The sequence below is a fragment of the Burkholderia sp. Bp9012 genome (genome assembly GCF_003853825.1).
In the GTDB taxonomy this organism is placed as follows: domain Bacteria; phylum Pseudomonadota; class Gammaproteobacteria; order Burkholderiales; family Burkholderiaceae; genus Burkholderia; species Burkholderia diffusa.
The window spans coordinates 56,247-282,771 of the sequence record NZ_QTQA01000001.1; the positions used below are offsets into that span (position 1 = coordinate 56,247).

Annotated in this window: 204 protein-coding genes and 4 pseudogenes (2 of these 208 only partly in view); 123 read left to right on the forward strand and 85 right to left on the reverse strand. The window is 68.1% G+C overall.

Annotated features, from left to right (window positions below; all coding sequences use genetic code 11):
- The 18 genes from DIE11_RS00260 to DIE11_RS00345 form a co-directional block, all read left to right on the forward strand.
- Positions 1-330 carry the 3' portion of an NAD(P)/FAD-dependent oxidoreductase gene (locus DIE11_RS00260; protein ID WP_124620685.1) on the forward strand. The gene continues 1,056 nt to the left of window position 1, outside the view, so 330 of the gene's 1,386 nt are visible here — the last part of the coding sequence; the start codon falls outside the window, past its left edge; its stop codon occupies positions 328-330.
- 108 nt (positions 331-438) lie between these two features.
- Positions 439-1,521 carry a fatty acid desaturase gene (locus tag DIE11_RS00265; protein WP_124620687.1) on the forward strand — a complete coding sequence of 361 codons (1,083 nt, stop codon included), beginning with the start codon at positions 439-441 and terminating at the stop codon, positions 1,519-1,521.
- A 78-nt stretch (positions 1,522-1,599) separates the two neighbouring features.
- Positions 1,600-2,604 carry an aromatic ring-hydroxylating dioxygenase subunit alpha gene (locus DIE11_RS00270; protein WP_124620689.1) on the forward strand — a complete coding sequence of 335 codons (1,005 nt, stop codon included), beginning with the start codon at positions 1,600-1,602 and terminating at the stop codon, positions 2,602-2,604.
- 47 nt (positions 2,605-2,651) lie between these two features.
- Entirely contained in the window at positions 2,652-3,500 is an 849-nt protein-coding gene (locus tag DIE11_RS00275) for a hypothetical protein (RefSeq protein WP_260437054.1), read from the forward strand.
- Positions 3,501-3,504: 4 nt separating this feature from the next.
- Positions 3,505-4,923, forward strand: a complete 1,419-nt coding sequence (locus tag DIE11_RS00280; protein WP_124620693.1) for an MFS transporter — start codon at positions 3,505-3,507, stop codon at positions 4,921-4,923.
- A 73-nt stretch (positions 4,924-4,996) separates the two neighbouring features.
- Positions 4,997-6,787, forward strand: coding sequence for a fatty acyl-AMP ligase (locus tag DIE11_RS00285; RefSeq protein WP_260437055.1), 1,791 nt, complete (start codon positions 4,997-4,999; stop codon positions 6,785-6,787).
- A 60-nt stretch (positions 6,788-6,847) separates the two neighbouring features.
- Positions 6,848-7,807 carry an acyl-CoA desaturase gene (locus tag DIE11_RS00290; protein ID WP_124620695.1) on the forward strand — a complete coding sequence of 320 codons (960 nt, stop codon included), beginning with the start codon at positions 6,848-6,850 and terminating at the stop codon, positions 7,805-7,807.
- Between the two features lie 24 nt (positions 7,808-7,831).
- A complete protein-coding gene (locus DIE11_RS00295) occupies positions 7,832-8,815 on the forward strand; it encodes an acyl-CoA desaturase (RefSeq protein ID WP_124620697.1) in 984 nt (327 codons plus the stop codon).
- A gap of 55 nt (positions 8,816-8,870) precedes the next feature.
- Complete coding sequence (locus tag DIE11_RS00300; protein ID WP_059601105.1) at positions 8,871-9,191, forward strand: acyl carrier protein; 321 nt, start codon at positions 8,871-8,873, stop codon at positions 9,189-9,191.
- A 13-nt stretch (positions 9,192-9,204) separates the two neighbouring features.
- On the forward strand, positions 9,205-10,302 hold the full coding sequence (locus tag DIE11_RS00305) for a fatty acid desaturase (protein ID WP_124620698.1): 1,098 nt from the start codon (positions 9,205-9,207) through the stop codon (positions 10,300-10,302).
- Entirely contained in the window at positions 10,302-11,225 is a 924-nt protein-coding gene (locus DIE11_RS00310; RefSeq protein WP_124620700.1) for an alpha/beta hydrolase, read from the forward strand. The genes DIE11_RS00305 and DIE11_RS00310 overlap by 1 nt, the downstream gene beginning before the upstream one ends.
- Positions 11,222-11,407 carry a rubredoxin gene (locus DIE11_RS00315; RefSeq protein WP_059532220.1) on the forward strand — a complete coding sequence of 62 codons (186 nt, stop codon included), beginning with the start codon at positions 11,222-11,224 and terminating at the stop codon, positions 11,405-11,407. The genes DIE11_RS00310 and DIE11_RS00315 overlap by 4 nt, the downstream gene beginning before the upstream one ends.
- Before the next feature lie 163 nt (positions 11,408-11,570).
- A complete protein-coding gene (locus DIE11_RS00320) occupies positions 11,571-12,755 on the forward strand; it encodes a thiolase family protein (protein ID WP_124620702.1) in 1,185 nt (394 codons plus the stop codon).
- Between the two features lie 60 nt (positions 12,756-12,815).
- On the forward strand, positions 12,816-13,004 hold the full coding sequence (locus tag DIE11_RS00325; protein ID WP_124620704.1) for a hypothetical protein: 189 nt from the start codon (positions 12,816-12,818) through the stop codon (positions 13,002-13,004).
- A gap of 389 nt (positions 13,005-13,393) precedes the next feature.
- Positions 13,394-14,593, forward strand: coding sequence for a PLP-dependent aminotransferase family protein (locus DIE11_RS00330; RefSeq protein ID WP_124620706.1), 1,200 nt, complete (start codon positions 13,394-13,396; stop codon positions 14,591-14,593).
- Between the two features lie 13 nt (positions 14,594-14,606).
- Positions 14,607-14,795 carry a hypothetical protein gene (locus DIE11_RS00335; protein WP_124620708.1) on the forward strand — a complete coding sequence of 63 codons (189 nt, stop codon included), beginning with the start codon at positions 14,607-14,609 and terminating at the stop codon, positions 14,793-14,795.
- 87 nt (positions 14,796-14,882) lie between these two features.
- The gene (locus DIE11_RS00340) at positions 14,883-15,485 is read left to right on the forward strand and encodes a pyridoxamine 5'-phosphate oxidase family protein (protein WP_124620710.1); all 603 of its coding nucleotides are present in this window, start codon (positions 14,883-14,885) and stop codon (positions 15,483-15,485) included.
- A 171-nt stretch (positions 15,486-15,656) separates the two neighbouring features.
- Positions 15,657-16,934, forward strand: a complete 1,278-nt coding sequence (locus DIE11_RS00345) for an epoxide hydrolase family protein (RefSeq protein ID WP_124620712.1) — start codon at positions 15,657-15,659, stop codon at positions 16,932-16,934.
- Between the two features lie 48 nt (positions 16,935-16,982).
- Here the strand turns inward: DIE11_RS00345 and DIE11_RS00350 are convergent, their stop codons facing one another.
- Positions 16,983-18,374, reverse strand: coding sequence for a PLP-dependent aminotransferase family protein (locus DIE11_RS00350; RefSeq protein ID WP_124620714.1), 1,392 nt, complete (start codon positions 18,372-18,374; stop codon positions 16,983-16,985).
- A gap of 161 nt (positions 18,375-18,535) precedes the next feature.
- Here DIE11_RS00350 and DIE11_RS00355 point away from each other — a divergent pair, with 161 nt between their 5' ends.
- From DIE11_RS00355 to DIE11_RS00395, 8 genes are all read left to right on the forward strand, one after another.
- Complete coding sequence (locus DIE11_RS00355) at positions 18,536-19,822, forward strand: hydroxymethylglutaryl-CoA reductase, degradative (RefSeq protein WP_124620716.1); 1,287 nt, start codon at positions 18,536-18,538, stop codon at positions 19,820-19,822.
- Between the two features lie 73 nt (positions 19,823-19,895).
- A complete protein-coding gene (locus DIE11_RS00360; RefSeq protein WP_124620718.1) occupies positions 19,896-20,393 on the forward strand; it encodes a hypothetical protein in 498 nt (165 codons plus the stop codon).
- Positions 20,393-21,772, forward strand: a complete 1,380-nt coding sequence (locus DIE11_RS00365) for a tripartite tricarboxylate transporter permease (protein WP_124620720.1) — start codon at positions 20,393-20,395, stop codon at positions 21,770-21,772. The genes DIE11_RS00360 and DIE11_RS00365 overlap by 1 nt, the downstream gene beginning before the upstream one ends.
- A gap of 257 nt (positions 21,773-22,029) precedes the next feature.
- A complete protein-coding gene (locus DIE11_RS00375) occupies positions 22,030-23,073 on the forward strand; it encodes an alpha/beta fold hydrolase (RefSeq protein WP_124620722.1) in 1,044 nt (347 codons plus the stop codon).
- Complete coding sequence (locus DIE11_RS00380) at positions 23,073-23,609, forward strand: cytochrome P460 family protein (RefSeq protein ID WP_124620724.1); 537 nt, start codon at positions 23,073-23,075, stop codon at positions 23,607-23,609. The genes DIE11_RS00375 and DIE11_RS00380 overlap by 1 nt, the downstream gene beginning before the upstream one ends.
- 277 nt (positions 23,610-23,886) lie before the next feature.
- Positions 23,887-24,243: a DUF4148 domain-containing protein gene (locus tag DIE11_RS00385; protein ID WP_124620726.1), complete on the forward strand. Its 357-nt coding sequence runs from the start codon at positions 23,887-23,889 to the stop codon at positions 24,241-24,243.
- Positions 24,244-24,325: 82 nt separating this feature from the next.
- On the forward strand, positions 24,326-25,117 hold the full coding sequence (locus tag DIE11_RS00390) for an alpha/beta fold hydrolase (protein WP_124621224.1): 792 nt from the start codon (positions 24,326-24,328) through the stop codon (positions 25,115-25,117).
- 72 nt (positions 25,118-25,189) lie between these two features.
- On the forward strand, positions 25,190-26,593 hold the full coding sequence (locus DIE11_RS00395; RefSeq protein WP_124620728.1) for an amidase family protein: 1,404 nt from the start codon (positions 25,190-25,192) through the stop codon (positions 26,591-26,593).
- A gap of 187 nt (positions 26,594-26,780) precedes the next feature.
- On the opposite strand, the gene DIE11_RS00400 is transcribed toward DIE11_RS00395, so the two are convergent.
- Positions 26,781-27,395 carry a LysE family translocator gene (locus tag DIE11_RS00400; protein ID WP_124620730.1) on the reverse strand — a complete coding sequence of 205 codons (615 nt, stop codon included), beginning with the start codon at positions 27,393-27,395 and terminating at the stop codon, positions 26,781-26,783.
- A gap of 226 nt (positions 27,396-27,621) precedes the next feature.
- On the opposite strand from DIE11_RS00400, the gene DIE11_RS00405 reads away from it, so the two are divergent.
- Positions 27,622-28,773 (forward strand): porin, encoded by a 1,152-nt coding sequence (locus tag DIE11_RS00405; RefSeq protein WP_124620732.1) that lies wholly within the window; start codon positions 27,622-27,624, stop codon positions 28,771-28,773.
- A 66-nt stretch (positions 28,774-28,839) separates the two neighbouring features.
- Here DIE11_RS00405 and DIE11_RS00410 read toward each other — a convergent pair whose 3' ends face one another.
- Positions 28,840-29,859 (reverse strand): NAD(P)-dependent alcohol dehydrogenase, encoded by a 1,020-nt coding sequence (locus tag DIE11_RS00410; RefSeq protein WP_059601157.1) that lies wholly within the window; start codon positions 29,857-29,859, stop codon positions 28,840-28,842.
- 127 nt (positions 29,860-29,986) lie between these two features.
- On the opposite strand from DIE11_RS00410, the gene DIE11_RS00415 reads away from it, so the two are divergent.
- From DIE11_RS00415 to DIE11_RS36765, 3 genes and pseudogenes are all read left to right on the forward strand, one after another.
- Positions 29,987-30,940 (forward strand): LysR family transcriptional regulator, encoded by a 954-nt coding sequence (locus DIE11_RS00415; RefSeq protein ID WP_124620734.1) that lies wholly within the window; start codon positions 29,987-29,989, stop codon positions 30,938-30,940.
- Positions 30,937-31,047: pseudogene (locus DIE11_RS37480) on the forward strand (SUMF1/EgtB/PvdO family nonheme iron enzyme); the annotation flags it as partial. The gene DIE11_RS00415 and the pseudogene DIE11_RS37480, both read left to right, overlap by 4 nt.
- Positions 31,037-31,198, forward strand: a pseudogene (locus tag DIE11_RS36765) (antibiotic biosynthesis monooxygenase); the annotation flags it as partial. The pseudogenes DIE11_RS37480 and DIE11_RS36765, both read left to right, overlap by 11 nt.
- A 22-nt stretch (positions 31,199-31,220) precedes the next feature.
- Here DIE11_RS36765 and DIE11_RS00425 read toward each other — a convergent pair.
- The gene (locus DIE11_RS00425) at positions 31,221-32,087 is read right to left on the reverse strand and encodes a hypothetical protein (protein ID WP_124620736.1); all 867 of its coding nucleotides are present in this window, start codon (positions 32,085-32,087) and stop codon (positions 31,221-31,223) included.
- A gap of 141 nt (positions 32,088-32,228) precedes the next feature.
- Entirely contained in the window at positions 32,229-33,161 is a 933-nt protein-coding gene (locus tag DIE11_RS00430; protein WP_124620738.1) for a LysR family transcriptional regulator, read from the reverse strand.
- 203 nt (positions 33,162-33,364) lie between these two features.
- Here DIE11_RS00430 and DIE11_RS00435 point away from each other — a divergent pair, with 203 nt between their 5' ends.
- The 4 genes from DIE11_RS00435 to pdeR all read left to right on the forward strand — a co-directional run bounded on the left by DIE11_RS00435 (position 33,365) and on the right by pdeR (position 42,148).
- Positions 33,365-34,138 (forward strand): putative hydro-lyase, encoded by a 774-nt coding sequence (locus DIE11_RS00435; protein WP_124620740.1) that lies wholly within the window; start codon positions 33,365-33,367, stop codon positions 34,136-34,138.
- Positions 34,139-34,406: 268 nt separating this feature from the next.
- The gene (locus DIE11_RS00440; protein WP_124620742.1) at positions 34,407-35,705 is read left to right on the forward strand and encodes an MFS transporter; all 1,299 of its coding nucleotides are present in this window, start codon (positions 34,407-34,409) and stop codon (positions 35,703-35,705) included.
- A gap of 121 nt (positions 35,706-35,826) precedes the next feature.
- Positions 35,827-39,465: a hydantoinase B/oxoprolinase family protein gene (locus tag DIE11_RS00445; RefSeq protein ID WP_124620744.1), complete on the forward strand. Its 3,639-nt coding sequence runs from the start codon at positions 35,827-35,829 to the stop codon at positions 39,463-39,465.
- Between the two features lie 679 nt (positions 39,466-40,144).
- Positions 40,145-42,148, forward strand: a complete 2,004-nt coding sequence (gene pdeR, locus DIE11_RS00450; RefSeq protein ID WP_124620746.1) for a cyclic di-GMP phosphodiesterase — start codon at positions 40,145-40,147, stop codon at positions 42,146-42,148.
- 51 nt (positions 42,149-42,199) lie between these two features.
- On the opposite strand, the gene DIE11_RS00455 is transcribed toward pdeR, so the two are convergent.
- On the reverse strand, positions 42,200-43,063 hold the full coding sequence (locus DIE11_RS00455) for a crotonase/enoyl-CoA hydratase family protein (RefSeq protein ID WP_124620748.1): 864 nt from the start codon (positions 43,061-43,063) through the stop codon (positions 42,200-42,202).
- Positions 43,064-43,776: 713 nt separating this feature from the next.
- On the opposite strand from DIE11_RS00455, the pseudogene DIE11_RS00460 reads away from it, so the two are divergent.
- A pseudogene (locus tag DIE11_RS00460) lies at positions 43,777-44,442 on the forward strand (amino acid transporter); the annotation flags it as partial.
- Between the two features lie 42 nt (positions 44,443-44,484).
- Here the strand turns inward: DIE11_RS00460 and DIE11_RS36120 are convergent.
- A complete protein-coding gene (locus DIE11_RS36120; protein ID WP_059601183.1) occupies positions 44,485-44,730 on the reverse strand; it encodes a hypothetical protein in 246 nt (81 codons plus the stop codon).
- Between the two features lie 166 nt (positions 44,731-44,896).
- On the opposite strand from DIE11_RS36120, the gene DIE11_RS00465 reads away from it, so the two are divergent.
- Both DIE11_RS00465 and DIE11_RS36125 read left to right on the forward strand, forming a co-directional pair.
- Positions 44,897-46,783, forward strand: a complete 1,887-nt coding sequence (locus tag DIE11_RS00465) for a DUF3857 and transglutaminase domain-containing protein (RefSeq protein ID WP_124621225.1) — start codon at positions 44,897-44,899, stop codon at positions 46,781-46,783.
- A 56-nt stretch (positions 46,784-46,839) separates the two neighbouring features.
- A complete protein-coding gene (locus DIE11_RS36125; RefSeq protein WP_185633696.1) occupies positions 46,840-47,007 on the forward strand; it encodes a hypothetical protein in 168 nt (55 codons plus the stop codon).
- 93 nt (positions 47,008-47,100) lie between these two features.
- On the opposite strand, the gene DIE11_RS00470 is transcribed toward DIE11_RS36125, so the two are convergent.
- A complete protein-coding gene (locus DIE11_RS00470) occupies positions 47,101-48,150 on the reverse strand; it encodes an AraC family transcriptional regulator (protein WP_124620752.1) in 1,050 nt (349 codons plus the stop codon).
- A 70-nt stretch (positions 48,151-48,220) separates the two neighbouring features.
- Here DIE11_RS00470 and DIE11_RS00475 point away from each other — a divergent pair, with 70 nt between their 5' ends.
- Positions 48,221-49,432, forward strand: a complete 1,212-nt coding sequence (locus DIE11_RS00475) for an MFS transporter (RefSeq protein ID WP_059601189.1) — start codon at positions 48,221-48,223, stop codon at positions 49,430-49,432.
- A 138-nt stretch (positions 49,433-49,570) separates the two neighbouring features.
- Here DIE11_RS00475 and DIE11_RS00480 read toward each other — a convergent pair whose 3' ends face one another.
- Positions 49,571-50,038 carry a MarR family winged helix-turn-helix transcriptional regulator gene (locus tag DIE11_RS00480; protein ID WP_124620754.1) on the reverse strand — a complete coding sequence of 156 codons (468 nt, stop codon included), beginning with the start codon at positions 50,036-50,038 and terminating at the stop codon, positions 49,571-49,573.
- A gap of 82 nt (positions 50,039-50,120) precedes the next feature.
- Between DIE11_RS00480 and DIE11_RS00485 the strand changes: the two genes are divergently transcribed.
- Together DIE11_RS00485 and DIE11_RS00490 are read left to right on the forward strand one after the other, a co-directional pair.
- The gene (locus DIE11_RS00485; RefSeq protein WP_124620756.1) at positions 50,121-50,489 is read left to right on the forward strand and encodes a hypothetical protein; all 369 of its coding nucleotides are present in this window, start codon (positions 50,121-50,123) and stop codon (positions 50,487-50,489) included.
- 94 nt (positions 50,490-50,583) lie between these two features.
- On the forward strand, positions 50,584-51,201 hold the full coding sequence (locus DIE11_RS00490; RefSeq protein ID WP_124620758.1) for a glutathione S-transferase family protein: 618 nt from the start codon (positions 50,584-50,586) through the stop codon (positions 51,199-51,201).
- Between the two features lie 72 nt (positions 51,202-51,273).
- Here DIE11_RS00490 and DIE11_RS00495 read toward each other — a convergent pair whose 3' ends face one another.
- From DIE11_RS00495 to DIE11_RS00515, 5 genes are all read right to left on the reverse strand, one after another.
- Positions 51,274-51,996, reverse strand: coding sequence for an HAD family hydrolase (locus tag DIE11_RS00495; protein ID WP_124621227.1), 723 nt, complete (start codon positions 51,994-51,996; stop codon positions 51,274-51,276).
- A gap of 28 nt (positions 51,997-52,024) precedes the next feature.
- A complete protein-coding gene (locus DIE11_RS00500; RefSeq protein ID WP_124620759.1) occupies positions 52,025-52,996 on the reverse strand; it encodes an ornithine cyclodeaminase family protein in 972 nt (323 codons plus the stop codon).
- 150 nt (positions 52,997-53,146) lie between these two features.
- Positions 53,147-54,277 carry a DSD1 family PLP-dependent enzyme gene (locus tag DIE11_RS00505; RefSeq protein WP_124620760.1) on the reverse strand — a complete coding sequence of 377 codons (1,131 nt, stop codon included), beginning with the start codon at positions 54,275-54,277 and terminating at the stop codon, positions 53,147-53,149.
- Positions 54,278-54,390: 113 nt separating this feature from the next.
- Positions 54,391-55,317, reverse strand: a complete 927-nt coding sequence (locus tag DIE11_RS00510; protein ID WP_124620762.1) for a LysR family transcriptional regulator — start codon at positions 55,315-55,317, stop codon at positions 54,391-54,393.
- 205 nt (positions 55,318-55,522) lie between these two features.
- Positions 55,523-56,437, reverse strand: coding sequence for an NAD(P)/FAD-dependent oxidoreductase (locus DIE11_RS00515; protein WP_124620764.1), 915 nt, complete (start codon positions 56,435-56,437; stop codon positions 55,523-55,525).
- Positions 56,438-56,580: 143 nt separating this feature from the next.
- Here DIE11_RS00515 and DIE11_RS00520 point away from each other — a divergent pair, with 143 nt between their 5' ends.
- From DIE11_RS00520 to DIE11_RS00535, 4 genes are all read left to right on the forward strand, one after another.
- Entirely contained in the window at positions 56,581-57,021 is a 441-nt protein-coding gene (locus DIE11_RS00520) for an Rrf2 family transcriptional regulator (protein ID WP_124620766.1), read from the forward strand.
- Between the two features lie 269 nt (positions 57,022-57,290).
- The gene (locus DIE11_RS00525) at positions 57,291-57,881 is read left to right on the forward strand and encodes a DUF2760 domain-containing protein (protein WP_124620768.1); all 591 of its coding nucleotides are present in this window, start codon (positions 57,291-57,293) and stop codon (positions 57,879-57,881) included.
- On the forward strand, positions 57,878-59,719 hold the full coding sequence (locus tag DIE11_RS00530; protein ID WP_124620770.1) for an Hsp70 family protein: 1,842 nt from the start codon (positions 57,878-57,880) through the stop codon (positions 59,717-59,719). Before DIE11_RS00525 ends, DIE11_RS00530 begins: the two co-directional genes overlap by 4 nt.
- Before the next feature lie 5 nt (positions 59,720-59,724).
- Positions 59,725-62,505 (forward strand): Hsp70 family protein, encoded by a 2,781-nt coding sequence (locus tag DIE11_RS00535; RefSeq protein WP_124620772.1) that lies wholly within the window; start codon positions 59,725-59,727, stop codon positions 62,503-62,505.
- A 153-nt stretch (positions 62,506-62,658) separates the two neighbouring features.
- Here the strand turns inward: DIE11_RS00535 and ctlX are convergent, their stop codons facing one another.
- Both ctlX and DIE11_RS00545 read right to left on the reverse strand, forming a co-directional pair.
- Positions 62,659-63,660 carry a citrulline utilization hydrolase CtlX gene (gene ctlX, locus DIE11_RS00540; protein ID WP_124620774.1) on the reverse strand — a complete coding sequence of 334 codons (1,002 nt, stop codon included), beginning with the start codon at positions 63,658-63,660 and terminating at the stop codon, positions 62,659-62,661.
- Between the two features lie 59 nt (positions 63,661-63,719).
- Positions 63,720-64,799, reverse strand: coding sequence for an ornithine cyclodeaminase (locus tag DIE11_RS00545; protein WP_124620776.1), 1,080 nt, complete (start codon positions 64,797-64,799; stop codon positions 63,720-63,722).
- Positions 64,800-65,094: 295 nt separating this feature from the next.
- Between DIE11_RS00545 and DIE11_RS00550 the strand changes: the two genes are divergently transcribed.
- Entirely contained in the window at positions 65,095-65,526 is a 432-nt protein-coding gene (locus DIE11_RS00550; RefSeq protein ID WP_006753967.1) for an Lrp/AsnC family transcriptional regulator, read from the forward strand.
- Positions 65,527-65,588: 62 nt separating this feature from the next.
- On the opposite strand, the gene DIE11_RS00555 is transcribed toward DIE11_RS00550, so the two are convergent.
- Positions 65,589-66,512 carry a LysR family transcriptional regulator gene (locus DIE11_RS00555; RefSeq protein ID WP_124620778.1) on the reverse strand — a complete coding sequence of 308 codons (924 nt, stop codon included), beginning with the start codon at positions 66,510-66,512 and terminating at the stop codon, positions 65,589-65,591.
- 255 nt (positions 66,513-66,767) lie between these two features.
- On the opposite strand from DIE11_RS00555, the gene DIE11_RS00560 reads away from it, so the two are divergent.
- Complete coding sequence (locus DIE11_RS00560; RefSeq protein WP_124620780.1) at positions 66,768-67,619, forward strand: SDR family oxidoreductase; 852 nt, start codon at positions 66,768-66,770, stop codon at positions 67,617-67,619.
- A 150-nt stretch (positions 67,620-67,769) separates the two neighbouring features.
- Here DIE11_RS00560 and DIE11_RS00565 read toward each other — a convergent pair whose 3' ends face one another.
- Genes DIE11_RS00565 through DIE11_RS00580 form a run of 4 tightly spaced genes read right to left on the reverse strand, consistent with a single transcriptional unit; the run spans position 67,770 to position 71,389 of the window.
- Positions 67,770-68,363 carry a peroxidase-related enzyme gene (locus DIE11_RS00565; protein ID WP_124620782.1) on the reverse strand — a complete coding sequence of 198 codons (594 nt, stop codon included), beginning with the start codon at positions 68,361-68,363 and terminating at the stop codon, positions 67,770-67,772.
- Positions 68,360-68,890: a CMD domain-containing protein gene (locus DIE11_RS00570; RefSeq protein WP_124620784.1), complete on the reverse strand. Its 531-nt coding sequence runs from the start codon at positions 68,888-68,890 to the stop codon at positions 68,360-68,362. The genes DIE11_RS00565 and DIE11_RS00570 overlap by 4 nt, the downstream gene beginning before the upstream one ends.
- A 46-nt stretch (positions 68,891-68,936) precedes the next feature.
- The gene (locus DIE11_RS00575) at positions 68,937-70,379 is read right to left on the reverse strand and encodes an NAD(P)-binding domain-containing protein (RefSeq protein WP_124620787.1); all 1,443 of its coding nucleotides are present in this window, start codon (positions 70,377-70,379) and stop codon (positions 68,937-68,939) included.
- Positions 70,376-71,389: a LysR family transcriptional regulator gene (locus DIE11_RS00580; RefSeq protein WP_124620788.1), complete on the reverse strand. Its 1,014-nt coding sequence runs from the start codon at positions 71,387-71,389 to the stop codon at positions 70,376-70,378. Before DIE11_RS00580 ends, DIE11_RS00575 begins: the two co-directional genes overlap by 4 nt.
- A gap of 60 nt (positions 71,390-71,449) precedes the next feature.
- Between DIE11_RS00580 and DIE11_RS36130 the strand changes: the two genes are divergently transcribed.
- The 5 genes from DIE11_RS36130 to DIE11_RS00600 are packed head-to-tail and all read left to right on the forward strand — an operon-like array spanning position 71,450 to position 76,418.
- The gene (locus DIE11_RS36130) at positions 71,450-71,731 is read left to right on the forward strand and encodes a hypothetical protein (protein WP_185633697.1); all 282 of its coding nucleotides are present in this window, start codon (positions 71,450-71,452) and stop codon (positions 71,729-71,731) included.
- A 13-nt stretch (positions 71,732-71,744) separates the two neighbouring features.
- Positions 71,745-72,938: an ABC transporter substrate-binding protein gene (locus tag DIE11_RS00585; RefSeq protein WP_124620790.1), complete on the forward strand. Its 1,194-nt coding sequence runs from the start codon at positions 71,745-71,747 to the stop codon at positions 72,936-72,938.
- Positions 72,939-72,976: 38 nt separating this feature from the next.
- A complete protein-coding gene (locus DIE11_RS00590) occupies positions 72,977-74,788 on the forward strand; it encodes an ABC transporter permease (RefSeq protein WP_124620792.1) in 1,812 nt (603 codons plus the stop codon).
- 11 nt (positions 74,789-74,799) lie between these two features.
- Positions 74,800-75,657 (forward strand): ABC transporter ATP-binding protein, encoded by an 858-nt coding sequence (locus DIE11_RS00595; RefSeq protein WP_124620794.1) that lies wholly within the window; start codon positions 74,800-74,802, stop codon positions 75,655-75,657.
- Positions 75,654-76,418, forward strand: coding sequence for an ABC transporter ATP-binding protein (locus DIE11_RS00600; protein ID WP_124620797.1), 765 nt, complete (start codon positions 75,654-75,656; stop codon positions 76,416-76,418). The genes DIE11_RS00595 and DIE11_RS00600 overlap by 4 nt, the downstream gene beginning before the upstream one ends.
- Positions 76,419-76,510: 92 nt before the next feature.
- Here DIE11_RS00600 and DIE11_RS00605 read toward each other — a convergent pair whose 3' ends face one another.
- Positions 76,511-77,932 carry a sensor histidine kinase gene (locus DIE11_RS00605; RefSeq protein WP_124620799.1) on the reverse strand — a complete coding sequence of 474 codons (1,422 nt, stop codon included), beginning with the start codon at positions 77,930-77,932 and terminating at the stop codon, positions 76,511-76,513.
- Complete coding sequence (locus tag DIE11_RS00610) at positions 77,919-78,584, reverse strand: response regulator transcription factor (protein ID WP_124620801.1); 666 nt, start codon at positions 78,582-78,584, stop codon at positions 77,919-77,921. The genes DIE11_RS00605 and DIE11_RS00610 overlap by 14 nt, the downstream gene beginning before the upstream one ends.
- Before the next feature lie 236 nt (positions 78,585-78,820).
- Between DIE11_RS00610 and DIE11_RS00615 the strand changes: the two genes are divergently transcribed.
- Together DIE11_RS00615 and DIE11_RS00620 are read left to right on the forward strand one after the other, a co-directional pair.
- Entirely contained in the window at positions 78,821-79,837 is a 1,017-nt protein-coding gene (locus tag DIE11_RS00615; protein WP_059601225.1) for an ABC transporter substrate-binding protein, read from the forward strand.
- A 113-nt stretch (positions 79,838-79,950) separates the two neighbouring features.
- Positions 79,951-81,270, forward strand: a complete 1,320-nt coding sequence (locus DIE11_RS00620; RefSeq protein WP_124620803.1) for an MFS transporter — start codon at positions 79,951-79,953, stop codon at positions 81,268-81,270.
- 150 nt (positions 81,271-81,420) lie between these two features.
- On the opposite strand, the gene DIE11_RS00625 is transcribed toward DIE11_RS00620, so the two are convergent.
- Complete coding sequence (locus DIE11_RS00625; RefSeq protein ID WP_124620805.1) at positions 81,421-83,217, reverse strand: sensor histidine kinase; 1,797 nt, start codon at positions 83,215-83,217, stop codon at positions 81,421-81,423.
- Positions 83,214-83,861, reverse strand: a complete 648-nt coding sequence (locus DIE11_RS00630) for a response regulator transcription factor (protein WP_124620807.1) — start codon at positions 83,859-83,861, stop codon at positions 83,214-83,216. Before DIE11_RS00630 ends, DIE11_RS00625 begins: the two co-directional genes overlap by 4 nt.
- A 282-nt stretch (positions 83,862-84,143) precedes the next feature.
- Here DIE11_RS00630 and DIE11_RS00635 point away from each other — a divergent pair, with 282 nt between their 5' ends.
- Both DIE11_RS00635 and DIE11_RS00640 read left to right on the forward strand, forming a co-directional pair.
- Positions 84,144-84,596: a hypothetical protein gene (locus tag DIE11_RS00635; RefSeq protein ID WP_124620809.1), complete on the forward strand. Its 453-nt coding sequence runs from the start codon at positions 84,144-84,146 to the stop codon at positions 84,594-84,596.
- A gap of 102 nt (positions 84,597-84,698) precedes the next feature.
- Positions 84,699-86,717: an LssY C-terminal domain-containing protein gene (locus tag DIE11_RS00640; RefSeq protein ID WP_124620811.1), complete on the forward strand. Its 2,019-nt coding sequence runs from the start codon at positions 84,699-84,701 to the stop codon at positions 86,715-86,717.
- A gap of 179 nt (positions 86,718-86,896) precedes the next feature.
- Here the strand turns inward: DIE11_RS00640 and DIE11_RS00650 are convergent, their stop codons facing one another.
- Genes DIE11_RS00650 through DIE11_RS00660 form a run of 3 tightly spaced genes read right to left on the reverse strand, consistent with a single transcriptional unit; the run spans position 86,897 to position 91,309 of the window.
- Positions 86,897-89,377, reverse strand: a complete 2,481-nt coding sequence (locus DIE11_RS00650; RefSeq protein WP_124620813.1) for an alpha/beta hydrolase fold domain-containing protein — start codon at positions 89,375-89,377, stop codon at positions 86,897-86,899.
- Positions 89,364-91,091, reverse strand: a complete 1,728-nt coding sequence (locus DIE11_RS00655; protein ID WP_124620815.1) for a GMC family oxidoreductase — start codon at positions 91,089-91,091, stop codon at positions 89,364-89,366. Before DIE11_RS00655 ends, DIE11_RS00650 begins: the two co-directional genes overlap by 14 nt.
- Before the next feature lie 26 nt (positions 91,092-91,117).
- Positions 91,118-91,309: a hypothetical protein gene (locus DIE11_RS00660; protein WP_124620817.1), complete on the reverse strand. Its 192-nt coding sequence runs from the start codon at positions 91,307-91,309 to the stop codon at positions 91,118-91,120.
- A 144-nt stretch (positions 91,310-91,453) separates the two neighbouring features.
- Here DIE11_RS00660 and DIE11_RS00665 point away from each other — a divergent pair, with 144 nt between their 5' ends.
- Positions 91,454-92,497 (forward strand): AraC family transcriptional regulator, encoded by a 1,044-nt coding sequence (locus tag DIE11_RS00665; protein WP_124620819.1) that lies wholly within the window; start codon positions 91,454-91,456, stop codon positions 92,495-92,497.
- A 74-nt stretch (positions 92,498-92,571) separates the two neighbouring features.
- Entirely contained in the window at positions 92,572-93,081 is a 510-nt protein-coding gene (locus DIE11_RS00670) for a GNAT family N-acetyltransferase (protein WP_124620821.1), read from the forward strand.
- An 8-nt stretch (positions 93,082-93,089) separates the two neighbouring features.
- Here the strand turns inward: DIE11_RS00670 and DIE11_RS00675 are convergent, their stop codons facing one another.
- Together DIE11_RS00675 and DIE11_RS36770 are read right to left on the reverse strand one after the other, a co-directional pair.
- Positions 93,090-94,043: a leucyl aminopeptidase gene (locus DIE11_RS00675; RefSeq protein ID WP_124620823.1), complete on the reverse strand. Its 954-nt coding sequence runs from the start codon at positions 94,041-94,043 to the stop codon at positions 93,090-93,092.
- 58 nt (positions 94,044-94,101) lie between these two features.
- Positions 94,102-94,224 carry a hypothetical protein gene (locus DIE11_RS36770; RefSeq protein ID WP_006752127.1) on the reverse strand — a complete coding sequence of 41 codons (123 nt, stop codon included), beginning with the start codon at positions 94,222-94,224 and terminating at the stop codon, positions 94,102-94,104.
- 192 nt (positions 94,225-94,416) lie between these two features.
- Here DIE11_RS36770 and DIE11_RS00680 point away from each other — a divergent pair, with 192 nt between their 5' ends.
- Both DIE11_RS00680 and DIE11_RS00685 read left to right on the forward strand, forming a co-directional pair.
- A complete protein-coding gene (locus tag DIE11_RS00680; protein WP_124620825.1) occupies positions 94,417-94,650 on the forward strand; it encodes a hypothetical protein in 234 nt (77 codons plus the stop codon).
- Between the two features lie 77 nt (positions 94,651-94,727).
- Positions 94,728-95,975 carry a YbfB/YjiJ family MFS transporter gene (locus DIE11_RS00685; protein ID WP_124620827.1) on the forward strand — a complete coding sequence of 416 codons (1,248 nt, stop codon included), beginning with the start codon at positions 94,728-94,730 and terminating at the stop codon, positions 95,973-95,975.
- A 45-nt stretch (positions 95,976-96,020) separates the two neighbouring features.
- Here the strand turns inward: DIE11_RS00685 and hpaC are convergent, their stop codons facing one another.
- Entirely contained in the window at positions 96,021-96,566 is a 546-nt protein-coding gene (gene hpaC, locus DIE11_RS00690; RefSeq protein WP_059601253.1) for a 4-hydroxyphenylacetate 3-monooxygenase, reductase component, read from the reverse strand.
- Positions 96,567-96,897: 331 nt separating this feature from the next.
- Between hpaC and DIE11_RS00695 the strand changes: the two genes are divergently transcribed.
- The gene (locus DIE11_RS00695) at positions 96,898-97,530 is read left to right on the forward strand and encodes a response regulator transcription factor (RefSeq protein WP_124620829.1); all 633 of its coding nucleotides are present in this window, start codon (positions 96,898-96,900) and stop codon (positions 97,528-97,530) included.
- A gap of 33 nt (positions 97,531-97,563) precedes the next feature.
- Here DIE11_RS00695 and DIE11_RS00700 read toward each other — a convergent pair whose 3' ends face one another.
- The 5 genes from DIE11_RS00700 to DIE11_RS00720 all read right to left on the reverse strand — a co-directional run bounded on the left by DIE11_RS00700 (position 97,564) and on the right by DIE11_RS00720 (position 101,697).
- Positions 97,564-98,307, reverse strand: coding sequence for an SDR family NAD(P)-dependent oxidoreductase (locus tag DIE11_RS00700; protein ID WP_124620831.1), 744 nt, complete (start codon positions 98,305-98,307; stop codon positions 97,564-97,566).
- Between the two features lie 56 nt (positions 98,308-98,363).
- Entirely contained in the window at positions 98,364-99,488 is a 1,125-nt protein-coding gene (locus DIE11_RS00705) for an amidase (RefSeq protein WP_124620833.1), read from the reverse strand.
- Between the two features lie 32 nt (positions 99,489-99,520).
- Positions 99,521-100,054 (reverse strand): nuclear transport factor 2 family protein, encoded by a 534-nt coding sequence (locus DIE11_RS00710; RefSeq protein WP_124620835.1) that lies wholly within the window; start codon positions 100,052-100,054, stop codon positions 99,521-99,523.
- Positions 100,055-100,062: 8 nt separating this feature from the next.
- The gene (locus tag DIE11_RS00715) at positions 100,063-100,440 is read right to left on the reverse strand and encodes a hypothetical protein (protein WP_011356094.1); all 378 of its coding nucleotides are present in this window, start codon (positions 100,438-100,440) and stop codon (positions 100,063-100,065) included.
- Positions 100,441-100,503: 63 nt separating this feature from the next.
- On the reverse strand, positions 100,504-101,697 hold the full coding sequence (locus DIE11_RS00720) for an acyl-CoA dehydrogenase family protein (RefSeq protein WP_124620837.1): 1,194 nt from the start codon (positions 101,695-101,697) through the stop codon (positions 100,504-100,506).
- A 140-nt stretch (positions 101,698-101,837) separates the two neighbouring features.
- On the opposite strand from DIE11_RS00720, the gene DIE11_RS00725 reads away from it, so the two are divergent.
- A complete protein-coding gene (locus DIE11_RS00725; RefSeq protein WP_124620839.1) occupies positions 101,838-103,391 on the forward strand; it encodes an ATP-binding protein in 1,554 nt (517 codons plus the stop codon).
- Between the two features lie 62 nt (positions 103,392-103,453).
- Here DIE11_RS00725 and DIE11_RS00730 read toward each other — a convergent pair whose 3' ends face one another.
- The 3 genes from DIE11_RS00730 to DIE11_RS00740 all read right to left on the reverse strand — a co-directional run bounded on the left by DIE11_RS00730 (position 103,454) and on the right by DIE11_RS00740 (position 105,689).
- A complete protein-coding gene (locus tag DIE11_RS00730) occupies positions 103,454-103,840 on the reverse strand; it encodes a tautomerase family protein (RefSeq protein ID WP_059601269.1) in 387 nt (128 codons plus the stop codon).
- A gap of 65 nt (positions 103,841-103,905) precedes the next feature.
- Positions 103,906-104,409, reverse strand: a complete 504-nt coding sequence (locus DIE11_RS00735; RefSeq protein ID WP_059601272.1) for an aromatic-ring-hydroxylating dioxygenase subunit beta — start codon at positions 104,407-104,409, stop codon at positions 103,906-103,908.
- A complete protein-coding gene (locus DIE11_RS00740; RefSeq protein WP_124620841.1) occupies positions 104,406-105,689 on the reverse strand; it encodes a Rieske 2Fe-2S domain-containing protein in 1,284 nt (427 codons plus the stop codon). The genes DIE11_RS00735 and DIE11_RS00740 overlap by 4 nt, the downstream gene beginning before the upstream one ends.
- 324 nt (positions 105,690-106,013) lie before the next feature.
- Here DIE11_RS00740 and DIE11_RS00745 point away from each other — a divergent pair, with 324 nt between their 5' ends.
- The 6 genes from DIE11_RS00745 to DIE11_RS00770 all read left to right on the forward strand — a co-directional run bounded on the left by DIE11_RS00745 (position 106,014) and on the right by DIE11_RS00770 (position 111,863).
- Positions 106,014-107,348 carry an MFS transporter gene (locus DIE11_RS00745; protein WP_124620843.1) on the forward strand — a complete coding sequence of 445 codons (1,335 nt, stop codon included), beginning with the start codon at positions 106,014-106,016 and terminating at the stop codon, positions 107,346-107,348.
- Positions 107,349-107,397: 49 nt separating this feature from the next.
- A complete protein-coding gene (locus DIE11_RS00750) occupies positions 107,398-108,591 on the forward strand; it encodes an acyl-CoA dehydrogenase family protein (RefSeq protein WP_239007127.1) in 1,194 nt (397 codons plus the stop codon).
- 37 nt (positions 108,592-108,628) lie between these two features.
- Entirely contained in the window at positions 108,629-109,156 is a 528-nt protein-coding gene (locus DIE11_RS00755; protein ID WP_124620845.1) for a flavin reductase, read from the forward strand.
- Between the two features lie 3 nt (positions 109,157-109,159).
- Positions 109,160-109,870 (forward strand): hypothetical protein, encoded by a 711-nt coding sequence (locus DIE11_RS00760; RefSeq protein WP_059601281.1) that lies wholly within the window; start codon positions 109,160-109,162, stop codon positions 109,868-109,870.
- Positions 109,871-109,937: 67 nt separating this feature from the next.
- Positions 109,938-110,858 (forward strand): LysR family transcriptional regulator, encoded by a 921-nt coding sequence (locus DIE11_RS00765; RefSeq protein WP_124620847.1) that lies wholly within the window; start codon positions 109,938-109,940, stop codon positions 110,856-110,858.
- Positions 110,859-110,945: 87 nt separating this feature from the next.
- On the forward strand, positions 110,946-111,863 hold the full coding sequence (locus DIE11_RS00770; RefSeq protein WP_059601285.1) for a LysR family transcriptional regulator: 918 nt from the start codon (positions 110,946-110,948) through the stop codon (positions 111,861-111,863).
- 53 nt (positions 111,864-111,916) lie between these two features.
- Here DIE11_RS00770 and DIE11_RS00775 read toward each other — a convergent pair whose 3' ends face one another.
- Together DIE11_RS00775 and DIE11_RS00780 are read right to left on the reverse strand one after the other, a co-directional pair.
- Positions 111,917-112,900, reverse strand: a complete 984-nt coding sequence (locus DIE11_RS00775; protein WP_124620849.1) for a PDR/VanB family oxidoreductase — start codon at positions 112,898-112,900, stop codon at positions 111,917-111,919.
- 157 nt (positions 112,901-113,057) lie between these two features.
- Positions 113,058-114,455, reverse strand: a complete 1,398-nt coding sequence (locus DIE11_RS00780) for an MFS transporter (protein WP_124620851.1) — start codon at positions 114,453-114,455, stop codon at positions 113,058-113,060.
- A gap of 410 nt (positions 114,456-114,865) precedes the next feature.
- On the opposite strand from DIE11_RS00780, the gene DIE11_RS00785 reads away from it, so the two are divergent.
- Positions 114,866-115,984: a porin gene (locus DIE11_RS00785; RefSeq protein ID WP_124620853.1), complete on the forward strand. Its 1,119-nt coding sequence runs from the start codon at positions 114,866-114,868 to the stop codon at positions 115,982-115,984.
- A 32-nt stretch (positions 115,985-116,016) separates the two neighbouring features.
- Here DIE11_RS00785 and DIE11_RS00790 read toward each other — a convergent pair whose 3' ends face one another.
- On the reverse strand, positions 116,017-117,048 hold the full coding sequence (locus tag DIE11_RS00790) for a LysR family transcriptional regulator (protein WP_124620856.1): 1,032 nt from the start codon (positions 117,046-117,048) through the stop codon (positions 116,017-116,019).
- Positions 117,045-118,019, reverse strand: a complete 975-nt coding sequence (locus DIE11_RS00795) for an AraC family transcriptional regulator (protein WP_124620858.1) — start codon at positions 118,017-118,019, stop codon at positions 117,045-117,047. Before DIE11_RS00795 ends, DIE11_RS00790 begins: the two co-directional genes overlap by 4 nt.
- Before the next feature lie 149 nt (positions 118,020-118,168).
- Here DIE11_RS00795 and DIE11_RS00800 point away from each other — a divergent pair, with 149 nt between their 5' ends.
- Positions 118,169-119,275: an NAD/NADP-dependent octopine/nopaline dehydrogenase family protein gene (locus DIE11_RS00800; protein WP_124620860.1), complete on the forward strand. Its 1,107-nt coding sequence runs from the start codon at positions 118,169-118,171 to the stop codon at positions 119,273-119,275.
- Positions 119,272-120,282: a 3-hydroxybutyryl-CoA dehydrogenase gene (locus tag DIE11_RS00805; RefSeq protein WP_124620862.1), complete on the forward strand. Its 1,011-nt coding sequence runs from the start codon at positions 119,272-119,274 to the stop codon at positions 120,280-120,282. Before DIE11_RS00800 ends, DIE11_RS00805 begins: the two co-directional genes overlap by 4 nt.
- Before the next feature lie 133 nt (positions 120,283-120,415).
- Here DIE11_RS00805 and DIE11_RS00810 read toward each other — a convergent pair whose 3' ends face one another.
- The 8 genes from DIE11_RS00810 to DIE11_RS00845 form a co-directional block, all read right to left on the reverse strand.
- Positions 120,416-121,753, reverse strand: coding sequence for an MFS transporter (locus DIE11_RS00810; protein ID WP_124620864.1), 1,338 nt, complete (start codon positions 121,751-121,753; stop codon positions 120,416-120,418).
- A 172-nt stretch (positions 121,754-121,925) separates the two neighbouring features.
- The gene (locus DIE11_RS00815) at positions 121,926-122,972 is read right to left on the reverse strand and encodes an ABC transporter substrate-binding protein (RefSeq protein WP_124620866.1); all 1,047 of its coding nucleotides are present in this window, start codon (positions 122,970-122,972) and stop codon (positions 121,926-121,928) included.
- Positions 122,969-124,120 (reverse strand): FAD-binding oxidoreductase, encoded by a 1,152-nt coding sequence (locus DIE11_RS00820; protein ID WP_124620869.1) that lies wholly within the window; start codon positions 124,118-124,120, stop codon positions 122,969-122,971. The genes DIE11_RS00815 and DIE11_RS00820 overlap by 4 nt, the downstream gene beginning before the upstream one ends.
- Complete coding sequence (locus DIE11_RS00825) at positions 124,113-125,552, reverse strand: NAD(P)/FAD-dependent oxidoreductase (protein WP_124620871.1); 1,440 nt, start codon at positions 125,550-125,552, stop codon at positions 124,113-124,115. The genes DIE11_RS00820 and DIE11_RS00825 overlap by 8 nt, the downstream gene beginning before the upstream one ends.
- Complete coding sequence (locus DIE11_RS00830) at positions 125,549-125,896, reverse strand: (2Fe-2S)-binding protein (RefSeq protein WP_124620873.1); 348 nt, start codon at positions 125,894-125,896, stop codon at positions 125,549-125,551. The genes DIE11_RS00825 and DIE11_RS00830 overlap by 4 nt, the downstream gene beginning before the upstream one ends.
- The gene (locus DIE11_RS00835; RefSeq protein ID WP_124620874.1) at positions 125,896-126,690 is read right to left on the reverse strand and encodes an ABC transporter permease; all 795 of its coding nucleotides are present in this window, start codon (positions 126,688-126,690) and stop codon (positions 125,896-125,898) included. Before DIE11_RS00835 ends, DIE11_RS00830 begins: the two co-directional genes overlap by 1 nt.
- Positions 126,687-127,676, reverse strand: a complete 990-nt coding sequence (locus DIE11_RS00840; protein ID WP_124620876.1) for an ABC transporter permease — start codon at positions 127,674-127,676, stop codon at positions 126,687-126,689. Before DIE11_RS00840 ends, DIE11_RS00835 begins: the two co-directional genes overlap by 4 nt.
- On the reverse strand, positions 127,677-128,759 hold the full coding sequence (locus DIE11_RS00845; RefSeq protein WP_124620878.1) for an ABC transporter ATP-binding protein: 1,083 nt from the start codon (positions 128,757-128,759) through the stop codon (positions 127,677-127,679).
- 294 nt (positions 128,760-129,053) lie between these two features.
- Here DIE11_RS00845 and DIE11_RS00855 point away from each other — a divergent pair, with 294 nt between their 5' ends.
- From DIE11_RS00855 to DIE11_RS00880, 6 genes are all read left to right on the forward strand, one after another.
- Positions 129,054-129,944, forward strand: coding sequence for an IclR family transcriptional regulator (locus DIE11_RS00855; RefSeq protein ID WP_124620880.1), 891 nt, complete (start codon positions 129,054-129,056; stop codon positions 129,942-129,944).
- Positions 129,945-130,275: 331 nt separating this feature from the next.
- Entirely contained in the window at positions 130,276-131,391 is a 1,116-nt protein-coding gene (locus DIE11_RS00860; protein ID WP_185633700.1) for a porin, read from the forward strand.
- Between the two features lie 39 nt (positions 131,392-131,430).
- On the forward strand, positions 131,431-131,652 hold the full coding sequence (locus tag DIE11_RS00865; RefSeq protein WP_124620884.1) for a DUF3311 domain-containing protein: 222 nt from the start codon (positions 131,431-131,433) through the stop codon (positions 131,650-131,652).
- Positions 131,649-133,127: a sodium:solute symporter gene (locus DIE11_RS00870; RefSeq protein ID WP_059601323.1), complete on the forward strand. Its 1,479-nt coding sequence runs from the start codon at positions 131,649-131,651 to the stop codon at positions 133,125-133,127. Before DIE11_RS00865 ends, DIE11_RS00870 begins: the two co-directional genes overlap by 4 nt.
- A 103-nt stretch (positions 133,128-133,230) precedes the next feature.
- Positions 133,231-134,703, forward strand: coding sequence for an amidohydrolase family protein (locus tag DIE11_RS00875; protein WP_124620886.1), 1,473 nt, complete (start codon positions 133,231-133,233; stop codon positions 134,701-134,703).
- 131 nt (positions 134,704-134,834) lie between these two features.
- Positions 134,835-135,218 (forward strand): hypothetical protein, encoded by a 384-nt coding sequence (locus tag DIE11_RS00880; RefSeq protein WP_124620888.1) that lies wholly within the window; start codon positions 134,835-134,837, stop codon positions 135,216-135,218.
- A gap of 106 nt (positions 135,219-135,324) precedes the next feature.
- Here DIE11_RS00880 and DIE11_RS00885 read toward each other — a convergent pair whose 3' ends face one another.
- The 4 genes from DIE11_RS00885 to DIE11_RS00900 form a co-directional block, all read right to left on the reverse strand.
- Positions 135,325-136,890, reverse strand: coding sequence for a methyl-accepting chemotaxis protein (locus DIE11_RS00885; RefSeq protein ID WP_124620890.1), 1,566 nt, complete (start codon positions 136,888-136,890; stop codon positions 135,325-135,327).
- A 525-nt stretch (positions 136,891-137,415) separates the two neighbouring features.
- A complete protein-coding gene (locus DIE11_RS00890; protein WP_124620892.1) occupies positions 137,416-138,186 on the reverse strand; it encodes an ABC transporter substrate-binding protein in 771 nt (256 codons plus the stop codon).
- Positions 138,187-138,337: 151 nt separating this feature from the next.
- Positions 138,338-139,567, reverse strand: coding sequence for a cyanate transporter (locus DIE11_RS00895; RefSeq protein ID WP_124620895.1), 1,230 nt, complete (start codon positions 139,565-139,567; stop codon positions 138,338-138,340).
- 249 nt (positions 139,568-139,816) lie between these two features.
- A complete protein-coding gene (locus DIE11_RS00900) occupies positions 139,817-140,686 on the reverse strand; it encodes a helix-turn-helix transcriptional regulator (RefSeq protein WP_124620897.1) in 870 nt (289 codons plus the stop codon).
- Between the two features lie 94 nt (positions 140,687-140,780).
- Here DIE11_RS00900 and DIE11_RS00905 point away from each other — a divergent pair, with 94 nt between their 5' ends.
- Entirely contained in the window at positions 140,781-141,674 is an 894-nt protein-coding gene (locus DIE11_RS00905; RefSeq protein WP_124620899.1) for an SDR family oxidoreductase, read from the forward strand.
- Between the two features lie 247 nt (positions 141,675-141,921).
- Here DIE11_RS00905 and DIE11_RS00910 read toward each other — a convergent pair whose 3' ends face one another.
- The 3 genes from DIE11_RS00910 to DIE11_RS00920 all read right to left on the reverse strand — a co-directional run bounded on the left by DIE11_RS00910 (position 141,922) and on the right by DIE11_RS00920 (position 144,499).
- On the reverse strand, positions 141,922-143,298 hold the full coding sequence (locus DIE11_RS00910) for an FAD-containing oxidoreductase (RefSeq protein WP_124620902.1): 1,377 nt from the start codon (positions 143,296-143,298) through the stop codon (positions 141,922-141,924).
- Positions 143,299-143,459: 161 nt separating this feature from the next.
- A complete protein-coding gene (locus DIE11_RS00915) occupies positions 143,460-144,035 on the reverse strand; it encodes a hypothetical protein (RefSeq protein WP_124620903.1) in 576 nt (191 codons plus the stop codon).
- Entirely contained in the window at positions 144,035-144,499 is a 465-nt protein-coding gene (locus DIE11_RS00920) for a GNAT family N-acetyltransferase (RefSeq protein ID WP_124620905.1), read from the reverse strand. The genes DIE11_RS00915 and DIE11_RS00920 overlap by 1 nt, the downstream gene beginning before the upstream one ends.
- A gap of 152 nt (positions 144,500-144,651) precedes the next feature.
- Here DIE11_RS00920 and DIE11_RS00925 point away from each other — a divergent pair, with 152 nt between their 5' ends.
- Positions 144,652-145,290 (forward strand): LysE family translocator, encoded by a 639-nt coding sequence (locus DIE11_RS00925; RefSeq protein ID WP_059601350.1) that lies wholly within the window; start codon positions 144,652-144,654, stop codon positions 145,288-145,290.
- A 138-nt stretch (positions 145,291-145,428) separates the two neighbouring features.
- Here the strand turns inward: DIE11_RS00925 and DIE11_RS00930 are convergent, their stop codons facing one another.
- On the reverse strand, positions 145,429-146,640 hold the full coding sequence (locus DIE11_RS00930) for a hypothetical protein (RefSeq protein WP_124620907.1): 1,212 nt from the start codon (positions 146,638-146,640) through the stop codon (positions 145,429-145,431).
- Positions 146,641-147,100: 460 nt separating this feature from the next.
- Here DIE11_RS00930 and DIE11_RS00935 point away from each other — a divergent pair, with 460 nt between their 5' ends.
- The 4 genes from DIE11_RS00935 to DIE11_RS00950 are packed head-to-tail and all read left to right on the forward strand — an operon-like array spanning position 147,101 to position 152,422.
- Positions 147,101-147,844 (forward strand): DUF3348 domain-containing protein, encoded by a 744-nt coding sequence (locus DIE11_RS00935; protein ID WP_124620909.1) that lies wholly within the window; start codon positions 147,101-147,103, stop codon positions 147,842-147,844.
- Between the two features lie 10 nt (positions 147,845-147,854).
- On the forward strand, positions 147,855-151,142 hold the full coding sequence (locus DIE11_RS00940) for a DUF802 domain-containing protein (RefSeq protein WP_124620911.1): 3,288 nt from the start codon (positions 147,855-147,857) through the stop codon (positions 151,140-151,142).
- 3 nt (positions 151,143-151,145) lie between these two features.
- Positions 151,146-151,790: an OmpA family protein gene (locus DIE11_RS00945; RefSeq protein ID WP_059601358.1), complete on the forward strand. Its 645-nt coding sequence runs from the start codon at positions 151,146-151,148 to the stop codon at positions 151,788-151,790.
- Entirely contained in the window at positions 151,787-152,422 is a 636-nt protein-coding gene (locus tag DIE11_RS00950; protein WP_124620913.1) for a DUF2894 domain-containing protein, read from the forward strand. Before DIE11_RS00945 ends, DIE11_RS00950 begins: the two co-directional genes overlap by 4 nt.
- 29 nt (positions 152,423-152,451) lie before the next feature.
- Here DIE11_RS00950 and DIE11_RS00955 read toward each other — a convergent pair whose 3' ends face one another.
- The 4 genes from DIE11_RS00955 to DIE11_RS00970 all read right to left on the reverse strand — a co-directional run bounded on the left by DIE11_RS00955 (position 152,452) and on the right by DIE11_RS00970 (position 157,412).
- Positions 152,452-153,024, reverse strand: coding sequence for an NADPH-dependent FMN reductase (locus DIE11_RS00955; protein ID WP_124620915.1), 573 nt, complete (start codon positions 153,022-153,024; stop codon positions 152,452-152,454).
- Positions 153,025-153,078: 54 nt separating this feature from the next.
- Positions 153,079-153,756, reverse strand: coding sequence for a histone acetyltransferase (locus DIE11_RS00960; protein WP_185633698.1), 678 nt, complete (start codon positions 153,754-153,756; stop codon positions 153,079-153,081).
- A 548-nt stretch (positions 153,757-154,304) separates the two neighbouring features.
- Complete coding sequence (locus DIE11_RS00965) at positions 154,305-155,588, reverse strand: isoprenylcysteine carboxylmethyltransferase family protein (protein WP_124620919.1); 1,284 nt, start codon at positions 155,586-155,588, stop codon at positions 154,305-154,307.
- A gap of 120 nt (positions 155,589-155,708) precedes the next feature.
- Positions 155,709-157,412: a collagen-like triple helix repeat-containing protein gene (locus DIE11_RS00970; RefSeq protein WP_124620921.1), complete on the reverse strand. Its 1,704-nt coding sequence runs from the start codon at positions 157,410-157,412 to the stop codon at positions 155,709-155,711.
- Positions 157,413-157,782: 370 nt separating this feature from the next.
- On the opposite strand from DIE11_RS00970, the gene DIE11_RS00975 reads away from it, so the two are divergent.
- Positions 157,783-158,181 carry a carboxymuconolactone decarboxylase family protein gene (locus tag DIE11_RS00975; RefSeq protein ID WP_124620923.1) on the forward strand — a complete coding sequence of 133 codons (399 nt, stop codon included), beginning with the start codon at positions 157,783-157,785 and terminating at the stop codon, positions 158,179-158,181.
- A 40-nt stretch (positions 158,182-158,221) separates the two neighbouring features.
- On the opposite strand, the gene DIE11_RS00980 is transcribed toward DIE11_RS00975, so the two are convergent.
- The 3 genes from DIE11_RS00980 to DIE11_RS00990 are packed head-to-tail and all read right to left on the reverse strand — an operon-like array spanning position 158,222 to position 161,677.
- Complete coding sequence (locus tag DIE11_RS00980; protein WP_124620925.1) at positions 158,222-159,208, reverse strand: alpha/beta fold hydrolase; 987 nt, start codon at positions 159,206-159,208, stop codon at positions 158,222-158,224.
- Between the two features lie 7 nt (positions 159,209-159,215).
- Positions 159,216-160,778, reverse strand: a complete 1,563-nt coding sequence (locus DIE11_RS00985; protein ID WP_124620927.1) for an NAD(P)/FAD-dependent oxidoreductase — start codon at positions 160,776-160,778, stop codon at positions 159,216-159,218.
- A complete protein-coding gene (locus DIE11_RS00990; RefSeq protein WP_124620929.1) occupies positions 160,775-161,677 on the reverse strand; it encodes an SDR family oxidoreductase in 903 nt (300 codons plus the stop codon). Before DIE11_RS00990 ends, DIE11_RS00985 begins: the two co-directional genes overlap by 4 nt.
- Before the next feature lie 88 nt (positions 161,678-161,765).
- Here DIE11_RS00990 and DIE11_RS00995 point away from each other — a divergent pair, with 88 nt between their 5' ends.
- Positions 161,766-162,422 (forward strand): TetR/AcrR family transcriptional regulator, encoded by a 657-nt coding sequence (locus DIE11_RS00995; RefSeq protein WP_124620931.1) that lies wholly within the window; start codon positions 161,766-161,768, stop codon positions 162,420-162,422.
- A gap of 63 nt (positions 162,423-162,485) precedes the next feature.
- Here the strand turns inward: DIE11_RS00995 and DIE11_RS01000 are convergent, their stop codons facing one another.
- Positions 162,486-163,430, reverse strand: a complete 945-nt coding sequence (locus DIE11_RS01000) for a LysR family transcriptional regulator (RefSeq protein WP_124620933.1) — start codon at positions 163,428-163,430, stop codon at positions 162,486-162,488.
- A gap of 126 nt (positions 163,431-163,556) precedes the next feature.
- Between DIE11_RS01000 and DIE11_RS01005 the strand changes: the two genes are divergently transcribed.
- The 11 genes from DIE11_RS01005 (at position 163,557) to DIE11_RS01055 (ending at position 179,834) form a co-directional block, all read left to right on the forward strand.
- Positions 163,557-164,201, forward strand: a complete 645-nt coding sequence (locus tag DIE11_RS01005; RefSeq protein ID WP_124620934.1) for a glutathione S-transferase family protein — start codon at positions 163,557-163,559, stop codon at positions 164,199-164,201.
- Positions 164,202-164,232: 31 nt separating this feature from the next.
- Entirely contained in the window at positions 164,233-166,314 is a 2,082-nt protein-coding gene (locus DIE11_RS01010) for a pyridoxamine 5'-phosphate oxidase family protein (RefSeq protein WP_124620936.1), read from the forward strand.
- 124 nt (positions 166,315-166,438) lie between these two features.
- Positions 166,439-166,642, forward strand: coding sequence for a DUF2970 domain-containing protein (locus tag DIE11_RS01015; protein ID WP_021164122.1), 204 nt, complete (start codon positions 166,439-166,441; stop codon positions 166,640-166,642).
- Positions 166,643-167,260: 618 nt separating this feature from the next.
- Positions 167,261-169,492, forward strand: a complete 2,232-nt coding sequence (locus DIE11_RS01020) for a TonB-dependent siderophore receptor (protein ID WP_124620938.1) — start codon at positions 167,261-167,263, stop codon at positions 169,490-169,492.
- Between the two features lie 59 nt (positions 169,493-169,551).
- A complete protein-coding gene (pnuC, locus tag DIE11_RS01025; protein ID WP_059531890.1) occupies positions 169,552-170,163 on the forward strand; it encodes a nicotinamide riboside transporter PnuC in 612 nt (203 codons plus the stop codon).
- A 36-nt stretch (positions 170,164-170,199) separates the two neighbouring features.
- Complete coding sequence (locus tag DIE11_RS01030; RefSeq protein ID WP_124620940.1) at positions 170,200-171,408, forward strand: phosphotransferase enzyme family protein; 1,209 nt, start codon at positions 170,200-170,202, stop codon at positions 171,406-171,408.
- Between the two features lie 243 nt (positions 171,409-171,651).
- Complete coding sequence (locus DIE11_RS01035) at positions 171,652-172,962, forward strand: TolC family protein (protein WP_124620942.1); 1,311 nt, start codon at positions 171,652-171,654, stop codon at positions 172,960-172,962.
- Positions 172,963-172,988: 26 nt separating this feature from the next.
- A complete protein-coding gene (locus DIE11_RS01040) occupies positions 172,989-174,458 on the forward strand; it encodes an efflux RND transporter periplasmic adaptor subunit (protein ID WP_124620944.1) in 1,470 nt (489 codons plus the stop codon).
- A 56-nt stretch (positions 174,459-174,514) separates the two neighbouring features.
- On the forward strand, positions 174,515-177,727 hold the full coding sequence (locus tag DIE11_RS01045; protein ID WP_124620946.1) for an efflux RND transporter permease subunit: 3,213 nt from the start codon (positions 174,515-174,517) through the stop codon (positions 177,725-177,727).
- On the forward strand, positions 177,727-178,410 hold the full coding sequence (gene irlR / locus DIE11_RS01050; RefSeq protein WP_124620948.1) for a heavy metal response regulator transcription factor IrlR: 684 nt from the start codon (positions 177,727-177,729) through the stop codon (positions 178,408-178,410). The genes DIE11_RS01045 and irlR overlap by 1 nt, the downstream gene beginning before the upstream one ends.
- Positions 178,407-179,834, forward strand: coding sequence for a heavy metal sensor histidine kinase (locus DIE11_RS01055; RefSeq protein WP_124620950.1), 1,428 nt, complete (start codon positions 178,407-178,409; stop codon positions 179,832-179,834). Before irlR ends, DIE11_RS01055 begins: the two co-directional genes overlap by 4 nt.
- Positions 179,835-179,928: 94 nt before the next feature.
- On the opposite strand, the gene DIE11_RS01060 is transcribed toward DIE11_RS01055, so the two are convergent.
- Positions 179,929-180,213 (reverse strand): DUF4148 domain-containing protein, encoded by a 285-nt coding sequence (locus DIE11_RS01060; protein WP_124620952.1) that lies wholly within the window; start codon positions 180,211-180,213, stop codon positions 179,929-179,931.
- Between the two features lie 293 nt (positions 180,214-180,506).
- Between DIE11_RS01060 and DIE11_RS01065 the strand changes: the two genes are divergently transcribed.
- Positions 180,507-180,755 carry a hypothetical protein gene (locus DIE11_RS01065; RefSeq protein ID WP_260437056.1) on the forward strand — a complete coding sequence of 83 codons (249 nt, stop codon included), beginning with the start codon at positions 180,507-180,509 and terminating at the stop codon, positions 180,753-180,755.
- 204 nt (positions 180,756-180,959) lie between these two features.
- Here DIE11_RS01065 and DIE11_RS01070 read toward each other — a convergent pair.
- Positions 180,960-181,250 (reverse strand): annotated as a pseudogene (locus DIE11_RS01070) (porin); the annotation flags it as partial.
- 101 nt (positions 181,251-181,351) lie between these two features.
- On the opposite strand from DIE11_RS01070, the gene DIE11_RS01075 reads away from it, so the two are divergent.
- Together DIE11_RS01075 and DIE11_RS01080 are read left to right on the forward strand one after the other, a co-directional pair.
- Positions 181,352-181,696, forward strand: coding sequence for a DUF4148 domain-containing protein (locus tag DIE11_RS01075; RefSeq protein WP_260437060.1), 345 nt, complete (start codon positions 181,352-181,354; stop codon positions 181,694-181,696).
- A 33-nt stretch (positions 181,697-181,729) separates the two neighbouring features.
- On the forward strand, positions 181,730-182,227 hold the full coding sequence (locus DIE11_RS01080; RefSeq protein ID WP_260437057.1) for a hypothetical protein: 498 nt from the start codon (positions 181,730-181,732) through the stop codon (positions 182,225-182,227).
- A gap of 10 nt (positions 182,228-182,237) precedes the next feature.
- On the opposite strand, the gene DIE11_RS01085 is transcribed toward DIE11_RS01080, so the two are convergent.
- Complete coding sequence (locus DIE11_RS01085) at positions 182,238-182,963, reverse strand: ZIP family metal transporter (protein ID WP_124620956.1); 726 nt, start codon at positions 182,961-182,963, stop codon at positions 182,238-182,240.
- Between the two features lie 154 nt (positions 182,964-183,117).
- The gene (locus DIE11_RS01090; RefSeq protein ID WP_059450495.1) at positions 183,118-184,413 is read right to left on the reverse strand and encodes an O-acetylhomoserine aminocarboxypropyltransferase/cysteine synthase family protein; all 1,296 of its coding nucleotides are present in this window, start codon (positions 184,411-184,413) and stop codon (positions 183,118-183,120) included.
- A 133-nt stretch (positions 184,414-184,546) separates the two neighbouring features.
- Here DIE11_RS01090 and DIE11_RS01095 point away from each other — a divergent pair, with 133 nt between their 5' ends.
- Positions 184,547-185,215, forward strand: a complete 669-nt coding sequence (locus DIE11_RS01095; RefSeq protein WP_124620958.1) for an O-methyltransferase — start codon at positions 184,547-184,549, stop codon at positions 185,213-185,215.
- A gap of 108 nt (positions 185,216-185,323) precedes the next feature.
- On the opposite strand, the gene DIE11_RS01100 is transcribed toward DIE11_RS01095, so the two are convergent.
- The 3 genes from DIE11_RS01100 to DIE11_RS01110 form a co-directional block, all read right to left on the reverse strand.
- Positions 185,324-186,139 (reverse strand): nucleotidyltransferase domain-containing protein, encoded by an 816-nt coding sequence (locus tag DIE11_RS01100; RefSeq protein ID WP_124620959.1) that lies wholly within the window; start codon positions 186,137-186,139, stop codon positions 185,324-185,326.
- Between the two features lie 56 nt (positions 186,140-186,195).
- Complete coding sequence (locus DIE11_RS01105) at positions 186,196-187,419, reverse strand: RtcB family protein (RefSeq protein WP_124620961.1); 1,224 nt, start codon at positions 187,417-187,419, stop codon at positions 186,196-186,198.
- Positions 187,420-187,481: 62 nt separating this feature from the next.
- Complete coding sequence (locus tag DIE11_RS01110; RefSeq protein WP_124620963.1) at positions 187,482-188,621, reverse strand: slipin family protein; 1,140 nt, start codon at positions 188,619-188,621, stop codon at positions 187,482-187,484.
- 668 nt (positions 188,622-189,289) lie between these two features.
- Between DIE11_RS01110 and rtcR the strand changes: the two genes are divergently transcribed.
- A complete protein-coding gene (gene rtcR / locus DIE11_RS01115) occupies positions 189,290-190,906 on the forward strand; it encodes an RNA repair transcriptional activator RtcR (protein ID WP_124620965.1) in 1,617 nt (538 codons plus the stop codon).
- An 84-nt stretch (positions 190,907-190,990) separates the two neighbouring features.
- On the opposite strand, the gene DIE11_RS01120 is transcribed toward rtcR, so the two are convergent.
- Both DIE11_RS01120 and DIE11_RS01125 read right to left on the reverse strand, forming a co-directional pair.
- The gene (locus DIE11_RS01120; RefSeq protein WP_059531846.1) at positions 190,991-191,617 is read right to left on the reverse strand and encodes a LysE family translocator; all 627 of its coding nucleotides are present in this window, start codon (positions 191,615-191,617) and stop codon (positions 190,991-190,993) included.
- 135 nt (positions 191,618-191,752) lie between these two features.
- Entirely contained in the window at positions 191,753-192,661 is a 909-nt protein-coding gene (locus DIE11_RS01125; RefSeq protein WP_124620967.1) for a LysR substrate-binding domain-containing protein, read from the reverse strand.
- 108 nt (positions 192,662-192,769) lie between these two features.
- On the opposite strand from DIE11_RS01125, the gene DIE11_RS01130 reads away from it, so the two are divergent.
- From DIE11_RS01130 to DIE11_RS01140, 3 genes are all read left to right on the forward strand, one after another.
- The gene (locus DIE11_RS01130) at positions 192,770-193,852 is read left to right on the forward strand and encodes a tartrate dehydrogenase (protein WP_124620969.1); all 1,083 of its coding nucleotides are present in this window, start codon (positions 192,770-192,772) and stop codon (positions 193,850-193,852) included.
- Positions 193,853-194,047: 195 nt separating this feature from the next.
- Positions 194,048-195,358, forward strand: coding sequence for an MFS transporter (locus tag DIE11_RS01135; RefSeq protein ID WP_124620971.1), 1,311 nt, complete (start codon positions 194,048-194,050; stop codon positions 195,356-195,358).
- A gap of 109 nt (positions 195,359-195,467) precedes the next feature.
- On the forward strand, positions 195,468-195,833 hold the full coding sequence (locus tag DIE11_RS01140; RefSeq protein ID WP_124620973.1) for a nuclear transport factor 2 family protein: 366 nt from the start codon (positions 195,468-195,470) through the stop codon (positions 195,831-195,833).
- Positions 195,834-195,869: 36 nt separating this feature from the next.
- On the opposite strand, the gene DIE11_RS01145 is transcribed toward DIE11_RS01140, so the two are convergent.
- On the reverse strand, positions 195,870-196,382 hold the full coding sequence (locus DIE11_RS01145) for a shikimate kinase (protein ID WP_124620975.1): 513 nt from the start codon (positions 196,380-196,382) through the stop codon (positions 195,870-195,872).
- A 325-nt stretch (positions 196,383-196,707) separates the two neighbouring features.
- Here DIE11_RS01145 and DIE11_RS01150 point away from each other — a divergent pair, with 325 nt between their 5' ends.
- Positions 196,708-197,508 (forward strand): hypothetical protein, encoded by an 801-nt coding sequence (locus tag DIE11_RS01150; RefSeq protein ID WP_124620977.1) that lies wholly within the window; start codon positions 196,708-196,710, stop codon positions 197,506-197,508.
- A 131-nt stretch (positions 197,509-197,639) separates the two neighbouring features.
- On the opposite strand, the gene argG is transcribed toward DIE11_RS01150, so the two are convergent.
- The 3 genes from argG to DIE11_RS01165 all read right to left on the reverse strand — a co-directional run bounded on the left by argG (position 197,640) and on the right by DIE11_RS01165 (position 202,061).
- Positions 197,640-198,977: an argininosuccinate synthase gene (argG, locus tag DIE11_RS01155; protein WP_059601426.1), complete on the reverse strand. Its 1,338-nt coding sequence runs from the start codon at positions 198,975-198,977 to the stop codon at positions 197,640-197,642.
- Between the two features lie 329 nt (positions 198,978-199,306).
- Complete coding sequence (locus DIE11_RS01160) at positions 199,307-200,377, reverse strand: FUSC family protein (protein ID WP_124620979.1); 1,071 nt, start codon at positions 200,375-200,377, stop codon at positions 199,307-199,309.
- Positions 200,378-200,528: 151 nt separating this feature from the next.
- A complete protein-coding gene (locus DIE11_RS01165; protein WP_124620981.1) occupies positions 200,529-202,061 on the reverse strand; it encodes a diguanylate cyclase in 1,533 nt (510 codons plus the stop codon).
- Positions 202,062-202,658: 597 nt separating this feature from the next.
- Here DIE11_RS01165 and DIE11_RS01170 point away from each other — a divergent pair.
- The 4 genes from DIE11_RS01170 (at position 202,659) to DIE11_RS01185 (ending at position 206,817) form a co-directional block, all read left to right on the forward strand.
- Positions 202,659-204,194 carry an amino acid permease gene (locus tag DIE11_RS01170; RefSeq protein ID WP_059601434.1) on the forward strand — a complete coding sequence of 512 codons (1,536 nt, stop codon included), beginning with the start codon at positions 202,659-202,661 and terminating at the stop codon, positions 204,192-204,194.
- Positions 204,195-204,458: 264 nt separating this feature from the next.
- Positions 204,459-204,704, forward strand: a complete 246-nt coding sequence (locus DIE11_RS01175) for a DUF3717 domain-containing protein (protein WP_006761486.1) — start codon at positions 204,459-204,461, stop codon at positions 204,702-204,704.
- A 240-nt stretch (positions 204,705-204,944) separates the two neighbouring features.
- A complete protein-coding gene (locus tag DIE11_RS01180) occupies positions 204,945-205,862 on the forward strand; it encodes a LysR family transcriptional regulator (RefSeq protein WP_059601436.1) in 918 nt (305 codons plus the stop codon).
- A 112-nt stretch (positions 205,863-205,974) separates the two neighbouring features.
- The gene (locus DIE11_RS01185) at positions 205,975-206,817 is read left to right on the forward strand and encodes an alpha/beta fold hydrolase (RefSeq protein WP_124620982.1); all 843 of its coding nucleotides are present in this window, start codon (positions 205,975-205,977) and stop codon (positions 206,815-206,817) included.
- A gap of 51 nt (positions 206,818-206,868) precedes the next feature.
- On the opposite strand, the gene DIE11_RS01190 is transcribed toward DIE11_RS01185, so the two are convergent.
- The gene (locus DIE11_RS01190; protein WP_059601439.1) at positions 206,869-207,222 is read right to left on the reverse strand and encodes a hypothetical protein; all 354 of its coding nucleotides are present in this window, start codon (positions 207,220-207,222) and stop codon (positions 206,869-206,871) included.
- 376 nt (positions 207,223-207,598) lie between these two features.
- Positions 207,599-208,219 (reverse strand): TetR/AcrR family transcriptional regulator, encoded by a 621-nt coding sequence (locus DIE11_RS01195; protein WP_124620984.1) that lies wholly within the window; start codon positions 208,217-208,219, stop codon positions 207,599-207,601.
- 94 nt (positions 208,220-208,313) lie between these two features.
- Here DIE11_RS01195 and DIE11_RS01200 point away from each other — a divergent pair, with 94 nt between their 5' ends.
- Positions 208,314-209,555 carry a glycosyltransferase gene (locus tag DIE11_RS01200; protein WP_124620986.1) on the forward strand — a complete coding sequence of 414 codons (1,242 nt, stop codon included), beginning with the start codon at positions 208,314-208,316 and terminating at the stop codon, positions 209,553-209,555.
- Positions 209,556-209,571: 16 nt separating this feature from the next.
- Here DIE11_RS01200 and hutC read toward each other — a convergent pair whose 3' ends face one another.
- Complete coding sequence (hutC, locus tag DIE11_RS01205; RefSeq protein WP_059466626.1) at positions 209,572-210,267, reverse strand: histidine utilization repressor; 696 nt, start codon at positions 210,265-210,267, stop codon at positions 209,572-209,574.
- 495 nt (positions 210,268-210,762) lie between these two features.
- Between hutC and DIE11_RS01210 the strand changes: the two genes are divergently transcribed.
- The 7 genes from DIE11_RS01210 (at position 210,763) to DIE11_RS01235 (ending at position 215,385) form a co-directional block, all read left to right on the forward strand.
- Positions 210,763-211,536 carry an ABC transporter substrate-binding protein gene (locus DIE11_RS01210; RefSeq protein ID WP_124620989.1) on the forward strand — a complete coding sequence of 258 codons (774 nt, stop codon included), beginning with the start codon at positions 210,763-210,765 and terminating at the stop codon, positions 211,534-211,536.
- A 178-nt stretch (positions 211,537-211,714) separates the two neighbouring features.
- Positions 211,715-212,404 carry an ABC transporter permease gene (locus tag DIE11_RS01215; protein ID WP_059601448.1) on the forward strand — a complete coding sequence of 230 codons (690 nt, stop codon included), beginning with the start codon at positions 211,715-211,717 and terminating at the stop codon, positions 212,402-212,404.
- On the forward strand, positions 212,401-213,114 hold the full coding sequence (locus DIE11_RS01220) for an ABC transporter permease (protein WP_124620991.1): 714 nt from the start codon (positions 212,401-212,403) through the stop codon (positions 213,112-213,114). Before DIE11_RS01215 ends, DIE11_RS01220 begins: the two co-directional genes overlap by 4 nt.
- A gap of 33 nt (positions 213,115-213,147) precedes the next feature.
- Positions 213,148-213,915: an ABC transporter ATP-binding protein gene (locus DIE11_RS01225; RefSeq protein WP_059511632.1), complete on the forward strand. Its 768-nt coding sequence runs from the start codon at positions 213,148-213,150 to the stop codon at positions 213,913-213,915.
- A gap of 70 nt (positions 213,916-213,985) precedes the next feature.
- Positions 213,986-214,420 (forward strand): cupin domain-containing protein, encoded by a 435-nt coding sequence (locus DIE11_RS01230; protein WP_059601454.1) that lies wholly within the window; start codon positions 213,986-213,988, stop codon positions 214,418-214,420.
- Positions 214,421-214,711: 291 nt separating this feature from the next.
- Complete coding sequence (locus tag DIE11_RS36135; RefSeq protein WP_174908495.1) at positions 214,712-214,849, forward strand: HHHH-motif protein; 138 nt, start codon at positions 214,712-214,714, stop codon at positions 214,847-214,849.
- A 68-nt stretch (positions 214,850-214,917) separates the two neighbouring features.
- Entirely contained in the window at positions 214,918-215,385 is a 468-nt protein-coding gene (locus DIE11_RS01235) for a DUF3761 domain-containing protein (protein ID WP_059503738.1), read from the forward strand.
- 123 nt (positions 215,386-215,508) lie between these two features.
- On the opposite strand, the gene DIE11_RS01240 is transcribed toward DIE11_RS01235, so the two are convergent.
- Positions 215,509-216,867: a polyhydroxyalkanoate depolymerase gene (locus DIE11_RS01240; RefSeq protein WP_059601456.1), complete on the reverse strand. Its 1,359-nt coding sequence runs from the start codon at positions 216,865-216,867 to the stop codon at positions 215,509-215,511.
- A 300-nt stretch (positions 216,868-217,167) separates the two neighbouring features.
- On the opposite strand from DIE11_RS01240, the gene DIE11_RS01245 reads away from it, so the two are divergent.
- The 6 genes from DIE11_RS01245 to DIE11_RS01270 all read left to right on the forward strand — a co-directional run bounded on the left by DIE11_RS01245 (position 217,168) and on the right by DIE11_RS01270 (position 223,697).
- Positions 217,168-217,830 (forward strand): glutathione S-transferase family protein, encoded by a 663-nt coding sequence (locus DIE11_RS01245; protein ID WP_124620993.1) that lies wholly within the window; start codon positions 217,168-217,170, stop codon positions 217,828-217,830.
- 235 nt (positions 217,831-218,065) lie between these two features.
- Positions 218,066-219,313: a Crp/Fnr family transcriptional regulator gene (locus tag DIE11_RS01250; RefSeq protein WP_124620995.1), complete on the forward strand. Its 1,248-nt coding sequence runs from the start codon at positions 218,066-218,068 to the stop codon at positions 219,311-219,313.
- A gap of 22 nt (positions 219,314-219,335) precedes the next feature.
- Complete coding sequence (locus DIE11_RS01255) at positions 219,336-220,100, forward strand: flagellar motor protein (protein ID WP_124620997.1); 765 nt, start codon at positions 219,336-219,338, stop codon at positions 220,098-220,100.
- Positions 220,101-220,118: 18 nt separating this feature from the next.
- Positions 220,119-220,796, forward strand: coding sequence for an OmpA family protein (locus DIE11_RS01260; RefSeq protein ID WP_124620998.1), 678 nt, complete (start codon positions 220,119-220,121; stop codon positions 220,794-220,796).
- Positions 220,797-220,945: 149 nt separating this feature from the next.
- The gene (locus DIE11_RS01265) at positions 220,946-222,808 is read left to right on the forward strand and encodes a methyl-accepting chemotaxis protein (protein WP_124621000.1); all 1,863 of its coding nucleotides are present in this window, start codon (positions 220,946-220,948) and stop codon (positions 222,806-222,808) included.
- Positions 222,801-223,697, forward strand: coding sequence for a hypothetical protein (locus DIE11_RS01270; protein ID WP_260437058.1), 897 nt, complete (start codon positions 222,801-222,803; stop codon positions 223,695-223,697). Before DIE11_RS01265 ends, DIE11_RS01270 begins: the two co-directional genes overlap by 8 nt.
- 126 nt (positions 223,698-223,823) lie before the next feature.
- Here the strand turns inward: DIE11_RS01270 and wecB are convergent, their stop codons facing one another.
- Positions 223,824-225,041 carry a non-hydrolyzing UDP-N-acetylglucosamine 2-epimerase gene (gene wecB, locus DIE11_RS01275; RefSeq protein ID WP_124621002.1) on the reverse strand — a complete coding sequence of 406 codons (1,218 nt, stop codon included), beginning with the start codon at positions 225,039-225,041 and terminating at the stop codon, positions 223,824-223,826.
- A 1,244-nt stretch (positions 225,042-226,285) separates the two neighbouring features.
- Between wecB and DIE11_RS01280 the strand changes: the two genes are divergently transcribed.
- Positions 226,286-226,525, forward strand: the 5' portion of a protein-coding gene (locus DIE11_RS01280; protein ID WP_124621004.1) for a glycosyltransferase family 2 protein. The gene runs 1,296 nt beyond the window's last position; the window shows 240 of its 1,536 coding nt (coding positions 1-240); it begins with the start codon at positions 226,286-226,288; the stop codon falls past the right edge of the window.

The window sequence follows — 226,525 nt, forward strand, 5'->3', positions numbered from 1 at the left end:
CGGATCCTTTACCGCAAGCTTGCGAGCGACCCGGTGCTGCAGGCGCGCTTGCTCGCTTCGCAGAGTCGCCAGTGCTCGCCGTTTGCCGTATTCGATCCGAGCGATATCAAGCAGTGGGCGGACGAGGCAATTGCCGGCGGCGAAACCGGCGTGATCCAGCCGTTGATCGACATGTCCCGGCGAGGCGAGGCGATTCGCGCCGAGATGGCGCGGCGCGTGCGTCTTGAAGAAGAGGCGCGTGCCCGGCGGTCGCGTGCGCCCGGGTCGGACGAACTTGAATCGTCTGTGGCCGGCGTCGAGCGCGACGCGTCAGTCGGGGAATCCATGTGAGCGCGCGGAACATCGGTGCGTGGTCGTTGCGGCCACGTGATTTCAAGCCAGGGCGCGGCCCGTTCGCCAATCGTCAGTACTGCGTCACATCAATCGAGGAGAGAGGCCATGACCATCGCAGCCGCGTTGGACAGTGACGTCACATTGTCGCGGCTCAAGCTGCCGCGGAACTTCCATCGGATCAGCTCGGTCGCCACGATTCTCTATCTGGCACACGCGCTCGCGTTCTTCCTGATTCCGGCCGCGGTGGCGTTCGCCATCGTCGATATTCCGGCGTCGGCGCCGGTCCGTATTGCGATGGCCATCGTCCTGGGTGTGATCGGCGGACATGGCATGCATTTGCTGACCTTCGTCGGGCACGAGGGGATGCATACGAACCTGCATCGCAACAAGTACGTGAGCGCCGCGCTGGCGCTGATCTGCTCGTCATTGGTGCCGGGTTTCCTGATCGTGGGCTTCAGCATGACTCACTGGAAGCACCATCGCTTCACCGGCCAGGACATCGATCCGGATGTCCAGATCTATTCGCAGTACAGAACCTTCTGGTCACGCTTCTTTCTCGCGCGTTCCAAGGGCGTGAGGATTTACACCAGGAACGCCATGCGCATGGCGGCAGGCTTGCCGTGGCCGGAGAACACGCGGCTGCCGTTCAGCCAGCGCGAAATGCGCTGGATTTCGCGGATCAACATCGCGCTGAGCCTGTGCGCGATAACCGCCTACGGATTCATCTGGCATCGCTCGCTGTGGCTCGGTTTCACGGTCATGCTGATTCCGTATATCGGGGTGTACGTATTCAGCACCATCCGCGCGTACATCGAACACACGGATACCGTGCCGGGGCGATATCGCGACAGTCGCAGCTACACGTCGCCGATCTATACCGCGCTGTTCTTCGGCAGCAACTTCCACCTTGAACACCACCAGTATCCGGCCGTCCCGTGCTACCGGTTGCCCGCGCTTCACACGTATCTGTCGTCGCATGGGCTGTTCGAGGCGGCAGGTGCGCCGGTCGAGCCGTCCTTCCTTGGCGCGCTTCGTTACACGACCGGCCGCTTCCAGTATCCCTGTGTCAGTTTGCAGTCGGCGTCGGACGAATTTCTCGAGCGGATGGCGGACGGCCGTCTTGATCGCGAGGCGGCCGGAGCAGAGGCTCGGGACGACGACCAGCTGGTCGCGGTCGCGCGCAGGTAGGACAGATCGAACGCACACGGCGACTCGAGTTCGCGTCGGGTGTGCCATATCGCCGCCCAAGTAGCAAAGTGAGGAATTATGTTTATCCAGAATGCGTGGTACGCAGCAGCACTTTCAGCGGAAGTCCAGCGGGAGCCCTTTGGTCGGACGATTCTGAACCAGAAGATCGTCATGTACCGCACGCAGGCGAATCAGATCGTCGCGCTTGAAGATCGGTGCCCGCACCGGCAGGTTCCGTTGTCGCGGGGGCGGGTGGTCGGCGACGAAATCCAGTGCTGGTATCACGGGCTCAGGTACGACTGCTCCGGCGCGTGCGTCGGCATTCCGAGCCAGAGCGTGATCCCGAAGGGCGCACGCGTGCGGTCGTTCCCCGCCGTCGAGAAATACGGCTTCATCTGGCTGTGGACCGGCGAGCCCGACAAGGCCGACGAGGCGGCAATCCCCGACCACTGGGTGTGTTCGGCGCCCGAGCTTGCCGGGACGATGAGTTATTGCACGATCGCGTGCAGCTACCTGTTCGGCATCGACAACATCCTCGACATCTCGCACGCCGCCTTCGTGCATGCGAAGACGCTCGGCTCGCTCGACATCGTCGAGACGCCGCCCGAAATCGTGATCAACGACGGCGAAGTCCGCGTGCGCCGCTATTTGCGCCGCGAGAAGACGCCGCCGCTCTACACCCATATCCTGAAGCTCGACTACATCGACCGCTTCCAGGAGGTGCTCTACTGGCCCATCGGCAACACACGGGTCGAAACGAGGGCACATGCCTGCGACGATGCGAGCGGCCAGGTCTTCCATGTCTATACGACGACGATCTTCACGCCCGCCACGGATACAACGACGCATGTCTTCGTGGGCATGCATCGCGATTTCGACGTCGACAACGAACGGTTTACCGAGTTCACCGCGAAGGAAGTGTTCGCCACCGTGATGGAGGACAAGGATGTTGCGGAGAGCCTGCAGGCGAACTGGAGCCCCACGGCACCGATGATCGACATCCAGCTCGATCGGCCGGCGTTCGCCGCGCGACGGATATTGGAGCGAATGGGTGCGAACGCATCCATTCGGGCGTCCGTATGACGCCCGTCGGGACGGAGCGCGTGCCGCACGCGCAGGAAGAAACGACGATGATCGAGAAGGAAGCGACGATGCATCACCAGGGACAGTCCAGCCTCTATGTCGGCGAGTTGCTGCGCGAACTCGGATCGTCGGCGCAGGACGAGGTCAGCTTGCTACATCCCATGACCTTCGGAGCGATCGTCGGTCGCGCCCGCGTCGAGCGTCTTGCGACTGCCGCCGCCGGCATCTTTTCCGAAGTCGAGTCGAAACACGCATGGAGCGGTGCGGACATCGGCGGGCGCGAATGGCTCGGCTACTTCCAGGGCCGTCAAATTCGCGGCGTGACGGTGGCACGCCGGTCCGGCACGCGCATCCAGGTCGACATCTTCCTTGGCTCGTTTCCCGCGCCGGTGCGGCGGGCGCTGTATGACGCGAGCCGGGATCTCGTCGACGCGGACGCGTGGGTGCTGCCCCCGGGAATCGATACCGCGTTGCCGCCGATACCTGCTGACGAAGTGCTGGACGCCAAGTTGCCGTTCCCCATCATCGACGAGATGTTTCTGACCAGCCCGGTTGCCTGCAAACCGATTCGCGGCCGTGATGACGTCGAGCGCGTTTGCGGCCATTCGATGGCGGTCTACGGTGGCCGAGCGAGCGGGCCGCGTCTGTCGGAAAACGCGACGACGCTGAGCCTCTGGACAGGCGAGGTTGGCGGGTTGCCGCTGGAAGTGGCGAACGTCATCTACTGGGAAGATGCCCGGACGGTCAAGGGCATGGCAATGGCGATGCGCCCCTGGCCGGTCGTTGCGCTGTTTCAGGCGCGGATGCAGGCGCGAACGCTCCCGTTTCTCGATCCGTCGTATTTCGAATCCGAATCGCGTGACGGTGTGACGCCCGTTCAGCTTGGCGAGGTGTAAGTCCATGAACGGACCCAGCGTGTCCGCCGCGCAGGCGCAGCCGAGCTCGATTTCGCCGTGGCCGGTATTCTGGATCGCCAGCGTGGCGGTGTTTCTCGTCTCGATCGACGTGACCGTGCTCTATGCGGCATTTCCCGCTTTGCGACGGGCGTTTCCCGATGCCGACTCCGCCGGCCTGTCGTGGGTTCTGAACGCGTACACGCTCGTCTTCGCCGCGTTGCTCGTGCCGGCGGGCCGCCTTGCCGACTTGCGCGGCCGCAAGCGCACGTTCCTGTTCGGACTCGCCATGTTCCTGGGAGGATCTTTCGGCTGTGGCGTTGCCACCCATGTCGAGATGCTCTGGGCAATGCGCGCGGTGCAAGGAGCGGGGGCGGCGCTGTTGTTGCCTGCATCGCTGTCGATCCTGCTGGCGGCGTTCCCGGTCGGCAAACGGTCAGTGGCCGTGAGCTTGTGGGGCGCAGTCAGCGGCGTAGCCGGGGCATTGGGGCCGAGCCTCGGATCGTTCTTGGTGGATCGCTTCGGCTGGCCCTGGGCCTTCTTTCTCAACCTGCCGCTCGGCGCAATCGCGCTATGGCGGGGATGGCGCATTCTCGACGAGTCGCGTGATCCCGAGCGCGGTGCACCGCTCGATCTGGTGGGGGTGGTCCTGCTGATTCTTGGCGTCGGCGCCATCGCGGTCGGTCTGGTGCGGTCCGAGGCGGTCGGCTGGACTTCGCCGGAAGTGGCATTTGCAATCGCAGGCGGGATGGGCATGCTGGCGGCATTCGTTGCATGGGCTCGCCGGGTACGTACGCCGGCAATCGATCTCTCGCTGTTTCGGGATCGGACTTACTGCTTCATCAATCTTGCTTCGCTGTGCTTCGCGATCGGCTTTGCGATGATGTTTTTTCAGACGTTCCTGTTCACCACGGGTGTCTGGTCGTATTCGCTGACGCGTGCGGGACTGGCCGGCAGCCCCGGGCCGCTGCTGGTTGTTCCCACGGCGATCGTGTGCGGACGATTCGCGGCGCGCGCGGGGCACCGGATTCTGCTGGTGACGGGCAGCCTGATCTCCACGGCGGCGAGCATCTGGTTCGCGCTGGTGCCCGGCGTCAATCCGGATTATGTGCATGCGTGGCTGCCGGGTGCGCTCCTCACTGGGCTGGGGGTCGGCATGGTCATGCCTTCGCTGTCAGCGGCGGCTGTCGCGCATCTGCCGCCGGCGCGATTTGGCGTGGGCTCGGCGGTCAACCAGGCGATACGCCAGGTGGGATCCGTTTTCGGCGTCGCGCTGACGGTTGCCATCACTGGCAATGCGATAGCGCGCCTCGCCGAATTCCGCACCCTCTGTTATCTGCAGATCGCGCTTGGCCTGGCTACCGCGATCCTGTGCGCGCCGGTCGATACCCGACCTCGAGCGCTTGCATCCGCGGCCGCGCGCTGATGCAAGCGTGTCGTCCGGCACGGGTTCGCGCACGAAGCTTTTACAACAACAACATCGATTATCCGAGGGCCTCATGATGACCGGTAGTATTCCCCCCTCCGCTGAGACGGCGGAGCGCTCGTCCCTGCTCGACATTCTTCGAGCGCGCGCCGAGCAAACGCCGGAGCGGATCGCATTTCATTTTCTTCGCGACGGCGAGGACGATGTCGTGAACTGGTCGTACGGGCAGTTCGCCGCCGCTGCCGTCCATGTGCGGGACATGGTTCTGCAGCACCCGCTGCACGAGCGGCGCGTATTGCTGCTGCTCGAACCCGGTCTGGGTTACGTCGCGGCGCTGTTCGGCATCCTGCTGGCGGGTGCCACCGCGGTACCCTCGTTTCCGCCGGCCGGTGCGCGCGCGGTGGCCCGCTTCGCATCGATTTGTCGCGATGCTCGCCCGGACGTGGTCATAGCCGGCAAGCATCATCGCTCACTGCAGCCACAGCTCGACGCGCTCTACGGTGGTCAGCGTGACGCGCCTGCATTGCTGACGCTCGACGAAAGTGCCTTCCACGAAATCGAAGCGTCGGCATATGGCATGCGGGACGCGGTGCGGGGTGTCGACCTGGACCGGCCGGCGCTGCTTCAGTACACGTCCGGATCGACGGGCGAGCCCAAGGGCGTAGTCGTCACGCACGAGAACCTCGTCAGCAACTGCGCGGTGATCGCCGAACGGATCGGCCCGGATCGCGATCGTGTCGGGTGCACGTGGCTGCCGCCGTATCACGACATGGGACTGATGGGCGCGCTGCTGCTCGCGGTGTTCAGCGGCTTTCCGCTCGTGATCCTGTCGCCGCAGCATTTCGTACAGCGGCCGTATCGCTGGCTCAAGGCAATCAGCGATTACCGCGTGACCACCAGCGTCGCGCCGAATTTCGCGTTCGATCTGTGCGTCGACAACATCAGCGACGAAGAGGCGGACACGCTCGATCTCGGCTCGCTGCAGCACGTATTTTGCGGCGCGGAGCCGGTGAGCCACGCGACGCTCGAACGTTTCTTCGCGCGCTTCGGCCGGTATGGCTTCGAGCGTCGCGCCGTGGTGCCCTGCTACGGGATGGCCGAGGCGACGCTCTATGTATCCGGCAAGGTGGGGCGTTCGCCGATCACCCTGATCGATGTCGACAAGGATGCACTTGCTCATGGCCGGTGCGAGCTACACGCGTCGGAATCCGATGTGCGCGGGCGTACCACGCTGGTCGGGTGCGGACCCGTGGCAGCCGGGCATCGGCTGCTGATCGTCGATCCTGAGACGAAGCGCGTACTGCCGGACCGGGCCATCGGTGAAATCTGGTTCAGTGGCCCGAACGTCGCCGCGGGCTATCTGAATCGCGACGACAGCGCCGAAGTTTTCGCGGCCTCGCTCAGTGACGGAGACGGCGAGGGCGAATCCGTGCGCTACCTCCGCACGGGCGACCTCGGCTTTCTGAACGACGGCGAGCTGTTCGTGACCGGGCGGATCAAGGACATCGTGATCGTCGCCGGGCGCAATCTCTATCCGAACGACATCGAGGGATCGGTGCAATCGGCGCACGACGCGATTCGCACGAACGGCGTGGTGGCGTTTTCGATCGACGGCGGTCCAGCGGAGTCGCTCGTCATCGTCGCGGAACTCAAGCGCTCGCGCCGGCTGAATCCCGAGCAAATGCGCGAGGTGCGCGCGGCGATCACGTTGGCGGTCACGCGAGACCACGGGGTGTCGCCGGCGGTGGTGCACCTGGGGCCGACCGGCTCGATTCCGCTTACGACCAGCGGCAAGGTGCGCCGGCAAGCGTGCAAGCAGGCGTTCCAGCAAGGTCGCCTGAGCGCGCTCGAGGCACGCACGTGAGCCGCCCGCCAGCACTTCATTTCCAAATTCCATCGTCGCTTTCTTTCTTCGGAGCCAGTCATGGCTGAAGCGGATTCCTTGGCTTCGCGTACGCCGGCAGCCACCCCTGTCGCGGAAGCCGATACCGACGTGCGCGCACGCAGGCTTGCTTATCTGACCGTGGGCATTCCCGCGCTCGGTTTCGCGCTGGCGATCGCCTACACGTGGATATTCGGCGTTCGCACAACAGACTTCGTGCTGCTGGCGGTGATGTATTTCTCGACCGCGATCGGCGTCGAAACCGGCATGCACCGATATTTTTCGCACCGCTCGTTCAAGGGGCGGCCGATCGTCACCGTGATGCTTGGCGTACTCGGCAGCATGGCTGCCCAGGGGCCGATCCTGTTCTGGGCCGCCACGCACCGCATGCATCACGCGTTCACCGATCAGGACGGCGATCCGCATTCGCCGCGCCCGCGCGCGAACCGGCACGGCAAGCCGAGCCGGCTCGCGGGCCTTTGGCACGGTCACGTGGGCTGGCTGTTCACCGTGCGGCGCGAGAACTGGAGCGCGTATGCCGCGGACCTGCTGCGCGACCGCCTGATCGTCAATCTCAATCTTCGATACGCGTGGTGGGTGGTGCTCGGCCTCGCAATACCCGCGCTCGCGGGTGCGCTGCTCGCGCCCGCGGGGCAGGCCTTGTTCGGGGCCGTCGGTGGCTTCCTGTGGGGCGGCCTCGCGCGGATCTTCCTGCTCGATCAGTCGACATGGGCCGTCAACTCTCTGTGCCACACCATCGGCACCCGCCCGCACGCGACGCGCGACCACAGTCGCAATCTGGGCCTGCTCGCGATCGTTTCGGTGGGCGGCGCGTGGCACAACAACCATCACGCACAGCCGGCCTTCGCCAACAACGATCACACGTTCTGGCAACTCGATCCCTCCGCCTGGATCATCCGCCTGCTCGACGCGCTGGGGCTCGTCACGGAGGTGCGCTACGCCCCGAAGCGCCGCTCGGCGGCCCCCTCAACTTCGCCGTAATCCTGTTAGCGTTTGGAGAATCCTATGAATTCGTCGATTCAGGTTGCACCCGGCGTGACTGCCGCCGGCGGGCTGTCGGCCGCCGACGGTGAGATCCCCGGTGTTTCGCCGCTAAAGGGCAGTGGTGCGCGCGTCAAGCGCTATACCGCCCTGGCCGTGATGCTGGTGCCGCTCGCCGGCTTTGCGCTGGCGGCACGCCAACTCGTGCTGGGAGACTTCACCGTCACCGATCTGGTGCTGTTCGGGGCGTTCTATTTTCTGCACATGGGCGGGATCACGATGGGCTTCCATCGGTATCTCGCGCACAAGACGTTCCGGACCTCGAAATGGTTCGAGGGACTGCTGCTGATCTGCGGGTCGATGGCCGCCCAAGGACCGATCATGTTCTGGGTGACGACGCATCGCCGTCATCATCTGTACAGCGACCAGCAAGGCGATCCGCATTCACCGAACCTGGTCGGAGAGGGCCTGTTCGCCAAGCTGCGCGGCCTCTGGTATGCGCACATGCCGTGGATGCTGGCCGCGGACGTATCGGGCTGGACGTTCTTCGCCCCCGACGTGTTGCGCGATCGCCGTCTGTTTTTCTATCACCGTACCTATGTCTGGTGGATCGTGCTCGGTCTCGTGCTGCCAGCCGGGATCGGTGGCGCCATTGCCGGCTCCTGGCACGGCGCGTGGAACGGTCTGTTGTTCGGCGGTTTCGCGCGGATTTTCCTGGCCAACCAGGCCGCCTGGTGCGTGGGTTCGGTGTGCCACATGTTCGGTGGACGGCCGTTCAGGACAGACGACAACAGCGCAAACAACTGGACGGTCGCCGTGCTCACGTTCGGCGAAGGCCTGCAGAACAACCACCACGCGTTCCCGGCTTCATATCGCCACTCGGTGAAGTGGTACGAGCCGGATCTCAGCGCGTGGGTGCTGTGGACACTCGGCAAGCTGGGCGTCGTGTGGGACCTGCGCCAACCCGGGCCGGCCGCAATCCGGAAGCTCGCCAAGCAGCCGTATTGAAGAAAGTTGCCGTCGTGATTTCGTTCATTTCCCTCGTATAGAAGGATTATTCATCATGTCTCAAGCTGGAATTCTGGGTGGTCTGTTCGGCCGCAAGAAGGCGATGGCCGCCGATATCGGCCCCCTCACCGAAGCGTCGATCCGTAGCTGGCTGATCGACCGGCTCGCCAGGCAGTTGAAGGTGGACCGGGCTGCCATCGACCCCGCGAAGCGCTTCGACGAATATGGCCTCGATTCGATCGTCGCGGTGCAGGTGTCGGGCGATCTGGAGAAGGTCGTCGAGCAGCGGCTGTCTCCGGCGCTGCTGTTCGAACACAACAGCATCGACGAACTGGCGCGCCACCTGTCGACCGAGCTCGGCTTGCAGGCTGCGTAAGCGGGAGATCGACATGACGAAAAAATACACCGTCCCGAGCGCGCCGCCCGCGCGTTTCGACGAATTCCTGCAGAAATCGAAGGCGCTCGAGGGCGTGCGGCTGACCGACGCGATTCCAAAGTCGTTGTACGAACCGCGTGCGTGGCGCGGCGTTCTCGGTTTCGTGGTGAGCTATGCCGCGTACATCGGCGCGATAGTCGGCATCGCGTACGCACCGCACTGGCTGTTCTATGTTCCGCTGTGGCTGCTCGCGGGGCTGGGCGGCTGGGGGTTGCACTGCATCGCGCACGATTGCGGGCACAACTCGTTCTCCCGCTCTCGATGGTTCAACCTGGCGATCGGTCATTTGTCGCTTCTGCCGCTGTTGTATCCGTTCCACGCGTGGCGCCATACGCACAACCTGCATCACGCGAACACCAACAACCTCGAACTCGACACGGACTGGCGGCCCATTCCCGCGCCGCTTTACGATCGCATGTCGTTCCTGAAGCGTCTCGAGTACGCCGGTACCCGCAAGTGGCTGTTCTGGGCAGGTACGGTCAGCTACTGGAGGGAATCGGGATTCCGTCCGGGCTTCTATCCGAAGCGCGAGATGCGGCGCGACGTGAAACGCTCGATTGCGTTCGTGCTGATCGCGTCGGCGCTCTACTTCCCGGCGCTGATCTACTTCACGGGCATCACGGGCCTGTTCCTGTACTTCGTCGTGCCGTGGCTCATGATTCACGCCTGGTTCAGCGCCACGACGCTGATGCACCACACGTCGGACGACATCCCGTTCCTGCCGTCGCAGCACTGGACGCCGAACGCCAGTCGCCTGCTCGTGACGACCGACTACCGGTATCCGAAGTGGCTGCATTTCATGACTCACAACATTTCGGTGCATACGGCGCACCACGTCGCGCCGATCGTGCCGTTCTACAACTTGCCGAAGGCCCAGGCGGCGCTCAAGGAGGCGTTCCCGGGAATGATCCGCGAAAAGGATTTCACGTTCGGCGATCTTTGGCACGTGATTCGTCATTGCCATTTCTACGACACCGAGTCGGGCTACTACCGGAGCCTGTCCCGGGAAGCCGTGCCCGTCGGCGCGCGTACGGCGGCGGAGGGCCGGTGATGGTGTCCGCGAACCATACGGAAGCCTCGCCGATCGCACGGCGCAAGGCGAATGCGCCATCGTTGCGCGTGCAACTGAGCCGCCGTGCGTTCCGGATGCTGAATGCCCTCGCGCCGCGCATTGCCGGGAGGCGGGCGGCCGACGCGTTCGGCTTCACGCGCGGCTACGGGCTGCCTGTCAGCGATCGGGTGCCGCTCGGCGCCACGGAGACGCCGATCGAGGGCAATGCGGATATCGACCGGGCTTATTGCTGGGAGGGTGGGGCGTCGCGCGTGCTGCTCGTGCACGGCTGGGGCACCGACAGTAGCAGCATGCTGAGCTTCGTGAAGCCGATGCAGAACCTGGGCTTCTCGGTGGCGTCATTCGACGCGCCTGCTCACGGTCGTTCGCCGGGCAAGCATACGACGATGACGCAGTTCACCCGCGCGACGGGCGCGGTGCTCGACGCGATCGAAGGCGCGCACGTGGTGATCGCGCATTCGCTCGGGTCGATCGCGGCGGTTTCCGCACTGGCGGAACGCTCGCGCCGCGCATCGTTGCGCTGCATCGTGCTGATTGCTCCGACGAGCGGGCTGACCGAGGTGCTGGAGCGCTGGGCGAGCCGCGACATGGCGCTCCCGCGCCCGGTGGTCGAGCGCATTTTTGCGGAGCTGCATCGCCGCAACGGCGTACCGGTCAGCCATTGGGACATTCTCGCGCGCGGCACGTCGCTCGATGTTCCGGTGCTGGTCGTGCACGATCCGGCCGATTCGGTGGTGCCGTACTGCGAGGCGCAGCGGGTCGTGGCCGGTCTTCAGGAGGCGACGCTGTGGCCGGCCCCGGGCGCGGGGCATGGGCGAATCCTCTCCGACGCGAGGGTGCGCGAGCAGGTGCGCGAATTTGTGACGCGACAGATGTCGAATTTTGGAGAGTTGGCGAGATGAGCACGACAGCGGTGGAGATGCGGACGTTGATGTGTCTGGTGTGCGGCTGGATTTATTCGGAAGAACGGGGGGCGCCGGACGACGGCATCGCGCCGGGAACGCGCTGGGAAGACATTCCAGCCAAGTGGAAATGTCCGGAGTGCGGTGTCGGCAAGGAAGATTTCGAAATGGTATCGATCTGACGTGATGGAGGGGCGCGCGTCGCCTTTCCTCGCGCCCGGCAGCGCAACAGCAGGTTTTACGCGTGTGCCGGGCAGGCGCTGCGCTACCCCTTCCCGGCAGGCGACTCGTGCGGCGGCGGTGCTATCCGTTCAGCCGGAACCGACCTTTGAATGGAGTGTGGAAATGGTTGCACGACAGGTAGTGATCTGCAGTCCCGTCAGAACGCCCATCGGCGCGTTCGGCGGCGCGTTGAAGGACGTTGCCGCGACCGCGCTCGGCGCAGTCGTGGTCCGCGAAGCGGTACGTCGCAGCAACGTCGATCCGGCGGAATTGGCCGCGGTCGTGATGGGCAACGTCGTCCAGGCAGGAAACAAGATGAATCCCGCGCGTCAGGCAGCCATCGGGGGTGGCGTTCCGGTGGCCGTGCCTGCGCTTACTGTGAACCGCGTGTGTGGCTCGGGTGCCCAGGCCATCGTGAATGCAGCCCAGGAAATCTGGCTTGGATTCGGCCCGGTCGCGGTAGCGGGCGGAATGGAAAACATGGACCGCGCCCCGTATCTGCTGGAAAGCGGGCGATGGGGCCATCGCATGGGAAATGCAGGGATCGTCGACAGCATGCTCGGGGACGGCCTCGTCGACGCGTTTTCCAACCGGCATTCCGGATGGCACACGGAGGATCTCGTTGCAGCAATGGGGATCACGCGCGCGCAGCAGGACCGGTGGGCGGCGCGTTCGCAGCAGCGCTTCGCGCAGGCTCAAGGACGCGGGGCGTTCGACCCGGAGCTTGTCGCGGTCGAAATCGAGGGGCGGAAACAGACCGTCAAATTCGCGCGCGACGAGCAGGCGCGGCCGGACACGACGGTCGAGTCGCTCGCCGGATTGAAGCCCGCGTTTCGCTCCGACGGCACCATCACCGCGGGCAACGCACCCGGATTGAACAGCGGTGCGGCGGCGATGATCGTGGCGGAGCGGGAGTATGCCGAGGCGCGCGGTATCGAGCCGATCGCGACGCTCGTGTCGTATGGCGTGGGTGCGGTCGAGCCAGGCATGTTCGGACTGGGGCCCGTGCCGGCAGTCAGGATGGCGCTCGCGCGTGCCGGATGGTCGTTGAACGACGTGGAGCGTTTCGAGATCAATGAGGCGTTTGCCGCCGTGCCGATCGCGGTCGTCCGGGAGCTCGGCATCGACGAGGAACGGGTGAATGTCGAAGGCGGGGCGATTGCGCACGGTCACGCCATCGGCGCAACCGGTGCCGTCTTGACGACCCGCCTTGCGCATTCGATGCGCCGCGATGGTGTGAAACGCGGCATGGTGACGTTGTGCATCGGCGGCGGCCAAGGCATCGCCCTCGCCCTGGAATCCGTCTAACGGCGTCCTGATGCCGGGGCGCAGGCAACCGCCCCGGCTCGCGCCCATCAAGGAGAAGATATGGACCAGCGTTCAGCCCTGGAAGGCATGAATCCCCTTGCCGCGACCGCGTATACGGCAACCGAGACGGCACTTTGGCGCAAGTGGCTGTCCCATTTCGGCGCCGAGCGCGTGCAAGACCTGGACCTCGGCGTGCTGGAGGCGATTGCGTGTTATGTCCGCAAGGGCGTATCGCCTCCGAATGAATAGTGCGCGATTCCAGGCCGCCGAGGCAGCGGCTCACCTTTCCGGAAACACGTCGATGCTCGGGCAAGCGGTGACGCCGTCGTTCGGGCATACGGGCGCGATCGACCTGACGCCAGCGGGGCGATCAGTGCCGCGCAAGGAGATCCATCGGCGGCTGGACACACGCGTGCGATAAAGCGCTTGTGTCCCGGTTACCGGCGCGCTAACGCCCGCTGCCATCCCCGCCAATTGATGACCAAACCGCAAGACCTAGTGCATAGATATCGTTTGCCGCGGCGTTAATGACTATCGACAATCGTGGCTCGAATTCCCGCCGTTGCGCCAGAAGCGCGCCTTGGCGGGCGGCCCCTGTCGGCTATCCCGGCCGTCGCCGCCACCCAGATTACGACGACATGTACGCGTTCACGCCCTCATTCCAGAATCCCGCCGGTTCGCCGATCCGCGAGCTGTTCAAGTACCTCTCCGAGCCGGGGATGATTTCGTTCGCCGGCGGCTACCCGGCCAGCGACCTGTTCGACGTCGACGGCCTGAACACGGCTGCCGAACGCGCGTACGCGCAGCCGGTCCGCTGCCTGCAATACGGCCCGACCGACGGCCTTGCCGAACTGAAGCAGCAACTGATCGCGTTGATGGCGCGCCGCAACGTGACGTGCACGCCGGCCGAACTGCTCGTCACGACCGGCTCGCAACAGGGCCTCGATCTGCTGCTGCGCGTGATGGTCGCCCCGTGCGACGTCGTGTTGACCGAACAACCGGCGTATCCGGCGACGCTGTCGGCGATGCGCCTGCAGCAGGCGCGCATCGTGACGATCCCCGTCGACGGCGATGGCCTCGACGTCGACCGCCTCGCGTCGCAACTCGCATCCGGCGCGATCGTGCAGCCGAAACTGCTCTACACGGTGCCGACCTTCGCGAATCCGACCGGCGCGACGCTTGCGCGCGAACGCCGCCTGAAGCTGCTGCGTCTCGCGGTGCAATACCGTTTCCTGATCGTCGAGGACGATCCCTACGGCGACCTGCGTTTCGCGGGAGAACCGGTGCCGTCGATGCTCGCGCTCGCGAACGAAGTCGAAGGCGCACGCGACTGGATCGTGCACTTCGCAAGCCTGTCGAAAATCGTCGCGCCGGGGCTGCGCGTGGGCTGGACGATCGCGCCGGCCGAGATCGCACGGCGCTGCGTGATCGCGAAGCAGACGGTCGACCTGTGCAGCGCGCCGTGGACCCAAGCCACCGCCGCCGAGTATCTCGCCGCCGGCGCGCTCGAGCGTCATCTGCCGCGCATCACGGCGGCCTACAAGCGCAAGTGCGATGCGATGTGCGACGCGCTGCGCGACGGCTTCGGCGATGCGATCACGTTCCATCGTCCCGAAGGCGGGATGTTCGTGTGGGCGCGGATCGGCGCGGTGTCGTCGGACGTGCTGCTGCAACAGGCGATCGCGAACAAGGTCGTGTTCGTGCCGGGCAAGGCGTTCTTCGCTGACAACGTCGACGCCGCTTCGCTGCGGCTGTCGTTCGCCGCGCCCGACGTCGACGCGATCCGGGAAGGCGTGGCGCGCCTCGTGCGCGCGTATGGTGCGGCGCTGGCCGCGTGAGGAGGAGAGACACATGAGCATCGTCGTCAACGACACCGCACGGATGGACGAAGCGCCGCGCATGGCCGGTATCCGTCCCGTCGAACACAAGTCGTCGCAGATCGGCGCGGGTCCGCAGTACGTCGCCGACGTGCTCGGCCGCTTCGGCGCGGATTCGACCGACACGCGCGACGCCGCACCGGTCGTCCTCGGCTACAACTGAACCGCATGGCGGGGGGCCTGCAACGCAATCCCGCCGCCGAAACGATTAAGCTGGCGTGATCGAACCACGCAGGATCGCCAGATCATCATGTCCGACATCGATATCGAATCGCTCACGGAAACGTACGACCGCCTCTGGTCGTGCCTCGAGTCCGGCGTCGGCGCACAGCGCTCGCCTTTCACCATGGTGCAGGCCGCGACGCTCGGCCTCGACGGCGCGCCGAAGGTGCGCACGATCGTGCTGCGGCAGGTGAGCCGCGCCGATCATCGGCTGTCGTTCCATACCGATGCGCGCTCGGAGAAGGTCGTGGAGCTGCGCCGCGATCCGCGTATCGCGATCGTCGCGTACGATCTCGATTCACTCGTGCAGATTCGCGCGGAAGGCGTTGCGACGATTTGCGACGACGAAGCACAACGTCGCGCGGTCTGGCAATCGAGCCGTCCGCATACGCTGCTGCTGTATCGTGCACCGCTGCGCCCGGGCACGCCGATCGAGTCGCCGGAAGAAGCGCACGTCACCGCAAACCCGGGCACGGGCACGGCGACCACCGACGACGGCTACCGGAACTTCTGCCTGCTCCACGTCACGGTGACGCGCATCGACTGGCTCGACCTCGCCCGCGACGGCCATCGTCGCGCGGTGTTCGACGTGAGCGGCGACGGCTACGAAGGCCGCTGGATCGCGCCCTGACTGCGCGGTCGCGTCCCGGCTACAAACGCGTACAAACCAGACACATCCCCGATACGTCAGACCTTTCAAATGGGCAACGCCGCGCAACCGGCGCCCGCCCGAATGAAAGCGAAGGCGCGCCCCGCCGCGCGGCATGTTCACTTTCCACTTCACGAAAGGAGATGCCGAACGATGTCTTCCACACAGTTTTCCCCGATGCGTCGCCACCTGCTGGCCACTTCCGTGGCCGCCGGCGTATCCGCGATGCTGCCCACCGCGCTGCAGGCGGCAACCGGCGGCGACGGCATACGTCCGTTTACCGCCCATATCCCCGATGAAGCGCTGGCCGACCTGCGCCGCCGCATTGCAGCGACGCGCTGGCCGGGCCGCGAGACCGTCGCCGACGAATCGCAGGGCGTGCGGCTCGCGCGCATGCAGGCGCTGCTCCGTTACTGGGGCACCGACTACGACTGGCGCAAGGGCGAGGCGCGCCTGAACGGTTTCCCGATGTTCATCACCGAAATCGACGGGCTCGACATTCACTTCATCCACGTGCGTTCGCGGCACGCGAACGCGATGCCGATGATCATGACGCACGGCTGGCCGGGTTCGATCTTCGAGCTGCTGAAGGCGATCGGCCCGCTGACGGATCCGACCGCACACGGCGCGAGTGCCGACGATGCGTTCCACGTCGTCGTGCCGTCGCTGCCGGGTTTCGGTTTTTCGGGCCGTCCGACGAAGACGGGCTGGGGCTCCGATCACATCGCGCGTGCATGGGGCGAGCTGATGGCGCGCCTCGGCTATACGCGCTTCGTGTCGCAGGGCGGCGACTGCGGCTCGGTGATCTCGCACCGGATGGCGATGCAGCGCGTGCAGGGTCTGGCCGGGATTCACGTGAACATGCCGGCGACGGTGCCGCCGGATATCGCGACGCTGCTCCAGACCGACGCGCCGGCACCGGCATCGCTGTCGCCGAAGGAGAAGGCCGCGTACGAGAAGCTCGCGACGTTCTACCGCGACAACTGCGGCTACTCGGCGATGATGGTCACGCGCCCGCAGACGGTCGGCTATGCGCTCGCCGATTCGCCGTCGGGTCAGGCCGCGTGGATGTACGACAAGATCTCGCAGTGGACCTACAGCGGCGGCGTGCCCGAACGCTCGATCCCGCGCGACGAGATTCTCGACGACATTTCGTTGTACTGGCTGACTGACACGGCGACGTCCGCCGCGCAGATCTACTGGGAGGATCACTCGAACAACTTCAACGCGGTGGACATCTCGCTGCCGGCGGCGATCACGGTGTTCCCCGGCGAGATCTACCAGGCGCCGCGCAGCTGGGCCGAGCGCAGCTATCGCAACCTGATCTACTTCAACGAAGTCGACAAGGGCGGGCATTTCGCGGCATGGGAGGAGCCGGAATTGTTTGCCCGAGAAGTGCGTGCCGGGTTCCGGCCGTTGCGTCGCGCGTAAGCGGGGTTTGACGGGAAAACGCGGGCCGGTTGCGATGCCGGCCCGCGTTCATTGCGACGTGAGCGTCTTCAACGCGTGCGCAAACCGCTTGTCCGCCAGATACGCGACGTTGAACCGGCAATACGCGGACGGCTGATCGGCCTGCGGCGAGAACACCGCGCCCGGCGCGAGGATCACGCCGCGCTCCAGCATCGCCTGCGCCAGTGCCATCGAATCCGGCCAGCCGGGCATCGCGGCCCACAGATACAGGTTCTGCTCGCTCGGCCGATAGACCTGTGCGCCGAGCCGGTCGAGCGCGTCGAGGGCGGTGCCGGTCGCACGTCGCAGCTTCTCCTGAAGATGATTCGTATGCCGGAGAAAATGCCCGTCGCTGACGATTGCGTCGAGCGTGCGCTCGCAATACTCGGAGCTGCTCACATGGGTCAGCATCTTCACGTCGGCGAGGTCGCTCGCGAGTGCCGCATTGCACGCGAGGAAACCCACGCGCAGCGCTGCCGACACCGATTTCGAGAAACTGCCGATATAGATCGTGCGGCGCAACTGATCGAGTGTCGAGATGCGCGTGAGCGAGCGTGGCCGAAGGTCGGCCAGCGCGTCGTCCTCGACGATGATCAGGTCGTGCGCCTCAGCGAGCTGCAGGATGCGGTGCGCCTTGGCCGCACTGGTATCGGTCGCGGTCGGGTTGTGCCCGACCGATTGCGTGAAGAACAGCTTCGGCCGGTAGGCGGCGATATGCTCGGCCAGCTTCGCGACATCGGGGCCGTCGATCTCGCGCGGCACGCCCACGACGTTCGCGCCGCTCAGCTTGAGCTTGCCGAACAGCGGGTAGTAGCCCGGGTCGTCGACGAGCACGGTGTCGCCGGGGCGCACGAAGTAGCGCAGCACGAGATCCATCGCCTGGTTCGCGCCGTGCGTGAGTACGATCTGCGCGGGCGGTGCCTCGATTTCGTAGCCGGCGAGCTTCTGCTGCAGCGACTGGCGCAGCGGCAGATACCCGAAGCGGCTGCCGTAGCGGAACAGCGACGCGGAGCCGGTACGCATGATGCGCTGCTGGTACTGGTTCAGCCGCGTCTCCTCGAGCCATTCGATCGGCGGGAAGCCTTCGCCCAGATTGAGCACGTCGGGCTTCTCGTGAAGCTGCTCGCGCATCAGCCACACGATGTCCATCGCGCGGTCGAGCGAGTTCGGCTCGTCGATGGTGGGCGCGGCCGTCGCACGCCGCGTGACGAAGAAGCCGGAGCCGCGGCGCGGCTCGATCAGGCCATCGGCGGCGAGCAGCTCGAACGCGCTGATCACGGTGTTCTTCGAACACCCGGACGCCTCGGCGTATTCCCTGATGGAAGGCAGTTTCGCGCCGGCCGGCAACACGCCTTCCTCGATCTGTCTGGCGAGATTGTCCGCCATGGCGCCAGACAGGCTGGCTCTTGCACGCTGTTTCATCGCGATGTTCCGTCGGGCGGATTCACTGTCATGGGTACGGATGTCCGGCTGTCTGGTCGGTCTGTACCTTTTCAATGGGTACAGCGTGACTATTATTCGGCTATCCGCTGCCCGCCGCAACCGTGGCAGGCCACACCGCCACCCCGAGACAGAACGACATCATGTCCATCGATTCCGCGTTGCCGAATTTCCGTGCGCTGACGCCCGCACAACGTTTGTCCCACCTCGCCCGCGTCGTCGGGCTCGGCGATGCCGAGCACGCGCTGTTCGCTTCGCCGGGCGCGCTGCCGCTCGATACCGCGAACGGGATGATCGAGAACGTGATCGGCACGTTCGAGCTGCCGATGGCCGTGGCCGGGTACTTCCGGATCAACGATCGCGACGTGATCGTGCCGATGGCCGTCGAGGAGCCGTCGATCGTGGCGGCCGCATCGTATATGGCGAAGCTGTCCCGCGCGGCCGGCGGCTTTCGCACGTCGAGCAGCGGCCCGCTGATGCGCGCGCAGGTGCAGGTGATCGGCGTCGGCGACCCGTACGGCGCGCGGCTCGCGATCCTGCGGCACGCGGCCGAACTGATCGAACTGGCGAACAGTCGCGACAAGGTGCTCGTCGGCCTCGGCGGCGGTTGTCGCGACATCGAGGTACACGTGTTTCCCGACACGCCGCGCGGTGCGATGGTGGTCGCGCACCTGATCGTCGACGTGCGCGACGCGATGGGCGCGAATACGGTCAACACGATGGCCGAAGCCGTCGCGACCCGCATCGAAGCGATCACCGGCGGGCAGGTACGGTTGCGGATACTGTCCAACCTCGCCGATCTGCGCCTGGCGCGCGCAGAGGTACGGTACTCGGCGCAGACGCTCGCGACCGACGACTATTCGGGCGAAGCGGTGATCGATCGGGTGATCGATGCATACGTATTCGCGGCGACCGACCCGTACCGCGCCGCGACACACAACAAGGGGATCATGAACGGCATCGATCCGGTGGTGGTCGCGACCGGCAACGACTGGCGCGCGGTGGAAGCCGGCGCGCACGCGTATGCGAGCCGCAACGGCCGCTACACGTCGCTGACGACGTGGGAGAAGGCCGACAACGGCGACCTCGTGGGCACGATCGAGATGCCGATGCCGGTCGGGCTCGTCGGCGGCGCGACGAAGACGCACCCGCTCGCGCGTCTCGCGCTGAAGATCATGAACGTGACGTCGGCGCAGGAACTCGGCGAGATTGCGGTCGCGGTCGGGCTTGCGCAGAATCTCGGGGCGCTGCGCGCGCTCGCGACCGAAGGGATCCAGCGCGGCCACATGGCGCTGCATGCGCGCAACATCGCGGTGGCGGCCGGCGCAACCGGCGCGGACATCGACCGGATCGCGCAACGGATGGTCGCGTCGAACGACGTGCGCACGGATTTCGCGGTCGCGTTGCTGGCAGGGCGCAGCGACGGCTGATCCGCGGCCCTCGTGCGGCATGCCGCATGACGCGCCGGTACGGCCGGCGACATATCAATCAAGGAGGAGACACATGGAACAGACCGGTTCAAGCGCCGTATCGGCGGTGCCGCCTCGCGGACGGCCGTCCGCGCATGTCGATGCGTCGGCCGACACGCTCGTCGAGGTGTGGGGCGACACGGTCGCCACGAAACACCTGGCATGGTCGGTCCTGCTCGGCGTCGCGATCAGCCTCGGCGCCTTCGAGGCCGGCCGGTTCGCACTCGCGTCGTTCGTGCGGGATGCGGCCATCGCGCGGGCTTATGCAATGCTGATCGGCCTCGGCGGCTGCCTGCTGGGCGGCGTGCTGTGCGCGTTGCTGTTCAAGCCGAAGCGCACGGTGATCGAGCACGCGGCCGGCGGCCCCGAGCGCGACGAAGCGCTCCGGCAACTTGCCGAAGCATCGGGCGGCCTCGGCGCGGCAAGCGACCTGTCACCGAGTGCGCGTGCCGAAATGGAAGAACTCGGGCTGCTCGACCTGTTCGCTTCCTACGAAGCGTCGTCCGCGCGGGCGCGCACGGGAGGCCGCTGATGGACGCATTCGTGCATGCGTTGCCGTCCGCGCTGGCGATGGGGCTGCTCGGCGCGATCGTGTTCTCGGGCATCGGCCTGATCTCCGGCACGGACGAAACGACGACGATCGCGCCGCTTACGCTGCTCGTCGCGCTGCTCGGCGTGCCGCCCGCCGGCGTGTTCACGTTCTTTCTCGCGGGCGCGGTGGCCAAGCACATCACGCATTCGATCCCGACGGCGCTGCTCGGCATTCCCGGCGACACGATGGCCGCGCCGCTGTTGCAGCAGGCGACGCTGCTGCGCGCGCTCGGCGTACCGCACATCGCGCTGCGCAAGATGATTTCCGGCGCGATCGTCGCCGCGTTCGTCGCGCTGCCGCTCGCGGTGCTGTTCGCGTCGCTGCTCGCACCGTTCGGCACGGCGATCGCGAAGGCCGCACCGTGGGTGTTCCTCGCGGCAGCGGTCGGGATCGCATATTTTTCGGCGGGGCGCTGGGCGTCGGTGCTGCTGCTCGTGCCGTTCGTGATGCTGGTGGTCGGGCTGCAGGCGCTGACCGGTCGTTACGGCGTGAAGCTGAGCGTCAGCTACTTCCTCGGGATCGCGATCGGTCCATTGGTCGCCGACCTGTTCTCGATCCTGTCCCCGGCCGAGCGGCGGCGCATGCGCCGCGACGGGCCGTCGACGTTCGTGCTCGCACCGGACGTGAAGGGCTGGCGCGGTTACTTCCCGAATCCGCTGAAGGTGCTCGACCGCGAACAGGTCGGATGGACGGTCGGGACGGCCGTCGTCTCGAGCGCGACCTTCGTGTTCAGCCCGGTCGCGATGACGGTGCTGATGGGCGAGATCGTCGGCGCGCGCGTGCGCCATGCGTATCAGCGCCTGACGACCGTGATCGCCGCGCGCAACGGCGTGACCGAGGCGACCTACATCGCGGAGGCGCTGATTCCGCTGATCGCGTTCGGGTTGCCGCTGAGCCCGGTGGCGGCAGGCCCGGCCGCGCCGCTGTTCAATGCGCCGCCGCGCTTCACGGTCGACGCGGCGAGCGGGCAAATTCACAACCTGCATACGCTGATGAGCTGGCCGGAGTTCCTCGGCTACGGCCTGCTGTCGATCCTGCTGGCCGCGCTGATCGCGTATCCGCTCGCGATGCATCACGCGCACCGCGCGGCGGCGTTCGTCGCGCGCAAGCTGAGCCACGAGGCGATCATCGCGACATTCGCGGGGCTAATCGTCGTGATCGGCGTATGGGAAGGGCAGTTGCCGGGGCTCGCGGTGATCGTCACGGTCGGCCTGTTCGGCGGGATGCTGTCGCGCCTGTTCGCATTCAACACGGGCGTGCAGTTCATGGGGTATTACGTCGCGGTGCTCAGCGTGCCGGCGATCGTCAAGCTGTTCTGAAGCGCCGGCGCACGGGGTCGCGTGTGCCGCGCGGCCCCGGGACGCGCCGTTTCGCATGCGATTTTTGAATCGCTGTATGTCGTACCGGAACACAGATACGTTGGGATACAAAGCCTCCGGATGGTTCGGCTATAAAGCCGGTGAAGCGATTCACAAGGGCGGCGCGGTGCCACGTGCCGCCGCCGTGAACGGCGATACCTGAACGCCCGCACGCGCCACGGGCCACTTCCTTAGCGATCGACAATGGAGAACGCGTCATGCCTGATACCGTGAATACCCGCCGCCGCCTGATTCTGGGCACGACACTCGCCAGCCTGAGCCTCGCCGACCTCGGGTTCGGCTCGCTCGCACGCGCGCAGTCGGCGCCCGATGCGTCTGCGCCGAAGCGCGCGGCCGGCGCGGCCTCGCTCGGCAAGATCCACCAGATCGACGCGGGCGTGCTGAACGTCGGGTATGCGGATCTCGGACCGAAGAACGGCCCCGTCGTGTTCCTGCTGCACGGCTGGCCGTACGACATCTACAGCTACGCGGAAGTCGCGCCGCTGCTCACGGCGGCCGGCTATCGCGTGATCGTGCCGTACCTGCGCGGCTACGGGTCGACGACGTTCCGCTCGGCCGACACCGTGCGCAACGGCCAGCAGGCGGTGACGGCCGTCGACATCGTCGCGCTGATGGATGCGTTGAAGATCGATCGCGCGGTGTTCGGCGGCTACGACTGGGGTGCGCGCACGGCCGACATCATCGCGGCACTCTGGCCGCAGCGCGTGAAGGCGCTGGTGTCGGTGAGCGGCTACCTGATCGGCAGCCAGGAGGCGAACCGCAAGCCGCTGCCGCCGCAGGCGGAATTCCAGTGGTGGTATCAGTTCTACTTCACGACCGAGCGCGGTGCGCTCGGCTACGCGGCGAACCGCGACGCGTTCAACAAGCTGATCTGGCAACTCGCGTCGCCGAAGTGGCAGTTCTCCGACGAAACCTACGCGCGCAGCGCCGCATCGTTCCAGAACCCCGACCACGTGGCCGTCGTGATCCACAACTATCGCTGGCGCCTCGGGCTTGCGAAGGGCGAAGCCCAATACGACGACATCGAGCGGCGGCTCGCCACCGGCCAGGCCATCACCGTGCCGACGATCACGATGGAGGGCGACGCGAACGGCGCGCCGCATCCGGAGCCTGCCGCTTATGCGAAGAAGTTCACGGGCAAGTATCAGCACCGGACCATCACCGGCGGCATCGGCCATAACCTGCCGCAGGAAGCGCCGCAGGCATTCGCGGATGCGATCCTGCAAGTGGAACACCTGTGATGCGGGCAGACACGGGTGCGTTGCGCCGCGGCGCGCGCCGTGCGCTCGTCGCGGGCGCGCTGCTGGCGGGCGCGTGGTCGGCGAGCGGTCCGGCCGCGTTCGCGGAGCAGCCGAAGCCGGCGGCGTCGCCGATCTACGGCGTGACGATCCCGCCCGGCTACCGCAAGTGGGAAATGGTCGCGCCGGCCGAGGAAGCGGCGCCGCTCGACGAGTTGCGCGTGGTCCTCGGCAATCCCGTCGCGATCCGCGCGCTCGAGCGGTCGACGCTACCGTTTCCGGACGGCACGATCCTCGTGAAGCTCGCGTACAAGCGCAAGCAGTCCGAAGAGTTCGCGCCGGCGACGGTGCCCGGCCAGGCGACGACCGTGCAGGTGATGGTGAAGGATTCGCGCCGTTACGCGTCGACGGGCGGCTGGGGCTTCGGGCGCTTCATCAACGGCGTGCCGGCTGATATCGGTCAGCACCAGACCTGCTTCGCGTGTCATCAGGCGCGCGTGAAGAATCACGATTTTGTGTTCACGCGGCTTGCGCCATGATGTGACCTGACCGGATCGGTCTGACGGAAAGGCGTGCCCCGCGTGGCACGCCTTTTTTCATGGTGGGGGCGGGCGAGCGGTGTGTTGGTTACCGGGTTTGTATCGCACTGTATCGGGAACCGCTGCGGAAACATCGGATTGCACAACGCCCCTGTTTCGGAAACATGCCGGATACGTGAGCGGGTTCTACTGTCGACATGCAGCAAACGTTCGGTGCGAGACGTTCGCACCGGATGCCGAGTGATCGATACCCCAACTTCCTCCAAGGAGAAATCTCATGAAAGCCGCTCGAATCCTCGCAGTTGCCGTGCTCGCTTCGATCCCCGCATTGTCGTTCGCCGATACCGGCCACGGCCTCACGCGTGCCGACGTGCGCGCCGACCTCATCCGGCTCGAGAAGGCCGGCTACAACCCCGCCGGCAGTGAAGCGCATTACCCGGACGATATCGCCGCCGCAGAGAGCGCCGCCGCCGCGGCGCAGCAGGTTGCACGCTCGGACCAGAACGGCCCGTCGAAGTCGCAGGACGACAACGTGGCTGCCGTGTCGGTGCCTGCCACCCGCTACACCGCGGCCGACAAGCGCGCCGCACGGAACGCGCGGACGGACACCGACGATCTGTACGCGCATTCGTGATGCATTGCCGCGCCTGCCGCGCGCGGGCGCGACCGCATCGGAAACACTTCAGATGAACGACACGACGGAAAGGAGCATGAAGATGATCGGTTTGACGAAACGGGTTCTGGTGTCCGCGGCGGTGCTCGGCGGGCTGTTCGGTGCGGTCGCGGCGCAGGCCGCGCCGAAGGAAGACCTGAAGGGCACGAACGTCGTGCTCGTGCACGGCGCATTCGCCGACGGGTCGAGCTGGAACCGCGTGATTCCGCTGCTCGAAGCGCGCGGCCTGCACGTCGTGTCGGTGCAGAACCCGCTGAGCTCGCTGGCCGACGACGCAGCCGCGACGAAGCGCGCGATCGACGAACAGAAGGGCCCTGTCGTGCTGGTCGGCCATTCGTGGGCCGGCGTCGTGATCAGCGACGCCGGCAATGACGACAAGGTGAAGTCGCTCGTCTACGTCGCGGCATTCGCGCCGGACAACGGCCAGTCGATCGCCGATGTCACGCAGGGGTTGCCGGCGCCGTCGTGGGCCGGCGAGCTGCGCAAGGACGGAGGCGGTTTCGCGACGCTGTCGGGCAAGGCGATCGCGCAGGATTTCGCACCGGACCTTCCGCCCGCGCAGCAACGCGTCGTCGCGGCGACGCAAGGGCCGTGGTACGGTGGCTGCATCTCGGAGAAGGTCGCGCAGGCCGCGTGGCATGCAAAGCCGTCGTCGTTCGTTGTCGCGACGCAGGACCGGATGATCGATCCGAAGCTGCAAGAGGCGATGGCGAAGCGGATCGGCGCGACGGTCACGCGCGTGAACGGCAGCCACGTCGCGATGCTGAGCCAGCCCAAGGCCGTGGCCGACGCGATCATCGCGGCCGCGGAACGTGCGAAGCAGGATGCGCAGTGAGTGAATGCGGCGCCGCGTGGCGGATGACGTGGCGCCGTCGGTGATTGTGATGTCCTTTCACGAGGAGAAGTCATGACGCAGCAACTCTGGCAACTGTCGGCGACTGAAATTGCGAAACGCGTGCGGCAACGTGAAGTGTCCGCGCGGGAAGTGGCGGATGCCGCACTGGCCCGCCTCGACGCGGTGAACCCGGCGATCAATGCGGTGGTCGAGCATCGCCCCGACGACGTGCGGCGGCAGGCCGACGACGTCGATCGCGCGATCGCCCGCGGCGACGATCCGGGCCCGCTTGCCGGGGTGCCCGTGACCGTGAAGATCAACGTCGACGTCGCGGCGTTCGCGACGACCAACGGCACGCGGTTGCAGAAAAACCTGATCGCGAGCGCCGACAGCCCGTCGGTGTCGAACCTGAGAAAGGCCGGCGCCGTGCTGCTCGGCCGCACCAATTCGCCGACGTTCGCGCTGCGCTGGTTCACGTCGAACCTCGTGCACGGCCATACGTACAATCCACGCAACCGTTCGCTGACGCCGGGTGGTTCGAGCGGCGGCGCGGCGGCTGCCGTGGCCGCCGGGATCGGCCCGATCGCGCTCGGCACCGACATCGGCGGCTCGGTGCGTTATCCGGCCTATGCGTGTGGCGTGCATGGCATCCGGCCGTCGCTCGGGCGTGTGCCGGCATTCAATGCGTCATCGCCGGAGCGTGCGATCGGCGCGCAACTGATGTCGACGACGGGGCCGATCGCACGCACGATCGACGATCTCGCGCTGGCGCTGCGTGCGCTCGCCGCACCGGACCCGCGCGACCCGTGGCACGTGCCGGTGCCGATCGACGGTCGCCCGGTGCCGAAGCGCGCGGCGCTGTGCGTGCGTCCGCGCGGTCTGGAAGTCGTGCCCGAGGTCGAGGCCGCGTTGCGCGATGCCGCGCGACGGCTCGTCGACGCGGGATGGGCGGTCGAAGAAATCGACGATACGCCGCCGATGCGCGAGGCCGCGCTGTTGCAGGAGCAACTCTGGCTCGGCGACGGATTCGATGCGCTGGCAAACGCGGTGGCGAGCGACGGCGATCCGGGCGCGGCTGCGGTGATCGCCGCCGTGCGCGGCAAGGTGCGCGATCTGCCGGCCGACGTGATCAGCCGTGCGCTCGTGCGGCGTACGACGCTGACGCGGCAATGGCGCCTGTTTCTCGACGAATATGCGGTGTTGTTGTTGCCGGTGTCGTCTGAGCTTCCGTTTCCCGACGATCTCGATCGGCAAGGGCCGGAAGCGTTCGAGCGCGTATGGGAAGCGCAGCTCACGCTGCGGGCGCTGCCGGCGATGGGGCTGCCGGGGCTCGCGGTGACGACCGGGATCGTGAACGACGTGCCGGTGGGTGTGCAGGTGGTTGCCGCGCATCATCGCGAGGATCTGTGCTTGCTCGCGGGGCGTGACATCGAGGGGCGCGGCGCGCCGATCGTGGCAGTCGATCCGGTACGCTGATGCGGTGACGGGCGTGATGCGTCGACGATGCGCCACGCCCGTCGGCCATCGATCCATCGTTCCATCGAAGCGCGCCGTTCGACCCGGCGCGCGATTTCATTTCGGATTCCGTTTCAACGTGTGGCGCATCGCGCGCAGGGTGTCGCAAGTGGCCCTTTTCCGTGGCGATGCGGGGCCGTAATGGCGCTCAGCGCCCTGCCAGCATCCGCCCGCCAAGCCCCATCAGCAGCAGCCCGGCCGTCGTATCGAGCACGGCCTTGCGCCGGATCAGCAGCCGCCGCACCGACGGGTGCGACGCGAGCAGCGCCATCGTGCAGTACCACGCGCCCGAAATGCCAATCGACAGCGCGACGACCGCGAGATCGAACCACGCCGGCGCATGGGCCGGCACCATCAACGCGAAGATACTGCCGTAGAACGCGACGGATTTCGAGTTCGTCATGCTGACCACGTAACCCTTCTTCGCGGCATGCCAACCGGAGGACGCGGCCGGCGCGGAAACGGCGAGCGGCTGGCGCGCGGTCAGCACCATTTTCAGGCCGAGCCAGATCAGGTACGTGGCACCCGCCAGCCGCAGCGCGCTGTGCACCCAGGCGACGTGGGTCACGAGCAGGCCGAGGCCGGCAACCGCGATCGCGGCCCAGGTGCCCGATGCGGCCGCGAGGCCGAGCCCGGTCATCACGCCGGCGCGGCGCTGCGCGACCGCGGTCGACGTGACGATCACGAAGTTCGGGCCGGGGCTGGCCACGCTCAGGAGCAGGACGCCGGCGAGCGGCAGCAGGGGGGCGATGGTGGTCGACATGGCTTGGGCGGCGAAGCGACGGAAGGAGCGTTCATCTTACCCGAGCGCGACGCACCGGCCGTCGCACGGCTGCGACCGCGATTGTTGACGGCGTTGGAAAGGTCCAATCCAGAAAGAGCAATAGGTGCCGCGAATATGACCGATTATTCTCCCGAGCGCTATACCGGCAGGCGGACACGAATGCTGTCGGACTGCTTACAAAATCAATCGCTCAGGGAGGCATTTCATGAAACGCATCGTCGTATCCGGTGGTGTCGGCGCAGTATTCGTCTTGACCGCGGCATCGTCCGCATTTGCGCAGAGTTCCGTCACGTTGTATGGCCTCGTCGATACGGCGATCCGTTATCAGACGAATGCCGGCCCCGACGGGAAGGACCTGATCGGAATGACGGTCGGCCCCGAAACGCACAGCCGCTGGGGCTTGCGCGGCAGCGAGGATCTCGGCGGCGGCCTGTCGGCGATCTTTCGTCTGGAGAACGGTTTCGAGCTCGGCGACGGCAAGCTGCACGTCGCGAACACGCTGTTCAGCCGGCAGGCATACGTCGGCCTGTCGAGCGACCGGTACGGCTCGCTGACCTTCGGCAACCAGTACGCTCCGCTGTACGACACGATGGGCGACGTGTTCGATCCGATGACCGTCGGCGACTACTGGCAGGACAGTTGGGCGTACAACGGCATCGGCAATTACCTGACGGTGCCGAACTCGGTGAAGTACAAGTTCTCGTACAGCGGCTTCAGCGTCGATGCGATCTACGGGTTCGGCAATCATGCCGGCGCGATGGGCCTCGACAGCACGTACGGTGTCGAGCTGACCTACGCGCAAGGACCCGCGTCGATCAACGCCGGCTACCAGCAGACCTCGGTGTCGTCGGTGAACGGCAGTTCGGTCAACGGCGCGAAGGTGAGCTTCGTGCACGTGAGCGGCGCGTATCAGGTCACGCCGTCCGTGCGCCTGCTGGCCGGCTGGCTGCACGGTCAGGACAAGACGGGCACGACGGACTTCAACATGCAGCAGGCCGGGGCGCCCACGCTCGGCGGCGGCAGCCCGAATCGCATCGACGATACGTTCTACGTCGGCGCGAACTGGCAGGCCACCGCACCGCTGCTGATCACGGTGGCCGGCTATTACGGCCATGCGCGCAATGCGGAGCGGCTCGACGGCACGCTCGGCTCCGGGATCAACTACTCGGCGACCGTGCTGGCCGAATATGCGCTGTCGAAGCACACCGAGGTGTACGGCACGGTCGATTTCGCACGCGGCAACGGCGCGTTCGCGGCCGACTATCCGGGTGCCACCAACCGGCTCACCGGCAAGGTCGACCAGATCGGCAGAACCAACAACGTCGGGGCCGCGATCGGCCTGCGCCAGATGTTCTGACGACGGCGCGCGCGGCTGGCGCGAAGCGTGCGGCGAGGAGAAGGCGGCGTGCGCCGCCTTCATCCGTCACGACGCGACGCGAATCACGACCTTGCCGAAATGCTGTCCCGACTGCAGGCAGGCATAGGCCTGCGGCGCTTCGTCGAAACCGAACACGCGATCGACCACCGGCTTGATCCGTTTCGCGTCGACGAGCCGCACGACGTCGTCGAGCATCGCGCGGCTGCCGACCATGAAGCCGTGCAGCTTCCGGAAGCCGCCGATCAGCGAAAGCAGCCCGAGTTCCGGGCCGCCGAAGCTGCTGAGGCCGCCGATGACCGATACGATGCCGCCCATTTTCGTCGCGGCGACCGAGCGCGCGAGCGTATCGCGTCCGCCGACTTCGATGACGAGATCCGCGCCCGCACCGTCGGTGAGCCGCAGCACTTCATGCTGCCATTCGGGTGTCGTGCGGTAGTTGATCGTTGCGTCCGCACCGAGTGCGCGGGCGCGTTCGAGCTTTGCATCGCTCGACGAGGTCACGATCGTGCGCAGTCCGGCCGCATGCGCAAGCTGCAGCGCGATGATCGATACACCGCCCGTGCCGAGCAGCACGACCGTCGCGCCCGGTCCCAGCCCGCCGTCGACGAACAGCGCATTCCACGCGGTGATGCCCGCGCACGACAGCGTTGCCGCCTCGTCGTAGTCGAGATGCGCGGGAATCGCGACGAGCGCGGTTTCGTCGGAGACGAAGCGTTCCGCGAGCACGCCGTCGAAATGCGAGCCGGGTGACCCCGAGACCTTCCGCGGCGTGGGCGGCCCGTCGATCCAGCGCGGGAAATACGTGTTGATCACGCGATCGCCCGGCTTGAACCGCGTGACGTCGCGACCGGTTTCGACGACTTCGCCCGCGCCGTCGGCGACGGGTATCAGCGCTTCGGTGCCGATGCCGAGATAGTCGCCGCGCGCGAACATCAGGTCGCGATAGTTCAGTGCGGCCGAGTGGATCTTCACGACGACGTCGGTCGGCCCGACCGGGCGAAGCGTCGCGTCGACGCGACGGAGCCCGGCAATGCCGTCCCCCGGTTTGATTTGCCATGCATGCATGTCGACTCCTTTTTCGAGATGGACCGGACTATCATAGTGTTGCGCAGCGGGACGCATTGGCGAGAATTCGGCCAACGATTGTCGCCGTGGCGGACACAAACCTGTCATCCCACCGGAGCGGAATTGCATGGACGAGCGGCTGAGAGGCATCGCCGAATTTGTCGACGTCGTGGAGTCGGGCAGCTTCGCGGCGGCGGCGCTGCGCCTCGGCATGACGCGCTCGGCTGTTGCGAAGATCGTCGCGCGGCTCGAACAGCGGCTCGGCGCGCGGCTCTTGCAGCGCACGACGCGCCAGATCGGCTTGACCGACGAAGGGCTCGTCTATTACGAGCAGTGTCGGCGGTTGCTGGCCGAACTCGGCGAGACGGAAGCCGCGCTCGACGCGGGCCGGCGCGAGCCGACCGGGCGCGTGCGGGTCAGCGTGCCCGTGCTGTTCGGCCGGCAATGCGTGGCGCCCGTCGTGCGGCGCCTCGTCGAGCGCCATCCGCGGCTTGAAATCGACGTGTCGTTCAGTGATCGCGTCGCCGATCTCGTCAACGACGGCTTCGACATCGCGGTGCGTATCGGCCCGCTGGCCGACACGAGCGCGCTGGTCGGCCGCAAGCTTGGGGTGCAGCGCATGGGCATCTGCGCGTCGCCGACCTATCTCGATCGTCATGGCCGGCCGTCGGGGCTCGACGAACTCGCGCTGCACGACGGCATCGCCTATTCGCGCGGCGGGCAGCCGACGCCGTGGCGCATCATCGGCGCCGACGGCGCGGTGCACGACCATCGCCCGGCAGGCCGCCTGCGATTCGACGACCTGCAGGCGATCGCAGACGCGGCGGCATCCGGCGCGGGCCTCGCGTGGCTGCCGTGCTGGCTGATGGCGCCGTACGTGCGCGACGGCCGTCTCGCGCTCGTGATGGACAGCGACAGCGTGTCGGGCGCCGAAGTGTTCGCGGTGCGGCCGGCGTCGCGCAACGTGCCGATGAAGGTGCGCGTCGTCATCGATGCGCTCGTTGACGAGATTCCGCGCATGCTGGCGTCGGACGACGCGGACGGCGAGCACGTGCCGCAGCGCATCGTCCACGCTTCGTAGCCACGACGCACGCGCTCGCGTTTGCGCACAGGTTCGGCCGCGACCTGCCGACCGAAGCCGAATGGGCATGCGCGGGCAAGGCCGGTCGCGACGACGCATCGCTCGACACCCGGCTACCTCGGCGAGGAGGCATGGGAGAACACCGAGGCGGGGCCGATCCAGAACGTTTGCTACCGGGAATCGGAAGCCGCGCTGCAACAGTTGATTCGGCATCCCGCGCATCTGGAAGCGAAGGCGAAGCAGGCACACTTCCCGGACGTTCGCGTGAACGACGCACCGTTCAGTTTTCGCGTTGCTGGGCGACGTCGCGCGGCGCGTCCGTCTGCGTCGCGCGCTCCCAGATCGGGAACATCGTGTTCTGTACCGACGTCTGCGCGTCGATCACCTTGCGATGATCGATGCCGGGCAGGTCGAGCAGCCGGTCGACCGCCGCCTTCGCGCCTTCCGCGTCCTGCGGGAACGCGCAGGCAAGCTGCTTGCGCGTGTCGAACAGCATCCACCACACGTCCGACACGAACGGCCCCTGGTCGTTGGTCTCGATCGCCACCGCGCCGAGTGCGGACAGCGCGATTCCGCGTATCGCGCCTTGCGGGTCGATTGCGCTGATCTGCGTGTCGGTCGCGGTGACGGTCCATCCGCCCGGCTTGCCGATCGAGCGGATCGGCACCGTGCCGGCATTCGACGCATCGGCGGCGCCGTTTTCTGCCGCGGCGGAAACCTCGCCCGTCGCGACAGCGCCTCTCATCTTGCGCTCACCGACCCACGGCAATGCCGCCGCGCCGACCATCGCCGCGATCCACAGGTAGTACCCGAATCCGAAATCGCTGATCGTTTCGACCCGTGCGTCGGTCGGCAGCGTGTGCCACGCGAGCGCGAGCACCACGACGACGCCGAGCAGCCCCGACACCGTCCGGTTCGGCTTGACCAGCGCGGCGACCAGCAGCGGATTGCCGAGCCAGGCGAACTGCAGGTCGAGCATCCCGAGCCAGCCGAGCGCGAGCACCGTGTAGCCGTGCCACCAGCTCACCGCACCGGCCCCATTGGGCGGCTCGGCGAACGCGGGCAGCAGCAGCGACGCGACATACACGGCGATGACGACGATGCGCGCGCGTTTCAGGGAAGGAGGGAAAGCCGTGCGAGTCTGCATGTCTGCCTTCTTGTTTCTTGTCGTGCAGGGGCGTGCGAAACGATGAATGCCTGACGGCCATGCCGGCATTCACAACGCGAAGCGGGTGTCACAAGTGTCGAGTGCGATTGTGTGCGATTCGCGCGGCGATGTCGAACCACCTCAAAGCGCCTCGACCAGCATCCGGTTGCTCTTCTCGCAATACTCGTGACATGCGGCCCGCGCCGCGATCGACGCCCCGTGCACGAACTTCGGCGCGTCCGCCCGCCGCGACATCGACACGACGATCGACGGCGGCGACGGCTGCAGCGGTAGCTCGACGACCTCGCCGCTGGCGATCAACGCATCGACGAACAGCACCGGAATTGCCGCCACGCCGTAGCCGTCGCGCACGAGCTGCACGATCACCGAGATCGACGGCGAGCCGGTGATGCGCGTCTCCGACAGCGGCACGCCATGCGCGTGCGCCAGCGTGCGCACGATGTCCTCGAGCGCGCGGTGGGGCGCGGTGCCGCGACCGTAGGTCAGGATCGGCTGGCGCAGCACCTGCCGTGCGAGGCCCGTGCGCGTGGTGGGCAGCAGCCCCGCGCGCGCGATCCAGCGCACCGGATAGTTCGCGAGCGCGTCGCAGACGACCGATGCCTCGTCGCTGCCCTCCACACGAATGATCAGGTCGAGTTCGCCGGCCATCAGCCGGCGCTGCAGCACGACGCTGACGTCGACGGTCAGGTCGATCTCCAGCTGCGGATAGTCGGCGGCGAGGCGGCGCAGGTAATGCGGCAGCCAGCTGTGCACGACCGTCTCGATCACGCCGAGCCGCAGCTTGCCGCGCAGCGCGCTTTCGCCGGCAGCGGCGGCCTGCAGCTCGTGCGTGGCTTCGACGACGGCCTTCGCATAGCCGAGCAGATATTCGCCGTTCGGCGTGAGCCGGAACTCGCGGCTGTCGCGATCGACGAGCACGGTCTGCAATTCGTCCTCGAGCGCCTTCAGGCGCTGCGAGATCGCGGCCGGTGTCGCGTGCAGCGCGGCGGCCGTCGTGCGGAAGTTGCGCAGCTTCGCGAGCGTGACGAAGGTTTCGAGGAAACGCGTATTCATGGCGATCGGGCGGACGGTGGATGCGCAGCTTGCCGGTGAAGAAAAGTGAACGGGACCGGGGAAAACCCCGAGATCCGTTAAGAAATTCTATACACGCGGTGCAAAAAAACTCGTTGGCGACGAAATTTTTTCTTTTCTATTCTTCGCCGTATCCGCTGACGCAACCGTCATCCCGACGACATATCGATCTGCCAACGACCATCATGACGCCTACCGAATTCCGCCAGTCCGTACGCAGCGGTGCATTCCGCAGCCCGACGGCCGGCCAGTGCGGCCCGTTCGCGCAAGCGAACCTCGCGATCCTGCCGGACGTGTACGCGCACGATTTCCTGCGCTTCTGCCAGGCGAACCCGAAGGCGTGCCCGCTGCTGGGCGTGGGCGAACCGGGTGCGTTCCGGCTCGACGTGCTCGGCGAGGATCTCGACATCCGCACCGACGTGCCGAGCTACAACGTATACCGCGACGGCCGCCTGACCGAGCGGGTCGAATCGATCGAAGCGCTGTGGCGCGACGATTTCGTCGTGTTCGCGATCGGTTGCTCGTTCTCGTTCGAGGACATGCTGGCGCGCGAAGGGATCGGGTTGCGCCACATCGAGGAGGGGCGCAACGTGCCGATGTACCGCACGTCGATTCCGAATCGCCGCGCGGGGATCTTCGGCGGCCAGCTGGTCGTGTCGATGCGCCCGCTGCGCGGCGCCGACGCGATCCGCGCGGTGCAGATCACGAGCCGGTTCCCGGGCGTGCACGGCGCGCCGGTCCATATCGGCCATCCGCGTGAACTCGGCATCGCCGATCTCGGCGCCCCCGATTTCGGCGACGCGGTGACGGTGCGCGACGACGAACTGCCGGTGTTCTGGGCGTGCGGCGTGACGCCGCAAACCGCGCTGATGGAGGCGAAGCTGCCGCTCGCGATCGCGCATACGCCCGGCTACATGCTGATGACGGACATCACGAACGCGTCGCTGGCCGTGTTCTGATCCGGCTGGCGCCGGCGGCCCGCACGGTTGCTGGTCTGGCCCCGACGCGGCGGCGCGTCGCGACCGCAGACGATCCGCCCGACCAGAGGGCGGCGCGCAGCCGCGGCCCGGCGATCGCTAGCACGACGTACGACACACCACGCACCACGCACCACGCACCACGCACCACGCACCACGCACGACACGCACGACACGCACGACACGCACGACACGCACGACACGCACGACACGCACGGTTTCGACCGCACATTTCGACAGGAGCTTCACCATGGAAAGCAAGACCCTCGCGGCGCCCGCCGCCGACCCCTCGGGCCCCGCGCGCAACGGCCTGTTCGGATGGTATGCGGACGCGCAGCCGCGCGAGCGACGCGCGTTCTGGAGCTGCAAGGTTGGCTACATGCTCGACGGGATGGACACGCAGATGCTGTCGTTCGTGATCCCGACGCTCGTCGCGACCTGGGGCATCTCGCTCGCGGACGCCGGCTTCATCGGCACGATGACGCTGCTCGCGTCGGCGGCGGGCGGCTGGATGGCGGGCATCCTGTCCGACCGGATCGGCCGCGTGCGCACGCTGCAGCTGACGGTGCTGTGGTTCGCGGTGTTCACCGCGCTGTGCGGGCTCGCGCAGAACTACCACCAGCTGCTCGCGGCGCGCGCGCTGATGGGCTTCGGCTTCGGCGGCGAATGGACGGCCGGCGCGGTGCTGATCGGCGAAGTGATCCGCGCGCGCGATCGCGGCAAGGCGGTCGGCCTCGTGCAGTCGGGCTGGGCGATCGGCTGGGGGCTGTCCGCGCTGCTGTATGCGCTGCTGTTCTCGGTGCTGCCGGCCGAGCAGGCATGGCGCACGCTATTCCTCGTCGGCCTCGCGCCTGCGCTGCTGGTGGTCGTGATCCGCCGCTACGTGAAGGAGCCCGACGTCTACGAGAAGGAGAAAGCCACGCAGGCGAAGGTGGCAGACGCGCCGCGCCTCACCGAGATCTTCGCGCCGAAGCTGCTGTCGACGACGCTGCGCGCGGCGCTGCTGACGACCGGCGCGCAAGGCGGCTACTACGCGATCACGACCTGGCTGCCGACGTTCCTCAAGACCGAGCGGCACCTGACCGTGATGGGCACCGGCGGCTATCTCGCGATGATCATCCTCGGCTCGTGGGTCGGCTACCTGACGAGCGCATACCTGACCGACCGCCTCGGCCGCAAGCCGAACTTCATCCTGTTCGCGGTCGGCTCGATGGTGATCGCGTTCTCGTACACGTCGCTGAACCTGACCAACGCGTCAATGCTGTGGCTCGGCTTCCCGCTCGGTTTCTTCGCATCGGGCATCTTCTCCGGGATGGGGGCGTTCCTCACCGAACTGTTCCCGACTCGCGTGCGCGGCTCCGGGCAAGGCTTCTGCTACAACGTCGGCCGCGCGATCGGCGCACTGTTCCCGTTCCTGATCGGCGCGCTGTCCAAACAGTACGGGCTCGGCATGAGCATCGGCATCTTCGCGGTCGCCGCGTACGGCGTGGTGATCGTCGCGGCGCTGACGCTGCCTGAGACGCGCGGCCGCGAACTCGACGCTGCCTGAACGCGCACCCGCCCGCCACCGTTTTACCGCTCCCTGTTCATCGAAGCCCTCACGCGGCGCGCGACGCGCGCCGTGCGGCGGCGCTCGTCTTTCGAATCAACGACGCATCGAGTTCATCGCCATGACTGATCGACACATCTTCCCCGTTTCCTCCGACGCCGCGCGCTGGCAATTCTGGATCGACCGCGGCGGCACCTTCACCGACATCGTCGCGCGCCGGCCCGACGGTTCGCTCGTCACGCACAAGCTGCTGTCGGAGAACCCCGAGCAGTATCGCGATGCGGCCGTGGCCGGCATCCGCCACCTGCTCGGCCTCGCCGACGGCGAGCCGATTACGCCCGAACGCGTCGACATGGTGAAGATGGGCACGACGGTCGCGACCAATGCGCTGCTCGAGCGCAAGGGCGAACGCATTGCGCTCGCGACGACGCGCGGCTTTCGCGACGTGCTGCGCATCGCGTACCAGAACCGCCCGCGCCTGTTCGACCTCGACATCGTGCTGCCGGATGCGCTGTACGAGACCGTCGTCGAAATCGACGAGCGGATCGGCGCGCACGGCGACGTCGTCGTGCCGCTCGACGTGCAAGGTGCGCAAGCAGCGTTGCGCCGCGTGTTCGACTCGGGCGTGCAGGCACTGGCCATCGTGCTCATCCATGGCTATCGCTACACGGCGCACGAACGCGCGCTGGCCGACCTCGCGCGCCGGATCGGCTTCACGCAGGTGTCGGTGTCGCACGAGGTGTCGCCGCTGATGAAGATGGTGTCGCGCGGCGACACGACCGTGGTCGACGCGTACCTGTCGCCCATCCTGCGCCGCTACGTCGAGCAGGTCGCGCACGAGATGCCCGGCGTGAACCTGCAGTTCATGCAGAGCAGCGGCGGCCTGACGCGCGCCGATGCGTTCCAGGGCAAGGACGCGATCCTGTCCGGCCCGGCCGGCGGCATCGTCGGAATGGTGCGCGCCGCGCGCGCGGCCGGCTTCGACCGCGTGATCGGCTTCGACATGGGCGGCACGTCGACCGACGTGTCGCACTACAACGGCGAATTCGAGCGCGTGTTCGAGACGCAGGTGGCCGGCGTGCGGATGCGCGCGCCGATGATGAGCATCCATACGGTCGCGGCCGGCGGCGGCTCGGTGCTCGGTTTCGACGGCGCGCGCCTGCGAGTCGGGCCCGAATCGGCCGGCGCGAACCCGGGGCCGGCCGCGTACCGGCGCGGCGGCCCGCTGACGGTGACCGACTGTAACGTGATGCTCGGCAAGATCCAGCCCGATCACTTCCCGCGCGTGTTCGGCCCGCATGCGGATGAGCCGCTCGACCGCGACGCCGTGGTCGCGAAATTCGCCGCGCTCGCCGACGAGATCCACGCGGCGACCGGGCGGCGCGACACGCCCGAGGCGCTGGCCGAAGGGTTCCTGGAAATCGCGATCGGCAGCATGGCGAACGCGATCAAGAAGATCTCGGTGCAGCGCGGCCATGACGTGTCGCGCTACGTGTTGACGACGTTCGGCGGCGCGGGCGGCCAGCACGCGTGCGGCGTGGCCGACGCGCTCGGGATGACGCAGGTGTTCGCACATCCGCTCGCGGGCGTGCTGTCCGCCTACGGGATGGGGCTTGCCGACCAGACCGCGATGCGCGAGCGCGCGGTGGAGGCCGTGCTGTCCGATGAATCGTTGTCGGCGCTGAATGCCGCGCTCGACCGGCTGACCGACGAAGCCGTCGGCGCGCTGCTCGAACAGGGCGTGCCGCCGGAGCGCATCGCGACCGAGCGTCGCGTGCACCTGCGCTATCAGGGCACCGATTCCGCGCTCGACGTGCCGGCCGGCAGCGTCGCGGCGATGCAGCAGGCGTTCGAAGCCGCATACCGGCAGCGTTACGCGTTCCTGATGCCCGGCACGCCGCTGGTCGCCGAACTGGCATCGGTCGAGGCGATCGGCCGCTCCGATGCGCCGGTCGAGATCGCACCGCTCGTGCCGCGCGACGAGGGCGCGGCGCCGCACGCGCACGGCGCCGTGCGTTTCTATTCCGGCGGCCAATGGCATGACGCGGCGCTGTACGTGCGCGCCACGCTGCTCGCCGGCGACGCGATCGATGGCCCCGCGATCGTCGCGGAGAAGAACGGCACGACCGTCGTCGAACCCGGCTGGCGCGCGCGGATGACCGCGCAGGGCAACCTCGTGCTGACGCGCACGACGCCGCTGCCGACGCGCCGCTCGCTCGGCACCGACGCCGACCCGGTGCGGCTCGAGATCTTCAACAACCTGTTCATGTCGATCGCCGAGCAGATGGGGCTGCGGCTGCAGAACACCGCGTATTCGGTGAACATCAAGGAGCGGCTCGACTTCTCGTGCGCGATCTTCGACGGCGACGGCAACCTGATCGCGAACGCGCCGCACATGCCCGTGCACCTGGGCTCGATGGGCGAGAGCATCCGCACGGTGATCGAGCGTAACCGCGGCCGCATGCGCGACGGCGACGTGTTCATGCTGAACGACCCGTATCACGGCGGCACGCATCTGCCGGACGTGACCGTCATCACGCCGGTGTTCGCGGACGGCTCGGACACACCGTTGTTCTACGTCGGCTCGCGCGGCCACCACGCGGACATCGGCGGCACCACGCCGGGCTCGATGCCGCCCGATTCGACGCACATCGACGAAGAGGGCGTGCTGATCGACAACTGGCAGCTCGTGTCGGCGGGCGCGCTGCGCGATGCCGACACACGCGCGCTGCTCGCGTCGGGCCGCTATCCGGCGCGCAACGTCGAGCAGAACATGGCCGATCTGCGCGCGCAGATCGCGGCGAACCAGAAGGGCGTCGACGAACTGCGGCGGATGGTCGAGCAGTTCGGCCGCGACGTCGTGCTCGCGTTCATGCGACACGTGCAGGACAACGCGGAGGAGGCGGTGCGGCGCGTGATCGGTGCGCTGCAGGACGGCGCGTACCGCTATCCGCTCGATAACGGCGCGGAAATTCATGTCGCGATCCGCGTCGATCGCACGGCGCGCCGTGCGGAGATCGACTTCACCGGCACGTCGGCGCAGCTCGACAACAACTTCAACGCGCCGAAGGCCGTCTGCATGGCCGCGGTGCTGTACGTGTTCCGTACGCTGGTCGGCGACGACATCCCGCTGAACGCCGGCTGCCTGAAGCCGCTGACGGTGATCGTGCCGGCGCGCTCGATGCTGAACCCCGAGTATCCGGCGGCGGTCGTGTCGGGCAACGTCGAGACGTCGTCGGCGATCACCAATGCGCTGTACGGCGCGCTCGGCTGCGTCGCATCGAGCCAGGGAACGATGAACAACTTCACGTTCGGCAACGATCGCTACCAGTACTACGAGACCATCGCCGGCGGCAGCGGCGCGGGCGACGGTTTCGCGGGCGTCGGCGCGGTGCAGACGCACATGACGAACTCGCGGCTGACCGACCCGGAGGTGCTCGAGTGGCGCTTCCCGGTGCGGCTCGACTCGCATCGGCTGCGCGCGGGCTCCGGCGGCGGCGGGCGCTGGCGCGGCGGCGACGGCGCGGTGCGGCGGATCCGCTTCCTCGAGCCGATGACTGCGTCGATCCTGTCGAACAACCGGATCCACGCACCGTTCGGCGCGGCGGGCGGCGAGGCCGGCGCGCTCGGCCGCAACACGATCGAGCGGGCGGACGGCACGGTCGAGACGCTCGAGCACGTCGGCCGCGCGCAGATGGCAGCGGGTGACGTGTTCGTCGTCGAAACGCCGGGCGGCGGCGGTTACGGCGCGGCGGGCTGAGCGGCGCGGCGAGGCAATGCAACGCGCGGAAGCGGTGCGGCGGCGTGCCCGCCGGACGGTTTTTGCGCGTGGCGGCCGGGTAATCGCACCGGTTCCATCGCATGCCGCCGCCGTGCCTGCGCGAGGCGGCGATATGGTCGCTCGCACTAATCGGCCCGCTATTGCACGACTCATGGGAATAATGACGCGCATTCCCGCATGAACGGAAATGGAAATTCCCCATTCCGCGTGCCGCCCAATGCGATCCGACCCCGCCAGAGCGCAATTGGGGGTGGATCATGTCTGGGCGATGGCAATTCCCCGCAAACGCCCGCCTGGCAAGGCGCGCCGAGGGATCCGCCGGCCCCGCTCAGGGCCGCTGCGAGCACCCGCGCGCCGGTCGCCGATCACGAAAAATCCCGCGTGCCAATCGAGTGCCGATTCCTTGACACCCCGTGTCAAATGTGAGTGCCAATCCTTGTCGTCATTTGATAAGATGGCTTCCATCATTCGCTTGGAAACCTGCGCGCGACATGCGCGAACGCCGGTTCGCATTGGTTGGAAACAAGTACGGAACGAGGGCCGCTGGCACAGTCATCACGACTGCCCCGCCGGGTACGCATGGAGCGCGCCCGGGGAACGGTGGCGGCCGGCTCGCCTCCGTCTACACTGTGCGTTTTTTCTGGATCGGGGCGTGTCCATGGATGACGAAAACGATAGCGCCGTGCTCGAAGCGCATCTCGGTACGCGTAGCCCATGCTGGCGTCTCGGCAGCGACAGCAATGCGCTCGAACTGGCCGCCGTTCGCGGCATGACCAATGTCGCGGTGGCACTGACCGGCGAGCAGGCTGCGCGGATCCGCGTGCTGACCGGCGTCACGTCGCACCTCGTGCTCGAACTCGCGCTGTTCGGCGATCCGGTCAGCCTCCATCTGGTCGGCCGGAAGGTCGATACCGCCAATTGGGCCGGCACGGCCTCCGCCTATTCCGATACCGCGTCCGTCGCGAGCGACCTCGCGCACGGGCTCGCGTTCGCCGAGCAGGTCGTGTCCGAAGTGAATTCGCTCGTCGTGATCCTCGACCGCAACGGCATGGTGCAGCGCTTCAACCGTCTGTGCGAGGAAGTGACGGGCAAGCGCGAGGTCGACGTGATCGGCCGCAGCGCGTTCGAGCTGTTCATGAGTCCCGAGCAGGGGGCGCAGTCACGCAGCAACATCACCGGCTTTTTCGAGAGCAACCGCTCGTTCGCGGTCGAGCGCTACATCAACACGGTCAACGGCCCGCGCCTGTTCCAGTTCCGCAACAAGTTCGTGCAGAGCGGCAGCGGTGTCGACGAGCAATATCTGATCTGCTCGGGCATCGATGTCACCGAGGAGCGCAAAGCGCAGCAGCGGCTCACCGAACTCGCGAATACCGACGTGCTGACCGGCTTGCCGAACCGTCATGCAATCAGCGAGCGCATTCGTGTCGCGCTGGCCGCGGACCGCACCGACGTGCGCGGCCAGGTCGGCATCCTGTTCCTCGATCTCGACAACTTCAAGCGCGTCAACGACCACTACGGGCACATCACCGGCGACCGCCTGCTGCAGGACGTGTCCGCGGTCATCGGCGGCTGCCTGCCGTCCGGCGCGACGCTCGCGCGGCTCGGCGGCGACGAATTCCTGGTGCTGTTCGAGCACGGCACGCGGCCGCTGCTCGAGGCGACCGCGCAGATCATCCTCGAGCGGCTGCGTACGCCGATCCACCTCGGGCTGGTGGAGGTCTACACGAGCTGCTCGATCGGCATCGCGATGTATCCGCAGCATGGCGATTCGCTCGAAACGCTGATCCGCAGCGCCGACACCGCGATGTACGTCGCGAAGGAAGAGGGCAAGCATACGTACCGCGTGTTCTCGCTGGAGATGAACCAGAAGGTCGCGAAGTACATGTGGCTCGACACGAACCTGCGCAAGGCGCTCGAGGAAGAGCAGTTCGTGCTGCACTACCAGCCGGTCGTCGACATCGCGACCGGCGACGTGCACAGCGTCGAGGCGCTGATCCGCTGGCAGTCGCCGGATCGCGGGCTCGTCGCGCCGATCGAGTTCATCCGTTTCGCGGAGGAGTCGGGGCTGATCGGGCCGCTCGGCCGCTGGGTGATGCGCACCGCGGCCGCGCAGGCCGCCGCGTGGAAGGCGAAGGGGCTCGGCGTGCGGATCGCGGTGAACGTGTCGGCGCGGCAGTTGCAGGACATGAACATCGTTGACCAGTTCGCGTCGATCCTCGACGGCGCGGGGCTGAAGCCGAGCCTCGTCGACATCGAGCTCACCGAAAGCAGCTTCATCGAGGACGAGGAGTCGGCGCACGAGCTGATGAAGCAGTTCCGCCAGCTCGGCGCGGAGATTCACCTCGACGATTTCGGCACCGGCTATTCGTCGCTGTCGCAGTTGTCGCGGCTGCCGCTCGATTCGATCAAGCTCGATCGCACCTTCATCACGGGCATCGACCGCAACCCGCGCTCGCAGGCGCTGGTGCGCTCGGTCGTGTCGCTCGCGAAGGCGCTCAGTTTCTCGGTGGTCGCCGAAGGTGTCGAGACGCACGCGGAAGCCGAATTCCTGAAACAGATCAACGTCGATCACGCGCAGGGGTTCTACTTCGCGCGGCCGATGCCGGCCCAGGCGTTCGAGGCCTGGCTCGCGGAAACGAGAAAGCTCAGGCTGATCGCCTGAGCTCCACCGCATGACGGGTGCCGCCGCTTTCGCGGCGGCGCTTCGCTCACATCACACCGTGCGCAGCTTCGACACGCGCCGGTTCTGCAGCATCACCAGACGTTCCATGTACGCGAGATCCTTCGGCTCGATCGTGAACGCCGCGTGAACCCATTGCTCGGTGATGTCCATCAGCTCTGAACGCGTGAGATTGAACACGCGCTCGCGCGCGCGCAGCATCGCGCGGATGCCGTTCAGCTTCGGCTTCATCACGTCGATGAAGGTGCGCGTAGCGAGATACGCGTCGCCCGCGTCGAACGTCTGGTCGATCAGCCCGCGATCCTCGTACCACTCGGCCGCATGCGCCTCGCCGGACGAGATCAGCGATTCCGCGACCCCTCGGTCCGCCTTCCGTGCGACCAGCGAATAACCGCCCATGCCCGGGAACAGGTTGAACGCGATCTCGGGAAAGCCGAGTTTCACGCCCTTCTGCGCGAGCATGTAGTGGTGCGCGAGGGCGGCCTCGAAGCCGCCGCCCAGCGCGCTGCCCTCGACCATCGCGATCGAGATCGCACCGGTGCCGAAGCCCGTGTAGATCTCGTACACGCCGTCGATGCACGAGCGCGCGTAGGCCATCAGCTGGTCGCGGCGGCCGCTGCGGATCGCGTCGACGAAGAAGCTCAGGTCGCCGCCCACGTTGAACAGCTCGGGGACGAGCGAGCCCGTCACCCAGAAGTCGAACGGCAGGCCCGAGTCGCGTGCGACGCGCGCGAGATGGATGATGTCGGTGACGAGTTGCTGGTTGAAACACGGCCGCGGCTCCGATCGCAGCATCATCCACATGACGTTGCGGCCTTCTTCGTAGAACGCGGTCAGTTGCGTGAGTTCGCCGGCTTCGTAAAACGGACGGCACGCCGGATGGGATTGGAGTTGCATGGTATGTCCTCGTGAGATGTGGTTTTCAGGAACCGCCGCGGCCGGCGTCGTGGAAACATGCCCCCGGGCGGCGCCGGCCGCGAGGCACCGCCATTGTTGCGCGCGCACAAATGTCGAATTGCGCGGAGCAACGCATGAACGGGACGCGAGTGGGCAGCGCGTTCGGCGCGAACCGTGCGAGCCATGCGAATGACGCAATCGATGTGATCGTTCGGCGGGAAAACGACGACGAGGAAGGCCGGGATTGGGCGCGGCGTCCGGGGCGCGCGGCGGTGAGGGTGGTCGGTGTGACGATGCGGTGAGCGTTCGCGCGACCGGGCCGTCGGCCGGTGCGGTTACGCGGCCGAGGGGCGGCGCGACAGGCCGGTCGCTTACGTGTTGAAAGCGGCGCCGCGCCGTCGGTCGCGTCTCATGGAATGTGCGGACTGGTGCGGCGGCCGGGCGTCGGCTAGCGTTAGAGGATGACGCCGCCGCGCCCGGCGTTCCGGGAGGGGACCATGACCGCATTCCAGAAGATGTGGCAGCTGCTCGTCGGAAAGCCGCTGGACCCGCTCGATCCGCGCACGCGCCACGCGATCGCCGTGACGCCGTTGCTGGCCTGGGTCGGGCTCGGCGCCGACGGGTTGTCGTCGTCGTGCTACGGCCCGGAGGAGGCGTTCCTCGCGCTCGCGCACCACACGCCGCTCGCGCTGTTTCTCGCGTGTGCCACCGCGGCGACCGTGCTCGTCATCACCTTGGTCGAGAAATTCACGGCCGGCGGCTGGCTCACGGTGCTCGTGACGAGCGCGGTGATCGCGCTGTGCTTCATGATCAACCGCCACTACGCGTACACGCGCGCGCAGCTCGCGAAGGAGGACGCGCTGTTCTCGGGGGCGCCGCCGGAAGTCGACGAAGCGACCGCGCCCGGCAAGCCCGATCCATCGCAACCGACGGCCGTGCTGCTGGTCGGCAAGCATCGCGGCGCGAGCATGCATGCGCTGCTGTGGGTCAACCGGCTGTTTCCCGGGCACTTCCGCAACGTGATCTTCCTCGCGGTCGGCGAGGTCGATGCGAAGGCGTACGACGGGCACGAACATCTCGAACGGCTGCGTCACTCGATCACCGAAGCGCTCGAATACTACGTCGCGCACTGTCGCCGCCACGGCATCGCCGCCGACTACCGGATCGCGTTCGGTACGAATCCCGTCGTGGAATTCATGAACCTCGCATCGTCGACGCTCGACGACTATCCGAACGCCGTGTGCTTCGCGAGCAAGCTGATCTTCAGGCGCGTGAATTTCCTGACCGCGTGGTTGCACAACCAGACACCGGTCGAGTTGCAGGCGCGCCTGCATGTCGAGGGCAAGCAGATGGTGCTGCTGCAGATGAACGTCGGGTAGCGATGGCGCGGCAAGCGCGTGAGCGACTGCCGGTGGCAGCCGTCAGGGTTGATGATGCCGATGCGGGCGGTTGGGCCGCCGCAGCGGCGGATGACGGAATTTGGCTCTCAGCCGGTCGCGCCCCGGACGCTTGACGAAGAACAGCACGGCGAGCGCGACGAACGCCAGCAGCACGACGATTTCCACGATCCCGTTTTCCATGGTGCCTCCTCGTCGCGCGCGGACGATCCATCGCCGTCGTTCGGCGATCGAGCCGATGCCGGCGGCCGCACGCGATGACGCTTCCATGTCTCATTGTAGGTCGGCGCGCAACGGCTTGACGCGTGCGGATGCGGCGCCCACACTGGCCGACACGAGGGGTGCGCGGTCAGCCCTGTCCGCTGCGTGACCGCGCTTTCCTTGAACCGCGACGAGGTGCGATGTGGTGCGCTTTTCTGTCGGCCTGGCCGGCTGGATGCTGGCATGCGCCGCCGCGTTCGGCGCATCGAATGCCGTCGGTGCGACGCCGGGCGCGGGCCCAACCGTGGACGCAGCGAACGACGTGGCCGACGAAGCGCCCGTCACGCTCGTCAGCGATGTCCACGAATTCGTGATCCAGCACGACGGTTCGCTCGACGAGCACGACGATTCGACCTGGCGCGCGAACAACGCGAACGGCATCGATGCGGTTGCGCAGCGCTACGTGTGGTTCGACAAGAACCTGGAGAAGGTCGACCTGCTCGCGGCCGAGACGATCGATCGCGACGGCGTCGCGCATCCGGTCGGCCCCGACGGCATCCGCGACGTCCAGGAGCCGCGCTCGGCCGGCGCGCCGACGTTCCAGGACGGGTTGCTGCGCACGGTCGTGTTTCCGGGTGTCGAGGCCGGGTCGAGTACGCGCGTCGCGTTCCGCAAGTCGCGCACGAGGCCGGTCAACGCGGGTTATTTCGGCTACTACGTCGAGCCGTCGCGCGAGCCGGTGGAGAACCAGCGGCTGATCTTCGACGTGCCGGCCGACATGACGCTGCACGCGGACGCGCGCGGCTACGTCGCGCTACCGCCGGTGACCGCGAACGGCCGCACGCGCTACGAATTCGACTACCGGCACGGCCCTTACGAGCGCATCGAGAGCGGCGCGGTCGGCTACCCGACCTACGGCGACCGGCTCATGGTGTCGACGCTGCCCGACCATGCGGCGTTCGCCGCGCGCTACCGCAACGCGGCCGTCGACCCGAGCGCGAACGATCCGGCCGTCGTGCAACTCGCACGCGCGCTCACCGCCGCCGCCGCCGATCCGCACGACAAGGCGCGCATCCTGTACGACTGGGTGCAGGCGAACGTGCGCTACGTCGCGCTCTTTCTCGGCGAGACGGCCGCCGCGCCGCATCGCGTGACCGACATCCTGCGCAACCGCTACGGCGACTGCAAGGACCATGTCGCGCTGTTCGGCGCGTTGCTCGCGGCGGTCGGCATCCGCAGCGAACCGGTGCTGATCAATCTCGGCTCCGTGTACACGCTGCCGTCGGTGCCCGGTTACGGCGGCGGCGCGATCAATCACGCGATCACGTGGCTGCCCGATCTCGGCCTCTACGCCGACACGACGACGGCCGGCATCGCGTTCGGCTACCTGCCGCCGATCGTGATGGATCGGCCGGCGCTGCTCGTCGACACCGGCGTGCTGTCGCGCACGCCCGCCATGCAGCCGAAGCGCCGCACCGCGCGCGTGGCGATCGATGCCGCGCAACCGGGCGCCGCGCGGTTTCACGCGCTCGTCGAGGACGACGGCTGGACCGCCGAGCTCGAACGCAGGCTGTTTCGCCGCGCAGCGCCCGACCGCATCCGGCAGCTCGCGAACGAACGCCTGCGGCAAAGCGGGCTGCGCGGTAGCGCGCGGATCACGACGAGCGATCGCCGTGCGACGGGCGGCCCGTTCGATGTGACGTATGACGGCACGCTCGATCACTTCGTGTGGCCGGACGGCACGACCGCCGTGCCCGTGCTGTCGAGCCTCACGGGCGGCATCGCGACGCAGGTCGAGGGCTGGCTGGCCGAACCCGTGCGCACGCAGCCGTGGACGTGCATCGGCGGCAGTTTCGAGGAGACCGGCCAGATCGCGCTGCCGGCCGACGTCGCGGTGAGCGACCTGCCGACCGATGCGGCCGTGCACGACCGCTTCGTCGACTTCGCGTCGCATTACGTATTCGATGCGGCCACGCGCATCGTGCAGGTCACGCGGCGGATGACGGCCGAATTCGGCCGCCAGGTTTGCACGTCCGACGAATTCACGGCGCTGCGCGCGTCGCTCGAACGCATCGAACGCGACACGCAGGCGCAGATCGTCGTGCGGGCGAAAGGGCATTGAGCGGGCAGCGGCAACGAGCGCGTCGCCGTCATCGGCCGGCGCGCAGGAGCGACATCATGACGGAACGGGAACACGAGATCGCCGACCTGGCGAAGGAATTGCTGGGCCGGATCGTGCAGGGCGCGATGACGAACGGCGAGCCGGTCGATGCGCAACAGTGCGCGGCATTGGCCGTGGAGTGCGCGACGGCGCTGGTGGACAAGCTCGACGCGCACAGCGGTTGAACGCAATCGTCGCGTGCGACGGCGCATCGAGCGATGCCGGCGTGACTCGGCAGGCGTTCGCTTGGCCCCGCGCTGCACGCGAAGCGTTACACGTCACACGTCGGCGTGCGTGTCGCCTTCGGCACGCACGGCGCCCGGCGGCCTGCCGACCACGCGCTTGAACGCGCGGCTGAACGCGGCCAGCGAACCGTAGCCGAGCCGGTACGCGACGGCTTCGATCGTCTCGCCCTCGCGCGCGATCCACTGCGCGGCGAGCCGCATCCGCAGCTCGGTCAGGTAGCGCACGGGCGTCATCCCGGTCGCCGCGAGAAAGCGCTCGGCGAACACCGAGCGCGACACGCCCGCTTCGGCGGCCAGCTCCGCGACGCTCCAGTTGCGGCCCGGGTCGCGATGCAGCGCGACGATCGCGCGGCCCAGCTTCGGCTCGCGCAGCGCCTGCACCCAGCCCGCCGCGTCGCCGCATCCGCACTCGACCCAGCCGCGCACGATGAATGCCGCGACCACGTCCGCGAGCCGCGCGAGGATGCCCGCGAAGCCCGCGCGCTCGGAGCACGATTCACGTTCCATCGCGTCGAGCATCGGGCGGATTTCCGGGTAGCGCGCGAGCAGCGTGCCGACGTGCATGAACTCGGGCATCGCGCCGACCAGCGGCTGCATGCCGCCGAGGTCGAGCTCCATGCATGCGCTGAAGATCAGTGCGTCGCCGGCGCCCGGCTCCGTCGTTGCGCAGGCCGCGGGCGACGTGCCGGCCGATGCCACCGATGCGACCGTATCGCAGATCTTCGCGGCTTCGAAGCCGTGGATCTCGAGGCACGGCGCATCCGGATCGGACACCAGCGCATGCATGCGCCCGTGCGGCAGCAGGATTGCATCGCCGGCCTCGAGCCGCATCGTTGCGCCGGCTTCGTCGCGCAGCAGCACGGGCCCGCGCCCGACGAAATGGAACTGCGCGCGGCCCGGCGCCTGGCCGAAGCTCAGCCCGAACGGCCGTGCGACCTGGATGCGGCGGTACTGGACGCCGCTCAGGCGCATCCCCAGCAGCAGCTCGCTGACGAGGTCGTGCACGTCGGGGACGGGAGGAAGCAGGGGCTCGGACATCGCGAAATTCGGACGATCGATCAATAAGAACGGATTGTATGTCATAGACCGTCCTGTCGTCGTTCCTTACGATACGCCGTCATCAGTATTTTCCCTACACGACTCGGAACGACGCATGAATCCCGGAATCTCCTCTGCCGCCAGCACGGCGGCCCCCCGCGAGCCGGCCTGGGGCGCTGTCTTCGCGATGACGCTTGGCGTGTTCGGTCTCGTCACCGCCGAATTCCTGCCCGCGAGCCTGCTCACGCCGATGGCCGACAGCCTCGGCGTGACCGAAGGCGTGGCCGGCCAGGCCGTCACGGCCACCGCGACGGTCGCGCTCGTCACGAGCCTGCTGATCTCGGCGCTGACGCGCACGATCGACCGCCGACGCGTGCTGCTCGCATTCTCGCTGCTGCTCGTCGCGTCCAATCTCGCGGTCGCGTTCGCGCCCAACCTGACGACGCTGCTGATCGGCCGCGTCGTGCTCGGCGTCGCGCTCGGCGGCTTCTGGACGATGGCGACCGCCACCGCGATGCGGCTCGTGCCGACGGCGATGGTGCCGCGCGCGCTGTCGATCATCTTCAGCGGCGTGGCGGTCGCGACGATCGCCTCCGCGCCGATGGGCAGTTATTTCGGGCACCTGATCGGCTGGCGCAATGTGTTCCTGATCGCGGCCGGGCTCGGCGGTCTCGCGTTCGCGTCGCAGGTGATGACGCTGCCGTCCATGCCGCCGAGCGGCACGACGCGGCTGCGCACGCTCGTCGACGTGCTGCGCCGGCCGACCGTCGGCCTCGGGATGTTCGCGACGATCCTCGTGTTCACCGGTCATTTCGCGTTCTTCACGTATCTGCGGCCGTTCCTCGAACAGGTCGCCGGCGTTGGCGTGAACGGGCTGTCGGCGATCCTGCTCGGCTACGGCATTGCCAATTTCGTCGGCACGTCGCTCGCGGGCCGCGTGCTCGAACACCGGCTGCGGCCGATGCTGATCGGGATGCCCGCGCTGATGGTCGTGCTCGGCGTCGCGCTCGTTGCGCTCGGCCGCGCACCGATGATCGACGCGGTGCTCGTGGCGTTGTGGGGGATGGCGTTCGGCGGCGTGCCGGTCGCATGGTCGACGTGGGTCACGCGCACCGTGCCCGATGAGGCCGAAAGTGCGGGCGGGCTGATCGTCGCGGCGATCCAGCTCGCGATCGCGACGGGCGCGGCGGCGGGTGGCGTCGTGTTCGACGCGAACGGCGCGGGCGGCGTGTTCCTGGGCGCGGCCGCGGTGCTGGCCGTGGCGGTCGCGACGATCGTGACCGGCGTGCCGAAGCGGGTGGGCGTGGCGCCGGCGCTCGCCGAGTGAGATGCATGCGGGCGATCGACGAGAGCGTGGATCGGCCTGCTGTTCGGACCGGGGAGAAACCGGCGTATCTGTTGAAGTGACGCGCGCGGGCACGCTGCACGTTGCGGCGCGCCCGCTGTCACCGCATGGCGCGCCGCGTCAGCCGCGCGTAGCCGGATCCTCCGACAGCGCGCGCAACTGCCCGCGCAACACATCGACTTCGCCCGCTGCGAACGGCCGTTCGATCTCGGCGTGCGTTTGCTGCCATAGCGGGAATGCTTCGGCCAGCAACTGATGGCCGGCCGGCGTGAGTTCGAGCAGGCGGCTGCGCTTATCGTCCGGATCCTGCGTGATCGTGAGCAGCCCGCGCCGCTCGAGCGGCTTGAGCGCGGCGGTTAGCGTGGTTCGGTCCATCGCGAGCAATGACGCGACCGATTTCATCGCGGCCGGCTGCGGCCGGTTCAGCGACATCAACAGCGAAAACTGGCCGTTGGTGAGATCCAGCGGACGCAGCACATCGTCGAAGATGCGCGCGAGATTACGCGCCGCGCGCTGCATGTGCAGGCACAGGCAGCAATCGCGCACCATCAGCGTCGTTTCGAAAGGGAGCTGTTCTTTGCGTGCCATGTTGCAATTGTGTTGATATCAACCTATTGTGTCAAGGGCGGGGAGCGGCAGCCCGTCGTTCCCGCCATCGGACGGAGGAAGCATGAGTGCGCAACAGCAGTTGTATCTCGCGGTATTCCTCGGCAGCAAGGATAGCCCGGGCATGAAGGCGTGGATGGCGCTGCCCGAGGACGAGCGGCGTGCGCGGGAGCGCGAGGGGATCGCCGCGTGGCACGCGTGGGTCGACCGGCATCGCGATGCGATCGTCGAGCTCGGCGGGCCGCTCGGCAAGACCAAGACCATCGGCGCGGGCGGCGTGACGGACACCACCAATGCGATGAGCGGCTTCACCGTCGTGCGCGCCGCATCGCACGACGCGGCCGCCGCGCTGTTCGAAGGCCATCCGCATTTCACGCTGTTCCCTGGCGACGCGATCGACGTGATGCCGGTGCTCGCGGTGCCGGGCATGTGAGCGGCGACAGGCGCTGCGTGCGCGGTCGTCGCGGCCGATGGGCCGTCGCCTGCGCGCGGCGATTTTCCCCGACATTATCGATGGAGACATTGCGATGAAGCTTTACGGATTCGCCGGCACGCGCTCGCAACGCGCGCTCTGGGGGCTCAAGGAACTGGATGCGGATTTCGAGTTCGTGTCGGTCAACCTGCTCGAGGGCGAGCACAAGCGGCCCGAATTCCTGCGCCTCAATCCCGCCGGCAAGGTGCCCGTGCTCGTGGACGGCGACCTGGTGATTCCCGAGTCGGCCGCGATCGTGCTGTATCTCGCGGACAAGTACCCGGAGAAGGCGCTGTTGCCCGTCGATCTGGCGCTGCGCGCGCAGGCCTATCGGTGGGTGATGTTCGCGGTGACGGAGCTTGAACAGCCGCTGTGGCGGATTACGCGCCATTCGTTCCTCTACCCGCCCGAAAAGCGCTCGCCGGCCGATATCGAGCTGGCGCGTGAGGACTTCGCGACGATGGCCGCGATCCTCGACAAGCATCTCGAAGGACGCGAATTCATCGTCGGCGACGCGTTGACGGTGGCCGATTGCGTGACGGTCTACCTGATCGACTGGGCGAGTGAATGCCACCTGATCGAACCGTTCCCGCAATTGCGCGCGTATCTCGAGCGGCTTTATGCGCGACCGAAGGCGCCGAAACGGATCGCGGACGCGCGCAAGGCGGCGTGAAACGGTGGTCGGTCGTGCCGATGTGGGTGATCGACCTCGACCGCGCGAACTCGCAGCCTTGCGGGCTCGCGGTTACGACGCGTCGACGGGGCCGCCGAGCGCACGGCACAGCGCCGACAAGTCGTGAACGGTCAGATGTGGGGACGGGGCACGCCGCGCGGCGTGCTCCGCTTCCGTCCCCGGGTGGCGCACGACCCATGCTGCCTGCAGCCCCGCATTCAACGCGCCGACGATATCGAGGTGAAAGTCGTCGCCGACGTGGAGCAGTTCCGCCGCAGGCACGCCGAGTTTCGCGGCGGCCGCATGGAAGATTTCCGGCTCGGGTTTCGCGAACCCGCACGCACGCGCGCTGAGCGTTTCGCGGAAGAACTCGCCGCCGCCGGTCAGCCGAAGATCCGCATTGCCGTTCGTCACCGCGATCAGCGGAAATCGCGCGCTCAACCACTCGAGCGCCGGCAATGCATCGTCGAAGAACTCGACCTGGTTTCGCATGGAATAGAACACGTCGTACGCGCGATCGGTCAGCGTGAGGTCTTCGTTCGCGCGTTCGAGCGCAAGCCGGATCGATCCGATGCGCAACGCACGAAAGTCGCTGACGAGGTCCGGCCGCGAGCGTTCGTATTCGACGCGCAGCTGGCCCAGTGCCTGCGACGTGGGCACGACGCTCGCGGTAGCGGGCGCGTGCGCGATCAGCCACGCATGCAGCGACGCCTCGGCCCGTTCGACGGACGGTCCGAACGGCCAAAGCGTGTCGTCGAGATCGAACGAGAGGGCGGAAACTCTGGATAGGCGCATCACGATGGAAGATAGCACGCAGTGCCGTTCACCACGGCCACGGGATCGAACGTCCCGCGTCGTTTTCGAGGGCCTGCCGGTACAGGAAACGCGCAACGGTCAGGTCCTGCAGCGCGAGTCCCGTCATGTCGAACACGGTGATCTCGTCCGGCGATCGATCAACGGGCACGGTGCCGGCAAGCACGTCGCCGATTTCAGCACGCGGCAGATCGGGCGCCCATTGGCATTCGCCGATGCTGCGCGCCTGCTCGTGATCGTCCACGAAAATGCGCGCGCGCGCCAATACGCCTTCGGGAAGCTCGCGCTTGCCCGCGGTGTCCGCGCCGACGCAGGTCAGGTGGGTGCCGGGCTGAACCGCGTCCGCGTCGAACAGCGGGCCGCCGCCCGGCGTTGCCGTGATGACCACATCGCTGTCGGCCACGGCATCGTTCCGGTCCCGTGCGACACGGATGTCGCAGCGTTCGCGGAATGCCGATTCGAACACCGCGTCCGGTTCGCCGCTGACGTTCACATACTGCACCGAGCACCGTTGCGGCAGCAGACTGAGCGCGTAGTCGAGCTGGACGCGCGCCTGCACGCCGGTGCCGAACACGCAGATGCGCGTACTGTCGCGGCGTGCCAGCGCCCGCAGGCCGAGGCCGCCGGCCGCACCGGTCCGGGCGGTGGTGATCGCATTGCCGTCCATGATGCAGAGCGGACGGCCGGTGGCCGGATCGAACAGCGCGATCGTCGCCTGATGCGGCTCGCCGCCCCGGCTTCGATTACCGGGCCAGAAACCGGCTGCCTTGAAGCCGAGCAGATCCTGGCCCGCGACGTCGCCGGACTTGATGCCGAACACGCCGCCGGTGTGCAATCTTTCGCGCACGACCGGGAACACGCGCCCCGCACGTCGACTGTGCAGCACGAAGGCTTCGCGCACCGCCGCCATCACCGGTTCGGCTTGAAGGGCCGGTTCGACGACATCCCGGTCGAGAAGAAGGAGGTGGGCGTCAGTCGGCATGGTGGGAGAGCCTGTCGGATGCGATGCGAATCGCGATCTTTAAAGTTTGTATAGTTTTGGAAAAATAGTCAATTCCGATCGGGCGAGGGTGCGGTGGCCGGTTTCGTCGTTCGACATGCGCCGCTGCACCGGTCGTCGCCTTCAGGTGTCCTACCATCCGTAGAAGCGCGGCCAGGTCTGCACGGTGCCGTCGCTGCCCAGCGCGTGGTATTCCGGGTGCTGCGCACCGGTCGCGCATGCATGGTTCGGGAGGATCCGCAAACGGGTGCCGATCGGAAACCGCTTTGCGATCGCGGTGTCGGCCATTCCCGCGCGAGACACGATGCCGTGCTCCTGGTTGGCCGCGCTCATCACGTACTCGCCGAGCACTTCACCGTCTTCGGTACACACCTGCCCGTAGCCGAAATCCCGCGCCTGCCGCTGCGTGCCGCGATCGCGACTCATCGCCATCCAGCCCGCGTCGACGATGGCCCAGCCTTTTTCTTCCTGGTGTCCGATGACGGTGGTCAGCACCGACAGCGCGATGTCGGACAGCGCGCACACACCGACGTTGTGCATCACGAGGTCGAACAGCACGTACACGCCCGCGCGGACTTCCGTCACGCCGTCGAGGTGCTCCGCGGACAACGCGGTCGGCGTCGAACCGATGCTCACGATCGGGCAGGGCAACCCCGCGGCCCTGAGGCGTTCCGCGGCGCGCACGGTCCGGCTGCGCTCCTGTTCGGCGATCGCGACCAGCGCGTCGCGGGTGTCGTAGTCGTAGCTGGAGCCCGCATGCGCGAGCACGCCGCCGAGCGTCATCCCGCCGTCGACCAGCGCGCGGCCGACGTCGATCAGCAGGTCGTCGTCGGGCACGATCCCCGAGCGGTGACCGTCGACGTCGACTTCGATCCAGACTTCGAAACGCTCGCCGTGCTCGCGCCCGAATTCGGCGATGGCGTGCGCGGTCTGCAGGCTGTCGGCGACGATCTTCAGGTCGCAGCCCTGCCGGCGCAGCGCGAGCGCCTGGCCGAGCCTGGCGGGAATCATCCCGACCGCATAGACGATGTCGCGTACGCCGCCCGCGAAGAATTGTTCGGCCTCCTTAAGCGTCGACACCGTGATGCCCTGCGCACCGGCCGCGATCTGCGCGTCGACGACATGCTGGCATTTGGTGGTCTTCACGTGCGGCCGGAACCTGACGCCGAGCGCGTCCAGATGCGCCTGCATGCGCGCGATGTTATGACGCATGCGACCGACGTCGATCAATGCGGCGGGGGTATTCGGAAGCGGGATGCCCATGGTGCGTTGCCTCGGTGGTTTGCCGACAGCGAACACTGTAGGGTGTTTGGCCAGCAGCGTGTTTAACGCGTGCCAAATCGATCATTAAGCGCGATTTAATCGCGGGAAGCCGCTCATGCCTTGCCGCGCCACGGCGGCGGATCGAAAAATCGCGTCGCGGCTTCGAGGAAGACCCGTTGTCGCGCGGAGCGGCCGGTGCGCGACGGCAGCAGCGCGGTCACTGGCGCGGGCGGCAGATGCCAGTCGGGCAGCAGCCTGACCAGCTTGCCGCTGGCCAGCAGCGGCGCGACGTCCCACTCGGAGCGTTCGACGATGCCGAGCCCGGCCAGTGCCCAGTCGGTGATGACGGTGCCGTCGTTCGACGAAAGCGCGCCCGTGACGCGAATCACCGCCGATCGCCTGGATTCGCCCTTGCCATCGCCGGCTTGCGAGAAGCGCCAGCGCGGAACGTCCTCGTCGTTTTCGCGCAGGCACAGGCAGTCGTAGCGGGCGAGATCGGACGGATGCTCCAGTTCGTTGATGCGCCGCGCGTAACCGGGGCTCGCGCACAGGAAGCGCTCGTTGGGCGCGAGCGGATAGCCGATCCACGACGACGACTTCAGGCTGCCGACATGGACGACCACGTCGGCCCCCGACGCGCTGGTCAGCGGACTCTCCGACAGGTGCAGCGAGATTTCGAGCTTCGGATGCGCGCGTTGCACGTCACGCACGATCCGCGCGACGTACTTGCGCCCGAAGCCGAACGACGCGACGACGCGCAGCGTGCCCTGCACGTCGCCGTGATCGCCGGAGATGTTGGCCGGCAGTGCCTCGACGCGCTCGAGAATCCCGACGGCTTCCTGGTACAGCCGCTGACCCTCGTCGGTCAATGCGATCCCTTTCGGCCGCCGCACGGCGAGCCGGACATTGAGTCGCGCCTCCATCCGCTGCAGGCGGATCGTGACCGCGGGCGGGGTGAGGTCGAGCAGGCGCGCGGCGGATGCCAACGAGTGCGACGCGCCGATCGCGCGCACGAGTCGAAGATCGTCGAGGTCGAGCATTTCGTATCTTTTAATGCTGATGTTGCTGAGCATTAAACACCACATCGCATGATGAATCCATCGACGCATGTTCGGATATCGACAAGCGTTTGTGAGGATCGACGTGCGGGAATGCCTGCCCGGCGAACGGGGTTGGCGTTGACCGGGCCATCGCGCAGGGAAAGCGGGATGACGCTGCGTCACCCCGCACGCCGCTTCGTTCACTTCACGCGTCGAGCCCGAAAATCAACGACCGATGCGCGCCCACGCCGGCCGCGACGCCGGATGCCGACGCGAACGTCGCATTCGTCATCAGGCTCGACGCATCGCCGGCCGCGAACACACCGGGAACGCTCGTCTGCTTCCACGTATCGACGCGAATCGCCGTGCCCAGCGGCCCGTCGTCGAACGCACAGCCGAGCTGTCGGGCGAGATCGCTCGCCATCTCCGTGCGCGCGCCGATGAACAACGCATCGATCGGCACGACTTTCCCGTCGGCGAGCCGCAGCGCGTCGATCCGCGGCGCTTCGCCGAGGATCTCGACGACCGGCGACCGTTCGATACGCACGCCTCGCGCGGCGAGCAATGCGGCTTCCTCCTCGTTCGCTTCGACTACGCGTTGCGTGAACCACGTCGTCGGTCCCCAGTCCGGAATCAGGGTCGCCTGATGCACGGAAAGCGGATGCGTTGCCAGCACGCCGAGTTGCCGGCCCGACACCTCGTAGCCATGGCAATACGGACAATGCAGCACGCTGACGCCCCAGCGTTCCGCGAGCCCCGGCAGCGCGGGCAGTTCGTCGCGGATGCCGGTCGCGAGGATCAGCCGCTCGGCGCTTGTACGGCTGCCGTCCGCCAGTGTCACGTGAAAGCGGCCGTTCGCATCGCGCTCGGCGGTGCGCGCCTCGCCGGCGATCCGCTGCACGGTCGGATAGGTCGCGAGTTGCGCGGCGGCTTCCGCGACGATCTGCGCAGGCGGCTTGCCGTCCTGCCCGAAAAATCCGTGCGCATGTTCGGCAAAACGATTACGCGGCCGCCCGGCATCGATCACGAGCACGCGGCGCCGCGCGCGTGCGAGCTGCATCGCGGCCGACAGCCCGGCAAAGCTGCCGCCGATCACGATCACTTCATGATGGCTCTGCATGTGTTCACTCCTTTCCTGAATCCGTATCAAGCGATGAACGTGCTCCGATGGCGGCCAACTCATGAAACACGAGAAGTTGCATGATAGGCCGATGGTATCATTCATGCAACTTCATAAGTTTCGAGAGTGGGAGCCAACCGTCCGTGAGAACCGATAGCCGTTTGTCGCGCATGCTGCATGCGCTGATCCACATGGACCAGGCCGACGGCCCGCTGACGTCGGAGGCGATCGCGGCGATGCTGTGCACGAATCCGGTCGTCGTGCGGCGATTGCTCGGCGGGCTGCGCGACTGCGGCTACGTGCAGTCGGAGAAAGGGCACGGCGGCGGGTGGGTGCTCAGCGTCGCGCTCGACGACATCACGCTGCTCGACGTCTATCGCGCGGTGGGCGAGCCGCCGGTATTTTCCGATCTGGTGGCCGAGGATGCACCCGAATGCCTGGTCGAACAGGCGGTCAACGCGCATCTGTCGGCCACGCTGAAGGAGGCCGAAGCGGTGCTGCTTGCGCGCTTCGGGGAGGTCACGCTCGGCATGCTGTCGCGCGATTTCGAGGCGAAGGCGGCGCGCCGCCGCAAGCCGCGCTGACGCGCCGCAACATCGCGACCGTCACCCGACCGTCACCCTATAGCCGGCAGTCCGACGCATCCGGCGCGGCGCGAAACCCGCGCGCCGCCATGTTCTGTCCCCCAACTTCTGCCCGGTTTGCCCGCCACAGGGCAAAATACGGGTTTTCCGCACCCGAGAGGGCGCGCCCGAATCATGCGCCGGGCGGCGGCAGTGCGCAATCGCACGCCGCCACCGGGCGCCCAGGCAAGATGCTCGCCGTGTCGCGAGCCCACAGGAGTCCAGACCCCATGCCCGAATCCAACCTGTCCTTCTTCGGCCGGCTGTCGCTGGCCGTCGGCACGTTCTTCTCCGTGCTCGGCAACCGCGAGTTCGCGGCCGGCGTGCTGCGCGTGCGCGACGGCGCCCCGGCACCGGTCGCCCCGGCGCCGGTTGCGCCGGCCCCCGCCGCGGCTCCGGCGCCCGCGCCCGCGAAGGCCCCGGCCCCCGAGCTGCGCGAAGCGAGCCCGCAAGCCGCGCTGCAACTGCTCGGCCTGTTGCAGCGCGATGCGCGCTTCATCGACTTCGTCGAGGAAGACATCGCCGGCTATGCGGACGCCGACATCGGCGCTGCCGCACGCCTCGTGCACGACGGCTGCCGCGCTGCGCTGCGCGAGCACTTCACGATCGTGCCGGTGCGCGATGAAGCCGAAGGCAGCCGCGTGACGCTGCCGGCCGGCTTCGACGCGACGGCTGTGCGCGTGACGGGCAACGTGGTCGGTTCCGCGCCGTTCACGGGTACGGTCAGCCATCGCGGCTGGCGCGTGGCCGACGTGCGCCTGCCGAAGCTGACGGGCAGTCACGACGCATCGGTGGTTGCACCGGCGGAGGTGGAACTGTGAGCGATCCGCGCTATTCGATCGGTATCGACCTCGGTACGACCCATTGCGCGCTGTCGTACGTCGACAGCGCCGCGAGCGACGGCGAAAAGATCACGCAGCAGGTGCTGCCGATCGTGCAGCTGACCGCGCCCGGCGCGCTGGAGTCGCGCGACCTGCTGCCGTCGTTCCTCTATCTTCCGCATGAAAGCGAGCTGACGCAGGGCGACCTGACGCTGCCGTGGACGGCCTCGCGCGGCTTCGCGGTCGGCGAAATGGCGCGCACTCGCGGCGCGGGCACGCCAATCCGCCTCGTCTCGAGCGCGAAGAGCTGGCTGTGCCACCCGGGCGTCGACCGCCGCGCGGCGATTCTGCCGAGCGATGCGCCGCCCGAGGTGTCGCGCGTGTCGCCGCTGGAAAGCTCGATCCGTTATCTGACGCACCTGCGCGAAGCGTGGGATCACACGCATCCCGACGCGCCGTTCGCCGACCAGGACGTGACGGTGACGATCCCGGCATCGTTCGACCCGGCCGCGCGCGAACTGACGGCGGAAGCCGCGCGTGCCGCCGGCTATTCGCGGATGACGCTGCTCGAGGAGCCGCAGGCGGCGCTCTACAGCTGGATCCAGAAGAGCGAAGGCGGCTGGCGCAAGCAGGTGCAGGTCGGCGACCTGATCCTGTGCGTGGACGTTGGCGGCGGCACGACCGACCTGTCGCTGATCGCGGTGGTCGAGCGCGAAGGCAACCTGGAACTGCATCGCGTGGCGGTCGGCGAGCACATCCTGCTCGGCGGCGACAACATGGACCTCGCGCTCGCGCACGTGGTCGCGCGCAAGCTCGCGCAGCAGGGCACGCAGGCCGATCCGTGGCAACTGCGTGCGCTGACCTACGCATGCCGCTCCGCGAAGGAAACGCTGCTGTCCGACCCGACGGCCGATGCGGTGCCGCTCGTCGTGCCGAGTCGCGGCTCGAAGCTGATCGGCGGCTCGATCCGCACGGAACTGACGCGCGCCGAACTCACGCAGACGATCCTCGAAGGCTTCTTCCCGCAGGTCGATGCGGCCGCGCGCCCGGTGAGCCGCGCGCGCGTCGGCCTGACGCAACTCGGCCTGCCGTATGCGCAGGACGCGGGCATCACGCGCCATCTCGCGGCGTTCCTCGGCCGCCAGGTCGCGGCGCTCGACACGCTCGAAGGCGTGCAGCGCACGCTGCCGCAAGGCGCGACGTTCCTGCATCCGACGGCCGTGCTGTTCAACGGCGGCGTGTTCAAGTCGACGCTGCTCACGCAGCGCGTGCTCGATACGCTCAACAGCTGGCTCGCCGCCGAAGGCGCGCCGCCCGCACGCCTGCTCGAAGGCGCCGATCTCGACCTCGCGGTCGCGCGCGGCGCGGCTTACTACGGTTACGTGAAGCGTGGCCGTGGCGTGCGTATTCGCGGCGGCACGGCGCGTGCGTACTACGTCGCGATCGAGTCGGCGATGCCCGCGGTGCCGGGGCTGGAGCCGCCGGTGCAGGCGCTGTGCGTCGCGCCGTTCGGGATGGAGGAAGGCTCCGACGCGGCGCTGCCGCCGCAGGAGTTCGGCCTCGTCGTCGGCGAGCCGGTGCAGTTCCGCTTCTTCGGATCGTCGGTGCGCCGCCAGGACCAGGTCGGCACGCTGCTCGATTACTGGTCGCCGGAAGAACTTCAGGAACTCGAGGAAATCCAGGCGACGCTGCCCGCCGAAGGGCGCACGGTCGGCGAGATCGTGCCCGTGAAGCTGCATGCGCGCGTGACCGAAGCCGGCACGCTCGAACTCGAGGCGATCCCGAGCGGCACGGACGAGCGCTGGAAGGTCGAGTTCGACGTGCGCGGCGCCGCCTGAGCACGATGAAGCGCTATACGGTCGGCATCGACCTCGGCACGAGCAACACGGTCGTCGCATACGTCGAGGCCGGCTCCGACGCGATCCGCGTGTTCGACGTCGAGCAACTGGTCGGCCCCGGCGCGGTGGCCGCGCAGCCGCTGCTGCCGTCGGTGCGCTATCACCCGGCGGCCGGTGAGCTCGCGGCGGACGCGTTGAGGTTGCCGTGGCAGGCGGCCGGCGCGCGCGACGCGGCCGCCCGTTCGGGTGGCGGCCGTGACGGCGCCGCTGGTGACGCGCTGCCGCCCGTGATCGGCCGCTATGCGCGCACGCTCGGCGCGCAGGTGCCGGGCCGGCTCGTGACGAGCGCGAAGAGCTGGCTGTCGCACGCATCGGTCGACCGGCTCGCCGCGATCCTGCCGTGGGGCGCGGCCGACGGCGTCGACAAGGTGTCGCCGGTCGACGCGAGCGCGAGCTATCTCGCGCATGTGCGCGACGCGTGGGATGCCCGTTTTCCCGATGCGCCGCTCGCGAAGCAGGACGTGATCCTGACGGTGCCCGCGTCGTTCGACGACGGCGCGCGCGCGTTGACGGTCGAGGCCGCGCGGCGCGCGAAGCTGCCCGCGCTGCGGCTGCTGGAAGAGCCGCAGGCCGCGTTCTACGACTGGCTGTACGGCCAGCGCGAAACGTTGCGCGACACGTTCGCCGACGCGCGGCGCGTGCTGATCTGCGACGTCGGCGGCGGCACGACCGATCTCACGCTAGTCGATGTCGCACCGGGCGACGGCGGTGAGCCGACCTTTACGCGCGTCGGCGTCGGCAATCACCTGATGCTCGGCGGCGACAACATGGACCTCGCGCTTGCGCGCCTGGTCGAAACGCGGCTGACCGAGCCCGGCACGCGGCTGTCGGCCGCGAGCCTGTCGCAGCTCGTCGAGCGCTGCCGTGCCGCGAAGGAGCGGCTGCTCGGCGACGACGCACCGGCGTCCGTCACCGTCACGCTGCTCGGCGCGGGCAGCAAGCTCGTCGGCGGCGCGCGTTCGGCCGAACTGACACGGCAGGAAGTCGAACAGATCGTCGTCGACGGTTTCTTTCCGCAGGTCGCGGCCGGCGAACTGCCGCGCCGCGCGCGGGCGGCGATCGTCGAATTCGGGTTGCCGTATGCGAGCGACCCTGCCGTCACGCGGCACGTCGCCGCGTTCCTGAACCGTCACGCGGAAGGCCCGCTGCCCGACACGCTGCTGCTCAACGGCGGCGTGTTCCGTGCGGGCGCGCTCGCCGGCCGTCTCGCGCAGACGCTCGGCGCGTGGCGCGGCGCGCCGCTCGACGTGCTGCACAACGCGCATCCGGACGTAGCCGTCGCGCGCGGCGCGGTGGCGTATGGCCTCGCGCGCGCCGGGCATGCGCCGCGCATCGGCGGCGGTTCCGCGCGCAGCTATTTCCTCGTGCTGGACGACGGTGCCGGCGACGCAGCCGCGCGCGGCGTCTGCCTGCTGCCGCGCGGAGCGGAAGAGGGCCGCGAGATCCGGCTGGAGGATCGTACCTTCGCGCTGCAGCTCGGGCAGCCGGTGCGTTTCCACCTCGTGTCGACGGTGGCCGACACCGCGTACCGTCCCGGCGATCTCGTCGCACTCGACGGCGGCGATTTCGTGCGGCTGCCGCCGATCGCGACGGTCGTCGAGCGGCAGTCGGGCAGCGATGCGCGCGAAACGCCAGTGAAGCTCACCGCGTCGCTGACCGAGGTCGGCACGCTCGAAATGCATTGCATCGCGACCGACGACGCGGCACGCCGCTGGCGGCTCGAATTCCAGTTGCGCGGCGACGCGCCGGCGCACGGCGGCGATGATGCATCCGCGCGGCATCCGCGTCTCGACCACGCGATCGAACTGATCGAGCGCTCGTTCGGCAGCAAGGCCGCGGACGTCACGCCGAAGGACACGCGCCGGTTGCGCGCGCAATTGGAACAGGTGCTCGGCCCGCGCGAAGAGTGGGACGTCGCGCTCGCGCGCGAACTGTTCGACGCGCTGCTTGCGCGGGCGCGGCGGCGCCGTCGCTCGGCCGATCACGAACGCGCGTGGCTGAACCTCGCCGGTTATTGCCTGCGCCCGGGCTTCGGCCATCCGCTCGACGCATGGCGCATCGAGCAGCTGTGGCCGCTGTTCGACGACGGCATTCAATACGTGAACGACGGGCAGGTGTGGTCCGAGTGGTGGACGCTGTGGCGGCGCGTGGCCGGCGGCCTTGACGACGATGCGCAGACGCAGGTGCGCGACGCGATCGCGTTCCTCGAACCGTCCGACGACAAGCGGCGCAAGCTGCCGTTCGATCCGGGCAAGGTCGGTCCGGCCGACATGACGCGGCTGTCCGCGTCGCTCGAACGATTGCCCGTCGAGCGGAAGGTCGAGCTGGCCGAGCGCCTGATCGCGCAATTGCAGAAGCCGGCCGAGCGTGCGCTGTGTGCGTGGGCGCTTGGGCGCATCGGCGCGCGCCGGCCGTTCTACGGTAGCGCGCACAGCGTCGTGCCTGCGGAAGTCGCCAGGGGCTGGCTCGACGCGCTGTTCGCGCTCGACTGGAAGCAGGTCGAGCCGGCCGCGTTCGCGGCCGCGCAGATTGCCCGGATGACGGGCGACCGTTCACGCGACCTGCCGGACGATACGCGCGACGCGGTGATCAAGCGTCTGTCGGCCGCGAATGCGTCGACGGCATGGATCGACATGGTGCGCGAAGCGATCGCGTTCGACGAAGCCGACACGGCGCGCGTGTTCGGCGAAACGCTGCCGGCCGGGTTGAAGCTGCTGGCCGGGTGAGTGGCGCGATGTGCTCCGGTATCGTTCGGATACCGGAGCATTTCGCGGCGTTGCCGATGCGGGCTGACGCGCGCCGATTCAATGCCATTCGAACAAAAAAACGGCTGCCGTTGCATCGCATCGGCAGCCGTTTGCGCTTTGTGAGCCTGTCGGTCAGATAGGCGGCGTCGTCTCGCGTGGCAATGCGGCCGACTCCGCGGCGATCGCATCCGGCGCCGCCGCCCGCCGCGCGAGATGAATCCCCGCGAGCATGCAGCGCACCGATCCGCCGGCCAGTTCGATCGTCGGCACGTCGAGCGGCAGCAGCCGCGCGGAGCGCTCGATCACCGCACGCTGGTCAGGTGTGAGGCAATCGAACGCGCGCCGCGACAGCGCAAGCACGCGCCCGTTGCTTCCCGACAATTCCAGCGTATTGCCCGCGAAATTCGCGATCTGCGACTGATCGAGTGCGATCACCGCACGTCCCGTTTCGGTCAGGCGTTGCGCGATCTCGACGCGGCGCCGGCCGTCGGCGATCAGGTCGAGGCCGACCATCGCGAACTCCGTCGCGACGCTCATCATCACGTTCGTGTGATAGATCGGGCGCCCGTCGGCGTCGGCCGTATCGAAGCAGATCGGCTCGAAATTGAAATGCGTGCAGAAGCGTTCGAGCGCGACCGGATCGGCACGGCGCGACCGCGCGGTATAGGCGATCCGCGCGACGTGGTCGAGCACCATCGCGCCGGTGCCTTCCAGGAACACGTCGTCGTATTCGAGACCCGAATAGTCGATCACGTCCTGCACGCGATACTCGGCCTTCAGCATCTCGACGATGTCCGCACGCCGCTCGCGGCGGCGGTTCGGGCTGTGCATCGGATACAGCGCGACGTGGCCGCCCGGATGCGTCGAGAACCAGTTGTTCGGGAACACGGAATCGGGCGTGTCGCGCTCGCCGTGGTCGTCGAACACGTGCACGCGCACGCCCGCATCGGCGAGTGTCTGCGCGGCGGCCGTGACTTCGTCGCGTGCGGCGGCGTACACCGACGACGTGTCGGTCGAGCCGCCCCCGGCCGTGCGCTGGAACGCGTTGTCGGCCGCGGTCTGCGGGTTCGGCAGGAAACGGTGCGGCCGGATCATCACGACGGCGGCCGGCGCCTGGATCGATACGAGATTCATGGAAGGCAGGAGCGAAAGGCAGGGAACCGGGCAGCGCACGGGCCGCCCGGCGTTGACGGTCAGCGCGCGAATGCGGCGACGGCTTCGGTGACGAACGCCGCGTGACCCTGCGCGATCGCGGCCGGGTCGTCGATCAGCGCGAACAGGTTCTTCGGGTCGACGGCCGGCGGAATCAGCGCGATCTCGACACCGGCGTTGTGCTGCTGCGCGAGCGCGTACAGGTAGCGCAGCGCCGAGTAGTCCTCGAGCGCGAAGCCGACCGAGTCGAACACGGTGACTTCGTCCGCGCGTTCGCGGCCGGTCGTTTCGCGTTGCAGCACGCGCCACAGTTCGGTGACGGGGAAGTCGGCCGGCATCTGCTGGATCTCGCCTTCGATGCGCGACTGCGGCTCGAATTCGACGAACACGCGGCCCGCCTGCAGCACGCCCGCTTCAAGCTCGGTCTTGCCGGGGCAATCGCCGCCGACCGCGTTCAGGTGCATGCCGGGCTCGATCATGTCGGCCGTGACGATCGTCGCGTACGCCTTGTCGGCGGTGACGGTCGTCACGATGTCGGCGCCGCGCACGGCGTCGGCGGTCGATGCGGCGCGCACGACGCGCAATTCAGGGTATGTGGCGAGGTTCTGCACGAGCTTGTCGGTCGCGAGCGGATCGACGTCGAACACGCGGATTTCTTCGATGCCGAGCAGCGTGTGGAACGCGATCGCCTGGAATTCGCTCTGCGCGCCGTTGCCGATCAGTGCCATCGTGCGCGAGTCGGGCCGTGCGAGTACCTGCGCGGCGAGCACCGACGTGGCGGCCGTGCGCAGCGCGGTCGTCAGCGTGAGTTCGGCGAGCAGCAGCGGGTAGCCGGTATCGACTTCGGCGAGCGCGCCGAATGCCATCACCGTGTGCATCCCGCGCGTCGCGTTGACGGGGTGGCCGTTCACATATTTGAACGCGAATAGCGACGCGTTCGCGACGGGCATCAGTTCGATCACGCCGTCGCGCGAGTGGCATGCGACGCGCGGCGATTTGTCGAAATCGGCCCACTGCAGGTAATCGGCGCGCAGCGTGTCGACGAGTTCGCGCAGGAACGTCGTGACGCCGGTTTTGGCGATCAGGCGGGCGGTGGCGGGAACGTCGAGGAAGCGAGTCATCGGTCTGTCTCCATTGTCTTTGCCGGTACGGGTGTCCTGGCATTCCGGTCGACCGGGCGATGCTTCGGTGCGGGCGCGGGCTTGCTGAAAAGCGGCGGCACGGCGTATTCGGCCGGTCGATGGAGTCATTATTTCCGGGAGTCGAGCCAACAAAAAGACGGCAAAAGTGGCAGATTTATCGATAGACTTGTCAAAATGCCAGCCATATCCGGCAGTTTGCCCGGTTCGCGCTGGTCGGAATGCGCAGCCTCCGGCACGCTGGCGGCCGGTTCACGCTCAACAGGAAGCCCCCTTCATGATCACGCTCGACGACGTCGACCGGCAGCTGATCGCGCTGCTGCGCGACAACGCGCGACTGCCCGTCGTCGCCCTGGCGAAGGAATTGCGCGTCGCGCGCGCGACCGTGCAGAACCGGCTGACGCGGCTGGAGAAAAACGGCGTGATCGTCGGTTATACGGTACGGCTCAAGCCGGCGGCCGAACGGCACCGGATCCGCGCGCTGATGTCGATCGCGGTGCAGGGCAATCGCGGCGCCGAGGTGGTGAAGGTGCTGCGCGGGCATCCGAATGTCGCGTCGATCCACAGCACCAACGGCCGCTGGGATCTCGTCGCCGAGCTGCATGCCGATTCGCTCGAGCATTTCGATCGCGTGCTCGGCGCGATCCGGCTGATCGACGGCATCGCGAGCACCGAGACGAGCATTCTGCTGTCGACGCACAAGGCATGACGCGGGCCGTGCGGTCGGCATGAATCGACCGCGCGTGACAGGCCGGCGCCCGTCGATTCCCGTCAGCCGAACGTGTCGACGCGCGCCCGCCAGTCGCTTCGCGAAAACGACTCCGTCAGAAACTCGACGAACGCGCGCACCTTCGGTGGCGTGAGGCGCGCGTGCGCGTAGTACACGCAGATCGTGCCGGCCGTCGCCGGATAGCGCGTGAGCACGCGCACGAGCCGGCCGTCGTCGAGATACGGCAGCACATGATGCGCGCCGAGCCGCGCGAGCCCCATGCCTGCCACGGCCGCATCGCAGATGGCATCCAGATCGGTCAGCACGACGCGTCCGTCGATCGGGACCGTCACCGTTTCGCCATTCAACGTGAACGCCCAGTCGCGCACGCGGCCCGTCGTCGCGGAGCGCAACCGGATGCAGTCGTGGCGCGACAGCTCGGCGAGCGTCGCCGGTTCTCCGTGCGTCGCCAGATACGAGGGGGATGCGACCGTCAGCAACCGGATCGGCACCAGTTCGCGTGCGACGACGTTTGCGTCGTCCTCGACGCCCGAGCCGATCGCGGCGTCGAAGCCTTCCTTCACCAGATCGACGTGGCGGTTCTCGAGGCTCCAGTCGAGCCGGAGGTCCGGAAAGCGTTCGAGAAACGCCGGCATCAGCGGCAACACGTACTGGCGCCCGAACCCCGGCGCGATGCTGATGCGCAGCGTGCCGGCGGGGCGCGCGTCGCGCTCGGTCAGGGTGGCCATCGCCTGGCTCAGCGCGTTGGCCGCCGCCGACGTTTCGGCGTACAGCCGTTCGCCGGCCTCCGTCAGCGTGAGGCTGCGCGTCGTGCGGCGGAACAGCCGCGTGCCGAGGCTGCGCTCCAGTTTCGCGACATGCTTGCTGACGGCGGCAGGCGTGACGCCCAGCCGGCTGGCCGCCGCGGAGAAACTGCCGGCTTCCACGGTCCGGAGAAAGCTTTCCAGCACACGCAGATCGTTCATGACGATTCGATCGAAATCGTTGAAATTAATTCGACACATTATGGACTATTCGGCATGAATGAGCGCGACTAGGATGAGGTCCGTCGTGTCGTGTTCCGCGGACAGCCGGCGCATCATCAGCTATCCGTGACGAACGCGAACGGGCGCGGAGCTGCTTGCGCGCCGTCACGGCGGCGATGGCGGCTTCGTATGTCGAAGCGGTCGTCGCGGCCCGGCAATGCGGCGCGAATTCCATTTGCGATCAGGAGGCACATCATGTCCCACACCATTCTCGTGACCGGCGCGACCGGGAACATCGGGCGCGAACTCGTCGCGCAACTGAAGGCGGCCGGCGCGCATGTGATCGCCAGCTCGAACAGCGGCAGGGCGGTCGAAGGCGTCGAAACGCGTCGCGCGAATCTTGCCGACGCCGCGAGCCTCGCGCATGCGTTCCAGGGCATCGACACGCTGTTCCTGCTGCTGCCGCTGCAGGCCGACATGGTGACGCTGGCCGGCAATGCGGTTGCGGCGGCCCGGGCAGCCGGCGTCACGCATATCGTCCGCTCGTCGGGCGCGGGTGCCGACGCCGCGTCGCCGGTCGCGATCGGGCGCGTGCAAGGCGAAATCGACCGGCTCGTGATGGAGTCGGGCATCTCATACACGATCACGCGGCCCAACTGCTTCATGCAGAACTTCGTGACGTACTACGCGGGCATGATTCGCGCCGGCGCACTGTATCTGCCGCAGGGCGACGGGAAGGTGTCGTTCGTCGACGTGCGCGACATCGCCGCCGTCAATGCGACGATCCTGCGGCACCCGGCCGCTCATGCCGGCCGGATCTACGAGCTGACGGGCGGCGAAGCATTGTCGAACGCCGACGTGGTCGCACGGATCGGCACGGCGCTCGGTCGCAAGGTCGAGTACGTGCCGGTGACGGACGAGGCGGCGATCGAATCCATGCGCGCCGCGGGTGCCGACGCGTGGTCGATCGATGTGCTGATGAGCCTGAACCGGATGATCGCGGCCGGCCACGCGGCGGCCGTCAGCGCCGACGTGCAGGCGCTGCTCGGGCGCGCGCCGATCGCGTTCGAGCGGTTCGTTGCGGATCACGTCGATAGCTGGCGCTGAGCGTAGGCGACGCCGCGCAGGTGCGGCGGCCTTCGCGGCGTCACGCGCGATGCACGTCGGATTCGCGCATTCGGTGTCCGCGACGCATCGCATGATCGATGCGTCGGGCGACACTCAGGCAGCGTATGCCGTCGGGGGCGCGTCGCCGAATCAGGCGTCGATTGCCGGCTCCGGAAACACCGGCTCGCCCAGCGTCAGCATCAACCGGTTCGCCCACGCGAAGATTGCGACCGCATGCGACAGGTCGAGAATGTCCTCGTGCGTCAGCCCTTCTGCTTCAAGCGCGGCGATGTCGTCTGCATCGACCGTATCGGGCCGTTCGGTCAGCGCGATCGCATAACGCACGATCGCGCGTTCGCGTGCCGTCGTGCCGGCTGTCGCCGGATCGTCGAACACCTGCTCGATCGCATCGGTGCGTTTCGCGAGCTGTGCGAAGCGCTGCGCATGCACCGACGCGCAATACACGCAGCCATTCACGCGCGACACGGCCGTGCTGGCGAGTTCGCGCTCCGCACGCGACAGCCCGCCGGGGCCGTACATGATCGCGTTGAACACGCCCGAGCGTTGCCGCAGGATGTCGGGCAGGTGGACGAGCAGCAGGTAGTAGTCGGATGTCTTCGCGTGCGGGTGGCTCGCTTCGAGCACCGCCAGCTGATCGGGTGTCGCGGCATCGAGCGATACCGTGTCGAGCCACGCGCGCCAGCCGAGCGTGGCGGACGTGAAGCCGCGGGCGGGCGTCGTCATGCGGCCTCCTTGGCGGCACGCGCCTGAAGCGCTTGCGCGGCAATCGCGACGCGCAATTGATACGCGACGAACGCAACGAGCTGCGACAGCGCGACGATCGCGGGCGTCGTGAGTCCGGCCGACTTCAGCGCGTCGAGATCGGACGGGCGCGCATCGACGGGCGCGTATGTCAAAAGCCGCGCATGAACGAGGATCGCGCGAAGGCGCGGGGCAAGCGCGTCCAACGCATCGGTGTCGGCGCGCGCGATGTCCTCGACGGTGCCGCCCGCATCGAGCAGCCGCGTGCGATACGCCGAGGCCAGTGCGTGCGCGTTCGATCGCTGCGCGACATACCGCGCCGCATGCAGTCTTTCGACCAGCGAAAGATCGGGCAACGCGGGATCGAACAGCGCGGCTTCGCTCAGCCGCGTATGGCGCAGCACCTTGTCGCGTGCGCGGCGCAGCGCGGTGACGGCATCGCCGTCGCGCAGGCCGGCCACCGCGTCGATCGTATCCGGCGCGGCGGCCGGCGTGATGGATTCAGTCATCGTTTCGGGTTTCCCTTCGTCGTGTGTGTCATCGATGAACGCGCGCTCACGCATCGGCATCGCGCCATTCGTCGCCTTGCAGCTCCGCATTCGCGTACGCGACCAGCGCGTCGAAATGCCGGTCGCGGTCGGCGTCGAACAGCCGGCTCGCAATGCCGCGCGCCAGCCGTTCGGCGCCCGCGCTGATGGCGGGGATATCGCCGGACAGCTTGCCGTGGCTCAGGCTCGCCGCATGGTTGAAGCAATGGATCTGCGTGACGGCCGGGCACGCACCGGGCTCGCGTTCCTGGAACGCGAACGCGGGGCCGAGATCGGGCGATTCGGCGAGTTCGTCGAGCTGCGTGCCCGGTTGCGGTCGATAGCGATCCTTCCAGCGCCGCACGTGCGAGCCGAACGACGCGAATTCCGCGCGCGTCGTCCAGTCCGAATGAAAGCCCGTCGCGAAGATCAGGAAGTCGACGGTGTAGCGCCCGCGCGGCGTCGTCACGACGAGGCCATCCGCCTGTTCGGCGAGCGTCTCGATCGGGCTGCCCGCATGAAAATGCGCGTGCTCGTGGCGCGACACGCGCAGCACGCTGTCGCGCGGCGGTGGCGTTTGCGACGTCAACGCGTAGTGCATGAAGCGCCACTTCGTCGCATCGTCGAGATCGGCGTAGCCGTGCACGAGGCCCGGGCTGCCGATGCCGGTCAGCTTGTTGATGCGCGGAATGTCCGCGCGGCGGAAGAACAGGTCGACGCGCGCGGCGCCGGCTTCGAGCGCGGTGCCCGCGTTGTCGAATGCCGATGCGCCCGCGCCGACCACGCCGACACGCTTGCCCGCAAGTGCCGCGAAATCGATCGGCTCGGACGAGTGGGCCCAGCGCGTACGCGGTGCGCGTTGCGCGACGGGCGGCACGTAAGGGCCGCCGAGGCCGTCGCGGCCGGTCGCGAGCACGACGTGCCGCGCGAGCAGCGTCTGCGCCTCGCCGTTGCCGTGCACGTCGAGCGCGAGCAGCTCGTCGTCGCGCGGGCGCAGCGCGACGAGCGTCGTATCGTTGCGCACCTGCAGGTCGAGCACGCGCCGATACCAGCGCAGGTAGTCCATCCACTGCGTGCGCGGAATCTTGTAGAGCGCGTCCCACGCGTCGCGGCCGTGTTGCGCTTCGAACCATGCGCGGAACGTCAGCGCGGGCAGGCCGAGCGCCGGGCCCGCGAGCTGCTTCGGCGAGCGCAGCGTGTCCATCCGCGCGAACGTGACCCACGGCCCTTCGTAGCCGGCCGGCGCGCGGTCGATCACGCACTGGTTGTCGATGCCGAGCAGACGCAGTTCGGCGGATGCCGCGAGCCCCGCCATGCCGCCGCCGACGATCGCGACGTCGAGCACGCGCGTGCCGTCGGACTCGCGCGGCGGCACCCACGACGGTGCGGGCAGGTCGAGCCAGCGCAGGTCCTGCGCGAGCCGTGCTTCGAGTGCGTCAAGTGCTTCAAGTGCGTCGGGCGGCGTCGTCATGCGGCCTCCGGGCGGGTGCGGCGTGTACGTGTCGTGTGGGGCGGGCGCGGTGCGCGCTCGTTGCGCAGCCGGTCGCCGCGCAGCAGCGCGTCGTGCGCGGCGGCGTCGTGAAAGATCACGTCGTCGAGCAGCGCGCGCGTCGTGCGGTGCAACGCGTCGAGCAGCGCATCGACGGCGGCGGTGCGCGCCTTGCCGGCCGGCGTCGCGACGCCGAACGCGAACGGGATGTCGACGTCGAGCGCTCGCGCGACGACGCCGTCCACTGGCAGCGCGACGCCCGTCGCCGGGTCGACGATGCCGATCCCGATGCCCGCGCGCGCGGCCATCACCGCATTCAGCGACGCATTGGTTTCGATGAACACGCGCGCATCGACGCGCGCGGCTGCGAATGCCGCATCGATCCGCTGGCGCAGGCGGTGCCGGTTCGCGACCGTCACGATGCGGCGGCCCGCGAGATCGCGCAGCGCGATGCGCGGTTTCGCCGCGAGCGGGTCGCCGGCGGGCAGCACGGCGACGCATGGTGTCTGCGCGATCCAGTGCACGTCGAGCCCTGCGTGCGCCATCGGCAGCGTGACGACACCGATGTCGGCCGTGCCGCCCAGCACTTCGTGCACGACGTGCTCGGCCGATTCGCTGCGCAACTGGTAGTGCGGCGCGTGCGCGCCGTCGGGCAGCGCGGCGAGCGCGGCCGGCACGAGCGTGGCCGCGAGCGACGGCGTAGCCGCGATGCGCACGGGTTCGGTCGTTTCGTCGCCGAGCGCGCGCGCCCGCGCCTCGATCGCGCGCAGGCCGACCAGCGAGCGCTCGACTTCCTCGTACAGCAGGAATGCGCGTCGCGTCGGCGTGACGCGCGGGCCGTGCCGGTCGAACAGCGCGTAGCCGAGATCGGCTTCGAGCTCCTGGATCTGCCGCGTGACGGCCGGTTGCGAGCGGCCGAGCAGTTCGCCCGCGCCGGTCACGCTGCCGGCCGACATGACCGCGGAAAAGGCTTCGAGTTGATGCAGCTCCATGACGCGTTCCGATGATGCGATTTGCGCATTGTAGGAGTGTGAGCATGCGCAATTCATATAATGATTTTTGCTATCGACAGCGCGGAAACTGCGAAGCGCGCGATCGTCACGATGGTCGATGCTGCGTGCCGGCACCTCGGCTGCGAGCGGCGCCGCGCGGGAAACGTCAATCGAATCAACGCGATGCGATGCCTGCTCACGCACCGCGCGATACGCGCCACGCGGATGGCCGTTCGCGAACGTCATCCGCTTCGCGCCGTACGCGATATCGATATGCGCAAAACTTCGTTGGAACGCCCTGAACCGGATGGTTACATGCCCTCACTCTTTTCGACTGACTGAAGGTGGGGGCGGCATGAACGTTTCGGGGAACGACGCACGCGGCGTATGGCGGCGCGTGCTGGGCACGGTGGCGGCGCTCGCTGCCGCATGGGGCTTGTCGACGGGCGGCGCGCTCGCGGCGGGCGTCTCGGGCGAGCCGGTGGTAATCGGCGTGAGCGGGCCGCTCACGGGCCAGGACGCGCAATACGGCGAGCAATGGAAGCGCGGCTTCGATCTCGCGCTCGACGAGATCAACGGCAGCGGCGGCATTCACGGCCGGCCGCTCGCGGTCGACTTCCAGGACAGCCGCAGCGATCCGCGTCAGGCCGTGGCGATCGCGCAGAAGTTCGTCGCCGATCCGCGCATCGCGATCGAGCTGGGCGATTTCTCGAGCGCGACGTCGATGGCCGCGTCGCCGATCTACCAGCGCGGGCAACTGATCCAGTTCGGCTTCACGAACTCGCATCCTGATTTCACGAAGGGCGGCGATTACCTGTGGAGCACCGCGCTGAGCCAGGCCGAGGAGCAGCCGCTGCTCGCGCGCTACGCGGTGAAGGAGCTCGGCTTCAAGCGGATCGCGGTGCTGTACCTGAACACCGACTGGGGCCGCACCAGCAAGGACATCTTCGCGAAGGCGGCGGCCGGGCTCGGTGCGCAGGTCGTCGCGGCCGAGGGCTACCAGCCGGCGGAGAAGGATTTCCGCTCGACGCTCGTGCGGATCGGCGCATCGAAGCCCGATTCGATCGTGCTGATCTCGTACTACGCGGACGGCGCGCAGATCGTGCGGCAGGCACGCACGTCGGGCGTCACGCTGCCGATCGCGGCGGTCGGCTCCGTGTATTCGCCGAAGTTTCTCGAACTGGGTGGCGCGGCTGTCGACGGCGTCTATACGGAATCGAACTTCTTCCCGGCCGAGCCGCGCCCCGAGGTGCAGGCGTTCGTGCAGCGCTATCGCGCGAAATTCCATGCCGATCCCGATTCGTTCGTTGCGCGCGCATACGATGCGCTGATCCTGTCGGCCGAGGTGCTGCGCCGCTACGGCACGACACGCCAGGCCGCGCACGACGGTTTCGCGAAAGTGAGCGACGTGCCGAGCGTGATCTTCGGCAAGGTGCGCTTCGATCCGCAGACGCGCCGCGTCGCCGGCGCGCGCACCGTGTATCTGGTCGTGAAGCAGGGGCAGTGGGCGCTGTGGGACGGCGCGAAGCCGCAACTCGCCGCGCGCTGATTCCGATTCAACTGCATGCAAGTGACGGACGCATCGTGATGGCATCCTGGCTCGACTACACGCTCAACGGCCTCATCGTCGGCAACATCTACGCGCTGCTCGCGGTCGGGCTTGCGCTGATCTTCGGCGTGTCGCACCTGATCAACTTCGCGCACGGCTCGGTCTACATGGTCGGCGCGTTCATCGGCTGGCTGTGCCTGACGCGCTTCGGGCTGCCGCTGCCGGTCGCGCTTGCGGCGGTCGTCGTCGGCTGCGGCGCGCTCGGCATCGCGATCGAGCGGATCGGGCTGCGGCCGCTGCGCCACGCGGCGCGGATCGCGCCGCTGCTCGCGACGATCGGCATCAGCTTCATCCTCGACCAGTTCGCGCAGCTCGCGTTCGGCGCGGACCCGCGCGCGGTGCCGACGCCGCTGCCCGACTGGCACCTGCGGATCGCCGGCGCGACGCTCGGCTCGCTCGACCTGCTGATCGCGGGCATCGGCATCGCCGCGGCCGCGCTGCTGTACGGCTTCCTGCGCTTTACGCGCCTCGGCTGGGCCGTGCGCGCAACCGCGCAGGATCGCGACGCGGCGCTGCAGATGGGCGTCGACGTCGACCGCGTGAACCAGACCGTGTTCGCGATCGCGTGCGCGCTCGGCGGCGTGAGCGGGCTGCTGGTCGGCATGTACTACAACAGCATCGATCCGGCGATGGGCTTCCAGGCGACGCTGAAGGGCGTCGTCGCACTGCTGATCGGCGGGCTCGGCAACGTACCGGGCGCGATCGCGGGCAGCCTGCTGCTCGGTCTCGTCGAAAGCTACGGCGTCGCGTTGTTCGGCACGAGCTATCGCGATCTGTTCGCGTTCGGACTGCTGATCGTATTCCTCGTATGGCGCCCGAACGGATTGTTCAGCGCGAACCGCGCGTTGCCGCCGGAACCGATGACGGGCACGTTCCTCGCGGCCGCGAAGGCCGTTCGTGTGCCGCGCCCGGTGATCGTCGTGCTGATCGCCGCGGCGGCAGTGCTGCCGTGGCTCGGTGCATCGCCGTACGTGCTGCAGACGCTGACCAACGCGTGGCTGTACGGGCTCCTCGCGCTGAGCCTCACGCTCGTCGCGGGCACGGTCGGGCAGATCTCGCTCGGTCACGCCGCGCTGCTCGTGATCGGTGCGTATGCGTCGACGCTGCTGTCGTCGGATCTCGGCTGGTCGCCGGCCGTGACGATCCCGTGCGCGGGCGCGATCACGGCCGTGCTCGGCACGCTGCTCGTCTATCCGGCGTTCCGGCTGCGCGGGCACTACGTGTCGATCGCGACGCTCGGCATCGGCGAAGTGGTAAGCCTCGTGATCCTGAACTGGGACGGCCTCACGCGCGGCCCGCTCGGCATTACCGGCATCGCGCCGCTGCCGTGGGCGACGACCGCGCGCGCCGCGTACTGGTTCACGTTCGCGGTGCTCGTCGTCTTCGCGCTCGTGCAGGTGCGGCTGCTGCGCTCGCATCTCGGCCGCACGCTGCGCGCGGTGCGCGAGGACGACGTTGCCGCACGCGCGCACGGCATCGCGCCGAACCGCTACAAGGCGATCGCGTTCGCGGTCGGCGGCGTCGCGGCCGGCGTGAGCGGTGGGATCGCCGCGCACCTGTACAGCTACATCAATCACCAGACCTTCGATTCGCAGGTGTCGATCCTCGCGCTGACGATGGTGATCCTCGGCGGGCTCGGCAACGTGCTCGGCGGCATCGCCGGCGCGATCGCACTGATCGGGCTGCCGGAGCTGTTCCGCTGGGCGGCCGACTACCGGATGCTGATCTACGGCGTCGTGCTGCTGCTGCTCGTCCGGTTCCGGCCGCAAGGCCTGCTCGGCGCGGTGTGAGGAGGAATGCGATGACGACCACCCGACCCTTGCTCGACGTGCAGGGTTTGACGCGCCGCTTCGACGGCGTGACCGCGCTCGACGGCGCGAGCCTGACGCTTGCCGACGGCGAACTGCTGAGCGTGATCGGGCCGAACGGCGCCGGCAAGTCGACGCTGTTCAACCTGATCGCGGGTGCCGACCGGCCCGATGCCGGCCGCGTGACGTTCGACGGCCGCGACATCACGGGCACGGCGCCCGAACGGCTCGCGGCGCTCGGCATCGCGCGCACGTTCCAGCACGGCCGCGTGTTCGGCAACCTGAACGTGCTCGACAACGTGCTTATCGGCGCACATGCGCGTCTGCGCGCGGCCCGGCCCGGCTGGCCCGCGCTCGGCGCGGCGGCCGAGGTGCTGCGCGCGCTCGTGCGGCCCGCGTCGGTGCGACGCGAGGAGACGGCGCTGCGTGAAGAAGCGCGCGCGATCGTCGCCGGGTTCGGCGAACGGCTCACGCCGCGCATCGATCATCCGGCGCACAGCCTGTCGTATGCGAACCGGCGACGCGTGGAGATCGGCCGCGCGCTCGCGCTGCATCCGCGCCTGCTGCTGCTCGACGAACCGACGGCCGGGATGAACGAGACGGAGACGGCCGAGATGCTGCAGCTGATCCAGTCGCTGAAGGCGCGCGGCCTGACGATCCTGCTGATCGAGCACAAGCTCGAACTCGTGATGCGCGTGTCCGACCGCGTGATGGTGCTCGACAACGGCGTGAAGATCGCTGAAGGCGTGCCGAGCGACGTGCGTCACGATCCGCGCGTGATCGAGGCCTACCTCGGCCGGCGTCATGCGGGCGGCGCACCGGCCGACCGCGCGGCACAGGCGGCAGCATGACCGCACTTTCTTCAGGGCCCCACACGACCATGACCGACGCGCTGCTGAAACTCGAACACCTCGATACGTTCTACGGGCCGGTGCAAGTGCATTTCGACGTGAACTTCGAAGTGGGCCGCGGGCAGATCGTCAGCCTGCTCGGCGGCAATGCGAGCGGCAAGTCGACGACGATGAAGCTGATCCTCGGGCTGATGCGACCGCGTCGCGGTGTCGTGCGCTTCGACGGCGACGACGTGACGGCGCTCGCGACGCCGCAGCGCGTGCGACGCGGGATCGCGGCCGTGCCCGAGGCGCGGCGGCTGTTCGGCGACATGAGCGTGCGCGAGAACCTGCTGATGGGCGCGTATACGCGCGGCGACCGCACGGCGGTGGCGGAAGACTACGAACGCGTGCTCGACCTGTTTCCGCGTGTGAGGGAGCGGCTCGCGCAGCGCGCGGGCACGCTGTCGGGCGGCGAGCAGCAGATGCTCGCGATGGCGCGCGCGCTGATGGCGCGGCCGAAGCTGATCTGCATGGACGAGCCGACGATGGGGCTGTCGCCGCTCTATGTCGACAAGGTGCTCGAACTGATCGACGCGATCAACAGGCAGGGCGTGACGGTGTTCATGGTCGAGCAGAACGCGAGCCTCGCACTGGAGATCGCGCATTACGGATACGTGCTGCAGACCGGGCGCGTCGTGCTCGAAGGGCCCGCGAAGGCGCTGCTCGACGACGAGCGCGTGCGCGATGCGTATCTGGGCGGGGAGGTGGTGGCGCTGTAGTTGGCGTGGCTCATCGGCAACCGAACCATGATGACCTGTGGCTCACGAGTTGAAGCAAGTGCCGGTTCGACCGTGAGCCGGGTTTCACCGGCCTATGCCCGCCTCGCGCCCATCCCCGCCGCCCTCGGAAACGTCATCACCACCGCGAACCCGCCGGCATCCGGAAACGCGAACCCGATGCGCCCGCCGTGCGCCTTCATCACTTCCTGCACGATCGCGAGCCCGAGCCCCGACCCGGTTCGACGCTCGCTGCCGTCCGGCGCGATCCGCACGAACGGCTGCAATGCCGCCACCCATTGCTCGCGCGGAATCCCCCGCCCGTTGTCGGTGACGGTCAGCGTCACCGCTTGATCCGCGTTGCCCGCGCTGGCGACCGACACGACGATATCGTCTGCATGTCCATGCAGCAGCGCGTTGTGCAGCACGTTCGACAACGCCTCTTGCAGACTGATCGCATCGCCGTCGATCCACGCATGCGGGGCGTCGCTCGCGAACGCGACGGCCACATCGCGCGTGTCCGCGAGCGGAATCGTGCGGCCGAGCACGTCCTTCGCAAGCGCGACGAGTTCGACGGGTTGCAGCGGCACGACCTCGGTGCGATGAATCACCATCGCATGATTGAGCAACTGCCCCGTGAGGCGGCCGACGTCCGCGCTGGTCGCGCGCAGCGCGTCGAGCCGTGCCGCATGGCGCGCGGGATCGGATTCCCCGTCGAGCAATTCGATCTGCGCGTCGAGCCGCGCGAGCGGTGTGCGCATCTGGTGCGCGGCGTCGGCGATGAAGCGCTGCATTGCGTTGATGCGCTCGGCCAGGCGGTGTATCAAGCCGTTGATCGAGCCGATGATCGCGTCGATCTCGCTCGGTGTGTCGACGGCCACGGGCCGCAGGTCGGCCGGGTCGCGCGCGGCGATGAGCGTGCCGATCTGCGCGAGCGGGCGCAGGCCGCGCCGGATCGCGAGGCCGCTCGCGCCGATCGCGAGCACGCTCATCAGCAGGATCAGCGTCCACACCTTGATGCTCATGTCGTTCGTGAGCTGCTGGCGCGCGTTGGTGGTTTGCGCAACGGTCACGAGCGCCCAGCCGGGCGTGCTTTCCTCGGGCATGTAGCGCGCGATGGTCGCCGTGCGGATCCGGTGCCCCTGGTAGACGGCGTTCGCGAACGCGGGGCCCTGTTTCGCGGCGGCGAGCGTCGCGGGGCTCGCGAGATCGTTGTAGCCGGCCACGACGACACCGCGCGAATCGACGACCTTGTAGTAGACGAGGTCGTAGCGCGACAGCGTCGACAGCGCGGCGACGGGCGGGTTCAGCGCGAGCACGCCGCCTTGCACGTAGAGGTTCTCCGCGACCTGGATCGACGCGCCGGCGAGCAACTGGTCGTACGCGCGTTCGGCCGCGACGCCCGCGTAGTAGCGCGCGATCGCCGCGAGCGCGAGCGCGCCGGTAGCGACGACGAGCGCGATGAACAGCAGCGTGCGCCCGAACAGGGTCTTCGGGAACCAGTCAATGCGCGGCAATCTGATACCCCATCCCGCGCGCGGTGCGGATCTCGACCGAGCTGCCCTGCAGCTTCCTGCGCACGCGTGTCACGTACTGCTCGACCGCGTTCGCGGTCGGCTCGTTGCCGAAGCTGAACAGCTGGTTCAGCAGTTCGTCCTTGGAGAAGATCCGCTGCGGGCGGCTTGCGAGAATCTCGAGCAGCGCGAATTCCTGGCGCGAAAGCGACAGCGGCTGGCCGTCGAGTTCGGCCAGCCGGCTGCTGCGGTCGATCACGAGGCCGCCGAGCGTCAGCACGTCATTCGCATGGCCGCTGTTGCGGCGCAGCAGCGCCTGCACGCGCGCATCGAGCTCGCGGTAGTCGAACGGCTTCACCAGATAGTCGTCGGCGCCGAGGCCCAGGCCGCTCACCCGGTCGTCGATCGCGGAACGCGCGGTAACGAGCAGCACCGGCGTCGTGCTGCCCGACGCGCGCAGGTTGCGCAGCACCGAGAAGCCGTCGAGGCCGGGCAGGTTCGCATCGAGCACGACGAGGTCGAAGCGCTCGACGCGCAGCAATCCGTTCGCGGTCGAGCCGTCGGTTTCGAGATCGACGGCATGGCCGAGCCGCACGAGGCGGCTGTGGATCGCCGCGCCGATTTCGGCATCGTCCTCCACGACGAGAATGCGCATGGTGCCGTTTGCAGGTAGATGAGTTAGGGGTTTTCCCGAGGCCGGGATGTCAGCATTTTCTCAGACTCGCTCGATAACCTGTGTTCAGCCGGAACGAGCGATGACGGCATTAATACCAGAGGAGACGGCAACATGCAGCATGTCACGGGCACGACGAAGGCGCGGCCGAATGCACGGCGAAGCCTGACGCGGGCTGCCGCGTCGTCGCTTGCCGCCCGCGGTACGCAGGCGTGCGCATGACGACGTCGCCCCGCCGCCGCGCGTTGCTCGCCGCCGGCCTCGGCATGCTTGCCGCACCGTCGCTGGTGCGCGCGAAGCCGCGCACGGTGCGGATCTCGAAAGGCTACGGCGTGCTGTACCTGCCGCTGCTCGTGATGGAGAAGCAGCGGTTGTTCGAGCAGCACGCGGCGCGGCACGGCGTGCGCGAGGTCGCGGTCGACTGGGTGCTGCTCGACGGCGGCAATTCCGTCAACGACGCGATGATGGCCGGCACGCTCGATTTCGCGGGCGCCGGCGCGCCGGGCTTCATCGAGCTGTGGGCGCGGGCACGGGGGATTCCGAACGTCGAGGTGATCGGCATCAGCGGATTGTCCACGACGTCGCTGTCGCTCAATGCGAATCGGCCGGGTCTTGCGTCGCTGCGCGACTTCACGCCGTCCGACCGGATCGCCGTACCGGGCATCCGCACGTCGCTGTCGGCGGTCGTGCTGCAGATGGTCGCGAGCCGCCAGCTCGGTGCGAAGCATTTCGCGCAACTCGATTCGATCACCGTGAACCTGCCGCATCCGCAAGCGATGCAGGCGCTGATCCGCCGCGAGAACGGCGTCACGGCGCACTTCACGTCACCGCCATTCTCGACCCTCGAGTTGCGGCAGCCGGGCATTCATCGCGTCGTGAATTCGGTCGACGTGCTCGGCCCGCTGACGCTCGACGTCGTGTTCGCGCCGAAGCGGCTCGTCGATACGGAGCCCGCGCTGGCCTCGGCATTTCTCGGCGCGCTCGACGAAGCGAACCGCCTGATCGCGCAGGACCCGCGCGCGGCGGCCGCGCTGTATGCGGCCTCGTCGGGTGTCGGCGTGTCGCACGACGACGTGATGCAGATGCTCGCCGCGCCGGACACGCGTTTCTCGGTGCGGCCGAACCAGCTGATGGACTACGTCGAATTCCTGTATCTCGCGGGCACGATCAAGGCGAAGCCGCGCGCGTGGCACGAGATGTTCGCGCCGATGCTCGACGACTACCGGACCGGCTGATCGCCGCCGTCCGTCGCTGGACCCCGATTTCATCGAACACCCCCGCGCCCGCGCGTGCATCGCGCGCGGCGCCGATTCAACCGACAAGCAACCGATTCACGGAGGAGCCCGCAGTGAATACCACCGAAACCCTGGACCCCGCGTCCGCCGAAGAGCAGCGCATCATGTCGAAGATGGCGCGGCGCCTGCTGCCCATCCTCGTCGTGATGTTCCTGATCGCGTTCATCGACCGGCAGAACGTCGGCTTCGCGAAATTGCAGATGGTGCACAGCCTCGGGATGACCGAGGCCGCGTTCGGTCTCGCGTCGTCGCTGTTCTTCATCGGCTACCTGCTGTTCGAGGTGCCGAGCACGCTCGCGCTGCATCGCTATGGCGCACGCGTGTGGCTTGCGCGGATCATGCTGACGTGGGGCCTCATCACCGTGCTGATGGGCTTCACGACGTCGATGCCCGCGTTCTGTTCGCTGCGCTTCCTGCTCGGGATCGCGGAGGCCGGCTTCTATCCGGGCGTGATCTATTACCTGACGCTGTGGTTTCCGCAGAGCTACCGCGCGAAGGTGCTCGGCATCTTCACGCTGGGCAGCGCGCTCGCGAACATGCTCGGCTCGCTGGTCGGCGGCGTGCTGTTGGGCCTGAACGGCGTGTGGGGGCTCGCGGGCTGGCAGTGGGTGTTCGTGGCGACGGGCATCCCGGCGGTGATCGTCGCGATCGTCGTGTTTCGCGTGCTGCCGGCGTCGTTCCGCGATGCGCAGTTCCTCGACGAACGCGAGAAGCAGATCGTCGCAGCCGCGCTCGAACGCGAGAAGCCGGTGCAGGCCGAGCATGCCCAGCCGTGGAAGGCGCTACTCGATCCGCGCGTGATGCTGTTCGCGGCGACCTACATGCTGATGTCGACGTCGTTGTACGGCGTCACGTACTGGCTGCCGACGATCGTCAAGTCGTTCGGCGTGTCGAGCAGCACGAACGGCTTGTTGAGCATGCTGCCTTGGGCGCTCGCGGTATTGCTGCTGCTGTGGCTGCCGTCGAAGCTGCGCCGCGCGAAGAGCATCCTGCGCACGATCGCGATCGTCGCGGCGCTCGGTGCGCTCGGCTTCCTGCTGAGCCTCGTGCTGCCGTCGACGCCGCTGCGCTTCATCGCGCTCGTGCTCGGCGGTGCGTGCATCCCGCTGCTGTATCCCTGCTTCTGGTCGATGCCGCCGCGCTACTTCACCGGCGCGCGTGCGGCGGCGAGCGTCGCGGCGATCAACTCGATCGGCAACCTCGGCGGCTTCTTCAGCCAGAACCTGATGCCGTTCGCGGGCAAGGTGACGGGCACCGCGTTCGGCCCGATGATCGTGCCGATCGTGTGCCTCGCACTGCTCGGGTTCGGCGCGCTGGTCGCGTGGTCGCGCTCGGAGCGGGCGATGTCCAGATCCAACCTGGGACGATGCTGAAAGCCGCTCGCGCGGCGATGGAAATTGATTGGGCGAGTGGCGACGATCGACGAAAACGTTCGAACAACTCACCATCCTGACCGTTCGTCGCCAGCGGGAAAGGACGACGACTGACCCCCGCAGCGGCATTCCGCCGCTGCATCCTCACCCTTACCCGTGCGTCCGCGACGCCCCCGGTGTTTCATGCGCGATCGCCACATGCGCCGACGCCACTGGAATGTCCACCTCCACCGTCGTTCCCTCGCCGAGCGTCGTATCGATCCGCAGCGTCCCGCCGACGAGATACGCGCGCTCGCGCAAACCGACCAGCCCGAACGATCCCGACTTGCGCGGCGCACCGGGATCGAATCCCGCACCGTCGTCGCGAATCGTCAGCGTGATCGTCTCGTCACGATAAACGAGCGCCACGGTCGCGCTCGACGCAGCCGCGTGCCGCGCGACGTTCGCGAGCGCTTCCTGCGCGATGCGGAACACGGCCGTCGCATACGGTTCGTCGAGGTGCAATTCGCCCGGCTCGACGTGCAGCGCGCACGCCATGCCGTGTCGGTGCCGGAAATCCTCCACGAGCCATTGCATCGCGGCCGCAAACCCGAGGTCGTCGAGCATCAGCGGGCGCAGGTCCGACGCGATGCGCCGCGTGGCCGTTACCGCGCCGCGGGCGAGCGCATGCATCGCCGCGATCTTGCGCGCCAGCGTCGCATCGTCCTGCGGCACGTGGTCGAGCAGCCATTCGAGATCGTTCTTCAGCGTCGCGAGGGTCTGCGCGAGTTCGTCGTGCAGTTCGCGTGCGATGCGGCGCTGTTCGGCCTCGCGTGCGCTCGCGCTGATCGCCGCGATCTCGCGCAGCTCCTCGCGCGACGCCTGCAGCGCCCGCTCCGCGCGCACGCGCTCCTCGACTTCGCGCCGCAGGTCACGGTTCGACGCGCTCAACTGCGCGGTGCGGGCTGCGACACGCTGCTCGAGCCGTTCGTTCGCCTCGTTGAGCTGCGCGCTCTTCTGCACGACGAGCAGGTGCTGATAGCGCGCGCCGGCCAGCGCGCGCACCGTCTGCGCATGCAGCCGGCCGTTCTCGAACAGCAGCGCGAACAGCACGACACCGGACGCGACGAGCCCATAGGTCCGCCCGGCGTAGAAGCCGAGGTCGAAGCGTCCGTGGTTCAGCATCGACGACAGCGCGATGTCGAACAGCCATGCGACGAGCACGATCATCACCCACAGGTCGAGCACGGAATGATGGCGCCGCTGCCGCCACATCAGCACGAGCGCGGCAAGATTCAGCGCCCAGACGACCGCGATCGCGTTCGTCATCGTCGAGGCCATCCGGTTGCCCTGCATGATGCGGGGCAGCAGGTCGTGGCCGGCGGTCGCGAGCAGTGCGAGCGCGCCGGTCGCGCCGGCCGTCAGGGCGATGCAAAGCAGCAGCGGAATCGCCGCGCGGCGCTGCTCGAGCGACGGCGGATGCGCGCGCGGGGCCGCGCGCAGCAGCGCGTATGCGGCGACTGCCAGCGGAAAGCCACCGTGCCAGAACAGATAAAGCCACGCGGTGGTCTGTTCACCCGCGCCGAGCAGGCCCGTCGGCGCGAACAGCCCCGGAAAGGTCAGCATGTGCGTGCCGGCCATGAAGCCCGTGAACAGGTAGCCGCCGGCGAGCGCGAGCAGCGATTTCTCGCGCAGGATCGCGTACTGGCCGAGCAGCAGGCCGGCCGTCACCATGTCGTTGACGACGATCGCCGACTGGTACACGGGGATGAAGCCCGACACGTGGGCAAGCGGCATGCCGGCGAACGGCGCGAGGGCGATGAAGATCATGGCCGACACGACGACTGTCGCAATCGCGAGCCGCCGCTCCCGCCGGTCGGGCGGCAGCGACGACATGAACAGGCGCGACGGCTCCGACGCGTCGTCGTCATCGGCCGCGGCCGGGCGGAAGCGCAATGCGGGCATCATGCGTCGTCGATGCCGAGATCGAGATCGTGGCGCATCGCGTAGCGCACCAGCGCGGCTTCGTGCGGCAGCTCCATCTTCTCGAGGATGCGCGTCTTGTAGGTGCTGACCGTCTTCGCGCTCAGCGTGAGGTCCGCCGCGATCCGCGTGACCGTCTGGCCCGCGACGATGCGGCGCATCACGTCGAGTTCGCGATCGGACAACCGCTCGTGCGGCAGGATTTCGGACGGCGCGCGCATCGTGCGCGCGAGGCTCTCGGCCGCCGACGCGCTCACGTACACGCTTCCGGCCGCGACCTTGGTGACGGCCTGGACGAGTTCGGCGGTCGCGCTGTCCTTCGTCAGGTAGCCGGTCGCGCCGGCCTTGAACGTGCGCGCCGCGTACTGCGTTTCCGCATGCATCGTCAGCACCAGCATGCGCAGCGATGGCACCTGCGTCTTGACCAGCCGGATCAGCTCGATACCGGTCGGCGCGGGCATCGACAGGTCGAGCAGCAGCACGTCGGCGGCGCAACGCTCGGCCAGCGCGAGCGTGGCCGCGCCGTCGCTCGCCTCGCCGACGATCTCGAAACCGCCGGCCGTTTCCAGGATGTGACGCAGTCCGTCTCGCATGACTGCGTGATCGTCAGCCAGAATTACCCTGATCATCTAGCGGCCCTCTTTTGGATGACGCGGCTGCGGTTCTTCTGATCAATATATGCCGCCGAATCGGGAAGTGGTGCTCCCGCGGGACATTTTTGAGACATCTGGGGGGCGAATGTGTCTTGAAGCGAAATAATCGTCGTGAAATGGCTCGGGCGGTAGGGGCAGACGGGGAGGGTATTCCCGAGGAACCGTCACGGCCGGGCAGGCGGCGTGCCTCGCGGCCCAACCTGATTCAGGGATAAACTGGTGCCCGATTGCATCGTCCAGACCCGAGGAGCCGCCACGATGATCGATCTTGCCGACATCCTGCCGTCCGCGTTGCCCGCCGCCGTCGCGTGGGCCGACGCGCAGGCGGCTCACGGGCTCGCACGGGGCGTGCCGCTGACGCCCGCGCAGGCCGACGACGCGCGTACCGTGGGCGTCGCGCAACCGGAGCGAATCCGCGTCGTGGTCGCCGACCGGCTGCCGTTCCCCGACACGCCGGCACTGGGCGCGATCGCGCGCGACACCGGTCTGCTGTCGCCGGGGACGATCGGCCTCACGCTCGGCCATGCGGTGTTCGTGCTGCGCGGCCACGACACGCGACGCCTGCTCACGCACGAATTCCGCCATGTGCATCAGTACGAGGAAGCCGGGTCGATCGGCGCGTTTCTCGCGCGCTATCTGCACGAGATCGCGACCGTCGGCTACCACGACGCGCCGCTCGAGGCCGACGCGCGACAGCACGAGTTCGACTGACGCCACCGGCCGGCGCGAACGCGCACACACGCCCATGAACCTTCCTCACGCCATCGCCGGCCCGATGCGGAACCGTCGCGCCGCCACGCCGCGCGGCCCGCGATGAGCGCCACGATCCACGCGTGGCTCAGTGCGATTGGCGCGCACCCGGCGCTGGTGCTGGCGATCGTGTTCGCCACGGCCTGTGCCGAGGCGATCGCGTTGATCGGCACGGTCGTGCCGGCCGGTGCCGTGATGTTCGCGGCCGGCACGCTGATTGGCGCGGGCGCGCTCGACGGCTGGACGGTCGTCGGCGTCGCGGCCGCCGGCGCGATCGTCGGCGACGGGATCAGCTACGAGCTCGGACGCCACTACGGCGGTGCGATCCGGAATGGATGGGTCCGGCTGGGCTACGCGGATGCGTATGCGCGCGGCGAGCAGTTCGTGCTGCGCCACGGCACGAAGAGCATCGTGCTCGCGCGCTTCCTGGCGCCGGTGCGCGCGGTCGTGCCGGTGGTCGTGGGGTGCGCGACGCTGCCGCGCCGGTCGTTCTATCCGGTCAACGTCGTGTCGGCGCTGATCTGGGCGCCGGTGCACATCGCGCCGGGCATCCTGTTCGGCGCGTCGGCGCTGCTGGCCGCGGCGATCAGCGTGCGGGTCGCCGCGATTCTGCTGGTGGTTGCCGCGCTGGTCGCGCTCGTGTGGATCGGCGTGCGTGTCGCGCTGCGGCGCGGCTGGCCGCTGCTGCACCACGCGCTCGTCGCGGCCATGTACGCGTGCATACGCCGCTGGCCGCGGTTCGGCGCGCGGGTGCACGACATGTTCGTGCGCGTGCGCCGCCTGCCGGGCGCGGTGCCTGTGTTCGCGCTGCTGTTCGTCGGCTGCGTGTGGCTGTTTGCCGGCATCGTTCAGGACGTCGTCGCGAACGATCCGCTGATGCACGCCGACATCGCGCTGTATGCGTTCCTGCAGAACCTGCGCACGCCGCCAGTGGATGCCGCGATGCGCGCGCTCGCGGTGCTGCACGGGCACGATACCGGGCTGATCGTCGCGGCCGCATTTCTCGTCTGGCTGATGATCCATCGCTGCTGGGTGACGTCCGCATCGTGGCTCGCGACGGTCGGCATCGCGGTCGTGCTCGTGCCGGCGTTCGGCGCCGGCTTGCCCGGCACGATGCCCGCGAACCTGCCGCCCGGCGCGCTGCACATGCCGCTGCCCGACGCCGATGCGGCGTTCGCGATGCTCGCGAGCAGCGGCATCGGCTGGGTGCTCACGCGCGACCGGCCGGCGCTGTGGCGCATCCCGGTCGTGACGGCGGTCGTGCTGTGGATCGTGCTCGGTGGTTTCGCGCGGCTGTACGTCGGCGATACGTGGTTGTCGGGCTTGCTCGGCGGCTGGAGCCTCGGGCTCGCGTGGTTCGCGATGCTGGCGGGCGCCTATTCGTACTGGCGCGTGCGCGAGCACGTGCAGCCGCGGGGCGCACTCGTCGCGGTGCTCGTCGTGCTCGCGACGACCGGCGTCTGGACCGTGCCCGCGCAATGGCAGCTCGATCGGGCGGCGCGTCCGCACGTGGGCGACGTCGTCGCGATGACCGTCGATCAGTGGCTGCGGGGCGGGTGGCAGCGCGTGCCGACGCGGCGCTCCGAGATCGGCGGCGATCGCGAGGAATATCTGCCGCTGCAATGGTGCGCGACGTCGGACACGCTCGATCGCCATCTGTCGCTGGCCGGCTGGCAGCGCGCGACGCCGTGGTCGCCCGCCACGACACTGCGCTGGCTGCTGCCGCAGGCGCCGGCCGATGCGCTGCCCGTGCTGCCGCGCTACACGCATGGCCAAAGCACGCGCCGGGTGTTCGTGCGTGTCGATCCGGCCCGTCCGGACAGCCGCCTCGTACTGCGGCTGTGGCGTTATCCGTATGTGCTGCAGGACGCGCTCGGCACGCGGCCGCTGTGGTACGGCGCGCTGTATCGCGAGACGCTGCATCGGCCCGCGCGACTGATGACGATCGTGCGCACGACGACCGTCGACGATGCGGCGACGATCGCGCAGGCGCTGAAGATCGAGCCGACGATCGAGCAGCCGCCTGCGGGGATGAGCGCGGCGCCGGCCGCGATGCTGCTCGTGTGGATGGTGCAGCCTTGAAGTGCGTGCGGCGCATCGGGCGTGCGCCGGTTGCGCGGGGACGACGGACAGGCGCAGGCCGACCGTCTCGAGTGCCGCGAGCAGAAGTCGATCGGCTTGCCCCACGCAACGGGCATGTCCATGTGCACGCCGGTCGTGTATTCGCCAAGCGTGAAGCACTTGCCGGCAACGCCGGAACTTCACGGCGTCGTCGCCGTCGCCGCTACCCGCTGCGCAGCAAACCCTGCCAGCGTGCGCAACGCGTCCCGAGCCGAGCGCAGGTAAAACGCCTGCAGATGAAATACGTGCCAGCGCGCGGTATGAATCTCGAGCCGGCACGGCACGCCGCAGGCGAGCGCATGCGTCGCGAGTCGCTGCGCATCCGACAGCAGCACTTCCTGATCGCCGGCCTGCACCAGCATCGGCGGCAAGCCGCGCAGATCGGTGTCGAGCGGGCCGCGCGCCGCAGCCGAGCCTGCGCCGTGATACCAGCGCAACCCCTGCTCGAGCCAGCCGCGCCGGATCATCGGATCGTCGTGGCGGCGCGATGCGAGCGTTTCGCCACCCAGCGTCGGGTCGGTCACGGGCGAGATCAGCAGCAGCGCGGCCGCGGCCGGCTCGCCGCGCTCGCGCAGCGCGATGGCCAGTGCCAGCGCGAGCGCGCCGCCGGCCGAATCGCCCGCAATCACGATCCGGTGCGGCGCGTAGCCCTGCACCCGCAACGCGTCGTATGCGGCCAGCGCGTCGTTCAACGCCGCCGGGCTCGGATGCTCGGGCGCGAGCCGATAGTCGGGTACCCACACCGGCAGGCCGGCTTCGGCCGCGAGCCGGGTCGTCACGCCGCGATGGGTATGGGGGCCGCCGAGACAGAACGCGCCGCCGTGCAGGTAGAGGATCGCGCCGCCCGCGTCGCCGTGCTTCGGCGCGATCACTTCGACCGGCACGCCGGCGGCGGACGTCCGGTAGCGCAGCGTGCCGCTCGCACCCGGCATCAGCGGCGACAGCAACGCGACGACGCGGCGCTGCATGCGCGCGCCGAACGGCGGCCCGATCAGCGGCCGGAACGCGACGCGCAGGAAACCGCGCAACGACGCGGCGGCAAGCGCTTCCACGCGGCCGGCGGGCGGCGCGATAACGGTGCCGTGCGTCGGCGTGACGGCGCCGAGTACCGGCGTGGCGGTGTCGGGTAGCGGCTGCGTGAAGCGGTACGCGGACAGTCCCGTGAAGCGCGTGATCCATCGATAGGTCAGCGTGAAGCCGGGCCAGTTCGTGCTGTTGTGGCCGGACGCATCGACGTACCAGCTCTTGCAGCCGCTCCACACCGAGCCGTCGAGCCGCTGCTGCACGTGCGTGTTGTAGCGCCGGTAGCGGCGCGGATCGACGTCGATCGCGCGTGCGCCGTCGCGCCGCAGCGCGCGCACGCAGCGCATCACGTGCGCGATCTGGCTTTCGAGCATGTAGACGATCGAGTTGTGGCCGAGGTTGGTGTTGGGGCCGTACAGCATGAAGAAGTTCGGGAAGCCCGGCACCGTGAGCCCGAGATACGCCTGCGCGCCGCGTCGCCAGGCGTCGTTCAGGTCGAGGCCGTCGCGGCCGGTGATGCGCATCGGCGACAGGAACGCGGTCGCCGCGAAACCGGTGCCGTAGACGATCGCGTCGACCGGATGATGCACGCCGTCGTCGGTCTCGATGCCGGTCTCGGTCACGCGCCGGATGCGCTGCGTGACGAGCTCGACATTGTCGCGGTCGATCGCGGCGAGGTAGTCGCTCGACAGCAGGATCCGCTTGCAGCCGATCGGATAGTCGGGCGTCAGCCGTTCGCGCAGCGCAGGGTCGCGCACGTCGCGCGCGAGCAGCTTGAGAAACGGCCGGCCGACCGCGACATCCATCAGCCCGTGCAGCCGCGTGAACGCGATCGCACGCGATTCGTAGCGCACGTAGATCGACGCGCGATGCAGCTTCATTGCCCACGGCAGCCGGCGGAACAGCGCCCGCTCCCACGGACGATACGCGCGGTCCGGACGCGGCATCACGTAGGCCGGCGAACGCTGGAACACGACGAGGCGCTCGACGTCGCCGGCGATCGCGGGCACGAACTGGATCGCCGATGCGCCGGTGCCGACCACGGCGACGCGCTTGCCCGCGAGCGGATAGTCGTGATCCCAGTGCGCGGAGTGGAAAGCGCGGCCGCGAAACGTGTCGATGCCGGGCAGGTCGGGCATCGCCGGGCGGCTCAATTGTCCCGTGCCGCTGACGAGCATGGCGGTGCTGAGCGTCGTGCCGTCGGCGAGCGTGACGTGCCACAACGCACGGGCCTCGTCATACTGCGCGCGCTGGACGTCGGCGCCGAAACGCAGATGGCGTGCGAGGCCGTACTTGCGCGCGCAATGCTGCAAGTACGCATGGATTTCGGGCTGCGGCGCGAATACGCGCGACCAGTCCGGGTTGGGCTCGAACGAGAACGAGTACAGATGCGAGGGCACGTCGCACGCGGCGCCCGGGTAGCGGTTGTCGCGCCACACGCCGCCGACGTCGTGCGAGCGTTCGACGATCACGAAGTCGCGAATGCCGGCGCGTTGCAGTGCGATTGCCATGCCGATGCCGGCGAAGCCGGCGCCGATGATGATTGCCGACAGCGGCGCGGCCGGTTCGGCGGAACGGGAGGCTTCAGGCGACGACATGGCGGGTCTCCTCGGTATGAATCGCATCGTGCGAATCACACGATGCAGGAACGGCGTCGCGATGCGCTGGCGCAAGCGCCGCTTCGCATTCCGCGTTGGCGGATGATCGTGCCGGCACGCGTCGCACGTCTCGAATCAGGTCGACGGCCTTCTCGGCGATCATGATCGTCGGCGCATTGGTATTGCCGCCGATCAGCGTCGGCATGACGGACGCATCGACGATGCGCAGCCCCGTGACGCCATGCACGCGCAATTGCGGATCGACGACCGCGAGCGCGTCGTGTCCCATCCGGCACGTGCCGACCGGGTGATACACGGTGTCGGTACGCCGGCGCAGCACGTCGCGGATCTCGTCGTCGGTCGTCACGTTCGCGGTGAACATGTCGCGCGTGATCCATTCGGCGAGCGCCGGTGCTTCCATCAGCGTGCGCGTGAGCCGGAAGCCGGCGACCATGTCGTCGAGGTCGAGCGGATCGTCGAAGAACGCGGGGTCGATGCGCGGCGCGGCGAGCGGATCGGCGCTGTGCAGCGTGACCGAGCCGCGGCTGCGCGGCCGCAGCAGGCACACGTGGCACGACAGCCCGTGACCGGCATGCAGCCGGCGCGCATGATCATCGACGAGCGCGACGACGAAGTGCAACTGGATGTCGGGCGCATCGAGGCCGGGCCGCGTCTTGAGGAAGCCGCCGCCTTCCGCGAAATTCGACGTCAGCATCCCGCGCCGTTCGCGGCGAAAACGCGCGAACTCGCGCAGCATGCGCAGGCCGCCGCGCGCGGACACGCCCATCGTGTCGACGCCGCGCACGCGGTAGCCGAGGATGAAGTCCGGATGATCCTGCAGGTTGCGGCCGACGCCGGGCAGGTCGGTGCGCACCGGAATGCCGAGCCGCTGCAGTTCGCGGGCCGGACCGACGCCCGACAGCATCATCAGCTGCGGCGTCTGCAGCGCGCCCGCCGCAAGCACGATTTCGCGCCGCGCGCGCAGCGTGCGAACCTCGCCGCGCTGCCGCACCTCGACACCCGTCGCGCGCGTGCCGTCGAACAGGATGCGCTGCACCTGCGCGTGCGTTTCGACCGTCAGGTTGTCGCGGCGGCCGATGTGCGGCAGCAGGTATGCGCGCGCTGCGCTCCATCGCTCGCCGTGCTTCTGCGTGACCTGGTACAGGCCGACGCCTTCCTGCTGCGCACCGTTGAAGTCGTCGGTGAGCGGCAGGCCGGCCTGTCGCGCCGCTTCCAGGTAGCGCGCATGGAACGGGTTGCCGGTGCGCAGGTCGCTGACCCACAACGGGCCGTCGCGGCCGTGAAAGGCGTCGTCGAAGCGCTCGTTGTGCTCGCTCAGGCGGAAGTACGGCAGCACGTCGTCGTAGGACCAGCCTTCGTTGCCGAGCGCGGCCCAGCCGTCGTAATCGACGCGATGGCCGCGAATGTAGACCATCGCGTTGATCGCGGACGAACCGCCGAGCGCCTTGCCGCGCGGCTGATAGCCGATGCGCCCGCCGAGCCCCGGCTGCGGCACCGTGTCAAAGGCCCAGTTGTTCACGCGGGTCGGCAGCATCACGACCGCGCCGGTCGGCGCGTTGACGATCGCGTTGTCGCCGCGGCCGCCGGCCTCGAGCATGCAGACGGTGACGGCCGGGTCCTCGGTGAGGCGCCCCGCGACGACGCAGCCGCCCGAACCGCCGCCGACGACGATGTAATCGAACGTTGTGCTCATGAAATCGTCTCCCGATGGTCGATGGTTCACGCGCTGCACGCCTGCGCGTGCAGCGGCGGGTCGAAGCGCCTGTCGGACGGCGCGCTGCGGCTGCGGCGCCCGGTGTCGTTGCGGGACTCGTGCCGCGCGCGCGAGCGTGGCCCGCGATGCCAGCGGTCGAATGCGTTGCGCGGGGGTTCGAGGCGGGCGGCGAGGTCGGATGGGCGACTCGGTCGCATGGTGTCTCCTCCGGGGGGCGTTGGCGTCGTTCACGCGACGACTGATGACGCCGATGGTGCGGGCCGCATGGGAAAACACCAATGCTGCTTGGGGACAATTGTTTTAGTATTTGGGCCAAATCGGCGCTTCGAGGGTTTCTCCGCATGAGCTTCTGGGACTTCACCCGGAGTCCGGCCAGCGCGCGGCTGCTGGTCGATTTCGGCGACGAACGCGGCGTGCCGCGCACGAAGTTGCTGGCCGGCACGGGCCTCGTGGACGCGCAGCTCGACGATCCGAAGGTCGAGGTGACGGCCGCGCAGGAACTGCGGTTGACCGGCAACCTGCTGCGCGCGCTCGGGCGCGCGCCGGGCCTCGGGTTCGAGGTCGGACGGCGCTATCACTTCTCCGCGTACGGCGTGTGGGGCTACGGGCTGATCGCGAGCGCGACCGCGCGCGACGCGCTGGCGCTCGCGATGCGCTTCCTGCCCCTCACGTATGCGTTCACGGTGATCACGTACCGCGAGGAGCCGGAGACGGGCGTGCTGAATTTCGGCGCGCCTGAGCTCGATGCCAGCCTGAGCCGGTTCCTCGTCGAGCGCGACATGGCGGCCGCGGCCGTGCTGCTGCAGGAGATCGGCGGGGGCGATTTCGCGTTGTCGCGCTTCACCATGCAGGCTGCTCGTGCGACGAGCGCGTCCGCTTCCACGCCCGTGCTGCGCATCGCCGGCGTCGAGCCTGCGTTCGGCGCGCGCGCGAACAGCCTTGCATTCGATCGCGCGTTTCTCGATCGGCCGCTGCCGCATGCGAACCCGCTGACGGTTTCGATGTGCGAGCAGATGTGCAGCCAGTTGGTCGACGCGCGGCGCGCGCGGGTCGGCACGTCGGAGATGGTGCGGCAATATTTGACGGCGGCGCCCGGTAACGTGCCGTTCTCGCTCGAGGACATGGCGCGGCTGATGAGCACGAGCCCGCGCACGCTGAAGCGCCGTCTGCAGGAAGAAGGCACGACGTTCCGGGTGCTGCTCGCGCAGGCGCGCGGCATGATGGCCGAGACGCTGCTCGGCGATGCGCACTTGTCGCTGACGGAGGTGGCCGAGCGGCTCGGCTTCAGCGACCTGTCGAGTTTCTCGCAGGCGTTCAAGCGCTGGTATGGCGTGCCGCCGGGCGCTTATCGCAGCGGCCTGTTGCGCGACGGCGGCCCGCAATGACGCTCCGACGCCGTGTCGCGCCACGCGCGTCGACTCGCACGCACATTTCCCGATCCCTTCACGAGAGAACCCGCATGATCACGCTTCGCCCGATGACCGAAGACGATTTCCTCCGCTTCTGGCCCACGTACCACGCGATCGTCACCGCGCAGGAGACCTATGCATTCGATCCGGCGGCGACGCGGGAGGCCGCTCGCGCGCAGTGGCTCGACGCGCCGCTCTGCACGTGGGTCGCCGAGGAGGATGGCGTGCTGCTCGGCTCGTACTACCTGAAGGCGAACGCGGCCGGGCCCGGCAATCACGTGTGCAACTGCGGGTATATGGTTGGCGAGGCCGCGCGCGGCAAGGGCGTCGCCCGCCTGATGTGCGAGCACTCGCAGCAGGTGGCGCGCGAACGCGGCTTTCTTGCAATGCAGTTCAATTCGGTGGTCGCGACCAACGAGGTGGCGGTGGCGCTGTGGCAGAAGCTCGGCTTCGAGATCGTCGGCCGCTTGCCGCGCGCGTATCGCCACGCGCGGCTCGGCTTCGTCGATTGCCTGGTGATGTACAAGTGGCTCGGCGACACGGCGGCCGCCCAAGCCTGATTCGACAGTCAGACGGCGAACGCGCCGTCGAACACGATCCGCTCGTCGAACGCGAGCGTGCCGCGCGCGAAGATCAGGTCGAGGTGATGGCTGCCGTTCGCGCCGCCGCCGAGGCCGAGATGCAGCCCCGGATGGCGTTCCTCGAACCCGGCGTTGCGGCCGTACAGCGCGCGGATGCCCAGGTTTGTGCCGATACCGAATTCTTCGATGCGCCGGTGATTGTCATGCCGGTCGAGGTACGACGCGAAGTCGCGCCGGAAGCCCGCGTCGTCGCTGTCGAAATCGACGATCAGGCTGTCTTCGACGTGCAGCGTCGCGAGCCGCTCCGTCACGCGGTACTTGATCGCGAACGGCACGGTGCCGAGGAACGTGCCGCTGAATACGATCGAGCCGCGCAGGTCGGTGACGTGCGTCGCGATCTCGCCGGGCACGACGTCGAGATTGCCCATCCCGTCCACGCTCGTCCATTTCTGGTCCGGTGAAAGCGAGCCGGTCAGCGTGTTGCCGGCTTCGTCGATGAAGCGGATCTGCGATGCGCGCGCGGCCGCCTCGATCAGCCGGCCGTTGCGCGCGGCGATGTCGTCGAGCGATTCCGCGAACGCTTCGTCGAGATGTGGGCCGTAATCCTTGAACAGTACCGACTTGCTCCAGTGCTCGACGATCGCGGGACGGATCGCGGCCAGAAACGGCGGGCCGCTCGGCGACGGTGTCGGCAGGCACGACGAGTCGTACAGCAGCACGAACAGATCCGCGCGCGCGAGCGCGGCGGCGATGTCGGCGGGCGGGGTGGTTTCGAGGCAGAGGGTCGTCGCGTCGAACGAGTCGGGCAGGGCGGAAAACGCGCGCAACGCGACGTCGCGGTTGCGGGTGTCGTAACCGACCAGGAGTTTGCCCGTTTCGCCGCGTGCGAGCTTGTCGCGCAGCGCCGGGTGGCAGCCGAGCGCGCGGTGCAGGTTCAGCATGCGTGTCTCCGGAAGCGGCGGAAGGGCCGCGGCCCTTCCGCGAGAACGGGCTGGCCGCTCAGACAGGCCAGAGCGCGGTGCCGAAAGGCACCACGGCATCCTCGACCATCATGTCGACGGCCTCGGGGTGCGTGTCTTCCTGCATCCAGTCAAGCAATTCGATCTGCCGGGTTTCCTGCATGTCAATTCTCCTGTGGTGAACATGAGCGATTCAACATGAAAGCGCGGTAAAGGGATTACCGCCGCTCGTCCGGAATTTTTTGAATACCGGGCGAGTGGCGTCGATATTAGTCTGATGATTTACCGAATGCAACGCGTTGCATCGTTTTTAGCTGTGGTGTGCTAAACAAGCGGGTTAGCTGCATATCGTGCAATGAAGGCGAATGAATCGGATCGTGAAGGCCGTGGATTATTTGTTTTGAATATCGAGGCCGCTAATGATGAATTCATTCATGTGATTCATTTAAATTGCGAGTGCAATCGCGTCGATCGTTTCGGTTTTCATCATTCGCGAACGATGCGCACGCGGCTGGTGTCCATGCGAACTGTCCGCCAGCAGTCGACGAGCCGGCTCCGGCGGCTGCCACGATTTTCTGGCACCATCTGACGACTTCGCGTGCGGGCCGCAGCCGCGCGCGCACCGCCGTCGCGGCGGCACGATTCGAACCACGATGGAGACATGCGATGCGCACAGCGCCGCAACCGGAGCACGCCGGCCGAGCAGGGCTGCATGCCGGCGCCACCGAATCCGACCGGATGGCAGCATGGCGGCTCGCGATCTGCCTGTCGCTCGGCAGCGCGATCGCGCTCGGCCTCGCGCGCTTTTCGTATGCGTTGCTGCTTCCGCCGATGAAGGTCGATCTCGGCTGGAGCTTCGCGCAGGCCGGCGCATTGAACACCGCGAACGCGGCCGGCTACCTGATCGGCGCGCTCGTCTTCCCGTTCCTGTCTCGGCGCTGGCGCACCGGCACGCTGCTGGCGGCAGGCTGCGCGCTGACCGCGGTGCTGATGGCCGCATGCGGGTTCTCGTCCGGCATGAACGCGCTGCTCGTCGAGCGGCTCGCGACAGGCGTCGGCAGCGCGCTGATCTTCATCAGCGGCGGCGTGCTGGCGGCGCGGCTCGCGTCCGCGTCGCCGCGCGATGCGGGGCTGCTGCTCGGGCTCTATTACGGCGGCACGGGGTGGGGCATCGTCGCGTCGTCGCTGCTCGTGCCCGCGACGCTCGTACATCGCACGCACGGATGGCAACCCGCATGGTTCGCGCTCGCGGTCGCGTGCGTGCTGTTCTCGGCGATCGCCGTGGCGGCGGCGCGTCGCATCGAGCATGCGCACGCGGCACCGGCCGTGCGGCGCGACGGCGCCGCGCCGGCGGCGAGCGAGAGCCCCGCGCGCTTCGCGCTCGCGCTCGCGGGCTACGGACTGTTCGGCGTCGGCTATATCGGCTACATGACGTTCATCGTCGCGCTGCTGCGCGGCACGGGGATGAGCGGCACGGTCGTGTCCGCGTTCTACGTGATGCTCGGCGTTGCGACCATCGTGTCGGCGCGGCTGTGGTCGGGGTTGCTCGACCGGATGCGCGGCGGCCAGGCGCTGGCGGTGCTCAATGCGTTGCTCGGCGTGGCGACGCTGATGCCGGCGCTGTTCGCGCATCCGGCGGCCGCGTTCGCGTCGGGCGTGCTGTTCGGCGCGACGTTCCTGTCGGCGGTCGCGTCGACGACCGCGTTCGTGCGCCACAATCTGTCGCCGGAAGGCTGGGCGAAGGGCATCAGCGCGTTCACGACGATCTTCGCGTTCGGGCAGATCGCCGGGCCCGTCGCGATCGGCTGGGTATCCGACAGCGCGGGGCTCGCGCGCGGGCTCGTGTATTCGGCGCTGACGCTGTTCGCGGGCGCGGCGCTCGCGGCGGGACAGCGCGCGTTGCGGGCGGCGTAGCCCTGCGCGATCGGCGAGCGCGGCACCGTTTCGTTACCCCGACCGTTACCGCACGCAGGCGGTACGCGATACGCGATGGAACGCGCGGCTGAAGTAGATGAGGCTGTCGCCGTCGTTGCGCACGCGAATCGACGTCGCCTCGATGAACATCACCGAATGCGAGCCGACTTCCTTCATGTCGGCGATCGTGCCTTGCAGGCTCGCGAGCGCATCGCGCAGCACGGGCACATCCTGCTCGCCGCGATCCCACACCGGCAGCTCGAAGCGGCGCTCCATCGGCAACTCGGTGAGTCCTGCGAAATGCCGCGCGAGCAGTTCGTGCTCGGCCGGCAGCACGTTGATGCACACATGACGATTGCGCTCGAAGGTCGCATGCATCGCGCTCGACCGGTTCAGGCACACGAGCAGCGTCGGCGGCGCGTCGGTGACGGAACAGACGGCGCTCGCCGTGATCCCGCAGCGGCCGTGCGGCCCCGCGGTCGTGATCACGTTGACGGCCGCGCCGAGGTGGGCCATCGCTTGCCGGAAGGCCTGTTGCGCGGCGGTGGGTTCGGCGCGCGCCGGTTGCGGGGTATCGGTCGGTGCTGACATGGGCGCTCCTGGGTGAATGAGGTGGCGATCGTGCGAGCCGTCGATGCGGCAACGAATCGTCGACGATGCAGCAAGCGTACGCCGCGAAAAAGCCGGCGAACATTCGCACGAGTGACGATGAAGATGGCGTTCCCGCCAACGCATCTAAAGGTTCTACCTAGATGCGCGGCACGGCGCGCGGAAAAAAGTGCGATGGAGCATCGATGCGGCACGTGAAGGGGTATTCAGCGCATTTTCTGCTCGTTATGATGTGCCGCACACCCCGACGAACGACGCCTGCCTCACCCGCGGCGCGTGCGATGCCGATACCGATATCTTGCGAGACACCCCGATGACGTCACCCGCTCCGATCGTATACATCGTCGACGACGACAGCGGCATGCGGACGTCGCTCGCCTGGCTGCTCGAGTCGGTCGGCATCGCGTCCGAAGGCTTCGCGAATGCCGCCGATTTTCTCGCGCGCTTCGACGTGAACCTGGTCGCGTGCCTGGTGCTAGACGTGCGGATGCCGGAGAAAAGCGGTTTCGACGTCCAGGCGGAACTGAACGCGCGCGGCGCGACGCTGCCGGTGATCTTCGTGAGCGGACACGGCGATATCCCGATGTCCGTGCGCGCGCTGCAGAACGGCGCGATCGATTTCGTCGAGAAGCCGTACAACTCGCAGCAGATGCTCGAGCGCGTGCAGCGCGCGTTGCGGCTCGCGCAGCAGCGGCACGCGGTCGGCCAGCGGCACCGCGAGCTGCGCCAGCGGCTCGACGCGCTGACCGCACGCGAGAAGGAGGTGCTGCGCGGCGTCGTCGACGGCAAGGGCAGCAAGCAGATCGCGTCGGATCTGTCGATCAGCGTGAAGACCGTCGACGTGCATCGCGCGAGCATCAAGGAGAAGCTCGGTGCGACGTCGATCGCCGCGCTGGTGCGCGACGTGATGGTCGTGTGGGGGGACGACGGCGACACGCCGCGCTAGATGCACGAATGCGCGCCGTCGCGCGCGCCGCGTTCAACGCATGTATAACCCGCCGTTGATGTCCCAGCACGCGCCGTTCGCGAAATGCGCGTCGCCCGACGCGAGCAGCACCGCCGCATCCGCGACGAAACCGGCCGATCCGAGCTTGCCGCCCGGCAGGCTCGCGAGCACCTGCCGCAGCTTTTCCGGTGCGACGCTTTCGTAGACGATCGGCAGGTCGAGCGGGCCCGGCGAGATCGCGTTGACGGTCACGCCCTGCGCGGCGAGGTCGCGCGCGAACACCTTGGTCAGCGTCAGCGTGCCGCCTTTCGCGGCCGCATAGTGCGCCCCCGTCGCCGAGCCGCCGTTCTGCCCGGCGAGCGACGCGATGTTGACGATGCGGCCCGCGCCGCGTGTCGCGAAGTAGTGGCCGAACACCTGGCAGCCGAACAGCACGCTGCGCAGGTTCACGTCGATCACCTGGTCGAACTGCTCGGCCGTGATCTCCATCGCGGGCACGACCTTCGATGCGCCGGCATTGTTGACGAGCACGTCGATTGCGCCCCAGCGCGCGACGAGCGCATCGCGCGCGGCTTCGAAATCGCGTTTCGACGTGACGTCGAGCGGCAGCGCGATCACGCGTTCGCCGCTCGGGTCGATTTCGCGCGCGTGCGCATGAATGGCGTCGGCGGCGATGTCGGCCAGCGCGACGCGATAGCCGGCCGCGAGGAAGCGTTCGGCGATGACGGCGCCGAGCCCGCGCGCGGCGCCGGTGACGAGGACGACTCGGTCTGACATGGTGCGTGATTCCCTGGTTCGCGGGCGCGTGGCCGAAGCGGCACCCGCATCGTGGTTCATGCGGCAAGCGCCGTTTCGAAGTGTGCCGCAATCGCGCACACCTGTTCGTCCGCGCCCTTGCGGCCGACGATCTGCAACCCGGCCTTCAGCGGTGTTCCGGCGAGCGGCAGCGGCAGGCTGAGCGCCGGATGGCCGCTCAGGTTGAACGGCCGGATCAGCGACGACATCGCGATGACCGATACGCCCTCGCGCGCCTGTTGAAGCGTGATCGGCAACGCGGGCAGCGTCGGCAGCACCAGCACGTCCGCGCGTTCGAGCGCGGCATCGACCTGAGCGGTGAAGCGCGCGCGTACGGCTTCGGCTTGCACGAGCGCGGCCGGTGTCGTCTGCGCGGCCATGCGCAGCCGCGCATCGAGATCCGCGCCGAGCTTGCCGGTGTCGACGAGATGCCCGAATGCGCGCGACGTTTCCGCGTTGATGACGGCGAGCCCCGCGGCGAACGCGGCAGGCAGTTCGTCGAGCGCGACATCGTGCGTGCGCAGGCCCGATGCGCGCACCGCCGCATCGAGCGCGGCGGCGATGGCCGGATCGGCATCGGCGATCACGTGCGCGATCGTGCAGCCGGCAACGGGCGCTGTCGCGCGCGTCGGATCGAAGTCCGGTGCAATGGCGGCCATCACGGCTGCGAGCGTGCGGACGTCGCGCGCGAACGGTCCGACGCAATCGAGCGTGGTGTCGGTGGGTGCGACGCCGCGCCGCGACACGCGGCCGAACGTCGGCTTCAACCCGACCACGCCGCAGCAGGCGGCCGGCCCGCGAATCGAGCCGCCGGTGTCGGTGCCGAGCGCGGCGTCGACGACACCGAGCCCGACGAGCGACGCCGATCCGCTCGACGAGCCGCCGGGAATGCGCGTCGGGTCCTGCGGATTGACCGGCGTGCCGGTGGTGTCGTTGATGCCGGTCATGCCGAACGCGAGCTCGTGCATGTTCGCCTTGCCGGCGATCTGCCAGCCGGCGTCGAGCAGCAGGCGGACCACGTCCGCGTGCTGCGCGGCGGGCGGCGCGTCGGCGAGTGCGCGGCTGGCCGCGCGGGTCGGATGGCCTGCGATGTCGATCGTGTCCTTGATCGCGATCGTCGGACCCGGGCCGCCCAGCGTGAAGGTATCGATGAAGCCTGTCATGGTGCGATGGCGTGGGAGCGGAGTGAAAGGGTTCAGGATTGCGGCGCGGCGGCGAGTGGCCACGGGCCGTCGAGCACGCGCTCGGTGCGGAAATGGCGGATCAGCCAGGTCGCGCCGCCTCCGGCCGGCGCGAAGTCGACGCTCAGCCGCGCGGCGATCAGCTCCGCCGTGCCGTCCGCGTAGCGCGACGCCTGCAGCATGATCCAGCGGCCCCGTGCGCTCGCATGGTCGGCGCCGACGTCGATCGACTCCGACGTCAGGAAATGCAGGTTCGCCGCGAAATGCGGATCGGGCGGCAGATAGCGACGCAGCATCGCGACGATCGCATCCGTGCCTTCGAGGCGGCCGAACTTGCGCGCGTACTGCGGGCCGATGCCTTCCCACACCGCGTCGGACGTGAACAGCGCAGCGAGCGCCGGGCCGTCGCCGGCGTCCTCGGGCACGTCGCACAGCGCCATGTAGCGCGTGATCGTCGCGCGCACCGCGCGTTCGGCGTCGAGCGCCGCCACGCGCCGTTCAAGCGCTTCGAGCGCCGCGATCGAGCGCGAAGAATCGGGGCCGGTCATCGCGCGCCTCACGCTGCGGGTTTCGCGGCCGGCGGCACGGTCAGCGCGCGGCCGACCCGCGCCTCGATCTTGCCATAGCGCCACAGGTTGTATTCGCCGACCGGCGTCGTGCGGTACAGGTTGCAGACCGCGACCGTCGTGTCGAAGTCGGCGACGTCGGCCATGATGTAGAACGTCCACGGCGCGCCGTCGGCCTGGCCGACCACGAGGCGGTCGTCATCCATCACGCCGAGCACGCGCACGCCGGGCATCGCCTCGACGGCGGCGAGCATCGCGCCATACGCTTGCCACACTTCGCCGATCTTCTCGCGCGGCAGGTCAAAGAAGTTTTGCGACACGCCGCAGCAGAACAGCACGCGCAGCGGCAGCGGATTCGAATCGGACATGACAGGTTCTCCTGAAGAATGCGTTGAGCGGCGTTGAAGCGAATCGATGCGAATCGACGCGGATTACAGATAGCCGGGAAACGGCGTGACGCCGGTGAACACCGCGCCCGCGCCGTCGAAGTTGCCTTCGCCGAGAAACGCGTGCTGCGTGACGACCATCGCGTCGCGCAAGAGGCGCTGCAGTGGATGCGTGCGATAGATCGCGGCCGTGCCGCCGAGGCGGTACGCGCGCTCGACGACGCTCGCGCCTTCGCGTGCGATATGCGTGGCGGCGAGTCTCAGCAGGCTGACCTGCTCGGGCGTGACCGGGTTGCCGGCCAGAATCGATTGCCAGACCGAGTCGGTCGCGTCGTAGAAGAACGCGCGCGCCGAGCGCAGCTGTGCCTCGGCCTTCGCGAGTTCGATGCGGAAATACGCGCGATCGGCGAGGCGCGGCGCGCCGGTGGTCGTCTGGCGGCCGCCCGACATGCGGTTCGCGACGTCGAGCGCCGCGCGGGCCAGCCCGAGGTTGACCACGGCGAGCACCTGCGCCGCATACGCGACGGTCGGATAGCGGTACAGCGGCTCGTCGACGGTCGCTTCGCCGCCGCGCACGAAAGTCCACGCTTCGGGCACGAAGCGGTCGTCGACGCGCAGGTCGTGGCTGCCCGTGCCCTGCATGCCGACCACGCTCCAGTTCTCGACGATCTCGACTTCGGTGGCACGGAACACGGCCGTGCGGGGCTTGTTCGGCGCGGCATCCTGCGCGCCGGGCACCGCGATGCCGACGCCGAGCCAGTCGGCGCCCTTGCAGCCGCTCGCGAACTTCCACGTGCCCGTTACGCGCCAGCCGCCGGGTGCCGCCTGCGCCGGCTGCACGGGGAACAGCCCGCCCGCGAACACCTGGTCGGGGCCGCTCGCGTACAGCTCGGCCTGCGTGGCGAGCGGCAGCGCGGCGAGATAGGCGTTGGCCGAGCCGAAGCTCGCGACCCACGCGGCCGACCCGTCGGCGGTCGCGATCCGCTCGATCATGCCGAGGAACGCGGTGGGCGCGAGCGCATCGCCGCCGAAGCGGCGCGGCGTGCCCGCGCGATAGATGCCGGCCTCCTTGAACAGCGCGATCACGTCGCGCGGCACATGCGACAGGCGGTCGAACTCGTCGCGGCGCGCGGCGACGGTCTCGATCACCGCGTCGAGCGGCGACATACGTGCGGCCGCTTCGCGGACCGCATGCGGCGAGGGGGGCGCGGCGTCGATGGCGAGGGCGGCGTTGGGCATGGCTGTCTCCTGGGGATGGGGTTCGATTGCGGGGATGGACACGGCATGGACCTAGTCTAGAAACGCCGAAAACACGCAGCAATTGGTGCGTAGGGCTGCGTGACTGGTGTCGCTCCGTGCCGGGCTAAAGAAATCTTCAGATGCGTGCCGCGCACGCCGGTGCTATGTTGGACATCCGGCCGCGCGACGCCGCGTGCCTTCATCCGGATCCGATCATGAGTTTTCCCGACGAAGACGATTTCCACCGGCTGCTCGACGCATTGACCACCTGCGTGCTGCTGCACGACGCGCATACCAAGGCGATCGTGTGGGCGAATCGCGCCGCGTGCATCGCGCTCGGCTTTTCCGTCGAGGAACTGCTGCCGCTGAAGGCGCCGGACATGACGCGTCCCGAACCGAAATACCAGCGCGAGATCGCCGTAAGTGCGTGGGATCGCGCGCTCGTCGACGGGCCGCAGGTGTACGAGTGGTGTTACCGCTCGCGCACGGGCGTCGACATGCTGTCGGAGGCGACCGCCACTTACGTGCCGCTGCGCGGTCGCGACGTCGTGATGGTGCAGTTCCGCGACATCAGCGCGGAAGAAGCGGTGCGCCAGCAACTGCGCCGCTACGAAGCACGGCTGCGCGAGTTCATGCAGGACCTCGATGAAGGGATCGCGGTCGTGACGCCGCACGGCGGCGTGCAGTTCATCAGCGAGTCGGGCCGCCGCGTGCTCGGGCTCGCGCCGGACGAAGCGCTCGGCGAGGTGCTCGACTATTGCAGCGCGGCCGACCGCGACCGGCTCGTCGCGCAGCTGCGCGATGCGCCGTCCGCGTGTCCGTCCGAGCCGCAGCGTTACCGGATCGTGCGGCGCGACGGCTCGGCGTGCTGGCTGCGCATCCAGTGCCGGCAGGTCGAGATCGAAGGCGATCTCGACGGGCTGCTCGTGCAGTTTCGCGACGTGAGCGACGAAGTGGCGATCGAGGATGCGCGGCGCGCGCAAGCGCGGATGCTCGAATACGCGGGCCGCTACAACGCGATGGGCGAGATGGCGAGCGTGATCGCGCACGAGCTGAGCCAGCCGCTCGCGGCCGTGCGCAACTTCATCGAGGGCGCGGTGCAGCGGCTGAACGCGCGCGGGGCCGTCGACGACGCGATCTGGGGCCTGCGCAGCGCGGACCGGCAGGCCGAGCATGCGGCGCTGATCATCAAGAGCGTGCGCGAGTTCATCGTGAAGCGCGAGCCGGTCGTCGCGCTCGCCGATTTGCGCGAGATCCTCGCTGACGTCGCGTATTTCATCGAGCTGCGCGCGAAGGAGGCGGGCGTGACGGTGACGATCGTGCAGGCCGATGTGCCGCTGCCGATCCGCTGCGAGCGCGTGCTGATCGGGCAGGTGATGCTCAACCTCGCCTTCAACGCGATCGAGGCGTTCGCCGGCTGCGAGCGCGCACCGTGCATGCTGACGCTCGGCACCGCGAACGTCGACGGGCACGCCGAGCTGCGCGCGATCGACAACGGACCCGGTATCGCCGAAGGTGCGCACGATCGGCTGTTCGACGGCTTCTCGTCTTCGAAGGCCGGCGGCAACGGGATCGGGCTGTCGCTGTGCAAGAGCATCGTCACGCGCCACGGCGGGCGCATCGGCGCGAGCCCGGCCGAAGGCGGTGGGCTCGACTGCCGCGTGACGCTGCCGCTCGCCGGAGCGCACGCGTAGCCGCTGCGCTGCATCGCGTGCATCACATGCGTCACGGCAGGGCAGCGACGCGCGGCACACGGTCAGCGCCCCAGCGCCCGCGCGGTCTGGCCGCCGATCCCGAAGTCGGTGTTCGGGATGTCCTTGATCATCACGCGCGTTGCCTGCAACGGCGCATCGAGCACGTTCGCGGCAGCGTCGGACAGCGCGGCGATCAGCGCGCGTTTCTGCGCATCGGTGCGGCCGGCGATCAGGATCGCGACGATCACCGGCAGCGACGGCGGCGCGCCGTCGGCGGCCGTGCGCCCGCCGAGGCCGATATGCGTCGCGGGCAATTCGGTGAGCAGCACGCGCACCGATTCGATCGGCGCGCTTGTCGCGTCGACGGTCGCGCTGCTGAGCCGCGCAATCAGCTCGGCCTTGCAGGCGTCGTCGTGGCCGGCCGGCAGGAAAACTTCGAGTGTGGGCATGGTCGTCCGGAAAGGTGAAGGTGACCGGTTCACCGTTGCGGATTCGGCGGTGAACCGGCGGCGGCTTACAGCAGGAAGCCGATCGCGCTGAGCGCTTCGGTCGAGTCGATCAGGCGCACGACCTTCTCCGCGATCCGCATCTCGCCGTCCGCATCGACATGCAGCTTGTGCGTGACGTTGGCCGCGAACAGGGTCGCGACGCCGCGCTTGTATGCGACGACAACCTGCGCGGATTTCAGCTCGACGGTGTCGGCGCTGCCGCTTTCCAGCGTGAAGCGCGACACGGTGCGCACCGTGCGCGCCGCGTCGGACGCCGACGCCGAATAGCCGGACAGCATCCGCTGCACGCGCTTCTCGCGCATGTCATGGTCGTCGAACACGTAGTTCAGCGTCGCCGCGAAGTCGGTCGCATCGGGATCGATGGGCACCACGTAATCGCCGGCCGGATCCCACAGGTCGAGCCATGCGCGATAGTCGCGACGGTCGAGCATCTCGGCTTCGCGCCACACGAATTCGACCGCGCGGGCGAAGGTCTGCTCGGAAAAAAGGGCGTTGCGGTCATCCATCACTGTTGCTCCATCATTTTTCGCCATTGCTGGTAGGCCTCGCGCATGCCCGTCTCGTCGGTGGCATGCGCGGTCTTTTCGCCGTTCGCGGCGGTTGTCTCGCGGTTCAGCCCGCGGTTCACGAGGATCGGCACGTCGGGGCCCGCATGCGCGCCGCGCTGCACGCGCTCCCAGGCTTCCGCGTCGTCGGGGCTGCCGAAGCCGAACGGGCCCTGGAAGTGCTCGTGGATGCGCAGCCGCTCGCGGTTCGCCTCGTCCGGGCCGCCGTCCATCGCGAGCGCGACGTGGCGGATTTCGGTCTCGTTCGCCGAGATCGGCCGCAGCACGCGGAAGAACGCCATCGATAGCGCGAGGTTCGGAAACAGGTTCAGGTTGAAGCCGACGCCCATCAGCGAGCGCACGATGCGGCGCACTTCGTCCGGCGCGTGGCGCTCCGCGAGTTTCGCCGCGAGCGGCGCGAAGCGCTCGGGCAGCGGCGCGCCGTCGTCTTCGTCGAGATCGATCAGTTCGGGCATGAGCACCGCGAGGCTGTGGCCGTTGCCCAGCGCGCGGCAGAACGCGTCCTCGCTCGTCATGAAGCTCGTGATCGCGGCGGCCGTCTCGTCGTCGATCGACTTCATCCACGACTTGTGCACGACGGGGAAGTGATAGAGGTCCGTCGTGTTCTCGAGCTGGATCTTCCAGTTGCCCTTGAACTTGAACTTGTGCTCGCCGTTCGCCTTGATCGGGTAGCCTGCACCCTGCTTCATGAACAGGTCGATCCACGGTTTCGCGCCGCCGAGGAAATCCTCGAGCGGTTCGATGGCGTCGTTGAAGCTCGCGAAGATCAGCCCCTGGTACACGCCGACGCGCAGCTTCACGAGCGGCAGGTCGCCCTTCTCGCACACGCCTTCGTAGCCGTCGCCATACGGCAGCGCGCGCAGCGTGCCGTCGAGCGCGTACGACCAGCTGTGATACGGGCACGTGAAGCCTTTCGCGTTGCCCTTGTGCGATTCGCACACGGTCGCGCCGCGATGGCGGCAGCGATTCTGCAGCACGTTGATCTCGCCGGTCTTGTCGCGCACGACGATCACCGGCTGGCGGCCGATCGTCGTCGTGATGAAGTCGCCCGGGTTCGGCAGCTCGCTTTCGTGCGCAACCCAGATCCAGGTGCGGTAGAAGATGCGGTCGAGCTCGGCTTCGAACAGCGCGGGATCGTGATACATCGCGGGTGCGATGCGGTCGGGCTGCGCGAAGCCGTGCAGCGCGCGGGTGTCGATCGTCTGGTAGGAAATGTCGCTCATCGTCGTCGTGGGGAAAGAGTCGCGAGGAAGTACGGGTCCGGTCGGGCGGACCTCGCACGGATAACGGGACCAGTTTCGTCGTCGCGTTCTCATCCGTCAAATTGATCTAAAAAGGGCGATCAAATAAGCGCGATGGATAATTAGATGGGCGACTCGCGGCACGGCATGCCCATGCATGCGATTCATGTTCATCATTTTTGGCGGGAATTTGACCGCATTCCGCTGCGCTCTTATCGTGATTCGGACGCAGTGAACAGATTCGATCGCGGACCTGCCGCCCGATGCCGGACAGGCAGGACAACTGAACTTATCCCCCAACACACCATGAACTCACCAGCGCCCCTGTCAGCGGTTTCGTTGCCCGTTTCCCGCAGCACGAGTTCGGTCCGACGCGCGGTCGCGACCGCCGTGCTCGGGCAGGCACTCGAATGGTACGACTTCTTCCTGTACGGGACGGCCGCCGCGCTGCTGTTCGGCAAGCTGTTCTTTCCGGTCGGCAGCGATCCGCTGACCGGCACGATCGCGGCGTTCGGCGGCTTCACGGTCGGCTTCGTCGCGCGTCCGATCGGCGGGCTGCTGTGCGGGCACATCGGCGATCGCTACGGGCGCAAGACCGTGATGATGCTGACGATGTTGACGATGGGCACGGCGACGGTCGGGATGGGGCTGTTGCCGACCTATCGCGAGATCGGCATCGCCGCGCCGGTCGCGCTGGTATTGCTGCGCGTGCTGCAGGGGCTCGCCGCCGGCGGCGAATGGAGCGGCAGCATCCTGCTGATCCACGAGAACGCGCCGGCCGACCGGCGCGGTGCGCTCGCCGCATGGAGCCCGTGCGGCGCGGCGTTCGGCTTTGTGCTGTCGACTGCCGCGTTCCTGCTCGTGCAGCAGCTGCCGGCAGCCGACGTCGAGCGCTGGGGCTGGCGCATCCCGTTCCTCGCGAGCATCGTGCTCGTCGGGTTCGGCCTGTGGATGCGCCGCTCGATCGGCGAGAGCGCGGAATTCGCCGATGCGCGGTCGACACGGAAGTCCAGCGCGACGCCGCTCGTCGACGTGCTGCGCGAATGCCCGCGCGAAGTGCTGACCGTGTTCGGGCTGCGGTTCGGCGAAGGCGCGGTGTCGTACCTGTTCTTCGCGTTCTCGCTCGCGTACGGCAAGTTCATCGGTCTCGATGCATCGTGGCTACTGAGCGGGCTCGTGATCTCGATGCTGCTGATGATTCCCGTGACGCTGCTCGCGGGCCGCCTGACCGACCGGATCGGCCGCAAGCCCGTCTACTTGCTCGGCGCCGTCGCCGTAGTGCTGATCGCGTATCCGTACTTCACGTTGCTGCAGTCGGGCCGCTTCTCGCACGTGATCGTCGCCCTGCTCCTGGCCAACAGCATCGCGATCGGTATTCTCGAAGGTGCGCAGCCGGCGTTCATCAGCGAACTGCTGCCTGTGCACCTGCGGTTCTCGGGGCTCGGAATCGGTCGCGAGATCGCGTCGGTGCTCGGCGGCGGGCTGTCGCCGGCGATCGCGACCGCGCTGCTCGCGCACTACCGCAGCGCGACGCCGATCGTCATCTATCTCGTGCTGCTCGGCGCAATCACGGTCGTCGCAACCTGCATCGCACCGGAAACCCATCCGAAGGCGATGCGCGATGCTGCCCGATCGCGCTGACCGTCGCACCGTCTTTCCTCCATACCTTTCGCCTTTTCGGGACATCACCATGCAAGCTCATTCCGCCATCCGTGCCGTCGTGCCCGACGTGCCCGTGCCGCTGCAACCGGCCGACCGGTCACCTTTGCCTCTCGATACGGTGATCGCCGAGGTCGAACGCCGGCGCGACGAATTCGACCGGCTGTCGCACGTGCCGCGCGACGTGATCGCGATGATGAAACGCGCGGGCATCTTCCGCGCCGGCACGCCGGCGCGCTTCGGCGGCGACGCGCTGCCGCCGCACGTATTTCTCGCGATGCTCGAACGGATCGCGATCGCCGACGGTTCGGCCGCGTGGGTCGCGGCATTCGGCTCGGCCAACACGTATCTCGCCGCGCTGCCGCTCGACACGCAGCGCACGATCTACGCGGACGGCCCCGACCAGGTGTTCGCGGGCGGGCTTTACCCGCTGCAGCCGGCCCGGCCCGCACCGGGCGGCTACCGCGTGACGGGCCGCTGGCGCTTCGCGAGCGGCTGCAAGGGGGCGGACTGGATCGGTGTCGGCATCGGCGGTGCGCCGGCCGACGGCGGCGCGCCGGGCAAGCCGTTCACGGCCGTGTTTCGCGCCGAGGACGTCGAGATCGTCGAGAACTGGCACGTGGTCGGCATGCAGGGCACCGGCAGTCACGACCTGGCGCTGAACGACCGGTTCGTCGACGCAGCCTGGACGTTCGTGCGCGGCGGCGAGCCGACCGTCGACGAACCGCTGTACCGCTATCCGGCGGTCGCGTACCAGGCGCAGGTGCATGCGGCCGTGAACGTCGGCATCGCGCGCGCCGCGCTGGACCTGCTCACCGCGATGTCGGGCGCGACGAAGACGACCACCGGCGCGCCGCGCCTCGCCGATCGTCCGTATTACCGCGAAGGGCTTGCGAAGGCCGAGGCCGACTGGCGCAGTGCGCGGGCGTTTTTCTACGAGACGGCGGAAGCCGCGTGGGCGTCGCTGGCCGCTGGCCGGCCCGTATCGCCGCAGCAGGCGAACCTGCTGCGCCTGAGCGCGACGCATGCCGCGCAGGTGTGCGCGAAGGTCGTGATGCAGGCCTACCAGCTTGCCGGCACGGCCGCGATCTATCGCGAGAACCGGCTGCAGCAGCTGGTGCGCGATTCGATCGTGGTCACGCAGCACGCGTTTCTCGGCGAGGCGACCTACGACGGCTCCGGCGCCGTGTTTGCCGGCATCGTACCCGTTACGCCGTACCCGTGATCGGCACCACGCCGATTCTTCGCAGCAGGAGCACAAGATGAACGAAGCAACGATCCAATGCGACGTCCGCCAGGATTTTCGCGAGGCGATGTCGCGCCTGCCGGCCGGCGTCAATGTCATCACCACCGACGGTGCGCACGGCCGCTGGGGCATCACCGCGAGCGCGGTCTGCTCGGTGACCGATATGCCTCCGACGATGCTGGTGTGCATCAACCGCGGCAGCCGCGCGCACGACATCATGCGCGGCAACGGGCGCGTCGCGATCAACCTGTTGCCGTCCGCGTGCCAGGAGGTCGCGAGGACGTTCGCCGGCATGACGCCGGCGCCGGGCGATACGCGCTTCGACGACACGCGCTGGCTGGACGGCAAAACCGGCGTGCCGGTGCTGGCCGATGCGAACGTCAGCCTCGAAGGGCGCATCATCGACAGCAAGTCGGTCGGTTCGCATTCGGTGATGTTCGTCGAGGTCGATCACATCGCGCTGCATGCGGCGGCCGACGGGCTGATCTACTTCGGCCGCGCGTTCCACCGGCTCGCGCATCCGCTGGCCGCGCAGGCGGGGTGACGGATGGAAGTCTGCCTGTTCCTGATCGTCGAGCATGGCGCCGATGCCGCCGCCGACGTGCCGCTGGCCGGCATCGGCGATGCCGTGGCGGCGTTGCGCGCCGCGCCCGGGCTGGAGCGGCTGGTCGTCCATCGGCCCGTCGCATTGGCCGCCGACCGTGCCGACCCCGTGGCGCGGCCGCCATCGCCCGCATGCGTGCTGCAAGGCTATTTCGCCGAGCTCGACGCGCTCGAAGCGACGCTTGCGCCGACGGGCGCCGCATACGCCTGCATGGTGCGATGGCAGGCGGCAGCTTGGCGCGTCGCGCAGCAGGCGATGGCCGTGCGCCGGATTCAGGTGGCGGGCCCGGGTGTGGGCCCGGGCGCGCGAAGCTGTACCTTCCTCGTCAGCTATGAAGGCGAGGCCGAGGATCCGAACGCGTGGCTGTCGCACTACCTCGATCGTCATCCGCCGCTGATGGCGCAATTGCCGGGCATCCGCGCGATCGAGATCTACACGCGCGTCGATTACCGGAGCGCGCTGCCGGCGCCGCGCGCGCACGCGATGCAACGCAACAAGGTCGTGTTCGACGATGCCGATGCACTGGCGCACGCGCTGGCGTCGCCGGTCCGCCTGCTGATGCGCAGCGATTTCGATGCGCTGCCGCCGTTTTCGGGCGCGACGCCGCATTTCCCGATGGCGAGCGAAAGTTTTGAGATAACATCGGCCGAGTAGTCTGCGCCGCGTCGCGCGACCGCTTGCCGGTCGTGCCGACGCGCCCCCGCCGCTGCTTGCGAGCGCCATGACCAAATCCCATCCGGTCGTCACCGACCTCAACCTGTTGCGGGTGTTCCTCGCGATTTCGGAGCTGCGCAGCCTCACCGCGGCCGGCGAGCGGCTCGGGCTCACACAGCCGGCCGTCAGCCACGCGCTGCGGCGCTTGCGCAATCTCTTCGACGATCCGCTGTTCGTGCGCACGCCGGCCGGCATGGCGCCGACCGACGTGGCGCGCCAGCTGCACGGCCCGCTGACGCGGGCATTCGGAATCATCGATCTCGCGGTGCAACAGGTCGCGCATTTCGATCCGGCCACGGCCAGCCGCACGTTCCGCCTCTCGATGTCCGACATGTCGGAGTTCTATTTCCTGCCGCCGCTGCTCGCGAAGCTCGCGGAAGTCGCGCCGGGCATTCACGTCGAGATCGCGAGCGCGGCGGTCGAGGCGGTCGGCGCCGCGATGCGCAGCGGCGAGATCGATCTCGCGCTCGGCTATGTGCCCGACCCGGGCCTCGGCTGCGTGAGCGAGACGCTGTTCTCGGACGAGCATGTATGCATGGTTCGAGCGGGCCACCCGCTGCGCAAGCGCGCGCCGACGCAGGAAGACCTGACCGCGCTGCGCTACGTCTACGCGAGCAGCAATGCGACCGGCCACCGCATGGTCGAAAAGTGGCTCGACGAGCTGCACGTCGAGCGCACCGTCGTGCTGCGGTTGCCACATTTCATCGTCGCGCCGGAGATCGTTCAGCACACCGATCTGGCGATCATCTTTCCGCGCAGCGTCGCCGAGCGTTTCAATCGCGGTCGCGCGTTCCGGATCTTTCCGCTGCCGTTCGTGCTGCCGCCGATCGAGATCCAGATGCACACGCACGTGCAGTTCGCGGCGGACCCCGGCATCGCATGGCTGCGCGGTGTCATCCACGAGATGTTCCATCGGCCGGAAGCCTGACGGCGAATTCTCGCCGCCCGCGTAATAATCCGCTTCACTGATTTAGAATGCGTTCACGCATCAATTGGACGAATAGTGGAGGCGGTTATGACATCGGTCGATCATCTCGATCTGAACCTGCTGCGCGTATTCCAGGCGATCGTCGAGGAGCGCAGCCTGACGAAGGCCGGCGAGCGGCTCGCGCTGTCGCAGCCGGCCGTCAGCTATTCGCTCGGCCGGTTGCGTACGCTGTTCGACGATCCGCTGTTCGTGCGCACGCGCGCGGGCATGCAGCCGACGCCGGTCGCGCTCGAACTCGCGGGCATCGTCGGCAAGGCGCTCGACATGGTGCGTGTGGCGCTGCGCTACGCGGAGCGCTTCGATCCGGCCACCAGCACGCGCACGTTCCGGCTGTCGCTGTCCGACGCGGGCGAGATGGCGTACCTGCCGGCGATCTGCCAGGCGCTGCGCGAACGTGCACCGCGCGTGACGCTGAGCGTGCAGCCGCTGCCGGTGGAGGAGATCGAGGAAGCGTTGCGCGCGAGCCGGCTGGATTTCGCGATCGGCAACCTGCCGGAGCTGATGCCGCGCACTCGTCACCAGGTGCTGTTCGAGGAGACCTACGTTTGCATGACGGGCCGTCGGCGCGGGCTGCCAGGTGGCGCCGCGCTGAGCCTCGACCAGTTCGTGCGCGCCGCGCACGTCAACGTGAAATCGGTCGAGCACAGCCATCACGCGCTCGACGACGCATTGCGCGCGCAGGGCGTGGGCCGCAACATCGCGCTCGAAGTGCCGCATTTCGTCGCGCTGCCGAGCGTGCTGTCGGTCACCGATCTCTATGCGACGCTGCCGAAGCGGCTCGCGCAGATCCTTAACCGCGATAACGCGTTCCGGCTGTACGACCTGCCCGTCACGCTGCCGCCCGCGCCGGTGACGATGCACTGGCACGAGCATTTCCACGAAGACGAGGGCAACGCGTGGATGCGTGCGCTGCTCGCCGAGATCGTCGAGCGGTTCGACGCGTGACGGCTGCGCGGCGCGTGCGCGCCCGCATGTCGGTTCTTCCATGCATCAAGGCATCAGAGATCGAGGACGAGCACCGCCGATCGCGCACGCGACACGCAGCAGCAGATCACCGTATTGCTTGCACGCTCGGCCTTGCTGAGGCAGTGGTCGCGATGATCGGGCTCGCCGTCGAGCACCGGCACCATGCAGGTGCCGCACACGCCTTCGCCGCATGACGTATCGACCTCGATGCCGATCCGCGCGAGCGCGTCGACGATCGACGTGTCGGGCGTGACGCGTACCGACTGCCCGCTGCGCTGCAGGCGCACTTCGAAGCCGTGTGCGGGGCCGGCGCCGGCATGGTCCGCACCGACGGCGGCCGGTTCGGCAGCGAAGCGTTCGAGATGAATCGAATCGTCGGGCAAGCGCGTCGCGGCTGCCGCGACGACTGCATCCATGAACGGCCCCGGGCCGCACGTATAGACGTGTGCGTGCGCATCGACCGATTCGACGCAGCGGCCCAGCTCGGCCGCGAGCGCATCGGGCTCGATGCCGTAGTGGAACGTCACGTGCGACGCGAACGGTTCGGCCGACAGTTCTTCGACGAAGGCCGCGTGCTCGCGGCTGCGTGCGAAGTAATGCAACCGGTAGCGCGCGCCGCGCTTGTGCAGCGCATAGGCCATCGACAGCAGCGGCGTGATGCCGATGCCGGCCGCGATCAGCACGTGCTCGCTTGCGTCATCCGTCAGACGAAACAGGTTGCGCGGCGCGCCGATCGACAGCTCGGCGCCGACGGTCACGTCGTCGTGCAGCGAACGCGAGCCGCCGCGCGACTGCGCTTCCTTCTTCACCGCGAACAGGTAGCTGCCGCGCTCGTCGGGGTTGCCGCACAGCGAGTACTGCCGCGTGATGCCGGACGGCGCGGTGACGTCGATATGGGCGCCTGGTTCGTATGCGTCGAGCGGCTGACCGTCGACGCGCGAAACCCGGAAACAGCGGATGTCCTGCGCCGCGTCGATCAGCGCGTCGATCCGGACTTGGTGGCGGTTCGCTTGCATGGGTAAATCCGTGGGGGAGGAGGAACGCGGCGCGGCAGACACCACGCCGTCATGCGATCGAGAATAGGGAGAGGTATCGCATAAATCAAATCGATTAAAAAGCGATGCCCGAATCAGTGAGATGGATGATGGCCAGGCGACCGATTGCGCTCGATGTTCAGCGGGCGGCGATCGCGTTGGCAGCCTCGGCCGCCTGCGGCGCGGCTGCCGATGCATGGCCGCGTTCGCGATCGAGGCTGCGGCGATAGTGCCGGCACCCGGCTGCCAGCAGCAGCGCGGCGAGCGTGGCCGCCGCTACGTTGACGATCGACATCGAATGGCCGACCGCGGCCGGCGCGCCGAATACGCGATCGGTAAACAGCGCGACCACGGTCGTGCCGATGCCGAGCGCGATCAGGTTCGACACGAGCAGGAACAGCGCGGAGATCTGCGCACGCATCTGGTTCGGCGCGAGCGTCTGCATCGCGGCGGTCGACGTCGGCATCGGAAACGACGCGAAGAACATCGCGACGACGAGCATCGCGAGCGACGCCGGCAGGCTGTCGAGCTGCGTGAACAGCGTCGCGGGAATCGCCATGCATGCGGCACCGATCGCGCCGGCACGCATCGGCGCATCGGTGCGGCCGCGCCGCAGCAGCCAGTCGTTGAGCCAGCCGCCGCAGAACACGCCGGCCGTATTCGCGACGAGCAGCACGATGCCGAGCGTGTAGCCGGCTTCGACGGCCGTCATGCCGAAGCGGCGGATATAGAACGCGGGCGTCCAGCTCAGCAGGCAGTACAGCGTCATCGCGTAGAACGAAAAGCCGAGGTAATGGCACGCGAAGGTTGTGCGATGCGTGCCGACGAAGCGCAGCGAGTCGCGCATGGACACGCGTCGCACGGCGCCCGAGCGATCCTGCGCGAGCCCCTTGCGCTGCGGGTCGCGCACGGTGGCCGCGAACAGCAGCGCGACGAGAATCCCCGGCAGCCCGACGATCAGGAACGTGACCTGCCACGCATGCACCTGCCCGACGACCGGCAGCGTGAACGCGCTCGCGTGCTTGAGCAGCGCGATCACATAGCCGCCGATCAGGAACGCGACGCCGCCGCCGATGAACGAGCCGAGCGAATACACGGCGATCGCGCGGCCGAGCCTCTCCTTCGGGAAATAGTCGGCGAGCATCGAATACGCGCCGGGCGACAGCGCGGCCTCGCCGACGCCGACGCCCATCCGCGCGACGAACATCTGCACGAAGTGCTGGCTGAACCCGCAGGCGGCGGTCGCGACGCTCCACAGCGCGATGCCGAGCGAGATGATGCGCGGACGTGCGTAGCGGTCGGCGAGATACGCGACGGGCAACCCCATCACCGCGTAGAACAGCGAGAACGCGAACCCGTTGAGCAGGCTGAACTGCGTGTCGGTGAGATGCAGGTCGCGCTTGATCGGTTCGATCATCAGGACGAGCACCTGGCGATCGACGAACGAAAAGACATACGCGAGCATGCAGATGACGACGACATACCATTCGTACGTATAGCGCTTGCCGTCGGCAGCGCGGGCCGTGGGTGCAGACATGCGGATTCTCCTGGAGCGGGCGGTGGAAAAGCGCGGCGCCGGCCTCGCGGGCCGGGTGCCGTCGCGGCGCGAAAGCGTGCGGGTGACACGATTGGAGAGGCAGCGTAGTCGGCCAAATTCGGCCGCCATAGCCGGAGTGACAGCCGCGCCACACGGACATCTACCGACCCGGATAAAGAAAACACCGAGGCCGTGCGCACGGGGCGCCGCGCAGCGCGCGTGCGGCGGGGCGCGTGCGCATCATGCGGCACATCTATAAGCGTTATAGAGCGGATTGCGTCGACGTCCGAAATTGTCGTTCCTAGACTCGGCCCGTTTTTGATCGGCAGCGTTGGCCCTTCGCGGCGAATGCGCTTCACATCAAGCGGCGCGATGCCGACAGGCGCCGCAATCTCCACGGGACGACCAAGATGAACCATCCGAACGGGCGAGCCGACCGGCTTGCCGCACCGCTTGCCGCGCTGCTTGCATGCGTATCGCTGCCGGCTGTCGCACAATCGAGCGTGACGCTCTACGGCCGCGTCGATACCGCGATCGAGTACGCGAACGCCGGGCCGAACCACGTGACACGCATGGGCAACGGCAACCTGTGGGCATCGCAGTGGGGATTGAAGGGTGTCGAGGATCTCGGCGGCGGCTACGCGACGATCTTCAAGCTCGAGGACGGCTTCAACGCGGCGAGTGGCGCATTGTCGAACAGCAGCGCGCTGTTCGGCCGCGAGGCCTGGGTCGGCATCACGGGGCCGTTCGGTGGCGTGCAGCTCGGCGAGCTCTACACGATCGTGCATACCACGCTCGTCACGTACAGCCTGCCCGGCCTCGGCGCGGGCCTCGCATGGGGCAACGCGACGAACAACTTCGTCGGACCCGCGTTCCTGCGCGTGCGCAACGCGATGCGCTACACGTCGCCGCGTTATGCGGGCTTCATGCTGCGCGCGATGGCCGCGCGCGGCACCAACGGCGCGGCCGGCCGGCCGGCATCGCTCGGCGACACGTACGGCGCGGGCCTCAACTACGTGCGCGGCGGGTTGTCGGTCGACGTCGACTACATGCAGCAGAAGTTCAGCCCGGTCGCCGCACCCGCGCTCGGCGACACGAGCCCGGCCGCGAACGGCAACTACACGGTCGGCGCGATCTCGTACGACTTCGACGTCGTGAAGATCGCTGCGCTGTACATGCGGCATCGCGGCGGCCCGGACGTCGCGGCCGCGATCGACAGTCAGAGCGCGTATCCTCACAGCGACACGATGGAACTCAGCGCGACGGTGCCGATCGGGCGCGCGTCGCTGCTGCTGAGCATCGGCCACTACCGGAAGGTGGCCGACAGCGACGGCAACGCCGATTCGTACGGCATCCGCTTCGACTATCCGTTGTCGAAGCGCACGGTGCTGTACACGGGCGCCGCGATGGTGCGCAACGGCGCACATGCGCGCTTCGTCGTGAACGGCGCGGCGGGCGGCGGCGTCGCGGTCGCCAAGCCCGGCGCGACCGCCAGCTCGATCGTCGCGGGCATCCTCACGTCGTTCTGACCGCCGACGGTTGGCCCTGTCCGCCTGCGCCGCTACGCGCAGGCGGGCGGTTGCGGCGCGAGCCATGCATCGAACGGCGCCTGCCGGCCGATATCGAACAACTCCAGCAGCAGCGCACGCAACCACCGATGGCCCGGGTCCGCATCGAAGCGCCGGTGCCAGTACGCATTGACCGCCCACTCGCCGGCACCGGCGATCTCGTACAGTGCGCACGGCTGCCGCGCGGCGAACGTGATCGCGATCGTTTCCGGCAGGATCAGCGCATAGTCGCCCTGTTCGAGCAACGCAGGCACCACCATGAAGTCGGGGAGCGCCGCACGCACGCGCGGCATCAGTCCGTGCCGCACGAGCAACTGCATCGACTGCGGATGCGCGGACACCGCGACGAAGCGCAGCGTGTCCGGCGCGTCGCCGTCGAGCACGAAATCGTCGGGCAGCGCGACGCGCTGCGCGGTGCGGCGCGGCATCAGCAGCACGCAGCGCTCGTGCAGCAGCGCGGTGCGCTGGAAGTGGCTCGACGCGTCCGCGAAATGTCCGAGCGCGAAATCGATGCGGCCCGATTCGAGCGCGACGTTGAGCTGGCATTCGTCGACGTGCAGCGTCTCGATCACCGCGCCCGGTGCGCGCCGGTCGAATTCCGCGAGCAGCGTCGGCAGGAACGCGCTCGCCGCGAAGTCGCTCATGTGTAGCCGGAACACGCGCTGCGTGCTGTCTGGCACGAACCGCGAGCCTTCGTCGAGCACGTCTTGCAGGATCGCGAGGGCCTTGTCGACCGACACGGCGAGCCGTTGCGCGCGCGGCGTCGGCTCGACGCCGGTGCCGGTGCGCACGAACAGCGCGTCGCGAAACATCAGCCGCAACCGGCCGAGCGCGTAGCTGACCGACGGCTGCGTGACGCCGAGCCGCAACGCCGCACGGCCGACATGCCGCTCCGTATAGACCGCGCGGAACGTCTTCAGCAGATTCAGGTCGAGGTCCTGCACGCGCAGGCCGTCGGGCGCGTCCGCGTCGTGCGGCGCGGCTTCATGGCGGGCCGGCGGCCGGCCGGTGGCGGAATGCGTCATCGTGCTTGCCTCGCGGTGACGGAAGGTGCGTGGCCGTAACGCCGCGCGTAGGCCTTCGCGAAATGGCCGAAGCCATGAATGCCGTGCGCGATCAGCACGTCGGTCACGCTGCGTGCGTCGCCGCGTTCCAGCGCGGCGTGCACCGCGGCCAGCCGGCGCTCGCGCACGTATGCGGCCGGCGTGGTGTTCAGGAACGCGCGAAATGCGTGCTGCAGCGTGCGCGGCGCGACGCCCGCGACGGCTGCCAGCGCGGTGAGCGCGAGCGGATCCCCCAGATGCGCGTCGACGTGGTCGCATGCGCGGCGCACATGCGCCGGCAGCGGCGGCGTGCCGCGCGCCAGCGCAGCGCTGTACGAATGCGGCAGGTGTGTGAGCAGCAGCGACATCAGCCAAGCGGTGAGATCGGCGCCGAACGTCGTCGTCGACGCGCCGATGTGCGGCTGTGCGCCGAGCCGGCACAGGTATTCGAAGGTCGGCAGCACGAGCGCGACGCCCGTGCCGTTGCCGCCGGCGGCGAGATCGAACTGCAGCGGCCGCGTGAGCGTCGCGTGCAGCATGTCCCGCAGCTTGCGTTCGAGTGCGCCGCGTTCGAGTCGCAGCACCAGGTTGCGGCAATCGGGACTCGTGCACAGGCGGCTCGCGCGCGCCGGCGACGACACGGTCAGCTGGCCCGGGCCCGCCCGCGCGACGCCATCGCCGGCCCGCAGTTCGCACGCGCCCGACAGCGTCAGCCGGAACAGGAAATGATCGGCATCGTCGCCGAAATCGATGCGCGTTTCGCGGCCGTAGCAGAGTTCGAGCAGCGCGCCGTGATGCAGCGGCACCTCATACAGCTCCGCATGAAACGGATCGCGGCCGCGCGCGGCCATCCGGTGCGGCCCGAGCCGGTGCGCGACCGCGCGTTCGACTTCGTCGGGCGCATGCAGCGTGCCGAGCCGGTTCGGCGCATGTCGGGAGAGCGCGATATCCATATGGTGGCCTCGTATTGGATGCGTGAGCGCGGCGGCGTGCGTGTTGTTGCGATTGCGTTGCGCGAACGGGCGTGCCGTTGCGCGTTTCGAAGCGACGCGATATGCGCCACCGCGTAGTCTCGGAACCATCCACTCACCGGGAGACAACGATGAAGGTATGTGTACTGGGCGGAGGCCACGGCTGCCATGCGGCCGCGATCGACCTGTTCGAGAAGGGCCACGACGTGACGTGGTGGCGGCGCGACCGCGAACCGCATGCGCGGCTGCGCGAGCTCGGCGCGTTGCACGTGACCGACTATCGCGGCAAGCGCGCGGTGCCGCTCGGCGACGCGCCTGGCGCGATCCGCCTGACCGACGATCTCGAGGCCGCGCTGCGCGGCGCGCGGCTCGTCGTGGTGCCGCTGCCGGCCGTTTCGCACGACGCGCTCGCGGCGCAGGTCGCGCCGCTGCTCGAGGACGGCCAGGTCGTGTTCCTGCCGCCCGGCACGTTCGGCAGCTTCGTGTTCGCGCGCGCGGCGGCCGACGCCGGCAACCGTGCGCGCGTTGCGTATGCGGAGACGGGCACGCTGCCGTATCTGGTGCGCAAGCACGGCGAGAACGCGGTCGTGATCAGCGCGTATGCGACGCGCCTGCCGACCGGCGTGTTTCCCGCGAACGCGGCCGGCTGGGCGTTCGACGTGCTCCGCGCGGGCTATCCGCCGGTCGAGCCGGTCGAGGATGCGCTGTCGGGCGCGCTGATGAATGCGGGCCCGGTGATCCACCCGCCGCTGATCCTGATGAACGCCGGGCCGCTCGAACACTTCGACGCGTGGGACATCCACAACGAAGGCACGCAACCGTCGATCCGCCGCGTGACGAACGCGCTCGACGCAGAACGCATCGCCGTGCGCGAAGCACTCGGCTATCGCGCGCCGCATTTCCCGCTCGCGGACCACTATGCGACCGACGGCGACGAATGGATGTACGGGCGCGGCGCGCACGGCAAGCTGACCGACAGCGGCGACTGGCGCGAGAAGATCGATCTGTGCACGCATCGCTACATGCTCGAGGACACCCGGCTCGGGCTGTCGTTCATCGTGTCGTGCGGGCGTTGGGCGAACGTGCCGACGCCCGTTGCGCAGGGGCTGCTGAGCGTCGCGTCGGCGGTGACCGGGCGCGACCTGTATGCGCAAGGCCGTACGCTGGACGGGTTCGGCCTTGCCGCCCTGTCGCGCGATGCGATGCGCGCGCTGCTCGATGCGGGATACGCCGCATGACGCCCGCCACCGACGTGACGCGCGTGCACGTGCTTGGCGCCGGACGCATGGGGCAGGGGATAGCGCTCGTCTTCGCATTCGCGGGCCTCGACGTGACGCTGATCGACTTCAAGCCGCGCGACGCGCAAGGATGGCGTGTGTTCGAGGATCGCACGCGAGGCGAGATCCTGCGGCCGCTGCATGCGCAGGTCGCGCTCGGGCGTATCGACGACACGCAGGCCAGGGCCGTGGTCGCGCGTATCGCACTGGTCGCGCGAGACGGCGCGGCAGACGCCGTGCGCGGCGCCGGCATCGTGTTCGAAGCGCTGCCCGAAGTGCTCGATGCAAAGGTCGACGCGCTGCGCTGGCTGGGCGCGCATGTCGATGCGCGCGCAACGATCGCGTCGACGACGTCGACGTTCGTCGTCACCGAGCTGCAGCGCCATGTTGCACACCCTGAACGGATGCTGAACGCGCACTGGCTGAACCCGGCGTTGCTGATGCCGCTCGTCGAGATCAGCCGCAGCGGCGCGACCGATCAACGGGTCGTCGATGCACTGGCCGCGCTGCTCGAACGCGTCGGAAAGAAGCCGGTGATCTGCGGGCCGGCGCCGGGCTACATCGTGCCGCGCATCCAGGCGCTCGCGATGAACGAGGCCGTGCGCATGGTGGAAGAGGGGGTCGCGAGCGCCGAGGACATCGACACCGCGATCCGCACCGGCTTCGGCCCGCGCTTCGCGGTGCTCGGGCTGCTCGAGTTCATCGACTGGGGCGGTTGCGACATCCTGTACTACGCGTCGACGTATCTCGCCGGCGAAATCGGCCCGCGCTTTGCGCCGGCCGACAGCGTCGTGCGCAACATGGAAGCCGGGCGCGACGGCGTGCGCACGGGGGCTGGCTTCCACGACTATGCGGACGTCGACGTCGCCGCGTACATGCGGCAGCGGCTTGGCGAGTTCGGGCGCTTGCTCGATCATCTGGGGCTGGCGCCGGTGTTCGACGGCGCGGGGCGGGCATCGGGTATGTAGCCGTCGCGGCAGGGCCGCGTGGGCGCCGGGCGGTGCTGGCAGGGTGGGGATGCCTGCCAGCACGACGCGCTGCTGCATCGGCCACGGCCGGCTGGCGCACGTGGCCCGACCTGCGCGCGGGCGCGCCGCACGCTCACGCCCCGTCGCCGTGCGAATCGCCAGCCCGCACGACGCGCGTCTCGCGCATCGCGCATAGCGTCACGACCGTCACGAGGCCGAGCGCAACGAGGAACAGCGACACAGGCCACGAAGCCTGGTAGCGCGCGAGCAGCGCGGTCGCGATCAACGGCGACATCCCGCCCGCGAAGATCGACGCGACTTCATGACCGAGCGCGACGCCCGAATAGCGCACCTCGGTGCTGAACAGCTCGCCGACCAGCGCGGGCAGCGTGCCGATCATCGCGCCGTGGCTCACCGCGGTTCCGACCGTCAGCGCGAGCCACACGAGCGGCGTCGCGCGCGTGTCGAGCAGCCAGAAGAACGGGTATGCACACGCGATGAGGCTCAGTGCGCCGATCAGGTACACGGGCTTGCGGCCGATCCGGTCGGACAGGCGGCCCCACGCGAGCATCGCGGCCATCTCGACGACCATCGCGATCATCACGCCGGTCAGCATCACGCCGTTCGGGATGCCGACATATCTGCCGTAGACGAGCGAGAACGCGAGGAAGATGTACGCGCCGCCGTTTTCGGCGACACGGAGCCCCATCGCGAGCAGGATTTCCTTCGGATGGCGGCGGAGGCATTCGACGACCGGTAAATGCGTGTGCGCGCCGCGCTTGCCGGCCTGTTCGTAGTCGCGGCTTTCCGGCAGGTGGCGGCGGATATAGATGCCGATCGCGAAGATCGCGATGCTCGCGAGGAACGGCAGCCGCCAGCCCCAGGTGCGGAACGCGTCGTCGGGCAGTGCCTGTGCGGCGAGAAACGCGGCCGACGACAACACGAAGCCGCCGCCGACGCCGAGCTGGCTCCACGCCGCGTAGTAGCCGCGCTGCTCGGGCGGTGCGTTCTCGCTGATCATCAGCACACCGCCGCCCCATTCGCCGCCGGACGCGATGCCTTGCAACAGCCGCAGCACGACGAGCGCGGCCGGTGCCCACAGGCCGACCTGCGCGTAGGTCGGCAGCAAGCCGATCGCGAACGTCGACGCGCCCATGATCAGCAGCGTCCACACGAGCGACGCCTTGCGGCCGTAACGGTCGCCGACATGGCCGAACACGATCCCGCCGAGCGGCCGCGCGACGAAGCCGAGCGCGAACGCCGCGAACGCGGCGAGGCTGCCGGCGAGCGGCGACGCGCCCGGTGGAAAGAACACGTGGCCGAACACGAGCGCGGCGGCCGTTCCGTAGACAAAGAAGTCATACCATTCCATCGCGTTGCCGGCGACGGAGGCGATGACGATTCGGCGAAGCTGCCGGTCGGCGAGCGGCCGGGCGGCGCTCGGGGACTGCACGGTGTCGGTCGGGTACATGGCGGACTCTGAAGGGGGCGGGTGCGTGCCGTCTCTGGAACGCATGCGGCACTGCGGGCTAGTGTTGTCGGCACCGCCGCCCCGGTCAAATCCGCAGAAAAAGGGGAGTGTCATCACTCCCGCAAATGATGGTCGCGGCGCGCACGGCCGTGCCCGCGCGCGCCGGCGCCTGTTAACGCTCGATCTGCCGGTTCCAGCGCGTGTCCCACTGCGCGCGGCGCGCGTTGATCGCCGTCCAGTCGACCACCGTCACCTTGCGCACCAGATCGTCGACGTTGCCGAGGCTTTGCTGCATCGCGGCGGGCATCTTCGCGAGACGGTTGGTCGGGATCTGCTTGCCGGCCTCGGCCGCCTTCGTCTGCGCCGGCGCGGACAGCAGGAATTGCGCGAGCTTCTGGGCCAGTTGCGGATCCGGGTTGTTCGCGACCACGCACAGGTCGACGAGCAGCAGCACCGGGCCTTCCTTCGGGTTCGCATACGCGACCGGAATGCCCTTGTCCTGCAGGTCGCCGACGCCGGTCGGCGTCAGCGGGAACAGGCCGGCCTCGCCGGTCTGCACCATCTCGGAGATCTTCGCCGAGTTCGGGATGTACTCGACGACGTTCGGCCCGACCGTGCTCGCCCACTTGCTGAAGCCGGGTTCGACGTTCTGTTCGTTGCCGCCGAGCAGCCGGTTGATCGCGAGAAATCCGTGCAGCCCGAACGTACTGCTCGACGCCGACTGGAACACGACCTTGCCCTTGTACTTCGGGTCGGCGAAGTCCATCCACGACGTCGGCGGCGCCCAGCCTTTTTCCGCGAACAGTTTCCTGTTGTACGCGATGCCGGTCATCCCGAGCTGCACGCCCGCGCCAACGTCATCCTTCATCCGCGCGAACGGGTACAGCTCCTTCAGCACCGGCGAATCGTCGAGCTTCTGGCACACGCCGAGGCTGACCGCGCGCGCCATCACGCCGTCGTCGAGGAAGGCGACGTGGATCTGCGGCTTGTTGCGGTTCGCGAGCAGCTTCGCGAGCACGTCCGATGACGTGCCGGGTACCACGACGACCTTCACGTTATTCGCCTTCTCGAAGTCGGGCAGCACCTGGCTCGTGTAGGCCTTTTCCATCGGCCCGCCGTTCATGCCGACGTAGATCGTCTTCGTTTGCGCGAACGCGGGCGCGCCGGCGCCTGCGATGCAGAGGGCGGCAGCCGCCGCGATCGTTCCGAGCAGTTTCATCGTTGGGTCTCCTCTTGACGGAAAGGGGCGGTCGGCATGGTTCGCGGTGCGAAGCGTCCGATCGAGAATGCATCGATTGGTGTGGTGGTTTCGCCGGTCGTGACGAAGTCGGCGAGCACCTCGCCGACGCCCGGCGCGAGCAGGAAGCCGCCGCCGGAAAAGCCGAACGCATGCAGCAGGTTCGGCGTGGTGCGACTCGCGCCGATGATCGGGTTGTGGTCCGGCGTGCAGCCTTCGACGCCACTCCACGTGCGGATCAGGAGCGCGTCGCGCAAGGCGGGCAGCAGCGCGCACGCATCGCGCATCACCGAGCGTGTCGTATCGACCGACGGCTGGCCGAACTCGCCGTCGCCGCTGCCGCGCCCGCCGCCGATCACGCAGTTGCCGCGCGCGACCTGCCGCGCGTACACGCCGCCGCCGTACACGCCGAGGTTGTGCGTGATGAACGGCGGCAGCGGTTCGGTCACCCACATGTTCGGATAGATCGGCTCCATCGGCACGGCTTCGCCGAAGCGCTCTGCGATCGTGTTCGCCCAAGCGCCGGCCGAATTGATCAGCCACGTTGCGGTGCGTGCGTGGTTGCCCGCATGAACGTGAAAGCGCGTGCCGTCGTACCGGACATCGTCGACCGGCGCGTGCTCGAATACGTCGGCGCCTGCCGCTCGGGCTGCACGCGCGAACGCGGGCGACACGACGCGCGGGTTCGCGTGTCCGTCGGTCGCGCACAGCGAGCCGCCGACCGCCGCGCGGCCGAGCCATGGATAGCGGCGACGGAACGCATCGCCGCGCATCACCTGCAGCGGCAGGCCGTGCTCGCCGGCGAGCGCCGCATAGGCGTCGAGTGCATCGAGATCGGCGTCGCTGCGCGCGAGGCGCAAATGGCCCGACACGACGAACTCGCCGTCGATGCCGATCAGCTCCGGCAGGCGGTCCCAGATGCGGCGTGCGCGCAGCGCGAGCGGCAGCTGTTCGGCCGGGCGGCCCTGGCAGCGCACGCCGCCGTAGTTCACGCCGCTCGCCTGTGCGCCACAGTCGCGGCGCTCGAACAGGGCGACGCGCAAGCCGCGCCGCGTCAGCGCCAGCGCGGCCGATGCACCGACGAGCCCGCCGCCGACGATGGCGACGTCGTAGTGGCGAAGTTCATTCATCGCGCGCCTCGTCGGGAATCGCCGCGACATCGTCGCCCGCGAGCGCGGCGGAGATCGGAAACGGCTTCACCGGCGGTTGCGCGCGCAACCGACCGACGTCCGCGAGCGAGCGGCCGGTTTCCGCGGCGAGCACGAGTGCGGTCGCGTCGCCGCACATGCGGCCCTGGCAGCGGCCCATCCCGGCGCGTGTCAGCGCCTTCAACCGATTCAGCTCGGTCGCTTCGCCGCCGCGAATGCAGCGTCGCAGCGTGCCCGCGTCGATTTCCTCGCAGCGGCACACGATCGTGTCGTCCGGGCAGCGCGCGGCGAGTGCGGCGGGCGGCGCGAACGCTGCTTCGAGGCCCGCGCGGAACGTGCCGAGCCGGGCGAGCGTGCGTTCCAGCATCGCCGCGTCGGGTTTGCCGGAACGCGCGGGCGACGGCGTCTCGATGCCCGCATCGTCGAGTAGCGCCAGTGCCGCGCGTCGCCCGGACGCCTCGGCCGCGTCGGCGCCTGCGATGCCGGCACCGTCGCCCGCGACGTAGATGCCGCGCACCGACGTGCGGCCGGCCGCGTCGCGTTCTGGCAGCCATGCGCGGTTGAGCGGATCGAAACGGAACCGGCAGCCGGCGAGATCCGCAAGCTGCGTTTCCGAACGCAGCCCGAAGCCGAGGCCGAGCGCATCGCAGTCGAGCAGCCGCGGCGGCGCGTCGCCGCCGGCCGCGCGCCAAGCGAGTCCCGTTACGTGCCGCTCGCCGAGCACGCGCTCGAGCGTGACGCCCGTTTCGATCGCGACGCCGTGTGCGCGCAGCCAGCCGATGTAGTAGAGCCCCTTCGCGAACGTGGACGGCATGCGCAGCAGCGCGGGAGCCGCCGCCGCCTGCTGGCGCAGCGGGCTCGTGTCGAGCACCGCCGCGACCTGCGCGCCGGCCTTCGCGTACTGGTAGGCGACGAGGTACAGCAATGGTCCCGTGCCCGCGAACACGATGCGGCTGCCGATCGCGCAGCCCTGTGCCTTCAGCGCGACCTGCGCGCCGCCGAGCGTGTAGACGCCGGCGAGCGTCCACCCCGGCACCGGCAGCATGCGATCGGTCGCACCGCTCGCGACGATCAGGTGCGAGAACGGCACGGTCGTCTCGCGGCCGTCCTGGAGCGCGTCGACGCGGCCCGCGCCGCACGCCCATGCGAGCGTGTTCGGCCGGTAATCGACGTGCGGCAGCAGCGCGGCCATGGTCCGGTGCACGGCATCGGCCTTCGCGGCCTCGAAGCCGTACAGTACGCGCTTGCCGCGCGCGAACGCACCGTCGGCCGGCGGTTGACGATAGATCTGTCCGCCCCAACGCGCGTTCTCGTCGATCACGACGGGGCGCAGCCCCGCGTCGACCAGCGCCTCGGCCGCGCGCACGCCGGCCGGTCCCGCGCCGACGATCACCGGTCGCAATGCGTCGTTCATGATGCATCTCCGGCTGCGGCGGGCTGCGCGCCGGTGAGAATCCGCATGCCGTCGGCGATCGGTGTCGAGCATGCGCGCACGCGTGCGCCGGCCTCGGTGCGCACCCAGCAGTCCTGGCACGCGCCGATCAGGCAGAAGCCCGCGCGCGGCTTGCCGCTGAATTCGCTCACGCGCACACGGCGCTGCGCGACGAGGATCGCGGTGAGCACGGTGTCGCCGGCGAGCGCGTGCGCGGGACGGCCGTCGAGCGTGAACGCGACGGCGGCGCGCTCGCATTCGGCGATGCGCACGAACTGCGCGCCGTCGTCCGCGATGCCGGTGGAACGGGAAACGGAAGTCGTCATCAGTGTTGGCCGATCAGGATGCGGTTCAGGCCGTACACGCGATCGAGCAGCAGCATCGCGCCGGCGGTGATGAAGATGACGAGCGCCGACACCGACGCCATCATCGGGTCGATCGATTCTGTCGCGTACATGTACATGCGCACCGGCAGCGTGACCGTCTGCGGCGACGTGACGAAGATCGACATCGTCAGTTCGTCGAAGCTGTTGATGAACGCGAGCAGCCAGCCGCCGGTGATGCCGGGCACGATCATCGGCAGCGTGATGCGGCGGAACGTCGTCCACGGATCGGCGCCGAGCGAGCACGCGGCCTGTTCGACGCTGCGATCGAGGCCGGCCACGGATGCGAGCACGAGCCGCATCACGAACGGCGTGATGACGATCATGTGCGCGAGCACCAGCCACGCGAACGAGCCGGTCGCGCCGATCAGCGCGAAGAACCGCAGCAGCGCGATGCCGAGCACGAGGCCGGGGATCACGAGCGGCGACAGCAGCAGGCCGTTCAGGAACGCGCGGCCGGGAAACGCCGCACGGCCGATCGCGAGCCCGGCGGGCAACGCGATCGCGAGCGACAGCGTCGCCGACGCGAACGCGAGCTTCACGCTGTTGGCAAATGCGGTGACGAAGTCCGGATAGTCGAGGATCGCGCGGAACCAGCGCAGCGACACGCCGTGCGTCGGCAGCGTCAGTGTTTCGTCGGGCGTGAACGCGACGAGCACGACGATCACGAGCGGCGCGAGCACGAACAGGATCACGAGCGTGTGGAACGCCAGGGCGAACGGGCCGTTCTTTCTCATCGGGAAGCGCCTCCGAGGCTGCGCGCATAGCGGCGTTCGAGCACGCGGTAGTAAGTGAGCATCACGACGAGGTTCGCGACCAGCAGCAGTACCGCGATCGTCGCGCCGAGCGGCCAGTTCAGCGAGCCGAGGAATTCGTCGTAGACGGCGGTCGCGGCGACCTTCAACCGGCGTCCGCCGAGCAGGCCCGGAATCGCGAACGCGCTCGCCGACAGCCCGAACACCATCAGGCTGCCGGACAGCACGCCGGGCATCAGCTGCGGCACCACGATGCGGCGCAGCGTCGTGAACGGCGACGCGCCGAGCGACAGCGCCGCGTGCTCGGTCTGCGGATCGAGCCGCTGCAGCGCGGTCCACACGGGGATCACCATGAACGGCAGCATCACGTGCACCAGCGCGATCACGATCGCGAACGTCGTGTATTCGAGCTTGTACGGCCCGAGACCGACGAGCCCGAGCGCCTGGTTCACGAGCCCGCTCGTGTTGAGCAGCATGCTCCAGCCGAACGCGCGCACGACGACCGACACGAGCAGCGGCGCGAGGATCGCGAGCAGGAACAGCGAGCGCCACGGGTCGCGCATTTTCGACAGCACGTACGCTTCGGGCGTGCCGATCGCGACGCAGATCGCGGTGGTCAGCGCGGCGATGCCGAACGTGCGCGCGAAGATCGTGTGGAAGTACGACGAGCCGAGCACCTCCGCGTAGTTGCCGAACTGGAACGCGGCGATCGGGCCCGTGGCCGGATCGTAGCGGTAGAACGTGAGCGCGAAGGTCATCCCGAGCGGCACGAGCACGAGCGCGGCGAAGAGCAGGAACGCGGGCGCGCACATCAGCCACAGCGGCGCATGGGCGCGCCATGACACACGCAGCGTGCGGCCACTGGTGGCGCGGAGCGGCGCCGTATCGACCGAAGCGGCGGCTCCGGTCGATTGCGCGAGCGCGGCCGGCGTGCCGTCGGTCGGGAGCGGTCGGGCAGGCTGTCCCATTCAGGCCTCCCGCCGCATCACGCGCACCGCATCGCTGTGCCAGTCGACGCCGACCGGCGCACCTTCCGCGAGCGGCTCCGCGCCTTCGTTCTGGCAACACACGAGCACTTCTCCGAGCGCGCTGTCGACGCGGTACAGCCACTGGCTGCCGAGGAAGAAGCGGCTCGTGACCGTCGCGGCGAAACGGCCCGCGCCCGGCGCGCACAGTCGCAGTTTTTCAGGGCGGATGCACACCGACACGGCGTCGCCGATGCGCACGTCGCGCTCACGCGCCGGCAGGTGCGCGGTGCGGCCCGTTTCCGCGAGATCGTGGCCGAGGTCGATGCGAATTGCGTCGCCGTCGTGCGCGACGATGGTGCCGGGCAGCAGGTTCGCCTTGCCGATGAACTGCGACACGAAGTGGTTCTCGGGGCGTTCGTACGCGCGGTACGGCGTATCGGTCTGCGTGATGCGGCCGGCTTCCATCACGACCACGCGATCGCTGATCGACAGCGCTTCCGATTGATCGTGCGTGACCATGATCGTCGTCGTGCCGATCTTGCGCTGGATGGCGCGCAGTTCGAACTGCATCTCTTCGCGCAGCTTCGCGTCGAGGTTCGACATCGGCTCGTCGAGCAGCAGCACCGGCGGTTCGATCACGACCGCACGCGCGATCGCGACACGCTGCCGCTGGCCGCCGGACAGCTCGCGCGGAAAGCGGTGCGCGAGCGCATCGAGACGTACGAGCGCGAGCGCCGCGCGGATGCGCTCGGTGCGCTCCGCCTTGTCGACGCCGCGCATGTCGAGGCCGAAGCCGACGTTTTCCGCGACGCTCATGTGGGGAAACAGCGCATAGCTCTGGAACACGATGCCGAGCCCGCGGCGGTTCGGCTTCATGTGCGTGATGTCCTGACCGTCGAGCGCGATGCGGCCGCGCGTGACGTCGACGAAGCCGGCGATCATCTGCAGCGTCGTGGTCTTGCCGCAGCCCGACGGCCCGAGCAGCGACACGAATTCGCCTTGTTCGACCGACAGGTTGACGTCGGCGACGGCGGTGAGTTCGCCGAACGATTTCGTCAGATCCGTAAGCGTGAGAAACGACATGGGGAGCTCCGGGTTCGCACACCGGATGGCCGGTGCGTCATTGACGCGGACTCTAGCCAGCCATATTGGGGAGCGTCAATTTCGAATTCTGCTCAGCGGGATGAATTTCTGAGAAATTCCGGTTGGCGGAATACTTTTGGGCATGGAAGAAAAATCGTTCCGTTGAATGAAGGCTGGCCAGGCGGTGAAAAGCGCGCGTCAATCCCGTGCACACCCGGATGCCCGACGCATTTCGGCGGCACGACAATGGCGTCTGGCATATTCCGTTCAATGAAATCATCGAGGAGAACTCGCATGCAGGAACCGCATTCGCGCGGAATGTCGCGCGCCGCACGCATGCCGTCCCCGGACGAGGACGCCGCTGCCGATGCGGCCGGCGCGCCGGGCACCGGCATGCTGCAGCGCGCGTTCGCGATCCTGCGCGCGCTGGCCGGCATGCAGCAGGACGGCGTGCGCGTCACGCACCTCGCGAAGGCCGTCGGCCTCACGCAAGGCACGGCGCACCGGATCCTGCAATCGCTGATCGCAGAAGGGATGGTCGAACAGGACGAGCAGTCGAAGCTGTACCGGTTGAGTGTCGACTTCTTCGCGCTCGCCGCGCTGGCCGGCAACCCGAGCAGCATGCGCACGCTTTGCCGGCCCGCGCTGCTGCGGCTGTGCGCGAGTCTCGGCGAGACGATCTTCCTGCTCGTGAAGAGCGGCTTCGACGCTGTGTGTCTCGATCTGTGCGAAGGGCCGTTCCCGATCCGCTCGTTTACCGGCGACATCGGCGGGCGCATCGCGCTCGGCGTCGGGCAGGGCAGCCTCGCGATCCTCGCGTTCCTGCCGGAAGCCGAGCGCGAGGAAGTGATCCGCTTCAACGTGCCACGCATTCGCGGCTACGGCGTGCTCGACGAGGTATACCTGCGCACCGAGATCGAACGCGTGCGCCAGCTCGGCTATGCAGGGCGCAACAGCGGCGTGCTCGACGGGATGGCCGGCGTCGCGGTGCCGATCCTCGACCGCACCGGTTATCCGGTCGGTGCGCTGAGCGTCGGCACGCTGGCGTCGCGCCTCGGTGACGACCGGATGCCGATGGTCGTCGAACTGCTGCGGCGCCAGGCCGATGCGATCGGCCCGCGCACGAACCCGTTCGACGCCGCATTGCGGCGGCCGATGCACGGGCTGTCCGGGAAAACCGCGTAGCCGCCGCATAGCCGCATCACGCGTCGCCGTTTCGTCAGCTTGCTTACACGTGCCATTCACGTCTGAGCAAAGTGCGCCACGTCACGCGGGCCTCAAGGCTTTCTGTTTGCTTGCAGGCGCGCGCTTTTCCCGCCCACCTCCGCTTCATTCGTCTCCATTCGATTTTCAACTGCCGGCCAGTTGAACATTTCATTTCTTGATGCGATTGCGGCTGGATACCATCCAGCCACTGTCCATACAAGCCGACCGGCGCGTATGGCCAGCATCGAGAAAACACAACACAACATCGACAAGACGGTTTGGAGAGGAGAAGACGGAGATGGTGCGAACGATGGGCAGGAAGACGGGCGTCGCGTGCATGAGCGCGGCCATTGCGATGATGTTCGCCGGCGCCGCGCATGCGCAGTCGACGGTGACGCTGTACGGGATCGTCGACGCCGGCGTGACCTACACGAACAACGCGAAGGGCCATGCGCTGTGGCAGTTCACGGGCGGCAACGAATCGGGCCCGCGCTGGGGCTTGATCGGCACCGAGGATCTCGGCGGCGGCCTGAAGGCGAACTTCCGGCTCGAGAACGGCTTCAACGTCGCGAACGGCGCGCTCGGGCAGGGCGGCCGGATGTTCGGCCGCTCGGCATGGGTCGGCCTGAGCGGCGCGAGCTGGGGTGCGGTGACGCTCGGTCGCCAGTACAACTCGACGCAGGACATCCTCGGTTCGCTGCAGATGAGCAGTTTCCTCGCGCAGTACTCGACGCATCCGTTCGATAACGACGACATCAACAACACGTTCCGCACCAACAACGCGGTCAAGTACGTGTCGCCGACGATCGCGGGCCTGCAGGCGAACTTGATGGTCGGGTTTTCGAACTCGACGGGCTTCTCGAACGACAACACGTGGAGCGCGGGCGTCACGTATGCGAACGGGCCGCTGAACGCGGGTGCCGCCTATGCGCGCGTGAACCATCCGGCGGCCAGCGCGACGGGCGCCGTCGCGTCCGACAACTACTACCCGGGCTCGGCGTCGGTGTTCGGCGCCGGCCTGTCGAACGCGGTGCGCCAGCAGATCTGGGGCGCGGGCGGCAGCTATGCGATCGGGCAGGCGACGCTCGGGCTGCTGTACACGGGCTCGAACTTCGGCCAGGCGACGGGCGGCGCGCTGCGTTTCAGCAATTACGAAGGCAGCGTGCGCTACCTGATCACGCCCGCGTTGATGGCCGCGGCCGGCTACACGTATACGAAGGTCGCGCGCGGCGGCGACGACGGTCACTACCAGCAGGTGTCGGCCGGCGTTCAGTACCTGCTGTCCAAGCGCACCGACGTGTACGTGAACGGCTTCTACCAGAAGGCGTCGTCGGGTGTGGGCCATGCGTGGATCGACGGCACCGACGGCCCGTCGTCGTCGACGTCGCAGGTGGCGGCGGTGGTCGGCATCCGCCAGAAGTTCTGATGCCCTGACGCGTTCGCGCGTCTTCCGGAGGAGACATAGATGAAATTCAAACTGTTGCTGGCGGCGTTGCCGTTCGTCGGGATGTACACCGGCGGCTCGATCGCCGAGGTGCGGCCGCTGCTGTTCGGCCTGCCGTTCCTGCTCGTATGGAACCTGATCTGGATGGCGGCGACCGCCGCGATCCTCGCGATCCTGTTCCACCTCGACGAGCGCGGCGAGGGCCATAAGGCTCGCGACGGCCGCACGGGAGGCGCGCGATGAACGCATCGATCCTCATCATCGCGGCGTTCGCCGTGTTCGCGCTCGCGATCGGCGTGATGGCACGGCGCGGCCGCAAGCTCACGCTCGAACAGTGGGCCGTCGGCGGGCGCGGCTTCGGCTCGCTGCTCACGTTCCTGCTGATGGCCGGCGAGGCGTTCTCGACGTTCTCGTTCCTCGGCGCGAGCGGCTGGACCTACAGCAAGGGCGTGCCTGCGTTCTACATCCTGTCGTACGGCTGCCTCGCGTTCGTGATCGGCTACTGGATGCTGCCCGCGGTGTGGCGCTACGCGAAGGAGCGCGGGCTCGTGTCGTTCGCCGATTACTTCGCGTCGAAGTACGACAGCCGCGCGATCGGCGTGCTGGTGTCGGTGGTGGCCGTGTTCGCCATGGTGTCGCTGCTGATGATCCAGCTGCGTGGCCTCGGCGTGATCGTGTCGGAGATGTCGTACGGGCTGATTCCGCAATCGGCCGCGATCTGGATCGCCGCGTCGCTGATGGCGGTCTACATGGTCGTGTCGGGCATTCACGGCTCCGCGAGCATCGCGATCTTCAAGGACGTGTTGATCCTCGCGATCGCGATCTTCCTCGGCCTGTACCTGCCGATGCACTATTACGGCGGGCTCGGCGAGATGTTCGCGAAGATCGACGCCGCGCATCCCGAACTGCTGCGCATGCCCGAGCACGGCTTCAACCTGAGCTGGTACAACTCGACGATCCTGCTCACGTCGCTCGGCTATTACCTGTATCCGCACGGCTTCACCGCGATCTACGTCGCGAAGGACGAACGCGCGCTGCGCCGCAACGTGATCCTGATGCCGCTGTACCAGGTGCTGATCGCGTTCCTGTTCCTCGTCGGCTTCGCGGCCGTGATGACCGTGCACGGGCTCGAAGGCGCGCAGACCGACCTCGCGCTGCTGCGCCTCGTGAAGCAGACGTTCCCCGCGTGGTTCGTCGGCATCGTCGGCGGCACGGGCCTGCTGACCGCGCTGGTGCCGGGCTCGCTGATCATGCTGAACGCATCGACGACGATCGCGCGCAACATCTACCGCGATGGCTTCGCGCCGAATGCGACCGATCGCGAGGTGACGAGCGTCGCGCGAATCGCGCTGCCGATCTTCACGCTGGTGGTCGTCTACTTCGTGCTGCGCGGCGGTGCCACCTTCGTCACGCTCGCGATCTTCTCGTCGAGCCTGCTCACCCAGCTCGTGCCGATGCTCGCGTCGAGCTTCCTGAAGCGGCCGTTCGGCACGCGGGAAGGCGCGTTCGCCGGGATCGTCGCCGGTGCGATCGTGATCGCGATGACGAACTACTACGGCGTGACGCTCGCCTCGCTGTTCCCCGGCGCATCGAGCACGTTGACGTCGATCAACCCCGGGCTGGTCGCGCTCGCCGTGAACGCCGTCGTGTTCATCGCGATCAGCGCGGCGCAGCGCAAGCTGAAGGCGCGAGTGGCGGCACCCGTCCGCTCCGCATGACGTCACGATCGACATGCCGGCGTCGAGCCGCCGGGCAGCCGCCCGGCGGTTTTTCCGTTCGGCGGCCCCCTAACCATTTCGCATTCCAACAGGACACCAGGCGATGACGACCGAGGACAAAGCCGACGACCGGCGCGAAGCAATCGATACGCTGATCGCGAACGGCTGCGTGATCACGATGGACCCGCAGCGGCGCGTGATCGAGAACGGCGCGGTTGCCGTGAAGGGCGATCGCATCGTCGCCGTTGGCGACACCACCGGGTTGCAGGCGCGTTTCCGTGCCGCGCGCACGATCGACGCGCGCCGCAAGGCCGTGCTGCCGGGCCTGATCGATTCGCATGCGCACGCCGGCCACGCGATGCTGCGCACGATCGGCGGCGCGGACGGCGATGCGTGGTCGGCCGCGGCCGAGACGATCTATACGCGCGCGTCGGACGAGGCGTTCTGGGAAACCGAATCGCACCTCGCGGCGCTCGAACGGCTGAAGGCCGGCGTGACGACGGGCGTGTCGCTGCTCGGCGGCGGCAACTCGATCATGCGCGTCGACGATCCCGTCTACGCGCGGCGCCATTGCGATGCGGTCGTGCGCACCGGCACGCGCTCGATCGTGGCGGTTGGCCCGTCGCGCCCACCCGCGCCGCGCGCGTACACGCGCCACGGGCCGGACGGCAGCGAGACGCGCGACGTCGATTTCGACACGATGTACGACGTGTGCGAGCGCATCGTCGACGCGTGCCATGGCGATGCCGGCGGCCGGATCCGGATCGCGCTCACGCTGCCGGTGTACGGTCCCGAGCACGACCCCGAAGTCGCGCGGTACGAGCGCGACTTCCGCGACCAGGCGGCGCGCTACGGCGCGCTGGCGCGCGCACGCGGCCTGACGTTCACACAGGACGGGCATCGCGCGGGCACGCTCGCGTTCGCGCATCGCGAACTCGGGCTGCTCGGCCCGACGTCGTTCATGTCGCACAGCATCGACCTGACCGACGACGACATCGCGGCGTGCGTCGAAACCGGCACCGCGATCGTCCACAATCCGAGCGCGATCATGTCGATCATCGGCCGCTGCCCGGTGCCCGAGCTGATCGATGCGGGCGTGACCGTCGCGATCGCGTCGGACGGCGCGGCGCCAGATCGCGGTTACGACATGTTCCGACACATGTGGCAGTGCATGCACTACCATCGCCGCCACTTCCGCGACCCGGACGTGCTGCCGCACGGCAAGGTGCTGGAGATGGTGACGATCGACGCGGCGAAGGCGCTGTCGCTCGATCGCGAAATCGGTTCGCTCGAAGCCGGCAAACTCGCCGACGTCATCCTCGTCGATCTGTTCCGCCCGCACATGATGCCGATGAACATGCCCGTGTATCGCGTGACGTGTTTCGCGAACGCGGCCGACGTGTGCATGACGATGGTCGGAGGACGCGTGCTGATGGAGGATCGCCGCGTGTTGTCGGTCGACGAGACCGAGATTCTCGAGCGCGTGACGACGGTCGCGGAGACGATGATCGCGCGCAGCGGGTTGCGGCACCTGCTCGACGAGCCGAAGACGCTGTGGGGGCGCAGTCGCTACTGAACGCCGCCGTGGCGGCAGTGGTTTGCGCGGTGCAATGACGGCGAGGCTGGCCCGGTTCGAGCCGGGTTTTTTTCTGGTTTCGCCGCCGACGGACATGCTAGGATTTCCGTCAAACAACTCCGGAGACTGCTATGCCGTTCATCTGCGAAAACGTTGAATGCCGCGCCGTGCTGGCTCGCGGTCAGGTCAAGCCCAGTCGCGAAGAAGCGGGGTGGTGTTTCTACTGCCCGGACTGCAAGGCCAGGAACGAGTTGACGATTGCCGGCGTGCCGGACGGTCCTGTCGAGTGGCATCAGCCGGAGAGAGCCAGTCCCCCGCACAAGGTCGTCGCGACGGCGCGCCCCCTGGAAGACGGCGGGTTCGCAGCCCAGCTGCGCGTTCAGCGGGCGCTCGCCGTGAAAGGAACCTACGCGGCCGAAGAGCGCTGGGAGCAGCTCGGCGTATTCCCCGACGCGCAGGAGGCCGTCGCGCACGCGAAGTCCTTCGCGATGGACCTGCTGGCACGGGCGGCCTAGGCGCGAGCTGCCCACGGACGATCCACATTTTGCCGGCAACGACACCGGGCGGAGGCTCGGGTGTCGTGCCGTGCCGGCAGGCCCGACACCGGTCGGACCGGTCACATCACGCCGCCGCCGCCACATCTCGAAGACGGAATTGCGCGACGGCATCGCTCAGTCGTGCGCTCTGATCCTCGAGCGACAGCGCCGCGGCGGCTGCTTCTTCCACCAGCGCGGCATTGCGCTGCATCGTCTGCTCCATCTGGATGACCGCGGCATTCACCTGCTCGATGCCGGCAGATTGCTCGTCGAATGCGATGCTCGTTTCGCCCATGATCGCATTCACGCGCTCGACCGCGGCGACGAGTTCGTTCATCGCCGAGCCGGCGAGTGCGACGAGGCCGCTGCCGTCTTCGACGCGCTGCGCCGAGTGGCCGATGAGTTCGCGAATCTCCTTCGCCGCCGACGCGCAGCGCTGCGCGAGCCCGCGCACCTCGGTTGCCACCACGGCGAAGCCACGCCCCTGTTCGCCCGCGCGTGCCGCTTCGACCGCGGCATTCAACGCAAGGATGTTCGTCTGGAATGCGATGCTTTCGATCACGCCGACGATGCCGGAGATCCGCGTGGAGCTGTGCGAGATCGCCGACATCGTTTCGACGACGCGCTGCATCGCGTCGCCGCCTTTCGATGCGATGCCGGCCGCGCCTTGCGCGTAAGTGCGCGCATCGCGCGCGTTGTCCGCGTTCTGCCGCACGGTCGCCGTCAGCTGTTCCACGCTCGCCGCCGCCTGCTGCAGCGACACGGCCTGCTGCTCCGTGCGCGCGGACAGGTCGACGTTGCCGCTCGCGATCGTGCGGACGTCGCCGACGATCGTCTCCGTGCTCGAGCGCACCTGATTCACGGTTTCGACGAGGCCGTCCTGCATCCGCTTCAATGCATTCAGCAAATACGCCATTTCGTTTTCGCCGGGAATGACGACCGTGCCGGTCAGGTCGCCTTTCGAAATCCTGTCGAAATGCGCGACGGCGAGATGGATCGGCGCGATGATCGCCTTCGCGAGCACGCGCTGCGCCAGGAAGCCGACGATCAGCGCGAACAGCGCGACCGCCACCATGGCCCACACGATCCGGTGGAAGCGCTCGCCGGCTGCATCGTAGCGCGCCTTCTGGCGGGCGACCTGGAACGATTCGAGTGCGTCGATCGCTTCCTGGTAGGCGGTGAAGAGTGCCGGCGGCGCGGTGCGGTGCGTGTCGAGGAAGTCGAAAGCGTTGTCGTGATCGAGTTGCGACATCGCCTTCAGGAACACCTGGTCGAGCAGCGTGCGACGGCGATTGCGCAGTGTGTCGAACAGCGCTTGCTCGTCGGCGTCGCGCGTGTGCAGGCGCGTGTACGCGTCCAGTTCGTCGTCGCTCTGCTTGAGGAGCGTGTGCAGTTGCGCGATTTCCGCCTTCGCGGGCTGGCCGGCGCTGATGATCTGCGCGACGTCGCTCACGCGTTCGCGCAGCACGAGCATGCGCTCCGAGCTGGTTTTCAGGTGCAGCAGCGACGCGGTGTCGTCGCGGTACATCGCTTCGAGCGAGCCGTTGCCCGCGTAGAGGGCGGCGATGCACGCGCCGACGACCAGAACGAGCAGCGCCGTATAGCCGGCGATGGTCGCGACGAGCCCGCCGCGGATGGTGAGTTTTCGCATGACGTTCCCTTGCCGGCGGCCCGACGGGCGGCCGACGGCGGATGTGGATTCCGGATCACGAACGACGACGGCGCGCCGCGTCGAAATGCGGGGCGCGAAGGGTTGCGAACGGGTTAACGGCAGGCGCGGCGCGGAGGTTTTATCTGCACGCGACGCGAATCTGGACGAATGCGACAGAAGGGCGGAGGTGGAGGGCGGATACGTTGCCGTGGTGAACGGCGTGCCGACGGCCGAGGCACGCATCGCCGCCGCGAAGCGACGTGCACTCGCCGCTGGCGATCGCGAGCGGGCGGGATGCGCTGGGCATGGCCGTCGTGCGTTCGCCGTCGTCCGTTGCGGTCATCGCGGGGCGTCGTTCGCGCCACATGTCGATCGCGCGGTGGTCGTCAGACGATCGAGCTGCGCAATTGCACGGGCGGCTGGTCAAAAAGAACTTCGCGGACCGGTTGCTGAAAGCAGGAACGGGGCATCGCGCTCGCGCGACGCCCCTTCGCATCGGCAGGCGGCCGCAGCCGCTCGCATCCGTCAGTTGTAGATATCGAACGAGAAATACTTCTTCGCGATTCGCTGATACGTGCCGTCCTGAATCAGGCTCGCGAGCGCCTGGTTGATCTGCGTGCGCAGCGCGTCGTCATCCTTGCGCACGCCGATCGCGGAGCCGACGCCGAGCGTCTTCGGATCGTGCAATGGCGGCCCCGCGAATTCGAAGTTCGCTCCCTTCGCGGTCTTCAGGAAGCCGAGATCGGCCTGCACCGACGATTGCAGCGACGCGTCGAGGCGGCCCGCAATCAGATCCTGATAGACGAGATCCTGCGTCTGGTACGTGCGCACGATTACGCCCTTCGGTTCCCAGTACGTGCGCGCATAGGTTTCCTGCGTCGACCCCTGCTCGACGCCGACGCTCTTGCCGGCCAGCGACCCGGCCGTCGGTTGCAGGTTCGAGCCACGTCGCGCGACGAGGCGCGGCGGCACGTTGTTGATCTTGTCGGTGAACGCGATCTGCGCGAGGCGCTTCTCGGTCACGCTCATCGACGACAGCACGCCGTCGAACTTGCGCGCCTTCAGCGCGGGGATCATCCCGTCGAAGGCGTTTTCGACCCACACGCAGCGCACCTTCATGCGTTCGCAGATCGCGTTGCCGAGATCGATGTCGAAGCCGACGAGCTTGCCGTCCGGTGCGAGCGATTCGAACGGCGCGTAGCTGGGATCGACGCCGAGGCGCAGGACGGCCGGGTCTTTCGCGGCGACGGCGCCTGCCGTCAGCGCAAGCGCGACGGCGATGACGAGCTTTTTCATGATTGTCTCCATGATCGATTGTTGTGGTGTGCGGTGAAGCGAATGTGCGGCCGGTGGGCGTGACGGCCCGCGCCCGGCCATGCGCGGGCGGCTGGACGAGCGCCGGCGGATGCCGGCGATCGTCCGGATCGGGGAATCCGGTGGTTCGGTGTCAGTGCGCCGCGCTGGCGATGCACGCCATGCTGCGCCGGTAGCCGTCGGGAGAGAACGCGGCGTTCAACGCGGCCATCAACGCGATCACGCCGACATGCAGCCACCACGCGATCGCGAAGCCGCCGCCCGCGTCGCGCAGCCAGCCGATCAGCCAGGGGCTCGCGGCGACGATCAGGAAGCCGATGCCCTGCACGAACGCGGCGAGCGCGCCCGCGAGCCGCGCATCGGGCAAGTGGTCGAGCGTGACGATCAGGCTCATCGAGAAGAATCCGCCGAGCCCGACGCCGACGCTCGCGACCGACAGCCACGGCGCGAGCGCGGGCACCGTCGCGAAACCGACGAAGCCGACCGCCTGCAACGCGAGCGTGAGCCACAGCACGGGGCGGCGATCGTGCGAGCGTTTCGCGAGCAGCGGCATCGCGAGCGCGCCTGCCGCCTGGAACAGCGCCATCCAAGCGAGCAGGTTGCCGCTCGCCTGCGAGCTCATGCCGACGCTGTGATAGAACGCGGGCAGCCACGCGACGAGGCTCGCGTAGCCGCTGTTGCTGAGGCCGAAGAACAGCGCGAGTTGCCATGCGCGCGGAATCCGGGCGAACGCGGTGACGGGCGCCGATACCGTCGCGGCATGCACCGCGTCGCGCGGCGCCTTCGCGCGCCACAGCGCGAGCGTCACGAGCGCGGGCACGGCCCAGACGGCGAGCGACAGATGCCAGCCGCCGTGCGCGGCGAGCCACGGGCTCGCGACCGCGCCGAATGCGCCGCCGCCGACGAGCGCCGCCGAATAGAGCCCCATCGCGAGCGGCAGCCGGTCGGCGAACCAGCGCTTGGCGAGGCCCGGCGCGAGCGACTGGACCACCGCGACGCCCGCGCCCGCGACGACCGCCGTGACGACCAGCCCGCTGCTGTTTCCGGTCCACAGCCGCGCGATGCAGCCCGCGGCGATCAGCGCCAGCGCGGTGGCGAGCGCGCGCTGCTCGCCGACGTGTCGTGCAAGCCCGACGCCGACGCCGGCGACGACGCCCATCAGCACGAACGGCAGCGTGGTCAGCAGCGCGGCCGCGCGGAAACCGAGGCCGGTGTCGGCACGCACGATGTCGAGCACGGGGCCGAATGCGGTCAGGAACGGACGCAGGTTGAGGCCGGCGAGCACCAGCAACGCGAGTGCGCCGCAGGATACGGAGGCCGCGTGCGGGCGGGAAACGGCGTGTGCGGTGCCGGGGTCGGTCATCGGAATGCTCCAGGGGCGAGTGGCCTTGTGATGCGATGCCGAAAGGGTAAAGGCGTGCTTACCCAGGTGAAAATTAAATATTCGACTGGGTGTCAGTGCGGAATGTGATGGAGGGGCGCGGCGTGACGGGGCCCGATGGGTGACGCAGTCGGGGCGGGCGGCGTGGCGCCGGCGCATGGGCGGCGTGGCCGTTTCGGGCGCGGCGCCGGGTGCGAATCCGGGAGCGGCTCCGGGCGCAGATTCGACGCGCTAGGCGGCCGGCACGTGCGGTCCGTCGTCCCGTTCGCGGGCCTTTTCACGCGCGGCGACGAGTGTCCGGATGCGGGCACGATCGGCCGGCGTCGCCGGCGTGAAGATCACGAGACTCAGGTCCGGGCGGCCGGTCACCGAGAACGCCGAGTACTCGAGCGCGATCCGGCCGGCTCGCGGGTGACGAATCTCCTTCGTCCCTTCGTCATGCGAATGAATGTCGTGGTCGCGCCACATCGCGTCGAACTCGGCGCTCGTCGCGCGCATCTCGTCGACGAACGTCTGCACGGCCTGCGTCGCCCCGCCGCGCGCGATGTCGGCGCGAAACGCGCCCACCGCGAACCGCGCGACGCGTTCCCAGTTCTGCTGCGCGTAGCGCACCCCGGCATCGACGAAAATCAGCCGCAGGATGTTGCGTGCGGGCGGCGGCAGCGTCGCATAGTCGGTCAGCGTCGCGGCGGCCGCGTCGTTCCACGCGACGACGTCCCACGTCGCCGTGCGCACGATCGCGGGGCTGGCGTCGAGCGAATCGAGCACGTGCTGCAGGCGCGGCGTGACATCGCTGCTCGCGTGATAGCGCACCTCGGGCGGATGGCCGAGGCCGATCAGGAACAGATGCTCGCGTTCGGCGTCGTTGAGCAGCAGCGCGCGGGCGAGCCGGTCGAGCACGTCGGCCGACGGCGCGCCGCCGCGGCCCTGTTCGAGCCACGTGTACCACGCGGCGCTCACGTGCGCGCGCTGCGCGACTTCCTCGCGCCGCAGGCCCGGCGTGCGGCGGCGCGCGACGGGCAGCCCGAGCGCGGCCGGATCGAGTTTCTCGCGGCGGTCCCGAAGGTACGCGCCGAGCAGGTTGTCGGATGCGTCAGCCATAGCCTGTTAGTTCGTTTACCGGTAAACCGTCACGTCTTCACCGCGCGCGACGGTCGACAGATAGTAAGCCTCTCGTTCATTCGGAGGTGTCGAAATGCGTGTCTTTGTTACGGGAGCGTCGGGCTTCGTCGGCTCCGCGGTCGTTGCCGAACTCGTGGCCGCCGGGCATGCCGTGCTCGGTCTCGCGCGGACCGACGCGGCCGCCGCGGCGGTCGCGGCCGCGGGCGCCGATGTCCATCGCGGGTCGCTGGAGGATCTCGACAGCCTGACGCGCGGCGCCGAGGCTGTCGACGCGGTGATCCACACGGGATTCAATCACGACTTCTCGCGCTTCGCGGAAAACTGCGAGCTCGACCGCCGCGCGATCGAGACGATCGGTGCGGTGCTCGCGGGGTCGGCGCGGCCGCTGGTCGTCACGTCGGGCCTCGCGCTCGTCGCGCCCGGCCGCGCGGCGACGGAGGACGATCCGCATGTGCCGGTGTCGGCGACCTATCCGCGCGCGTCGGAAGCGACGGCGGCGGCGCTGGACGCGCGCGGCGTATGCGCGTCGGTCGTGCGCCTGCCGCCGTCCGTGCACGGCGACGGCGATCATGGCTTCGTGCCGCGCCTGATCGCGTTCGCGAGGGAGAAGGGCGCCTCGGCGTATCTCGGCGATGGCGGCAACCGCTGGCCGGCCGTGCACCGGCTCGATGCGGCGCGCGTGTACCGGCTCGCGGTCGAACGCGGCGCGCCCGGCGCGCGCTATCACGCGGTCGACGATACGGGCGTGCCGTTCCGCGAGATCGCGGAGGTGATCGGCCGCCGGCTGAACGTGCCGGTCGTGTCGAAATCGGCCGCGCAAGCCGGCGAGCACTTCGGCTGGTTCGCGATGTTCGCTGGAATGGATGCGCCCGCAACGAGCGAGCGCACGCGGGCGTCGCTCGACTGGGCGCCGGTGCAGCCGCGGTTGCTGGCCGACATCGACCGGCCGCGGTACTTCGAGACCTGATGCGCGAATGCGCGAGGCGTGCCGTCGTTACCGACCGGCACGCCCGGCGCCGCAACGTTCAGACGGTCACGACGATTCTGCCGACCCGCGCACCGGCTTCCATGCGCCGACGGGCCTGGGCGATGTCGTCGAACGCGAACGGCCCTCTTCGCACACGGTTCGACGCCGGGGCGCCGCGCGCAACGCAAGCGCGAACCGGACGCGCGGGAAGCGGATGCGCGCCCGCCGGTCGCGCCTCATTCGCGCCTCATTCGACCGGATGCAGGTCCTGCAGCAGCGTCGGCACGAGCTCCGACACAGTCGGGTGAATGTGCATCGCGCGGCTGATCGTCGTATACGGTGCGCCGGCGGCCATCACGTCCAGCAACCCGTGCACGACTTCGTCGCCCGTCACGCCGAGGATCGACGCGCCCAGGATCGCGTGGTTGTCCGCGTCGACGATCACCTTCATGAAGCCCTGGCTCTCGCCTTTTTCGACCGCGCGGCCGACCCGCGTCATCGGCCGCGTGCCCACCAGCAGCCGGCGGCCGGTCTGCCTCGCTTCCGCGAGCGTCATGCCGACGCGGCCGAGCGGCGGGTCGATGTACATCGCGTACGCGGTGATGCGGTCGGACACCTTGCGCGGATCGTCGTCGAGCAGGTTGGCCGCGACGATTTCGTAGTCGTTGTACGCAGTGTGCGTGAATGCGCCGCGTCCGTTGCAGTCGCCGAGCGCCCAGATGCCGGGCACATTGGTGCGCAGCTGGTCGTCGACCGTGATGTAGCCGCGCGCGTCGACCGCCACGCCTGCCTGCTCGAGCCCGAGATCGTCGGTGTTCGGCACGCGGCCGACCGCGAGCAGCAGGTGCGAGCCCGCGACCTCGCGGCGGCCGCCCGTGCAGTCGAGGCCGACCACGACGCCGTCGCCGTCGCGCCGTGCGGTCAGGCAGTTCGCATCGAGCTGCACGTCGATGCCTTCGTTCGCGAGAATCTCGTGCACGGCCTGCGAGACGTCCTCGTCCTCGCGACGGATCAGGCGCGACCCTTTCTCGACGATCGTGACCTGCGCGCCGAAGCGGCGGTACATCTGACCGAATTCGAGCCCGACGTAGCTGCCGCCGACGATCACGAGATGCTCGGGCAGGAAGTCGACGTCCATCATCGTCGAGTTGGTCAGGTACGGCACCGAGTCGAGGCCCGGCATCGGCGGGATTTGCGCGCGCCCGCCGACGTTGATGAAGATGCGGCCGGCTTCGAGCACTTCGTCGCCGACGCGTACCGCGTTCGCCCCCTCGAATCGGGCATGACCCTGAAACACGGTGGTGTTGTCGAGCCCCCGCACCCATTGCTCGACGCCGTGGTTCGAGCGGCCGGAAATCTGGTCCTTGCGCGCCTTCACGGCCTTCATGTCGACGCTGACGGTGCCGACCGACACGCCGTATTCGGCCGCACGACGCGCAAGCTGCGCCGCGTATGCGCTCGCGATCAGCGTCTTGGTCGGAATGCAGCCGGTGTTCACGCAGGTGCCGCCGAAGCGGCCGCGCTCGATGACCGCGACTTTCATGCCGGCGCCCGCGAGCCGCGCGGCGAGCGGCGGACCGGCCTGGCCCGTGCCGATGACGATCGCGTCGAAGTGTTGCGTCATGACGTCCTCCTGCGCTGGTTCAACGTGGGAAGGGTGGCGCGCAAGACGCATGCCGCGCCGGCGCCCGCCCGAACGGCGACGAGCGCCTATGGTAGACCGGTTGGCGGGGGGAGGCGAGTTGCGCCGATGCAAGCGGCGGAACCTCGTTCGCTCACGGTTTTTCAGTCCTTGCGCCGCCATTGGCCGAACGTCACCGGCCGGTGCGCATCGGCGCGCATGACGGTGACTTCGTCGGGCTTGTCGTCGAGCGGAAACGATTCGGTGTAGATCTCGCTGGAGAACAGCCAGCCGTGGGTGCGCGGGTCGTAGCGGAACGTCACGTAGTCGCTCCAGTGCTGCCCGCACGCGACGAAGTTCTGCACGGTGAAATAGCGGCCTTTCACCGAGAGGCCGCTGTCGGCGGCGTCTTCGGGATCGAACGGATCGCACTGGCCGCCTTCGTTCGCGCGCAGGACCACGTGGTCGTTGCGCGCGGCGAGCCGGTACGCGTGATCGGGCCGCTCCTCGAAGATCAGCAGCGGGCGGGGCGACGGCTGCCCGCGCGAATCGGCCGCGCGATGCACGACGACGAGAAAGCTGCGCCGTCCGTCGCCGAGGTCCGGCCCTGCCTGCGCGACGAACGGCTGGTAGCCGGACGGCAGTTGCGTCGCGATGGATTGCGGCAGGCCGTCGGCCCGTGCGCCGGACGACAGCGCGGCGAGCAGCGCGAGGAGGGCACGGTGCGCGGTCGTGCCCATCACAGATCCCGCCCGAGAAACTCGGTGCCGGGCACCGGATTGAACGCAACGGGCGGTGCCGGCGTGAAGCCGAGCGAATCATACAGTTGCCTTGCGGCGACGAATTCCGGCAGCACGTCGAGACACATCCGCGCATAACCGGCCGCCTTCGCGTCGCACAGCAGCCGCTCGACGAGCTGGCGGCCGACGTTCAGTCCGCGCGCTTCGGGACGCACGTATACGCGCTTCATCTCGCACGTCGTCGTGTCGATTTCGCGAAACGCCGCGCAGCCGACCACGCGCCCGGCGCGCCACGCGAGCAGCAATTGCCCGCGCGGCGCCGCGTATTTGCCCGGCAGCGCGGCGAGTTCCGGCTCATAGTCCTGGAACGCGAGGCTGACCGTGGGGCTCGCGATGTACTCGCGGAAAATCGCTTCGACGACGGCGGCATCGTCGGGATAGCGGGCGGCGCGAATCTCGATCATGGGGGCGTGGCGCGATGGCGGGAACGGCACCCAGCATAGCAGTGCGCGGATGCTTCCGGCGGCCCGCGAAGCGTGCCAGAATCGTCGACTTCACCGTCGGGAATCGACACGCAGGCGCCGGCGCTTCGGCGTCGCTGATCAAGGAGACTTCGATGACTGCATCGGCTGCCGTACTCGCCATTCTGGCCGCGCTGTGGCTTGGCGCGATGATTCCGGGCCCGAGTTTCGTGCTGGTCGCCCGCAATTCGATCGGGCTGTCGCGCCGCGACGGGCTGGCGACCGCGCTCGGCATGGGTGTCGGCGGGATCGCGTTCGGCGGCGTCGCGCTGGCCGGGCTCTACACGCTGCTGCAGGCCGTCGAATGGCTGTACGTGGGACTCAAGCTGGCGGGCGGCGCCTACCTGATCTACATGGCGTCGAAGATCTGGCGCGGCGCCGACAGGCCGATCGCGATGGAAGATGCGCAGGCCGTCGTCGCCGGCAGCGCGCGCAAGTCGTTCTGGATCGGCCTCACGACCCAGCTCAGCAACCCGAAGACGGCGATCTGGTACGGCAGCATCTTCGCGGCGCTGTTGCCGCAGCATCCGCCGCTCTGGTGCTACCTGGCGCTGCCGCCGCTCGTGTTCGGCGTCGAATTCGGCTGGTACACGATCGTTGCGCTGTGCTTCTCGACCCGCCGGCCGCGCGAACTCTACCTGCGCGCGAAGAAGTGGGTCGACCGCGTCGCGGCCGGCGCGATCACGCTGCTCGGCCTGCGGCTGATCCTGAACGCGCCGAAGGCGGGGATCTGACGGCAGGCGGTGTCGCCGGGGGCGCGCCGCCGTTGCATTCCTGACAGGCATGCCGCCACGGCCGCTCATTCCGGCACATGGCGTGGCGGGCGCAGCCACGGCCCCGACTCACCGCGCCCTGCGCGCGCCAAGCGCGCGTCACACCGCCGGAAACCGTTCGAGCAGCGCCGCGAACCGCGCGTCATCCGGAAATGCCGTCACTTCATACCGCACCGGCCGGTGCGCGGTGGCCGTCATCAGGTCGCCGCATGCGTCCCGCAGCGCGGCCATCGGCACGTGCGCCGACTGCCGCGTCGCTTCACGATAGAGCACGACGATATCCGTCTCGGGCAGCAGCGTCGGCACGCCGTCGCTCCACACGCCGACGCTGAACAGCTCGCCGTTCTGCCGCCGGTACACGGTGTACGACGCCACGAAGACGTCGGTGCCGTCCCGCTTGTGCAGATCGTCCAGCAGCGTCCGCTGATCCTGATAGTCGCCCGCGAGTTCGTCCACGCGCAGCGCGTGCAGCTTCGCTTCCAGCCCTGCCGGGACGAAATTCCGCCACGCGGCGCCGTCCCAGCGCAGCATCAGCGGCGGCAGCGGACGCGGCTGCGCGCGCGCCTGTTCCGCGAGTTCGACCATCGTCGCGAGCCCGGCCGCGTTGCGGTCGCCGGTGAGCAGCAGCACGGCCCGGTTCGGCGCCATCACCACCGGCGCGCCGGAGATCGGCTGGCGGTGCAGCAAGTCGGTCAGCAGGAGCCGCGCCGCGTCGTAGTAGTCGCCGAACTGCGAAACGAACACGCCGTCGCGCAACGCGGCCCACGGCGCCGACGACGCACCGCGCAGGTTGTCGATCGCGATGTCGCATGCGTCGTCGAAGCTGACGCCCCATTCGGCGAGCCGCGCGCTCGTCAGCCGCGCGACGCTGAATTCGCCGTCGTACGCGATGCCGATCTCGAGGTTCTCGCACAGCGTCCGGAACGCGACTTCCGACGCGGCGGGCTGTCCGGCGAGCTGCAGCGCGACCGTGCCGCGCTCGGTCGCGCTGCGGATCACCGGGCGCAGCCGTGCGCGGACGTCCGCGAAGTTCGCCGGAATCTCGTGCTGCATCATCGCGCTCGCCTGGCGCTGCAGCGTCGCTTCGCGCTCGGCCGGCTTCGCGTCCGCATAGTCGCGGAACAGGTTGTGCAGGTTGATGATGTTCGACGGGACATCCGCTTGCACGAGACGGCCCTTGTCGTCCTCGTGAAGCCACTCGCGCGTGTCGCCGGTCGCGCGCAGCGCGGCGATCAGGCGGTCGGCGAAGTCCTGCCGGGTAGGTGGTTTGCTGAAGCGCTCGCGCAGGCGCGCGACGAAGTCGGAAAGCATCGTGAGCGGTCGGGCAGGCCCGTCTGTTATCAGTCGTTGTCATGGGCGGCGGCGCCGGTCTCCCGGGGCGCTGCCTGCGTCCCGCGGATATCGGCCGGATATCCATGGTGCGGGCGGCCCGCGCGCCGGTTGCAGGGCGGCGCGGGCCCGCATCGGGCGCGAATCGGGTGCGAATCGCGCGGCGGGTGTCGCGATGGTACCGCACGTCCGTGACGGAATCGTACGCGGGCGAACAGGATGTCTGGCGTGAACCGGCGCCCGCCTGGGGCTTCGGAAGGCGTCCGGATGCGTGGCCAGCGCCGCACCGGCGCACCGGGAAACCCCGGCGATCGGCCTGCGAGCCTTGTGCTGCGGGCGTTCGCGCCGGTTGCGCGGCGTACCGGGCCGAGCCGCTTCCGCGATTCTGGCGGTCGACCTCCCGACGACGTGTAAACTGCTGCCTTTTTTGACGGTTTGCAGCATGGTGCAAGCACCCCCGCGCCCGGCACTGAGCGGCCCGACGCTCGTCCGGCTGCTCGCGCGCCTGACCGATGCCGACGTCGCGGAATCCCGGCTGACGCTGTCGGACCGCCTGAGCCAGTGGCTCGGCTGGACCGACGCGATCACGCTGTCGTCCGCGCTGAATGCGAGCCCGCCAGGCGTCGCGGCCGGCGTGCGTGGTTACGACGCGGAGCGTGACTGCGCGCGCGTGCGCCACGACCTCGCGCAGGCGATCACGGCCGCCCTCCGCCCGCGCACGCGGCGGCGTCCCGGCGAGTTGCCGCCGCCGTCCGCCGACACGGCCGACTTCGCGGATTTCCGCCAGAGCTGTCTGTCGCTCCAGCAGGAAATGGAGACCGCGATCGGCCAGTTGCGCGGCCGCTTGCGGGTCGCGGTCGCCGCGCGCTCGTCCGGGATGGCGCGGCTCGCGACGCTCGACGCGATCATGGAGCGCGTGCTCGGCGCGCGCGAGCGCAGCCTGCTGTCCGCCGTGCCCGCGCTGCTCGGTACGCGCTTCGAGCGGCTGCGCGACGCGGAACGGCAGGCACTGGCCGACGCGCAAGCGGCGGCCGATGCCGAGGGCGACGCCCCGCCCGCCGCGGCGATCGTGCCCGGCACGTGGCTCGACACGTTCCGCAACGAGATGCAAAGCATCCTGCTCGCCGAACTCGAAGTCCGGTTTCAAACGGTAGACGGGCTGCTCGCGGCCCTTCGTACCTGCTAATCCCTACGCTATGTCCAGAATTCGTCTTGATCTCGTTGTCTTCATCGCCGGTCTGCTCGCAGTGTGCTGGATCGGCATCGGCTATGTCGCGTCGAACCCGCTCGCGACGGCCGTCACGCTGCTGATCGGCGCATGCTACGTCGCCGGTGCGTGGGAACTGCGGCGCTACCGGCAGGCCACCGCCACGCTGTCGCGCGCGGTGGCCGGCCTGACCGAACCCCCGGCGAAGCTCGACGCGTGGCTCGATACGCTGCCCCCGGGCCTGCGCGGTGCCGTGCGGGCACGCGTCGAAGGTGCGCGCGTCGCGCTGCCGGGCCCGTCGCTCACGCCGTATCTGGTCGGCCTGCTCGTGCTGCTCGGCATGCTCGGCACGCTGCTCGGGATGGTCGTGACGCTGAAGGGCACGGGCGCCGCGCTCGAAAGCGCGACCGACCTCGACGCGATCCGGGCTTCGCTGATCGCGCCGGTGAAGGGTCTCGGCTTCGCGTTCGGCACGTCGATCGCGGGTGTCGCGACGTCCGCGATGCTCGGGCTGCTGTCCGCGCTCGTGCGCCGCGAACGGCTCGACGCGGGCCAGCAGCTCGACGCGAAGATCGCGACGACGCTGCGCGTGCATTCGTCCGCGCACCAGCGCGACGAATCGTTCCGGCTGCTGCAGCGCCAGGCGGACGTGATGCCGGCGCTGGTCGACCGGTTGCAGACGATGATGACGACGCTCGAGGCGCGCAGCGTCGCGCTGCACGATCGCCAGATCGAAAGTCAGCAGACGTTCTTCGATCGGACCGAGCGCGCGTATGCCGGCCTGGCATCGAACGTCGGCGACGCACTGAAGGAAAGCGCCGCCGAGAGCGCGCGCGTGGCCGGGGCCGCGCTGCAGCCGGTCGTCGCGGCGACGATGACGGGGCTTGCGCAGGAGATGGCCGCGCTGCGCGACACCGTGACGAGCGCCGTGCAGCGTCAGCTCGACGGGCTGACCGACGGTTTCGAGAAGACCACCGGGAACGTGACGGCCGTCTGGAACCGCGCGCTCGACGAGCAGCGCCGCGCGGGCGATGCAGTCGCGCAGCAGTTGCAAACGACGCTCGGCCAGTTCACCGACACCTTCGCGCAGCGTTCGACGGACCTGCTCGACGGCGTCGCGACGCGCCTCGAATCGACCGAAAGCCGGCTGTCCGACGCGTGGCGCGATGCGCTCGCGCGCCAGGAACAGGTCGGCGAGACGCTGGCCGGCCAGCATGCGCAGGCGCTCGGCGAAGCCGCCGCGACGTTCGAGCGGCATTCGAGCGCGGCGCTCGCCGCGATGCGCGAGTTGCATGCGGGGCTGCAAACGCAACTGGCCGCGCGTGACGAGGAACGCCTGTCTGCGTGGAATGCGTCGCTGGCCGCGATGGCAGCGAAGCTCGGCGACGAATGGCAGCGCGCGGGCGTGCACAGCGCGGGCCGTCAGCAGGAAATCTGCGATGCGCTGGCGCAAACGACGCGCGATCTCACCGCGCAAGCGTCCACGTTCGAACAACGCTCGGCCGACCTGCTGGCGACGATTCGCGAATCGCACACGGGCCTGCAAACGCAACTGGCCGCGCGTGACGAAGAACGTCTGGCGGCATGGAACGATTCGCTGGCCGCGATGGCAGCGAAGCTCGGCGACGAATGGCAGCGCGCGGGCGTGCACAGCGCGGGGCGTCAGCAGGAAATCTGCGATGCGCTCGCACAAACGACGCGCGATCTGACCGCGCAAGCGTCCACGTTCGAACAACGCTCGGCCGACCTGCTGTCGACGATTCGCGAATCGCACACGGGCCTGCAAACGCAACTGGCCGCGCGTGACGAAGAACGTCTGGCGGCATGGAACGATTCGCTGGCCGCGATGGCAGCGAAGCTCGGCGCCGAGTGGCAACGTGCGGGCGTGCATAGTGCAGGCCGTCAGCAGGAAATCTGCGACGCGCTCGCACAAACGACGCGTGATCTCACGGCACAAGCGTCTACGTTCGAACAACGCTCGACCGACCTGCTGTCGACGATTCGCGAATCGCACACGGGGCTGCAAACGCAACTGGCCGCGCGAGACGAAGAACGTCTGGCGGCATGGAACGATTCGCTGGCCGCGATGGCAGCGAAGCTCGGCGCCGAGTGGCAACGTGCGGGCGTGCATAGTGCAGGCCGTCAGCAGGAAATCTGCGACGCGCTCGCACAAACGACGCGTGATCTCACGGCACAAGCGTCTACGTTCGAACAACGCTCGACCGACCTGCTGTCGACGATTCGCGAATCGCACACGGGGCTGCAAACGCAACTGGCCGCGCGCGACGAAGAACGTCTGGCGGCATGGAACGATTCGCTGGCCGCGATGGCAGCGAAGCTCGGCGACGAATGGCGACGTGCGGGTGTGCATAGTGCAGGCCGCCAGCAGGAAATCTGTGATGCGCTCGCACAAACGACGCGCGATCTCACGGCACAAGCGTCGACGTTCGAGCAACGCTCGGCCGACCTGCTGTCGACGATTCGCGAATCGCACGCGAGCCTGCAAACGCAGCTGGCCGCACGCGACGAAGCACGTCTGGCGGCATGGAACGATTCGCTGGCCGCGATGGCCGCCACGCTGCGCGACGAATGGGCGCAGACGAGCGCACAGGCCGCGGCGCGCCAGCAGGACATCTGCGACACGCTGACCCGTACCGCGAACGACATCACCGCCCAGGCGCAGGTGCACGCGAGCGACACGATCAACGAAATTTCGCGCCTCGTGCAGGCCGCGTCGGAAGCCCCGAAGGCCGCGGCCGACGTCGTCGCCGAACTGCGCCAGCGCCTGTCCGACAGCATGGTGCGCGACACCGCGATGCTCGACGAGCGCAGCCGCCTGCTCGCGACGCTCGAGACGCTGCTCGGCGCGGTCAACCACGCGTCGACCGACCAGCGCACCGCGATCGACGCGCTCGTCAGCACGTCGGCCGACCTGCTCGACCGCGTCGGCGCGCGCTTCAACGACGCCGTCGATGCCGAAACGCGCAAGCTCGATTCGGTGGCCGCACAGGTCACGGCGGGGGCGGTCGAGGTCGCGAGCCTCGGCGATGCATTCGGTGCGGCCGTGCAGGTGTTCGGCGAATCGAACGACAAGCTGCTGAACCACCTGCAGCGCATCGAGGCCGCGCTCGAGAAATCGCTCGCGCGCAGCGACGAGCAGCTCGAGTACTACGTCGCGCAGGCGCGCGAGGTGATCGACCTGAGCATGATGTCGCAGAAGCAGATCGTCGAAGACCTGCAGCAGATCGCCGGTCGGCGGGCATCGGTCGGAGCGTAACGCATGCACGACGAAATCGACGACGGCGCGCCGTCCGCGCCGGTGTGGCCCGCGTTCGCCGACCTGATGTCGGTGCTGCTCGGCGCGTTCGTGCTCGTCCTCGTCGGCGTGATCGGCATGCAGCTGCAGCTCACGTCGAAGCTCGAGGAAGCCGTGCGTGCGCGCCAGCAGGAGGCGCAGCAGCGCAAATCGCTCGAGGAAGCGCTCGCCGGGCCGCTCGCGGCCGGCCGCGTGACGCTCGTGAACGGTCGGATCGGCATCAGCGGCAGCGTGCTGTTCGCGCTGAATTCCGACCAGCTGCAGCCCGAGGGCCGCGATCTGCTGAAGACGCTCGCCACGCCGCTGGCCGCGTACCTGAAGACGCGCGACGAGATCCTGATGATCAGCGGCTTCGCCGACGACCAGCAGGTGCGCGCCGGCAACCGCCAGTTCGCGGACAACTGGGAACTGTCGGCCAAGCGCGCGCTGACGGTCACGCGTGCACTGATCGACGCCGGCGTGCCGGCGCCGTCGGTGTTTGCGGCTGCGTTCGGCTCCGAGCAGCCGGTCAGTTCGAATGCGGACGACGAAGGCCGCGCGAAGAACCGCCGCGTGGAGATCGCGCCGGTGCCGCGCAAGACCGCATCGAACGGAGGGCGGGCGAAGTGACGGACGACGCGACGCACGTGCGCGCGACGCTCGACGCGTGGCGCGAGCAGGGCGCCGACCGGCTCGATCCGGTGCGCTTTCATCGGCTCGACGCGCTGGAGAGACGCGCGGCCGCGCTCGACGGCGACGCGCGCGCCCTGCTCGATGCACGGCTCGCGACGCTGCTGGAAGCGTTTGCGGAGATTGTCTCGCGAGCCGGCGAAACGTCAGCCGCGAGCGGGACGGCGCAAGCAACCGCACCGGCGCCCGCGCGCAGCCTGCTCGGCGGGCTCGTCGAGCAGCTCGCGCGCGATGCGCAGGCCGACAGGCGCGGGATCGATCCCGCGCTGATCGATTACTTCCGCACGATGTGGTCGAAGGTCCGAACCGAACAGCAGTATCGCCAGTCGCTCGACCAGGTGCCGCGCAACGCGGGACCGCTCAATTCGAACAGCCTCGTGCATCGGTCGCTCGCGACGATGCGCGAGTTGTCGCCGGAATACCTGCAGCAATTCCTGTCGTACATCGATGCGCTGGCGTGGCTCGAGGATCTCGCCGGCGGCGGCGCGCAGCCCGAGAAGGAAGCGCCGCGCGCGAAGGCCGCGAAGCTGGCGAAACCCGCGAGGAAGACCACGCGCGCCAAGGCGCGATAACACACGCTTTCAGCCACGCCGGTCGTCGCCTAGCGACCCGGCGCCTGCGCGTCGATCGCCGCGCGCAGTGCATGCAACGCGTCGGTCAGCGCCGACGCGAACGGCGGATGCGCGGCGATGCCCGCAGCGTCGAGCTGGCTGCCGAGGATCGGCAGCGTGATCGACGCGCGCTCGACGATGCACGCCGACATGACGAACAGCGTTTCGCGCAGCGCCGCGTCCGCATGCGTCGCGCGCGGCGACGCGTTCAATACCGCGACCGGCTTGTACACCACGGCTTCGCATCCCACGACCCAGTCCAGCGCGTTCTTCATCACGCCCGTCACGCCGTGCGCGTATTCCGGGCTCGCGATCAGCACGCCGTCCGCGGCGTTCAGCCGCTCGATCAGGTCGCGCACCGCGGCCGGCGATGGATATTCGGTATCGGGATTGAACAGCGGAAACTCGCCGAGACGATCGAAACGCGTGATGCGCATCCCGCGCGGCGCGACGCGTGCGGCTGCATCCAGCAGCGCCGCGTTGTACGACTGCGCGCGAAGGCTGCCGCACAGCGCGACGATGTCGATGCGGCGCTCGGAATCGGTTCGGGGTTCGGTGGCCATCGAGGAGCGTAGGGAATGGTGGCTTGCGCGGCGACGCCGCGCGGCTCCGACGGATTATCGCATCGGTGCGTGAGCGACGTGGCGCGCGTTCGCGACGCGGCGCAGGTGACGCCATTCGCGTTCTTCCTGCGGAAACTTCACGTCCTGACGCGCCGCGGCGAGCGTATCGATCATCCCGGTTGCGCGTGCCAGGTCGCCAAGTGTCCATCCGTTGCCGAGCAACAGGCGGCGCGTATGCAGCGCACCGTACACGTCGTCCGCGACGGCTTCGCCGAGATAGCGCAGCGCGCGGCCTTCGACGTCGACGAAGCCGTGCCGGTAGTCGTGCGCGAGCGCGGTCCACAACTGCGCCGCGCCGATCGACTGACGTGCGCCGCTGATCAGGCACAGGCCCGCGTCGAGCCCCCATCGATACAGCGTCGTCGCGAGCCCCTTGCGTTGCGCGGACCCGCGCAGCCGCGTATGCGGCGCGCGCAGGTAGCGGTCCGCGCGGCGCGGCAGTTCGGGGAGCCGGTTGAAGATCGTGTAGCCGGCGAGCTGCCGGGCCGACGGATCCTCGACGTAAAGGAAGTATTCGCCGTCGGCCTCGCGGTGGCGGACGACCAGGCCCGAGTCGCCGAGCGCGACGGCCGGCAGGCCGTGCAGGCGATGGCCCGGCTGGTGCAGACGCGCGTAGAGCGTGTCGAGTTCATCGTCGATGTCGTGCTGGGAATGCTGTACGTCGATACGCATGGCAAAAGGCGCCCGTCCCGGGCGCATCGGGAAAGAGGTTCATCGCAATGGGAAATGAAATGGCAGCGGCCCCCGGGCTCGGCGAGCGAGCCGGGGCCGCGAATCAGCTGGGGATGTGCTGGAAACCGGCGGCGATCGCGGCGAGGCCCGCGATGCAGAGTGTGAACAGGATCAGGACTTTGTGGATCACGCCTCTCTCCTCATGAACGCGCGGCGCCGAAGGGCGGTGCCGCGGAGACGGTGACAGCGGGCATGGCCCGCGCGCAGACGGTCAGCACCATACGCGACGGGCACAGGGCGGGCAACCGGACTGCGGGAGAAAAGCGACGAAACGCGGGGAATCGGAGTGTTTCGCGACAATTGGTCGCAAGGGGGGCCTCGGTGCGGTCTTGAGCTTGCGCGTCGCCGTTCGACTTCAGGTGTATCCGCTCAGGAACACGTGCGAAATCTCCTCATTTTTCGCACGCGTTCCGCCGGGCTTCCATGATCGAGGCGCTCATCGAACCGATGATCGAGGCGCTCATCGAACCGATGATCGCGAGACCGCCTCACACCGCCCGCCGCCCCCCGAACGCCTGCCTGATCCGCGCGAACAGCCCATGCTGCGCGATCCACTCGGCATACGCGCGATAGTCAGGATCGCGCATCAAATGCCGCTCCTCCGTCTTCGCCCGCGTGTAGTAGATCAGGTTGACCGCGACGAGCCCCGCGCAGTGCATCAGCCCGACCTGCCAGCCGAGCGGCTCGACGAACGGCACCGACACCATCCAGTACGACAGGTTCTTCGTGATGTATGCCGGATGCTTCGTGAAGCGGTACGGGCCCGACGTGATGATCCCGCGGTTCGTGAGGTTCGAGAACCGCAATCCGAACGAGATCGTCGATAGCGCATAGGTCATCAGCAGCAGGATGATCACCGCACCCCAGATCACGCGCAGCGTCGGCGCGGACAGCAGCCAGTTGTCCCAGAACAGCGAACCTTCGTAGCGGATGTAGTTGTTCGAGATCAGCGACCAGAACGGCTGGTAGCACATCAGCGCGGCGACCCAGCCGAGCGTGGTCGGCTCGACGGTGCGCACGTGGCTGTCGAGGATGCGGAACGTGCACAGGTAGCCGACCGTGCCGAACATCAGGTCCATCGTGAACGACAGGTCGTACAGGAACACGAAGGTCGCGATCGTCATCGGCGCGTTCACGGCGTGCGCGAGCGACGCGCTCAGGTGATCGGCGTCCTTCGACAGGTAGACGGTCATCAGCGGCAGGAAGAACGCCTTCACGCCCCAGCCGGCAAGCATCTCGCGCACGGGCTGCCAGCTCGCGGGCTGCTCGTGACGGAACAGGAAGCGGCCCCACAGCAGGTACGCGTCGTCGGTTTCGCGCTGGTGGCGATCCATCCACGCGAAGTAGAACGGTGCGGCGACGATCACGTACGGCGCGAGCGAGCGCAGCAACGACCAGAACGGCAGGTAGAACGCGCCGTGATATTCGGGCAGGAGCCAGTAGATGACGCCGATGCCTGCGTAGATCGACGTCAGCGCGCCGAGCCGCGTCGCGACACGGGCGAGCCCGAGCGGGCGCACGGCCTGCCGCGACAGTCCCGCGCTCGGGCGCAGGTAGACGCGCGAGATGAAGATTTCGTGCAGCGCGATCGTGCCGATGATCGCGAGGCTCGCGATGACCGCACGGGTGGCCGCGTCGAGGCCCGGCTGGTCGCGCGTTGTCCACAGCGCGAACAGGCCGGCCGCGATGCCGAGCAGGCCCGCGCGGAATGGCGTGGCGGAACGGGGCGGGCGGTCCTGGACCGCGGCGATGCCGTCGATGGTGGAGTTCATGATCGGATCCTCGTCGGGATGACGGCCGGCGCCCCCGCTTGGCGGGTGACGCCGGCCATCGGCCGGGCTTTGGTTTGGTATCTGCCCGGCCATTGGCCTGTGGTTCTGATACGTGAAGCGTTACTTCTTGGGGGTGGTGCCGCCGAGCAGACCGCCGAGCAGGTTCGTCACCGGCGCCAGCAGGTTGGTCGCGCCCGCCGTGCTGCCGCCGTTCGAACTGCCGGTCAGGCCGGCCGTGACGGTGCCGCTGCCGGACGGCGTCGTCACCGTGCCCGCCGCGCCGCTCGGGCTGGCCGTGCCGACTGCGCCGAGCGTGCCGGCTGCAGAGGTCAGCGAACCCGTCAGCGTGCCGACCGGGCCGTTCGTCAACGCACCGCCGAGGTTGCCGGTCAGGCCGCCGCCCGGCGTCGTGACCGTGCCGGTGAGGCTTGCGCCGAGCGGCGTCAGCGAGTTGACGAGGCCGGTGATCGGCGCGAGCAGGCCGCCGACGCCCGAGCCGCTGGTACCGCTGGTACCGCCCGTGCCGCTCGAACCGAGGCCGCCGAGCGCGCCCGTCACCGAGCCGAGCAGGCCGGTGATCGGCGCGAGCGGGCCGCCGCTGGTGCCGCTCGTGCCGCTGGTGCCACCCGAGCCGCTCGAGCTGCTGCCGCCGCCGAGCGCACCCGTCAGCGAACCGAGCAGGCCGGTGATCGGCGCGAGCGGATTGGTGCCGCTGCTGGAGCTGCCGCCGGACAACAGGCCGCCGGCCGATGCCACGGTGTTGCCGAGTTGTGACACGCTGTTGCCGGCGCCCGTGCCGACCGGGTTGCCGGTCGCGCTGCCGATCTGCGAACCGGCGAGGCCGAGGCCGCTGCCGAGCGTGCTCAGCAGGCCGTTGAGCGGGGCGCCGAGCATGGTGACACCGCCGAGGGTCTGCGTCGCGCCAGGCGTCGTGACGCCGCCGGTCAGCGTATTCGTGATCGGGTTGATCACGCTGCCGAGCTGCGTCTCGAGTTGCTGGACCGGTGCGCTGTTCAGCGCCGTGTTCAGCGCCGATGCGGTCGAGTTGACGGCCGTGCCGACCGTGTTGACGAGGCTGCCGACCAGGGTCGTGGCCGGCGCGAGCGGCGACAGCGGGCCGGTGCCGAGGCTCGTCACCGCGTTGCCGAGGTTGTTGACCGCGCTGCCGGCGCCGGTCAGCAGGCCGGTGGTCGACGTGAGCGTCGGGCCGAGCGGGTTCGGCGACACGCCGATCGAGCCGAGGCCGGCAGCGACGCCGTTGCCGAGCGACTGCACGCCGTTGCCAAGGCTGGTGACCGCGTTGCCGATGCTGGTGGCCGTCGTCGGGTTCGTGCCCGGAACTTGCACGCCGCCGATCTGCGAACCGCCGTTCGCGACCGTCGTGCCGAGTGCCGTGACGAGCGTGCCGGTTTGCTGGAGGACGTTGCCGAGCGGGGTGACGTTGGTGCCGGAGGTACCGGAGGTGCCCGACGTGCCGGAGGTGCCCGACGTACCGGAGGTGCCCGACGTACCGGAGGTGCCCGACGTACCGGAGGTGCCCGACGTGCCGGAGGTGCCCGACGTACCGGAGGTCCCCGACGTGCCGGAGGTGCCTGACGTGCCGGAGGTGCCCGACGTACCGGAAGTGCCCGACGTACCGGAGGTGCCCGACGTACCGGAGCTACCCGACGTACCGGAGGTACCCGAGGTACCACCGCCGGACGTACCCGACGAGCTCGGCTTGATCGACGGTGTGACCGGTCCGTCGACCGAGCCGCAGCCGTACAGTGTGAGCAGCGACAGGACGGCCAGCGATACCGCCGTCTTTTTCAAGTAATGGTGCATGGTGGCCTCGACATTGGAAGTTGTGTCCGGGCCATCACTGCAAATTCCGCGCCATGACACCTTTCGCGAAATGCGTCAGCGCATTGTTGTGGGAATCGGGAATATCGGCGCGATTTAAACGGAGGAATGGCGGTTTCGCGCGACGGAGACGCCAGACGCGCCGACGCGCTCGCTGTGATGTTCCCGTAAGGAACCGTAACGCCGGGCCGGATGTTACGTAGCGTTCGACCCGACGTTCCGTGTGTGACGTGGCCGGCCGCGACCCGAGGCCGGCGTCTTTGACGAAACGCCCGTGCGCCGGGAACATGACGTGAACCAACCCGGCCGCGGGCGACGCCGAAGCGGCCACGACTCAAGACAGGGACACGACATGAGCGAACAGGACAGGGAGCAGGGCAAGGCGCGCCGCACCGAGGTGATGGGCGAGGCGTTCGTCGAGGGCGCGATGCGCGACCTCGACGGTTTTTCGCGTCCGTTGCAGAACTGGCTGAACGAGCACGCGTGGGGCAGTACGTGGCAGCGCGGCGGGATCGACCTGAAGACGCGCAGCCTCTGTACCTGCGCGATGCTGGCCGCGCTCGGCCGCAGCGCGGAGCTGAAGGGCCACGTGCGTGGCGCCCTCAACAACGGCGCGAGCCTCGTCGAGATTCGCGAAGTGCTGCTGCATAGCGCGCTGTACGCGGGCGCGCCGGCGGCGGTCGAGGCGTTCCGCAGCGCGCGCGAGGTCATGACGGAGCTCGGGCTGTCGCTGCCCGACGACGAAGCCTGACCGGCACACGGCGCATCGCGGCCATTAGGCCCGCTGACGATCAATGCTCGACGTGCGCGCCCTGCGTCGGCGCCTCGACCGGCGCGGCGGCGACTTCGAGCAGCCAGTCGGCCGTCGCGTCCGGAATCGTGACCGGCAGCATGTGCCCGCCTTCGACGACCTTCAGCCGCACGCGCGCCGACTTCCGCGCCAGCGCTTCGCCGTGCGTACGCCAGTTCAGGATCGGATCGGCGCGGCCATACAGCACGTCGACCGGCAACGAGAGGTCCGCGTAGCGGCGCTCCATCGCAGGGAGGTCGACGGGCGCCGACAGCAGGTCCGTTGCCGTCGCGTAGAACACGTGCGGCCGCAGCCCGAGCAATCCGCCGCCCTTCACCGGGAAGTCGCGCGGCACGGCCTCCGGCGCGAACACCTGGCTCACGGCATTGCGGCCGGTCAGGATCGTCAGCGGAATCGCGAAGGTCCACGACACGAAGCGGCGCACCAGCGGCGACGGCAGCATCAGCGGCTTGAACGGCGCCGGCGGCTCGGTCTGCTCATGCGACAGCGGCGCGATCAGCGCGAGCCGGCTGACGTGCTCCGGATGGTTGAGCCCGACCGCGAGCGCGATCGCACCGCCGAGCGAGTGACCGACGAGCACGGGCCGGTCGAGCTTCAGCGCGTCGATGAACGCGGCGACCGTGCGGGCCTGCGCGAACACGTTCGCCTGCGAACTGGCGCCGCGCAGCGAGCGGCCGGCGCCGGGCCGGTCGACGAGGATCACGCGATGGTGCTGCGCGAGCCGCGTGAGCGGCAAATACGCGAAGTTGCGCCACTGCCCGGCGAGCCCGTGCACGAACACGAGCGGCGGGCCGCTGCCGTATTCGACGTAATGGATGTGGTCGCCGCCGATGTCGACGAAGCGGCCTTCGGGCGGAAACGCGCGCGTTACGCGGCGCGCGACGTAGCCGGAAAACAGCGCAAGCGCGGCGAGCACCGCGACGACGCCGAGCAGCACGTTCTGGATCAGGTGGAGCGTATGGGTCATGTCGGCCTCAACGGGATTCGAGTACGGGTTCGGCAACCGGCGCGGCGGCCGGGCCGGCTTTCGCGCGGCGTTCGAACTGCATCGCCGAATCGGCGAGCCCGCTGAACTTCAGCGACGCGAGATCGAGCACGTAGTTCTGATGGAATTTCCAGGGCTTACGATGCCCCTGTTTCGGCAGGATGCCGGCCGCGCGCTGGATGTAGCCCGAGCTCAGGTTGACGGCCGGCACGTCGCCGAGGTCGCCGGCGCCGAGCCGCGGCACGCAGGTGTCGTAGCCGTTCGCGCGCATGTGGTTCAGCAGCCGGCACACGTAGCGCGCGATCAGCTCGGCCTTCAGCGTCCACGACGCGTTCGTGTAGCCGAACGACGACGCGAGGTTCGGCACGTCGCTGTACATCATTCCCTTATAAGACACGGTCTGCGGCAGATCGACCGCGCGGCCGTCGACCGTGACGCGCGCGCCGCCGAGCATCTTCACCTTCAGCCCGGTCGCGGTGACGATCACGTCCGCGTCGAGCTGCTGGCCGCTCTTCAGCTTCAGGCCGGTCGGCGTGAAGCGCTCGATCTCGTCGGTGACGATCGAGGCGCGGCCCGCACGGATCGACTTGAACAGGTCGCCGTTCGGCACGAGGCACACGCGCTGGTCCCACGGCATGTAGCGCGGCGTCAGATGCTTCGCGACGTCGAAGTCGGGGCCGAGCTGCTTGCCGGCCGCGCGGATGATGAACCGTTTGGTCTCCTCGGGCTTGCGGCGCGACACGTTGTACAGGTACATCGTCAGCAGTACGTTCTTCATGCGCACGATCCGGTGCGCGAGCCTCGACGGCAGCACGCGGCGCAACGCGTTCGCGATCTTGTCGCGCGCAGGCAGCGACACGATGTAGGTCGGCGAGCGCTGCAGCATCGTCACGTGCTTCGCATCGGCCGCCATCGACGGCACGAGCGTGACGGCCGTCGCGCCGCTGCCGATCACGACGACGCGCCGGTTTGCATACGACAGGTCCTTCGGCCATTGCTGCGGATGCACGATTCGGCCTTCGAACGAGTCCATGCCGGCCCAGTCGGGCAGGTAGCCGCCGTCGTAGTCGTAATAGCCGCTGCACATGTAGAGGAAGCGGCACGTGTAAGCGAGCGTGTCGACCGCGCCGTCGCGCGTACGCTCGATGCGTACCGTCCAACGTGCGCGGTTCGAATCCCAGTCGGCCGCGACCACCTTCTGGCCGTAGCGGATCATCTTGTCGATGCCGTACGCGCGCGCGGAGTCGCGGATGTAGTTGAGGATCGTCTGGCCGTCCGAGATCGCCTTGTCGCTGTGCCACGGGCGGAAGCTGTAGCCGAGCGTGAACATGTCGGAATCCGAACGGACGCCGGGATAGCGGAACAGATCCCAGGTGCCGCCGATCGCGTCGCGCGCCTCGATGATCGCCACGCTCGCATACGGGCAGCGCTGCTTCAGGTGATAGGCGGCACCGATGCCGGACAGGCCGGCGCCGACGATCAGCACGTCGAGGTCGCGGTTGTCGCCGCAGGCGGACGGCGCATCGCGCCGGTCGGTCGTCGTCGAGGTCATGCGGCGTCCTTGGTCGGTGTGGTCGGGAGCGCGGCCGGTGCATTCGTGCGGCCGAGATTGCGTGCGCGGGCACGGCGCACGTGGCGCAGCACCAGCCGCTGGTAGCCGGCGCCGAGCAGGCGCGCGAGCTTGTCGAGGCGGCGGGCATCGGCGCCGACCAGCACGCGGCGCGCGTTGCGCTCGACGCCGGCGAGGATCTGCCGAGCGGCATCGTCGGCCGTCGTCGCGTTGATCAGGCGATTCGCCTGACGGCGGTGGGTTGCTTCGTCCTGGCCCGTGAGCGCGCGGATGCTGGTGTCGACACGGCTCGCGTCGACGATGTTGGTCGCGACGCCGCCCGGATGCACGCAGGTCGCGCTGACCGGCGCGCCGTCGAGTTCGAGCTCCATCCGAAGCGCCTCGGTGAAGCCGCGCACGGCGAACTTGGTTGCGTTGTACGCGCTCTGCGTCGGCATCGCGACGAGCCCGAACAGGCTCGACGTGTTGACTACGTGCCCGTCGCCCGACGCGCGCAGATGCGGCAGGAACGCCTGCGTGCCGTGCACGACACCCCAGAAGTTGATGCCGACGATCCATTCGAGATCGGCGATGCGCGCGGTCTCCGCGCTCGCGGCCAGCGACACGCCCGCGTTGTTGAAGATCAGGTTGACCTTGCCGTGTTCGGCGCGCACGAAATCGGCCCACGCGAACACCGCATCGCGATCGGCGACGTCGAGCCGACGCGTGCTCGTGCGCACGCCGTGCGTCGCGCACGCTGCTGCCGTGCCGGCGAGCCCGACCTCGTTGACGTCGGCGAGCGCGACGTCGCAGCCGCGCCGCGCGAGCTCGACCGCGAGGCTGCGGCCCATGCCCGAACCGGCGCCCGTGATCGCGGCGACCTTGCCGGAAAAACCCTTCATCCGTCGTTCCTCCCGTTCCGCTTGCGCTGCGTCGGCGGCGCGCTTATTGTGGTGTTGTTCGTCACCACTTTAGTTTTCGGGTGTCCTGATGTCAAATAGCGAAATGGAGAAAGCACTCGAAACGGAAAAACGGGGCCGGGCATACGGCGGCGTGGCGCCCGAGGTGCGGGCCGCCGAGCGGCGCGATGCGCTGATCCGTGCGGCGACGCGCGTGTTCGGCACGGTCGGTTTCCGCAAGGCGACCGTGCGGTCGATCTGCCAGGAAGCGAAGCTCAACGACCGCTATTTCTATGCGGCGTTCGACAGCACCGAGGATCTGCTGCGCTGCACCTACCTGCATCACGCGCAGCAGTTGCACGACGCGGTCGAGCGGGCGGTGGCCGAGCGCGGCGGCGATTTGCGCGAGCGCATCGATGCGGGGCTCGCCGCATTCTTCGGGTTCCTGCGCGACCCGAGCGCGGCGCGCGTGCTGCTGCTCGAGGTGATGGGCGTGAGCGCGGACACCGACATGACGTATCAGCGGATGCTGATCGACTTCGGCAAGCTGATCATGGCGATCGGCGCGACGGGCGAGGCCGTGACGCCCGCCGAGCGCACCGAGCAGCGGCTGGTCGGGCTCGCGCTGGTCGGCGCGATGACGAACGTCGGCGCGGCGTGGCTGCTCACCGGCTATCGCGACCCGGAGGCGCAGATGGTCGCGAGTTGCAGGAAGGTGCTGCTGGGGACGTTGCGGGAAGCGGGCTAGGATGCGGCAACGAACGGACTTGCGCGATTCGCATCCGGTTGCGTCGCAAAGCCATCCGACGCGTCACCCCCTCGAGCGTTTCGATCGTGCCGCCATCACTGACCGCGCGTCCCCGATCCTCGCCTTCATCGCATCGATGAACGCACGCACCTTCGGCGAAGGCAACCGCGTCGACGGATACACCGCGTGAATCCCGGCCCGCGCCGAGCGCCATGCGGGCAGCAGCCGGACGAGCCGGCCGGCCGCGACGTCCTCCGCGATCGAGAAATCCGTCAGGAGGCCGAAGCCGCCGCCCGCGAGCGCGATTGCACGGCAGGCCGTCGCCGTGTTCGACACGACCGGCGCGATGCAGCGCACCGACGTGTGGCCGCCGCTCGGGTCGTGAAGTTCGAGCGTATGCGGGCGCGACAGCGTCGACAGCATCACGAACGGCAGCGCGGCGAGCGCGTCCGGATCGCGCGGCAGCCCGTGCCGCGCGACGAACGCGGGGCTCGCGACCAGCCACTTCTCGTACTCGCCGAGCTGCACCGCGCGATAGTTCGAATCCGCGAGGCGGCCGATGCGGATCGCGACGTCGAGATTGTCCGCGACCAGATCGACGATGCGGTCGTTCGCGATCAGCTCGACGTCGAGGCCCGGATGCGCGTCGCGCAGCGCGACGATGGCCGGCGCGACGACCAGCGAGCCATAGTCGATCGGCACGCTCACCCGCAGCGTGCCGCGCAGCGGCCCCGTGTCGGACGACACCGCGTCGAGCGCGCTTTCGGTCGCGCGCACGATGTCGCGGCACGCATCGTAGAACGCGCGCCCCGCATCGGTCACGCTCAGCCGGCGCGTGGTGCGTACCAGCAGGTTCGCGCCGACCTCGGATTCGAGGCGCTGCATGTGCGTGCTGACGACCGTTTTCGCGAGACCGAGCCGTTCGGCCGCGGCCGTCAGCGAGCCGGCATCGACCACCGCGACGAAGATCGCCAGCCGGTTCAGGTTCACGTCGCGCAGATCGGCCATCGTCGATTGTCCTATGGGAGAGGATAATGTTTCAGCGATTATCCGTCTTCTGGGCGTGAACGGCGAGCGCTACGCTGGGGCTGTTCGTCGCCGATTCCCGGCGGCGCGAGATCCAGGAGCCTTTCCATGCCCGCCGCCAGCAAGCCCGCCCGTCCGGTTCGTGTCTATTCGTTTCCGTTGTCGGGGCACGCGCATCGCGTCCGGCTGTTCCTGTCGCTGCTCGGGTTGCCGTTCGAGACGATCGACGTCGACCTCGCGGCCGGCGCGCAGCGCGAACCCGCGTTCCTCGCGCTCAATCCGCTCGGCCAGGTGCCGGTGATCGACGACGACGGCACCGTGCTCGCCGATTCGAACGCGATCCTCGTCTATCTCGCGAAGCGCTACGGCGACGCGCACTGGCTGCCCGACGATGCCGCCGGCGCGGCGACCGTGCAGCGCTGGCTGTCGTACGCGGCCGGGCCGATCGCGTCCGGGCCGGCCGCAGCGCGGCTCGTCACCGTGTTCAGCGCGCCGCTCGATCACGACGCCGCCAAGCGTACGGCCGCGAAGGTACTCGCGGTGATCGACGGCGAACTCGCCGGCAAGCCGTTCGCCGCTGGCGCGCAGCCGACGATCGCCGACATTGCCGCCTACACGTACATCGCGCACGCGCCGGAAGGCGGCGTGTCGCTGGAACCGTATCCGTACGTGCGCGCGTGGCTCGCCCGCGTCGAGGCCCTGCCGGGTTTCGTCGCGATGCCGCCGACCCGCGCCGGCCTGCTTGCCGCCTGACGCGAAGCCGCGCCTTTACCGGGAGAACGCGATGACCACGCCGACCGCCGCCGTACCGGGCTGGGAACTCGACGTTGCGCCGTTTCATGCGGGCGAACTTGCCGTGCAGCAGCGCGCGGGCGTGACGGAGGCCGCGGGCACGGCCGGCCGGCGCGGGATTCGCCGCTTCATGCCGGACCAGCACCGGACGTTCTTTGCACAGTTGCCGTTCTTCGTGCTCGGCGGCGTCGATGCGCACGGGCAGCCGTGGGCGACGCTGCGGGTCGGGATGCCCGGTTTCGTGACGGCGCCGGACGCACGCACGTTGCGCATCGACGGCGATGCGCTGCCCGGCGATCCGCTGGCGGGCGCGTGGCAGCCGGGCGCGCCGCTCGGCGGGCTCGGGATCGAGTTCGACACGCGCCGGCGCAATCGCGTGAACGGCATCGTGCGCGCGGTAGACGGCGGTGCGCTGACGATCGCGGTCGAGCAGAGCTTCGGCAACTGTGCGAAGTACATCCAGGGGCGCAAGCCGACGTTCGTGGCGCGCGAAGGCGATGCGCTCGGCGAGGCCGACGTGTCGGACCGGTTGACCGATGCCGACCGCGCGCTGCTCGCGCAGGCCGATACGTTCTTCGTCGCGAGTGCGAACACGTCGGCCGGTGCGGGCGCCGCGCGCGGCGCGGACGTGTCGCATCGCGGCGGCATGCCGGGCTTCGTGCGCGTCGACGACGCGCAGACGCTGACGACGCCCGATTTCAGCGGCAATCGCTTCTTCAACACGCTCGGCAACCTGCAGCACGATCCGCGCGCGGGGCTGCTGTTCGTCGACTTCGACAGCGGCGACCTGCTGTATGTCGCCGCGCGGGCGGAGATCGTGTGGGACGGGCCGCTCGTCGCGTCGTTCGACGGCGCGCAGCGGGTCGTGCGGTTTCATGTGCGGGAAGTGCGGCGCACGCGCGGCGTGCTGCCGTTCCGGTGGTCGGCGGTCGAGCGGGCGCCGCAGTTTGCGGGGATGGCGGGGGCGGCGAGCGCGGGCGGGGCGGTGGCGGCGTCTGTCTCATCGTCGGCATCGGCATCGGCTTCTGCATCGTCATCGTCATCGCCCTCCACCTGGCGCCCGCTGCGCATCGCGAAGATCGTCGACGAAGCGCGCGCGATCCGCTCGTTTCATTTCGAACCGGCGGATGGCGGCGCGTTGCCGGCCTACGAAGCCGGTCAGCATCTGACGCTGCGCGTCGCGCTGCCGGACGGCGATGCACCGACGATCCGCAGCTACACGCTGTCCGATGCGCCCGGCGCGTCGCATTACCGGATCACCGTGAAGCACGAAGGACGTGTATCGGCCTGGTTGCACGACCATGCGCGCGCCGGGATGACGATCGACGCGCAGATGCCGCGCGGCCGCTTCACGTTCGACGTCGCGAGCCCGCGTCCGGCCGTGCTGGTGTCGGCCGGCATCGGCATCACGCCGATGATCGCGATATTGCGCCGCGCGCTGGCCGACGACGCGCCGTCGCGCCGCGTGGTGTTCGTGCACGGCGCGCGTGATACGGCCGACCGGCCGTTCGCGACGGAACTGACGCGCATCGCGGACGCCGACGCCCGCGTATCGCTGCACTGGTTCGACAGCCGGCCGCAGCGCGACGGCGCGGCGCGACCGGGCCGCATCGACGTCGTGCAACTGAAGCGCATCCTGCCGTTCGACGACTATGATTTCTACCTGTGCGGGCCGTCCGCGTTCATGCGCGATTTGTACGACGGATTGCGCGCGCTGAACGTGCCGGACGAGCGGATCCGCTTCGAGGCGTTCGGGCCGTCGAGCGTCGTGCGCAGCGTGGCCCGCACGGCAGCGGCGGCGGTGGCAAGCATGCCCGTCGTGTTCCGCCGCTCGGCGCGCGACGCCGCCTGGACCCCCGCGGACGGTACGCTGCTCGAATTCGCCGAAGACCAAGGGGTGGCGGTGCCGTCCGAATGCCGGTCGGGGGCGTGCGGTACGTGCGCGACGCGCGTGCTGTCCGGTGCGGTCGATTACGTGCAGCCGCCCGATGCGGCGGTCGAACCCGGCTGCGCGCTGCTGTGCGTCGCGCGGCCAGCGGAAGGTGCCACGGAGCCGCTCGTGCTCGACCGCTGAACAACCCATGCGACATGCCGCCGCAGACGGCCTGCTGCGTGAAAAGCGCGCGCATCTGCTTCTTTTTTCGGATGCCGGTCGGATCGACGATAGCGTCAACCGATTCGATGAAAGGAGCATAACCATGAAACTGCTCGGCATGATCAAGCTGGTCCTGTGGAGTTTCTTCGGTGTACGCAACAGCAAGGCGCACGCCGCCGATCTCGCGAACGTCAACTACACGTTGTTGCCGTTCGTGGCGATCGTGCTCGCGCTGCTCGTCGGCGCGGTCATCTACGGTGTCGTGCATCTGGTCGTCGATCCGACCGCGACGATGCAGGGGTTCTGACCGACCGCCGAATCGCGGGCGGGCGAACGTTCCCGCTCCGGTTTCCGGCCGCGTGACCGGCACGTGACTGTGCCGGCCACCGACGTGGCCGCGCACAACGCCAGTCACGCGCACATCAACACCGTCGCCGTGCCGCGTGAGTCGCGCGGTTTCCGTTCCCGCCTTCCACGCCTCCGAATTGCCCGATTCCAGGGCGGTCGGCCCCGCCCGGGGTAAAATGCGCGCCGCGCCGCGATGTCGTGCGCGACGGGCACGCCGCCGTTCCAGCGAATGGCGCGCGCAAGTACGTCGCGCCCGTAACGGGGCGTTCGAAGCGTCCCCCGCATGACAAGACCGCGCGATGCCGCCGTCCGCCCGACACGCCCCCGACGAAGCGGTCGACGGCTGCGTCGTTGCCCGGCGCTTCATCGTCATCCGATGTCCCATCCTGCGCTTTCCCGATCGATCGGCACGCATGCGGCCCGATCGTCCGACTCGTCTGGCGAATGTCGTGTCGACGTTCGTGCCCGGCGGCCGCAGGGAGCGTTGCGGATTCTTGCGCGAGGTCGCGCTTCGCGGCTGCATAACGAGTTTCGAGTGTTTCGACAGGGTCGAGTGGCGAGTTTTCCATCCAGAACAATGACGGTGAATAGAACAACAGCGGCGCCCGCACGGCGGCGGCGCGCGAAGGCCGGGCTTGGCGTCGGTCTCGGCATCACGCTTTTCGCGGCGCAGGCCGCTGCGGCACAGGGCGACGCACTGGCGCCGGACGCCGATGCGGCCGGCAGCGCAGCGCTACCGACGATCACGGTTACCGGCGCGCGCGAGAACACGTTTCGTGCGCGCGAAGCATCGGTCACGGGGCTCGACGATGCGCCGCTGCGCGACACGCCGGCGTCCGTCAACGTCGTCACGCGCGCGCAGATCGACGACCAGCAGGCGAAGCGCCTGAGCGACGTGGTGCGCAACGACGCATCGGTCGTCAACGACTACGCGCCGGTCGGCTATTTCGAAGGCTTCGCGATCCGCGGCTTCCCGGTCGATCTCGCGAGTGCGATCCGGATCGACGGTCTGACGGTGTCCGGCGAGCAGAACGTGCCGCTCGAGAACAAGGAGCGCGTCGAGATCCTGAAAGGGCTGGCCGGCATCGACAGCGGCGTGGTCGCGCCGGGCGGCGTGATCAACTTCGTGACGAAGCGCTCGGCGAACGTCGCGAGCGTGACGGGCGGTGTCGACAGCCGCGGCTCGACGTCGGCGGCCGTCGATCTCGGCCGCCGCTTCGGCCCCGATCATCAGTTCGGCTTCCGGATCAATGCCGCGAAGGAGAACATGCACTCGTACATCGACGGCACGAACGGACGGCGCACGTTCGGCTCGATCGCCGCCGACTGGGACATCAGCCCGCGCGCGAGCCTGCAGCTCAACGCCGAATTCCAGCAGTGGATCCAGCGCTCCGCGCCCGGCTACCAGTTGCTCGGCGGCACCGTCGTGCCGTCGGTCAAGACGACGTCGAAGGCGCTCGGCACACAGCCGTGGGCGAAACCGGTGACGACAGATGCGCTGAACCTGAACGCGCGCTTCGACTACCAGTTCAACGACGACTGGAAGGCGTATGTCGCGGCGGGCCGCAGCCGCACGATGATCGACGACAACAGCGCGTTCGCGTACGGCTGCTATTACGCGGCGAGCTGCGCGGCCGGCACGACGTCGCCGTTCTTCTTCGGCGCGAACGGCGACTACGACGTCTACGACTTCCGCAGCCCCGGTGAATACCGTCGCAACGACGACTTGCGCGCGGTGACGACGGGCAAGTTCGCAACGGGCCCGCTGCGCCATGAACTGACGCTCGGCGTGAGCGTGCAGCGCCGCGTCGTGCACATGGCGAACGCCGTGTACGACTATGTGGGCAGCGAGAACGTCTACGGGCCCGACGTCGCGTTCGCGCCGTCGCCGAATACGGCCGGGCCGTCGTATCCGCAGCTCGATTCATGGCAGTACGGCGTGTTCGGGCTCGACCGCATCAGCATCGGCGAACACTGGCAGGTGCTCGCCGGCGGCAAGGAAGTGCTGCTGCGCCAGCGCAGCTGGAGCAGCCTCGACGGCGAGGCGACGCACACCGATCGCTCGGTGTTCCTGCCGCAGGTCGCGCTCGTCTACAAGCCGGTGAACGCGCTGTCGCTGTACGCGTCGTACAGCAAGGCGCTGTCGCTCGGCGACCAGGCGCCGGTGCGCGCGACCAACGCGTATGCGTTCCTGCCGCCGGTCGAATCGCACCAGTTCGAGCTCGGCGCGAAATACGACTGGCTCGACCGGCTGAGTCTGACGGCCGCCGTGTTCTCGATCAGCAAGCCGTTCCAGTTCGCCGATCCCGATGCGTCCGGCACGAGCTATACCTTCGTGCAGCGCGGCACGCAGCGCCACCAGGGGATCGAGCTCGGCGCGGCCGGACGGCTCACCGAGCGGCTGTCGCTGACGGCGAGCGTCGCGGCGATTCGCGCGCGCGCGTACGATTCGGGTTCGCCGGCGTACGAAGGGCACCAGATCATCAACGTGCCGGCGCTGCGCGCGTCGCTGTATGCGGACTACGCGGTACCGGGCGTCGCGGGACTGAACATGCTCGGCGGCGTCGAATACAGCGCGGGCCGCAACGCGAACGAAGAGGGCACCGCGCGCGTGCCGTCGTGGTTCGTGTTCAATCTCGGCGCGCGCTACACGACGAAGATCGCGGGCCATCGCACGGTGCTGCGCGTGTCGGTGGACAACCTGTTCAACAAGTTCTACTGGCGCGACGCGGGCGAGCAGCAGGGCGACGCGTACCTGTTCCCGGGCGCGCCGCGCACCGCCCGCGTATCGTTGACCTATGATCTCTGATCGTCCGGACCCGGCCGCGTGATGCGCGGCCCCGGCAGCCAACCAGGAGAGTACAGACGATGTCCCCACTCGAAATCGCCGGCGTGATCGTCAGCGCGCTCGCGATCTGGCTGACCGCGAAGCGGCGCATGCTGTGCTGGCCGGTCGGGCTCGCGTCGGTCGCGCTGTACGGCTGGATCTTCTTCGACGCGAAGCTGTATTCCGACATGCTGCTGCAGGGCGCGTTCGCGGTGCTGCAAGTGTACGGCTGGCGCCGCTGGATCGCGCAGCGTACGCTCGAGGCGAGCGGCGGCGCGGCGCCGGCAGGCGACGTCGCGCCCGTCACCGGCGTGCGGCCCCGGCAGATGTTGCCCGACCTGATCGCGGCCGTTGTCGGCAGCGCGCTGCTCGGCGGAATGATGGCGCGCTGGACCGATGCGGCGCTGCCGTTCGTCGATGCGTCGCTGACCGCGTTCAGCCTCGTCGCGCAATACTGGACGGCGCGGCGCTACATCGCGTCGTGGGGGTTGTGGATCGTCGTGAACGTCGTGTACGTCGGGATGTTCGTGTTCAAGGAACTGTATCTGACGGCCGGACTCTATGCGCTGTTCATCGCGCTCGCCGTCATCGGCTGGCGCGACTGGAGCCGGACGGCCGACGCGCTGCGCGCAACGGCGAGCCCGGCGGGCTGATTCACGGGCCGATTCAACTACGGAGCTGCGTCGTCCATGACATTTCCTCTCGAGCCGAACGCGCCTGCGTCGCGTGACGCTGCCGCCGCGCGGGACGTCGCCCCGCCGCAATTCGGCGTCGACGGCGAGCAGGCCGAACGCGACTGGCCGCTGATGACGCACGACGAAGTCGCGGGCGTGCTCGCGCGGATCGATGGCGTCGGCGCGCCGGCGCGGCTTGCGTGGCACAGCCCGCGGCCGTTCTCGGCGGCCGTGCTGGTGCGCACGACAGACGAGCGCACACTGTTCGTCAAGCGTCATCACGTGAGCCTGCGTGATGTCGCCGGGCTCGAGGAAGAGCATCGCTTCATCGCGCATCTGCGTGAACGCGGCATTCCGGTTGCCGACGTGCTCGCCGGTCGCGACGGTGCGACGGCGTTCGCATCCGGCGACTGGACCTATGAAGTGCACGCGGTCGCGCCCGGTGTCGACGCGTATCGCGGCGTGATGTCGTGGCAGCCGTTCACACATGCTTCGCATGCGTACGCAGCCGGCCGCGCACTGGCCGAACTGCATCGCGCGTCGGCCGGCTACGATGCGCCGGCGCGGCCCGTGCGCACGCTGTTGTCGAGTTTCCGGGTGCTGTCGTCCACTGATCTGGCGGGCGCGCTCGAACGCTGGGTCGATGCGCAGCCGCTGCTGGTGCGCGCACTCGGCACGCGCGACTGGCGTGGCGATGTGGCGGATGCGATCGGCCCGTATCACGCGCGCCTCGTGCCGCTGCTGCCCGCGCTGCCGCCGCTGTGGACGCACGGCGACTGGCATGCGTCGAACCTGCTGTGGACCGATGCCGGCCCCGGCGCGCGGGTGCGCACGGTGCTCGACTTCGGCCTGTCCGATCGCACGTGCGCGGTGATGGACGTCGCGCTGGCGATCGAGCGCAATACGATCGACTGGATGGCGCCGGCCGATGCGCGCCGCATCGAATACGCGCACATCGATGCGCTGCTCGACGGCTACGAATCGCTCGAACCGCTGAGCGACGATGCGTACGCGGCGCTGGTCGCGATGCTGCCGATCGTGCATGTGGAGTTCGCGCTGTCGGAGGTCGCGTATTTCGGGTGCATCATCGACGCCCCGGCGATCGTCGACATCGCGTACGACGGCTATCTGCTCGGGCACGCGCGCTGGTTCGGCGAACGCGACGGACGAGACCTGCTCGACTGGCTGGTGCAACGCCGGCGCGCGAAGCGGGGCGGCGTGTAACGCTGCGTGCCGGACATTGTCGAGCCGGCAGTGTCGGCTGGCCGGGCCTCATTTTTCTTCCGCGCCTCGATCGCACCGCACATTCACTGAAACCCTCCGATCTACGAAGCGGATCCTGCTGCCGCAGGACGGCGCACGTCCGCACGCCGTCGTATCCAACATGACGGAATTGTCATCTTCGGCTCATGTTCGCACTGCACCCGATCCGTAGCATCGGTGCGAACCGTTATCGCAGAACCGAACATGCTCAAGCTCACCCTCGCCGTGGCCGTCGTCTTCGCGACGGCCGCGACGGCCTATGCGCAGCCGCAGCAGGTCGCGGCACCGGCCCAGGCCTTGGCCCCGACGGCTTCCGGTGCCGCGCCGCCGTCCGACACATCTTCTTCCCCGTCGCTGACGCTGTCCGACGCGCTCGCGGCGGCAGCCAGCAACAACCCGGCACTGCGCGGCGCGCGTGCGGACGTCGATGCATCGGCCGGCGCGCTGATGCAGGCCGGCGCACGTCCCAATCCGGAAGTGTCGTTCCTGCAGGAAGGCTTCAGCCGCGCGGAACGCACGTCGACCGCGCTGATCAACCAGACCCTCGAGCTCGGGGGCAAGCGTCGCGCGCGGCTCGACGTCGCATCGTACGGCCGGGAGGCCGCGAACGCGTCGCTCGACGAGCAGGTTGCCGCTGTGCGCGCCGATGTGATCGCGGCGTTCTACGGATTGCTTGCCGCGCAGCGGCAACTTCAGGTTACCGAAGAGTCGGCCGCGATCGCCGCGCGCTCGGCGGACCTCGCGGGGCGCCGCGCGCAGGCCGGCAAGGTGTCGCCGGTCGAGGCGACCAAGGCGCAGGTGGCAGCGGCCGGAGTGCAGATCGAGGTGACGACCGCGCGCGGCCGTGTCGACGTCGCGCGCGAGAAGCTGAATGCGGCGATGGGTGAAGCGCGCGGCGACCGGCGCGTCGCGCTCGGCGATCTGGAAACGGTGCCTGCGGTCGAGCCGCTGTCCGCGCTGACCGCGCAGCTCGAAGACGCGCCGCTCGCCCGCGTCGCGCGTGCGGAGATGCTGCGCTCGAACGCGGCCGTGTCGCTCGAACGCGCGCGGCGTATTCCCGACGTGACGGTCAGCGCCGGCGTGAAGCGGGTGACGACCGGCGGCGTGCCCGACAACCAGGCGGTCGTCGGCGTGTCGATTCCGATTCCGCTGTTCGACACAAACCGCGGCGCGCTGCTCGAAGCGACGCACAAGGCCGAGCGCGCGAATGCCGATCTCGACCGCGAACGTACGCGGCTGCGGCTCGAACTTACGCAGGCGTATGCGAATTTCGACGCGGCGGCGCAGGAAGCGCGGCGGCTGAAGACCGACATCCTGCCCGGCGCGCGGCGCGCGCTCGATGCGATGTCGCGTGGCTACGAGCTCGGCAAGTTCAGCTTCCTCGACGTGCTCGACGCGCAGCGCACGCTGTTCCAGGGGCAATCGCAATACGTGCGCGCGCTCGCCGACGCGCATGCGGCCCGCGCCGACATCGGCCGGCTCGTCGGGACGCCGCTCGAGGCCGTCGCGCAATAGCCGCGCTTCTTACCTGAAGGATCATCATGTCACGCAGCAGAATCTTCATCATTGCGGCGGCCGTGCTCGGCGGCGTCGGGATCGTGCTCGGCGCGCTCGCCGTCACGCGAGGCAGTGTGTCCGCCCCCGCGGGCACCGAAGCTGCACAGGCGGCCGACGGCGTTGGCACCGGCTCGCACGGTGGCGTCGTGCTCACGCGCGGCAAACTGTCCGTCGAGATCGTGATGACGGAAAAGCCCGGCGACGCGCGGCTCGTCGTCTATCCGTTCGTCGACGGCAAGCCGGTCGACACGGGCGTTGCCGTGTCCGGCACGCTGGTGCGGTACGACCGCTCGCACGAGCCGATGCGTTTCGACGCGGCGGGCCAGAAATTCGTTTCGGCGCAGTCGATCGCGAAGCCGCACGTGTTCGACGCGACGATCGACATCAAGGCTGGCAACCAGGCCGCGTCGTTCCCGTTCGCCCGCACGGACGGCGCGATCGCGCTGACCGACGCGCAATTGCGGACGTCGAAGATCGCGCTGGCGAAGTCCGGCCCCGCGCAGATCGCCACGCCATTCCAGCTGCCGGGCGAGATCAAATTCAACGAGGATCGCACCGCGCACGTCGTGCCGCGCGTGGCCGGCATCGTCGAACAGGTGTCGGTGTCGCTCGGGCAGAACATCGCGAAGGGGCAGGTGCTGGCCGTGATCGCGAGCACCGATCTCGCGGACCGTCGCAGCGAACTACTGACCGCCGAACGCCGGTTGTCGGGTGCGCGCGCGACCTATGAACGCGAACGCACGCTGTGGCAGGAGCGCATCTCGGCGGAACAGGACTATCAGCAGGCGCAGGTTCAGTTGCGCGAGGCCGAGATCGCCGTGCAGAACGCGCGGCAGAAACTGGCCGCACTGAACGCGCCGGCGGGCGCGGGCGCGCTGAATCGCTACGAGTTGCGCGCGCCGTTTGCGGGCACCATCGTCGAGAAGCATGCGACGCCGGGCGAAGCGATCGCGGCCGACGCGAGCATGTTCGTGATCTCCGACCTGTCGACGGTGTGGGCCGAGATGGCCGTGCCCGCGCAGCGGCTGAACGACGTGCGTGTCGGCCGCGACGCGACCGTCAGCGCGACCGCATTCGAATCGCGCTCGAGCGGCCCGATCGCTTACGTGGGCTCGCTGCTCGGCGAACAGACGCGCACCGCGCCCGCGCGCGTCGTGCTGCCGAACCCGGACGGCGTGTGGCGGCCGGGGATGTTCGTGAACGTGTCGGTCGACGCGGGCAAGCAGGCCGTTGCGCTCGCGGTCGCGAGCGACGCGCTGCAAGACGTCGACGGTGTGCCGTCGGTATTCGTGCGCTCGCCGAAGGGCTTCGTCGCACAGGCCGTCGAGACGGGGCGGCGCGACGAACGCGCGACCGAAGTGCTGAAGGGGCTCAAGCCGGGCCAGGAATATGTGGCCTCGAACAGCTTCGTGCTGAAGGCCGAGCTCGGCAAGGGGAGTGCGGAACATGAATGAACGTTACGCACCGACGGCCCACGCAGTGGCCGTTCCCCGCCTCGAGGAATCCTGCCATGTTTGAACGCCTGATCCGCTTTGCGATTGCGCACCGCTGGCTCGTGATGCTGGCGATCGCGGCCGTGGCCGCGCTGGGCGTGTTCAGCTACCAGAAGCTGCCGATCGATGCGGTGCCCGACATCACCAACGTGCAGGTGCAGATCAACACGGCCGCGCCCGGCTACTCGCCGCTCGAGGCCGAGCAGCGCATCACCTACCCGGTCGAGACGGTGATGGCCGGGCTGCCGGGCCTCGAACAGACGCGCTCGATTTCGCGCTACGGGCTGTCGCAGGTCACGGTGATCTTCAAGGACGGCACCGACATCTATTTCGCGCGGCAGCTCGTCAACGAGCGCATCCAGGAGGCGAAGGACAAGCTGCCGGCCGGCATCGCACCCGCAATGGGGCCGACGTCGACCGGCCTCGGCGAGATCTACCTGTGGACGGTCGAGGCCGACGCCAACGCGCGCAAGCCCGACGGCACACGCTATACGGCGGCCGACCTGCGCGAGCTGCAGGACTGGGTCATCCGGCCGCAGCTGCGCAACGTGCGCGGCGTGACCGAGGTGAACTCGATCGGCGGCTACGTGAAGGAATACCGCGTCGCGCCCAATCCGGCGAAGCTGATGTCGTACGGGCTGACGCTCGCCGACGTCGTGCGCGCGCTGGAGCGCAACAACGACAACGTCGGCGCCGGCTACATCGAAAAGCGCGGCGAACAGTACCTGGTGCGCGTGCCGGGCCAGGCGCGCACCGTCGACGACATCGCGAACATCGTGCTGACCAACGTCGGCGGCGTGCCGGTGCGGATGAAGGAGGTCGGGCAGGTCGACATCGGCCGCGAGCTGCGTACTGGCGCCGCGACGTCGAACGGCGAGGAGGTCGTGCTCGGCACGGTGTTCATGCTGATGGGCGAGAACAGCCGCTCCGTTGCGAAGGCCGTCGCCGCGAAGATGGAGGACGTGAACCGCACGCTGCCGGCCGGCGTGAAGGCGATTCCCGTGTACGACCGCACGGTGCTCGTCGAGAAAGCCGTCGCGACGGTGAAGAAGAACCTGCTCGAAGGCGCAGTGCTGGTGATTGCCGTGCTGTTCCTGTTCCTCGGCAACATCCGCGCGGCGCTGATCACCGCGCTCGTGATTCCGCTGTCGATGCTGATGACTTTCACCGGCATGGTCAACGCGAAGGTGAGCGCGAACCTGATGAGCCTCGGTGCGCTCGACTTCGGGATCATCGTCGACGGCGCGGTGGTGATCGTCGAGAACTGCGTGCGGCGGCTCGCGCATGCTCAGTCGGCGGCCGGGCGGCCGCTCACGCGCGACGAGCGCTTTGCGGAAGTGTTCGGCGCGTCGCAGGAAGCGCGGCGCGCGTTGATCTTCGGGCAACTGATCATCATGGTGGTGTACCTGCCGATCTTTGCGCTGACCGGCGTCGAAGGCAAGATGTTCCATCCGATGGCCGTGACCGTCGTGATGGCGCTCGCGGCCGCGATGGTGCTGACCGTCACGTTCATTCCGGCGGCCGTCGCGTTGTTCATCGGCGAGCGGGTCGAGGAGAAGGAGAACCGGCTGATGGGCTGGGCGCGGCGCGCGTACGAGCCGGTGCTCGCCGCGTTCATGACGCGCCCCGCGCGCGTGATGCTCGGCGCCGGTGCGATCGTGCTGGCAACGCTCGGGCTCGCGACGCGGCTCGGCAGCGAGTTCATCCCGAGCCTGAACGAGGGCGATCTCGCGGTCGCCGCGCTGCGGATTCCCGGCACGAGCCTGTCGCAGTCGGTCGAGATGCAGAAGGCGATCGAGAAGACTTTGAAGGCGCGCTTCCCGGAAATCGAGCGCGTGTTCGCGCGCACCGGCACGGCCGAGATCGCGGCAGATCCGATGCCGCCGAACCTGTCTGACGGCTACATCATGCTGAAACCGGCCGACCGGTGGCCCGACCCGAAGAAGCCGCGCGATCGGCTCGTGCGCGAGATCGAGGCGGCGCTCGCGGAACTGCCGGGCAGCGCGTACGAGTTCTCGCAGCCGATCCAGCTGCGCTTCAACGAGCTGATCTCGGGCGTGCGCAGCGACGTCGCGGTGAAGATCTTCGGCGACGACATGGCGGTGCTGAACCAGACCGGCGAGCAGATCGCGGCCGCGCTGCAGAAGGTGCCGGGCGCTTCCGAAGTGAAAGTCGAGCAGACCACCGGCCTGCCCGTGCTGACCGTCAACCTGGACCGCGACAAGCTCGCGCGCTACGGCGTGACGGTCGCCGACCTGCAGGATACGGTGGCCGCGGCCGTCGGGGGGCAGAAGGCGGGGACGCTGTTCCAGGGCGACCGGCGCTTCGACATCGTCGTGCGGCTGCCGGACGAGCTGCGCTCCGACATCGAGGCGATCAAGCGGCTGCCGATCGCGCTGCCCGCGCCGGCCGCGGGCGCCAGCGCGCCGCTCGCGCAGGCGCCGTACGTGCCGCTTGCCGAACTCGCGACGATCGAGGTCGCGCCGGGCCCGAACCAGATCAGCCGCGAGGACGGCAAGCGGCGCGTCGTCGTCAGCGCGAACGTGCGTGGCCGCGACGTCGGCTCGTTCGTCGCCGACGCGCGCGAGCAACTGCAGCAGGACGTGCGCGTGCCGGCCGGCTACTGGGTGTCGTGGGGCGGCCAGTTCGAGCAGTTGCAGAGTGCGAGCGAGCGGCTGAAGCTCGTCGTGCCGCTCGCGCTGTTCATGGTGTTCGTGCTGCTGTTCGTGATGTTCAACAACGTGAAGGACGGGCTGCTGGTGTTCACCGGCATTCCGTTCGCGCTGAGCGGCGGCGTGGTGTCGCTGTGGCTGCGCGGGATTCCGCTGTCGATCACAGCCGCGGTCGGCTTCATCGCGCTGTCGGGCGTCGCGGTGCTCAACGGGCTCGTGATGATCTCGTTCATCCGCAACCTGCGCGACGAAGGGATGCCGCTCGACGCGGCCGTGCGCGAAGGCGCGCTCACGCGGCTGCGGCCCGTGCTGATGACCGCGCTCGTCGCGTCGCTCGGCTTCCTGCCGATGGCGTTCGCGAGCGGCACCGGCGCCGAGGTGCAGCGCCCGCTCGCGACGGTCGTGATCGGCGGTATCCTGTCGTCCACGGCGCTGACGCTGCTGGTGCTGCCGGTGCTGTACCGCGTGAGCCATGCGGTGTCGTGGCGCGCGGTCTTGCGCGGCGGGTTCGGCGCGGGCGTGCTGCGGCGGCTGGGTTTCTTCAAGGGTAATGCGTGATGCGAATTCTGATTGTCGAGGATGAACCGAAAACGGGCGCCTATCTGCGCAAGGGCCTGACCGAAGCCGGCTATGTCGTCGACTGGGTGGAGGACGGCATCACGGGCCAGCACCAGGCCGAGACCGAGGAGTACGACCTGCTCGTGCTCGACGTGATGCTGCCGGGGCAGGACGGCTGGACGCTGCTGCAGAACCTGCGCCGCAGCAAGTCGACGCCCGTGCTGTTCCTCACCGCGCGCGACGACGTCGGCGATCGCGTGAAGGGGCTCGAACTCGGTGCCGATGATTACCTGGCCAAGCCTTTCGACTTCGTCGAACTCACCGCGCGCATCAAGTCGATCTTGCGGCGCGGCCAGCCGCGCGATTCGAACACGCTGCGCGTGGCCGATCTCGAACTCGACCTGACGCGCCGCAAGGCCATGCGGCAGCGCGACACGATCCTGCTGACCGCGAAGGAATTCGCGCTGCTGTGGCTGCTGATGCGTCGCGAAGGCGAGATCCTGCCGCGCGCGACGATCGCGTCGCAGGTGTGGGACATGAACTTCAACAGCGATACGAACGTCGTCGATTCCGCGATCCGGCGACTGCGCTCGAAGATCGACGACGCCTATGAACCGAAGCTGATCCACACCGTGCGCGGGATGGGCTACGTGCTCGAAGTGCGCAACGGCGCGGCGAAATGATCGCGCGCCTGCTGCCGCGCACGCTGCGCGGACGCCTGACCGCGCTGATCATCCTGTCGACGTCGGTGATCCTCGCATCGAGCGGCGTCGCGCTGTACGAGGCGTTGAGCAATCGCATCGAGACGACGGCGGCCGAGCAGATGGCCGGTATTTCGGCCGCGCTGGGCACGCACCTGGCGGAGGCGCGTTCGACGGCCGACGTCGCGCGCAACCCCGATATGTGGGTCGACCAGTTGCATGGGCATCCGAACATGGATCTGGCGATCTACGATGCGGCCGGCACGCGCATCGTCGGCACGCCGGGATTCCGGACCTACGCGCCGCTGCTGTCGACGGACGCGGGCCGCCTCCCGGTATTCGTCGCGCCGCCCGGCGTGCGGCACCAGTATCTGGTGATGACCGTGCCGCTTGCCGGCGCGGGCGCGCCCGTCGTGCGCGTCGCGGTGCAGTACGACCGCAGCGCCGACGTGCTGCTGCTGCGCACGCATGCCTATACGATCGTCGTGATCGAGGTGTTCGGCGTCGTCCTGGCGGCCGCGATCGCATACGGCATCGCCGCGCTCGGGCTGAGCCCGCTCCGGCGCTTCGCGGCGCGGGCCGAGCAGATGTCGACGAGCCGCCTGGCCCATCCGCTGCCGGAACTCGATACGTCCGGCGAGCTGAAGGAGCTGGAACATGCGTTCAACGGGATGCTTGCTCGCCTGGACGAATCGTTTACGCGGTTGAGCCAGTTCTCGTCGAATCTCGCGCACGACATGCGCACGCCGCTCACGAACCTGCAGGCGGCCGCGCAGGTCGTGCTGTCGCAGCCGCGCAGCGCGGACGAATACCGGAGCGTGATCGAGTCGAGCATTGACGAGTATCAGCGGCTGTCGAGGATGATCGAAGACATGCTGTTCCTCGCGCGCTCGGAGCAGGCCGGCACGTCGATCGACGTGCGGCGGCTCGATGCGGCCGAGGAAGCCTCGCGTGTCGCCGGCTATTACGAGCCGCTTGCGGAGGATGCGGGTGTGTCGGTGAAGGTCGACGGTTACGCATGGGTCGATGCGGATCTCACGCTGTACCAGCGCGCGTTGAGCAACCTGCTGTCCAATGCGCTGGCGTACGCGCCGCGCGGCAGCGTCGTGACGATCGATTGTTCGGAACAGGCCGGCGCGACGACGATCGCCGTATCGGATACGGGGCCGGGCATCGATGCGCAGCATGTCGCGCGGATTTTCGAGCGCTTCTATCGCGTCGATCCGTCGCGGCACAACTCGGCGTCGGGGACGGGCCTCGGCCTCGCGATCGTCCGGTCGATCATGAACAATCATGGCGGAGAATGCGGCGTCGACAGCGATCCGGGCCGGCGCACGACATTCTGGCTGCGCTTTCCGCAGCGGCCGCGGGTCGCGCCGAACACGGTGCCGGCGGCCCATGCTTGAGATCGCACGCCGGCACGGCCGCGCGTTCGCTGCGATACGGCAGCGCGCGGCACGCTGCCCGCGATCGCGCGGCAGCGCCCGCGCCTGACCGCCATCAGCGGGTCGCGAGGCTGTCGTGATTGTCGGCCTGCGGCGCCTTCTCGCCGGCATGTACCGAAAGCCCGTGAAGCTCCTTGTTGCGCGCGACGATCTCGCTGGCCGGCGGGTACTGCGTCTTGCTCGTCGGCACCACGCCATCGTGCTGCGCCTGCTTCAGTTCGTTGATGACTTCCGCGCGGGTCTTGCCCTGCGTTTGAGTTTGCGCGAACGCGGCTTGCGAGGCGATGCCGAGCGACAGCGTCGCGGTGACGAACAGGGCAGCGAGTTTGACCGTTTTCATTGAGTTCTCCTTGGTGGGGCCGCCGGGTGGCGATCCATGGACCCAGTATGCGAAAACAGCAGAGCGTGACCGTGATCGGCAGATGAAAAATCCGTCAGATTGCGTGGCGGCGTGTGCAACGTGCGGGCCAGGCCGACATGACGCAATCTTCATGTTCGGGTCATGCGTGCGATGAGCGGAGAGCGGAGCATGGCGCTTGCCGACGGCCGACGGTGTCGACGGCATGCGCACCGTTCGCCGCGCCGGCATGGAAGGCGGGCGGTCTCGTTTCGACTTTCGCTCCGGACCAGATCGTGGATCGCCTCGCCATTCGCCTGTCGTTGTTTGCCCTGCTGATTGCCCCGTTGGTCGCCGGTTGCGCTTCATCCCGTCCCGATACCGGAATTGCCGGATCGTCCGCACCGAAGGCCGCGCGCAATTCAGTGCCCACCGGCCTGATGCCTGGCGAGCAGATCGACTATGCGGGGCATCGCTGCGGCAATCCGAACTTCTACGTGAAGACCCATCCGTGCCTGTTCCCGAAGCGCAACGTCACACGTTGATCCGTCACACGTACGAAAAAAGGCCCGGCACACGCTGTGTCCGGGCCGAACGCGTAATCGTGCCGTGTGACAGCGATCCGCTTGCGTGGATTGCAACGGGCATCGCCCGTCGCGCATTCGATCGTAGCGACACGATCCATCGCGAACCTGATCGGAAGATGAAATTTTCGTCACGCGCAAGCCCGCGCGTTGCCGCTGCCCCGATCAGAAGCGATGGCGCAGCCCGAGATTGACGGTCCGTTGCGTGCGCGTGCCGTCGTAGCCGTAGGAGCCGGTCGACGCCTGCGCCGTCTGCGTGCCGCCGTCGAACGTGCGTTGCTCGACGTTCGCGCGTTGCCACGCGCCGACCGCATAGAGATCGGTGCGTGTCGATAGCACGTAGTCCGCGCCAGCCGACACCTGGTGATAGGTAGCGCTCGTATCGCCACGGGATTTCGTGTAGCTGTAGCCGACGCCGATGAGCTGGCTCGCGCTCGCCGGATAGTTGAAGATGCCGCTGTCATCCGCGCGTCATGTGTGCCGAAACATCCCGTTGATTTGATTCGCACTACGATTAATGGAGAAGCGCGCGATGACGAAATCGTCATCCCGTGTTCATGATCGCGCACCGACGCCGGATCAATCTTGGAACTCACGTTACCCATTCCGGACAAGGAGCCAATTTCATGAACATGCGACGACCCCTGATTTCGATCGCCATTGCCACGCTGTCGATCGCCGCTTTCTCGCAGTCGGTCACCGCGCAGTCCAGGACCCGGCAGGAAGTGCGCCAGGAACTGCTGCGCGCCCGCCACGACGGCGTGATCCCGAGTCCGAAGCACGACTATCCGCCGAGCCTGGCCACCATCGCCCGCAATCAGGAAATCCATCGCTCGACGGTGCATCGCGGCGAATCGGCGCCGGTCGTCGATGCGCATGACGACAGCTTCGCGGTGCGTTGATATTTTTGCGAGGAGGAGTGGACGATGCGCAACATGATGAAAGCGATCCTACTGGCCGCGTGCCTGACGACGACGGGCGCGATGGCGGCCGGCTGGCCGGAACGCGCGCTGTCGCATGCGCCGGAGCACGACATCGGCCGCCGCGCCAGCGAACGGATGCGCTGCGAGTTCGCGGCCGTGCCGGCGGGCGAGTGGAGCGCGACGTTCACGCGCGGGCAATGCGAAGTCGGGAACGGGCAGCTGACGTTGCTGCCCGCCGCTGCGGGCGCTGCGCCGGCACCGCTCGCCGAGCAGCGGATCGTGCTCCGCGAGGTCCGTACCGCGTCGCATCAGTCGCGCAAACTGAAGGAACAACTGCAACTGACCACGCGCGACGAAGTGATCGCGCTGAACGTGCTGACCGACGACGGCAGCCGCAAGTCGCGCGAACATGCGATCGACCTGTGGGCCGAATTGCGCAACGAGGGCGTGACGCCCGTCAACGGCACGCGCATCGTCGATACGTATCCGACGGCCGCGACGACCTGGTGACGTTCGCGCTTCAGCCGGCCTTCACCGAACCTTCGATCAGGAAGAACACGATGAAGCCGATGAAGAATGCGGCGGTTGCAAATGGCGTCTCCGGCACTTCGTGTGCTTCGACCAGCAGTTCCTCGGTGACGAGGTAGAGCAGCGCGACCGTGCCGAGCCCGAGCAGCGCCGCGTAGAGATTCGCCGGCAGCCCCGCGAACGCCGCATTGCCGGCGACGGCAGCGATACTCAGCAGCGCGGCCAGCGCAACGGGCACGACGATCGCGAGCAAGCGGCCGACGCCTGCCGACGCCAGCGCCGCACTGACCGACAGCGCGAGGAACAGCACTTCGAGCGTCAGCGCGATTGTCAGGATGATGCCGCTTTCGTCGCTCGCGGAGAACGCGATGCCTAGCACGAGACCGTCGACGACGAGATCGATCGCGGTGATGAGGATCAGGCTGACCGGTAGCCGCGCGTCCTCGAAGCGCGTTTCGACCGCGCCGGACAGCGCACGTATCGCGAGCATTAGCGCGAGGCCGAACACGAAGCCGACGACGACCGGAAACAGCGCGTGCGCGCGATCCTGCGGCAGCAACTCGAGCGCCGCCGCCGCGAACACGATGCCGCCGGTGAAATGCTGGATGACGCTCGACGTTTTCGGGCCCGGTGCGCGCCATGCGGCGGCGAGGGCGCCGAAGCAGGCCGCCAGCAGCGGCGGGAGCGTGAGCAGCGCGAGCTTCGCGGTCGGTGTCATGTGGCCTCGACAGTGGAGCGCGCCGCAGCGGGCGCTGCAGCGCACGACGGTTTCGTGCCGGGCGTCGCCCCGGCATCAACCGGGGATTGAACACCTTGAAGCCGCTTCAAGGTCAAGACATTTGAAGCGGGCGTGTCGGCACGCCCGCGTCGGGTCACAGCTGCGCGAGCGCCTGGTCGAGATCGGCGAGCAGGTCGTCGATGTGCTCGATGCCGATCGACAGCCGCACCGTTTCCTCCTTCACGCCGGCCTTCGCGAGTTCGGCCGGCGAGAGCTGGCGGTGCGTCGTCGAGGCCGGATGCGTGGCGAGCGATTTCGTGTCGCCGATGTTGACGAGCCGCGTGAACAGCTTCAGCGCGTCCTGGAACTTCGCGCCGCCGTCGCGGCCGCCCTTCACGCCGAACGTCAGGATGCCGGGCGCACGGCCCGACAGGTAGCGCGCGACGAGCGGATGATCCGGGTGATCGGGCAGCCCCGCGTAGTTCACCCACTCGACGTGTTCGTGGCGCGCGAGATGCTGCGCGATCTTCAGCGCGTTGTCGCTGATGCGCTCGACGCGCAGCGCGAGCGTCTCGATGCCCTGCAGGATCTGGAACGCGTTGAACGGCGAGATCGCTGCGCCCATGTTGCGCAGCGGCACGACCCGCGCGCGCCCGATATAGGCGGCCGGCCCGAACGCTTCCGTGTACACGACGCCGTGATAGCTGACGTCGGGCTCGTTGAGCCGCTTGAAGCGGTCCGCGTGCTGCGCCCACGGGAACTTGCCCGAATCGACGATCGCGCCGCCGAGGCTCGTGCCGTGGCCGCCGAGATACTTCGTCAGCGAGTGCACGACGATGTCCGCACCGTGTTCGAACGGGCGCAGCAGGTACGGCGACGGCACCGTGTTGTCGACGATCAGCGGGATCCCGTGGCGATGCGCGACTTCCGCGAGCGCGGCGATATCGGTCACGTTGCCGAGCGGGTTGCCGACCGATTCCGCGAAGATCGCCTTCGTGCGCGCGTCGATCAGCGGCTCGAACGACGCCGGGTCGCGCGGATCGGCGAAGCGCGTCGTGATGCCGTATTGCGGCAGCGTATGCGCGAACAGGTTGTAGGTGCCGCCGTACAGCGAACTGGCGGACACGATGTTGTCGCCGGCTTCGGCGATCGTCTGGATCGCGTACGTGACGGCAGCCTGGCCCGACGCCAGCGCGAGCGCGCCGATGCCGCCCTCGAGCGCGGCGATCCGCTGCTCGAGCACGTCCGTCGTCGGGTTCATGATTCGCGTGTAGATGTTGCCCTGGACCTTCAGGTCGAACAGGTCCGCGCCGTGCTGCGTGTCGTCGAATGCGTACGCAACGGTCTGGTAGATCGGCACCGCGACCGCGCGCGTGGTCGGGTCGGGGCGATAGCCGCCGTGCACGGCGATGGTTTCGAGGCGCCAGTTCGAAGAGGCCTGATCGGTCATGGGTGCTCCGTCTGTTGTTGTCGTGGTCGAGCGATTATAGGAGCAGGTGCGCGGTTGCCCTTAGAACGAATGGTTGGTTGCTTATGGGGCCGTCGCGCATAGAATGCGTTTTTCCGCAGACGAAGGGTGCGCGATGGATCAGGATCAGTGGAACAGGGTGGATGCGTATTTCTCCGCGACGCTCGTGCCGTCCGACGACGTGCTCGACGCCGCGCTTGCGGCCAGCGACGCGGCCGGGCTGCCCGCGATCAACGTCGCGCCGAACCAGGGCAAGCTGCTGCAACTGCTCGCGACGATTCGGGGCGCACGGCGCATCCTCGAAGTCGGCACGCTCGGCGGCTACAGCACGATCTGGCTCGCGCGCGCGTTGCCGCCGGGCGGCACGCTCGTGACGCTCGAACTGAACCCCGATCACGCGAAGGTCGCGACGCGGAACATCGCGCGCGCCGGGTTCGCGGACGTGGTGTCGGTGATCGTCGGCAGCGCGAAAGACAGCCTCGCGCGGCTCGTCGATGCGGGCGAGGCGCCGTTCGACTTCATCTTCATCGATGCGGACAAGGACAACAACGCCGTGTATCTCGACGCGGCGTTGAAGCTGTCGCGGCCGGGCACGGTGATCGTCGTCGACAATGTGGTGCGCGGCGGGCGCGTGGCCGATCCGGACAATCGCGAGCCCGATGCGGTCGGCGTGAGGGAAGGGTTCGCGCGTCTCGTGGCCGAGCCGAAGCTCACGACGACGGCCGTGCAGACGGTCGGGCAGAAGGGCTGGGACGGGTTCTCGATTTCGATCGTCGGCGAGTGAGGTGACGGCGGCGCGCGTGTGCGGCGCGCACATTGCTCACCGGCCACGGCCGGGCGCGTCCCGATGCGGAAACGGCGCGATGCCTGCGGGCATCGCGCCGTTCGTTTTTCACCGACCGTCGACCACGTCGCGCAGGAACCTGTCGAGCATCGCGACGTCGCCCCACGGTCGCTTGTATTCGCGATCGTGTTCGGCATCCGCGAGCATCGTCTCGACGAGCGCGTGGATCGCGGGTCGGCGTGGCCCGTATTCGCTTTCGTTCGCGCTCATCTTCAACGCGAGCAACGCATCGAGTTCCGCGCGCACCGCTGGTTCGTGCACGGTGCCTTCGACGAGCGCCGCGAAGCGCATCGGCGGCATGCCGAGCCCCATGTCGATCCAGCGCACCGCGAGCAGCGGCCGAAGCACGTACAGGTACTTCTTGTAACGCACCGTGTCGCCTTGCAGGTAGCCGCGAAAGTTCTTCTTCGCCATCGCGAGGTAGTGATGGCGCCCGCGCACCGGCGAGAAGAACGCCGACGCCAGCGACCTGAGCCGCGGCGCCCAGCGCGCGTCTTCGCGATACACGACAGGCGAGTCGAGCCATTCGAGCAGCGTCGGGTTCGACCGGCGCAGCAGTTGCAGCGCCTTGCGCAACTCCCAGCCGCTTACGTCGAGCTCGTCGTCGAGTGGCCGCTCGATCACGTCGCGTTGCGGTTCGACACTCAGGTACCAGTCGCGCCGGTGCACGTACACGAAGCGCACGTCGTAATCGCTATCCGGCGATGCGAAGCCCCAGCCGCGGCTGCCCGATTCGCATGCGAACAGCACGCTCACGTCGTGGCGGCGCTCGACTTCCGCGAGTTCCGCCATCACGCGCGCACGCACGGCCGGGTCGACCGGATGTGCGCTGCGCACGGTTGTCATTGCCTTTTCCGTTTTCATTCTTGTCGTTTCCCTTTCATTGCGCGCGGCCGCCCGGCCTTCGGCCGCGCGCCGCGCTATCCTTTCACGCACACCACCTGGCGCAGCGTGTGCACCACTTCGACGAGGCTGCGCTGTGCCGCCATCACCGCATCGATGTCCTTGTAGGCCATCGGAATCTCGTCGACGACACCCGCGTCCTTCCGGCATTCGACGCCGCGCGTCGCTCTCACCTGGTCGTCGACCGTGAAGCGGCGCTTCGCCTCGGTCCGGCTCATCGAGCGTCCGGCGCCGTGGCTGCACGAACAGAAGCTCTCCGGATTGCCGAGCCCGCGCACGATGAAGCTCTTCGCCCCCATCGAGCCCGGAATGATCCCGAGCTGCCCCTTCTGCGCGGACACCGCGCCCTTGCGGGTCACGAGCACGTCCTCGCCGAAGTGGCGCTCGCGCTGCACGTAGTTGTGGTGGCAGTTCACCGCGTGCGCGTCGACCGCGAACGGTTTCGCGATCACGCCGCGGGCCGCACCGATCACCGCGTCCATCATCGCCTGCCGGTTGCGGCGCGCGTAATCCTGCGCCCAGCCGACCGCTTCGACGTAATCGTCGAAGTGGCGGCTGCCCTCGGTGAAATACGCGAGGTTGCGATCCGGCAGGTTCGCGATGTGCTGCCGCATGTCGGCCTGCGCGAGCTCGATGAACAGGCTGCCGATCGCGTTGCCGACGCCGCGCGAGCCGCTGTGCAGCATGAACCACACGCGATCGGCTTCGTCGATGCACACCTCGATGAAGTGATTGCCCGTGCCGAGCGTGCCCAGATGCGCATAGTGGTTCGTCTTCTCCAGCTTCGGATACTTGTCGACGATCCGCTGAAAGCCCGGCAGCAGCGACTTCCACGACTCGGTCACGGCGGCCGGCGTGCGATCGCCCCATGCACCCGGATCGCGGCGCCCCGGCACGCGGCCGTGCGGCACCGCGCGTTCGATCGCGCTGCGCAGCCCGCCGAGCGAGTCGGGCAGGTCGGACGCCGTGAGCGTCGTGCGCGCGGCCATCATCCCGCATCCGATGTCGACGCCGACCGCGGCCGGAATGATCGCGCCTTTCGTCGGGATCACGCTGCCGATCGTCGAGCCCTTGCCGAGGTGGACGTCCGGCATCACCGCGACGTGCCTGAAGATGAACGGCATCTGCGCGGTGTTGCGCAATTGCGCGCGCGCGTCGTCCTCGACCGCGACGCCTTGCGTCCACATCTTCACCGGCTTGCCGTTCGCCAGTTCCATCACCTGATAATCCATGTCAGTCATTTGCATCACCTGATTCATTCGTGCGGCGCGGCACCCATGCGCCGCGCCGTTTGCTTCGAGCATCACGCGCCCTTGATGCTGACGAGTCCGTTCAGCACCTGGTCGAGGCCGCCGAACACCGAGATGCGGTCGATCCGTTCCGCGACGCGCTCGAGCGTTTCCAGCTCCTTGAGCCGCAGCGCGGTCGGGTTCTCTTCCATCACCTTCGCGGTGTTCAGCAGCGAACGCGTCGCCGCCGTTTCCTCACGGCGTCGGATCACGTTCGCCTGCGCGGCCTTTTCGGCCTCGACCACCTGCGCGAGGATCGTCTTCATGTCGCCCGGCAGCACGATATCCTTCACGCCGACGCTGCGCACGTCCACGCCCGATTGCTCGAGCCGCGGGCGCACCTGGGCAATCACGATGTCGTCGATCGCCTGCTTGTCCTCCAGCAGCTCGTCGAGCGAGCGCGTGCCGACCGCCGCGCGCAGCGCGAACTGCAGTTCGCGATACAGATGTTCGACCGGCTTCTGCAACTGGCCGAACGCATGCAGCACGTCCGCATAGCGCCACGTTGCCGACAGGTTCAGCCGCAGCGCGACCTTGTCGCGCGTCAGGATTTCCTGGCCGGCGACTTCGAGCGCCTGCAGGCGCAGGTCGACGAGCTCGACCGCGACATCGCGGTTGAAGCGCCAGAACGCTGCGACACCCGCATCCAGCAGCCGCTCGATCTTGCCGTCGATCTTCAGCACACCGACGTGATACGCCGGCACTTGCGCCAGCAGCACGCCCGTCAGGCCCGCCACGCCGCGAGCACGCAGCGCCGGTTGCGCGATGCGCTTCGCGAGCGCGGCCGGCAGCATGCTGTCCTGCGCGAGGTCGACGCGCTCCAGCCGATGGGCGATGAGGCCGCGCCAGTACAGCCGGCGCGTGCCGGGCGGCAGGATCTCGACGAGCACGTCGTCTTCGTAACGCAGCCCCGCTTCGTCGTCGGCCAGATCCATCGCGACGAAGTGTTGCGCGAGCACGTCCTGTGCGTCGTGACGCAGGTAGTCGGCCAATGCCGCGTCGGCGAGCGGCGCGTCGAGACGCGCGGTCTGCACCGACAGACGCTTGAACGGATCGAAGGCCTTGAACACGCCCGGTTCCAGCACCTTCACGAAATCGCCCTCATTCATCAGCAGCGCGCGTTCGTTCTTTTTCACCACATGACGCTTCCACATATTCTTGTCCTTTTCTTCAATGGCCGCCGGGCGACACGCATCGCACGGATCGGGGTGCGACGCGATCGGGCGGGCGGCGCGTGGGTCCGGCGCGGCTGCACGCGGCGACGCATCCTGCATCGCGTCGTCGAGCGCATTCGCGCGGGCCGTCCGGCCGCCCGGCCGATCGCGCGGAACCGCAACCGGTCCGACGCGCGGCGGGCCTGTCGGCCCGCACCGGCGGGTACTGCTTCTATCGACAGACCGTCCTTGCGGACGGGGTTCGGACGGGATTCGAACCCGCCACACACCGGCTCGCGCCGGCTGCTCCACCTGAATGAGCTTCCGAACAGTGGGCGCTCCGGGATTCGAACCCGGACAAGGCTGCCTCGCGCGCCCCTTTGCCTTCATCTGTCCATGGCGGCATGCGCTGCCGCGACGAACCAGGTTCGGCGGCGGCGCACCAGCAGGGCTTTGTGAACCCTGGCTCGCGGGCCAGCGGGACATCCGGCGTCTTCTATTTAGCGAGGAGCGTGCCAGCGGGCGGGGCAGGCCGCGGGGAAGGCGATCAAGCCTTTGAAGAGAAAGGACAATTCATGATTTCCGATGATTGCGGAGGGAAGGCCGCCGTATCGCGTCGCCGCTGAGTTCCGATACAATCGGATCGTTTTTTATCCCATGAGATAAACATGCGCAAGACCGTCGCCATCGGCTTTCTCGGCACCGTGCTCGACCAGGGCGGCCGTGCGCCGCGCCGCTACCGCAAGTGGCGGCCGACGGTGTCGCTCTGCATGCAGCCGGACTTCGCGATCGACCGACTCGAGTTGCTGCATCCGCCTGGCTACGCGCGCCTCGCCAATCAGGTGCGCGACGATCTTGCGAACCTGTCGCCGCATACCGAGGTGCGGCTCACGCCGGTCACGATCCACGACCCGTGGGATTTCGAGGAGGTCTACGCGACGCTGCACGACTTTGCGCGCGCCTATCCGTTCGACCTCGACCGCGAGGACTACCTGGTGCACATCACGACCGGCACGCACGTCGCGCAGATCTGCTGGTTCCTGCTGGCGGAAGCGCGCTACCTGCCCGCGCGCCTCGTGCAGACGGGGCCGCCGAAGCAGACCGACGAGGGGCCGAGCGGGCCGGGCACGGTGTCGGTGATCGATCTCGACCTGTCGCGCTACAACCGCATCGCACAGCGCTTCACGCGCGAGCGCGACGAGACGGTGTCGTTCCTGAAAGCGGGCATCGCGACGCGCAACGCGCGCTTCAACGCGCTGATCGAGCAACTGGAGCGCGTGGCCGTGCGCTCACGCGCGCCGATGCTGCTCGTCGGTCCGACGGGTGCCGGCAAGTCGTTTCTCGCGAAACGCGTGTACGAACTGAAGCGCGGCCGCCATCGGCTCGCGGGGCCGTTCATCGAGATCAACTGCGCGACGCTGCGCGGCGACGCGGCGATGTCGACGCTGTTCGGTCACGTGAAGGGCGCGTTCACCGGCGCGCAGTCCGCACGTGCGGGCTTGCTGCGCGCGGCGGACGGCGGCCTGCTGTTTCTCGACGAAATCGGCGAACTCGGGCTCGACGAGCAGGCGATGCTGCTGAAGGCGATCGAGGAGAAGCGCTTCCTGCCGGTCGGCGCGGACGTCGAGGTGGCCAGCGATTTCGAGCTGATCGCCGGCACGCACCGCGATTTGCGGCAGATGGTGGCGGCCGGCACGTTCCGCGAGGATCTGTATGCGCGGATCAATCTGTGGACGTACGACTTGCCGGGGTTGGCGCAACGGCGCGAGGACATCGAGCCGAACCTCGAATTCGAGCTCGATCGCTTCGGCCGCGAGCAGGGCGAGCAGGTGCGGTTCAACGTGGAAGCGAAGCGGCGCTATCTCGCGTTCGCGGCATCGCCGCGCGCGGCATGGGCCGGCAACTTCCGCGAGTTGTCCGCATCGGTCACGCGGATGGCGACGCTCGCCGATGCGGGGCGGATTACCGAGACGATTGCCGAGCAGGAGGTCGAGCGACTGACGCGCACGTGGTCGCAGCCGGGCGGCGCAAGTGCGTCGGACGGATGCGTCTACGCGGTATTCGGCGCGCGTGCGGCGGAACTCGACCTGTTCGACCGCGCGCAGCTCGAACGCGTGCTCGACGTGTGCCGTGCATCGGCGAGCTTGTCGGAGGCCGGCCGCGCGCTGTTCGCGGTGTCGCGGCAGAACAAGAAGCAGCCGAACGACGCGGACCGGTTGCGCAAGTATCTGGCGCGGTTCGGGCTCGATTGGGACGGCGTGCGGGACGCGCTGGGCGCGAGGTAGTCAGGCGGGCGCCGCATTCAACCGCTCACGCGCGGCAGGCCGTCGAGATCGCACGCGAGCCAGCCGGCCGCGCCGGCGCGCACGTCAGCGCTGCTGAACCGCGACGCGCAGCCCGAGCGCGATGAAGATCGAGCCGATGATCTTCCCCTGCCAGCGCGTGAGCCACGCAAGCCGCTTCACGAGGCGGCCGAGCGGGCGGATCGAGCACGCGATCAGCGTCGTGTAGAGCGAGCTGAGCACGACGAAGATCAGCCCGAGCACCGCGAACTGCACGAACGTCGAGCCGCGTTCCGGATGCACGAACTGCGGCATGAACGCGAGGAAGAACAGCGCGGTCTTCGGGTTCAGGACTTCGGCGGGAATCGCCTGCAGGTACGCCTTCAGCGGCGTGACGGGCGACACCTTCGGCAGCGACGGATCGGACGGCCTGTCGAGCAGCGCGCGCACGCCGAGGTAGATCAGGTACGCGGCGCCGACCAGCTTCACGACGTTGAACGCGAGCGCCGACGTCATCAGCAGCGCCGACAGCCCGACCGCCGCGAACAGCGTATGCACGAAGTCGCCGCTCGCGACGCCGAGCCCGGTCAGGATGCCGGTCTTGCGGCCGCCCTGCACGGTGCGGCTCAGCACGAGCAGCACGGCGGGGCCGGGAATCAGGAACAGACCCAGTACGACGGCGGTGAAGGTGGTCAGCGTGGTCAGGTCGAACATGGCGGCTCCGGCAAGGTTGGCGCAGCGGCGAGGGATGATGCGGCGGCGCAAATTTCCCGATCATTCAGTGGTCGATTCGCCAGAATATCAGCGTTTCCGGCACCCATGCCCGCTCCGCCCACCGCCCGTCACCCGTCACCCGCCAAGCTCCTCCGCCAGAAAATCCACAAAGGCCCGTATCCGCGCGGACATCTGATGCCGCTGCGCATACACCGCATAAATATCCGCGCTCGGGGTCTCGTAGTCCGGCAGCACGACGACGAGACGCCCGTCGGCCAGATAGTCGCGGATATCCCACTCGGCGCGCATCAGGATCCCGTGTCCGTCGAGCGCCCACTTCACCGCGATCTCGCCGTCGTTCGTCGTCAGGTTGCCGTTGATCCGCACGGCTTCCGTGTTGCGCGCCGCGCCGCGTCCGCTCGTCAGCCGCCAGACCCCGTAGCCTTCGTCGCCCTGCCGGATGCCGATGCAGTTGTGCCGCGTCAGCTCGTGCGGCGTGCCCGGTGTCCCGTGTCGCGCGATGTACGCGGGCGCCGCGCACAGCAGCCGCCGGTTCGGCGCGAGCCGCCGCGCGACGACGCGCGTATCGGGCGGCTCGCCGAACCGGATGCACACGTCGAACGCGTCGTCGGTGAGCGGCGGCGGCATCACCGACAACTGCAGCTGCACCGACACCTCCGGATAGCGCGCGACGAAGCGCGAGATCGCCGGGCCGACGTGGCTGCGTCCGAAGCCGAGCGTCGCGTTCACGCGCAGCAGCCCCTTCGGCCGCTGCTTCGCGCTGCCGAGCAGTTCGCCCAGCTCGTCCATCTGATCGAGGATCCGGCGCGCGTAGTCGAGATACACGTCGCCCTCGGGGGTCAGCATCATGCGCCGCGTCGTGCGGTTGACGAGCGTCACGCCCGCGCGCCGTTCCATCTGCGTGAGCCGCTTGCTGACGGCGGCCGCCGTCAATCCGAGTTCGCGCGCGGCCGCGCTCAGGCTGCCCGACGCGGCCAGCGTCGAGAAGAAGGCGAGATCGGCCGGCTGGACGGTATCCGTCATGACGGGATTCGTGAATTGAAGTTAAAGATGCTTTGAGTCTAGCACCGGTTCACGCACTTCCAGTTGGGTAAAGTGCGTTCACGCTCACGATCAATCGAGGATGTTGGCATGAAGACCTACCGTATCGCGACCATTCCCGGCGACGGCATCGGCAAGGAAGTGGTGCCGGCCGGCAAGCAGGTGCTGGAAGCGCTGGCTCGCGGCAGCGACCGCTTTGCGTTCGAGTTCGAGGATTTCGACTGGGGCGCCGATTACTACCGCCGGCACGGCGTGATGATGCCGGCCGACGGCCTCGATGCGCTGCGCGGCAAGGACGCGATCCTGTTCGGCTCGGCGGGCGACCCCGACGTGCCCGATCACGTGACGCTGTGGGGCCTGCGCCTGAAGATCTGCCAGGGCTTCGACCAGTACGCGAACGTGCGCCCGACGCGCATCCTGCCCGGCATCGATGCGCCGCTGAAGCGCTGCGGGCCGGACGACCTGAACTGGGTGATCGTGCGCGAGAACTCGGAAGGCGAATACGCGGGCGTCGGCGGCCGCGTGCATCAGGGGCATCCGATCGAGGCCGCGACCGACGTGTCGATCCTCACGCGTGCCGGCGTCGAACGCATCATGCGCTTCGCATTCCGGCTTGCGCAGTCGCGTCCGCGCAAGCTGCTGACCGTCATCACGAAGAGCAACGCGCAGCGTCACGCGATGGTGATGTGGGACGAGATCGCGAAGCAGGTCGCGCAGGAATTCCCCGACGTCACGTGGGACAAGGAACTCGTCGATGCCGCGACCGCGCGCATGGTGAACCGCCCGGCGTCGCTCGACACGATCGTCGCGACCAACCTGCACGCCGACATCCTCAGCGATCTCGCCGCCGCGCTGGCCGGGAGCCTCGGCATCGCGCCGACCGGCAACATCGATCCCGAGCGTCGCTATCCGTCGATGTTCGAGCCGATCCACGGCTCCGCGTTCGACATCATGGGCAAGGGCCTCGCGAATCCGGTCGGCACGTTCTGGTCGGTCGTGATGCTGCTCGAGCATCTCGGCGAAACGGAAGCCGCGGCGCGCGTGATGCAGGCGATCGAGGCGGTGACGGCCGATCCGTCGCTGCATACGCGCGATCTCGGCGGCAGCGCGACGACCGCGCAGGTGACGGCGGCCGTCTGCGAGCGCGTCGCGCACGCGGTGGTCGCAGCCTGACGGCAGCACGGACTGCGCCGGCAGCGCGCGTGCGCAGCCGGCTGCCTTCCGTTCGCCGCTCACCGGATTTTCCTGCCCGCGACTCGCGCATTCGACGTGAGCCGGGCGCCGGCGCACACGATTCGTCGTGACGCCGGCAAGCACCCACGGGGCTCGTGCGGACAGCGCGCGGCCCGACCTCGAAGGAGGAGACACATGCAAGCGGATCTGGAAACCCGCGTCGCGCGGAAACTGATGTGGCGCATCATTCCGTTCGTGATGCTGCTTTACTTCGTCAGCTTTCTCGATCGCGTCAACGTCGGCTTCGCGGCGATGACGATGAACAAGGCGATCGGCCTGTCGCCGACTGCGTTCGGACTCGGCGGCGGCCTGTTCTTCATCGGCTACTTTCTCTTCGAAGTGCCGAGCAACCTGATTCTCCATCGTGTCGGCGCCCGCATCTGGATCGCGCGCGTGATGATCACGTGGGGCATCGTGTCGGCGGTGTCCGCGTTCGCGGCCGGGCCGACGAGCTTCTACGTGCTGCGCTTCCTGCTCGGCGTTGCGGAAGCCGGTTTCTTTCCCGGCATCATCCTGTACCTGAGCCTGTGGTTTCCCGCGAAGCAGCGCGCAGTGGCCGCCGCGTGGTTCATGGCGGCCGCGCCGATCTCGACCGCGATCGGCTCGCCGCTGTCGGGCGCGATCATGCAGATGCCACCGATGTTCGGCCTCGCCGACTGGCAGATGCTCTACATCGTCGAGGCGCTGCCCGCGGTCGCGCTCGGCTTCGTCGTGCTGAAGTGCCTGACCGATGCGCCGTCGAAGGCCGCGTGGCTGCAGCCGGACGAGCGCGACTGGCTGATCGCGAAGCTGAAGTCCGAGGCCGACGCGCGGCACACGCATGCCGGACACACGGCCGGCGCGTGGCAGGCGCTGCGCGACCCGCGCGTGCTGGCGCTCGCGCTGATCTACTTCGGCACGTCGGCGGGCCTCTATACGCTCGGCCTGTGGGCGCCGCTGATGGTCAAGCAGTTCGGCTTCACCGCGTTGCAGACGGGCTTGCTGACCGGCATCCCGAGCATTGCCGCGGTCGTCGCGATGATCGGATGGGCACGACATTCGGATCGCACCGGCGAGCGCACCTGGCACGTCGTGATTCCGTGCGTGCTTGCCTGTATCGGCTTCGTGTTCGCGGGTCAGGCGAACACCGCGCTCCTGACCGTGCTCGCGCTGGTCGTCGTCAACATCGGGATCAGCGCCGCGAAGGCGCCGCTGTGGGCGATGCCGAGCGCGTTCCTGTCAGGCGCCGGCGCGGCCGCGGGGATCGCGATGATCAACTCGATCGGCAACCTCGGCGGGTTCGTCGGGCCATTCGCGATCGGCTGGCTCAAGCAGTTGACGGGCGGGTATGCGGCCGGGCTGTACCTGGTGGCGGGCACGCTCGCGGTGTCGGCGGTCGTCACGCTGCTGCTGAGTCGCAAGGGGGCGCGCGAGCAGGTTGTGTCGGGGGTGCGGCAGCATCATTGAGCGCGCGCATGCGAGCCGCGGCGAGTGCGCGAAAGCCGTGCGGCCGCTGATACACTCGGGCACACGGGCCGGCATTCACGCCGCGCCCGATATGGAGACGACGAGCCGCATGGAACCCATCACCGACGCATTCGCGCGGCACTTCGCGCAGGAATGGATCGACGCATGGAACGCGCACGATCTCGACCGCATCCTGTCGCACTACGATGACGCCTTCGTCATGCATTCGCCGATGATCGTGCGGATCGCGGGCGAGCCGAGCGGATGCCTGCATGGCAAGGCGGCTGTGCGCGTGTACTGGGCGAAGGCGCTGCAACTCATTCCGGACCTGCGTTTCGAGTTCATTGCGGTGCTGGCGGGCGTGGACAGCGTCGCCATTCACTATCGCGGCGCAAACGGACGCGGCGCGGTCGAGGTGTTCCGCTTCGGAGCCGGCAATCGCGTGAACGAGGCATTCGCCCACTACGCGGCGTGAGGCGGTGGTCGCGAATCGTTCGCCGGGGCGTTGCCGCTATGCGTGCGACGCGCGGACGCGTTGCGCAATCTCTCGCGCGCATGCATTCACCGATGCCTTCGACGTATCGATCACGCAATCGCTGAATGCGCGCGCCGCATACCCTTCCCGATACATCTCGGCGATACGTTGCCGCTCCCATTCCGTCAGCACCCGCGTGCCGCGATCCGACGCCGCGATCGCCTCGGGCGGCGCGAGCGTGACGACGATCAACCGTGCATCGCGCGCATCGCAGGCCGCGCGCAGCCGTGCGAATTCGGCTTCGCCGATCGGATAGGCGATCACCAGATGACGTTCTCCGGCCTGCGCGATCTGCGTGACGAGGCGCTCCAGCGCGATCGCCCACTGCACTTCGAACGGTGCGTCTTCGGGGGCAGCGTGATCGTCGCCGTCGATGAAGCGCGCATCCGGCAGCACGCGGGCGAGCGCGCGACCGATCGTCGTCTTGCCGCTGTTGATCGGGCCGTTCAGGTGAATGACGGTGAGAGGCGGGTTTGCTCGAGGAATCATGAAGGCGTGCTGGATCGGAACGCCTGCATTGTGCCTCGACATGCAATCTGTTTGTAATGCCGAAGCGATTAGAAAAATTATTCGACGAAGCGCCCTAAAGAAACCTTGACCCCCGCCGTTACCCTTTCTCGGTAGCTCACCAACGTATCACTCGAGCCGCACGACAATTGCCGGGCGGCGCTGCGCGCGTCCGATTACAGCTTCGACGCCTACGGTCAGGTCATCAAACAATAAGCATACGGCCGACTCGCGCGCAGCACCTTCACGCGCCACGTGCGACGGCTCGGCGAAAACGTTCCGTCAACAACAAAAAGCCACTCACTGCATGAAGAACTCATCCAAAGCCACCCTGTTCGGTTGCGGCCTGCTCGTGACGCTGCTGTCCGGCTGCGTCACGTTGCCGAACACCGACATGAAGCCCGAAGCACGTCAGAAGCTGCATTCGATCGCGATCCTCGAAGTCAACGAGCCGAAGCGTGTCGCGGTCGTCAATATCGGCGGCGCGGCGGGCGGGTTCGGCCTGATCGGCGCGCTCGCGCAAAGCGCCGTCAACGCGAGCCATACGAGCACCTATACGGATCACGTGGCGGCCGGCAAGATCGTGTTCGCGCCGGACATCGTGGACGGCGTCACGGGCCGCCTTACCAGCAACGGCTATCAGGTCGTGAAGCTGGACGGTCAGAAAGCGAAGCTCGCCGACGACGGCAAGTCGGACGACTACTCCGCGATCCAGACCGACGCGGATGCCATCATGAACGTATGGTTCACGTCGTTCGGCTATATCTCGCCGCCCAACCAGCCCGATTACATTCCGTGGGTGGTCGTCCGCGCGCGCATTCTCGACGCGAAGACGAAGCAGGACATCTATTTCAAGACGTTCGCGTGCGGCTACGACATCAAGTCGAACAGCGTCCACATCGACAGCGATTTCGCCTATACGTACGGCAGCTTCAGCGATCTCGAGAAGAATTTCGACAAGTCGGTGGAAGGGATCAAGTCGTGCGAGAAGTCGGTCGCGGACACGATCGGTCAGGATCTGGCACGCACGCCGGCGGCTGCGGCTGCGACGACGACTGCGGTTGCGACGACTGCGACTGCGACCGGGACGGCCACGGCATCGAAATGATCCTGATGCGACTGCAGGATCGTCGTGATGCGCGTTCCGAATCCGGCAGTGCCTGAAGAAAGGCGGGAGGGGAGTGCTGCATGCGGCCGGGCGGTTCTTACGCCGCCCGGCCGCTCGCGAAAACGGCTTGCTTACTCGCCGCTATCGCCCTTGATCTGCGGCAACGCCGACGATTCACCCGGCGTGAGCAAACCGACCTGCGTATAAACGCGCAGCTTGTCGCGCGTATCGGTGATGTCGAGGTTGCGCATCGTCAGCTGGCCGATCCGGTCGCGCGGCGAGAACGTCGACGCCACCTTCTCCATCGACAGGCGTTCCGGCTGATACGTGAGGTTCGGCGACTTCGTGCTCAGGATCGAGTAGTCGTTGCCGCGGCGCAGTTCGATCTTCACTTCGCCGGTGATCGCGCGCGCGACCCAGCGCTGCGCCGTTTCGCGCAGCATGATCGCCTGCGGGTCGAACCAGCGGCCCTGGTACAGCAGGCGGCCGAGACGGCGGCCGTTCTCGCGATACTGCTCGATCGTGTCTTCGTTGTGGATGCCGGTGACGAGACGCTCGTACGCGATGTACAGCAGCGCGAGGCCCGGGGCTTCATAGATGCCGCGGCTCTTCGCCTCGATGATGCGGTTCTCGATCTGGTCGCTCATGCCGAGGCCGTGGCGGCCGCCGATGCGGTTCGCTTCCAGCAGCAGTTCGACCGGGTCCTTGAACTCGACGCCGTTCAGCGCGACCGGCTGGCCTGCTTCGAAGCGCACCGTCACTTCCTCGGCGGCGATCTTCACGTCGTCGCGCCAGAACGCGACACCCATGATCGGGTTCACGATCTTGATGCCGCTCTCGAGGCTTTCCAGATCCTTCGCCTCGTGCGTCGCGCCGAGCAGGTTCGAGTCGGTCGAATACGCCTTCTCGGCCGACATCTTGTACGCGAAGCCGGCCTGGTTCATGAATTCGGACATTTCGGCGCGGCCGCCGAGTTCGTCGATGAACGTCTGGTCGAGCCACGGCTTGTAGATCTTCAGATCCGGGTTCACGAGCAGGCCGTAGCGGTAGAAGCGCTCGATGTCGTTGCCCTTGTACGTGCTGCCGTCACCCCAGATGTTGACGCCGTCTTCCTTCATCGCGGCGACGAGCATCGTGCCCGTCACGGCGCGGCCGATCGGCGTCGTGTTGAAGTACGTGACGCCGGCCGTCGTGATGTGGAACGCGCCGCTTTGCAGCGCGGCAATGCCTTCGGCGACGAGCTGCGCACGGCAGTCGATCAGGCGGGCGCCGGCTGCGCCGTATTCGATCGCGCGTTTCGGGATCGCGTCGTAATCGTCTTCGTCGGGCTGGCCGAGGTTCGCCGTATATGCGTACGGGACGGCGCCCTTCAGTTTCATCCAGTGCAGCGCGGCGCTGGTGTCCAGGCCGCCGGAGAAGGCGATACCGACCTTCTGGCCGGTCGGGAGGCTTTCGAGAATCGTGCTCATAGGAATTACCGTGGATTGAAGCCGGTGGGATCGTATTTCGCGGAATATGCGAGTATCGGCTGTCCGGGAAGTTGGGGCAAGACCTGATTTTCGCGCCAATACGTTGTCGGGCCTGTCGCGGCGGGCCAGGCGGGCGGCGAATCAGGCGGAGAACGCCGCGCAAACCGGCGCCGAGCGGCGGCCGAAACGGTCGCGGCCGAGCGCCGTCGCGGGCCGCGCTTCCGGGGCCGGATCGGCTGAAGGGCGGGGCAGCCGCCGTCGGGATGCGAGCCCGCCGCACCGAAAGGATTATGAAAGATTTTGGCGTGAAGCCCGGCGTCCCGCGACCTTCAGATATTCCACGCCTGCGCGGTATCGAGCAGTTTCTCACGCAACTGATCCACTTCGCCGGCCAGCTTGGCCGTGATCGACACGTAGCCCGACAACTGCGGCGGAGGCACGTCGTGCGGCGGCTCGGCCGGCCGGCGGCGCGCCGCGAGCCGGCTCGGCGTGCCGACCTTGAGCGCGCGGCTCGCGCCGACGAGCGTGTCGCGGATGCGCCGGTTCACGGCCTTCATTTCGTAGCGCATGTATTCGCGGGCAGTCACGTCGTCGCGGGCCGGCACCGTGCTCGACAGGATCTCCAGGTAGCCGATGCACAGGCGCAGGCTGCGCTGGATCGCTTCGAGGTGCGTGACCGAGATCTCGCATTCCTTCGACACCGACGGCATCAGCGAACGCAGCTGCACCAGCAGCGCGCTCAGCGCGGCCATTTCCTTCAGGTGCGCGTCGTCGCTCACGCGGCGGTCGCCCGCGAGCCGCGTATGCACGGCCGCGCACGCGCGCAGCGCGTCGGCGAGCTTGTAGCGCCACGAGTAGGTCGCGTAGAGCGGCAGCGCGAACGAGAACGCCAGCGCGATCGCGATGCCGGTCAGGACGTTTACCGCGCGCCACAGGCCGTCGACGATCTCGTTGTCGCCATGCCCGGCGACGATCACCATCGTGATCGCCGACAGCAGCGCGATGTAGCCGGCCTTGCCGATCGCGTGATACGCGCACAATCCGCACGCGATCGCCATCAGCAAGTAGATCGCGAACGGCGCGTGCAGCACGGAGTAGAGCAGGATCAACCCGAGCCCCGCGAGCGCGCCGATCGACGTGCCGAGCGCGCGCTCGGCCGCCTTCTTGCGGATGTTCCCGTGGTGCTGCAGCCCGCCGACGACGATCAGCACGGTGATCGTCGACCATTCGCCGTGCGGCACGCGCAGCCCGGTGGACAAGGCGATCGACACGAGGATCGCGAGCGCGACGCGCGCCGCATGGATCAGCTTCGCGTGCCGGTAGCGGCGGTAAGGGTCCAGCAGGGGACGGAGGGCGTGGCGCAGGAGCGGCGGCAGTCGGGCAGGAAGCTGGGCGTTCATGACGGAGCGGAGATGGCCGGCGGGGTGGCCGGAATACGCGCGGGCGGCCCGCGCGGGCCGGCGCCGCGCCGCACGCGCAGCTGACGTAACGCTAGCCGAACGCGCGCGGGCTGTCCACGGCGACGCGGTGCGGGCGCCGCTGGCCGCCGCGTTACGCGTCGGCGGTGTTCGCCTCGGCGTTCGATACGCGATTGCGTCCGCCGGACTTCGCGCGGTACAGCGCCTCGTCGGCCTGCCGCAGCAGCGTCGCGGCGTCGATGCGCCCGCCGGCGGCGGTCGCGGCGCCGATGCTCGCCGTCACGTGGCCGTACGGGCTGCGGCCGTGCGCGATGTCGAGCCCGGCGATCGCGCGGCGGATCCCTTCGGCGACGGTCGCCGCGCCCCGCGCATCGGTGTCCGGCAGCGTGACGACGAATTCCTCGCCGCCGTAGCGCGCGACGTGGTCGCTGTCGCGGCGCAGGCAGCGCGACGCCGATTGCGCGACGCGGCGCAGCACATCGTCGCCGGCGAGGTGGCCGTAGTAGTCGTTGAACGCCTTGAAGTGATCGACGTCGACGAACAGCACCGACAGCGGGCGGCCGCTGCGCGACGCGCGCAGCGCTTCCTTCGCGAGCACCGTGTCGAACGTGCCGCGGTTGTCGAGCCCGGTCAGTGAATCGGTGTGCGCGAGCCGGTACAGCTTCGACTCGGCGATCTGCCGGCGCTTGAGTTCGCGCGACAGCGCGAGCGAGCCCCACGCGATGAACACGGTAAACAGGGCCATCAGCACGGCGGTCCAGATCGTGCGATGGCGCCACGACGCGTAGATGTCGATCTCGGCGGGCGCGACGTCGACGACCAGCGGCAGATTCGCGAGATGCTTGTAAACATAGATGCGCCGCACGCCGTCGATCGCGCCGACGCCCGTCAACGCGCCTTCGCTGCTGCGCTGCGCCTCGATGAAGAGCGGGGCGTTGTGAAGGTCGAGGCCGACCACGCGCGCATCGAACGGCAGGCGGGACACGAGCGCGCCGTTGTCCTCGACGATCGCCGCGCTGCCGTGCTTGCCGACCGCGAGACCGTCGAGCAGCGCGCGGAAGTAGTCGATGCTGAGCGTGCCGACGACGATCCCTCCGAAGCGGCCATCGGCCAGCGTGATCCGTCGGCTGAGCGCGATCGTCAATGCGCCGCCGCGCAGCCGGGACGCATAGGGCCGGCTGATGAAGAGGCCCTGCGCGAGCCGGTCGCGATGCACGGCGAAATATTCGCGGTCGGCGAAATTGCCTTGTCGCGGGGGCGATTCGGCCGAATCGATCACGATATTGCCGTGCGGATCCATCACGAAAATGGCGCCGAGATACGCGCCGCTCGCGGCGCGGTCGAACAGCAGCCGGTGACGCTGGTGCGGCGGCAAAGCCATCAGTTCCGGATCGGCGAGGCCGTCGACGACGTTTTGCAGCGACAGATCATACAGTTCGATATTGCGGGAAATATCGCGCTCGATCAGCAGCATCAGGTTGCGCGCATTTTCGACCGCATGATCGTATGCGTCGTGGCGTGCCTCGATTAAAAGCGACGTCGAGAGTCCCCAGCTGAACAGGAGCAGCATGATGCCCGCGACGAGTACGCCGCGGGGCGACAGAATGCGTGCCACGGCCGACGCGGTATGACGGCGCGCCGTGGCGAGCGGCGTGTGTGGCTTCATCCTCGGGGGTGGGCGGCGGGAACTTGCGTCGTAGACGATTCCGCGCAGTGATTAATTCGCATTAACCGGCATTATCTCGCGAATCCCGGAATTTCGCCGCGCGATGCAAAACATGCATGCGCCGATCGCGATTCGGAACGATTACGCGCCATTACTGTGAGCCGGGTGTCGGTTTGATTTGAATCAATTGTGAGTGGCCGGTATTTTGTCTGATTATTGGCGGCGCTTGCGGATCGATTTGTCGTTTTAATACAGGATCGGGCGATTGCGCCGGGACGATTACGCCTTGCACGGTTCGCCATCGCGGATGACTACTCGAATGGCATGACCTGTACCGCGCAACCCGCAGCCGTGCCGCCGTCTCGTCGCCCCGCCGTGTCCAACTTGTTGATTCTGCTGCGTCTGCATGCGGCGGCGGGGCGTTCGGCGCTCAGCTGCCCTCGTGGCGAATCAGGTAGAATCCGCGCTTCGCCGCAGGCGCCCGGCGCGCAACGCGTATCGGGGCCGCATCGAATGCATCGCAGCAGGCGGCGCGCCGCGCCCCGATCCCGCATGCGCCGGCTCCGGATGCCGGCCCGCTCAACGTTCGTCTCGTTTATGTCCGCAATTCCGAATTCCGACCAACCCGGTTCGTCCGCGAACCCACCCAAGCTTCATCGCGCGCTGAAGGCGCGCCATCTGACGATGATCGCCATCGGCGGCTCGATCGGCACGGGCCTGTTCGTCGCGTCCGGCGCGTCGATCTCGCAGGCCGGCCCTGGCGGCGCGATGGTCGCGTACATGCTGATCGGCCTGATGGTCTACTTCCTGATGACGAGCCTCGGCGAAATGGCTGCGTTCATGCCGGTGTCGGGCTCGTTCGCGACCTACGGCGCGAAATACGTCGACGAAGGCTTCGGCTTCGCGCTCGGCTGGAACTACTGGTACAACTGGGCCGTGACGATCGCGGTCGAACTCGTCGCCGCGCAGCTCGTGATGCACTACTGGTTCCCGGACGTGCCGGGCGTCTGGTGGAGTGCCGCGTTCCTCGGCGTGATGTTCCTGCTCAATGCGCTGACCGTGCGCGGCTTCGGCGAAGCCGAATACTGGTTCGCGCTGATCAAGGTCGTCACCGTGGTTGCGTTCATCGGCGTCGGCCTGCTGATGATCTTCGGCATTCTGAAAGGCGCGCCGGGCAACGGCTGGGGCAACCTGACGATCGGCGACGCGCCGTTCGCGGGCGGCCTGCCGGCGCTGATGGGCGTCGCGATGATCGCGGGCTTCTCGTTCCAGGGCACCGAGCTGATCGGCGTCGCGGCCGGCGAATCGGAGAACCCGCGCACGACGATCCCGCGCGCCGTGCGTCAGGTGTTCTGGCGCATCCTGCTGTTCTACGTGCTGGCGATCTTCGTGATCGGCGTGCTGATTCCCTATACCGATCCGAACCTGCTGAAGAGCGACGTGACCGACATCGGCGTGAGTCCGTTTACGCTGGTGTTCCGCCACGCGGGCCTCGCGTTCGCGGCCGGCGTGATGAACGCGGTGATCCTGACGGCCGTGCTGTCGGCCGGCAACTCGGGCATGTACGCGTCGACGCGGATGCTCTACAACCTCGCGACGGAAGGCCGCGCGCCGAAGCTGTTCGCGAAGCTGTCGCCGGGCGGCGTGCCGCGCAACGCGCTGTACGCGACGACCGCCGTCGGCGCGCTGTGTTTCTTTACGTCGCTGTACGGCGACAAGACGGTGTACCTGTGGCTGCTGAACACGTCGGGGATGACGGGTTTCATCGCGTGGCTCGGCATCGCGATCAGCCACTACCGGTTCCGCAAGGGCTACGTGACGCAAGGCTACGCGGTCGACCAGCTGCCGTACCAGTCGAAGTGGTTCCCGTTCGGCCCGCTGTTCGCGTTCGTGCTGTGTCTCGTGATCGCGCTCGGCCAGGACTATCAGGCGTTTCTCGCGAACCGGATCGACTGGGCGGGTGTGGCCGCGACCTACGTCGGCATTCCGCTGTTCCTCGTCGTGTGGCTCGGCTACCGGCTCCTGAACAAGAGCCGCTTCGTGCGTTACGAGGACATGGAGATCGCACCGTGGGTCGCCGCGAGCCGCGGCGCGCAGCTGCAGCGCGTGGAGAACCGCGAAACCGCGGGCTGATGCCGGCGCGGCACGCGGCCGCGCGATGGCGCAACGAAACGGGAAGCCGCACGCTTCCCGTTTTTTTTGTCCGCTTTCCCCTGCACGGGGTCAAAGCCGGTTATATTGCCCGACCCTACCGGGCCACACGGCCCGGCCGGCGCGACGAGCGCGGCGCGGATCGGGCATCCGGCGCGTGCCTCTCGCGGCGGCCGGCGGCGCCCGGCGTTTCCATCGTTCCGCCGCGCCGGCACGGCCCGCGGAGCGCGCAACCCAGAGGAATCCATGAGTGCATCACCCGCCGAGCGGAAGGCCGGACCCGTTTCCATCGTGCGAATCGAAGCCGCGATCAACGCGTGGCGCGAAGTGTATCCGCCGGCGCCGGACGGCGAGGACGGCTACGCGCTAGACGCCGGCAGCAACTGCCTGGCCGAGCTGTACGGCGCGATGATCTGCTATCGGCTGCCGGACGTGCCGCTCGACTCGTTGAGCGACGCGCAGCGCGATGCGCTGTACGCGACCGAGGCGTGATGCGCGGTCGAGACGCTGCCGCGACGCGGCGTCGATGAAGAAACGGGAAGCCTGGCGGCTTCCCGTTTTGCTTTGCGCGGTGCCGGACGCGAGGGCGGCACGACGCTGCTCGCGCCGGTTTCGGCGCGGGCTGAGGTATCGTCATGGCATCGGGATCGGGCGATCACGGGACGACCGGTGCGGCACGCGTCTGCGCGGGGCCGAATGAACGTCAGTTGCCGGTCCGGGAGGGATCGAAAAATGGAGTTGAGACATCTCCGCTACTTCGTCGCGGTTGCCGAGGAGCGGAATTTCACGCGTGCGGCCGAGCGCCTGCACATCGCGCAGCCGCCGCTCAGCCGGCAGATCCAGCAGCTCGAGGAGGCGCTCGGCGTGCCGCTGTTCGAGCGCAACGCGCGGCCGCTGAAGCTGACCGACGCGGGGCGGTTCTTCTATTCGCACGCGGTGCAGCTGCTCGCGCAGACGACCGAGCTCGAATCGATGACGAAGCGGGTCGGCAAGATCGAGCGCAGCATGTCGGTCGGGTTCGTCGGTTCGACGCTGTACGGGATGCTGCCGAAGATCATCCGGCGCTTTCGCAGCGAGTATCCGGCCGTCGAGCTGAGCCTGCACGAGATGTCGACGATGGACCAGATCAAGGCGCTGAAGGAAGGGCGCATCGACGTCGGGTTCGGGCGCATCCGTCACGAGGATCCGAGCGTGCGGCGCGTCGTGCTGCGCGAGGAGCGGATGATCGTCGCGCTGCCGGTCGGTCACGTGCTCGACGGCGCGAAGCCCGTGCTGTCGCTGCACGATCTCGTGAACGACACGCTGATCATCTTCCCGAAGGCGCCGCGGCCCAGCTATGCGGACCAGGTGCTCGCCGCCTTTCACGATCGCGCGTTGCAGCCGCGCAAGATCTACGAGACGCGCGAACTGCAGATCGCGCTCGGACTCGTCGCGATGGGCGAGGGCGTGTCGGTCGTGCCGCACAGCGTGTACGGCCTGAAGCGCGACGATATCAGCTACAAGCCGCTCGACGATCCGAACCTCGTGTCGCCGATCATCATGAGCATGCGGATGCTCGACGAATCGGAGGACATCCGCGCGATGCAGGCGCTGATCTACCGGCTGTACGACGAAGCGCAGATGGAGTATCTGCCGCCGCAGCCCGAATGAGCGTGCGGGCGGTGGGGCCTTGCTTGACGCCGCGTGGGTCGCCGGGCCACCATCGTCGGCATTCGATGCGGCTCGCCCGCGTGCGGCCGCCTTCATGCAGACGACGACACACATGACTGAAATCGTGACCGAGGAGACCTGGGTCGAGACGCCGCAAGGGCGTCTCTTCGCGAAGCGCTGGCGCGGCGTGCCCGCGCGGGCACCGGCCGCACCTACGCCGGTCGCACCTGAGCAGGCCGCACCTGCGCCGGTCGCACCGATCGTGCTGCTGCACGATTCGCTCGGCTGCGTCGAACTATGGCGCGACTTCCCCGCGCAACTCGCACGCGCCGCCCGGCGCGACGTGATCGCATACGACCGGCTGGGCTTCGGGCGGTCCGATCGTCATCGGGGGCAACTCGGCATGACGTTCGTGCGCGACGAGGCCGATCACGGATTCCATGCGCTGCTCGAGCGGTTCGGCATCGATGCGTTCGTGGCGTTCGGGCACAGCGTCGGCGGCGGCATGGCGGTCGGATGCGCGGCCGCGTATCCGGCACGTTGTCGCGCACTGGTGACGGTCTCCGCGCAGGCGTTCGTCGAGGATCGCACGCGCGACGGCATTCGCGAGGCGGGGCAGCAGTTCGACGCGCCCGGCCAGCTCGACCGGCTCGCGCGTTATCACGGCGACAAGGCCGAATGGGTGCTGCGTGCGTGGGTCGACACGTGGTTGTCGCCGGCGTTTCGCGACTGGAGTCTCGACGACGAACTGCCGCGCGTGCGTTGCGCGACACTCGCGATTCACGGCGAGCAGGACGAATACGGGTCGGACGTGCATCCGAAACGGATCGCCGCGCGCGTCGCGGGGCCGTCGTCGTTCCTGCTGCTCGACGGATGCGGACACATGCCGCATCGCGAGCGGACCGACGACGTACTCGCGGCCGTGGCGACGTTCCTGCGCGACGCGCTCGCCTGAACGCCCGGGCGCGGGCGTGCGTTGCAACCGGCGGGCTCGGCCCGCCGGTGCTCAGAACGACAGCTGGATTGCGAGGTCGACGGCGAGAATCGCGATCGAGCAGCCGATGCCGAGCACCACGTTCGGCAGCCGGTGTTCGAAGTCGCGATTGTCACGGCGCATCGCGGCACCGAGCAGGAAGACCGCCTCGACGACGATCTGCAGCCCGACGAACAGCAGCATCAGCAGATACTCGTAACCCATCTGCTTGAACACGGCGAATTGCATCCCGTGATCGCGGATCCATTGGCCGACGCGCAGCAGTTCGTAGACGAACAGCAAGGCGGGAAACAGGTAGCTGATGAAATACGTCGGCGCGGTGGCGTGCCGTAGTTCGAGGTGGAAGTGCGGATGCGTGGTAGCCATCAAGAAGCCCTCCTTGCAACGCATGATTGCGGTCGCGACGGCGGCGCGACGACGTGCGGACTAAGGGATTGCCCGAGGCATCGTGCGCGGTCGTACGGCACCAGCATACTGCTGCGCGGGAAATTTGGCATCCCGTCCGTGCGATCGTTGTAAAAATCCCTCCGCATCACGCGATGCCTTCAACGGTCGCCGCTCGCGGTGCGCGGTGTGTCCGCCGGCTGCGTGTCGCCGGCAGTGCCGGGCACCTGCCGTTCCCGATGGCGTTCCGGATCGCCGGCCGGCGCGCAGTGCGCTCGACGTGCGCGCGAATGGCGTGAGCGCGGTGCACGTTCGATGCGGACGCACCTTCCCGACCGTGCGTCGCCTGCGCGGGCGCTCACGCTTTCGCGTGCGCGCCTTCGACGAACAGCTTCGCGACCGACCGGAATTCCCGCTTCAGCGACAACCCCGGCACGGTCAGCCAGCGCAGCATCGCCGCGAGATACAGGTGATGGAACCACGTGGCGAGCTGGTCGGCCGCCAGCGCGGGGTTCAGTTCGCCCGCCTGCTGTCCGGCCGCGATCAGTTGCTGCCACACGAGCGCGATGTCGCCGCCGCCATCCTCGCCGCTTTCCGCTTGCGCCACGCCGATGCTCAGGAACCGATGCCGCAGGTATGCGAGCAGATACACCGGATGCTGTTCGCACCATGCGGCCGACGCGTCGAGCACGCAGGCGATCCGCGACGCGAAGGTCTTCCGTCGCGCGACGTCGCGCTGCAGGAGCGCGAGGTCGCGCGCGAGTTCGCCTTCGAGCCAGTGCGCGAGCACGGCCTCCTTCGTCGGAAAGTGGTTGTACAGCGTACGTTTCGCGACATCGGCCTGCGCGGCGATCTGTTCCATCGTCACTGCGTCGTAGCCGTGCGCATCGAACAGGCGTGCGCCGGTGTCGGCGAGATGCGCGAGCATCTGGATGCGCTTGCGTGCGCGGCGGCCCGGATCGTCGGTCGTCGTTGGCATGGTTCGGTATCGACTGAAAGTGCACGAATTGCATTAGTATACGACGTGCATTTTTATGAATCCACTCGCCTGCATCATGCAGGAGGAGCCACGCATGAAGCTCGTCATCGCCACTTACGGCACCGAAGGCGACACGCGCCCGCTCGCGGCGCTCGGCCGCGCGCTGCTGGATGCCGGCCATGAGGTCCGGTTGCTGGCCGACGTCGCGACGCTCGGTTCGGCCGCCGCGCTCGGCGTGCCTTGCGAGCCGCTGTCCGGCGACATCCGCGGGGCGATCGCGCCGGATGGTGCGTTGTCCGAAGCGGTACGCGGGCGCGGCGGTTTCAACGACACGTCGAAGGCGCTCGCGGCGATCGCGAATGCGAACACGGCGGCATGGATGCGCGAAGTCGCGGCCGCATCGGCCGGTTGCGATGCGATCCTGGTGTCGGGGCTGGCGTCGTTCGTCGGGCTATCGGTTGCCGAGTATCGCGGCGTGCCGGCGATCGGTACGGGGATGATCCCGATCACGCCGACCGCGACGTTCGCGTCGCCGTTTCTGCCACCCGGCAAGGTGCCGCGCTGGTTGAATCGCGCGAGCCACCGGTTCGTGAACGCGCTGCTGTGGCACGCGTTCAGGCGGGCGACCAATGCGGCGCGCGCCAGCGTGTGCGGACTGCCGCCGCGCCGGGCCGTATGGACCGATCATCCGATGCTGTACGGCGTGTCGCCCGCGCTGCTCGCCGATCCGGCCGACTGGCCGTCGCATGTGCTGGCATGCGGTCAATGGCGCGTCGACGCGCCTGCGTGGACGCCGCCGCCCGCGCTGTCGAGCTTTCTCGACGCGGGCGATCCGCCCGTGTATATCGGCTTCGGCAGCATGGCCGGGTTCGACCGGGCCGCGATGGTCGACGCGCTGTTGCAGGCGCTCGACGGCCGGCGCGCGTTGTTTTATCCGGGCTGGAGCGGCATCGATGTGTCGATGCTGCCGGCGCATGTGTGCGTGATCGGCGAGACGCCGCACGACCGGTTGTTTCCGCATGTATCGATGGCGATCCATCACGGCGGATCGGGTACCACGCATTCGGCCGCGCGGGCGGGCATTCCGTCGGTCGTCGTGCCGTTCGCGGGCGATCAGTTCTTCTGGGCGAGCCGGCTGCAACGCGCCGGTGTGGCCGATGCGCCGGTGGCGGGGCGGCGTGTGGACGCCGCGGCGCTTGCACGCGCGATCGCGTTCGCTGCACGAGCCGACACGCAAGCGCGTGCCGCCGAACTCGGTGCGCGGATCGCGCGGGAGGACGGGGTGGGGCTGGCGGTCGGCGCGATCGAGCGCTGGGGGCGCCCCGGCGTGCGCTGAACGCGTCCGCCCCGCGTCAGAAATGCCCGGTGAACCGGTAGCGACTGCCCGGATGCCACAGATTGGCCACCGACGCGACCATCCCTTGCGACCACGTGCGCCGATGCAGCAGCAGGCACGGCTCGCGTTCGTCCGTCGTCAGGTGCCGGCGCGTTGCCGCATCGGGCATCGCAGCCTCGATCCGGTATTCGACCCGCTGCAGCGGCGCGACGCGCGTCAGGTACTGGTTCGGCGTCGTCGTCGTGAAGTCCTGCAGCGCGTATTCGGGTGCGCAGGCCGGGTTGACCCAGCGCTCCTCGAGCTGCACGGGCGTGTCGTTCTCGAAGTGCAGCACGCGCGAATGGAAGATCGGGCTGCCGGTGTCGAGCTGCAACTCGTCGGCGAGCTTCGCGTCGGCGACGGCCGCGCCGACCTCCAGCACCTGCGCACGATACGCATGGCCGCGCGCGGCGACTTCATCCGAGATGCTGCGGATCGCGACCAGTGTCGATTCGTATTTCGGCGACGCGACATACGTGCCCGAGCCGCGCGTGCGCGTGAGCACCTGTTCGGCCGTCAGCTCGCGCAGCGCGCGGTTGACCGTCATCCGCGCGACGTTGAATTCGCGCGCGAGCTCGTTCTCCGACGGCACCTGGTCGCCTTCCGCCCACTCGCCCGCATGAATGCGCGCGAGGATGAAGTCCTTGATTTCCTGATAGATCGGTGTGGTCATTGCATTGCTGTTCAAGAGACGGCGGCCGCGTGCCGTCGCGGGCCGGCCTTCGTGCGGTGTTCGGGCGGAGTGTACCGGGTTCGACGCGGTGCGGGCCTGACTGTGGGCCCGGGATTCGGGTTATTCCGGCCTGCATCCGGAGCGCCCATCGGGGGCCCGCCGGGGCCGCACGGACCGCGGCCATCGCGTCGGCGAGCGCGACAGGCGGAAAAGTATAGACAAATACAGACGCGACGACGACGTGCCGAAGCCACACAGAAAGCTGGATTTCATCTGCATGTAATCTGTAGCGAATTGAAATATAAGGGAAATTCGCTCATGGAAACAATCCACCGACAATTAGAGATAAACACGGATTGCTGGCGGTGACCTGAAAAAGGCAAAGTTGTATGTACAACTTCGGGAGTCACCGGACGGGTGGCTTCCGGGTTGGAACGGTTCGCGGCGGCGACGCCCGACCGGACCCGTGCCCAGTTCGCCTATGACAGGAACGCCATGAAGAAACTCGCGCTCAGTATTGCCCTTGCCTGCCTCGCGGTCGGTGCCCACGCCAAGGATTGGTCGACGATCCGGTTTGGTGTCGACGCCAGCTATCCGCCGTTCGAATCGAAGGACGCAAGCGGCAAGGTCGTCGGCTTCGACGTCGATCTCGGCAACGAGATCTGCGCACGGCTGAAGGCGAAATGCGTGTGGATCGAGAACGACTTCGACGGGATGATCCCGGCGCTGAAGGCGAAGAAGTTCGACGGCGTGCTGTCGTCGATGTCGATGACGCCGGCGCGCGCCGAGCAGATCGCGTTCTCCGACAAGCTGTTCAACACACCGACGCGCCTGGTCGCGAAGAAAGGCGCGAACCTGCAGCCGACGGCCGAATCGCTGAAGGGCAAGTCTGTCGGCGTCGAGCAGGGCACGATCCAGGAAACCTACGCGAAGGCCTACTGGGCGCCGAAGGGCGTGCAGGTCGTGCCTTACCAGAACCAGGACGGCGTGTACCAGGACCTGATGTCCGGGCGCCTCGACGCCGCGCTGCAGGACGCGGTGCAGGCCGACCTCGGTTTCCTGAAGACGCCGCGCGGCGCGAACTTCGAATTCGCCGGCAAGGACATCGACGATCCGAAGACGCTCGGCAACGGCGCCGGCATCGGGCTGCGCAAGGACGACGCCGACCTGAAGGCGAAAATCGACCACGCGATCGCCAACATGATCAAGGACGGCACGTACAAGAAGCTCGAGAAGAAGTACTTCGCATTCGACGTCTACGGCGGCTGACCGTCGATGCGGCGTGCCTCCGCTGCGGCGCGCCGTGTCGTGTCGGTTCCCGGGTGCCGCTTGCTTCGCATGACGCGTCCGGCTTGATGAGCGGACGACATCAGGTAATGCGCAGATATCGTTTGATGCGCGGGTAATGGCTATTGACAATCCAGCCACATCGTTCTGGATCCCAAACATGATCTTCCAAGGATTTGGCCCGCTGTTGTGGGCCGGCACGGTCGAGACCGTGAAGCTCGCGGTGCTGTCGCTCGCCGCGTCGCTCATACTGGGCCTCGCGGGCGCGGGCGCGAAACTGTCGACCAACCGCGTGCTCAGGTCGGTCGGCACGTTCTATACGACGCTGATCCGTGCGGTGCCCGATCTCGTGCTGATGCTGCTGCTGTTCTACGGGATCCAGATCCTGCTGAACGACGCGACCGACCTGCTCGGCTGGGACCAGATCGACATCGATCCGTTCGTGGCCGGCGTCGTGACGCTCGGCTTCATCTACGGCGCGTACTTCACCGAAACGTTCCGCGGCGCGTTCCTCGCGGTGCCGCGCGGCCAGCTCGAAGCCGGCTTCGCATACGGGATGAGCGGCTGGCGCGTGTTCCACCGGATCATGTTCCCGCAAATGATGCGCTTCGCGCTGCCGGGCATCGGCAACAACTGGCAGGTGCTCGTGAAGGCCACCGCGCTCGTGTCGATCATCGGCCTCGCCGATGTCGTGAAGGCGTCGCAGGACGCCGGCAAGAGCACGCTCGACTTCTTCTTCTTCACGCTCGCGGCGGGTGCGATCTACCTCGCGATCACGACGGTGTCGAACGTCGTGCTGCACCACCTCGAGAAGCGTTATTCCGTGGGCGTCCGGAGGCTTGCACTGTGATCGAACTCATCAGCCAGTACTGGCAAAGCTATCTCTACACCGACGGCTACCGCTTCAGCGGCCTGGCGATCACGCTGTGGCTGCTGGTCGTGTCGATTGCGCTCGGCTTCGCGCTGGCCGTGCCGCTCGCGATCGCGCGCGCGTCGTCGAACCGCTGGATTTCCGGCCCGGTGTTGCTCTATACGTACGTGTTCCGCGGCACGCCGCTCTACGTGCAGCTGCTGATGTGCTACACCGGCATCTACAGCCTGCAGGTCGTGCACAACCACGTGCTGCTCGACACGTTCTTCCGCAACGCGATGAACTGCACGCTGCTCGCGTTCGTGTTGAACGAATGCGCGTATGCGACCGAGATCTTCGCGGGCGCGATCAAGGCGACGTCGGCCGGCGAGATCGAGGCCGGGATGGCTTACGGGATGTCGCGCTTCAAGCTCTATACGCGCATCATCCTGCCGTCCGCGCTGCGCCGTTCGCTGCCGAGCTACAGCAACGAAGTGATCCTGATGCTGCACGCGACGACGCTCGCGTTCACCGCGACCGTGCCCGACATCCTGAAGGTCACGCGCGATGTCAACTCCGCCACGTACATGTCGTTCCAGGCCTATGGCATCGCGGCCGTGCTGTACGCCATCGTCGTGTTCGCGCTCATCTGGGCGTTCCGCAAGCTCGAGACGCGCTGGCTCGCGTACCTGTCGCCGCGCGGCCATTAACGCATTCGCAAGATTCGCAAGGAAGGACCAAGCATGTACAAGCTCACCGTTGACAACCTGCACAAGAAATTCGGCGACAACGAGGTGTTGAAGGGCGTGTCGATGAAGGCGAAGGCCGGCGACGTGATCAGCATCATCGGCTCGAGCGGCTCCGGCAAGAGCACGTTCCTGCGCTGCATCAACTTCCTCGAGCAGCCGTGCTCGGGGCAGATCACGATCGGCAGCGAGCCGATCGAGACCACGCGCGACCGCAACGGCTCGCTGCGCGTGGCCGACCAGAAGCAGCTGCAGCGCATGCGCACGAAGCTGTCGATGGTGTTCCAGCACTTCAACCTGTGGGCGCACATGACGGTGCTCGAGAACGTGATCGAGGCGCCGATGGCCGTGCTCGGGATCGGCAAGGAAGAGGCCGTCGCGCGGGCGCGCAAGTATCTGGAGAAGGTCGGCCTCGCGCCGCGCGTCGAAGGCATGTATCCGTCGCACCTGTCGGGCGGACAGCAGCAGCGTGTCGCGATCGCGCGTGCGCTCGCGATGGAACCGGAGGTGATGCTGTTCGACGAACCCACGTCGGCGCTCGACCCGGAACTCGTCGGCGAAGTGCTGAAGGTGATGCAGAAGCTGGCCGAGGAGGGCCGCACGATGGTCGTCGTCACGCACGAGATGGGCTTTGCGCGCAACGTGTCGAACCACGTGATCTTCCTGCACCAGGGGAAGATCGAGGAAGAGGGCGATCCGCGGGAGATTCTCGTCAATCCGAAGAGCGAGCGGCTCGGGCAGTTCCTGTCGGGGCGGCTCAAGTAAGCGGGCGCTGCTGCGGCCTGGAACGCTAAATGCTTGTCCTGGATGACTCTTTCGATCGAGGAGCACCGCGATGAGCACGCCGACCCCTACCGCGTTTTCCCACGTGAGGCCGCAGGACACCGCGTATCAAGGCGAAGGCCTGCGCGACTTCTTCCTGTATCGCGATCTCGGCATCGCGGCCGCGACGAACGGCAAGGTCGTCGCGCAACTCGTCAGGGCGAATCATGCACCGGCGGCGGGCACCGGCTGGCACCGTCACGAGGCCGAGTTCCACATCGTGATCATGCTGAAGGGCTGGGCGCGCTTCATGTACGGCGACCGCGAGACGCTGGTGAACGCCGGCGACTGCGTGCACCAGGCACCGGGAATCGTGCATTACCTGTTCGACTATTCGCCCGACATGGAGTATCTGGAGATCGTCGGGCCGGCCGATTTCAAGTCGATCGACGTCGACGGGCCATGCGAAGTGCCTGCGCCGACGCCATGGGGCGACGCGGGCGCGTAGCCCCGTTGTTTCGCACGCGAGGCATCCACGTGCCTGTGAAAGACCGCCTTCGGGCGGTTTTTTTATTGATCTTGTCCGGACACCTCGTCCTGCTTCGGTCATTCGATATCCAAAGCATTCGCCATGTAATGAAATGGAAAGAACTGACGGTTGTTTGTCAGTCACGCGTGACGTTTCGTTACACGCTGTCAAAGATCGTCAATTCGACACGGGTGCGGTGCACGGCGCATCGGTGGCCGGCGTTAAGGGGATAACAGCCGGAGCGCCGGCTGGCTTACCCGGGAGAATGTCATGACCCGCATCGCGAAGATCCTGACCGTGACGGCCGTCGCCTGCGCCGTGCTCGTGCCGGCGCTGGCCGAAGCCCATTCGCACCGCGTGTGCCATTTCGATCACCACCATCACCGCGTGTGCCGCTGGGTCCGTTGACCCGCGGCGCGGTATTCCCCGCATCGCGTCGGGACGTTGTTCCCATTCAGGCAAATCAGGAGAGGACTATGAAAAAGACGATGTTGATCGCCGCGCTCGTCGCGGGCATGGGCATGTCGATCGGTGCGTTCGCACAGGTTCCGGCCAGCGCGCCGGCCGGCACGACCGGGCTGTGCAAGGACGGATCGTTCTACTCGGGCGCGTCGAAGAAGGGCGCATGCGCCGGTCACAAGGGCGTGAAGACGTGGTACGGCGCATCGTCGGCAGCCGCGGCCAGCGCACCGGCCGCAGCCCCCGCGACCGCGGCTTCCGCTTCCGCCGCATCGGGCGCGGCACCGGCGAAGAGCGCGCCCGCGACGACCGCGGCAGCGGCGCCCGGCGGCGGCGCGGGCAAGGTGTGGGCCAACGACAGCACGAAGGTCTACCACTGCTCAACCGACAAGTACTACGGCAAGACGAAGCACGGCAGCTACATGTCGGAAGCCGATGCGAAGGCGAAGGGCTACCACGCATCGCACGGCAAGGCCTGTTCGTAATATCGACGGCGTGCGCGAGCCTTGCCGCTCGCGCACTGACCGACATCGCGCCCCGCCATCCGTGCGGGGCGATTCGTTTGCAGCGCCGATGTGCCGCGTACATCGCTGCCGTACCGCGCGCGTTCAGTGCACGCGATCGGATTGCGTCGCGGTCGCCGCCGCATCGTGATCGGCCGCGCGCGCGTCGAGCAATGACCGCAGCGTCACGTAGTGCGCGCCGCTCGCTCCGCCGTCCGTATCGGCGCTGCGATCGTACGGTTCGTTGTCATGGATCGTCGCACGTACGATCGGATAGATCTGCGTTTCCCAACGGCTGCCGTTGAACACGCCATAGTGACCCACGCCCGTCTGCACGTGGTGCGTTTTCAGGTAAGGCGGCAATCCGGAACACAGCTCCTGCGCGGCCACCGTCTGGCCCACGGCGCAGATGTCGTCCTTCTCGCCCTCGATCGTCAGCAGCGCGGTGCGGTGGATCGCCGCCGGTTCCACCAGCCGGTCGCCGACCATCAGTTCGCCGCGCGCGAGCGCGTATTGCTGGAATACTTTCTCGACCGTTTCCAGATAGAACTCCGCGGTGAGATCGGCCGTCGCGAAGTATTCGTCGTAGAAGTGGCGCAGCGTGTCGGCTTTCGCCAAGTCGCCTTTCGCACGCTCGTAGTAGAGGTCGGCAAACGAAGCGGCATGGCGATCGGGATTCATCGACATGAACGCGCCGACCTGCACGAAGCCCGGATACACGCAACGCTGCGCGCCGACGAAGCCCGGCGGCACGACACTGATCAGGTTGCGCGCGAACCATTCGATCGGCCGGCTCGTGGCGAGCGCATTGACTTTCGTCGGATTCACGCGGCAGTCGATCGGCCCCGCCATCAGCGTCAGGCTCGCGGGTTGGGTCGGATCTCCGCCGGCGGCCATCAGCGCGACTGCCGACAGCGCGGCGACGGTCGGCTGGCAGATCGCGAGCACGTGCGCGTCCGGGCCGATCTGGTGAATGAAATCGATCACGTGCCCGACGTATTCGTCGAAGCCGAAACGCCCGGCCGAAAGCGGGATGTCTCGCGGGTTGTGCCAGTCGGTGATGTACACGTCGTGATCGGCCAGCATCGTGTCGACGGTGCCGCGCAGCAGCGTCGCGAAATGCCCGGACATCGGCGCGACGATCAGCACGCGTGGCTGGCGCGCAACCGGCCGTGCCTTGCGGAAATGCAGCAGCGTGCCGAACGGCGTGGCCGCCGCGGCTTCCTCGACGATCGGCACCGATTCGCCGTCGACGACCACCGACGCGATGCCGAACGGCGGGCGCCGGTGCGAGAACGCGCAGCATTCGAGCAGTTCGCACAGCGCGTCGACCATGCGGCCCGTCGGCGTCGACGTGGCGGGCGGCCACATCGACATCGTCGCGCGTGTGGCGGCCGCCCATGCGCGCGCCGGACGCAGGCATTCGGCAGACCATTGGTAGAACGGATAGGCAAGCAGGTTCATGGTCGTCGCTCGTTGCGTCACGTTGCATGGAGCGAGGCAAGCCGTATGCCAGCATGCGGCTGGCACGCGCGTTGCACGCGGTTCGCGAACACGGCGACTCACACGGCGACCCATGTGGCTCCGTGCAGCCGGACGACCGAACGCCACGCGCAACTGCAGCGGTTCGGGGTAACGGCCGTGCCGCCACACCGTGCGGCGGTGCGCCAGTTCGGCGAACGCGCCGCACTGGCGTGGTGCGGTTCGCGTGGCGCGGCGCGCTTTCGGTGCAGGGGCACGAACGGCAATCAGCAGGAGAGCGACATGGAAGCTACCGGACAGACGACGTTGACCATCAGCAGCCGCAACTACTCGTCGTGGTCGATGCGCGGCTGGCTGCTCGCAAGGTTGAGCGGGCTCGTGTTCGAGACCGTCAGCGCGCCGATCGACGCGGCATCGCGTGCGGAACTGCTGCTGCTGTCGCCGTCGATCCTCGTGCCGTGCCTGACGCACGACGGCAGCAGGGTGTGGGACACGCTTGCGATCGCCGAATATCTGAACGAGATCCGGCCGCAGGCGCAACTGTTGCCCGACGACCGGCATGCGCGCGCGCATTGCCGGTCGATCTGCGGCGAGATGCATTCCGGTTTCAGCGCGCTGCGCTCCGCGCTGCCGATGAACCTGCGCGCGCATTTTCCCGGTTTCCGGATCTGGTCGCGTGCGCAGCACGACATCGAACGCATCGTGACGATCTGGCGCGATTGTCTGGCCGCATACGGCGGCCCCTGGCTGTTCGGCGAGCGGATCGGTGTCGCCGATGCGATGTACGCGCCGGTCGTCACGCGATTCCTGACCTACGACGTGAAACTCGAACCCGATATCGCCGAGTACTGCATGCGCATCCTCGCGCATCCGTTCGTCGCGGAGTGGATCGATGCCGCAAAAGCAGAGCAGGAGGACATCGACGAACTGGACATGGAGTTCTGACGCGCGACGCACCTTCGTTCCCTGAATCGGACGCAGGCACGTCCATCGAAACGAATCACCGCTGCGGCCGTGCAGCTCGCAAACGTTTCACGTTGATTTTTGCTGGAAACGAGCACGAATTCCCTAAAGGATGCCGGTCCGGATGACGTTAAGCGGGCACGGGGACGACTGTCGATCGCATGCATGTGACATCCGACGCGCAGTCCGCAACAACCAGCGCAGCAGGGGAACCAACTTGAATCGTCAGCAATCTTGGACGCGTACGGCCGCGCCCGGCGAGATCATCTACTCGGAGGGCTTCGCCGGCGAGCCCGTCATCTTTCTGATCGCCGACGGCAAGGTCGAGTTGTCGACGCGCTGCGAAGACAAGCGTGTCGTCGTCGCGACGCTCGGGCGCGGCGAGTTCTTCGGCGAATCCGCGCTGCTCTCATCCGAGCCGCGCGCGCATACGGCGAAGGCGCTGTCGTTCTGTCAGCTCACGGTCGTGCCGGCCGCGCTGCTCGACGAGGAAATCGAGCACGTGTCGGCGCTGCTCCGTCATGTCGTGCGCACGATGATCCGGCGCGTGAAGCGCAAGGACGACCAGCTCGCGACCTATACGCACGCGGACTTCATGCCGGGCGTGCTCTCGTATGCGCATGTGCTGTCGCTGATGGCGGGTGCCGACACGCGCGGATCGGACGACGCGTGGTCGCGGCGGCCGATGCAGGCGCAAGCGGCCGAGGCATCGGTGCCACTCGCGGACGTGATTCGCCGCTGTCGCGCGATCGCCGGCCATTCGCGCCCGCACGTGCTTGCGATGCTGCGCCGCATGGAGAAGCTCAATCTCGTCACGATCGAAGCCGCGCAGGCCGACCATGCCGGCGGCGCGGCCGATTACACGGCGTCATCGGATGCGCGCCAGGTCGTCACGTTCGATGCCGCGCGCGTGGTCGATCGCGCGCAGCAGGTCGCCGATCACGATCTCGACCTGTCGATCAACAGCGAGCTCGAACTGATCGAACTGGCCGATCTCGAGGCGCTGATCGGCGTCGACCGGAAGTTGCTGCTCAACAAACTGTCGCACGGCGAGATCGCCGACGAGGTGTTCGCGTTCCGCAAGTCGAAAGTGCTCGGTTACGTCGAGCAGAAAGGCGTTGCGTATTTCTCGCGGCGCAGCCCGCGCGCCGGCGGCGACGTGCGTGCGCTCGAGGATATCGTGTGGGTCGATCAGCGTACGCTGTTCGACGTGATCAGCGCATTCGATACCTACGATCTCGCAAAGCTGATCGCGAGCCTCGACGATCGCGCGGTGGCCGACAAGTTGTTCTCCGTGATGACGGAAGCGCGGCGCAACGAGGTGTCGTGGGTGATGCGCCGTGAGCTGAAGCTCGACCCGATCGAGATCGAGGAGATCGAACGGCGCGTGCTCGATGCCGTGCGCGCGGCCAAGGCGCCGGCGGCAGGTGCGGCACCCATGCCGCTGGCTTCATCCGACGTGTGACGCGCGACCGACGGAGACATCTATGGACTTGTTGACTCTGGCCGGCGTGCTGCTCGGCGGCGCGGCCATCGTATTCGGCTTCGCACTGGAAGGCGGGCATTTTTCGACGCTGTTCCAGTTCGAGGCGCTCGTGATCGTGCTCGGCGGTACGCTCGGCGCGGTGATGATCCAGAACACGTGGGCGCGGTTCTTCGATGCGGTGAAACAGTTGCGACTCGCGTTCGTGCGTGCGCAGGAAGTCGACCGCAAGCACCTGACCGACCTGCTGGAGTGGGGCGATCGCGCGAAGCTCGACGGGTTGCTCGCCTTCGAATCGATGGACGTGAACGGCATCCATCCGTTCGCGCGACGCGGGCTCGAACTGCTCGCGAACGGCGTGTCGACCGCCGTGCTCGAGGACGCGCTGCACCGCGAGCTCGACGCATACGAGCGCAGCCGGCTCGCGGCCGCGCGCGTGTGGCAGCAGGCCGGCGGCTATGCGCCGACATTCGGCATTCTCGGCTCGGTGCTCGGGCTGGTCCAGGTGACGAGCCACATTCTCGAACCGGCGCAGCTCGGGCCGGGCATCGCGGTCGCGTTCATCGCGACGCTCTACGGCCTCGCGTTTGCGAACCTCGTGTTTCTGCCGCTCTACGGCAAGCTGCGCGCGCAGATCGACAGCGAATTGCGTTTCCGCAAGCTCTATCTCGACGGCCTGCTCGCGATCTCGCGCAAGGAATCGCCGCATACGATCGAGACGCGGCTGACCGGCGACGTGCGCGGCCGCGCGGCTGAGTCTCTCGCATGACGCACCGGGAGCTTCGACATGACCGCTCGAACTGACGGCGCGCGGGCGGGCTCGGCCGCCGCCGATCGCGACGACGAAGCCGAAGGCACGCAGTCCGGACGCTGGCTGATTTCCTACGCGGATCTCATCACGACCCTGATGGTTCTGTTTCTCGCGCTGTACGTGCTGCAGCTCGCGAAATACAACGCGCTCGACGCGCGCTATCAGACGCTCGCGCGGCACGACAACGGGACCGCGAGCGCGCCGGGCGCAGCGATGCCCGAGCGTGCCCCCGCATGGCTGGCATCGCTCGACGCGCTGAAGTCGAACGGGCGCATCTCGCTTGTGCGCGCGCCGCACGGCATCGAGATCGGCATCGACGCGAAGGTCCTGTTCAACGTCGGCGATGCACGTTTGCTGTCCGATGCGACGCCGGTGCTGAGCCAGATCGCGCGGGCGCTGAGCGAGCATGCGACCGGCGACATTCTCGTCGAAGGGCACACCGACAGCGTGCCGATCGCGAATGCGAAATACGAATCGAACTGGGAGCTGTCGTCCGCGCGGGCGGGCAGCGTGGTGCGCTATCTGGCCGATCGCGGCGTCGCACCTCACCGGCTCGCCGCGATCGGGCGGGCCGATACGCAGCCGCTCGTCGCGGGCGACGATGCGGCCGCGCGGGCGCGCAACCGGCGCGTGACGATCTTCGTCGCGTATTGAGCGTGCGAGCCTCGACAGGCGCGCGACGGTTATCCGTCAACGACATATCGGATCCCGCATGACGAACATGTGAAGCCGGCGATGCGATTCCGCGCGCGCCTGCCGATAACCCAAGCTGGCTCAGACCGAGCGGTTATCGAGGGTTCCCCATGCATTTCTGGCGCACGCTGTCCATTCAGAACAAGCTGGTTCTCAGCATGACGAGCTGCCTGCTCGTGTTCGTCGCGATCTCGAGCGGCTTGAGTGTCCGCCTGATCGGCAACGCCGTGCGCGATCGCGTCGTCCGCGAAGAGCTGCCGACGGCCGTGAGCGGCATCCGCGCCGACGTGCAGCGGCAGATGGCCGGGCCGATCGCCGCGTCGCGCGTCCTCGCGCGCGATGCGTTCCTGCTGCAATGGGAAGCCGACGGCGAGCCCGACGCCGGCACGCGCAGCTGGACCGAGCTGGCGAGGAACGTGAAGGACGAGCAGAAGGCGGCGTCCGTGCAGTGGGTGTCGGTGAAGAGCGGCAACTACTACAACGAGGCCGGCCTGCAGCGGAAGGTCACCGACAACGATCGGTGGCTCGCGACCTTCCTCGCGTCGGGCAAGACCTACGAAGTGAACATGGATCGCGAGGTCACGGCCGGCGGCTACATGATGTTCATCAACAGCCGCGTGGAACTCGACGGCACGCCGGTCGGCGCGACCGGCATGAGCCTGTCCGTCGATGCGCTCGCGACGGGGATCGCCGCGTACCGGATCGGCGATACCGGGTTCGCGTTCCTCGTGCGGCCCGACGGCGCGATCATGATGCATCGCGATACGTCGCTGATCGACGGCAAGCACTTCCTGAAGGACGAACCGGGGCTGCCCGGTGATGCGTCGTCGACGCTGCTGGCCGGCAAGCCGTATGCGTACCTGAGCTACGACGGCGACGGCGGTGCGCGCTTCATCGCGACGTCGTTCATTCCGGAGCTGAATGCGTATGTGGTCGTCGAAGTGCCGCAGGCCGAACTGCTCGGCCCGGTGACGCGTGCGATTCGCAGCGCGGCGCTGGTCGCCGCGGTCGCGGGCCTCGGCGTCGCGCTGGTCGTGATCTGGCTGGTCGGACGCGCGATCGCCGCGCCGATCCGCCGCGCGGCGACGCTGCTGTCGGAGATCGCGAGCGGCCAGGGCGACCTGACGCGCCGGATGACGGTCGAGAGCGAGGACGAGATCGGCCAGTTGTCGGACGCGTTCAACCGCTTCGTGTCGTCGTTGTCGACGCTCGTCCACCGGATTCGCGCTGCGTCCGCGTCGATCGCGACCGGATCCGCGCAGATCGCGTCGGGCAATGCGGACCTCAGCGAGCGGACCGAAGGGCAGTCGAGCAACCTCGAGCGGACGGCTTCGTCGATGGAGGAAATCACGGCGGTCGTGCGCAACAACACCGAAACCGCGACGACGGCCGCGAAGCTGATCACCGGCGCATCCGATACGGCGACGCGCGGCGGGCACGTCGTGGGTGAAGTCGTGACGACGATGGAGCAGATCAGCGATGCGTCGCAGCGGATCTCCGAGATCATCGTGATGATCGACAGCATCTCGTTCCAGACGAACATCCTCGCGCTGAATGCGGCGGTCGAGGCCGCACGCGCCGGCGAGCAGGGACGCGGGTTCGCGGTCGTTGCGTCGGAAGTGCGCAACCTCGCGCAGCGCAGCGCGCAGGCGGCGAAGGAGATCAAGGCGCTGATCGAGCACAGCGCGGGGACGGTGAACGCCGGGTCGCGGCTCGTCAGCGAGGCCGGGAAGGTGATGAGCGACGTCGTATCGCAGGTGCAGGGCGTCAGCGCGATGATGAGCGAGATCGCCGAGGCGAGCCTTGAACAGAGCGCCGGCATTGACCAGATCGGCGACGCGGTGCAGTCGCTCGATCAGATGACGCAGCAGAATGCGGCGCTGGTGGAGGAAAGCGCAGCGGCAGCGGAAAGCCTGAAGCAGCAGGCGGCGGAACTGACGCGGCTGGTATCGGCATTCAAGGTTGATGAATGAAGCGCGCACGACGTTAGAATGGTGCGCTTCTCAGGGACGTCGGCTGCGGGATCACGGCAGACGTTTTCGCTGTCGGCGCGGGATTCGGTACGTCATAAAAATGAAGCGCATTTCAAGACTGAAGGTCGGGGTAGGGGCGGTGGTGGTCGCGGCGGTGCTCGCCGCAGTCGGGGCGAAGGTGATCGCATCACCGGCGGATTCGTATCTTGCTTATCGGAAGAACGCCGCGGCGGCCGTGGCGGCGGCGCGAACGGAAGATCGGCCGAGTGTCGACCGACAGTACACGGCCGACGTGAATGCACGGCTCGCCCGGCTCATCGGCACGGTGCGGGCGAAAGGGTTTGCCGCGAAGGCGGCGGGCACGGTGCAGAGCGTCGGCCCCGTCGACGGGGTGCCGCCGGGGCCGGACGGGCTGGCCTTCAAGTCGGCCGACGGCAAGACGAATCTCGTCGTGACGACGGTTCCGCTGCTGAAGGCGTGGGCGAGCACGGCGGATGCGGGCATCAAGCCGACGGACGACGTGGCCGCGATTCTCGACAATGAAACGCTTTACACGGACGTATTCAGCGACGACGCCGCTGCGTTTCGCTTCGCCGAGTTGCCCGTCAAGCGGCAGCCGGCCGACGGCGTGGTGAAGGCATGGCTGCTGGGTGAAAGCCAGGACGGCGTGCCGGACGGGCCGAACACGCTGGCCGTGTCGGTCCGGCAGGGCGAACGGGTTTATATCCAGTGGAAGAGCGTGACGCTGCGCCCGATCGTGGCGTGCAGCGTGGGGCGCGTGCCCGAGGACGCGCGGCAGGCGTGTTTCGCCAGGCAGGTGGTGTCACAGCGGATCTACCCGCGGCTCGTCGCACTGGCGCAATCGATGGCCGATGCCGTGGTCCGGTAGCGGACGGCAGCGGACGGCGTTCGCACGGCGCGATTCGACGGCGAGGGACGTCGGTTCGCATCCGGCGAACGACGGGCGGCGACAGCGCGCGTCGTCGCCCGTCGGCATATCGTCCGATGACCGGATTCAAGGCGACCGCAACGCCTGCAACCCCAGCGTGAGCGCGTTGAACGGCATCTCGGCGGCCCCCAGCGAAAAGCTCGTCGCCGTCGCAGTCGCGCCCGGCGAATGCATCAGCGCGTGAACGATCCGCTCGCTCGCATGGCCGTCGCCATACGGATTGCTCGCGCGCGCCATTTCCTCGTACGCGCTTTCGCTGTCGAACAGCCGCGACGCCTCCCAGACGATTCGCTCCTGGTCCGTGCCGACGAGCCGCGCGGTACCGGCCTGGATCGCTTCGGGCCGCTCGGTCGTCTCGCGCGTGACGAGCACCGGCTTGCCGAGCGCAGGCCCTTCCTCCTGGATGCCGCCTGAATCGGTGATGATGAAATACGCGCGAGACATCAGGAATACGAACGAAAGATATTCCTGCGGCTCGATCAGGTAAATGTTCGGCACGCTGCCGAGCAGCGCACGCGCCGGCTCGCGCACGTGCGGATTCAGGTGCAGCGGATAGACGAACTGCGCATCGCGATAGCGGTTGGCGAGCGTGCAGAGTGCCTCGCAGAAATGCCGGAACGGCTCCCCGAAGCTCTCGCGGCGATGGCCGGTGATCAGCACGACGCGGCGGGACGGATCGAGAAAAGGAAAGTGCGCGGCGACCTTGTCGTTGAGCACGGAATCGTGGTCGAGCATGCGTTTGACGTCGTGCAGCGCATCGATCACGGTGTTGCCCGTCATCACGACCGCGCCGACCGGCACGCCTTCGCTGAACAGGTTGTCTCGCGCCTGGCCGGTCGGCGCGAAATGCCATGACGACACCGCATCGGTTACGCGGCGATTCAATTCCTCCGGCCACGGCGACCAGATGTCGCCGCTGCGCAGTCCCGCTTCCACGTGTCCGACCGGCAGATAGCGGTAGAACGCCGCGAGACTGACGGCCAGCGTCGTCGTCGTGTCGCCGTGCACCAGGACGACGTCGGGGCGAAAGTCGTCGAAGACGATCCCGATCGCCTGAAGAATGCCGGTCGTCACGTCGGTCAGCGTCTGGCTCTGGCGCATCAGATTGAGATCGTAGTCTGGCTTGATGTCGAACAAGGTGAGGACCTGATCCAGCATTTCCCGATGCTGGGCGGTAACGCACACACGGGCGTCGACATCCTTGCGCGACTTCAGCGCGCGGACGAGCGGCGCCATCTTGATGGCTTCCGGCCGGGTCCCGAATACAAGCAAGATCTTCTTCATCGTTTTCCTCGTTGAGCATCTTCGCGCCGGAAGCCCCGGCATCTGGCGCCAAGCTTGGTTGCAGGCGACCCATCCCGTCCCCGCATGCGGCCACGCCGGCCGGCATCGGCCGCGCGACATTCAGCGATGTGGCGGGGCGAGCGCACCGTTCTTGTCCGCGCGGTCTCCGCCACGCAATCGTCGGACTACGGAGGCCCCCTTGCACCTCGTCAATCACGTCATGAGCGTTCCTCACTGTGTCGATCGCCACGTCCTTCCGTCACACGATTCGCGTTGCCGCGCGCCGACGCGCCGGTAAGGTGATCCCGCTTTCCATACAGCAATATTCAAACCAGCGGCCCCTGCGTCCGGTTCCAATTCGCGCGGCACGCGCGGTTCGCTACGGAACGTTTCACAACTGCTACGAAGGTCACATCGGTGGACGGCCACGGTGCAGATAAACGGGCGACCGTGCGCGCGAGCGGTCCGGTCGCGTCATTCGAAGAATGGCGGCCTGGCTCGAGCGTCGACTGCCGCCCGAACGGCACCCGTCTTTCGAAGCGCATTGAATCGATTCGATATGCGAATTTTGTCTGGGCAATGAAAGGCGCGACGCGGATCATCCGGATCGGGTCATGGACAAATGATTTGCCCGTCGCGCCGCATCGCTCGCGCTGCCCGAGTCGACAGGCGCGAAATGTTGCGTATCTGTAACGCGCGGCCGGAATGCGGCTGGCGTGCCCGCATGACGGCCTTCCGGCGCGCGCGCCGGTGGTAGCGCGCACGTTTCCCGGCCGGGGTCCGTGCGCCGGCGCTTCGCGACTGACCGCGTCGCGAAGCGGCATCGTTCGAGGCGATGCACGTGCGATGAACAGACAATTCGCCGCGCAACGCGAACGGATCGCGATGCCGACCGCACATGCCGTGCCAAAAGCTGATTCGCCGGTGAATCAAAAACACTCGGCCGCCGCCCCGGCCGCGCCCGCTGCCTGATCGCCGGTCCTTGCCGCACGGGGCCCGGCGGCCGATGGCTCGCCGCTTGCTTGTTCTGGGCGGACAGGTGCGTTCCGACGTGCTCCAACGACAGCAGACGGACAGGGACGCCAAAGCAACGAATCCGGAAAGCGGCACGACACTTTCGTCCGGCGCGGAAGACGCCCGCGCTTGCACGACGAACGTGCGGCCACTTCCCATTGACATCCGCGCGATTCACGGCCCGGGCGCAAGCGCTCGGCTGCCGCCGTCGCCGGCACGGGGGCCAGGACATGAAGAACCGTCGGACGGTGTCGCTCTGCGTCGAAGGCATCCTGCTGCTGATCGTGCTGGCCTGCTCGCAGGTCGTGCACGACACCGCATCGCGGCCGTTCGTCGACCGGGTGCGCATCGGCATGCCAGCCGCAGGCGCGGCAGAGCGCAGCACCGCCTATGTCGGTGCCGCGCCGTTCGCGGTGCGCGCGTCGACCGACGCGGACGCGTTGCTCGAACCGGCGCCAGCCGGCACCGAG

Excerpts from the sequence above, each read along its gene's own strand:
- DIE11_RS00265 (WP_124620687.1), top strand. The coding sequence starts at position 439 with ATGACCATCGCAGCCGCGTTGGACAGTGACGTCACATTGTCGCGGCTC.
- DIE11_RS00270 (WP_124620689.1), top strand. The coding sequence starts at position 1,600 with ATGTTTATCCAGAATGCGTGGTACGCAGCAGCACTTTCAGCGGAAGTC.
- DIE11_RS00275 (WP_260437054.1), top strand. The coding sequence starts at position 2,652 with ATGATCGAGAAGGAAGCGACGATGCATCACCAGGGACAGTCCAGCCTC.
- DIE11_RS00280 (WP_124620693.1), top strand. The coding sequence starts at position 3,505 with ATGAACGGACCCAGCGTGTCCGCCGCGCAGGCGCAGCCGAGCTCGATT.
- DIE11_RS00285 (WP_260437055.1), top strand. The coding sequence starts at position 4,997 with ATGATGACCGGTAGTATTCCCCCCTCCGCTGAGACGGCGGAGCGCTCG.
- DIE11_RS00290 (WP_124620695.1), top strand. The coding sequence starts at position 6,848 with ATGGCTGAAGCGGATTCCTTGGCTTCGCGTACGCCGGCAGCCACCCCT.
- DIE11_RS00295 (WP_124620697.1), top strand. The coding sequence starts at position 7,832 with ATGAATTCGTCGATTCAGGTTGCACCCGGCGTGACTGCCGCCGGCGGG.
- DIE11_RS00300 (WP_059601105.1), top strand. The coding sequence starts at position 8,871 with ATGTCTCAAGCTGGAATTCTGGGTGGTCTGTTCGGCCGCAAGAAGGCG.
- DIE11_RS00305 (WP_124620698.1), top strand. The coding sequence starts at position 9,205 with ATGACGAAAAAATACACCGTCCCGAGCGCGCCGCCCGCGCGTTTCGAC.
- DIE11_RS00310 (WP_124620700.1), top strand. The coding sequence starts at position 10,302 with ATGGTGTCCGCGAACCATACGGAAGCCTCGCCGATCGCACGGCGCAAG.
- DIE11_RS00315 (WP_059532220.1), top strand. The coding sequence starts at position 11,222 with ATGAGCACGACAGCGGTGGAGATGCGGACGTTGATGTGTCTGGTGTGC.
- DIE11_RS00320 (WP_124620702.1), top strand. The coding sequence starts at position 11,571 with ATGGTTGCACGACAGGTAGTGATCTGCAGTCCCGTCAGAACGCCCATC.
- DIE11_RS00325 (WP_124620704.1), top strand. The coding sequence starts at position 12,816 with ATGGACCAGCGTTCAGCCCTGGAAGGCATGAATCCCCTTGCCGCGACC.
- DIE11_RS00330 (WP_124620706.1), top strand. The coding sequence starts at position 13,394 with ATGTACGCGTTCACGCCCTCATTCCAGAATCCCGCCGGTTCGCCGATC.
- DIE11_RS00335 (WP_124620708.1), top strand. The coding sequence starts at position 14,607 with ATGAGCATCGTCGTCAACGACACCGCACGGATGGACGAAGCGCCGCGC.
- DIE11_RS00340 (WP_124620710.1), top strand. The coding sequence starts at position 14,883 with ATGTCCGACATCGATATCGAATCGCTCACGGAAACGTACGACCGCCTC.
- DIE11_RS00345 (WP_124620712.1), top strand. The coding sequence starts at position 15,657 with ATGTCTTCCACACAGTTTTCCCCGATGCGTCGCCACCTGCTGGCCACT.
- DIE11_RS00350 (WP_124620714.1), bottom strand. The coding sequence starts at position 18,374 with ATGAAACAGCGTGCAAGAGCCAGCCTGTCTGGCGCCATGGCGGACAAT.
- DIE11_RS00355 (WP_124620716.1), top strand. The coding sequence starts at position 18,536 with ATGTCCATCGATTCCGCGTTGCCGAATTTCCGTGCGCTGACGCCCGCA.
- DIE11_RS00360 (WP_124620718.1), top strand. The coding sequence starts at position 19,896 with ATGGAACAGACCGGTTCAAGCGCCGTATCGGCGGTGCCGCCTCGCGGA.
- DIE11_RS00365 (WP_124620720.1), top strand. The coding sequence starts at position 20,393 with ATGGACGCATTCGTGCATGCGTTGCCGTCCGCGCTGGCGATGGGGCTG.
- DIE11_RS00375 (WP_124620722.1), top strand. The coding sequence starts at position 22,030 with ATGCCTGATACCGTGAATACCCGCCGCCGCCTGATTCTGGGCACGACA.
- DIE11_RS00380 (WP_124620724.1), top strand. The coding sequence starts at position 23,073 with ATGCGGGCAGACACGGGTGCGTTGCGCCGCGGCGCGCGCCGTGCGCTC.
- DIE11_RS00385 (WP_124620726.1), top strand. The coding sequence starts at position 23,887 with ATGAAAGCCGCTCGAATCCTCGCAGTTGCCGTGCTCGCTTCGATCCCC.
- DIE11_RS00390 (WP_124621224.1), top strand. The coding sequence starts at position 24,326 with ATGATCGGTTTGACGAAACGGGTTCTGGTGTCCGCGGCGGTGCTCGGC.
- DIE11_RS00395 (WP_124620728.1), top strand. The coding sequence starts at position 25,190 with ATGACGCAGCAACTCTGGCAACTGTCGGCGACTGAAATTGCGAAACGC.
- DIE11_RS00400 (WP_124620730.1), bottom strand. The coding sequence starts at position 27,395 with ATGTCGACCACCATCGCCCCCCTGCTGCCGCTCGCCGGCGTCCTGCTC.
- DIE11_RS00405 (WP_124620732.1), top strand. The coding sequence starts at position 27,622 with ATGAAACGCATCGTCGTATCCGGTGGTGTCGGCGCAGTATTCGTCTTG.
- DIE11_RS00410 (WP_059601157.1), bottom strand. The coding sequence starts at position 29,859 with ATGCATGCATGGCAAATCAAACCGGGGGACGGCATTGCCGGGCTCCGT.
- DIE11_RS00415 (WP_124620734.1), top strand. The coding sequence starts at position 29,987 with ATGGACGAGCGGCTGAGAGGCATCGCCGAATTTGTCGACGTCGTGGAG.
- DIE11_RS00425 (WP_124620736.1), bottom strand. The coding sequence starts at position 32,087 with ATGCAGACTCGCACGGCTTTCCCTCCTTCCCTGAAACGCGCGCGCATC.
- DIE11_RS00430 (WP_124620738.1), bottom strand. The coding sequence starts at position 33,161 with ATGAATACGCGTTTCCTCGAAACCTTCGTCACGCTCGCGAAGCTGCGC.
- DIE11_RS00435 (WP_124620740.1), top strand. The coding sequence starts at position 33,365 with ATGACGCCTACCGAATTCCGCCAGTCCGTACGCAGCGGTGCATTCCGC.
- DIE11_RS00440 (WP_124620742.1), top strand. The coding sequence starts at position 34,407 with ATGGAAAGCAAGACCCTCGCGGCGCCCGCCGCCGACCCCTCGGGCCCC.
- DIE11_RS00445 (WP_124620744.1), top strand. The coding sequence starts at position 35,827 with ATGACTGATCGACACATCTTCCCCGTTTCCTCCGACGCCGCGCGCTGG.
- pdeR (WP_124620746.1), top strand. The coding sequence starts at position 40,145 with ATGGATGACGAAAACGATAGCGCCGTGCTCGAAGCGCATCTCGGTACG.
- DIE11_RS00455 (WP_124620748.1), bottom strand. The coding sequence starts at position 43,063 with ATGCAACTCCAATCCCATCCGGCGTGCCGTCCGTTTTACGAAGCCGGC.
- DIE11_RS36120 (WP_059601183.1), bottom strand. The coding sequence starts at position 44,730 with ATGGAAGCGTCATCGCGTGCGGCCGCCGGCATCGGCTCGATCGCCGAA.
- DIE11_RS00465 (WP_124621225.1), top strand. The coding sequence starts at position 44,897 with ATGCTGGCATGCGCCGCCGCGTTCGGCGCATCGAATGCCGTCGGTGCG.
- DIE11_RS36125 (WP_185633696.1), top strand. The coding sequence starts at position 46,840 with ATGACGGAACGGGAACACGAGATCGCCGACCTGGCGAAGGAATTGCTG.
- DIE11_RS00470 (WP_124620752.1), bottom strand. The coding sequence starts at position 48,150 with ATGACATACAATCCGTTCTTATTGATCGATCGTCCGAATTTCGCGATG.
- DIE11_RS00475 (WP_059601189.1), top strand. The coding sequence starts at position 48,221 with ATGAATCCCGGAATCTCCTCTGCCGCCAGCACGGCGGCCCCCCGCGAG.
- DIE11_RS00480 (WP_124620754.1), bottom strand. The coding sequence starts at position 50,038 with ATGGCACGCAAAGAACAGCTCCCTTTCGAAACGACGCTGATGGTGCGC.
- DIE11_RS00485 (WP_124620756.1), top strand. The coding sequence starts at position 50,121 with ATGAGTGCGCAACAGCAGTTGTATCTCGCGGTATTCCTCGGCAGCAAG.
- DIE11_RS00490 (WP_124620758.1), top strand. The coding sequence starts at position 50,584 with ATGAAGCTTTACGGATTCGCCGGCACGCGCTCGCAACGCGCGCTCTGG.
- DIE11_RS00495 (WP_124621227.1), bottom strand. The coding sequence starts at position 51,996 with ATGCGCCTATCCAGAGTTTCCGCCCTCTCGTTCGATCTCGACGACACG.
- DIE11_RS00500 (WP_124620759.1), bottom strand. The coding sequence starts at position 52,996 with ATGCCGACTGACGCCCACCTCCTTCTTCTCGACCGGGATGTCGTCGAA.
- DIE11_RS00505 (WP_124620760.1), bottom strand. The coding sequence starts at position 54,277 with ATGGGCATCCCGCTTCCGAATACCCCCGCCGCATTGATCGACGTCGGT.
- DIE11_RS00510 (WP_124620762.1), bottom strand. The coding sequence starts at position 55,317 with ATGCTCGACCTCGACGATCTTCGACTCGTGCGCGCGATCGGCGCGTCG.
- DIE11_RS00515 (WP_124620764.1), bottom strand. The coding sequence starts at position 56,437 with ATGCAGAGCCATCATGAAGTGATCGTGATCGGCGGCAGCTTTGCCGGG.
- DIE11_RS00525 (WP_124620768.1), top strand. The coding sequence starts at position 57,291 with ATGCCCGAATCCAACCTGTCCTTCTTCGGCCGGCTGTCGCTGGCCGTC.
- DIE11_RS00535 (WP_124620772.1), top strand. The coding sequence starts at position 59,725 with ATGAAGCGCTATACGGTCGGCATCGACCTCGGCACGAGCAACACGGTC.
- ctlX (WP_124620774.1), bottom strand. The coding sequence starts at position 63,660 with ATGAATCTCGTATCGATCCAGGCGCCGGCCGCCGTCGTGATGATCCGG.
- DIE11_RS00545 (WP_124620776.1), bottom strand. The coding sequence starts at position 64,799 with ATGACTCGCTTCCTCGACGTTCCCGCCACCGCCCGCCTGATCGCCAAA.
- DIE11_RS00550 (WP_006753967.1), top strand. The coding sequence starts at position 65,095 with ATGATCACGCTCGACGACGTCGACCGGCAGCTGATCGCGCTGCTGCGC.
- DIE11_RS00555 (WP_124620778.1), bottom strand. The coding sequence starts at position 66,512 with ATGAACGATCTGCGTGTGCTGGAAAGCTTTCTCCGGACCGTGGAAGCC.
- DIE11_RS00560 (WP_124620780.1), top strand. The coding sequence starts at position 66,768 with ATGTCCCACACCATTCTCGTGACCGGCGCGACCGGGAACATCGGGCGC.
- DIE11_RS00565 (WP_124620782.1), bottom strand. The coding sequence starts at position 68,363 with ATGACGACGCCCGCCCGCGGCTTCACGTCCGCCACGCTCGGCTGGCGC.
- DIE11_RS00570 (WP_124620784.1), bottom strand. The coding sequence starts at position 68,890 with ATGACTGAATCCATCACGCCGGCCGCCGCGCCGGATACGATCGACGCG.
- DIE11_RS00575 (WP_124620787.1), bottom strand. The coding sequence starts at position 70,379 with ATGACGACGCCGCCCGACGCACTTGAAGCACTTGACGCACTCGAAGCA.
- DIE11_RS00580 (WP_124620788.1), bottom strand. The coding sequence starts at position 71,389 with ATGGAGCTGCATCAACTCGAAGCCTTTTCCGCGGTCATGTCGGCCGGC.
- DIE11_RS36130 (WP_185633697.1), top strand. The coding sequence starts at position 71,450 with ATGATTTTTGCTATCGACAGCGCGGAAACTGCGAAGCGCGCGATCGTC.
- DIE11_RS00585 (WP_124620790.1), top strand. The coding sequence starts at position 71,745 with ATGAACGTTTCGGGGAACGACGCACGCGGCGTATGGCGGCGCGTGCTG.
- DIE11_RS00590 (WP_124620792.1), top strand. The coding sequence starts at position 72,977 with ATGGCATCCTGGCTCGACTACACGCTCAACGGCCTCATCGTCGGCAAC.
- DIE11_RS00595 (WP_124620794.1), top strand. The coding sequence starts at position 74,800 with ATGACGACCACCCGACCCTTGCTCGACGTGCAGGGTTTGACGCGCCGC.
- DIE11_RS00600 (WP_124620797.1), top strand. The coding sequence starts at position 75,654 with ATGACCGCACTTTCTTCAGGGCCCCACACGACCATGACCGACGCGCTG.
- DIE11_RS00610 (WP_124620801.1), bottom strand. The coding sequence starts at position 78,584 with ATGCGCATTCTCGTCGTGGAGGACGATGCCGAAATCGGCGCGGCGATC.
- DIE11_RS00615 (WP_059601225.1), top strand. The coding sequence starts at position 78,821 with ATGACGACGTCGCCCCGCCGCCGCGCGTTGCTCGCCGCCGGCCTCGGC.
- DIE11_RS00625 (WP_124620805.1), bottom strand. The coding sequence starts at position 83,217 with ATGATGCCCGCATTGCGCTTCCGCCCGGCCGCGGCCGATGACGACGAC.
- DIE11_RS00630 (WP_124620807.1), bottom strand. The coding sequence starts at position 83,861 with ATGATCAGGGTAATTCTGGCTGACGATCACGCAGTCATGCGAGACGGA.
- DIE11_RS00635 (WP_124620809.1), top strand. The coding sequence starts at position 84,144 with ATGATCGATCTTGCCGACATCCTGCCGTCCGCGTTGCCCGCCGCCGTC.
- DIE11_RS00640 (WP_124620811.1), top strand. The coding sequence starts at position 84,699 with ATGAGCGCCACGATCCACGCGTGGCTCAGTGCGATTGGCGCGCACCCG.
- DIE11_RS00650 (WP_124620813.1), bottom strand. The coding sequence starts at position 89,377 with ATGTCGTCGCCTGAAGCCTCCCGTTCCGCCGAACCGGCCGCGCCGCTG.
- DIE11_RS00655 (WP_124620815.1), bottom strand. The coding sequence starts at position 91,091 with ATGAGCACAACGTTCGATTACATCGTCGTCGGCGGCGGTTCGGGCGGC.
- DIE11_RS00660 (WP_124620817.1), bottom strand. The coding sequence starts at position 91,309 with ATGCGACCGAGTCGCCCATCCGACCTCGCCGCCCGCCTCGAACCCCCG.
- DIE11_RS00665 (WP_124620819.1), top strand. The coding sequence starts at position 91,454 with ATGAGCTTCTGGGACTTCACCCGGAGTCCGGCCAGCGCGCGGCTGCTG.
- DIE11_RS00670 (WP_124620821.1), top strand. The coding sequence starts at position 92,572 with ATGATCACGCTTCGCCCGATGACCGAAGACGATTTCCTCCGCTTCTGG.
- DIE11_RS00675 (WP_124620823.1), bottom strand. The coding sequence starts at position 94,043 with ATGCTGAACCTGCACCGCGCGCTCGGCTGCCACCCGGCGCTGCGCGAC.
- DIE11_RS36770 (WP_006752127.1), bottom strand. The coding sequence starts at position 94,224 with ATGCAGGAAACCCGGCAGATCGAATTGCTTGACTGGATGCAGGAAGAC.
- DIE11_RS00680 (WP_124620825.1), top strand. The coding sequence starts at position 94,417 with ATGAAGGCGAATGAATCGGATCGTGAAGGCCGTGGATTATTTGTTTTG.
- DIE11_RS00685 (WP_124620827.1), top strand. The coding sequence starts at position 94,728 with ATGCGCACAGCGCCGCAACCGGAGCACGCCGGCCGAGCAGGGCTGCAT.
- hpaC (WP_059601253.1), bottom strand. The coding sequence starts at position 96,566 with ATGTCAGCACCGACCGATACCCCGCAACCGGCGCGCGCCGAACCCACC.
- DIE11_RS00695 (WP_124620829.1), top strand. The coding sequence starts at position 96,898 with ATGACGTCACCCGCTCCGATCGTATACATCGTCGACGACGACAGCGGC.
- DIE11_RS00700 (WP_124620831.1), bottom strand. The coding sequence starts at position 98,307 with ATGTCAGACCGAGTCGTCCTCGTCACCGGCGCCGCGCGCGGGCTCGGC.
- DIE11_RS00705 (WP_124620833.1), bottom strand. The coding sequence starts at position 99,488 with ATGACAGGCTTCATCGATACCTTCACGCTGGGCGGCCCGGGTCCGACG.
- DIE11_RS00710 (WP_124620835.1), bottom strand. The coding sequence starts at position 100,054 with ATGACCGGCCCCGATTCTTCGCGCTCGATCGCGGCGCTCGAAGCGCTT.
- DIE11_RS00715 (WP_011356094.1), bottom strand. The coding sequence starts at position 100,440 with ATGTCCGATTCGAATCCGCTGCCGCTGCGCGTGCTGTTCTGCTGCGGC.
- DIE11_RS00720 (WP_124620837.1), bottom strand. The coding sequence starts at position 101,697 with ATGCCCAACGCCGCCCTCGCCATCGACGCCGCGCCCCCCTCGCCGCAT.
- DIE11_RS00725 (WP_124620839.1), top strand. The coding sequence starts at position 101,838 with ATGCGTGCCGCGCACGCCGGTGCTATGTTGGACATCCGGCCGCGCGAC.
- DIE11_RS00730 (WP_059601269.1), bottom strand. The coding sequence starts at position 103,840 with ATGCCCACACTCGAAGTTTTCCTGCCGGCCGGCCACGACGACGCCTGC.
- DIE11_RS00740 (WP_124620841.1), bottom strand. The coding sequence starts at position 105,689 with ATGAGCGACATTTCCTACCAGACGATCGACACCCGCGCGCTGCACGGC.
- DIE11_RS00745 (WP_124620843.1), top strand. The coding sequence starts at position 106,014 with ATGAACTCACCAGCGCCCCTGTCAGCGGTTTCGTTGCCCGTTTCCCGC.
- DIE11_RS00750 (WP_239007127.1), top strand. The coding sequence starts at position 107,398 with ATGCAAGCTCATTCCGCCATCCGTGCCGTCGTGCCCGACGTGCCCGTG.
- DIE11_RS00755 (WP_124620845.1), top strand. The coding sequence starts at position 108,629 with ATGAACGAAGCAACGATCCAATGCGACGTCCGCCAGGATTTTCGCGAG.
- DIE11_RS00760 (WP_059601281.1), top strand. The coding sequence starts at position 109,160 with ATGGAAGTCTGCCTGTTCCTGATCGTCGAGCATGGCGCCGATGCCGCC.
- DIE11_RS00765 (WP_124620847.1), top strand. The coding sequence starts at position 109,938 with ATGACCAAATCCCATCCGGTCGTCACCGACCTCAACCTGTTGCGGGTG.
- DIE11_RS00770 (WP_059601285.1), top strand. The coding sequence starts at position 110,946 with ATGACATCGGTCGATCATCTCGATCTGAACCTGCTGCGCGTATTCCAG.
- DIE11_RS00775 (WP_124620849.1), bottom strand. The coding sequence starts at position 112,900 with ATGCAAGCGAACCGCCACCAAGTCCGGATCGACGCGCTGATCGACGCG.
- DIE11_RS00780 (WP_124620851.1), bottom strand. The coding sequence starts at position 114,455 with ATGTCTGCACCCACGGCCCGCGCTGCCGACGGCAAGCGCTATACGTAC.
- DIE11_RS00785 (WP_124620853.1), top strand. The coding sequence starts at position 114,866 with ATGAACCATCCGAACGGGCGAGCCGACCGGCTTGCCGCACCGCTTGCC.
- DIE11_RS00790 (WP_124620856.1), bottom strand. The coding sequence starts at position 117,048 with ATGACGCATTCCGCCACCGGCCGGCCGCCGGCCCGCCATGAAGCCGCG.
- DIE11_RS00795 (WP_124620858.1), bottom strand. The coding sequence starts at position 118,019 with ATGGATATCGCGCTCTCCCGACATGCGCCGAACCGGCTCGGCACGCTG.
- DIE11_RS00800 (WP_124620860.1), top strand. The coding sequence starts at position 118,169 with ATGAAGGTATGTGTACTGGGCGGAGGCCACGGCTGCCATGCGGCCGCG.
- DIE11_RS00805 (WP_124620862.1), top strand. The coding sequence starts at position 119,272 with ATGACGCCCGCCACCGACGTGACGCGCGTGCACGTGCTTGGCGCCGGA.
- DIE11_RS00810 (WP_124620864.1), bottom strand. The coding sequence starts at position 121,753 with ATGTACCCGACCGACACCGTGCAGTCCCCGAGCGCCGCCCGGCCGCTC.
- DIE11_RS00815 (WP_124620866.1), bottom strand. The coding sequence starts at position 122,972 with ATGAAACTGCTCGGAACGATCGCGGCGGCTGCCGCCCTCTGCATCGCA.
- DIE11_RS00820 (WP_124620869.1), bottom strand. The coding sequence starts at position 124,120 with ATGAATGAACTTCGCCACTACGACGTCGCCATCGTCGGCGGCGGGCTC.
- DIE11_RS00825 (WP_124620871.1), bottom strand. The coding sequence starts at position 125,552 with ATGAACGACGCATTGCGACCGGTGATCGTCGGCGCGGGACCGGCCGGC.
- DIE11_RS00830 (WP_124620873.1), bottom strand. The coding sequence starts at position 125,896 with ATGACGACTTCCGTTTCCCGTTCCACCGGCATCGCGGACGACGGCGCG.
- DIE11_RS00835 (WP_124620874.1), bottom strand. The coding sequence starts at position 126,690 with ATGAGAAAGAACGGCCCGTTCGCCCTGGCGTTCCACACGCTCGTGATC.
- DIE11_RS00840 (WP_124620876.1), bottom strand. The coding sequence starts at position 127,676 with ATGGGACAGCCTGCCCGACCGCTCCCGACCGACGGCACGCCGGCCGCG.
- DIE11_RS00845 (WP_124620878.1), bottom strand. The coding sequence starts at position 128,759 with ATGTCGTTTCTCACGCTTACGGATCTGACGAAATCGTTCGGCGAACTC.
- DIE11_RS00855 (WP_124620880.1), top strand. The coding sequence starts at position 129,054 with ATGCAGGAACCGCATTCGCGCGGAATGTCGCGCGCCGCACGCATGCCG.
- DIE11_RS00860 (WP_185633700.1), top strand. The coding sequence starts at position 130,276 with ATGGGCAGGAAGACGGGCGTCGCGTGCATGAGCGCGGCCATTGCGATG.
- DIE11_RS00865 (WP_124620884.1), top strand. The coding sequence starts at position 131,431 with ATGAAATTCAAACTGTTGCTGGCGGCGTTGCCGTTCGTCGGGATGTAC.
- DIE11_RS00870 (WP_059601323.1), top strand. The coding sequence starts at position 131,649 with ATGAACGCATCGATCCTCATCATCGCGGCGTTCGCCGTGTTCGCGCTC.
- DIE11_RS00875 (WP_124620886.1), top strand. The coding sequence starts at position 133,231 with ATGACGACCGAGGACAAAGCCGACGACCGGCGCGAAGCAATCGATACG.
- DIE11_RS00880 (WP_124620888.1), top strand. The coding sequence starts at position 134,835 with ATGCCGTTCATCTGCGAAAACGTTGAATGCCGCGCCGTGCTGGCTCGC.
- DIE11_RS00885 (WP_124620890.1), bottom strand. The coding sequence starts at position 136,890 with ATGCGAAAACTCACCATCCGCGGCGGGCTCGTCGCGACCATCGCCGGC.
- DIE11_RS00890 (WP_124620892.1), bottom strand. The coding sequence starts at position 138,186 with ATGAAAAAGCTCGTCATCGCCGTCGCGCTTGCGCTGACGGCAGGCGCC.
- DIE11_RS00895 (WP_124620895.1), bottom strand. The coding sequence starts at position 139,567 with ATGACCGACCCCGGCACCGCACACGCCGTTTCCCGCCCGCACGCGGCC.
- DIE11_RS00900 (WP_124620897.1), bottom strand. The coding sequence starts at position 140,686 with ATGGCTGACGCATCCGACAACCTGCTCGGCGCGTACCTTCGGGACCGC.
- DIE11_RS00905 (WP_124620899.1), top strand. The coding sequence starts at position 140,781 with ATGCGTGTCTTTGTTACGGGAGCGTCGGGCTTCGTCGGCTCCGCGGTC.
- DIE11_RS00910 (WP_124620902.1), bottom strand. The coding sequence starts at position 143,298 with ATGACGCAACACTTCGACGCGATCGTCATCGGCACGGGCCAGGCCGGT.
- DIE11_RS00915 (WP_124620903.1), bottom strand. The coding sequence starts at position 144,035 with ATGGGCACGACCGCGCACCGTGCCCTCCTCGCGCTGCTCGCCGCGCTG.
- DIE11_RS00920 (WP_124620905.1), bottom strand. The coding sequence starts at position 144,499 with ATGATCGAGATTCGCGCCGCCCGCTATCCCGACGATGCCGCCGTCGTC.
- DIE11_RS00925 (WP_059601350.1), top strand. The coding sequence starts at position 144,652 with ATGACTGCATCGGCTGCCGTACTCGCCATTCTGGCCGCGCTGTGGCTT.
- DIE11_RS00930 (WP_124620907.1), bottom strand. The coding sequence starts at position 146,640 with ATGCTTTCCGACTTCGTCGCGCGCCTGCGCGAGCGCTTCAGCAAACCA.
- DIE11_RS00935 (WP_124620909.1), top strand. The coding sequence starts at position 147,101 with ATGGTGCAAGCACCCCCGCGCCCGGCACTGAGCGGCCCGACGCTCGTC.
- DIE11_RS00940 (WP_124620911.1), top strand. The coding sequence starts at position 147,855 with ATGTCCAGAATTCGTCTTGATCTCGTTGTCTTCATCGCCGGTCTGCTC.
- DIE11_RS00945 (WP_059601358.1), top strand. The coding sequence starts at position 151,146 with ATGCACGACGAAATCGACGACGGCGCGCCGTCCGCGCCGGTGTGGCCC.
- DIE11_RS00955 (WP_124620915.1), bottom strand. The coding sequence starts at position 153,024 with ATGGCCACCGAACCCCGAACCGATTCCGAGCGCCGCATCGACATCGTC.
- DIE11_RS00960 (WP_185633698.1), bottom strand. The coding sequence starts at position 153,756 with ATGCGTATCGACGTACAGCATTCCCAGCACGACATCGACGATGAACTC.
- DIE11_RS00965 (WP_124620919.1), bottom strand. The coding sequence starts at position 155,588 with ATGAACTCCACCATCGACGGCATCGCCGCGGTCCAGGACCGCCCGCCC.
- DIE11_RS00970 (WP_124620921.1), bottom strand. The coding sequence starts at position 157,412 with ATGCACCATTACTTGAAAAAGACGGCGGTATCGCTGGCCGTCCTGTCG.
- DIE11_RS00975 (WP_124620923.1), top strand. The coding sequence starts at position 157,783 with ATGAGCGAACAGGACAGGGAGCAGGGCAAGGCGCGCCGCACCGAGGTG.
- DIE11_RS00980 (WP_124620925.1), bottom strand. The coding sequence starts at position 159,208 with ATGACCCATACGCTCCACCTGATCCAGAACGTGCTGCTCGGCGTCGTC.
- DIE11_RS00985 (WP_124620927.1), bottom strand. The coding sequence starts at position 160,778 with ATGACCTCGACGACGACCGACCGGCGCGATGCGCCGTCCGCCTGCGGC.
- DIE11_RS00990 (WP_124620929.1), bottom strand. The coding sequence starts at position 161,677 with ATGAAGGGTTTTTCCGGCAAGGTCGCCGCGATCACGGGCGCCGGTTCG.
- DIE11_RS00995 (WP_124620931.1), top strand. The coding sequence starts at position 161,766 with ATGTCAAATAGCGAAATGGAGAAAGCACTCGAAACGGAAAAACGGGGC.
- DIE11_RS01000 (WP_124620933.1), bottom strand. The coding sequence starts at position 163,430 with ATGGCCGATCTGCGCGACGTGAACCTGAACCGGCTGGCGATCTTCGTC.
- DIE11_RS01005 (WP_124620934.1), top strand. The coding sequence starts at position 163,557 with ATGCCCGCCGCCAGCAAGCCCGCCCGTCCGGTTCGTGTCTATTCGTTT.
- DIE11_RS01010 (WP_124620936.1), top strand. The coding sequence starts at position 164,233 with ATGACCACGCCGACCGCCGCCGTACCGGGCTGGGAACTCGACGTTGCG.
- DIE11_RS01015 (WP_021164122.1), top strand. The coding sequence starts at position 166,439 with ATGAAACTGCTCGGCATGATCAAGCTGGTCCTGTGGAGTTTCTTCGGT.
- DIE11_RS01020 (WP_124620938.1), top strand. The coding sequence starts at position 167,261 with ATGACGGTGAATAGAACAACAGCGGCGCCCGCACGGCGGCGGCGCGCG.
- pnuC (WP_059531890.1), top strand. The coding sequence starts at position 169,552 with ATGTCCCCACTCGAAATCGCCGGCGTGATCGTCAGCGCGCTCGCGATC.
- DIE11_RS01030 (WP_124620940.1), top strand. The coding sequence starts at position 170,200 with ATGACATTTCCTCTCGAGCCGAACGCGCCTGCGTCGCGTGACGCTGCC.
- DIE11_RS01035 (WP_124620942.1), top strand. The coding sequence starts at position 171,652 with ATGCTCAAGCTCACCCTCGCCGTGGCCGTCGTCTTCGCGACGGCCGCG.
- DIE11_RS01040 (WP_124620944.1), top strand. The coding sequence starts at position 172,989 with ATGTCACGCAGCAGAATCTTCATCATTGCGGCGGCCGTGCTCGGCGGC.
- DIE11_RS01045 (WP_124620946.1), top strand. The coding sequence starts at position 174,515 with ATGTTTGAACGCCTGATCCGCTTTGCGATTGCGCACCGCTGGCTCGTG.
- irlR (WP_124620948.1), top strand. The coding sequence starts at position 177,727 with ATGCGAATTCTGATTGTCGAGGATGAACCGAAAACGGGCGCCTATCTG.
- DIE11_RS01055 (WP_124620950.1), top strand. The coding sequence starts at position 178,407 with ATGATCGCGCGCCTGCTGCCGCGCACGCTGCGCGGACGCCTGACCGCG.
- DIE11_RS01060 (WP_124620952.1), bottom strand. The coding sequence starts at position 180,213 with ATGAAAACGGTCAAACTCGCTGCCCTGTTCGTCACCGCGACGCTGTCG.
- DIE11_RS01075 (WP_260437060.1), top strand. The coding sequence starts at position 181,352 with ATGATCGCGCACCGACGCCGGATCAATCTTGGAACTCACGTTACCCAT.
- DIE11_RS01080 (WP_260437057.1), top strand. The coding sequence starts at position 181,730 with ATGATGAAAGCGATCCTACTGGCCGCGTGCCTGACGACGACGGGCGCG.
- DIE11_RS01085 (WP_124620956.1), bottom strand. The coding sequence starts at position 182,963 with ATGACACCGACCGCGAAGCTCGCGCTGCTCACGCTCCCGCCGCTGCTG.
- DIE11_RS01090 (WP_059450495.1), bottom strand. The coding sequence starts at position 184,413 with ATGACCGATCAGGCCTCTTCGAACTGGCGCCTCGAAACCATCGCCGTG.
- DIE11_RS01095 (WP_124620958.1), top strand. The coding sequence starts at position 184,547 with ATGGATCAGGATCAGTGGAACAGGGTGGATGCGTATTTCTCCGCGACG.
- DIE11_RS01100 (WP_124620959.1), bottom strand. The coding sequence starts at position 186,139 with ATGAAAACGGAAAAGGCAATGACAACCGTGCGCAGCGCACATCCGGTC.
- DIE11_RS01105 (WP_124620961.1), bottom strand. The coding sequence starts at position 187,419 with ATGACTGACATGGATTATCAGGTGATGGAACTGGCGAACGGCAAGCCG.
- DIE11_RS01110 (WP_124620963.1), bottom strand. The coding sequence starts at position 188,621 with ATGTGGAAGCGTCATGTGGTGAAAAAGAACGAACGCGCGCTGCTGATG.
- rtcR (WP_124620965.1), top strand. The coding sequence starts at position 189,290 with ATGCGCAAGACCGTCGCCATCGGCTTTCTCGGCACCGTGCTCGACCAG.
- DIE11_RS01120 (WP_059531846.1), bottom strand. The coding sequence starts at position 191,617 with ATGTTCGACCTGACCACGCTGACCACCTTCACCGCCGTCGTACTGGGT.
- DIE11_RS01125 (WP_124620967.1), bottom strand. The coding sequence starts at position 192,661 with ATGACGGATACCGTCCAGCCGGCCGATCTCGCCTTCTTCTCGACGCTG.
- DIE11_RS01130 (WP_124620969.1), top strand. The coding sequence starts at position 192,770 with ATGAAGACCTACCGTATCGCGACCATTCCCGGCGACGGCATCGGCAAG.
- DIE11_RS01135 (WP_124620971.1), top strand. The coding sequence starts at position 194,048 with ATGCAAGCGGATCTGGAAACCCGCGTCGCGCGGAAACTGATGTGGCGC.
- DIE11_RS01140 (WP_124620973.1), top strand. The coding sequence starts at position 195,468 with ATGGAACCCATCACCGACGCATTCGCGCGGCACTTCGCGCAGGAATGG.
- DIE11_RS01145 (WP_124620975.1), bottom strand. The coding sequence starts at position 196,382 with ATGATTCCTCGAGCAAACCCGCCTCTCACCGTCATTCACCTGAACGGC.
- DIE11_RS01150 (WP_124620977.1), top strand. The coding sequence starts at position 196,708 with ATGAAGAACTCATCCAAAGCCACCCTGTTCGGTTGCGGCCTGCTCGTG.
- argG (WP_059601426.1), bottom strand. The coding sequence starts at position 198,977 with ATGAGCACGATTCTCGAAAGCCTCCCGACCGGCCAGAAGGTCGGTATC.
- DIE11_RS01160 (WP_124620979.1), bottom strand. The coding sequence starts at position 200,377 with ATGAACGCCCAGCTTCCTGCCCGACTGCCGCCGCTCCTGCGCCACGCC.
- DIE11_RS01165 (WP_124620981.1), bottom strand. The coding sequence starts at position 202,061 with ATGAAGCCACACACGCCGCTCGCCACGGCGCGCCGTCATACCGCGTCG.
- DIE11_RS01170 (WP_059601434.1), top strand. The coding sequence starts at position 202,659 with ATGTCCGCAATTCCGAATTCCGACCAACCCGGTTCGTCCGCGAACCCA.
- DIE11_RS01175 (WP_006761486.1), top strand. The coding sequence starts at position 204,459 with ATGAGTGCATCACCCGCCGAGCGGAAGGCCGGACCCGTTTCCATCGTG.
- DIE11_RS01180 (WP_059601436.1), top strand. The coding sequence starts at position 204,945 with ATGGAGTTGAGACATCTCCGCTACTTCGTCGCGGTTGCCGAGGAGCGG.
- DIE11_RS01185 (WP_124620982.1), top strand. The coding sequence starts at position 205,975 with ATGACTGAAATCGTGACCGAGGAGACCTGGGTCGAGACGCCGCAAGGG.
- DIE11_RS01190 (WP_059601439.1), bottom strand. The coding sequence starts at position 207,222 with ATGGCTACCACGCATCCGCACTTCCACCTCGAACTACGGCACGCCACC.
- DIE11_RS01195 (WP_124620984.1), bottom strand. The coding sequence starts at position 208,219 with ATGCCAACGACGACCGACGATCCGGGCCGCCGCGCACGCAAGCGCATC.
- DIE11_RS01200 (WP_124620986.1), top strand. The coding sequence starts at position 208,314 with ATGAAGCTCGTCATCGCCACTTACGGCACCGAAGGCGACACGCGCCCG.
- hutC (WP_059466626.1), bottom strand. The coding sequence starts at position 210,267 with ATGACCACACCGATCTATCAGGAAATCAAGGACTTCATCCTCGCGCGC.
- DIE11_RS01210 (WP_124620989.1), top strand. The coding sequence starts at position 210,763 with ATGAAGAAACTCGCGCTCAGTATTGCCCTTGCCTGCCTCGCGGTCGGT.
- DIE11_RS01215 (WP_059601448.1), top strand. The coding sequence starts at position 211,715 with ATGATCTTCCAAGGATTTGGCCCGCTGTTGTGGGCCGGCACGGTCGAG.
- DIE11_RS01225 (WP_059511632.1), top strand. The coding sequence starts at position 213,148 with ATGTACAAGCTCACCGTTGACAACCTGCACAAGAAATTCGGCGACAAC.
- DIE11_RS01230 (WP_059601454.1), top strand. The coding sequence starts at position 213,986 with ATGAGCACGCCGACCCCTACCGCGTTTTCCCACGTGAGGCCGCAGGAC.
- DIE11_RS36135 (WP_174908495.1), top strand. The coding sequence starts at position 214,712 with ATGACCCGCATCGCGAAGATCCTGACCGTGACGGCCGTCGCCTGCGCC.
- DIE11_RS01235 (WP_059503738.1), top strand. The coding sequence starts at position 214,918 with ATGAAAAAGACGATGTTGATCGCCGCGCTCGTCGCGGGCATGGGCATG.
- DIE11_RS01240 (WP_059601456.1), bottom strand. The coding sequence starts at position 216,867 with ATGAACCTGCTTGCCTATCCGTTCTACCAATGGTCTGCCGAATGCCTG.
- DIE11_RS01245 (WP_124620993.1), top strand. The coding sequence starts at position 217,168 with ATGGAAGCTACCGGACAGACGACGTTGACCATCAGCAGCCGCAACTAC.
- DIE11_RS01255 (WP_124620997.1), top strand. The coding sequence starts at position 219,336 with ATGGACTTGTTGACTCTGGCCGGCGTGCTGCTCGGCGGCGCGGCCATC.
- DIE11_RS01260 (WP_124620998.1), top strand. The coding sequence starts at position 220,119 with ATGACCGCTCGAACTGACGGCGCGCGGGCGGGCTCGGCCGCCGCCGAT.
- DIE11_RS01265 (WP_124621000.1), top strand. The coding sequence starts at position 220,946 with ATGCATTTCTGGCGCACGCTGTCCATTCAGAACAAGCTGGTTCTCAGC.
- DIE11_RS01270 (WP_260437058.1), top strand. The coding sequence starts at position 222,801 with ATGAATGAAGCGCGCACGACGTTAGAATGGTGCGCTTCTCAGGGACGT.
- wecB (WP_124621002.1), bottom strand. The coding sequence starts at position 225,041 with ATGAAGAAGATCTTGCTTGTATTCGGGACCCGGCCGGAAGCCATCAAG.